At 55.0% G+C, this 230686-nt stretch carries 196 protein-coding genes, 4 tRNA genes and 3 pseudogenes (2 of these 203 cut by a window edge); 68 read left to right on the top strand and 135 right to left on the bottom strand.

Features of this window, described 5'->3' with window-relative positions; genetic code table 11:
* Positions 1-130, bottom strand: partial view of a malate dehydrogenase gene (gene mdh / locus V8L73_RS16185; protein ID WP_027276074.1) — the start only. The gene continues 809 nt to the left of window position 1, outside the view; only the first 130 of its 939 coding nucleotides appear in the window; its start codon is at positions 128-130; the stop codon falls past the left edge of the window.
* Between the two features lie 287 nt (positions 131-417).
* On the opposite strand from mdh, the gene argR reads away from it, so the two are divergent.
* Positions 418-888, top strand: coding sequence for a transcriptional regulator ArgR (gene argR, locus V8L73_RS16190; protein ID WP_027276076.1), 471 nt, complete (start codon positions 418-420; stop codon positions 886-888).
* A 72-nt stretch (positions 889-960) separates the two neighbouring features.
* Here the strand turns inward: argR and mpl are convergent.
* The 46 genes and pseudogenes from mpl to V8L73_RS16420 form a co-directional block, all read right to left on the bottom strand.
* Positions 961-1842 (bottom strand): annotated as a pseudogene (gene mpl / locus V8L73_RS16195) (UDP-N-acetylmuramate:L-alanyl-gamma-D-glutamyl-meso-diaminopimelate ligase); the annotation flags it as partial.
* Positions 1843-1992: 150 nt separating this feature from the next.
* The gene (locus V8L73_RS16200) at positions 1993-4533 is read right to left on the bottom strand and encodes a phage tail protein (RefSeq protein ID WP_347253446.1); all 2541 of its coding nucleotides are present in this window, start codon (positions 4531-4533) and stop codon (positions 1993-1995) included.
* 9 nt (positions 4534-4542) lie between these two features.
* The gene (locus tag V8L73_RS16205) at positions 4543-5361 is read right to left on the bottom strand and encodes a hypothetical protein (RefSeq protein ID WP_347253447.1); all 819 of its coding nucleotides are present in this window, start codon (positions 5359-5361) and stop codon (positions 4543-4545) included.
* Positions 5361-7598 carry a hypothetical protein gene (locus tag V8L73_RS16210; protein ID WP_347253448.1) on the bottom strand — a complete coding sequence of 746 codons (2238 nt, stop codon included), beginning with the start codon at positions 7596-7598 and terminating at the stop codon, positions 5361-5363. Before V8L73_RS16210 ends, V8L73_RS16205 begins: the two co-directional genes overlap by 1 nt.
* Complete coding sequence (locus V8L73_RS16215; protein WP_347253449.1) at positions 7598-7795, bottom strand: hypothetical protein; 198 nt, start codon at positions 7793-7795, stop codon at positions 7598-7600. Before V8L73_RS16215 ends, V8L73_RS16210 begins: the two co-directional genes overlap by 1 nt.
* Before the next feature lie 9 nt (positions 7796-7804).
* Positions 7805-8038: a hypothetical protein gene (locus V8L73_RS16220; protein ID WP_347253450.1), complete on the bottom strand. Its 234-nt coding sequence runs from the start codon at positions 8036-8038 to the stop codon at positions 7805-7807.
* Between the two features lie 10 nt (positions 8039-8048).
* Positions 8049-8864: a phage BR0599 family protein gene (locus V8L73_RS16225; protein WP_347253451.1), complete on the bottom strand. Its 816-nt coding sequence runs from the start codon at positions 8862-8864 to the stop codon at positions 8049-8051.
* Positions 8851-10038: a hypothetical protein gene (locus tag V8L73_RS16230; protein ID WP_347253452.1), complete on the bottom strand. Its 1188-nt coding sequence runs from the start codon at positions 10036-10038 to the stop codon at positions 8851-8853. Before V8L73_RS16230 ends, V8L73_RS16225 begins: the two co-directional genes overlap by 14 nt.
* The gene (locus V8L73_RS16235) at positions 10035-13793 is read right to left on the bottom strand and encodes a tape measure protein (protein WP_347253453.1); all 3759 of its coding nucleotides are present in this window, start codon (positions 13791-13793) and stop codon (positions 10035-10037) included. Before V8L73_RS16235 ends, V8L73_RS16230 begins: the two co-directional genes overlap by 4 nt.
* Before the next feature lie 187 nt (positions 13794-13980).
* Positions 13981-14436, bottom strand: a complete 456-nt coding sequence (locus V8L73_RS16240; RefSeq protein WP_347253454.1) for a DUF6631 family protein — start codon at positions 14434-14436, stop codon at positions 13981-13983.
* Entirely contained in the window at positions 14437-15183 is a 747-nt protein-coding gene (locus V8L73_RS16245) for a hypothetical protein (RefSeq protein ID WP_347253455.1), read from the bottom strand.
* Positions 15180-15353: a DUF7210 family protein gene (locus V8L73_RS16250; protein ID WP_347253456.1), complete on the bottom strand. Its 174-nt coding sequence runs from the start codon at positions 15351-15353 to the stop codon at positions 15180-15182. Before V8L73_RS16250 ends, V8L73_RS16245 begins: the two co-directional genes overlap by 4 nt.
* Complete coding sequence (locus V8L73_RS16255) at positions 15350-15817, bottom strand: phage tail terminator protein (protein ID WP_347253457.1); 468 nt, start codon at positions 15815-15817, stop codon at positions 15350-15352. The genes V8L73_RS16250 and V8L73_RS16255 overlap by 4 nt, the downstream gene beginning before the upstream one ends.
* Positions 15811-16236 carry a DUF1320 domain-containing protein gene (locus V8L73_RS16260; protein ID WP_347253458.1) on the bottom strand — a complete coding sequence of 142 codons (426 nt, stop codon included), beginning with the start codon at positions 16234-16236 and terminating at the stop codon, positions 15811-15813. Before V8L73_RS16260 ends, V8L73_RS16255 begins: the two co-directional genes overlap by 7 nt.
* On the bottom strand, positions 16236-16562 hold the full coding sequence (locus tag V8L73_RS16265) for a hypothetical protein (RefSeq protein ID WP_347253459.1): 327 nt from the start codon (positions 16560-16562) through the stop codon (positions 16236-16238). Before V8L73_RS16265 ends, V8L73_RS16260 begins: the two co-directional genes overlap by 1 nt.
* A 64-nt stretch (positions 16563-16626) precedes the next feature.
* Positions 16627-17535, bottom strand: a complete 909-nt coding sequence (locus V8L73_RS16270) for a Mu-like prophage major head subunit gpT family protein (protein WP_347253460.1) — start codon at positions 17533-17535, stop codon at positions 16627-16629.
* Entirely contained in the window at positions 17535-18668 is a 1134-nt protein-coding gene (locus V8L73_RS16275) for a phage protease (protein ID WP_347253461.1), read from the bottom strand. Before V8L73_RS16275 ends, V8L73_RS16270 begins: the two co-directional genes overlap by 1 nt.
* A 211-nt stretch (positions 18669-18879) precedes the next feature.
* Positions 18880-19467, bottom strand: a complete 588-nt coding sequence (locus V8L73_RS16280; protein ID WP_347253462.1) for a phage virion morphogenesis protein — start codon at positions 19465-19467, stop codon at positions 18880-18882.
* Positions 19467-20699 carry a phage minor head protein gene (locus V8L73_RS16285; protein ID WP_347253463.1) on the bottom strand — a complete coding sequence of 411 codons (1233 nt, stop codon included), beginning with the start codon at positions 20697-20699 and terminating at the stop codon, positions 19467-19469. Before V8L73_RS16285 ends, V8L73_RS16280 begins: the two co-directional genes overlap by 1 nt.
* Positions 20699-22204 carry a phage portal protein family protein gene (locus V8L73_RS16290; protein WP_347253464.1) on the bottom strand — a complete coding sequence of 502 codons (1506 nt, stop codon included), beginning with the start codon at positions 22202-22204 and terminating at the stop codon, positions 20699-20701. Before V8L73_RS16290 ends, V8L73_RS16285 begins: the two co-directional genes overlap by 1 nt.
* Before the next feature lie 2 nt (positions 22205-22206).
* Positions 22207-23988: a hypothetical protein gene (locus V8L73_RS16295; RefSeq protein ID WP_347253465.1), complete on the bottom strand. Its 1782-nt coding sequence runs from the start codon at positions 23986-23988 to the stop codon at positions 22207-22209.
* Positions 23989-23991: 3 nt separating this feature from the next.
* Positions 23992-24744, bottom strand: coding sequence for a DNA-methyltransferase (locus V8L73_RS16300; RefSeq protein WP_347253466.1), 753 nt, complete (start codon positions 24742-24744; stop codon positions 23992-23994).
* Complete coding sequence (locus V8L73_RS16305; RefSeq protein ID WP_347253467.1) at positions 24741-24941, bottom strand: hypothetical protein; 201 nt, start codon at positions 24939-24941, stop codon at positions 24741-24743. Before V8L73_RS16305 ends, V8L73_RS16300 begins: the two co-directional genes overlap by 4 nt.
* Complete coding sequence (locus tag V8L73_RS16310; protein ID WP_347253468.1) at positions 24934-25446, bottom strand: DUF1804 family protein; 513 nt, start codon at positions 25444-25446, stop codon at positions 24934-24936. Before V8L73_RS16310 ends, V8L73_RS16305 begins: the two co-directional genes overlap by 8 nt.
* Positions 25446-25670, bottom strand: a complete 225-nt coding sequence (locus V8L73_RS16315) for a hypothetical protein (protein WP_347253469.1) — start codon at positions 25668-25670, stop codon at positions 25446-25448. Before V8L73_RS16315 ends, V8L73_RS16310 begins: the two co-directional genes overlap by 1 nt.
* Positions 25667-25924: a hypothetical protein gene (locus tag V8L73_RS16320; RefSeq protein WP_347253470.1), complete on the bottom strand. Its 258-nt coding sequence runs from the start codon at positions 25922-25924 to the stop codon at positions 25667-25669. The genes V8L73_RS16315 and V8L73_RS16320 overlap by 4 nt, the downstream gene beginning before the upstream one ends.
* Positions 25921-26526: a hypothetical protein gene (locus tag V8L73_RS16325; protein WP_347253471.1), complete on the bottom strand. Its 606-nt coding sequence runs from the start codon at positions 26524-26526 to the stop codon at positions 25921-25923. Before V8L73_RS16325 ends, V8L73_RS16320 begins: the two co-directional genes overlap by 4 nt.
* The gene (locus V8L73_RS16330) at positions 26519-26746 is read right to left on the bottom strand and encodes a hypothetical protein (protein WP_347253472.1); all 228 of its coding nucleotides are present in this window, start codon (positions 26744-26746) and stop codon (positions 26519-26521) included. Before V8L73_RS16330 ends, V8L73_RS16325 begins: the two co-directional genes overlap by 8 nt.
* Positions 26737-27381 carry a glycoside hydrolase family 19 protein gene (locus V8L73_RS16335; protein ID WP_347253473.1) on the bottom strand — a complete coding sequence of 215 codons (645 nt, stop codon included), beginning with the start codon at positions 27379-27381 and terminating at the stop codon, positions 26737-26739. Before V8L73_RS16335 ends, V8L73_RS16330 begins: the two co-directional genes overlap by 10 nt.
* 97 nt (positions 27382-27478) lie before the next feature.
* Positions 27479-27742 carry a hypothetical protein gene (locus V8L73_RS16340; RefSeq protein WP_347253474.1) on the bottom strand — a complete coding sequence of 88 codons (264 nt, stop codon included), beginning with the start codon at positions 27740-27742 and terminating at the stop codon, positions 27479-27481.
* Positions 27739-28176, bottom strand: a complete 438-nt coding sequence (locus V8L73_RS16345; RefSeq protein ID WP_347253475.1) for a Mor transcription activator family protein — start codon at positions 28174-28176, stop codon at positions 27739-27741. The genes V8L73_RS16340 and V8L73_RS16345 overlap by 4 nt, the downstream gene beginning before the upstream one ends.
* Positions 28173-28580, bottom strand: a complete 408-nt coding sequence (locus V8L73_RS16350) for a gp16 family protein (protein WP_422655594.1) — start codon at positions 28578-28580, stop codon at positions 28173-28175. The genes V8L73_RS16345 and V8L73_RS16350 overlap by 4 nt, the downstream gene beginning before the upstream one ends.
* Positions 28581-28582: 2 nt before the next feature.
* Entirely contained in the window at positions 28583-29167 is a 585-nt protein-coding gene (locus V8L73_RS16355; RefSeq protein ID WP_347253476.1) for an HNH endonuclease signature motif containing protein, read from the bottom strand.
* Positions 29167-29397, bottom strand: coding sequence for a hypothetical protein (locus V8L73_RS16360; RefSeq protein WP_347253477.1), 231 nt, complete (start codon positions 29395-29397; stop codon positions 29167-29169). Before V8L73_RS16360 ends, V8L73_RS16355 begins: the two co-directional genes overlap by 1 nt.
* 18 nt (positions 29398-29415) lie before the next feature.
* Complete coding sequence (locus tag V8L73_RS16365; RefSeq protein ID WP_347253478.1) at positions 29416-29658, bottom strand: hypothetical protein; 243 nt, start codon at positions 29656-29658, stop codon at positions 29416-29418.
* A 15-nt stretch (positions 29659-29673) separates the two neighbouring features.
* Positions 29674-30048 (bottom strand): hypothetical protein, encoded by a 375-nt coding sequence (locus tag V8L73_RS16370; RefSeq protein ID WP_347253479.1) that lies wholly within the window; start codon positions 30046-30048, stop codon positions 29674-29676.
* Positions 30048-30266: a hypothetical protein gene (locus V8L73_RS16375; RefSeq protein ID WP_347253480.1), complete on the bottom strand. Its 219-nt coding sequence runs from the start codon at positions 30264-30266 to the stop codon at positions 30048-30050. The genes V8L73_RS16370 and V8L73_RS16375 overlap by 1 nt, the downstream gene beginning before the upstream one ends.
* Positions 30257-30622, bottom strand: coding sequence for a DUF4406 domain-containing protein (locus V8L73_RS16380; protein WP_347253481.1), 366 nt, complete (start codon positions 30620-30622; stop codon positions 30257-30259). The genes V8L73_RS16375 and V8L73_RS16380 overlap by 10 nt, the downstream gene beginning before the upstream one ends.
* A complete protein-coding gene (locus V8L73_RS16385; protein ID WP_347253482.1) occupies positions 30619-30819 on the bottom strand; it encodes an ANR family transcriptional regulator in 201 nt (66 codons plus the stop codon). The genes V8L73_RS16380 and V8L73_RS16385 overlap by 4 nt, the downstream gene beginning before the upstream one ends.
* Complete coding sequence (locus V8L73_RS16390) at positions 30816-31385, bottom strand: DUF2786 domain-containing protein (RefSeq protein WP_347253483.1); 570 nt, start codon at positions 31383-31385, stop codon at positions 30816-30818. Before V8L73_RS16390 ends, V8L73_RS16385 begins: the two co-directional genes overlap by 4 nt.
* 247 nt (positions 31386-31632) lie before the next feature.
* Positions 31633-31824, bottom strand: coding sequence for a hypothetical protein (locus tag V8L73_RS16395; RefSeq protein WP_347253484.1), 192 nt, complete (start codon positions 31822-31824; stop codon positions 31633-31635).
* Entirely contained in the window at positions 31824-32450 is a 627-nt protein-coding gene (locus V8L73_RS16400) for a DUF3164 family protein (protein WP_347253485.1), read from the bottom strand. Before V8L73_RS16400 ends, V8L73_RS16395 begins: the two co-directional genes overlap by 1 nt.
* A gap of 19 nt (positions 32451-32469) precedes the next feature.
* Positions 32470-32772 carry a hypothetical protein gene (locus tag V8L73_RS16405; RefSeq protein WP_347253486.1) on the bottom strand — a complete coding sequence of 101 codons (303 nt, stop codon included), beginning with the start codon at positions 32770-32772 and terminating at the stop codon, positions 32470-32472.
* A 13-nt stretch (positions 32773-32785) separates the two neighbouring features.
* Complete coding sequence (locus V8L73_RS16410) at positions 32786-33676, bottom strand: AAA family ATPase (RefSeq protein WP_347253487.1); 891 nt, start codon at positions 33674-33676, stop codon at positions 32786-32788.
* Positions 33677-33684: 8 nt separating this feature from the next.
* Positions 33685-35751 (bottom strand): Mu transposase C-terminal domain-containing protein, encoded by a 2067-nt coding sequence (locus V8L73_RS16415; RefSeq protein ID WP_347253488.1) that lies wholly within the window; start codon positions 35749-35751, stop codon positions 33685-33687.
* A gap of 14 nt (positions 35752-35765) precedes the next feature.
* Positions 35766-36023: a helix-turn-helix domain-containing protein gene (locus V8L73_RS16420; RefSeq protein ID WP_347253489.1), complete on the bottom strand. Its 258-nt coding sequence runs from the start codon at positions 36021-36023 to the stop codon at positions 35766-35768.
* Positions 36024-36218: 195 nt separating this feature from the next.
* Here V8L73_RS16420 and V8L73_RS16425 point away from each other — a divergent pair, with 195 nt between their 5' ends.
* The gene (locus tag V8L73_RS16425; RefSeq protein WP_347253490.1) at positions 36219-36914 is read left to right on the top strand and encodes a helix-turn-helix transcriptional regulator; all 696 of its coding nucleotides are present in this window, start codon (positions 36219-36221) and stop codon (positions 36912-36914) included.
* A gap of 207 nt (positions 36915-37121) precedes the next feature.
* Here V8L73_RS16425 and V8L73_RS16430 read toward each other — a convergent pair.
* Positions 37122-37628, bottom strand: a pseudogene (locus V8L73_RS16430) (Mur ligase domain-containing protein); the annotation flags it as partial.
* Between the two features lie 249 nt (positions 37629-37877).
* On the opposite strand from V8L73_RS16430, the gene fbp reads away from it, so the two are divergent.
* The 3 genes from fbp to ppa all read left to right on the top strand — a co-directional run bounded on the left by fbp (position 37878) and on the right by ppa (position 40637).
* Complete coding sequence (gene fbp / locus V8L73_RS16435) at positions 37878-38885, top strand: class 1 fructose-bisphosphatase (protein WP_027276078.1); 1008 nt, start codon at positions 37878-37880, stop codon at positions 38883-38885.
* Positions 38886-39032: 147 nt separating this feature from the next.
* Complete coding sequence (locus V8L73_RS16440; protein WP_027276079.1) at positions 39033-39779, top strand: sulfite exporter TauE/SafE family protein; 747 nt, start codon at positions 39033-39035, stop codon at positions 39777-39779.
* A gap of 327 nt (positions 39780-40106) precedes the next feature.
* Positions 40107-40637, top strand: coding sequence for an inorganic diphosphatase (ppa, locus tag V8L73_RS16445; RefSeq protein WP_027276080.1), 531 nt, complete (start codon positions 40107-40109; stop codon positions 40635-40637).
* Positions 40638-40723: 86 nt separating this feature from the next.
* Here the strand turns inward: ppa and V8L73_RS16450 are convergent, their stop codons facing one another.
* Genes V8L73_RS16450 through V8L73_RS16465 form a run of 4 tightly spaced genes read right to left on the bottom strand, consistent with a single transcriptional unit; the run spans position 40724 to position 46935 of the window.
* On the bottom strand, positions 40724-41080 hold the full coding sequence (locus tag V8L73_RS16450; RefSeq protein ID WP_261831949.1) for a hypothetical protein: 357 nt from the start codon (positions 41078-41080) through the stop codon (positions 40724-40726).
* Positions 41070-41420 (bottom strand): gamma-glutamylcyclotransferase family protein, encoded by a 351-nt coding sequence (locus tag V8L73_RS16455; protein ID WP_027276082.1) that lies wholly within the window; start codon positions 41418-41420, stop codon positions 41070-41072. The genes V8L73_RS16450 and V8L73_RS16455 overlap by 11 nt, the downstream gene beginning before the upstream one ends.
* Positions 41421-41422: 2 nt before the next feature.
* Complete coding sequence (locus V8L73_RS16460; protein WP_347253491.1) at positions 41423-45187, bottom strand: translocation/assembly module TamB domain-containing protein; 3765 nt, start codon at positions 45185-45187, stop codon at positions 41423-41425.
* On the bottom strand, positions 45184-46935 hold the full coding sequence (locus V8L73_RS16465) for an autotransporter assembly complex protein TamA (protein WP_422655595.1): 1752 nt from the start codon (positions 46933-46935) through the stop codon (positions 45184-45186). The genes V8L73_RS16460 and V8L73_RS16465 overlap by 4 nt, the downstream gene beginning before the upstream one ends.
* Positions 46936-47100: 165 nt before the next feature.
* Here V8L73_RS16465 and msrA point away from each other — a divergent pair, with 165 nt between their 5' ends.
* Positions 47101-47739 (top strand): peptide-methionine (S)-S-oxide reductase MsrA, encoded by a 639-nt coding sequence (gene msrA, locus V8L73_RS16470; protein ID WP_347253492.1) that lies wholly within the window; start codon positions 47101-47103, stop codon positions 47737-47739.
* A 214-nt stretch (positions 47740-47953) separates the two neighbouring features.
* Complete coding sequence (locus tag V8L73_RS16475; RefSeq protein WP_027276086.1) at positions 47954-49291, top strand: hemolysin family protein; 1338 nt, start codon at positions 47954-47956, stop codon at positions 49289-49291.
* Between the two features lie 88 nt (positions 49292-49379).
* Here the strand turns inward: V8L73_RS16475 and V8L73_RS16480 are convergent, their stop codons facing one another.
* Together V8L73_RS16480 and cysQ are read right to left on the bottom strand one after the other, a co-directional pair.
* Complete coding sequence (locus tag V8L73_RS16480; protein WP_027276087.1) at positions 49380-49586, bottom strand: DUF1107 domain-containing protein; 207 nt, start codon at positions 49584-49586, stop codon at positions 49380-49382.
* Positions 49587-49829: 243 nt separating this feature from the next.
* Positions 49830-50609, bottom strand: coding sequence for a 3'(2'),5'-bisphosphate nucleotidase CysQ (gene cysQ / locus V8L73_RS16485; protein ID WP_036024673.1), 780 nt, complete (start codon positions 50607-50609; stop codon positions 49830-49832).
* Between the two features lie 321 nt (positions 50610-50930).
* Here cysQ and dcuC point away from each other — a divergent pair, with 321 nt between their 5' ends.
* Both dcuC and V8L73_RS16495 read left to right on the top strand, forming a co-directional pair.
* On the top strand, positions 50931-52238 hold the full coding sequence (dcuC, locus tag V8L73_RS16490; RefSeq protein ID WP_261831945.1) for a C4-dicarboxylate transporter DcuC: 1308 nt from the start codon (positions 50931-50933) through the stop codon (positions 52236-52238).
* Between the two features lie 55 nt (positions 52239-52293).
* A complete protein-coding gene (locus V8L73_RS16495) occupies positions 52294-53565 on the top strand; it encodes an amidohydrolase (RefSeq protein ID WP_261831944.1) in 1272 nt (423 codons plus the stop codon).
* 73 nt (positions 53566-53638) lie between these two features.
* Here V8L73_RS16495 and fklB read toward each other — a convergent pair whose 3' ends face one another.
* Positions 53639-54259 carry an FKBP-type peptidyl-prolyl cis-trans isomerase gene (gene fklB / locus V8L73_RS16500; protein WP_027276091.1) on the bottom strand — a complete coding sequence of 207 codons (621 nt, stop codon included), beginning with the start codon at positions 54257-54259 and terminating at the stop codon, positions 53639-53641.
* Positions 54260-54344: 85 nt separating this feature from the next.
* Complete coding sequence (locus tag V8L73_RS16505) at positions 54345-55559, bottom strand: MFS transporter (protein ID WP_261831943.1); 1215 nt, start codon at positions 55557-55559, stop codon at positions 54345-54347.
* Between the two features lie 222 nt (positions 55560-55781).
* On the opposite strand from V8L73_RS16505, the gene V8L73_RS16510 reads away from it, so the two are divergent.
* On the top strand, positions 55782-56480 hold the full coding sequence (locus V8L73_RS16510; protein WP_347253493.1) for a LysM-like peptidoglycan-binding domain-containing protein: 699 nt from the start codon (positions 55782-55784) through the stop codon (positions 56478-56480).
* A gap of 6 nt (positions 56481-56486) precedes the next feature.
* On the opposite strand, the gene V8L73_RS16515 is transcribed toward V8L73_RS16510, so the two are convergent.
* The 7 genes from V8L73_RS16515 to V8L73_RS16545 form a co-directional block, all read right to left on the bottom strand.
* Entirely contained in the window at positions 56487-56846 is a 360-nt protein-coding gene (locus V8L73_RS16515) for a DUF488 domain-containing protein (RefSeq protein ID WP_027276094.1), read from the bottom strand.
* A 126-nt stretch (positions 56847-56972) separates the two neighbouring features.
* Entirely contained in the window at positions 56973-57425 is a 453-nt protein-coding gene (rplI, locus tag V8L73_RS16520; protein ID WP_027276095.1) for a 50S ribosomal protein L9, read from the bottom strand.
* 35 nt (positions 57426-57460) lie between these two features.
* Positions 57461-57688 (bottom strand): 30S ribosomal protein S18, encoded by a 228-nt coding sequence (rpsR, locus tag V8L73_RS16525; protein ID WP_000135199.1) that lies wholly within the window; start codon positions 57686-57688, stop codon positions 57461-57463.
* 4 nt (positions 57689-57692) lie between these two features.
* Positions 57693-58013: a primosomal replication protein N gene (gene priB, locus V8L73_RS16530; protein WP_261831940.1), complete on the bottom strand. Its 321-nt coding sequence runs from the start codon at positions 58011-58013 to the stop codon at positions 57693-57695.
* A 6-nt stretch (positions 58014-58019) separates the two neighbouring features.
* Positions 58020-58421, bottom strand: coding sequence for a 30S ribosomal protein S6 (gene rpsF, locus V8L73_RS16535; protein ID WP_027276097.1), 402 nt, complete (start codon positions 58419-58421; stop codon positions 58020-58022).
* Between the two features lie 192 nt (positions 58422-58613).
* Positions 58614-59018, bottom strand: a complete 405-nt coding sequence (locus V8L73_RS16540; protein ID WP_347253494.1) for a RidA family protein — start codon at positions 59016-59018, stop codon at positions 58614-58616.
* Between the two features lie 116 nt (positions 59019-59134).
* Positions 59135-60271: a threonine synthase gene (locus V8L73_RS16545; protein ID WP_347253495.1), complete on the bottom strand. Its 1137-nt coding sequence runs from the start codon at positions 60269-60271 to the stop codon at positions 59135-59137.
* 204 nt (positions 60272-60475) lie between these two features.
* On the opposite strand from V8L73_RS16545, the gene V8L73_RS16550 reads away from it, so the two are divergent.
* A complete protein-coding gene (locus V8L73_RS16550; protein WP_347253496.1) occupies positions 60476-61243 on the top strand; it encodes a hypothetical protein in 768 nt (255 codons plus the stop codon).
* Positions 61244-61251: 8 nt separating this feature from the next.
* Here the strand turns inward: V8L73_RS16550 and V8L73_RS16555 are convergent, their stop codons facing one another.
* Positions 61252-61767 carry a YbaK/prolyl-tRNA synthetase associated domain-containing protein gene (locus V8L73_RS16555; protein ID WP_347253497.1) on the bottom strand — a complete coding sequence of 172 codons (516 nt, stop codon included), beginning with the start codon at positions 61765-61767 and terminating at the stop codon, positions 61252-61254.
* Between the two features lie 76 nt (positions 61768-61843).
* Between V8L73_RS16555 and V8L73_RS16560 the strand changes: the two genes are divergently transcribed.
* From V8L73_RS16560 to V8L73_RS16570, 3 genes are all read left to right on the top strand, one after another.
* Positions 61844-62500, top strand: a complete 657-nt coding sequence (locus tag V8L73_RS16560; RefSeq protein ID WP_051155849.1) for a helix-turn-helix transcriptional regulator — start codon at positions 61844-61846, stop codon at positions 62498-62500.
* Positions 62501-62695: 195 nt separating this feature from the next.
* The gene (locus tag V8L73_RS16565) at positions 62696-63652 is read left to right on the top strand and encodes an AEC family transporter (RefSeq protein WP_027276102.1); all 957 of its coding nucleotides are present in this window, start codon (positions 62696-62698) and stop codon (positions 63650-63652) included.
* A gap of 81 nt (positions 63653-63733) precedes the next feature.
* Positions 63734-64423, top strand: a complete 690-nt coding sequence (locus tag V8L73_RS16570) for a glutathione S-transferase family protein (RefSeq protein WP_027276103.1) — start codon at positions 63734-63736, stop codon at positions 64421-64423.
* Between the two features lie 48 nt (positions 64424-64471).
* Here V8L73_RS16570 and rlmB read toward each other — a convergent pair whose 3' ends face one another.
* The 3 genes from rlmB to nsrR all read right to left on the bottom strand — a co-directional run bounded on the left by rlmB (position 64472) and on the right by nsrR (position 68163).
* Positions 64472-65203: a 23S rRNA (guanosine(2251)-2'-O)-methyltransferase RlmB gene (gene rlmB / locus V8L73_RS16575; RefSeq protein WP_027276104.1), complete on the bottom strand. Its 732-nt coding sequence runs from the start codon at positions 65201-65203 to the stop codon at positions 64472-64474.
* Between the two features lie 74 nt (positions 65204-65277).
* Positions 65278-67701 carry a ribonuclease R gene (rnr, locus tag V8L73_RS16580; RefSeq protein ID WP_347253498.1) on the bottom strand — a complete coding sequence of 808 codons (2424 nt, stop codon included), beginning with the start codon at positions 67699-67701 and terminating at the stop codon, positions 65278-65280.
* A gap of 3 nt (positions 67702-67704) precedes the next feature.
* Positions 67705-68163, bottom strand: coding sequence for a nitric oxide-sensing transcriptional repressor NsrR (nsrR, locus tag V8L73_RS16585; RefSeq protein WP_051155850.1), 459 nt, complete (start codon positions 68161-68163; stop codon positions 67705-67707).
* A 582-nt stretch (positions 68164-68745) separates the two neighbouring features.
* Here nsrR and V8L73_RS16590 point away from each other — a divergent pair.
* The 3 genes from V8L73_RS16590 (at position 68746) to V8L73_RS16600 (ending at position 71658) form a co-directional block, all read left to right on the top strand.
* On the top strand, positions 68746-68838 hold the full coding sequence (locus V8L73_RS16590) for a RebB family R body protein (RefSeq protein ID WP_071783434.1): 93 nt from the start codon (positions 68746-68748) through the stop codon (positions 68836-68838).
* A gap of 370 nt (positions 68839-69208) precedes the next feature.
* Positions 69209-71398 (top strand): hypothetical protein, encoded by a 2190-nt coding sequence (locus tag V8L73_RS16595; protein ID WP_347253499.1) that lies wholly within the window; start codon positions 69209-69211, stop codon positions 71396-71398.
* A 56-nt stretch (positions 71399-71454) separates the two neighbouring features.
* On the top strand, positions 71455-71658 hold the full coding sequence (locus V8L73_RS16600) for a hypothetical protein (RefSeq protein WP_027276107.1): 204 nt from the start codon (positions 71455-71457) through the stop codon (positions 71656-71658).
* 114 nt (positions 71659-71772) lie between these two features.
* Here V8L73_RS16600 and V8L73_RS16605 read toward each other — a convergent pair whose 3' ends face one another.
* Entirely contained in the window at positions 71773-73071 is a 1299-nt protein-coding gene (locus tag V8L73_RS16605; protein ID WP_261831932.1) for an adenylosuccinate synthase, read from the bottom strand.
* 998 nt (positions 73072-74069) lie between these two features.
* Between V8L73_RS16605 and V8L73_RS16610 the strand changes: the two genes are divergently transcribed.
* From V8L73_RS16610 to V8L73_RS16630, 6 genes are all read left to right on the top strand, one after another.
* Positions 74070-74657 carry a fimbrial protein gene (locus V8L73_RS16610; protein ID WP_051155851.1) on the top strand — a complete coding sequence of 196 codons (588 nt, stop codon included), beginning with the start codon at positions 74070-74072 and terminating at the stop codon, positions 74655-74657.
* An 89-nt stretch (positions 74658-74746) separates the two neighbouring features.
* Positions 74747-77380 (top strand): fimbria/pilus outer membrane usher protein, encoded by a 2634-nt coding sequence (locus V8L73_RS16615; RefSeq protein WP_347253500.1) that lies wholly within the window; start codon positions 74747-74749, stop codon positions 77378-77380.
* Between the two features lie 25 nt (positions 77381-77405).
* On the top strand, positions 77406-78146 hold the full coding sequence (locus V8L73_RS16620; RefSeq protein WP_347253501.1) for a molecular chaperone: 741 nt from the start codon (positions 77406-77408) through the stop codon (positions 78144-78146).
* A gap of 344 nt (positions 78147-78490) precedes the next feature.
* Positions 78491-78679 carry an IS1/IS1595 family N-terminal zinc-binding domain-containing protein gene (locus V8L73_RS19920; RefSeq protein ID WP_420864727.1) on the top strand — a complete coding sequence of 63 codons (189 nt, stop codon included), beginning with the start codon at positions 78491-78493 and terminating at the stop codon, positions 78677-78679.
* 224 nt (positions 78680-78903) lie between these two features.
* Positions 78904-84534, top strand: coding sequence for an autotransporter outer membrane beta-barrel domain-containing protein (locus V8L73_RS16625; RefSeq protein ID WP_347253502.1), 5631 nt, complete (start codon positions 78904-78906; stop codon positions 84532-84534).
* Positions 84535-85501: 967 nt separating this feature from the next.
* Positions 85502-86017: a fimbrial protein gene (locus V8L73_RS16630; protein ID WP_347253503.1), complete on the top strand. Its 516-nt coding sequence runs from the start codon at positions 85502-85504 to the stop codon at positions 86015-86017.
* Between the two features lie 153 nt (positions 86018-86170).
* On the opposite strand, the gene V8L73_RS16635 is transcribed toward V8L73_RS16630, so the two are convergent.
* The 10 genes from V8L73_RS16635 to nnr all read right to left on the bottom strand — a co-directional run bounded on the left by V8L73_RS16635 (position 86171) and on the right by nnr (position 97096).
* Positions 86171-86377: a type II toxin-antitoxin system HicB family antitoxin gene (locus V8L73_RS16635; protein ID WP_261831927.1), complete on the bottom strand. Its 207-nt coding sequence runs from the start codon at positions 86375-86377 to the stop codon at positions 86171-86173.
* A gap of 74 nt (positions 86378-86451) precedes the next feature.
* Positions 86452-87456 (bottom strand): protease modulator HflC, encoded by a 1005-nt coding sequence (gene hflC / locus V8L73_RS16640; RefSeq protein ID WP_347253504.1) that lies wholly within the window; start codon positions 87454-87456, stop codon positions 86452-86454.
* Positions 87457-87462: 6 nt separating this feature from the next.
* Complete coding sequence (gene hflK / locus V8L73_RS16645) at positions 87463-88743, bottom strand: FtsH protease activity modulator HflK (RefSeq protein WP_422655596.1); 1281 nt, start codon at positions 88741-88743, stop codon at positions 87463-87465.
* A 54-nt stretch (positions 88744-88797) separates the two neighbouring features.
* The gene (gene hflX / locus V8L73_RS16650) at positions 88798-90081 is read right to left on the bottom strand and encodes a ribosome rescue GTPase HflX (protein ID WP_027276115.1); all 1284 of its coding nucleotides are present in this window, start codon (positions 90079-90081) and stop codon (positions 88798-88800) included.
* A gap of 35 nt (positions 90082-90116) precedes the next feature.
* Complete coding sequence (gene hfq / locus V8L73_RS16655) at positions 90117-90410, bottom strand: RNA chaperone Hfq (protein WP_027276116.1); 294 nt, start codon at positions 90408-90410, stop codon at positions 90117-90119.
* A 200-nt stretch (positions 90411-90610) separates the two neighbouring features.
* Complete coding sequence (gene miaA, locus V8L73_RS16660) at positions 90611-91537, bottom strand: tRNA (adenosine(37)-N6)-dimethylallyltransferase MiaA (RefSeq protein WP_027276117.1); 927 nt, start codon at positions 91535-91537, stop codon at positions 90611-90613.
* Positions 91530-93473, bottom strand: a complete 1944-nt coding sequence (gene mutL, locus V8L73_RS16665; RefSeq protein WP_347253505.1) for a DNA mismatch repair endonuclease MutL — start codon at positions 93471-93473, stop codon at positions 91530-91532. Before mutL ends, miaA begins: the two co-directional genes overlap by 8 nt.
* A gap of 16 nt (positions 93474-93489) precedes the next feature.
* Positions 93490-95022 (bottom strand): N-acetylmuramoyl-L-alanine amidase AmiB, encoded by a 1533-nt coding sequence (amiB, locus tag V8L73_RS16670; RefSeq protein ID WP_347253506.1) that lies wholly within the window; start codon positions 95020-95022, stop codon positions 93490-93492.
* A 46-nt stretch (positions 95023-95068) separates the two neighbouring features.
* Complete coding sequence (tsaE, locus tag V8L73_RS16675) at positions 95069-95542, bottom strand: tRNA (adenosine(37)-N6)-threonylcarbamoyltransferase complex ATPase subunit type 1 TsaE (protein ID WP_027276119.1); 474 nt, start codon at positions 95540-95542, stop codon at positions 95069-95071.
* 48 nt (positions 95543-95590) lie between these two features.
* The gene (gene nnr / locus V8L73_RS16680) at positions 95591-97096 is read right to left on the bottom strand and encodes a bifunctional ADP-dependent NAD(P)H-hydrate dehydratase/NAD(P)H-hydrate epimerase (RefSeq protein ID WP_347253507.1); all 1506 of its coding nucleotides are present in this window, start codon (positions 97094-97096) and stop codon (positions 95591-95593) included.
* On the opposite strand from nnr, the gene queG reads away from it, so the two are divergent.
* Positions 97095-98234, top strand: coding sequence for a tRNA epoxyqueuosine(34) reductase QueG (queG, locus tag V8L73_RS16685; RefSeq protein WP_347253508.1), 1140 nt, complete (start codon positions 97095-97097; stop codon positions 98232-98234). The genes nnr and queG overlap by 2 nt on opposite strands.
* A gap of 336 nt (positions 98235-98570) precedes the next feature.
* On the opposite strand, the gene V8L73_RS16690 is transcribed toward queG, so the two are convergent.
* Genes V8L73_RS16690 through V8L73_RS16700 form a run of 3 tightly spaced genes read right to left on the bottom strand, consistent with a single transcriptional unit; the run spans position 98571 to position 102526 of the window.
* A complete protein-coding gene (locus V8L73_RS16690; protein WP_347253509.1) occupies positions 98571-99986 on the bottom strand; it encodes a hypothetical protein in 1416 nt (471 codons plus the stop codon).
* Positions 99987-99989: 3 nt separating this feature from the next.
* Entirely contained in the window at positions 99990-101372 is a 1383-nt protein-coding gene (locus V8L73_RS16695; protein ID WP_347253510.1) for a DUF6384 family protein, read from the bottom strand.
* The gene (locus V8L73_RS16700) at positions 101369-102526 is read right to left on the bottom strand and encodes a hypothetical protein (RefSeq protein ID WP_036024684.1); all 1158 of its coding nucleotides are present in this window, start codon (positions 102524-102526) and stop codon (positions 101369-101371) included. Before V8L73_RS16700 ends, V8L73_RS16695 begins: the two co-directional genes overlap by 4 nt.
* A gap of 239 nt (positions 102527-102765) precedes the next feature.
* On the opposite strand from V8L73_RS16700, the gene V8L73_RS16705 reads away from it, so the two are divergent.
* The 7 genes from V8L73_RS16705 to V8L73_RS16735 all read left to right on the top strand — a co-directional run bounded on the left by V8L73_RS16705 (position 102766) and on the right by V8L73_RS16735 (position 107973).
* Positions 102766-103614 (top strand): tetratricopeptide repeat-containing protein, encoded by an 849-nt coding sequence (locus tag V8L73_RS16705; protein ID WP_347253511.1) that lies wholly within the window; start codon positions 102766-102768, stop codon positions 103612-103614.
* Positions 103615-103663: 49 nt separating this feature from the next.
* Positions 103664-104191 (top strand): hypothetical protein, encoded by a 528-nt coding sequence (locus tag V8L73_RS16710; RefSeq protein ID WP_347253512.1) that lies wholly within the window; start codon positions 103664-103666, stop codon positions 104189-104191.
* Positions 104175-104549, top strand: coding sequence for a hypothetical protein (locus V8L73_RS16715; protein WP_347253513.1), 375 nt, complete (start codon positions 104175-104177; stop codon positions 104547-104549). Before V8L73_RS16710 ends, V8L73_RS16715 begins: the two co-directional genes overlap by 17 nt.
* Positions 104550-104708: 159 nt before the next feature.
* Positions 104709-105416, top strand: coding sequence for a hypothetical protein (locus V8L73_RS16720; RefSeq protein ID WP_347253514.1), 708 nt, complete (start codon positions 104709-104711; stop codon positions 105414-105416).
* A gap of 36 nt (positions 105417-105452) precedes the next feature.
* Entirely contained in the window at positions 105453-106112 is a 660-nt protein-coding gene (locus V8L73_RS16725; protein ID WP_027276128.1) for a hypothetical protein, read from the top strand.
* A gap of 260 nt (positions 106113-106372) precedes the next feature.
* A complete protein-coding gene (locus V8L73_RS16730) occupies positions 106373-107146 on the top strand; it encodes a hypothetical protein (RefSeq protein WP_347253515.1) in 774 nt (257 codons plus the stop codon).
* 206 nt (positions 107147-107352) lie between these two features.
* A complete protein-coding gene (locus tag V8L73_RS16735) occupies positions 107353-107973 on the top strand; it encodes a hypothetical protein (RefSeq protein WP_347253516.1) in 621 nt (206 codons plus the stop codon).
* A gap of 130 nt (positions 107974-108103) precedes the next feature.
* Here the strand turns inward: V8L73_RS16735 and V8L73_RS16740 are convergent, their stop codons facing one another.
* The 6 genes from V8L73_RS16740 to orn form a co-directional block, all read right to left on the bottom strand.
* Positions 108104-109543 carry a DKNYY domain-containing protein gene (locus V8L73_RS16740; protein WP_347253517.1) on the bottom strand — a complete coding sequence of 480 codons (1440 nt, stop codon included), beginning with the start codon at positions 109541-109543 and terminating at the stop codon, positions 108104-108106.
* Positions 109544-109719: 176 nt separating this feature from the next.
* Positions 109720-110622 (bottom strand): alpha/beta hydrolase, encoded by a 903-nt coding sequence (locus V8L73_RS16745; protein WP_347253518.1) that lies wholly within the window; start codon positions 110620-110622, stop codon positions 109720-109722.
* Positions 110623-111104: 482 nt separating this feature from the next.
* A tRNA-Gly gene (locus V8L73_RS16750) sits at positions 111105-111180 on the bottom strand.
* Between the two features lie 33 nt (positions 111181-111213).
* Positions 111214-111289: transfer RNA gene (locus V8L73_RS16755), tRNA-Gly, on the bottom strand.
* Between the two features lie 50 nt (positions 111290-111339).
* Positions 111340-111415: transfer RNA gene (locus tag V8L73_RS16760), tRNA-Gly, on the bottom strand.
* A gap of 181 nt (positions 111416-111596) precedes the next feature.
* Positions 111597-112142, bottom strand: a complete 546-nt coding sequence (orn, locus tag V8L73_RS16765; protein ID WP_347253519.1) for an oligoribonuclease — start codon at positions 112140-112142, stop codon at positions 111597-111599.
* Between the two features lie 100 nt (positions 112143-112242).
* Between orn and rsgA the strand changes: the two genes are divergently transcribed.
* The 3 genes from rsgA (at position 112243) to mscM (ending at position 117658) form a co-directional block, all read left to right on the top strand.
* Positions 112243-113286, top strand: coding sequence for a small ribosomal subunit biogenesis GTPase RsgA (rsgA, locus tag V8L73_RS16770; protein WP_347253520.1), 1044 nt, complete (start codon positions 112243-112245; stop codon positions 113284-113286).
* A 155-nt stretch (positions 113287-113441) separates the two neighbouring features.
* Positions 113442-114317: an archaetidylserine decarboxylase gene (gene asd, locus V8L73_RS16775; RefSeq protein WP_347253521.1), complete on the top strand. Its 876-nt coding sequence runs from the start codon at positions 113442-113444 to the stop codon at positions 114315-114317.
* A 20-nt stretch (positions 114318-114337) separates the two neighbouring features.
* The gene (gene mscM / locus V8L73_RS16780; RefSeq protein ID WP_347253522.1) at positions 114338-117658 is read left to right on the top strand and encodes a miniconductance mechanosensitive channel MscM; all 3321 of its coding nucleotides are present in this window, start codon (positions 114338-114340) and stop codon (positions 117656-117658) included.
* 413 nt (positions 117659-118071) lie between these two features.
* On the opposite strand, the gene epmA is transcribed toward mscM, so the two are convergent.
* Entirely contained in the window at positions 118072-119049 is a 978-nt protein-coding gene (gene epmA, locus V8L73_RS16785; protein ID WP_027276136.1) for an elongation factor P--(R)-beta-lysine ligase, read from the bottom strand.
* 385 nt (positions 119050-119434) lie between these two features.
* Here epmA and frdA point away from each other — a divergent pair, with 385 nt between their 5' ends.
* Genes frdA through frdD form a run of 4 tightly spaced genes read left to right on the top strand, consistent with a single transcriptional unit; the run spans position 119435 to position 122747 of the window.
* Entirely contained in the window at positions 119435-121243 is a 1809-nt protein-coding gene (gene frdA / locus V8L73_RS16790; protein ID WP_347253523.1) for a fumarate reductase (quinol) flavoprotein subunit, read from the top strand.
* Complete coding sequence (locus tag V8L73_RS16795; RefSeq protein WP_027275858.1) at positions 121236-121970, top strand: succinate dehydrogenase/fumarate reductase iron-sulfur subunit; 735 nt, start codon at positions 121236-121238, stop codon at positions 121968-121970. Before frdA ends, V8L73_RS16795 begins: the two co-directional genes overlap by 8 nt.
* Before the next feature lie 17 nt (positions 121971-121987).
* Complete coding sequence (frdC, locus tag V8L73_RS16800; protein ID WP_036038274.1) at positions 121988-122377, top strand: fumarate reductase subunit FrdC; 390 nt, start codon at positions 121988-121990, stop codon at positions 122375-122377.
* A 13-nt stretch (positions 122378-122390) separates the two neighbouring features.
* A complete protein-coding gene (frdD, locus tag V8L73_RS16805) occupies positions 122391-122747 on the top strand; it encodes a fumarate reductase subunit FrdD (RefSeq protein ID WP_166792024.1) in 357 nt (118 codons plus the stop codon).
* 191 nt (positions 122748-122938) lie between these two features.
* Here the strand turns inward: frdD and V8L73_RS16810 are convergent, their stop codons facing one another.
* Positions 122939-132742: an autotransporter outer membrane beta-barrel domain-containing protein gene (locus V8L73_RS16810; RefSeq protein ID WP_347253524.1), complete on the bottom strand. Its 9804-nt coding sequence runs from the start codon at positions 132740-132742 to the stop codon at positions 122939-122941.
* A gap of 966 nt (positions 132743-133708) precedes the next feature.
* Here V8L73_RS16810 and V8L73_RS16815 point away from each other — a divergent pair.
* Entirely contained in the window at positions 133709-134323 is a 615-nt protein-coding gene (locus tag V8L73_RS16815) for a trimeric intracellular cation channel family protein (RefSeq protein ID WP_027275515.1), read from the top strand.
* On the opposite strand, the gene rbsR is transcribed toward V8L73_RS16815, so the two are convergent.
* From rbsR to V8L73_RS16875, 12 genes are all read right to left on the bottom strand, one after another.
* Positions 134320-135318 (bottom strand): ribose operon transcriptional repressor RbsR, encoded by a 999-nt coding sequence (rbsR, locus tag V8L73_RS16820; protein ID WP_347253525.1) that lies wholly within the window; start codon positions 135316-135318, stop codon positions 134320-134322. The two genes, V8L73_RS16815 and rbsR, sit on opposite strands and share 4 nt — an antisense overlap.
* 10 nt (positions 135319-135328) lie before the next feature.
* The gene (rbsK, locus tag V8L73_RS16825; RefSeq protein WP_347253526.1) at positions 135329-136252 is read right to left on the bottom strand and encodes a ribokinase; all 924 of its coding nucleotides are present in this window, start codon (positions 136250-136252) and stop codon (positions 135329-135331) included.
* Between the two features lie 95 nt (positions 136253-136347).
* Positions 136348-137235, bottom strand: a complete 888-nt coding sequence (gene rbsB / locus V8L73_RS16830; RefSeq protein WP_347253527.1) for a ribose ABC transporter substrate-binding protein RbsB — start codon at positions 137233-137235, stop codon at positions 136348-136350.
* Between the two features lie 43 nt (positions 137236-137278).
* Positions 137279-138250 carry a ribose ABC transporter permease gene (gene rbsC / locus V8L73_RS16835; protein WP_027275511.1) on the bottom strand — a complete coding sequence of 324 codons (972 nt, stop codon included), beginning with the start codon at positions 138248-138250 and terminating at the stop codon, positions 137279-137281.
* 3 nt (positions 138251-138253) lie between these two features.
* The gene (rbsA, locus tag V8L73_RS16840; protein ID WP_347253528.1) at positions 138254-139771 is read right to left on the bottom strand and encodes a ribose ABC transporter ATP-binding protein RbsA; all 1518 of its coding nucleotides are present in this window, start codon (positions 139769-139771) and stop codon (positions 138254-138256) included.
* Between the two features lie 13 nt (positions 139772-139784).
* Positions 139785-140204: a D-ribose pyranase gene (rbsD, locus tag V8L73_RS16845; RefSeq protein ID WP_027275509.1), complete on the bottom strand. Its 420-nt coding sequence runs from the start codon at positions 140202-140204 to the stop codon at positions 139785-139787.
* Between the two features lie 562 nt (positions 140205-140766).
* Positions 140767-141435, bottom strand: coding sequence for a 3-oxoacid CoA-transferase subunit B (locus V8L73_RS16850; RefSeq protein ID WP_347253529.1), 669 nt, complete (start codon positions 141433-141435; stop codon positions 140767-140769).
* On the bottom strand, positions 141432-142091 hold the full coding sequence (gene atoD, locus V8L73_RS16855) for an acetate CoA-transferase subunit alpha (protein WP_347253530.1): 660 nt from the start codon (positions 142089-142091) through the stop codon (positions 141432-141434). The genes V8L73_RS16850 and atoD overlap by 4 nt, the downstream gene beginning before the upstream one ends.
* A 20-nt stretch (positions 142092-142111) precedes the next feature.
* Positions 142112-143290 (bottom strand): acetyl-CoA C-acetyltransferase, encoded by a 1179-nt coding sequence (locus tag V8L73_RS16860; protein WP_347253531.1) that lies wholly within the window; start codon positions 143288-143290, stop codon positions 142112-142114.
* Positions 143290-144120 carry a 3-keto-5-aminohexanoate cleavage protein gene (locus V8L73_RS16865; protein ID WP_347253532.1) on the bottom strand — a complete coding sequence of 277 codons (831 nt, stop codon included), beginning with the start codon at positions 144118-144120 and terminating at the stop codon, positions 143290-143292. The genes V8L73_RS16860 and V8L73_RS16865 overlap by 1 nt, the downstream gene beginning before the upstream one ends.
* Position 144121: 1 nt before the next feature.
* Positions 144122-145393: an MFS transporter gene (locus V8L73_RS16870; protein WP_347253533.1), complete on the bottom strand. Its 1272-nt coding sequence runs from the start codon at positions 145391-145393 to the stop codon at positions 144122-144124.
* Between the two features lie 14 nt (positions 145394-145407).
* Complete coding sequence (locus V8L73_RS16875; RefSeq protein ID WP_027275503.1) at positions 145408-146181, bottom strand: cyclase family protein; 774 nt, start codon at positions 146179-146181, stop codon at positions 145408-145410.
* 276 nt (positions 146182-146457) lie between these two features.
* Here V8L73_RS16875 and V8L73_RS16880 point away from each other — a divergent pair, with 276 nt between their 5' ends.
* Complete coding sequence (locus tag V8L73_RS16880; RefSeq protein ID WP_027275502.1) at positions 146458-147138, top strand: TetR/AcrR family transcriptional regulator; 681 nt, start codon at positions 146458-146460, stop codon at positions 147136-147138.
* Between the two features lie 41 nt (positions 147139-147179).
* Here V8L73_RS16880 and sugE read toward each other — a convergent pair whose 3' ends face one another.
* Positions 147180-147494 carry a quaternary ammonium compound efflux SMR transporter SugE gene (gene sugE / locus V8L73_RS16885; protein ID WP_027275501.1) on the bottom strand — a complete coding sequence of 105 codons (315 nt, stop codon included), beginning with the start codon at positions 147492-147494 and terminating at the stop codon, positions 147180-147182.
* A gap of 225 nt (positions 147495-147719) precedes the next feature.
* Between sugE and V8L73_RS16890 the strand changes: the two genes are divergently transcribed.
* Together V8L73_RS16890 and V8L73_RS16895 are read left to right on the top strand one after the other, a co-directional pair.
* On the top strand, positions 147720-148139 hold the full coding sequence (locus V8L73_RS16890) for a MarR family winged helix-turn-helix transcriptional regulator (protein WP_051155794.1): 420 nt from the start codon (positions 147720-147722) through the stop codon (positions 148137-148139).
* Positions 148140-148177: 38 nt separating this feature from the next.
* Entirely contained in the window at positions 148178-149431 is a 1254-nt protein-coding gene (locus V8L73_RS16895) for an MFS transporter (protein ID WP_347253534.1), read from the top strand.
* A 28-nt stretch (positions 149432-149459) separates the two neighbouring features.
* Here V8L73_RS16895 and V8L73_RS16900 read toward each other — a convergent pair whose 3' ends face one another.
* From V8L73_RS16900 to efp, 3 genes are all read right to left on the bottom strand, one after another.
* A complete protein-coding gene (locus V8L73_RS16900) occupies positions 149460-149813 on the bottom strand; it encodes a DMT family protein (RefSeq protein WP_027275498.1) in 354 nt (117 codons plus the stop codon).
* Positions 149814-149870: 57 nt separating this feature from the next.
* Complete coding sequence (locus tag V8L73_RS16905; protein WP_071783409.1) at positions 149871-150002, bottom strand: entericidin A/B family lipoprotein; 132 nt, start codon at positions 150000-150002, stop codon at positions 149871-149873.
* Between the two features lie 75 nt (positions 150003-150077).
* On the bottom strand, positions 150078-150644 hold the full coding sequence (gene efp / locus V8L73_RS16910) for an elongation factor P (protein ID WP_027275497.1): 567 nt from the start codon (positions 150642-150644) through the stop codon (positions 150078-150080).
* Between the two features lie 42 nt (positions 150645-150686).
* Between efp and epmB the strand changes: the two genes are divergently transcribed.
* Entirely contained in the window at positions 150687-151712 is a 1026-nt protein-coding gene (gene epmB, locus V8L73_RS16915; RefSeq protein WP_261832797.1) for an EF-P beta-lysylation protein EpmB, read from the top strand.
* Between the two features lie 196 nt (positions 151713-151908).
* Positions 151909-153120 carry a flagellin lysine-N-methylase gene (fliB, locus tag V8L73_RS16920; protein ID WP_347253535.1) on the top strand — a complete coding sequence of 404 codons (1212 nt, stop codon included), beginning with the start codon at positions 151909-151911 and terminating at the stop codon, positions 153118-153120.
* Positions 153121-153168: 48 nt separating this feature from the next.
* Here fliB and V8L73_RS16925 read toward each other — a convergent pair whose 3' ends face one another.
* Complete coding sequence (locus tag V8L73_RS16925) at positions 153169-154416, bottom strand: enolase C-terminal domain-like protein (protein WP_027275494.1); 1248 nt, start codon at positions 154414-154416, stop codon at positions 153169-153171.
* A gap of 206 nt (positions 154417-154622) precedes the next feature.
* Positions 154623-155327, bottom strand: a complete 705-nt coding sequence (locus V8L73_RS16930) for a FadR/GntR family transcriptional regulator (protein ID WP_261832799.1) — start codon at positions 155325-155327, stop codon at positions 154623-154625.
* A 177-nt stretch (positions 155328-155504) separates the two neighbouring features.
* On the opposite strand from V8L73_RS16930, the gene V8L73_RS16935 reads away from it, so the two are divergent.
* The 3 genes from V8L73_RS16935 (at position 155505) to V8L73_RS16945 (ending at position 158900) form a co-directional block, all read left to right on the top strand.
* Entirely contained in the window at positions 155505-156278 is a 774-nt protein-coding gene (locus V8L73_RS16935) for an SDR family oxidoreductase (protein ID WP_027275492.1), read from the top strand.
* A 59-nt stretch (positions 156279-156337) separates the two neighbouring features.
* Positions 156338-157384: an L-idonate 5-dehydrogenase gene (gene idnD, locus V8L73_RS16940; protein ID WP_347253536.1), complete on the top strand. Its 1047-nt coding sequence runs from the start codon at positions 156338-156340 to the stop codon at positions 157382-157384.
* A gap of 148 nt (positions 157385-157532) precedes the next feature.
* The gene (locus V8L73_RS16945) at positions 157533-158900 is read left to right on the top strand and encodes an MFS transporter (protein ID WP_347253537.1); all 1368 of its coding nucleotides are present in this window, start codon (positions 157533-157535) and stop codon (positions 158898-158900) included.
* 122 nt (positions 158901-159022) lie between these two features.
* Here the strand turns inward: V8L73_RS16945 and groL are convergent, their stop codons facing one another.
* The 3 genes from groL to V8L73_RS16960 all read right to left on the bottom strand — a co-directional run bounded on the left by groL (position 159023) and on the right by V8L73_RS16960 (position 161682).
* Entirely contained in the window at positions 159023-160669 is a 1647-nt protein-coding gene (gene groL, locus V8L73_RS16950; RefSeq protein WP_027275489.1) for a chaperonin GroEL, read from the bottom strand.
* A 52-nt stretch (positions 160670-160721) separates the two neighbouring features.
* Entirely contained in the window at positions 160722-161015 is a 294-nt protein-coding gene (locus tag V8L73_RS16955) for a co-chaperone GroES (protein ID WP_027275488.1), read from the bottom strand.
* Between the two features lie 181 nt (positions 161016-161196).
* Entirely contained in the window at positions 161197-161682 is a 486-nt protein-coding gene (locus V8L73_RS16960; protein ID WP_027275487.1) for an FxsA family protein, read from the bottom strand.
* A gap of 405 nt (positions 161683-162087) precedes the next feature.
* Between V8L73_RS16960 and aspA the strand changes: the two genes are divergently transcribed.
* From aspA to V8L73_RS16985, 5 genes are all read left to right on the top strand, one after another.
* Positions 162088-163512 carry an aspartate ammonia-lyase gene (aspA, locus tag V8L73_RS16965; protein WP_027275486.1) on the top strand — a complete coding sequence of 475 codons (1425 nt, stop codon included), beginning with the start codon at positions 162088-162090 and terminating at the stop codon, positions 163510-163512.
* Positions 163513-163760: 248 nt separating this feature from the next.
* Positions 163761-165062, top strand: coding sequence for an anaerobic C4-dicarboxylate transporter (locus V8L73_RS16970; protein WP_027275485.1), 1302 nt, complete (start codon positions 163761-163763; stop codon positions 165060-165062).
* Positions 165063-165214: 152 nt separating this feature from the next.
* On the top strand, positions 165215-165559 hold the full coding sequence (cutA, locus tag V8L73_RS16975; protein ID WP_036024293.1) for a divalent cation tolerance protein CutA: 345 nt from the start codon (positions 165215-165217) through the stop codon (positions 165557-165559).
* Positions 165535-167277: a protein-disulfide reductase DsbD gene (locus V8L73_RS16980; RefSeq protein ID WP_347253538.1), complete on the top strand. Its 1743-nt coding sequence runs from the start codon at positions 165535-165537 to the stop codon at positions 167275-167277. The genes cutA and V8L73_RS16980 overlap by 25 nt, the downstream gene beginning before the upstream one ends.
* Before the next feature lie 31 nt (positions 167278-167308).
* Positions 167309-168340 carry a DUF1176 domain-containing protein gene (locus V8L73_RS16985; protein ID WP_347253539.1) on the top strand — a complete coding sequence of 344 codons (1032 nt, stop codon included), beginning with the start codon at positions 167309-167311 and terminating at the stop codon, positions 168338-168340.
* A 45-nt stretch (positions 168341-168385) separates the two neighbouring features.
* Here V8L73_RS16985 and V8L73_RS16990 read toward each other — a convergent pair whose 3' ends face one another.
* Complete coding sequence (locus V8L73_RS16990) at positions 168386-169261, bottom strand: LysR family transcriptional regulator (protein ID WP_261832806.1); 876 nt, start codon at positions 169259-169261, stop codon at positions 168386-168388.
* Between the two features lie 272 nt (positions 169262-169533).
* Here V8L73_RS16990 and bla point away from each other — a divergent pair, with 272 nt between their 5' ends.
* Positions 169534-170418 carry a class A beta-lactamase gene (gene bla / locus V8L73_RS16995; protein WP_373876186.1) on the top strand — a complete coding sequence of 295 codons (885 nt, stop codon included), beginning with the start codon at positions 169534-169536 and terminating at the stop codon, positions 170416-170418.
* 137 nt (positions 170419-170555) lie between these two features.
* Positions 170556-170631: transfer RNA gene (locus tag V8L73_RS17000), tRNA-Phe, on the top strand.
* Positions 170632-170889: 258 nt separating this feature from the next.
* Here V8L73_RS17000 and V8L73_RS17005 read toward each other — a convergent pair.
* Entirely contained in the window at positions 170890-171108 is a 219-nt protein-coding gene (locus V8L73_RS17005; protein WP_347253540.1) for a helix-turn-helix transcriptional regulator, read from the bottom strand.
* Positions 171109-171447: 339 nt separating this feature from the next.
* Between V8L73_RS17005 and V8L73_RS17010 the strand changes: the two genes are divergently transcribed.
* The 3 genes from V8L73_RS17010 to V8L73_RS17020 all read left to right on the top strand — a co-directional run bounded on the left by V8L73_RS17010 (position 171448) and on the right by V8L73_RS17020 (position 173212).
* Complete coding sequence (locus V8L73_RS17010; RefSeq protein ID WP_027275478.1) at positions 171448-171699, top strand: AbrB/MazE/SpoVT family DNA-binding domain-containing protein; 252 nt, start codon at positions 171448-171450, stop codon at positions 171697-171699.
* On the top strand, positions 171693-172049 hold the full coding sequence (locus V8L73_RS17015) for a type II toxin-antitoxin system ChpB family toxin (RefSeq protein ID WP_261832809.1): 357 nt from the start codon (positions 171693-171695) through the stop codon (positions 172047-172049). Before V8L73_RS17010 ends, V8L73_RS17015 begins: the two co-directional genes overlap by 7 nt.
* An 86-nt stretch (positions 172050-172135) precedes the next feature.
* Complete coding sequence (locus tag V8L73_RS17020) at positions 172136-173212, top strand: DUF7716 domain-containing protein (protein WP_347253541.1); 1077 nt, start codon at positions 172136-172138, stop codon at positions 173210-173212.
* A 77-nt stretch (positions 173213-173289) separates the two neighbouring features.
* Here the strand turns inward: V8L73_RS17020 and V8L73_RS17025 are convergent.
* Positions 173290-173379, bottom strand: a pseudogene (locus V8L73_RS17025) (hypothetical protein); the annotation flags it as partial.
* A 14-nt stretch (positions 173380-173393) separates the two neighbouring features.
* The gene (locus V8L73_RS17030; RefSeq protein WP_347253542.1) at positions 173394-173999 is read right to left on the bottom strand and encodes an NAD(P)H-dependent oxidoreductase; all 606 of its coding nucleotides are present in this window, start codon (positions 173997-173999) and stop codon (positions 173394-173396) included.
* Between the two features lie 119 nt (positions 174000-174118).
* Here V8L73_RS17030 and V8L73_RS17035 point away from each other — a divergent pair, with 119 nt between their 5' ends.
* The 3 genes from V8L73_RS17035 (at position 174119) to V8L73_RS17045 (ending at position 176303) form a co-directional block, all read left to right on the top strand.
* Positions 174119-174715: a TetR/AcrR family transcriptional regulator gene (locus V8L73_RS17035; RefSeq protein ID WP_347253543.1), complete on the top strand. Its 597-nt coding sequence runs from the start codon at positions 174119-174121 to the stop codon at positions 174713-174715.
* Between the two features lie 277 nt (positions 174716-174992).
* Positions 174993-175601, top strand: a complete 609-nt coding sequence (locus V8L73_RS17040) for a helix-turn-helix domain-containing protein (RefSeq protein WP_347253544.1) — start codon at positions 174993-174995, stop codon at positions 175599-175601.
* A 93-nt stretch (positions 175602-175694) separates the two neighbouring features.
* The gene (locus V8L73_RS17045) at positions 175695-176303 is read left to right on the top strand and encodes a hypothetical protein (protein ID WP_347253545.1); all 609 of its coding nucleotides are present in this window, start codon (positions 175695-175697) and stop codon (positions 176301-176303) included.
* Positions 176304-176394: 91 nt separating this feature from the next.
* On the opposite strand, the gene V8L73_RS17050 is transcribed toward V8L73_RS17045, so the two are convergent.
* The 10 genes from V8L73_RS17050 to gss all read right to left on the bottom strand — a co-directional run bounded on the left by V8L73_RS17050 (position 176395) and on the right by gss (position 207176).
* A complete protein-coding gene (locus V8L73_RS17050) occupies positions 176395-177201 on the bottom strand; it encodes a transcriptional regulator (RefSeq protein WP_347253546.1) in 807 nt (268 codons plus the stop codon).
* 800 nt (positions 177202-178001) lie between these two features.
* Positions 178002-180086, bottom strand: coding sequence for an ATP-binding cassette domain-containing protein (locus tag V8L73_RS17055; protein ID WP_347253547.1), 2085 nt, complete (start codon positions 180084-180086; stop codon positions 178002-178004).
* Between the two features lie 11 nt (positions 180087-180097).
* Positions 180098-184174: a hypothetical protein gene (locus tag V8L73_RS17060; RefSeq protein ID WP_347253548.1), complete on the bottom strand. Its 4077-nt coding sequence runs from the start codon at positions 184172-184174 to the stop codon at positions 180098-180100.
* A 45-nt stretch (positions 184175-184219) separates the two neighbouring features.
* Positions 184220-188299 carry a hypothetical protein gene (locus V8L73_RS17065; protein ID WP_347253549.1) on the bottom strand — a complete coding sequence of 1360 codons (4080 nt, stop codon included), beginning with the start codon at positions 188297-188299 and terminating at the stop codon, positions 184220-184222.
* A gap of 34 nt (positions 188300-188333) precedes the next feature.
* The gene (locus V8L73_RS17070) at positions 188334-189608 is read right to left on the bottom strand and encodes an HlyD family type I secretion periplasmic adaptor subunit (RefSeq protein WP_027275469.1); all 1275 of its coding nucleotides are present in this window, start codon (positions 189606-189608) and stop codon (positions 188334-188336) included.
* Positions 189608-190201, bottom strand: a complete 594-nt coding sequence (locus tag V8L73_RS17075) for a hypothetical protein (RefSeq protein ID WP_027275468.1) — start codon at positions 190199-190201, stop codon at positions 189608-189610. The genes V8L73_RS17070 and V8L73_RS17075 overlap by 1 nt, the downstream gene beginning before the upstream one ends.
* 12 nt (positions 190202-190213) lie before the next feature.
* A complete protein-coding gene (locus tag V8L73_RS17080) occupies positions 190214-191692 on the bottom strand; it encodes a TolC family protein (RefSeq protein ID WP_347253550.1) in 1479 nt (492 codons plus the stop codon).
* Between the two features lie 57 nt (positions 191693-191749).
* Positions 191750-193351 (bottom strand): MotA/TolQ/ExbB proton channel family protein, encoded by a 1602-nt coding sequence (locus tag V8L73_RS17085; RefSeq protein WP_347253551.1) that lies wholly within the window; start codon positions 193349-193351, stop codon positions 191750-191752.
* A 1334-nt stretch (positions 193352-194685) separates the two neighbouring features.
* Entirely contained in the window at positions 194686-204489 is a 9804-nt protein-coding gene (locus V8L73_RS17090; RefSeq protein WP_347253552.1) for an autotransporter outer membrane beta-barrel domain-containing protein, read from the bottom strand.
* 812 nt (positions 204490-205301) lie between these two features.
* A complete protein-coding gene (gene gss / locus V8L73_RS17095) occupies positions 205302-207176 on the bottom strand; it encodes a bifunctional glutathionylspermidine amidase/synthase (protein ID WP_347253553.1) in 1875 nt (624 codons plus the stop codon).
* Positions 207177-207549: 373 nt separating this feature from the next.
* Here gss and V8L73_RS17100 point away from each other — a divergent pair, with 373 nt between their 5' ends.
* Positions 207550-208689, top strand: coding sequence for a 4Fe-4S binding protein (locus tag V8L73_RS17100; RefSeq protein ID WP_347253554.1), 1140 nt, complete (start codon positions 207550-207552; stop codon positions 208687-208689).
* A gap of 289 nt (positions 208690-208978) precedes the next feature.
* Positions 208979-209944 carry a helix-turn-helix domain-containing protein gene (locus tag V8L73_RS17105; protein WP_027275402.1) on the top strand — a complete coding sequence of 322 codons (966 nt, stop codon included), beginning with the start codon at positions 208979-208981 and terminating at the stop codon, positions 209942-209944.
* 71 nt (positions 209945-210015) lie between these two features.
* Here the strand turns inward: V8L73_RS17105 and V8L73_RS17110 are convergent, their stop codons facing one another.
* The 11 genes from V8L73_RS17110 to V8L73_RS17160 form a co-directional block, all read right to left on the bottom strand.
* Entirely contained in the window at positions 210016-210300 is a 285-nt protein-coding gene (locus V8L73_RS17110) for a ferredoxin (RefSeq protein ID WP_027275401.1), read from the bottom strand.
* Positions 210297-211583, bottom strand: a complete 1287-nt coding sequence (locus tag V8L73_RS17115) for an FAD-dependent oxidoreductase (RefSeq protein ID WP_027275400.1) — start codon at positions 211581-211583, stop codon at positions 210297-210299. The genes V8L73_RS17110 and V8L73_RS17115 overlap by 4 nt, the downstream gene beginning before the upstream one ends.
* 142 nt (positions 211584-211725) lie before the next feature.
* Positions 211726-212667 carry an FAD-binding protein gene (locus tag V8L73_RS17120; RefSeq protein ID WP_027275399.1) on the bottom strand — a complete coding sequence of 314 codons (942 nt, stop codon included), beginning with the start codon at positions 212665-212667 and terminating at the stop codon, positions 211726-211728.
* A 22-nt stretch (positions 212668-212689) separates the two neighbouring features.
* On the bottom strand, positions 212690-213466 hold the full coding sequence (locus V8L73_RS17125; RefSeq protein ID WP_347253555.1) for an electron transfer flavoprotein: 777 nt from the start codon (positions 213464-213466) through the stop codon (positions 212690-212692).
* Positions 213467-213521: 55 nt separating this feature from the next.
* Positions 213522-214661, bottom strand: a complete 1140-nt coding sequence (locus V8L73_RS17130; RefSeq protein ID WP_027275397.1) for an acyl-CoA dehydrogenase family protein — start codon at positions 214659-214661, stop codon at positions 213522-213524.
* 88 nt (positions 214662-214749) lie between these two features.
* Positions 214750-216024, bottom strand: a complete 1275-nt coding sequence (locus tag V8L73_RS17135) for a GntP family permease (protein WP_347253556.1) — start codon at positions 216022-216024, stop codon at positions 214750-214752.
* A 172-nt stretch (positions 216025-216196) separates the two neighbouring features.
* The gene (locus V8L73_RS17140) at positions 216197-217330 is read right to left on the bottom strand and encodes a 2-hydroxyacyl-CoA dehydratase family protein (protein WP_347253557.1); all 1134 of its coding nucleotides are present in this window, start codon (positions 217328-217330) and stop codon (positions 216197-216199) included.
* On the bottom strand, positions 217330-218571 hold the full coding sequence (locus V8L73_RS17145) for a 2-hydroxyacyl-CoA dehydratase subunit D (protein WP_027275394.1): 1242 nt from the start codon (positions 218569-218571) through the stop codon (positions 217330-217332). Before V8L73_RS17145 ends, V8L73_RS17140 begins: the two co-directional genes overlap by 1 nt.
* Complete coding sequence (locus V8L73_RS17150) at positions 218568-219395, bottom strand: acyl-CoA dehydratase activase (RefSeq protein ID WP_347253558.1); 828 nt, start codon at positions 219393-219395, stop codon at positions 218568-218570. The genes V8L73_RS17145 and V8L73_RS17150 overlap by 4 nt, the downstream gene beginning before the upstream one ends.
* Positions 219396-219430: 35 nt before the next feature.
* Positions 219431-220666: a CoA transferase gene (locus V8L73_RS17155; protein ID WP_347253559.1), complete on the bottom strand. Its 1236-nt coding sequence runs from the start codon at positions 220664-220666 to the stop codon at positions 219431-219433.
* Positions 220667-220730: 64 nt separating this feature from the next.
* Positions 220731-222368, bottom strand: coding sequence for an AMP-binding protein (locus V8L73_RS17160; protein ID WP_347253560.1), 1638 nt, complete (start codon positions 222366-222368; stop codon positions 220731-220733).
* Between the two features lie 380 nt (positions 222369-222748).
* Between V8L73_RS17160 and V8L73_RS17165 the strand changes: the two genes are divergently transcribed.
* The 6 genes from V8L73_RS17165 to V8L73_RS17190 all read left to right on the top strand — a co-directional run.
* The gene (locus V8L73_RS17165) at positions 222749-223465 is read left to right on the top strand and encodes a hypothetical protein (RefSeq protein WP_261832520.1); all 717 of its coding nucleotides are present in this window, start codon (positions 222749-222751) and stop codon (positions 223463-223465) included.
* Positions 223458-224984 (top strand): GH3 family domain-containing protein, encoded by a 1527-nt coding sequence (locus V8L73_RS17170; RefSeq protein ID WP_347253561.1) that lies wholly within the window; start codon positions 223458-223460, stop codon positions 224982-224984. Before V8L73_RS17165 ends, V8L73_RS17170 begins: the two co-directional genes overlap by 8 nt.
* Before the next feature lie 7 nt (positions 224985-224991).
* On the top strand, positions 224992-226380 hold the full coding sequence (locus V8L73_RS17175; protein ID WP_347253562.1) for a B12-binding domain-containing radical SAM protein: 1389 nt from the start codon (positions 224992-224994) through the stop codon (positions 226378-226380).
* Position 226381: 1 nt separating this feature from the next.
* On the top strand, positions 226382-227728 hold the full coding sequence (locus V8L73_RS17180; RefSeq protein WP_347253563.1) for a B12-binding domain-containing radical SAM protein: 1347 nt from the start codon (positions 226382-226384) through the stop codon (positions 227726-227728).
* Positions 227728-228753, top strand: a complete 1026-nt coding sequence (locus V8L73_RS17185; RefSeq protein WP_347253564.1) for an N-acetyltransferase — start codon at positions 227728-227730, stop codon at positions 228751-228753. Before V8L73_RS17180 ends, V8L73_RS17185 begins: the two co-directional genes overlap by 1 nt.
* Positions 228754-230096: 1343 nt before the next feature.
* A protein-coding gene (locus V8L73_RS17190) for a B12-binding domain-containing radical SAM protein (protein WP_347253565.1) crosses the window boundary here: on the top strand, positions 230097-230686 show its start. It continues 721 nt past the right edge of the window; the window shows 590 of its 1311 coding nt (coding positions 1-590); its start codon is at positions 230097-230099; its stop codon lies off the right edge, out of view.

The following is a 230686-nucleotide window of genomic DNA, read 5'->3' on the forward strand; positions in this document are numbered from 1 at the left end:
CGGCAACGCCCGGAGTGACTGGCGCAATGTCGTAAAGAGCAAGCTCGGAATTAGCGGGCATTTGCGTTTTTAACAGCAGGGCCAAAGCTTGGCCAATGCCACCGGCTGCACCGAGAACGGTAATTTTCATTCTGAACTCCTTTTTGTATCTATCTTTGATGTATCGAGCAAAACATAGAGTGAAGCTTAGAGGATTGTGAGCACAATCACCAATCCTTAGAGTAAAGTTTGAGATATGCTGCAAAAAATAGTCGATTAAAAACTTTTTGTTCATCAAAATGAACAATTAAGAACATTTTGGTCGTAAGCCAAGAGAGAAAAAACGTCGTTATCACAAGAACAGGCAAAGGTTTTTTGAGTCCTGCTCCATTTTTATTCATAATGACATCATGATTATTTAAAAACTGACGGTACACCATGCGAAATCCAACAAAGCAAGAAGATCTGGTTAAGGCGTTCAAAGCCCTGCTAAAAGAGGAAAAGCTCAGCTCGCAGAGCGAAATCGTGCAGGCCTTGCAGGACGAAGGGTTTGAAAACATTAACCAGTCGAAGGTTTCACGGATGCTGACCAAGTTTGGCGCAGTGCGAATTCGCAACGCCAAAATGGAAATGGTTTACTGCCTGCCGACGGAGCTGGGCGTTCCTACCGCCACCAGCCCGCTGAAAAATCTGGTGCTCGATGTCGACTACAATGACTCGCTGGTCGTTATCCACACCAGTCCCGGCGCGGCTCAGCTGCTGGCTCGCCTGCTTGACTCAATGGGAAAATCGGAAGGGATCCTCGGCACGATTGCCGGTGACGACACGATTTTCACCACCCCGGCCAGAGGTTTTAGCGTCAAGCAGCTGTATGAAGCGATTCTAGAGCTGTTTGAGCAAGAGCTGTAGTTCGTTTTCAGCTCTCCGGCCAAAAAAATGCCGTACATAGATAGTACGGCATTTTCTTATCCAAACTTGCTATCAGTACGATGCCAGAGCCTTTTTCTCCAGCGCTTCCAGCAATTTGCCGTGGATACCGCCAAAGCCGCCGTTGCTCATAACCAGAATATTATCGCCCGGCTGTGCGCTGTTGACGATCATGCTGACCAGCATATCTACGTCGCCCGTCCAGTGCGCGGGCTGAATGCAGGCGTCGGTCACGTCGGAAACCTGCCACGCCAGCGTCGGCGGCTGCAGAATAAACACCTCATCGGCACGGCCGAAAGCCGGCGCCAGTTCGTCCTTACTGACGCCCATCTTCATCGTATTGGAACGCGGCTCCAGAACGGCCAAAATGCGCGCGGTACCGCCAACCTTGCTGCGAAGCGCTGCCAGCGTGGCGAGAATCGCGGTCGGGTGATGGGCGAAGTCATCGTAGACTGAAACGCCGTTCACTTCGCCCTTAAACTCCAGACGACGGCGAGCGTTGATAAATCCGCCCAGGGCGCGGCAGGCATCCTCCGGCTTCACGCCGACGTGGCGCGCTGCGGCTACCGCCATCAGACCGTTGTGCATATTGTGTTCGCCGACTAACGACCAGTTAACTTCGCCGACCACTTGGTCGTCGAACAGCACTTCAAACTGCCCGGCGTCCGCCGTCAGTTTATTGGCAGACCAGCGCTGGCCGACGCCGCTGGTCTCCAGCTCGCTCCAACTGCCCATGCTCAGCACCTGCTTTAGATTGGCGTCGTTCTCGGGTAGGATGATTTTTCCCTTGCCCGGCACCAGGCGAACCAAATGGTGGAACTGCTTTTGGATAGCGTGCAGATCTTCAAAAATATCCGCATGGTCAAACTCCAGATTGTTCAGCACCAGCGTACGCGGGCAGTAATGAACGAACTTGGAGCGTTTATGTAGCGCGGCGAAATTTTATGCATAGTTCGGCGTGGTATTTTGCATAACAAGAACGCCAAAAAAATGCTGATTTTGCATTATGCAAAATTGAACGCCTCAACGCCACTTATAGATAAAAAAGCCCCACGATGAATGGGGCTTTATAGGTGTTACGCTTTGCTAGTTAGTAGAGCTGATGACTATCCAGCCTTGAGCATTAACTGAATACTGTAATGTAACGGTCTTGTTGTTTGCGGAAATAGAATATAAACCAGAGCCATTAATACCGTATGGTTCGGCTGACAGCAAATTAGTATTCGATATGCCTGGCTTATGAAATGTCACTGTTAGACCGTCATATCCGCCAAATAAACTAATGTTACCATCCATTGCGTAAACCAAATACGTATCAAAATCATATTGTGTCATGGTAGTTGGAACGCCTATAAATTTACTGATAGATCGCCGGCTGACATATCCAGAATCATAAATGGGTGTAAACGGGGTAGCTGTATCCCCGATACTAGCAGGCGCTCTTGTTACCTGCGCCGCCGCGCATAGGTGCGTGTTATAAACGATTAATGATGATGCCGACCACGCTCTAAGTTCTATTTCATAGACTGTTTGCTCTGTCAATCCATAAGCGCTAGGGGAACTATGGGAAAGCTCAACAATTTTGCTACCACCAAGCAATCTAATCTCTTTACTATATATCTTGCCGCTCGTTACGCCTTGCGCTTTAATAAAAACATCCACATCACCTGTTAGAACTTGAACGGCAATACCTAATGATAAATCACTACTAAAAGTAGTTGTAACATTTTGTGATATAACATAAATATCAGCTTCAGATGTGGCGGCTCTTGATATATTTATTTTAGTCCCATACGCGTATCCATTCGAACTATTTGAATTATAATTCCCATAAGTGAATGTTAAATCAGATAATGATGCGCTTCCTAGCACTCCTTTATACCATGCTGAATTACCTAAATCGTTAGAGTACACTAACAGTTGATTGATAGTTGGAGATGAAAGTATTTCTTTATGTCCAGAACCAAAAACTTTAGCATGGTTATTTGTAGACTGTATCGGCTGTAGGTTTTTAAAGGTTAGCGTCGCTGTTGCGCCGGTTACATTTTCCCCATAAGTGGCCCTAGATAAAAGGATTTCATAACTATTACCTGCACCACTAACTAAGAAGCCATACGGCCCACGCGTAGTATTCCCGCCGTTCATTACCTGATATTTATTTTCCGTCCCCATCAATACACCAGGTTGAGAACACGCCTCAATGTATCCATAAAATTTATTCGCCAGCCCATGATCTTCAAACGGCTTTGAATATACGCTACGTTTACAATATTCAATAGTTGCGTATACCTCGTTGGTATTGCTTGTAGAGTCCCACTCAACGCCAACGTCACAACTGGACGGAATAATATCAACCGTTCCGTATGGGCCACCAATCCGACCATAAATTTTATTAGCGTTAGAATTAACCCCGCGAACCCCACGGAATGCATCATGACACCAACCAACATGAACTTCATTTGTATACGCGTCAGAAAACTTTATGTTTGTTCCGAACCCCCCAATATAATTAATATAGTGAGGTGAACATCCCATCCCTGCGACTTCAAGACCTATTGTCTGATCCAATCCAATGATTTCTGTGGATGTTCCTACTAAATGTCCTATGATAATTTGACATGCTGGGCTTTTAACTCTTACAGCCGTACCTGAAGATGGGGTGTATATCAGTTTCTGTAGCTTTAATTTTGTAACACTAAAATCCTCTAGCTCGGGGGGTAAATTAGCGGTTTCCCTAATTTCTAGGGTGTTGGATATTTTATAGGTTTGATATCCAATCACATCCATGTGTTTAGGTAATACATACTGAATGGCATCAAGAATCGCCTGAGTATCATCAGCCACTCCATCACCAATCGCGCCGAACATTTCAGGCGTTACAAATGTTATAGCCTCATCCAATGTACCTATGTTTGTACCAATGAGAGAACCATTCCCATTAGCTAAATCCTTACGTAAGGCAGCATCACTAATACCAATCCATGCCCCTTGGCCTATTCCCCCTGTAGAGTCAGGGGTTGAACCTGTTGGAACTGTTTTAGGAAATGCCCCATCCCAGCGGTATAAGCTGTTTTCAGACTCAAAAATAACTAATTGAAACTGATTCGTTAACGCTTTAATTTCAAACAGCCCCGCCTCAAAGCTGCCTACTGTTCCGTAGCCCTTATTCATTACGAATTGTTTGCTGGCTAAAACGGTATCATGGTCAACGACGAGTTCGACGGCTGCGACGTTATCAACCTTGACCACGATATTGATATAAACTTGTTTTGCTGAACCAAACGCCAAGGCGGGGATATAGGTTTCAGGATATTTACCAACAGCAATTAACCCGCCTTTATCGTCATATAAGCCCACCTCACGAACTACCCAGTCGCCGTCTATATCTTGAGGGATAACGGCTTCAGCGATAACGTTGTTTTGATTATCGTCATCCGTTCGTAAATCATTCAGATTTCCGCGCCATAGCTCATTGCGTAAATTCGTTTGATCGTCGGTCGGCTCATAATACGCGCCGCCCCCATCACCCGCGCCCATCGCCGGGATTTTCAAAGGTTGTTGTGCGGCTAACGCATCGGCTAACGCTTGTTTTCCGTAATTAGTGAGTATCGTATAAAAAGTTTTCATAGCGTTGCCTTACTTGGGGTATATAGTGGTAATTTCGCCGCCGTAACCGGCGGTCGTGGTAGTAATAGTCAATGTCCCGCTGGAACTGTCCATAACCGGGCAGATAACGTAGCGGCCATACTGGCCGAATACGTCATGAGGCGATCGTGATATGTCCAGCAATACATCGGCTTGAACTTCTAGCCCTGACAGGGCCGAATCATTATTGATAAGGTCAATAACACCCACGGGATCGAACTGGAGCCTGAAGAGTTCAACGAGTACCGGCGCTTCGTTCTCGGCCAGATTTACGCCTTCATAACGTAACGCCACCTTATGCGGAGGTTCATTTAGTAGCGGTATGCTGGTATTTCCTGCATGTTTGTACTTCACCGTGACCGGCTGAACGATAGGAGTTTTTAAAAACTCAATGGCTCCCCACCGTTCGTCAACGGTGTAATCCGTGCCGGCAGTTAAACCCGAAATAGAAACATCCCAGACGCTGGAATATTCCAACGTATAGCGGCCGCCAGCCTTAACGCCTGGTCGTAGTGTTTCTGATATTGCACGGGCTGAACGGACAACGTTTTTTCCATACAGTAATAACGCCAGGTTAGCCGGCGAACGGTCGAACCATACCGCCTTCATGACACCTTCCTGGCTAACGATATGGTTATCAATATTCCCGATACGACCGTTTATTGACTGCTTTTGATATTGGGTTTCGTGGGTTAGCTCTACCGTTAATTCCCCGACGTCGCCCACCCATCGCCAGGCATTCGCCACGCCGTTAATACAGGGGGAGAGATACACGCGGCCCTGGCCGTAATAGTAGTTATTACCGGACATCATGCCCCCTCATATCCGCGCGGCAATTCGGCGGTGTAGTGATAAAACGATGCCAGGCCATCGCGACGGCTTCCTATCCTGAGAATGTGCGCCTGGCCGCTTGATGAGGCTGTATAGGGGACAGTGAATGCGTTTAGCGTAGTTTCAGCCGACCAGACCACGGCGGCAGTGTCTTTTCTGACGATTTCCAGGCGGTAGATTGTCCCCAGTTCTGGGCCTATGTTCCCCGCCAGGCAATCAATGAGTTGATCGGCTTGTAGTACGCGATCGCGATATGACCAGGTAACGCTATACGTTGACGCTTCAGCAATGCTCGCCGGCCAACTTACCCCATTAACCTTTATGTTACTCGGCGGATACGGGCGCGCCTGGCGTTGGGCCATTGTATGAGAGAGAACCGGCGCCGATGTGAACGGCAACACTTCGCCGCTTGTCTGGGTTAATAGCTTGGCTTCGACGGTTTCACCTGCTACGTATTCAACGCGATCGGACTCCATGTCGGTGATAAGCCACAGCACGCTTCCTTTTGCGTGGGCGGCGGGGAGTGAATCGCCACAGCCACGCCCAACGGTTAACGTGCGCGCGACCAGGTCGACGCCGTCTATCCTGACTAGCTCATCGTTAATGAACGCTGACAGCCCGACCGGCGGGGCCGCTATCAGCTCTTTTAGATAAAATACGGTGTCCAGGTTGCCGGCTGCTCTGTCTAATTCGGCAGACAACAGCCAGTCACCGTTCCCATGATTAGCCCAGTCCGCGCCCTCGGCGTGGGTGTAGAGCTGATAGTTAATGGATGCCGACGACGGCGCAGCGGCCAGAACGCCGAGATAACAGCTACTGGGTAATACGGCGTTAAGCTCTGCCGGCGTCAAATACGCTGCCAGGGAAATATAGGGTTGCTCAATCGCTCGGCTTAGTTCTACCGGGCGGGCGGTTGCGTCAGAAGGTACCCAGATACTGTCCTGCTGTCCGCTGCTCCATACCGTCGCCGGCATCCCGAAAACGTCTTGCACGGCCGTTATTGTTAGCGCCCCGTCGTCGCCTTCTTCGATTTTGCCAACGCGTAACACCATGTTATCGATATTGCGATCGGGAAGACTTACGCGGAAACAGGACGCCGGCGCTAATTCGCTCCCCCTGCGATCGAACTTGATAACCAGGCGGGCTATCCCGGACGCGCCAACCTCTAACTCCCGTTGTGCGACGCGGGCGGCCAGGTCATACGTTGGTAGTGCTTTATATTCGATGGCGCTACTAATTAATCCTACGGACGTTATCGAACCCAGATTCTGGGCGCGGGCCTCGCCGTCGGTATGCGTGACCGGATCGTGATAGGTGATGACCACCTCATTAACGGCGTTGTCCGTGCTGGTGTTATCGTCGTCTTGCACTTCGATAATGCCGTTATCTAGAGTAAATAACGGTAAATCATTAGGGTTATAGTCCGCCCGGATTAAGACCAAGTTTAACTTACCCGTATTGAGATCGGCATACTGCGCCGCGCTGATATGGTCTAAAACCTGCTGTATGAACGTGTCCAGGCTGTCCTGGCGGTTATACCGAAAACACAGCCCAAATCCCTCGTTATAGAGCGTATCAGCGGCTTTAACGTAACTGGCTATGTTGATATCGTCATACGACAGGCCGCGCCCCCAGTCGCGATTTGTGGCGCACTCAATCAAAATATGCGCCGGGTTCATGGCGTGGATACTGCGCAGGTTAGCCCGCTGGGCGTCGGTTAAGTCACTGTCGTTCTCAAGCGTAGCGTCAGGATTAGACAGTTTTATCATGGCTTTCTCCGGATACCAGGCCGGGCCGTTGTCCCAGCCCCTGGTTGAGCGCCGAACGCGAAACGACCACGGCTTAGGGGCGGCGCTGTAGCAACTTACCAGGCCACTAAAAAACGTTGTCACCAGGCCACGGAAACCGGGAATGAGGCCCGACATAATGCTGTTTAAACTGGGGGATGGTTGTTGGTCTGCGTCACCCATTGCAACTTCTAACACGCCCTTGATCCCGCCTTCGCCGCCGGTATCCTCACCGCCGAATAGGTTCGGCTTGTTGATATAAATATATGTGCTGGCGCTTATCTGGCCTTCTGTGCCTGCAAATACGCATTTCTTATCTGCACTGATCGCCACGATTTCATTAACCGGGCCACGGCCTAAGCCAGATTGAATGTCCCAATAATAGCGATAGCCTACCGTGACTTTTTTACTTCCCTTACTGCCGCCCATTATTCGCCGCCCTCGGTTTCTTGCGCCTTCCTAATGACGCGTAGGGCCAGCTCGTCGCCGGTGGCCTCTAACGTTTCGGAATCGATGAAGCCATCGCGCAGGAACGCGTCCAGATCCAGGTTGTACCGGGCAAAAAAGTTACGTAATCCCCAGGCGCACCCGCCGCCGTTTCGTATGTGTTCCATCGTAATTTTCATGGCTCCCCCTTACTTCTTAATCGCTGAATAGCGATAGTTACCGAACGCCAAAACAAACCAATCCTCTGTCCAGCAGTCGCCAAAAAAGATGCATTGCGGCGTACCTTCTTCCGGCTGTGGTAATTGCCAGTCGTCCTCGGTCGCCGCTTCTGGCGTGGTATTTTTATTCCTGGGCGTTAATGCCTGATTTAAGACATAAGACGCGACAAGAACGGCAACGAATTTGGCAACAGCCCACCACATGGCGATCTCCTTAAAAAAGTTTGATAATTCCGAACGGCGACACGCCCGGCATCTGGGGTTGTCCGCCGTAGTTCAAATGGTTGTTAAACTTGCTTGAACAGGTGTTAATAATGCGATCGCAGCCCGGATAAAGCGTGACCACCTGACCAACGCTAAAGCCGGCAGTGCCGCCAAAGATGCCGATCGTGTTGCCGTTCTGTCCCTTCAGGCCGCGCCGTTCTGTGAGGCCGTCAACCGTCCATTCGATGAAGCCGCCTGAAAACCAGCCGTCCGGAAGCGAGCCAGGAAGTGCGATCGTCAAGCTGGCACCGTCCAGGGCTAAAACGGTCAGGCTCGTAGCGGCAAATTTGGTTTTATCAACCCGGCAGTTGTGGTCGTACAGCGAATAGGGGCAGTTTCGCCCCCAAGTGAGCCGTAAGCCGTTACGCGTAAAGGTACTGGCGATACTGTTGGTTATCAGCTTCACACGATCGGTCGCTTCCCGTTTTGCTTCCGTGACCGTTCCCACCCAGACGATCCGGTAATCGCCGCTGGTGTCGTCCGCCTGATTGCGAAAAACGCGCAGGCGTACAGAACTAGACGGTGGAGCCCCGCGAAACATCAACGCGACGGGGTTGGTTGCCGGCACGGTAATTTCCAGCCCGTCACTGGTGCCGACGGTCACGCCTGGACACTGGATTGCGGCCGCCTCCCAGGTGTAGCCGTTAAATGCCATATCCCTGTCGGCGTTGGTGTAGCGGTAAAATCGCGTGTCATCGCGGCTAAACTCGTAGAACTCAACCGGACGACCGTTAGCGACAGACATTTCGAACTCATTCCAGCTCATCGCGCAGGCTCCTAAATTGGGCGGATACTGTCGCCACGCCGTCGGCGTCCGTTAGGTGTTCCCATTGCACGGCGTCAGCGTTCAAACGAAACAGCCCCATAAACGACAGGTTAGTGATTTGTGATAAAGGAATATGGAGGGCGGATCCATCCAGGCTTAAGCGTTCAACGTCATTAGAAAGCCGGCTAACGTTGATTATGCGACGGTATACGCGGGAGCCGTCCGTCAAAGTAATGGCAATATCTCGGCGGCCTGAAGTCAGTCCGTAAGTGCTGAGGCCGGTAAACTGTACGTCCAGGTGGTTGCCGTTCGCATCGCTCACGGGCTCAAGGTCGGAGGCTGGCCCCTGCATCCAGAGGGGACGCTGACAACCGCGTAAATAATAGAATAAGGCCCGTAACTGTCCCTGCGTTCCACGCCCGGCGGCAACCCAGGTATGCTGCAGTACAATAAACGCCTGTTGCGCGGTATCGGTTCTAAACGGGATCCCGGTGCTGTTGTCCAGTTCTAACAACATGCGCGAATACTCCGCGCTTAAATCGTCTATCCACTCGGCGTCATGCTCCAGAACGGGGTGCCCTCGGTACATTGTGCCGGGGGCTTGCTCCGGGGAGTCATGACCACCGACCAGGCGAAAGCGCACTTGAGCGCGGATAACTGAGCTGGAACGACGGGCGATGGTTGGCGGGTCGGTCAGTTCGGCGGCATAGAGCGGATAAATCGCCGTTCCTGTCGCCCAGGCTCGCGCTAGCGGAGCCGTTAACGTTAGGCCCGCATCGCTGACGGCCGCAACGGTGGCGACTTCATACTCCGCAAGCCAGGACTGCGTAGACTGTAATAGAACGGACGTTCCGGCCTGGTAATCGCGGCCGTTGGTGGCGAGTGGAATAAACGACGCGCCAACCGGCAGCGGCGCATTTAACCAGGCGATATCCTGCCATATGGGCATAAGCCACCGCATCGCGCCGGCACGCGCTAATGCGTTTTCAAACGTGGCGCGCTCTTGGCTGGCGGCCACATAGCTAAATTCAAATAGGCGGCGCGGGGACAAACGGCGGGCGATACGCTGCTCCGCGCCGCTTTGTGATTGGAGAATGTCGGTTTTCCATTCCAACGTCTCAGTGATGCCGTCGGCCCAATCTGGAGCCGCTAACCAAGGAAGATGGGCCGTCATGACTTGATCCCCAGTTCCTGGCGTAGCGTCTGAGCGTTCGCCCGGATAAACGTCATCATGCTACGTTTGCCGCCGACGGTATTAATCCCAGCGCTGAAGGCTTCCGCACTGTCTAACACTAACGTTTGTTGTATAACCGGCGCTTGTGCCTGGCTATCTCCGGGCGCGATGGCTTTTAACTTCTCCGGGCTTTCGTTAACGCGTGAATAGCTTTGTGGTGTGGGTGACGATACCAGACCACCGCTGGCGAACTTGGGTAACTGGCCGTTGTTCAACGCGTGCATAAAACCCACGCCGTAACGCTGTACCGCTCTGGTTTTCATGACGAATTCACCATTGGATAACCATGCCGGGATACTGTCGGACGTCGATGTTCCGGGGCCGGTAATGTGGCCGCCCGTTGCGGCTGCAACTGATACGGCTGACGCAGCGCCTGACGCCGCACCGCTGCCAGCAGTTGCGGACGCGATCGCGGTTGACAGCGTTGCCGCGCCGGCAGTAAACGCCGTAGTTAACGCGGTGGTTAACGCCGTCACGCCGGTTGTCATGGCGGTAGTAAACGCCGTAGTAAAGGCTGTAGAGCCCGCCGTTAATGACGTTCCCATCGCTGTGGCCCCGGTGGTTGAGGCCGTAGTGATCGCCGTGGCGTAAGTTGCCGCGCCGGCGGTCGCGGAGGCCGTATCCCCGGCAACGTTTGTCGCCGTTGTTGTTGCGGTGGTGGCCGCCGTAGCTGCTGCCGGCGCGGCCGCTGAACCCATACCGAATAGGCTTGATAATTGACCACCGACCGAGCTTAAGCCCTGCATTGCCATCTCGCCCAGGTTGCGGGATGCCATCTGGGCCATTGAGCTAACAACGGATTTAGCTAGATTCAGGAGCGCGTCGCTTAAGTTGTCTGTCCCGTCGGCCAAGCCGTTTAAACTGCTCTCAATGCCGTTTTGAAGGCCGTTTGTAAATGCGCTGGTCAGGCTGTCGGAGGTGTCCTTCAGGCGCATCATTTCGGACTCAAGGCTTGCTATCAGCTCGCGGGTATTTTCTCCCGCTTGGCCGGGTAAGTCGGCCATTTCGCGTAACTGGGGTAAATACTCTTCGATTTTCTGGCCGACCTCGGTGTGAAGATCTACCAGTTGCCGGCGGCCTTCCATTTCAGACAACAACCCACCCTGAACCTGGGCTTGTATGCTGGTTTCTCGCTGGCTGCGATACGTTGACAGGTCATCGATTTCTTTCTTTATGGCATCGACGCGGACTTTGGTTTCCTGGAGCGGTAACAGCTTATCAATCCAGTTTAAGCCCTCGGTATTTCCTGTTTTCTCAAACTCTTTTCGCAGCTCGGCCATTTGCGACCGGACTTCCAACAGCCCGGATCCTTCAACGTCGCCCAGCTCTCTTAAATAGTCGATTTGGAGCTGAATATTGCGCGTTGCGTTGGCGTCGGCCTGCTGCTTTTGTTCTTCCGTCTGGATAACTAACATCGCAGCTTCAGCGCGGGCCTTTAGGGCTCCAGTTAAACCTTTTTCGGCCAGCTCATAGGCCCGAACCTGTGCCTGGTTTTTACCCAAGAGCGCCGCCTGTTTTTCCAGGCTTTTTACGTAATTTTCGTTAGCATTGGCCGCCGACTTGGCGGCGCTGGCGGCTGCGTTGGCGCGCTTCCTGTTGTCTTTGGCGGCGTCAACCTGCTTTTGCAGGTTGATCAGCGATTCCATGCTGGCGCGGAGTTTGTCAATATCGTCCGGAGCCTGGCCGGCGGCGACCGCTGCGGCTATCACGTTATCGCGTAAAATGGCTAACTGTTCGGCGGCCGTGTAGGTCGCATCGGCCAGTTCTTTCTCCAATTTGGTCTTTAACTTGTCCGCTTGCCCCGTTAATGCCTCCACCGTCGCTTCGTTTGCACCGACCGCCCGCGCCAGTTCTGTGCTCCAGTTCGTCCCCTTTACGGGGCCGTTTTCGAACATCTCATCCAGCGTTTGGCTTAACGTTTTACCTTCTTTATTGACGGTTTCCAACGCACGGGCCAAACGTTGGTCTAACCCATTGGATAAAATGCCCTGAGCGGCGGTCAGTGATTCAAATTTGGGCGTTAACTCTTCGATTTGCTTGTTGACTTTCTCAAGCTTGCTTTCGGCAAGCATGATCATAAGTCCGGATTCTGCCGGACTTTCAAAAAGGTGATCGATTTGCTGCTTTAGCGTGGCGGCCTGTTCTTGTAGCTCCTGGAGCTTTTTAGAATCCTGCTCTAAAACGCTGGTATTGCCTTTCTGTTGGGTCAGCGCGTCGGACGTTGACACCGCGCCGCTTAACTTGCCGTGCGCGTCGACCAGTTCCAGCGTTTTTTTGCGCTGGTCTTCTAATGTCTGGATGGTTTGGCGGTGCTGTTGCTCCAGCGCGGCTTCCCGTTCGCGAACCGCTGCATAAGCAGCCCCCAAAGCGGTAACGGCCATCGTAACGCCGGTGATCGCGAGTCCTGCCGGGCCGCCAAAGAGGCCCATCGCGCCGGATCCTAACGACGATATCATCGACCGGCTTTTTTTCGACGCTCCTAGCGCCTTTTCGGCGGCGGCTTGGCGGAGTAACGCAGCCGTTAGGGCATCTTCTGCTTTCGCCTGGGCGACGGGATTTAACACGCCACCCACGCGGGCGCGGGCCATTTCAGCCTGCGTGGCCGTCACGGCGGCTTTTGCTTCGGCCAGTTCTGCGGCGGCGAGCTGTTGTGTTTCCGCCGTCAGCTTACGGGAGGCGATTGCAGCGGAGGCCAGCGCGGCAACCTTGCGCCCGGCCATCATAACGGCAACGCCGGTCGCGGCAGCCATCAGGCCAGACAGGTTATTGGCAAGCCCGGAAATCACCGCCGCAACGGCTTTTGATGCGCCTAACGCGTCGTTAGTGCCGCCCACGAAATCCACCCAGGCGTTAGACATTTCAGTCACGGCACGGCCGATTGTGAGCGGCATTTGTGCGAATTCTTTGTCAATGTCCGCCGCGCCTTCCTTCAGCGCCCTAAATACTACTTCCGTGGTGAGCTTCCCGTCCTCGGCCAGCTTGCGCAGTTCGCCGCGAGTCTTACCTAGCGACGTTTGCAGCATTTCCATGATGCGGGGCATCTGTTCAGATACCGAGTTGAACTCCTCACCGCGCAACGTACCGGACGCCAAGCCCTGGGAAAGTTGAATGATCGCAGCACTAGATTCCTGCGCCGTTGCGCCAGATACAACGGCCGCTTTGTTAATGGTTTCGGTGACGCGCAATAGTTCAGACTGAGACGCGCCGCTGCCTTTCAACGACCGCGCCAGGCGGGTATAAAGTTCAGCAGTAGAGGCGATTTGCTGGCCGGTGTCGCTTGCCAGTTGAGTAACCGATTTAAAGGTTGTTGCGGCCTGTTCGTTGGTCGTCGATACAAGGCGGATCCGGGCGGCTAGGCTGGTGTATTCATCAGAGACGCCCGCCAGGCTTTTAGCTAGGCCAGCGCCCAACGTTAGGCCGGTGACTGCGCCGGCTATCGTTTTTAATCGCGTTAGTGATGCGCCAATTTTATCGACGCTCTGATCGGTTTTGTTAAGGCTTCTTGTTGCCGCGTTGGCGGAGTTTTGGAGGTGATCAAGACCGGCGGCGGCCACGTTGCCAGACTGGCCCAGCGTCTTACTACTGGAACTCGCCCCGGCTAGCGTATTCTGCAAGCCTTTAAGGGCTTGCTGTGCGCCTTTTAAATCAGCCTGGATCCGTAGCTGTAGTTCAATGTTGCCGTTGCCGCTTGCCATGTCTTGTTACCTTTTAAGAGGCTTTAACGGCGGCTTAACGCCTTTTTAAATGCCTCTAGATACCCTTTAAATGATTTGCCATCTGCCTGGCCGGCTCGGTTGTCGAGCGTCCAATGCAATCGCGCCTCTAATTCCCGTTGTTGCGCCTGGTCATAAAAGAGGATGACCTGGCGCGCGGTGTAGTTCTTCAGGTCGTCGAATCGGTGCCCGTGGTCGATAAGGCATTGAAAGACGGCTCCCCATTCTGGCGGCTTGCCATTGCCTGGCGCGCCATGTTTTCCAGTGCGGGCCGCAGGGCGCTGCGGGTAAAAAAATCAGCGTTAACCCCCCACCAAAGGAGTAGAAGCGTTTCGCTGTCTGGGCCGCTTAATGCCGCTACCCATTCCTTCTTCTGACTGCACGCGATCGCGACCGCTTCTATAACTTCATTTTCGAGCGTTGCCAGAACGTCGTAGAGCGCATCAAGCGAGATAGCGCTTTGCGGCGTCTGAGCCGTCAGGAGTTGTGCGAATGCGTCGGTGATGGCTTTTAACGGCTGGCGGTGCCGTAACTGCTCCGCCAGCGTGTATTCGTGGATCTGGACGGCCACGCCGTTGATCTCGGCGTGGCGTTCAGGAAACATCGTATTCAAGGAGTCATCCATTTACGCGGCGCTCCCGACGTGGATAATTCGCCCGTAACGGCCCAGCGCGCTATCTGACGGGCGCTGGGTGTCCATCAATACCCCGGCGGTGGTTTCCAGACCAGAGAGGGAGGTATCGGTGTTAATGAGGTTGAGCGCCGCAACTGGGTCAAACTGGATTTTGTACAGCTCAACGATGATTTTGGCGTTATCTTCGGCCAGGTTCATGCCCTCGTAACGCATCGCCAGCTCTTTAACCGGCTGCGTAAACATAGTGCTGTTGATAGAACTGCCGTGTGAGTAGTTAACCGTTGTCGGCCCGGCTTGGGCGGTTAAAAACTCAATAGCGCCGAATTCCGGATCGACCGTGTAATCGGTGCCCTCGACCAGCGACCCAATCACTACCGCGCTGACCTGTTGGTGTTGCAGGGAGTAGCGATCGCCCGCTTTGATATTGAGCGGCAGTGCTTCGCCGGTAACTGAGCCCGACGCGTCGGCGACTTGTTCCCCGTAAAGCAGCGTCGCCAGGTTTTCCGGTGAATACTCGTACCAGGTGGAGTTGACGGTGCCGTCTTTGCCGGTATTGATGCGTCGAACGGCCGAACGTTGGCCGGTGTAGCTCTCTTTGTGGTCGAAGTTTTCGACGGACAGCGCGACGGACAGAGAATCCACATCGCCCACCCAGCGCCAGGCCAGCGGCTGGCCCTGTTCATTGCGTAGGGCCAGATAGACTTTGCCCTGGCCGTAGTAATACGTTTCCTGACTCATTGCGGATCCTCGTTGTTGTCGGCTTTCGCCGGTTGGGTTTTGGTCTTCGACGGTTTGCCGATCTGCTGGTCTTTCAGCCAGCGGCCGGTCAGGTCGTCAACGTCCAATTCGGCGCCGGGCTGGTAAGGTTGCCCGGCGTGCGTATGTGGTTTGATTAACGTAATTTTCACTTGTAGCCCCCCAGGGATGCCGGGATCTGCACTTGAAACACTAATGGGAAAAAGCCGTAGCCGTCCTCATACTGGGCCGGTAACTGCTGCGGGTGGCGTCTTACAGGGGGGCAGCTCCCGATCTCCGGTTTCCAGCCGCTTAACGCCTCTATCACGCGTGACAGATACGGGCCGGCCTCGCTGTTGATTTCCTCACCCATGCCGCGCCCATCGGCGTAATACACAACCACGACGACGGCCCAGAGCTGGGTGACGAACTGTTGGCGCGCCTGAATGCCGCCGGTTGCGGCGGGGGTCGCGCTGATAGAGTCGCCCAGATAGAGCACATACGCCGCCGGGGCGGGGATGTTCTCTTCCTGAATTTGCGCCAGGCCCGCCGCGCCGGTGATTTCCCTCAAATCGGGGAGGGTTTCGCGTAGACGCTTGATGATTAGCGGTTCGCTGAAAAGGTAATCGGTCACCATAATCCCGTATCTCGCTTAAACATGTTTCGCCCAGAGCTAAACATCACCGTGTCCTCCGGCTCCATCACTTCGCCGGCCGAGTCCAGGCCCAAAGACAACCGCCCGGCAGCAACGCCTTCGAGCTGTTTCACTCGGCGGCCGTAGGTTTTCGCCACAGGGGAATCGTCTTTGGGGTTCTGGTAGAGATAAAAACGGGCTAAATCGCACGCAATCCGACGCAGAACTTCAGGAACGCTTTTTAACGGCAGCAGCCCGCGCCCCTCCAGATACATGTTGATCTCTGAATCGGCGTCGCTAATAGCGTTGTTAACTACAGCGCTATCAATTTGGCCGGTCGGCGGGCTGGCTCGGTCGGAGAGTTGCCTGATCTCCTTCTCACCAAACGCCTCGATCAAATCGTCTTGCGTGCAATAGCCCATTATTCGTCGTCCTGTTCCTGGTCGTCGGCGGCGTTATCGTCGACGACCTTAACCTTCAGGTGATCGTCGTCGTTGATGGCTTTCCATTGCGCTTTGCTGAACTGGGATTTGCGGACGCGTTCACCTTCAGCGGAAAACATCATCCCGCCGCGCATACGACGCGGCAGGCCGACAGCGCGAACGAGATAAACTGGTTCAGTCGGTTTCTTTGGGGCTTCGGTGGTCGTTGCCCCTTCAGCAGTAGTCGCTGGCGTGGTAACGGTGGCCGTTGTTCCTTCAGCTGTAGTCGCGGACGTGTCGGCGGTGGGGGTTGTTTCTTTTGCCATGTTGGAGGCTCTCCATTTATCAAGTTGACGGCGTGACCTGCGCCACGCCGTTGATTACGTCGATTTAGTTCAACCAGGCGCAGTCCAGGATCTTGCTTAACCCGTAGTTAGGGTTATCTTCACCGCCGGCCAGGAACTGTTTTTCCACGATGGTTTTAGCCGCCGGCACCAGGGTAGACGGAACAACCAGTAATGCCGGATTAATGTTCAACGGATCGCCGCCGTCAGCCTTCATAGCGCGTAGTGCCTGATAGGCTTCCTGGTAGTTCTCCGGCGTCAGCGGTTTAGTTGACTTAACGCACATTTGCCACAAACCGAAACCCACCGCCGAACGGGCGCGGATCCCGTACAGGAATACGTCGTCCATAAAGACCTTATCGGAGGTTTGATCGCTGAGTTTGTTCGTGATTTGCGGCTTGGTGCGTTCTTGAAAAATGAACGGTTTCAAGGGTTGTGTAGTATCCATCAGATACCAGGCCGTACTTGTGCCGGCAAAATAGTTACTCACCGCCGTAGGCGTGCCGGTGCCATCTACGTTGGGGTAGACAGGGTGATCGGTGTCAAAAAAGTTTTGACCGTCGTAACACAATTGGCTTTCACCGACTTTCAACAACCCGAAAACGTGTCGGTTCGGGTAAACCTCGGACTCTTTGCCCTGCATCTGGAAAATGGGGCCATATAATCCGATGTTGTCGTCTTCGATAGCCACGCGATCTACAGAAACCGTCGATTCGTATTTCAGGTTATCGATGGTATAGCCGTGTGACGCCATATCACGTAGCGTCCTGGAACCGCCGTTCCATGCTTTCATCTGCGGGAACTGGCCCAGCCAGCCGTAGACGTTAGACGCCGCAGACGACGGCACAACCATTGCCACGTCCTTGTAGGTTGAATCAGCCAGTTTAATGCCGTCTTGGAACGATTTATTAAATGTGACCGACAGCGCTTTAAGCGTATCTGGGGTGATAATCATTATTTAGCGTCTCCGTAAAGGCTCTTCTTTGTTGCTGCGAATTCTTCCGGAGTAACCCCGGTGAGTGCCGCCACCTGTAGCTCAACTTGCGTTAAGCCGTGTTTATCTCCTGCGGGGGGCTTGCCTTCGGTTTGGCTGCCGGTCAGCGCCGCAATCGGGGCCGCTGCGGTCACAAACGAACGAAGCGCCGCAATATCTTTTCCACCCAGTTCACGCGCCCAGGCTTCCATTGAGGGCAACAGGCGGCCATCGTCTAACGCCCCCTTAACCAGCGTTTCCAGCTCGCCGGAATCCAAACGGCTGGTGAGCGCGGCCATTTGCTTTTGCATGTCCGTCACGACGCCGATCGGCACGAACTTGGCCGGATCCGGATCACCGTTGCCTTTTTGCTGCGCGGCTAATGCGGCAGTTTTCAAAGCGGTAATTTCCTTATCTTTATCGGTAAGAAGGGTTAAGACGCGCGTCAGGCTGGCGCTTGCGCTCTCGCCCTCCGGTGTCGGCATTTTTGCGGCGGCTTCTTGCAGTGCGGCCAGAATGTCCGCCTCGGTGGCGTCCTCCGCCAACCCCAGCAGCTTTCGCAGCAGCGCCAGTAGTTCTTCGTTCATTGGGTTCTCCCGTGGGGGTAGTTGTGACGCCAGCGCCAGGCGGCTGGCTGCGGTGGTGACTTCTTTCATGCCGTCCAGGCCGGGATCGTTGGTCAGGGCTGCGTGATAGACGTCCAGAATTTCCCCGGTTTTTGGGGTATAAGAGAAAACCGGGGAGATATAGAGGTATTCTTTGTTGCGGATAAGCTCGGCAGCGCGGGGCGTCCATTCGACGTCATCAACGAAAAGGCCGGCATCCTCCCAAACGACTTTTGAGCCATGCCACCAACCGGCGGCCGGCGCATCTTTGCCGTTTTGCTGGGTAAAGAGGGTTTGATGTTCGTAATCAATGACGATTTTGTTTTTGCGGGCGGAAAGCTTCGCGATGATCCGTTTCGCAACGGCTTCGGTCATAACCCAATGGGCGCAATCTTCCGGCCGTCTATCGACGGATCGGAAGTTGCCCGCCGGGAACAACTGGATCCGGTTCCCGGTGGTGCTGATTTCAAATGAACATGCCGCGACGGCGATTTGGGATGTCTTTTTCATGCGAACGATTATCGAGCGCACGAAAAAACGTAATCAGAGGATGGGATTCGTCACATTATGAGAGGGGGAGAAATGAAGCGTTTTTATAGTACACCGATTTGATAGCTGTTAAACCCCTTTTAAATCTCTCTGTGCGTTTTTAACTATTTTTAGGCGATGAACGATACCCGAATAATAGAAAGTCGCTTAAATCGCGTTTTAGGCGCGTTCATCACGATTTCAATAATGCATCTTGTAACGTCGTCATTAACGCGTCATACGCGGGCGTAATCAGCTTGTCGTCGGCGGTGAGAGGATAGAACCGGCGCGACGGGATAGTGATTTGATAATTGACCGCGCGGGCCACGGCGCGCTTATGGCTGCGTTTGGCGAATCGTGCCAGGTTCTTATGATTTTCCTGTCGTTTCAGGGTGCCGTCCGCGTTCGTACGCAGGCGAACGACGCCAGAGCGATTAATCACGCCGCCTTTATATTGAATACGGGCATAGATTAGGTTCGTGCTGAGTTGGGCGAAATTGTCGCCGCTGTCGGTTTGAATGGAGGATGCCAGGTGCCCGGATACCTGGAGAATTTTTCCGGGCCAGTGGCCCTTAGCGGCCCGTTGCTTTTTGGTTTGTGGGCGTAAGTCCTGCCAGCTCCTGGCTGGGTAGCCTTCATCATGAAACAGTTTCATTGACTGGGCGTGGAGCGTTTCGGCAACGCTTAACATCAACGCTCGCGGCTTCTCTACCGCGCCTGAAACCTGCGTTAGCCTGTCCCGTAGCGCCTTATCGTCTAATGTAACGGTAATCTTTGACATTATCGCGCATCCTTCAGAATTTGGCCGTTCTTCTCAATCGTCGCCAGCTCCGCTGCAGTGACGATCACAAACTGGGCGATCGTCTGTTGAGTGTCTACCGTCGCCTGATACCAATCACCGGCCGCCCTGGCTTTAAAAAAGTGCAAGGCGGCGTTATCTGATACCACGACGCCGGCGGACTCAATAACATCTTGTACCTGGAACAACTCATCAACGGGCGGCAACGTCTTGGCCTGTATCTGTCGCGCCAGGCCATGCTCGGTTAGCCAGCACGTTCGCCCGGCAAGTTTAAGCGCGCCCACTTCCTGAGCCGACAGAACGGCCCCGGCCAGCATGTCGCCGGTGGCCTCGTTTGCTCTGGCATTGGCTAACATTTTGGTTAACTCCGGCCCATTGAGGCCGGCGGCGATGTACGGTCGCGCCAGTTCGATGTCGTACTTATCCAGATTGGCTTTCCAGACCTCACGACCGGGATTGTTGTCAAACCCAACGTCCGGGAAAAACGTGATAGTTTCCCCTTTATCGGTAAAGCGAACCCCGCGAACGGGCGTAAAGATGGGCTGGCCGTTCTCGTCCTCGCCGGTCATGACCTGTTGAGTAATTTCACTGTCCGTTTTGGATATCACCAGGCCCAGCGCTTTAACCTCGGCCTCTGTCAACGCTTCGACGCGGCAGCGGCAGTTAAAGCCGTTGGGCGGGAAAATGAATTGCCAAATCGGATCCAGGTAATGAAAAACTTTGTTGTGCAACTTGGCATGGCTAGGGCGCGTCTTCGCGTCCATCACTGCTACATAGCGCCAGTAGGGGCGATTTTTGGCGTTGGCTACCATCGACTCATAGCGGCCGGCCATGAGTGCGCTTTGTGTCGTCGTTCGGTAGATAGTCCCCAGCCTGGCCGGATTACCTAGCTGCTTTTTAGTGATTTCGCCGGTGGTTAAGTCGATGCGTTCGTCCGTTCCCCACCATCCTTTTTTCTTCAGAATGGGAGCCAGATTGTTTTTAAACCACGTCACTGATTGGCCAGCTTTCATCGACTCTCGCAGGCCGTTAACGATATCTTGAGCGATATCCAGGCGCGTAAGATTGGCGAACCCGAACGCGTAGGCATGATCCGCCGCGCCCATGTTTTCCGCGTCGGTGCGGATCCGGTAGCCCTTGTTTTTTAAATAGCGCAATGCCCCGGCCGGGGGCATGGTAAACAGGGCGCTAACTTCGGCGACGGTTAACGGCATTATTCGTTACTCTGCCCGGCGGCATGACCGATTAAGCGCGCTATCGTGTTCGTATCGCCCAGACTTGCTTGAAGCAACGCCGGATCCATTGTGGGGAATGCTTCAGCCAGCGCGGCCAGCAGTTCCGCTTCATTGTCTACCCGCGACAGTGCCGCCAAGGCGGGCTCTAACAATACGATTAAGGCGTCGGCCGGTTCGTCGCTCTGTAAGACCTTATCAACGCCGGCGTCGACGCCGCGTTGGATAGGGTCTTCCGTGGTGTTTCGGCTCAATAACATCTTTACCAGGGCGGCTACCGCGCCCGGCTTTATGCTCTTGGTCGCCGCAGGCGCTGGCGTCGGGGGATTAACGGCAAAACTTTTCCTTTGTATCAATTCTTCTAACTGGGGCGACTTCAGGCGCGGCGTTCGGCGCGGGTCGGCGTGGCCTCGGCGGTTTAACACAATCATGGGATAGAACAGATCGCGGCGCAACGTGGCGGCAACTTGTTTGAAGTCAGAAATCAGTAGATCGTCTCGTACCCCCTCATGAATAACACCCAGGGCGTTAGTTGAGGTTTTGCCGTCCGCCTGGGTCGTAAGGGTGCCGCCTAGAATGGCTTTAGACATCGACTTTTCCGCCCACTCGGTTAACGCCAGGTGCGGCGCGGCTGAACCGCTAACGGCGTCTTTGATTTCAATTTCCATTTCAGTGGGAATAATACCGCCGGCATAACGGCCCAGCTCGGTAACGGCGCGCATCAGCTCCATTTTTTCTTTTTTACCGATGCCTGACGGGTATTTACCGATACGCAATGGGATCCCGTAGATTTCCAGCAGTTCGGCCAGCGATTGAGCGCCCAGATTACGGTAGATATACGGCCACGATAGCGTTCGCATCAGACCAGCACGGGCAACATAGCCGGATCGCGACTTATGGCGATGGCTTATCCAGCCGAACGGCCGCAATTTTTCGCCTTGGCCGTCATCGGTACGCAGTAACAGCTCGTTTTGATTGTTACGGTCTAACTGAAACCATGACGCCGGGCGATAGTCGAACGCGCGCGGATACCATTCCGGGCCGTAGCGCATCCAGTTAATCTCGCTATTACTGAACCCCTGGCCTAGCGCGTCCATCATATCGATGATCAGGTCTTCCCATTCGTCCAGCTCGGTGATGAATTCACCCAGCCAAGCGGCGTCCGCTCTTTCTTCAGGCGTCGGTTTTGGCGGTGGTACAACAACGGAATTAACGGTTAATAGCGCCCGTTTGCGCTTTTGCATCTCGGCGAACAGGTGAGGGTCGCGCTCTTCCATGTCGGTAAAGAGATCGGCCTGGCGCATTAAGTTTCCCTGTTCCGCTTCGTCTAGAATTGCCTGAAGCGCGCGCGGCGTTAGGCGAACGCTGGGGTGTTCGGCGTAGATGTTTTGCAGCGATTGAACGTGCGACGATTGCGGCTCGGTTAAAATGCTGCGCTCGATAGGCTTTCCATTAATATCAACAATAACGCTTTTAACGCTCTTCATTTTTACCACCGTAAACCGAAGCCGCCGTCGTCCTCGGCGTCGTCGTCATCAAAATCAAAAAATCGGGAGCTTTGGGACGTTTGCCGGGCGATCGGTTGCCACTCAAAACCCACAGAACGGGAAACGGCAATCATCCAAAGGATATGGAGAGCCGAAAGGTTGTCGAAGTGGTGGCCGGTTTGCGGTTCCGGCCACTCTTCGAGCTGGGATATCATTGATAACAGCCCAGGATGAAACAGGATCCGGGGGTTAAACCGGTCATTGATGTAGGGCTCCAGAGAGTCGACACGCACTTCCAGCGGTACGGACGCAGTTACACCCACTAAAGGGAGTGCTACGCCTTGGCGTAATCCTGCCTGGACAAACGTCTGGCGCGAATGCTCATAGGCGTTATTGTTTTCAAAGCCGATGGCATGGCATTTAAAACGCCGTTGAACGTCGATTAAATCCGCCTCTAATTTGGACGGTAGACGGCGTTTACTCTCGGCCTCCATAACGTTTAGCCGCTGTTTATGGAGGTCATAGCCACCGACGATAATTGACGACGGGTCGGCCTTCTGGCCTTTACCCATCGACGGGTCACACGCGCCAAAAATCAGCCATTCGCGCCAGGTCTGCACATAAAATTGAATGTTCGTGAATGTGCGGTCTTCATCGGTTCGCGGGTCGCCCTGCATTTCCGTTGAGAACGCCTTATTATTTTTTGCCCGCTGGCGCATTAGCCAGAACAGCGGGCGAACGGCGGGCCAGGACGTGACCGCGCCTTCGTCCATTGCGGCTTTATTGTCGAGATAGAAGCGGTAAGACGGCAATTTATCGTCGGGCAAGTCTAAATCCAGCTCTTTGGCCTGTTCCTGCGCCTGTTTATCGTCATTGAGCATGATTTCAACGCACCTATCCCACAACTCCATATGAGTGGGGAGGGTCACGATCGCGCGGAAATGGTGGACAATGTGGCCTATGGTACGTTTTGCCCTGGATATGGGATCGTCTTTATTCAGTACCGTACCGACACCCATATATTTTACTGAGCCATCAGGCGGCCCCAAGTAGTCGATCGCTTTTGAAAGCCAGTTCCAGCGGTTCTCCCGCTCCGTTGGGCTCTTGGCTTCGGCGTCGGTGATCAAGTCATCCCCTAGCAGCAGTTTAGGGCGGCTCGCGCCGTGAAACGTTCCGCGTATTGCCTGCTCTGCACCGAACGATTCAACTTTTACGCCGTTGGACGTGATGAACTCGCCGATTTTCCACATCGGCCCCTTGCCGCAGATTTCCGGGAAATCCAGCATCAACGCGGCGTTAACGATCAACTCTGTTTTCACCACTTCTAAAAGTTTGCTAGGAAGTTTGGTTTCAGCGCCTAACAGAATGATGTAGTCAATAAACGGCGGCCGTTCGCCTGTAAACCCTAACGCCTGGCGAACGTCATCACGTTGATGTAGCCCTTGTACTGCGCACCAGAGCGGGCCGATTTTCGTTAACAGGGACGATTTAGCCTCGCCGCGGGGCGCTATCCACCACTCCATACAGCCGCCAGGGCGTTGGAGTAATTGCGGGTAACGCTGGCAAAAATGCGCGTGAAATAGCGACTTCTCGCCCCTGATATGGTGCGGGAAATAGGTATACGCGAAAAACTCGAAATCACCGCCCAGAACGCGGCGGCGACGTTCTGCTATCGCTTCAGGAGCCGGATCCAGACCGGTGCTATGCGCCTTAATGTCTTTTCTTAATGCCTGCCGTATAGCGGCCAGCTCTTTAAGAAATTCGCGTCCGGTAAACTTTGCCATTGGTTACGACTCCGCCGTCGCCTGCGCGGCTTCCAGACGCTTACACGCTACATCAAAATAGTGGGTGCTCATTTCGATCCCGACAAAAGGATGCCCGGACATCAGCGCGGCCACGCCGGTGGAGGCGGAGCCCATAAACGGATCGAGAATTGTGCCGCCTGGTCGAATCGGGGCGATAAGGTCAGTCATCACGGGAACCGGTTTCCCTGTCATATGCAGTTTTTCAGCCGGGATCACGCGCTGGCTAATCAACCCCGGCCAGGGGCCGCCGTGGTCAGCCTTTGATAACGCGCCCTTACTTCCCCAAACCACATATTCGCATTGGTGGCGAAAATAGCCGGTATGAGGCGCGCGGCTTGATGACGTCTTATCCCAGGGCACAATCCCGCGCCAAGTGAAGCCACCGCCCTGGAAAACGTCGGTTAAGGTGGGGAGCTGTCGCCAGTCGGTAAAAATCATGGAATACGCGCCAGGCTCCAGCAGGTGGAACGCCTGGCCGAGCCAGCACATTGTCCAATATCCCCAGGAGCGGGCGTCTCGGTTGTCGCCGTAAAAGTCGACGTTATAGCCGGTTTCAGTACGGCCCGTGTATTTATCATGTGGGCGCTGTTGTCGGCTGCCAATATGCAACCCGCCGCTACTGTAGGGTGGATCCGTAATTAAGCCGGCGAAAGATGCCGGCGGCAACGTCTGTAAAATCTCCAGACTATCGCCACAATAGAGCGTGGCCGCGCCTATCACCTGCTTTTGGGTCATTCGTCTTGCTCCGCATTGATAGCCTGAACGATGCGATCCATTGCCTGGTATGGGGTTTCGTTATAGCCCCGATCCGCGTGTAGCCGCTGGCCGTCGGTAAGGGTCACAACAACCTCACGATTACAGTTAAGCTCCACCCCGGCCACACTATTGGCGGCGATGTATTGTTCTTGTTTGATTTGAATTAACTTAGCCATATAGCCTCTCTATTTCGTGCCCGAACGGCTCCAGAATGTCGTCGAACGCCTGGAGGTGTTGCGGGTATCGCTCTTTGATAAAAACGGACAACTGCTGCAGGACTTCCAACGCGGTAGCCAATTGACTGGTTTCCGGTAATAACCGCTTACTGCTGGCAACCGCTTTATTCAGCGCGTCGGTCAGGCTAACCAGCAGTTTTACCCGGTCGGCCGCCGGCAGTTCTTCGCCGTTCGCGTCGGCGTTCTCCAGCCGTTCCATTGTTGAGTTGAACTGAATGATTAGCGCAGTGATCATCGTTCGCCCCAGCTCTTCCAGACTTCCCCCGGCGAATACGCGCGCAGCGCGTACTTTGTCCCAGTCGTCGCCGGCGTCCCTGGCCGCGTTTTTCCAGCGTTGCGCGGTGCCGTAGGCAATCCCCACCATTTTGGCGGAGACGTCCAACGACAGGCCGTCCATTACGTAGGCCCGGCGCAGCTGTTCACGCGTTTCCTGTGGGTGTGCCATCAGAACCCCATCTTGGCTTTAATCAGCAATACGACCGCCGTTACCATTCCCCCGGCGATGCCGCCAGATACAGCCCCGGCGACCGCCCCTTGTTTAACCGCTGCTGCTTTAACCTCGTCAACGCTGGCCTCTATGCGCTTAAGGCGGTCATTCATTTCCTGCATTAACGCCAGTTCCGGCGATACTGCCGGGGCCGGGCGCGCCTTTTTCCTTGTGGTGGTCATTGTTTGTCCGCCTTCCTGTCCAATTTCGATTCAATCCGTTCTATCCCGCGCCGCATCTCCTGAAGGTTGTCCATGATCTGGGTGACGTCGCGCGCCGCATCATCCCGGCGCTGGTACTTTTCGCGGATATCTTTAATTTCTTTTTGCAGTTCCTTAAGGTCTGCATGAGTGTTTCTCAGCCATAGGCCGCCAAGACACGCCACAATTCCAAGGGCGACTTGAAACGCTAAATCCATTGTTAGGGCCACGTTCATTTCCCCTCGCTCCAGGCTTTGATCTGGTTTAGCTGGGTGTATAGCCCCATGCACCACGGGCCGTAATCGGCCGCGTGGTTTAACAGATCTATGGGTGGTAATCCTTCGCCGGCGCTGGCGGCATGGGTGGAATGACCAGCAGCGCTGCCGGGATTTTGGGACAGGTTTCCGGTGTCGGGATATCCGAGCGCGGCGCGGTAGGCGCGCAGGCTGTCAGGGCCAAGACCGGTAAACACATCAGGATCCTTTTTAACTGCGTCATGATTTCGCCTTTTTAGCTTCTGTTTTAGGTCGTTGAGCTGTTGCTGTGCGGTTACAAGGTCGGCGGCGATTTTTTCCGCGCGGGCGGCCTGTTCTTGGATTTTTTGAACGCTGGCGGCAAGGGCAATATTGTGCCGTTCTGTCGCCTCGCGCTTTTCTCGCTCATAGCCGGTGATTTGTCGCTGTAGTTCGTGGATCTGGTCATTAGCCGTTCGTAGGCGGTACTCACTGCCGGCGATACCCTCGTTAAACCCCACTTTCCAGGACAAACCGGCCAGCGCGGCGGCAATCACAAGCGCCACCCAATACTCTTTTAAGAAAGACAGCAGCGCCTTAAACATTTTTCTCAACCTCCCTGTCTCGCTTCAGGGCTTGCCATTTGGCCCCCTGGGACTGAATCACCCACGCACCCAGATAGGCGGCGATGTGCCACTCGGCCAGACGGCCGCAGAGAGTTTCCCAAATCATGGCGAACGAACTCACCAGGAACGCGCCCATTAGAATGGTGTCGGACGTGGAGAGGCGGCCAGTGGGGCTGGCTATCAGCTCTTTTAGCCGCATAACACCCCCCAGGCGGTTTGATACTGTTTAACGCGCTCGTTAATACCGTTTAAACCGCCGTTAATACGCCGCGTAAGTCCTTCAATGTCGCGAGCGTCGGCAAATTGATTGCAGTTATTGGCATACCAGAACCACCCGGCCGAACGGGCCGCCAGTTCATCGTTCTCCAATAGTTCGGGCTGGGCGATTAAATCCAGCTCCAGCGCGTGGCCGCACTGGAGGTAGTTATCGTAAAAGGTGATTTGCTTAAGCCCACGACCGCGAAAACGCCAGCCGTCGTCCGGGCCGTCGTTGCCGTAACGGCCGCCGTAAACCAGGTTAGCTATCTGCCGCTGGCGTTCGGTCGGGACAACCTTCTCGCCAGGCTGACGGCCTAGCGCGTTAGCCTGGGCGGTGCTGATACGCTTACGGGGAAACGTGGCGATAAGGCCCGCCGGGGAATAGTTGAGGTTTTCGACGGTGCGGGTAAAGCCGGCTGATTCAACGAAAATCTGCGCAATAAAGGCCGCCTGGCGTGCCGGCGTATCAATGCCGAACTCCTGCATGGCGTACATGACGTGGTTATACCAGCGAACCGTTAAGGATAACGATAAACTGGCCGCTTGGCGTAATTGCTCTTGAGTGGGGTAATTCATGGCGCTATCTCAAAATCTTAGATAGCGCCAGTGTTACAAAATGGGGAGGTGGGTATCAGTGGAAGAGGTTCGTCACATTAATCAAGTGACTGTCAAACTATCTTAATTGGTTGTTTTCCTCATCACAACCACAACGCGACATATTGTCAACAGCGCTCTGCAAACGGGACTTAAGATAAAACGATGCATAATCTCTATCGCGTAATTGACGAATACTCACTACCACTTCATAAGTATACGCTTTATCTTTTATCGTCCACCGCCATTGGATACACACCGTATGGCTTTCTATAAAGAACATCACCTTAGCGGCCGGGTTAGCTTTTTGGCACTCATCGATAAAGTCTAAAATATCCATCATAACAGCCTCATTTGTTCTTGAGCCCCGTCACCCTGGGCGATAATTTTTTGAGCTTGACGATCGCTTAAGTTAAAGCGCGGGCATAACTCCATTAATGCGAACCGGCCAGACTCGCCGGCGGCGATCTTCTGCCGGTATTGCGCGATAAAGGCACGGTTTCGCCATTCGCGTAGCGCAGCTTCACAACGTGGAATATAAAGCACCTCACCGCCAAACCGCTGTTCTATCTTCGTGGCCACGTCGGCTCCTAACGTATCGATTAAGACCGCCGCGCGACGGTTGCCACGCTTACGGGCGCTAACGCCGACCGGGAACGAGACGCCGCCCAGCTTTTTAATCAGGGTTTCCGTGTCACGGTATCCGATTAAATCGATGATATCCAGCACGACCGGCGGTAGCAGATCGCGTAGTTGTTCAAAGTCTGGATTGTTCATGCGTTCCGCCTTTTTGCGTCCTTAATCAGCGCCACTAATACGCCGTTAAGTTGCTCATCAGTAAGCCACTCGATAACAAGCTGGCCGTACATATGCCCGGCCATCGCTTCGGCATACTTCCAAGACCGGCCAGCGTCAGCCAATAGCGCCTCAATCTTGCTTAAAATAGCCTTACGCTTGGCGGCGACCTTCGGGCGGCGGCCGTGCTTGGACGAACGGCGCGGGAAACCCTGTTCATGCATGTACTCTTTGATAGCCTCCAACTCTTCGAGCGTGCATTTTGCCGCGCTGGTTTTACCGCCAGCCAGGCGGGCAATCACGGCGCGGTAGGTTTCATCGTCCCAGCCGAGCGCGGCTTGACCTGCCTTTACTGCGCCAATTAAACGATTCTTTATTAATGCCACAGTTATTTACCCCGCTTTTTAGCGTTAGCCATCGACCGACGCAGCGACGCGAGAGAACGCCCGACCGTCTTATATTCAGTTGGTGTGTCGCCGTGCCAGCGGTTAAACACGGCATGATCCTGGCGTGATACCAACTCCAAATTTTCAAGGCAACAGTTCAAGCGATCGTTATCCCTAAACACAACTATCATCCCTGCGGGTATCTCTCCGTTTGCCTGTTCCCACAGTAGACGATGTTTAAATTTCCATTGGTTCGGCTCTGCGACTTTTATTTCCAGATAGCCGTCCTCATTGGTGATTTCAGTACCAACGGGTAAATGGTTGTGCGGTAGCTGGCCCTTTTTAAACGAGCCGGCGTTGGCTTTCACTAGCCCTTTAGTCCCGGCGTTGAATGGTTTGTGTCCTGTGGAAAATTGACCAGAGCGCCCCGTTTTAAGGCCCATGTTTTTACGGATCCCGTTGATGGCCTCTTTTGTTCTATCAGTACCAAACGCCCGATTAAACAACGTGGTTAGCTCTGGCAGTGGTAGTAGATAATTATTCCGGATCCAGGCCCGCATTGCGGGCGTATAGACAAAGCGAGTCATTATTTTTTAACCTCTAAAAAGCGCGGCATAACCTCGGCTTTATCGGCTCCTAATGCGCGCTGAACATCCAGCGCCAACCGCCCGTTATCTACGATTTTTGACGCAATGCAGGCTATCTCACGAGAGCGTTTTAACTCTGTCTCCAGTTGCTCCACCGTCAAACTTTCGTCTCCAAGCCGTTCTATCTGGGCAAACAGGTGATTATTAAGGTCTTCAAGCGTATTTTTCATATCACGTTCCCTTACGGATCAGGCGCTACGCACTGAAAAACGAGTAACATTGATGCCGTACAAAAACGCGGCGGCCCGGTCTAACGTCGTCCACGTCTTGTAGTCACCGCGCCGTTCGCGCAGGTAGTACGAAACGCCGCAATTGCGGTTAATAGCAAACAGGTGATAGACTCCGTTAAAGCGCTGGATCACAAACTCATCAACGCCGCCGCTTTCCACCAACTGCCTAAAGGCCACCATCCCAACAAGTTCATTTTTCATACGGCACCAATCCGGTTATTTTGATGCTGCAATTAGATTGCTTTGGTTTAGCTGCTCCGCACACTGTGAACAGATCCCCGTTCCTTTTTCGCGGTTAATCTGCACCCAGTGACACGGCACGCCGGCGTCGGATACGCAGGCGTGATGGTCGTCACAGCCACAAACCTTGCATTTAGCGACAGGGATCGGCTCCAGGTGTTCGATAGAGACGCCGCCCGCACGACCAGAGACGCTCACAACGACCGCACCATGCCCCAGAGCCCAGGCAGGCGTCCGCGTAGTAACAGTCGTATAGTCAGGAACGCCCCGGATATGGTAGTAACGGAACAGTGCGCCGACTGGATACAGTTCGTTAAAACGTTCAGCGCTGATATTGCGTAGTGTCTTCATTAACGGATCCCCCGCGTCGCTTTGAATTGTTCGACCTTGGCCTTCATTTCACGCTTTAAACTCGCCTTATTGATGGCGTAGCCGCGTGAGTCATAGAAACGTAAACGCGATTTTGTCGGGTAGTTCGGGAACTCAACGACGACAGACCGATTGCTTAAGCTGTAAACGCGCTTTTCTCCGTTCTGCTGGTATTCACACCCTGTGACGGTTAATAACATGATGAATTCTCCTCGTATTCTTTCCCGTGTTGCCGACGGCTACGGGCCGCAGCCATGCGAAAAACGTTCATGTCTTCATACATAAACAGTAAATCGCGTTGTTTGGCTCGGTCGAACTCCATCACCGCGCCTTTGCTTTTCTCCCAGCCCTTAAGTAAATAAATCGCGTCAGCCTGATCGAGCATGGAAAGCGACATAGCCAGATACTGGTCATGCGTCAGGCCGTCAGGAAAAATAGCCGGGTTTAATACAATGAAGCTGCGATTCCTCAATGTGGTTGCGGCTTCATTGAATGCTGGCCGGTTAAACTCCGGCAAGCCCGTCATAGGGCCAGAGATAAAAATGACAGGTGTCATACGGCGGCCTCCGTTCCCCAGCGGCGCTCAATCGCGGTTAAACAGTATTGGGCGCGGTGGTGGTAATATTCGACGTTTGCGGGAGCCTTCGCCGTTGCTTTTGCCTGAAGCCAGAGAGGGATAGCCGCTTCGTAAAGTGCATCTTTCTCCAGTTCTACGGCGGCGCTCGCCACATCCAACAATTCCGCGTTAATCATGACGATCTCCCAATTCGCTCAACGTCCGACGAACCGCCGATCGCGTGTCCTAGTTTCGCTGTCAACCCAGACGCATAACCGGATACCGCAGCATGATCGGCACCTCGGCATTTTTTAGCCGCTCGGCTCTCGCCGGTCTTCATGCCTGTTTCAGTCATTCGAGCGTGATACGCCTCCATTAGCGCTTCTTCCGGCTGCGTTACGGCAAATTCCTGAAGCACTTCATAAGCACCATGCACCCAGCTCTCGCAGAACGTATCCGCGCGGGCCGTCTTCGTTTCTGGCTTAATGTTTTTACGCATAGTGCCGATATACTCACGCCGCGCGGCCATCATTTGACGCGACAGAACGTCAAACGTATAAGCGGCGATTTGGGGGCGTTCTGCGGGGCCGTAAAAGATAACTATGCGTTTCGGGATCCCGCGATAGCCGGTATAACGGAAGGAGTAATAACAGCGAACGCCAAACGCCTGGCTAATGGCGTTGGCCGCTTCGTGAGGGTTCGTACTGCGGCGAGCCAGGTTCAGCAGCTTTTTAATCTTTTGGAGATATTTTTCTTTATTCATGACGATTAACTCCTTTTGCTACTAATTTTCTTAGTCAGCTTATGAATTAAATCCTTGCCATTAATGGCCGTTGCCACTCCTATATAGGCACCCATACCAAGACAAACACCGACGCTTAAAAGCGCGAAAAATAGATCAAGCGTTTTTATAAACATTTGCCATTTCCTTGTTTTAGGCGTAAGCCGGCCCCTGGCTGGTTACGCCATATAAAAAGTTAATTACGTTTTAAATAAGGTTTAAATAATCTTTAATTCACTGATTTTAATTTCTCACACCTCACAAAATAAGGAATACGATTAATCTCAACAACTGGGCCTCCTTTGGAGTCAACGGCTTGCGCTACCATTTTGACTATCTTGGCACCATCAGATAGAGACTGTGATTCATAAACAAACATATGTCCTATGGAATAACGCTTATTAAACTCTTTAGCGTTCATTACGCCCCCGCAATGTCTAACGGAATATGTCGGTAATCATCGGTATCCCCGATACGCTCATAAACTCGAATATAAGATTTACTCCCGATAACCTGTACCGCTTCCCCGATGGCTAACATTGCTCTCTGCCAGCGTTCGTCTTCAATTTCATAGCGGCGTAAGGCAAGCACCCGGCCAGTATTGATATTTCCTTCTTTATCGGTATCAAATGCCTGAGTTACAATCGCATGAATTTCTGGGCGGCTGCCTTCAATCCATTCGTTCACACATTCATCAATAAGCGCTTTAGCAGCCTGTAAGCGTTCGTCAAAAACGATACGATCAGCGGAAGCCCGTTGAATACGATATTTCCCATCGTAGCTATAAAGCGTCAAATTGCCTTTTTTACCACCTAGTTGAGCGCCATACTGTTCTGCTGAAAGATCAATAAATGCCTGAATATCAGCGAATGCAGACAATTTAAACTGAGTCAGGGAATCACTAACAATAGCGGCCTGTTTAACTAACTCATTGACCAACTCATGACGAGCTTTATCAATGGGTTTAACTAAGTGCTCCGGTGTTAAAATGCCTTTGGCATCTTTCCAATAACCGGCGGGAATAGTGCTTATTTCTTGGTTAGTCATAGTATTTACCTTTGATTAATTAATGGTTGTACTCAGTCCATACCACTCGGCATCCATGCAGCGGGTATTGGGCTTGTTTATACTTACCGCATTCACGATTCCCGAACGCATAGTAAGCGGCTATTTTGTCGGTAATCGTCCGGGCCAGCGCCGGGCTATACTCAACATAAATTGATGGTTTGCCGGGCTGACAGAGGTCTACATTGATAATGTTGATACCCTGAGCCGTTAAGGCATTAATGGCTAATTCGGCGTTCTGCAATGAACTAACAAAAAGCGCATTGTTTTTATTGCTATTGTTACTAATGAGTTGTTTCTGCATATGTCCTCTAGCCTCAGTTAATCAGCATTTTGGCGAATTCTTTTACCGCGCCAGCATCGACTTGAATATCGTTGATACGGCAAATACGAACAGCCCCCCGTAACAGTTTAGAAAGTCGTCTCGCATTCCCTTTAGAGGCTGAATAGAACTCATCACAGGTACTACTATCTATATCGTTAATAACGCTATTCGTTATGATGTCTACATCATCCCTAGGCAGGCTATTACCCAAATTGAAGGCAAAGGCAACGCGGCTATAAAGCTGTACCAGTTCGCCTCTTTTACCTTTCAAATTGATAATTAGGCGGGGCATACCAGCTAAAATCACACCAACACAAGTACGATCATGAACGCGGCGCAGGACTTCTAAAGCACGGAGCGGTAGTAATTCGGCCTCATCAACAATAATCAGTCGTCCAGAGCCATTAAGCTTATTGACGCAAGCTTCTATTAGTTCATGCAGATTGCCACTAACCGACAAATTAAGACGCTTGCATAGTTCTTCCAACAAGACTTTAGCCGTATAGCCGGGGTCAGCTTCGATAAGGATTACGCTAGGGTTTTCAGCTTCATACTGTTTTAAAATCATGGTCTTTCCGAGACCGGCTTCACCGTACAGGACATTAATTTCCCCGCCTTCATGTGCCAGCTTAATGACCTCTAGTCCTTTTCTGGCAGTAGGTGTCATAACAAACGGGATTAATACGTTATGTGGGCGTTCACGTTCATTCTGCCGATCAAGATATTTCTGGATCTCAGCTTCAACCGCATCAACATTCCCCGGATATTTACCCTGTAAATACTGGTTAACCGTTGCCGTACTGCGGTTAATTGCTCGGGCCAAGGCTGCCTGTGAAATGCCTTTACGTTCAATGAGTTCAATTACTTGTGCTTTGATAGTCATGATTTACCTCAGATAGCCATACGTTTTTGTTTTTCGCGCCATTCTTCGCGCTCAGATTCAAATAGAAAAATAGGTTCTGGTTCGTGGTGCTCGGAATTAGAGAATTGCCCGTTAAGCAGCGAACTAAAGTCAGTGGCCGTATTTGCTTCAATGACCGGGTTCAGTTCGGCTCTGATTTCCTGAGCCTGTTTTTCAACGCGTTTCATACGGTTTTGAGCACGTTCGGTACGCGCTTTTTCAACGAATGAGACAGGGAAGGCAGCGCGCTTATTACCGTTATAGATAGCTTCACAAACGAAGGTGCCATCCAGCTTACGAATCACAACACGATCAGCATTGTGGATATCGAAACCGACAGAAACCCGCTCACCATCTACATTGATAAGCTCTTCGGCAAAATATTCATTATTGAAAACAGATAACCAACCGCGCTGGGCCACACGGACAACCTGCGGCATGAACATATCGCGCAGCTCAATATCAGAAAGATAATAAGGCTCAGTTTTGGTTAACAGCTCTGCGCGATATTCAGCAGGGGTATAGTGTTTACCGTTCCGCTTTGGTAGTTCGCTATGCTGATGTTGGGTGTTATACCATTCGACACCTTCTTCAATGGCATCAATTAGCTGATTCCAGCTTGGTAGTTTGGCAATTGCATTACGCTGAGTTGTATTTAACTCTTTGTTTTGGTTACGGGCGTTAACCGCAGAAACGATCTGCCGGGATGTAATCCGTACAGAGTCACGGTCTGCGCCTGTTCCGTGATAAGTTTTAAATTGCTGAGCAATACGGAAAAGTATGGTCTGGTGAGCACGTTCTATTATGCCACGCCCTTGCGGGTTGCCGGGGATACCGGTTTCATGACCAACACCCAAACGTGGGAATATACCTGTTAAATCAGCATCTAATAGCTTGTTCTTTTCACCACCGCCGTTATCTGAATAATAAAACAGTGGTAATCCGTTACGGCTCATGCCATGCCGTAACGCATCAGCAACGGCGATAACGTTTTCAGACAGGCTGATACTCCAACCCACAACATAACGAGTTGCCCCGTCGAGTATCATGGTTACTTCTGGAATGAATGGCTGGCCGTGTTCTGGGTGTGCCACTTTCATTTTCAGGCCATGACCATCACCGATCCAAACATCATTAACTGTCAGTTGTGACCAGTCGCGTTTAACGTAAGTCTGAACGGCTCGAAGAGCAGCTCCGGTGACACGGCCTTTCATGCGACTAACTTTAGGTAGTTTGGCCAATGCACGATGTACAGCATCAAGAGAAGGTACTACAGCAAGCATTGCAGGTTGACCTGCATACATAACAGACCATTCGTCACAAAACTGGCGGTGAGCCTCAGCGATTGATATTCCGTTCGGCTGGCGGTAGTGAGCCAGAAACATCGGGAGCCATGAGATTTCAACGGCTTTCTTAGCTTTATGATGTCCGGGTGCTAACAAAGCGAGACGTTCGGCGGCATCATTTGCACGTAAATAGTCAACAACCCATTGGTTTAGGGTACGCTCACCAATAACCCGTGTTGTACCTTTCCGGGCGTTTGCTCTATCAACAGATAACATCAAACGCTCAGGTAAAGTAGCGGCCCTTGCTTGTTCGATAATGAAGCGGATAGCACGGATACGGCTGATATTGGCTTGTTCTTCAACTCTCAACACCTCAATAACCAAGCTCATTCTGGCATCAGCAATATCACGCTGTGTACCTGTTAGCTCGTTGACTTTGTTTTCGAGTAGTGACGGACATTTACGCATCAGTTCAAGGCTACTAGAGTTTTGAACCTTCTTAGAATTTAAGGTCTTCGCCATTGCTCCTTTTTGAGATTTATCACAAAGAATACTGTTTATTGAATGGACTTTAATGGCATCCTGAATATCAGACGGTAGACTGTTTAAGTCATATTCAATACCGCCGCCACGCCCCTGACGAGGACGGGATAACCAGTTTGATTTTTTGGCTCTAACAGCTACACCCGGACGTGTTTCAGGTAATCCCGGAATTTGAAGGTCTGCCAGTTCTTGCGCGGTATAATGCGTTTTCAGGTTAAGGGTATTCATATTAAAAAATTCCTTTAGTACAATTGACCTGAAAATGATTTATCATAACGAGTAGGCCATATTTGTTCGGGATGTAAACCTATTGCAGCAGCAATAAGACGCTCCCCCTTTGGCCAAGGTCTGTCTAAAGCGTTCTTAAGTGAGCCAGCGCTTTTATATCCGTGATGGATTGATAGTTTACGTAAAGACCATCCTTGCTTATGTAATGCTGCAACGATGTCTGCCCGGTGCCAATCTAATTGGCCTTTTTTTGAACTCTCTAATGTACTCATAAGTTAATCTCCCAAGATAACCTCATGCGTACAATAAACCTATATTCGAGTTATGTAAACCTGAAAGCAATTTAAAATATTCGTTTTCAGGTTAATTTTATTTGAGATTAAGTCAATTTAGAGTTAATTGATTTATTTTCAGGTAGTTACATACAAGGCGAAACAAACCGAAAATAGATAAGGAATTTACTAGTTATGACCAATAAACCTGAAAACGAGTTAACGGCTGGAATTGGTACCAGAATTAGAATAAGAAGAGAGGCATTAGGGCTATCTAGGCAACATGTGTCTGATACGGTAGGAGTCGCCTTATCAACACTGCAAGCATGGGAGAACGGAGAAAGAGAGCCAACAGCATCCGCTATTATGAAACTTGCGATAGCTCTTAGAGCTAAGGCCAATTGGTTACTTACGGGTGAGGAAGAAAGCAACCAAACTTATCCTGTGGCTGAGGGGAGCGACTCTGATTTATCAGAATATGTATTTGTTCCACGCTATGACATAAGCGCAGCAGCAGGCAATGGCGCGTGGAATGAAGATGAGAAACCCGTATTTACTATGGCTTTTCGACGGTATTGGATAGAGCGATATTTACAGGCTGACCCCGATCAGCTTTCAGTGATATCTGTTCAAGGCGACTCAATGGAAGGTGTTTTAAACGATAAAGACGTTATTCTAATTAACCATGCAGATACCGACCCTAAAGAGGGAATCTATGTCTTGCGAATCGATGGCCACCTGTTTGTTAAACAAGTTCAGCGCTTGCCTAATGCTCAGTTAGAGATATCAAGCACCAGCCCTGTGTATAAGCCTTTTACAATCGAGTTGAAAAAGCCGCCGACAGACTTTGCCGTCATTGGTAAAGTGGTGTGGTATGGTCGGACTCTTTAAAGCATAGTTAACTAATGTTTAAACGTAGCTTAAATAAAATTAATCCATGCTCACTCTTATGCAAAAAAGAACACAAGAAAGCTCAGTTTTAACCATTCCTATGCAATAGTAAGATTTTGTCTAACTGAGCCGAGAGCCTGATTTTTAAAGGCGGCGCGGCTTATCTGGCTCCACTCCACCCTATGCAATATTGAACACTCCCCCACATTTATCAAAGAACGCCGTATCGTATTCATCCGCCTCGATAACGAAGAAGGGGCTGTCTCCCAAACGGGCCGACACGTCAAAATTCCCCGGCACGCCGCCGATGACAAAGCCGGGATTGTAGCCGCAGCTTTCCAAAATCCAGGTCACCATGCCCGAGGTCGTGGTTTTCCCATGAGTACCGGCAATGGCGATAACCCAGCGCTCGCGCAGGACGTTATCATGCAGCCACTGCGGCCCGGAGGCGTAAGGTATCCCCTCTTCCAACACCGCTTCAACGCAAGGGTTGCCTCTTCCCATCGCGTTACCCACGATGACAAGGTCAGGGCGCGGCGTAAGCTGAGAGGGATCGTAGCCTTGAATCAGGTCGATGCCCTGCTTTTCCAGCAGCGTGCTCATTGGCGGATAAACGTTGGCATCTGAACCGGTGACCTGATGTCCCAGAGACCGGGCCAGCATGGCGATGCCGCCCATAAACGTCCCGCAAATACCAAGAATATGAATATGCATTATATTTCCAACGGTTGATGTATCGAGTTAGCTCTCATTCTAACGCCTAAGTTCGGGCGTAACAAAGGGAATAGCCTATCAATTTTCTTAACGTTTGGTTAAAATCTCCATGCTGTGTCCCTCAATTATCCATATGCGTCAACCCCGTACCAAAAGCGTGTGATGACGTAGAGCACAGCCTAATTTATCGCGAGACGGCGCGTAGGCATACTGCGGCCGTCATCCCTTTGCTCGATTCAGGAACCGTTCATGAAAACGTTAGGCGAATTTATCGTCGAAAAGCAACAAGACTTTCCCCACGCGACGGGCGAACTGACTTCACTGCTCTCCGCCATTAAGCTCGGCGCAAAAATTATTCACCGCGACATCAACAAGGCCGGTCTGGTTGATATTCTCGGCACCAACGGCGTTTCCAACGTTCAGGGCGAAGTTCAGATGAAGCTGGATCTGTACGCCAACGAGAAGCTCAAAGCGGCCCTGAAGGCGCGTGGAGAAGTCGCCGGCATCGCCTCGGAAGAAGAAGACAACATCGTCGTCTTTGAAGGCGAACGGGCCACTAACGCCAAGTACGTTGTGCTGATGGACCCTCTGGACGGTTCTTCCAACATTGACGTTAATGTTTCTGTTGGTACGATTTTCTCAATTTATCGTCGCATCACGCCAATCGGCCAGCCCATTACCGAAGCTGACTTCCTGCAGCCCGGCAATCGCCAGGTCGCTGCGGGCTACGTGGTGTACGGTTCATCCACCATGTTGGTTTATACCACCGGCGTCGGCGTTCACGCTTTTACCTACGACTCATCCATCGGCGTTTTCTGTCTGTCCCACGAGAAGGTGCGCTTCCCGGCTACGGGCAACATGTACTCCATCAACGAAGGCAACTACATCAAGTTTCCTCAGGGCGTGAAAAAGTACATCAAATATTGCCAAGAGCAGGACGAAGCCACTAAGCGCCCGTATACGTCGCGCTATATCGGTTCTCTGGTCGCCGACTTCCACCGTAACCTGCTTAAGGGCGGCATCTATATTTATCCAAGCACCGCGTCGCACCCGAAGGGCAAGCTTCGCCTGCTGTATGAATGCAACCCGATGGCGTTTTTAGCCGAGCAGGCCGGCGGTCGCGCCAGCGACGGCTTCCGCCGCATTCTGGACATTGAGCCGGAAACGCTGCACCAGCGGATGCCACTGTTCGTCGGCACGGAGTCAATGGTGAAAGAAGCCGAACGCTTTATGCACGACTATCCCGATGAGCCATAGTCGATAGCGTATCGATAAAGCATCACGAGAGGGCGACATCGCCCTCTTTTTTATTTCTTTTTCTTCCCGCATTCGCGTTTACATTTCAACGCACCTCTCCTACGCTTTCTTAAAATATTTCGAATAAATAGACGGAAAGGGATCACGATGCTGGAACACCTTCAGTGGTTGGACGTCCTGATAATGACCGTCGGAATAACGATTACCTACGTTATTTTCGGCATTACCGGATTCGGCACGGCGCTTATCGCCAGTTCGCTGCTGGCCTTCTTCATTCCAGTCGATAAAATCGTTCCGATGCTGGCGCTGCTTGACTGTTCGGCGGCGGCAGCCAACGTGATGAGAGATCGCCGCAGCGCCGTCATGTCAGAGGTTAAACGCGTTGTTCCGCTAATGATCTTAGGCAGCCTGGTCGGCGCTTCCGTTCTGCTCTATAGCGATCCCCAGCGGCTTTTGGTCTATCTGGCGGCGTTTGTTATCGCCTACTCGCTGTATTCTCTCAGCGGCTTTAAGCCCGACGCCGAGTTCACGCCGCGCGCCGTTTATCCCTTCGGCTTTATCGGCGGCATTTTCAGCGCGCTGTTTGGCAGCGGCGGATTTATCTATGCGATTTACCTGTCGGGAAGGCTTAAGGACAACAACAGTATTCGCGTTACGCAAAGCACGCTTATTGGCTTTAGCACGCTAACGCGCATCGTCATTTTCCTGCTGGCGGGCGTATATGCCGACCTTTCGCTGCTGCTGTTGGTTCTCATCCTTCTGCCGGGCATGCTGCTCGGCGTCTATATTGGGCGGCGCATCACGCTTGCGCTGTCTAGAGAGAGCTTTCTCAAGATAGTTAACCTCGTCGTTTTGCTTTCAGGCATATCTTTACTGATTAAGGCATTCTCTTAGCGATGATATTGTTTACAATTTAAAAACATTTATAATGAAAAACATTCACACTACGAGATAGGGGAATCGCAATGAACGGTTCGTTCAACAAAGGCGTCATCGCCCTGATTTCACTCTGCGCCCTTTCCGGCGTCGGCGGCGTTATTATCGCCGGGCTACTGATTTACACCCGAGCCATTTCCTAGAAACGACTAACGCAATCTGTATTAGGCTAAAAAGCCCTCGTCGACCGCCCTTTGCCTGCAAAAAATTGCGGATTCCCGTTTAGACTCGGCTATAATGAGGGCACTTTTCACACTTACGCTATTGAACAAAAGGAAAGAGCTGATGGGCCTTAATTCCGTTCCGGCAGGAAAAGATCTGCCAGAAGACATTTATGTAGTCATTGAAATTCCGGCCAATGCCGACCCGATCAAGTACGAAGTGGATAAAGAAAGCGGCGCCGTTTTCGTTGACCGCTTTATGTCGACCGCCATGTTCTACCCTTGTAACTACGGCTACATCAACCACACCCTCTCTTTAGACGGAGATCCGGTTGACGTGCTGGTCCCGACCCCGTATCCGTTACAGCCTGGCGTCGTTATTCGCTGCCGCCCGGTTGGCGTGCTGAAAATGACCGACGAAGCGGGCGAAGACGCCAAGCTGGTCGCCGTGCCGCACAGCAAGCTGTCCAAAGATTACGATCACATCAAGGACGTAAACGACCTGCCTGAGCTGCTGCGCGCTCAAATCGCCCACTTCTTTGAACACTACAAAGATCTGGAAAAAGGCAAGTGGGTTAAGGTCGAAGGCTGGGATAACGCCGCTGCGGCGAAAGCTGAAATCATCGCTTCCTACGAGCGCGCTCAGAAGAAGTAATCCGCGTTCAGCAGGCTTATAAACGCAAAACCCCCGCGAAAATTCGCGGGGGTTCTTTTTGCATTAAGGAAAAATGCCGTAGCCTATCAACGCTTTTTACGGCCTCTTTTATCGCCTTCTGGCGCCATCGGCTGGCCGGCCTCTTCCAAAAGCTTCAGGCCAACCATTCGCTCCCTCAGAGCACCAAATTCATCAGGAGAAAGCCCTTTAACCGTCAGCAACAGCGAGTGAAACCAGGGGTTTTCATGAGAGCTGTCGATATCCATCTCATAGTTAACACCGCCGCGGCTTCCTCCGCTGTCCCACACGGCCTGAGCGATGTCCTCTTCGGAAGCATCAAAATTGCCCGGTCCATAAATTCGCTCTATTGAAGAGAGGGGGATACACAACGTATAGCCGTCGTCATCAGCCCCCTTACGTTGAATAGGTCGGCTATTTCCCATCGTTTTTACGGTTTACCCAGTCGCCGCTGTCAATGCGCTTTAGTCCCTCTACCGAATGCAGGTAAAGGTACATCCACGCGCTGCCGTAGGGCGTCTGAACCAGCTCGCGCCTGTAGTCGCGAGTATCGTGCTTGAGATCGTCAAGCTCCGCCAAGATGGCGGAATCAATGCGGTAGACTTCACAGTCGATTTCACCAGAGCCCTTGATGACGGCAGGGTAATGCCCCAAATCGTACAGCTCGTAGCCCGCAATGCGATAATCTCCCAGCCACTGGGCGTTGGTCATCCAGTGGCTATTGCCCTGCCCTTTCCTTAAACTTCCATAAACAATGATTCGCATAATCAAAACTCAAACTGATAGAGCACGTCCAGCGCCTGATCGATACCGGATACCGCCTCCAGATAGAGCCGCGGCATCAGTCTATAGCGCAGCGTCAGCGTCGCCAGCGAATCAAAAATACCTACGCCGTACTTCACCTGTAACCCCGGCATGATGTAGCCACTGACCACGACGGAAGAGCTGTCGCCTACGCCCTGCGTATCCAAAGACAGGTTCTTAACGCCAAAGGCCTCACCGATTTGACCAACCAGTTTACCGCTCTTGGCGACGCCCATCCCGATAAGCATTGAGGTCATCATATCACTGTCACCACCGCTGCTGTCCAGCCCCTGCCCGCGCAGAAGGTAGGAAAGCGCTTCCTGCTGGGACATTGCAGGATCGGAGAAGATCTCCACCTTGGGTTCAGTCGCAAGGCCGGTAACCCTGACGCCGGCGGTGACGTCATTTTCCGTCGAATCCGGATTTCGAATCGCTTCCAGATTCAGCGACGGCTGATCCGGCGGCCCGGCAAACTGAATCACGCCCTTGCGTACGATAAGATCCTGCCCGTAGGCGTGAAACTGACCGCTGGGAATATTAACCTGCCCGTTAAGCCCCAGCCCCTTCTTATCCTGCACGACCTTCAGGTCCCCCTGCAGGCGCGCCTTCAGCCCGAAGGCGTTGATAGACACGTTGTTTCCGATGTTGATAGTCAGGTTGCTGCTGATGGGAATCGACGCCGTTTTAGGCTCGATGGGCTTAAGCGAGCGATCCAGCATGACTTCGTCTGAAGAAACGCCGGTGGCGCTGGCGGGAACTTCCTCTACCACGATCCGCGCCCACGGAATGCTTACCGAACCGTTCAGCGTCAGAAGATTGGGAGAAGCCTCAAAAACGATATCCGGAGAAACGTCCAGCGCCACTGTCGGCGGCATAGCAATACGGATCCTGTCGCCCTTGGCGGTAATCGCCGCGCGCCAGGCGTCCGGATTACGCCAGTCTGCGTTGCCCCCCAGCGTCAGCGAACCTTTTTCCGTCTGGATAGCGCCGTTCAGGTCCGAGCGGGTGCCGCTAAAGTTCATCGCCAGCCGCCCCTCCGTCACGACCAGCGGCGCCCACTGGGTATTAAGCCTAAGCCTTTCCAGCGCCAGCTGCCCCAGAATGCGGGGGCTTTGCGCCGTCCCGGCAATCTTCAGATCGGCGTTAAGCGCGCCTTCCGCCCGCTCTTTTTTACCCAGAACCGGTTTAAGCAGATCCAACGAAACGCCGTCAATTTTTATCTGGCCCGACAGCCCGCGGCTGCCCTGCGGATCGCTCACCTGCACCTTCCCGCTCAGGCTGCCGTTATTGGCTATTTTCATCAGCCAGCTAAGCTCGGCCCGGTTGCCTCTGGCCTGCGCGTCAAGCGTCAGCGTGTCGAGCGCTATCGGCATCCAGCGCCCGGACACCATCTGATTCACCGTCACGCCGTTGCCGCGAAGCGCGACCGTTGCCTGCGGCATACCGCCGCCGGCGCTCCAGCTTACGTCAGCATTGCCGGTAAAGACGCCCTTAGCCTTGGTTTCTCCCCCAAGCATCGGCGCCAACATGGCCAAATCGAACCGATTAAGCACAATGCTGGCTTTGCCGCTGGGGCCAGCTTCAATCGTTTTGGGAATACAGACTTCGGCGTTAGGGTTCCGCCAACAGTGGCTACCGACGGAGACCGTTTGCTGAAGGTTGCGGTAGCCCAAAGCAACGTCCTGAGACGGGCGCCACTCTCCTACCGGCGTATTAAATCGCGTATTGCTTAGCGTACCTTTCCAACTTTCGGAAGCGCGATCGAAGCTGCCGCTCAGCGCCAGCCCGCCGGAAACGGGTTCACCGCTAATATCCAGGCGCAGCTGGTGCCGGCTCTCGTTGCCGTCCGCGTCCAGCGCCAGCTGGGAGATGTGCATATCCCCCTGCCTTAGCTCCTTCACCTTCAGCGAAAGCGTTCCCTTAATCTGGGAAGCTGAAGTGACGTCGCCGTTAAGCGCAACGTTGCCAACCTGCATATCCTGCCAGCCCAGGCCGTTTGCCGTCAGATCCGCCAGCAGCTGAGGGGCTTTTGCATTTCCCCTAAGGCGCAGGCTGCCCTTGGCCGTACCGCTCAGCCCCGGCAGCATGCCGGTCAGCTTCGGCGCGTTGATATCGGCATCAAGGTTCCAATCCTTGGCCAGAGAGCCTTTCGCCTTCACGCTGTTAGGACCAAGCGACAGCGTGAAACCGGGGATAGTCCACTGGCCCGAATCGTTGCCCTTCAGCGCCCCTTGGACGCTTAGGCGATTTTGCTTCACCAGGCCGTTTAAATCGATCTCAGGCACGTCCAGCTGCCAACTTCCGCCGTAGAGGCTGCCCTTGGTAGAAACTTTACCGTTGAGCGTTGCCGGCCACTCAGGCCACTGCTTCGCCGTATTGATGCCGTCAACGTTGAGCTGCGCGCGCCAGCTTACCGCGTTGCTCCAGTCAACAACGCCGTTCACCTCCGCCTTCCCCTGCAGCGCGCTCAGGCGCAGGCGGGAAAGCGTAAACGCCCCCTCATTTCCCTTACCGTCGAGCAGAAGGTCGGCGGGAGGAATATCGGTCCCTTCCACCGAAGCACGCAGTGAGAGCGCGTAGTCCAAGGCCGATCCCGTCAGGCGCAGACGCGTATTGTTAACCCGATAGTCGCCTTTGCCGCTCAAAGGCCACTGCACGCGCGGGCTCTCAAGGGTTAGCGCCACCGGTAGACCGGCCGTCGACAGCGAGGTTTGTGCCGTGAGCGTCGCGCCAATCGGCCCTGAAGCGTTAAGGTCTACCGTTAGCTGTCCCGTCACCTCGCCGCCCAACAGCAGCTTGAGCTTTTCCCCCCGAAGAGTCGGTTCATTAACCGTCGCGTTTAGCGTCAGGTTCACCGGCCAGCGTTCGCTCATGGTCGCGTCGCCGGTTAAGGCAATAATACCTTCGGGCGCGTTAACCTTTAGCGAGAGGATCTGGACGTGTGCCTCTTTGGTCTCCGCGCTAAGCTCAAGGCGGTCGATTTGCAACGGCGCGCCACCGGTCAAGCGCAGGTCTTCGCCCGTCAGGCTCGCCAGCGTGAAGTCCATCGGCAGGATCACTTCCGGCAGCGACGCCAGCAGAGGCTGGCTAAACAGCGCCTTCAGCGCTTCGCCGGTTGTCTGAACAGGCTGAGTCGGCGGCGCCGGCGCCTCTTGCCGCGCAGGCGGCAGATTAACCGTCAGCCGGCGCACGTTGGTCGGTCGAATATTGATTTGGCGATTTTGCCAGCTCGCCTCGGTGCGAAACTCGCCCAGCGCGATGGTCATATCGTCAACGGCGACGTTGACGTTGGTCAGCCTAAGCAGGCTAAGTTCAATTGGATACGGCGTCTGAATGTCCGTTATTGGCCCGCCGGAATTGGTATCAGCTTCCGGCGTTTCCGATGCAGGAATGCTGGCGGTATCAATTTTTACGTTTGCGCCGTCGGCCGTGACTGCGTTAACGCAAATGCGCCCGTCGGTAATACAGCCGAAGTTGATAGAGAGATGGAACGTATTGACGCCGACGGCCACGCCCGGCATTTCATAGCCAACGTTTGACAGCGTCAGGTCGCGAAGCCCACCCTTAACGTCGCCGATAGACAGGCCGGGCACCACTTTAGGCAGCTGCCCTAGCGTAAACTGTAGGCCCGTTTGCGTACCCAGCAGGAAGGCCAATGCGGCCACCAGCAGAATAACAAGCAGCAGTAGGCCAATCAGCGTTCGCTTTATCCATTTTTTTACGTTCATAGCTCTGGCCCTAATCCGATGTAAAACTGCATGCCGTGCTCGTCCTTATCGCCGATCGGCGCAGCGATATCAAACTTGATGGGACCTATCGGTGAAGCCCAGCGCACGCCAACGCCGGCCCCTTTCTTAAATTCGTAGTCGTCGAGCTTGTTGACCGCGTCGCCGCCGTCAGCGAACGCGGCCGCCCACCAGTTGCCGGTCACGTTGTACTGATATTCCAAAGAGCCGGTAGCAAGCTTTGAGGCGCCGGTCAGCTTGCCGTCGCTGTCTTCAGGCGAAATAGACTTGTACTTATAGCCGCGAATGCTGCGGTCGCCGCCGGCGAAGAAGCGCAGAGAGGGAGGAACTTTGGTAAAGTCGCCGGTTTCAATCCAACCGAGGTTGCCGCGAGCGATAAAGCGGTGGCTGTCGTTCTCGCCCAGAGAGCGGATCCAGACGTTTTGCGCCTGCGCGACGACAAAGTTAACGTCAGATCCCCAAGCGGTGTCCGACACGTCAACGGAGTAGCGCTGGCTGTCTCCCCAAGAGGGCATCAGGCCGCCGCGTTGCCGAGTACGGTTCATGCTGACGCCTGGATACAACAGCATAGTGGTGTTGGTAACGCCTCCTTGGGTAAAGTTATCCAAGCTCCAGCGCATGTTGACGGAACGCTGCCAGCCGCTGGAAAGATCCCAATAGCGCGCCACGTTTAACGTACCAGAGCTGGACTTGGTGTCGTTTTGGTCCTCGTGCTTATAGCCGGCCTGCAGCAGATAATACTGCTCAAGTGGGCTTTTCAGCAGGGGGATTTTGTAGGAGAAATCGAGGCTTTGTTCCGGCGCGGAAAGGTTAACGCTGGATTCAAGGCTATGCCCCTTATCGTTAATCCACGGCTTCTTCCAAGTGGCCTTCACTCTGGGACCGATATCGGTCGAATAGCCGCCCCCCAGTTCAATGGTGTTTTGGCTGCGCGGCGTCAGCACGCCTTCCAGCGGCAGCAGCTTATCGCCGTAGACGTGTTCAAAGTCCGGCGAAACCACCACGCTGTTAAACCAGTTCGTTGAAGACAGGCGGCGGTTCAGTTCCGACAGCTGGGCGGAGGTATAATACTCCCCTTCTTTAAACGGGATCAGGTTTTGCAGGTACTCATCGCGAATTTGCGAACCGGTAAACGCCACTTTACCAAAGCGATAGCGCTCGCCGCTGTCAAAGTCGATGTCCCAAAAGGCCTGATGTAAATCCTGTGCTACGCCGAGCTGGCTGTGTTCGATGCTGGCGTCAAAGTAGCCTCGCCGAATGGCTAAACCGGTCAACGAGCCCTTAAAACTATCGTAAGCGCCGTGATCGAGAATGGTGCCTTTAGCCGGTACGCCGGTTTTTAGCAGTTCGATATAGGCCTCATCCTTTAGCGCCTGGCCGGTAATGTCGACGTGGGTTTCTTCAATACGCACCGGTTCGCCGGGGGTTACCGTCGCCGTCAGCACCGGCTTGGTTCCCAACGTCGGCTGGCGCACGTCAAACTGAATTTCCGGCTGGTAATAGCCCTTGGCCCGCAGCCCTTTTTTTATCGCCTCTTCTACCTGACGAGTAAAGCGCGGGCTGTCCGACATTTCGCTCTCAGGGATAGCCGACAGCAGCGCCTCTACGTTTTCCTTCAGCTCTCCGCTCAGCCCCTCCACCGCCAGACCAACCTCAGCCGCCTTGCTTGATAACGTTAAAATCAAGGGTGATAGCAGCAGGAATAAGAATCTGTATCGGGATCGTGGCACGCGAACTCCTAAAATAATCCGTTAGGTCGACTACAATAATTAACCAGTAGGCAATAAGGGTCAAACTGTGACGTTCTGTTAAGGCTTTGTCATATATTGTCGACAAAGATGTCGGTAGATACAACACGCTTAACCCTATCTTGACAAAAACATTGGGAGTTTTTTATGACAACGGTAAATTCCGACGCATTTACACAGCCGGAAAACCCACTGGAGGGTCGTTCACAGCCGATGCCCATCAGCGCGAAACACAGAGTGCTGCATACGCCGATGAAAGACGCTCCGGACGGTACGGACGTCGCCATCTTTGCGATGGGGTGCTTTTGGGGTGTTGAGCGCCTGTTTTGGCAGCAGCCCGGCGTTTACAGCACGGCCGCGGGCTACAGCGGCGGCGTTACGCCTAACCCTAACTATCGGGAAGTGTGCAGCGGCAAGACGGGCCATGCCGAAGTCGTTAAGGTCGTCTTCGATCCCAAAGTGCTGCCCTATTCCCGGCTTCTACAGCTGTTTTGGGAGAATCACGACCCCGCCCAAGGGATGCGTCAGGGCAACGATATCGGCACACAGTATCGCTCGGCGATCTATGCCGTTACGCAGGAGCAGTTGGAGCAGGCAAGGGCCAGCAGGGCCGCGTTTATCTCAGCGATGCGCAAGGAAGGAGATCTTCGATCTGTCACGACGGAAATCGTCATGGCTAAGCCCTTTTATTTTGCAGAAGAAGATCACCAGCAGTATCTGGACAAAAATCCCAACGGCTACTGTAATCTCGGCGGCATCGGCGTTTGCCTTCCACCCGCGCCTTAGGCTGCGTCCGCCATTGCCCGCAATGGCGGAATACTGCCTGTCACCCCACTTCCCTAATGGGGCAATTTAAAGAAATATGATAAGCGTTAGCCAGCTGTTATAATCATATATCAATGCGGCTAAGGAAGCGTTATTCCCGCAGGCCCGCCGCCCTTTGGCTCCTTTGGAGCATTCAACATTAGATCCCATTTCCAGCATAATTGCGGATAATTTTATGTTAAACAGTTTATTACTGATCGTTTTGCTGATCGCCATCAGTGCGTTTTTCTCGGTCTCGGAGATTGCCCTCGCCGCGTCAAGAAAGATAAAGCTGAAAATGATGGCGGACGAAGGCAACGTTAACGCCCAGCGCGTGCTGGAGCTTCAGGAAACGCCCGGCGTTTTTTTCACTATCGTTCAAATCGGCGTTAACGCCGTCGCCATTCTCGGCGGTATCGTCGGCGATGCCGTGTTTTCTCCCTATCTGTCGGCATTTTTCAGCCGCTTTATGCAACCGGAGCTGGCGGAGCAGATTGGCTTTATTATCTCGTTTTCCATCGTTACTTCGCTGTTCATCCTGTTTGCCGACCTGACGCCGAAACGCATTGGCATGACATCTCCGGAGGCGGTCGCCGTTCGGATTATCAATCCAATGCGCTTGTGTATTGTCCTGTTCCGGCCGCTGGTTTGGCTGTTTAACGGCATGGCGACGTTGATCTTCCGCCTGTTCAAACTGCCGCTGGTACGCAACGACAGCATTACCTCAGACGACGTCTATGCCGTTTTCGAAGCCGGCGCACTAACCGGCGCCCTGCGCAAGCAGGAACACGAGCTGATTGAAAACGTTTTTGAACTGGAATCGCGCAACGTGCCCTCCGTCATGACGCCGCGCGAACAGGTCATCTTCTTTCAGCTCGACGAGCAGGAAGATAATATCAAAGACAAAATCGCCAACTATCCTCATTCCAAGTTTTTAGTTTGTAGCGATTCTATCGACCACGTAGTGGGTTACGTTGACTCAAAAGATCTCTTAATCCGCGTATTAAAGAACGAAAATCTAGCCCTGAAGGGCGGCGTGCAGATCCACTCGCCGCTGATTATTCCTGATACGCTGACGCTGTCAGAAGCGCTGGAAAGCTTTCGCAGCGCCGGTGAAGACTTCGCGGTGATCCTCAACGAATATGCGCTGGTCGTCGGTATTATCACGCTCAAAGACGTGATGACGACGCTGATGGGCGATCTTATGGGGCCTGGCCAAGAAGAACAGATCGTGGCGCGCGATGAGAACTCTTGGCTGGTTGAAGGCGTGACGCCGATTGAAGACGTTATGCGCGCGCTGTCGATTGACGATTTTCCGCAGTCCGAGAACTACGAAACCATCGGCGGCTTTATGATGTACATGCTAAGAAAGATCCCTAAGCGTACGGATTCAGTGAAATTTGCCGGCTATAAGTTTGAAGTGGTGGACATCGACAGCTACAAGATTGATCAGCTGTTAGTCACACGTATTGATAGCTCGCCCTCGCAAGAGAACGCCAAGAGCGCAGAAGAAGCGGAAGACCTTAAGCAGTAATTCCGTGGATTAAATACGCAAAAAGGCCATCTTTCGATGGCCTATCAGATCTAAGTCACGCGGTATTCATTATCCGCAGTCGGGAAAATCAGGCGAATTCGGCGCGCAGCTCCAGAACTTCCCGGTTAACCTCAGACATCACGTTAAAATGAATTTTGTCACACACTTTTGGAAGCAGAATTTTCCCCATGTCAAACTCAAATGCACCAATGCCTTTGATGTAGAATCTGCCACGGAAGAGCGTCTTCACATATAGCGCAATCCGCTGTGGATTGTAGCTAGGGAAGATTTTCATTTCATGTCCTCCATCGTTATTACAAGACCAACGCTTATAGCTCGGCCACATAAATAACCATTTAGCGTGGCGCCCGCTATTCTTCTAGTAAACACTACTCCCTGTAATACGCCTAGCCTCTTTAATCTTATTTACACTCAGCGTATAAACGTAAAAAAGGCGTCGAATCAATATAACTATAGGATACATGCCTATAATAATCGAATAAACGCCTAGAAAATGTGATGTCAGAGCTATTTATGACTAAGCCTTCCAAGGAAGATCTTCGTTAGACGAAACGTAAAAACCGGGATTGAGGAAAGACTCCGCCGGCGCATAACTAAGCGGAATATCCTGCCAATTATTCACCTGAAGGCCCACGGCTCGCACAACCGCATGGCCCGCCGCGGTATCCCATACGTTCGTCGGCCCAAAGCGAGGATAAAGCTGCGCGCTGCCTTCGGCAACCAGGCAAAATTTCAGAGACGATCCTACCGCCGTCGTTTCATAGTCGCCCAGCCGTTCTAAAAAGGCCGTCAGCTTCGTGTCCCGATGTGAACGGCTGCACACCACCATCGGCGGAGTACCTGCCTGCGGCCGAATCCCTTGGCGCAGCCCCCCTTCTTCCTTCCAGGCGCGTTGCCCCTCCGCCGCGTAGAGGACGTCCAGCGCGGGAGCATAAACGACGCCCATAACCGGCTCGCCTCCTTCTATCAGAGCGATATTGACGGTGAACTCATCGTTATGGGCAAGGAATTCTTTCGTTCCGTCCAGCGGATCGACCAGCCAGTAACTGCTCCAATTTTTTCTGATTTCCCACGACTGGGGCGACTCTTCCGACAGCACGGGAATATTCGGCGTCAGCAAAGACAGCCCCGCCATAATAATGCCGTGAGCCGCCAAATCGGCCGCAGTAACCGGCGAACTGTCGGATTTTACGACCAGGTCGGTAGGCCTATCGCCCTGATAAACGGCCATAATCGCCTCGCCCGCCCGTCGCGACAGCGAACAGATAGCTTCCAGCGTTGGAGATAAATGCGGCATACCTATGCCCTCTCAGTCATAACTCATTGCCTTTCAGGGTAGCGTTTTTTTCCACAATAGCCAGCATCACCGTCCCATATCGCCGCTCTTCGGGATGTGTACGCCCAAAAAACAGCCAAAGAGGCCATAAGGTGATCAACTTAACAAACTGTATATATTTTTATTGTTTGTATAACCACTCAGGCATATAACACCGCCAGGCTCTTTTTAAATTTTATTCAGGGCGAGGCGGATCTACCGGCGGCCTTCCGGCTCAAACGGGCTCTCGGGTAGCCGGTCAATAACCGCTTACTGCATGAATGCTTACACAGTGAGAACTCTATGATTACAGAAATCATTGCTCTGGCGGTTGTCGTGATTACCGTCTATTTGCTGATAAAACAGTATGAAACGCGCATGGTGTTGGTAGGCTCAGGCCTAATCATGTGCATCGTTGCGCTTAATCCAATGGCCGGTTTTGACGCGTTTGCCAAAAGCATGACCTCCGCCAGCCTGATTCAGGCGATTTGCGCCAGCATGGGCTTCGCCTACGTGATGAAGTACACCACCTGTGACATGCATCTGGTTAAGGCGCTGACCGGCATGATGAGCCGACTGGGGTTTTTCCTCATACCCGCCGCCGTTGCCATAACCTACTTTATCAACATCGCCATTCCCTCTGCGGCAGGCTGTGCGGCAGCGGTTGGCGCTACGCTTATTCCGCTGCTTATCGGCTCGCGCGTACACCCGGCCATCGCGGGCGCGGCGATTTTAACCGGCACCATCGGCTCCCTGCTAAGCCCAGGCCTGTCCCATAACGCCTTTGTCGCCAATCTGTATAACGAAATCATGGCGGGCAGCGAAGGCTATACCAAAATGGAGGTTATGGACCTGATTAAATATCATGCGCCTTACAGTATCGCGCTTGGCGCCATCGGGGCCGTGTCTCTTTCTGTTGTCGCGCTGGTACGAAAAGAGTTCCGCGTTCAGCCCGTTGAGGGCTCAGCCTCCGTTGAACAAGGGGAGAAAAAAGAAGAAGTCCGCACCAACTTCGTTTATGCAACCGCGCCGTTCGTTCCGCTTATTCTTCTGATGATTTCCAGCACCACCACCTGGTTTGGCAGCGTGAAGATGACCGTTCCGGCGGCGATGCTGATTGGCGTTATCTACGCCCTTGTCATTACGCGCCGAAGCCCTACCACCATGACGAAAGAGTTCTTCAAAGGCATGGGCGGCGCCTACGGCGACGTGCTGGGCATCATTATCGCAGCGTCCGTATTTGCAGCCGGCCTGAACGCTTCCGGCCTTATTGAGAGCTTTATCTACTTCCTGACCCACCATCCGGAGATGGCCCGTTGGGGCGGCACCCTCGGCCCGTTCCTGATGGGCGTATTGACCGGCTCCGGCGACGCCGCGTCGCTCGCCTTTAACGACACCGTCACCCGCCACGCCATGGAGTTCGGCTACACCATCCCCGATCTGGGCATGGCCGCAACCATGGGAGGCGCAATGGGGCGCTCGATGTCGCCCGTTTCCGGCGTCGCCATCGTATGCGCCGGCGTTGCGATGGTTAACCCGATTGAGCTCGTCAAGCGCACCGCGCCGGGCGTCATCGTCTCACTCATTTTTATCGCGCTGATCCTGCTGTAAGCCTGACCTACAGCGCGCTGAATAGCAGATTTACTAACAGATAAGGAAACTCACTATGTCAAACGTTGATTTAACACAGCTGATCGACTGGCGGCGCGAATTTCACCGCTGCCCGGAGTTCGGCTGGTCCGAATTCACAACCACCGCGCGCCTGATAACGACGCTGCGCGCGATGGGGCTGGAGGTGCTTGCCGGGCCGAAAATTATTAACCGAGACTTCATTTATGGACGTACGCCAGCGCTGGTTGAATCCGGGCTTGCGCGGGCAAAGGCCAACGGCGTCGACGATGCGCTTCTGGCGGAAATGGACGGGCTCACCGGCTGCGTCGCCATTTTCGACAGCGGAAAGCCTGGGCCAACGGTGGCGCTACGCTTTGACATCGACTGCGTCTACGTGCAGGAAACCGCAGGGGATGAACATATACCAAACCGCGACGGCTTTGCGTCTAAAAACCCCGGAATGATGCACGCCTGCGGCCACGACGGACACGCGTCCATCGGGCTTGGCATCGCCAAATGGCTGGTCGAAAATGGAAGTCGGCTTACCGGCAAAGTGAAGATAATATTTCAGCCGGCGGAAGAGGGAATGCGCGGCGGCCGTCCGGTCGCGGAGAGTGGCATCGTTGACGACGCCAACTATTTCCTCGGTATGCACTTAGGCTTTATCGCCAAGTCCGGCGAAATCGTCGTAAACCCCAACAACTTCCTTTGCACCACCAAGGTCGACTTCCGCTTCTACGGCGCACCGGCCCACGCCGGCGCAGAGCCGCACGTGGGTATCAACGCGCTGGCGGGCGCCTGCCACGCGGCAACCCAAATGCTCGGCATCTCCCGTCACGGTAAGGGCATGTCGCGCGTTAACGTTGGCGTCATTAGGGCGGGCGAAGGCCGCAACGTTATCCCTTCTTACGGCGAACTGCAGGCCGAAGTGCGCGGAGAGAACGAAGAAATTAATACCTTTATGGCGCAGCAGATGCACCGCATCGCCGAAGGCGCCGCGCACAGCTTCAACCTGCGGCTTGAAAGTGAGATCATGGGCGAAGGCGTCGATCTGACTAACGATAAAGAATTGGTCGAGCTGCTGACCGACATCGTCAAACGCAACCCCGAGCTGACCGCCGTTCAGCAGCGCTCGTTCGGCGGCAGCGAAGACGCCACCACCATTGCCAAACGCGTTCAGCGCAACGGCGGCAAGTCGATTTACTTTATCGTCGGCGCCGATCTGAAAGCGGGCCACCATCAGGCGGAATTCGACTTCGATGAGAAGCAGCTAAAAACGGCAGTAGATCTGTTTATCGGCAGCCTGCAGGCGCTGATGGCCAAGTAGCGCCGGCGCGCCGGGCACAAAAATGCCGCTCATTAGAGCGGCATTTTTATTTATCAAAACGTTATCAACGCAATTACAGGATATCCAGCAGCTCAACGTCAAACACCAGCGTGCTGAACGGCGGAATCGACGCGCCCGCGCCGCGCTCGCCGTAGGCCAGATGGTGAGGGATGGTCAAACGCCATTTTGAGCCTACCGGCATCAGCGTCAGCGCCTCAATCCAGCCCGCGATCACGCCGCTGACGGGGAATTCCGCCGGCTCACCGCGCTTCACTGAGCTATCGAAAACCGTGCCGTCGATCAGTTGGCCTGTGTAGTGAACCCGCACGCGATCCTGACGAGACGGAATGGCGCCTTCACCCTGATGCAGAACTTCAAACTGCAGGCCGGACTCCGTCGAGGTCACTTCGCTGCGCTTGGCATTCTCTTCCAGGTAGCGCACGCCCTCTCCCGCCATTTTTTCCTGCTGTTCGCGGCGAGCACTGTCTGCGCGTTCGTGAATTTCGCGCAGCGCGCGATGCACAACGTCGACCGGTACGGAGGGCTGATTACCCTGCAGGGCGTCGGTCAATCCGGCAACCAGCGCTTCCGGCACCAGCCCTTCCAGACCGGACTCCAGCAGCTGCTGACCCACCTGTAAGCCGATACCGTAACTGGCCTGCGCTTCAATGCTGTCAAAAGAGGGCTTCGTCATGGTTTTTCCTTAGCGTGTTTGTTTTATCTGTTAAAGGTTTCGCAGCATATCACAGGAGATTCGGTAGAAAAAAGCGCTCTGCGGATTAACCGGCCGTATCGCGATACGCCAATGCTTCCCGTTCAAGTCGGCCTTTGCTCGTCAGCCATACAATAAGCGCCAAGACGCTAAGCACGGCGCCCGAAGCGCACACGTAGCGCCATTGCCCATATTGATAGGCCACCGCGGAAATCAGCGAGCCCAGCGCGCCGCCGATAAAGTAGCTGGTCATATAGCCCGCCGTCAGGCGGCTTCTGGCTTCCGGCATCATTCGGTAAATCATTGACTGATTGGTGACGTGCACGCCCTGAACGGCAAAGTCCAGCGCGATAACGCCGACCAACAGCGCACCCAGCGAGTATTCTCCCCAAACGATGGGCAGCCAGGCCAATAAGAGCAGAACCAACCCCTGGGTTGTCGTTCGCGCCCCTTTTCCCTTATCCGCCAGCTGGCCCGCGCCGCTGGCCGCCAAAGCGCCCGCCGCACCGACCAAACCAAACAGACCGATAGCGGCTTCGGAATACCCATAGGGAGGGGAAGCCAGCAAAAACGCCATCGACGTCCAGAGAATGCTGAAATTGGCAAATGAGAGCGCGCCGAGCAGGGCTCGGGTTCGCAGCGTCACGTTGCGGCTAAACAACACCAGAATAGAGCCTAATAGCTGAGGATAGTTTAGGCCTACGGGCTGCTTATAGTACGGCAGCGCGCGCCACAGAATCAGCGCCATCAAAATGGTTAGCGAGGAAGCCAGCCAGTATACCGTTCGCCAGCCGCCCAGCGACGCCAGCGCGCCGGCAACGGTTCGCGCCAGCAAAATGCCGAGCAGCAGGCCGCTCATAATAATGCCGACCGCCTTTCCCCGCTTCGCCGGTTCCGCCAGCGTCGCGGCAAAAGGCACCAGCATCTGAGCTACAACGGAAAACAGCCCGGTCAGCGCCGTTCCCACAATGATGCCGGCAACCGTATCGGACATCGCGGTGATAAGCATACCGGCCGCGGCCAAAAGCGTCATGCCGACAATCATCCCCCGCCGTTCAAACATATCTCCCAGCGGCACGATAAACATCAGCCCAACCGCATAGCCCAACTGTGCCGCCGTGACGATAAATCCTGCCCGGCTGACGGACAGGTCAAACGCGCTGGCGATAGTCTCTAGCAGCGGCTGAGCATAATAATTACTGGCGACCACCAGCCCGGTGGCAATCGACATGATGACGATAAGCGTCGGCGTTAGCGCCGGATCCTGCGCGGTTTTTGTCATTGAGTCCTAATGGGGAGTTAAATGTGTGGTGAAAGATATTTTAGTCGCAGTGTGGAAAAAATTGCAGATAAAAACCAGCGCGTCTTAAAGTAAAAACGGTTATCGCTCCAATTATTCACAGGATATTTGATAGAAATATGGGTAAAATCATATTATTGATGAGTGGCCTATTGTCGTTTCAACGTAAACGGATACGCGTGGCGCGAGCGATGAGGAGGAGTTATGCAGGCAAATAACGGCAGACAGCGGCGGCCTCTGGGCGGTAATTCCTGCAAAGCCGCGCTCTTGGCGCTATGGAACCTGCCCGATCGCTTTCACTGGATGTCTCCGCTGCCCAGCGCGCACCGTAAGGGCGTACTTCTTGCCGCGCTGCTTATGCTCGTCGCGTTTCTTTGGCCAGCGGAAGACAAATCGCCCGGCGCGCCGCCCTCTTCGGCACAAGAACAAACCTCTGCCCCCCTAACGCCGGACGTTTCCTCTCCGTCGTCGACGGGTGCGTCCGCGCCTCAGGAAAACGTCACACCGCCACCGTTGGTCGAATCAGGCGCTCCCTCTCCACAGGCCCCCTCACAGCCTCAGGAAGCTATAGCCGCACCCGCCGAGCCTACTGTTGAAACGGCGCAAGCGCCGGCGCAGCCTGAAACGCCGCCTACCGAAGAAGTCTGGAAAGAGTTCACTATCCAGCGCGGCCACACGCTGGCCCAGGTGTTCAGAGATAACCATTTAGTCGTTAACGACGCATACCTGTTGGCGCAGGTAGAGGGACCGGGAAAGCCGGTTAACGCGCTGAGGATTGGCCAGAAGGTGCGCATTCGCGTCGCAGAAGGCAATCAGGTCACCGGACTGGAGGTTGAACTTACGCCAACCCAGTCGGCGCTGTTTACGCGCCAAAGCAACGGCCACTTTTTACGCGTTCACTAAGAAACGCTAGGCCTTGAGCCTGTTCAACAAAAAATCGCGCAGCACCACGCCCTGATTGTGTTCAAGGTCCCGACTGCCAAACATCAGCGTCACGGTTTCCCCCTGCTTTAACAGCGCGAGCAGCGGCGCCCAGGCGTCCTGACGGTTCAGCTCATCCACGTAGTCCCGGCAAAACGCCTGCCACTGGGTCGGATCGGCGTGGAAGCGTTTGCGCAGCTCGGTGCTGGGCGCCGCTTCTTTTAGCCAGACGACGCCCTTCAAGCGCTCTTTACTGATGCCTCTGGGCCACAGGCGGTCGGTCAGAAAACTGTTTTTATCGGGATTTTGCGGCGCGTCATAGACCCGCACCAGTCGAATATCGGCCATTTTCTTTCCCTCAGCGAACGACAAAAGTCGCCGACATTATCGGCAGGCAACGAAAAAAATTGCAACCGTATAAAAACAAAAACGCCGGCGAATGCCGGCGTTTTTAACGGGTTAGAAAACTAATAATTAGTCTTCTGCAACCACAACTACGTTCAGCTTAGCAAACACTTCGCCGTGCAGTTGGAAATCAACGTCGTGATCGCCCAGCGTACGGATAACGCCGTTAGGCAGACGCACTTCGCTCTTGGCCACTTCAACGCCGGCTGCGGTTACCGCATCAGCGATATCGCGAGTACCGATAGAACCAAACAGCTTGCCTTCATCGCCTGCTTTAGAAGCGACGGTGACGCTGCCCAGCTCAACGATCTTGGCGGCGCGAGCTTCAGCGGCGGCCAGAACGTCAGCCAGTTTGGCTTCCAGCTCTGCGCGACGCGCTTCGAAGAACTCAACGTTTTTCTTGGTTGCCGGAACCGCTTTACCCTGCGGTACCAGATAGTTACGGGCATAGCCCGCTTTTACGTTAACTTGATCACCCAGGCTACCCAGGTTAGCTACTTTATCAAGCAGAATAACTTGCATTACCGTATCCTCTTTAAGTTCTTGGACCGAAACCGTTACTGATGGCGATCAGTGTACGGTAACAAAGACAGGTAACGCGCGCGCTTGATAGCGCGAGCCAGCTGGCGCTGGTATTTTGCACGAGTACCGGTGATACGGCTCGGGACAATTTTCCCGCTCTCGGTGATATAGTTTTTCAGCGTTGCGATATCTTTATAGTCGATCTCTTGAACGCCTTCCGCGGTAAAACGGCAGAACTTGCGACGACGGAAATAACGTGCCATATGGCTACTCTCCAGAATCTATCAATTCAATCTGCTCGGCATGTAACACCAGTTTATTAAGACCGTTACGCCCCTGATGGGTGCTGATAAAACCGGTTACTTTCAGGCGACTGCCGACCGTTATACTGTGAGTTAAGGCTTGTGACTGCTGTCCGCTGACGACGACGGGCATTCTACACCACGCCTGCCTTGCAAATCCGGCTTCCTGCTGCCCAGAACGATGTTCTAACACGAACTGGCAGTGGGGTACGCCGGAAGGACTAACCTTACGCAGCGGCGCCTTGCACACGGTGCCAGACAGCGCTAGCTGGTTAACAGTCAACACGAGCTATTACTCTTCAGAATCCCCAGCATCGTCTGAGTCATCATCAGTGGTTTCTTCAGCGTAGTCTTCGCGGCGATCGCGACGATCTTCTTTAGCCTTAACCATTGGAGATGCTTCAGTCACGGCATGCTTGGTGCGCATAACCATGCTGCGGATAACGGCATCGTTGAAACGGAAGTTGGTTTCCAGTTCATCGATCGTTTCCTGCGGTGCTTCAACGTTCAGCAGAACGTAGTGGGCTTTGTGCAGCTTGTTGATTGGGTAAGCCAGTTGACGGCGGCCCCAGTCTTCCAAGCGGTGAATTTCGCCGCCTGCTGCTTTGATTGCACCGGTGTAACGTTCGATCATACCCGGAACTTGTTCGCTCTGGTCAGGATGGACCATAAAGACGATTTCGTAATGACGCATCAATAGCTCCTTACGGATTATTCAGCCTCCTGTCAGGGTCAGCCGTGGCCCATGGAAGCAAGGAACGTGTTTAGTGTGACGGCTGAAAAATTGACGCGCAATTGTACGTTTATCACGGGGGAACTTCAAGGACTGTATGCGCCTTTATGCCTTATTCCATGAAGTTTCCCGTAAACGGCGTCAAGGCCCTGCCTAAATACCGGCCACCGCCTCAACTTCCAACGCCGAGCCGAAGTGCAGCTCGCTAACCCCGGCCACGATGCGCGCCGGGCGATGCCCACCAATCCACTCGGCGTAAATCCGGTTAAACTCCGGCCACTGCGCCATGTCGGTAATAAAAATGCGCACCTGAATCAGCCTGTCTCGGCCGCTTCCCGCCGCGCGCAGCGTGGCGTCAATATTGAATAACACCTGATTCGCCTGCTCGGCAAACGGCCTGTCGGCTAAAACGTTTCCCTCTGGATCCACCGGCAGCTGCCCAGACAGATATACCGTATTGCCGTGCACGCAGGCGTGCGAATAGTGGCCGCCCGGCGTGGAAAGCTCAGGGCTGTTTATGCAGCTCACCGCTCCGCCCCGCTCATCTTCTATCTTCATTTAATTACCTGCTTTTCTATCTCTGTGGCTTAAGTTCCTGCAACAGTGCTCTACACTCACCTATTGGCGCGGAGCTCTCTTCCATTTTCTACGAATGCAAAAACCGCCTTTACCCATTATGCAGAAAAAATATCGCCCATCAGGTTGCCCGCCTTAAGGCCGGTCCCCGTCAGGATAACCACCGTGGTTTCCCCCGGCTTGATAACGCCGCGCGCAACGAAGGCGTCAACCGCCGCTGCGGCCTGAGCGCTGGTCGGTTCGGCGTACAGCCCCATCCCCGTCAGCTTTCTTACCGCTGCCACGATGTCGGACTCGGTCAGCGCCACCGTATCGCCACCGGAACGGCGAATGGCCGCCAGCACTTCTTGCAAACGGACAGGGCTTCTGATCGCGGTGCCTTCGGCGATGGTCTTGTCATACACTGTTTCTACCAACGTGTCGCTGTTAGCTTGAAAGGTCGCGTGGATCGGCGCGCAGTTGGCCGGCTGGGCTATCAGAAGCTTAGGCAGCTTTTTGATTTGACCGGCAGCCCGCAGTTCGCAAAAGCCGATATCGCAGCCCAGCACGTTGCTGCCGGCGCCGGTGGGGATAATCACGTTATCGGGCGCCTTAAAGCCCAGCTCTTCCCACAGCTCGTAGGCTAGAGACTTGGTGCCCTGTAAAAAGAAGGGATGCCAGTTGTGGCTCGCGTAGAAGGTGGTTTCCGACTGGCGCAGGGCCTCGTTTTCGGTATCCTGACGGCTGCCCGGTACGCCCTGTACTTCGGCGCCAAAAGAGCGGCTTTGCAGCAGCTTGGCCGGGGAAGTCGAGTCCGGAGCCAGAATGCGCGCCTTGATGCCCGCCGCCGCGCAGGAGGCGGCAATCGCCGCGCCGCCGTTGCCGGAGCTGTCTTCAATCAGCGATTCAACGCCAAGCTGCTTTAAGAAAGAAACCATCACCGACGCGCCGCGGTCTTTAAAGCTGCTGGTCGGGTTAAACCACTCCAGCTTGAACATCACGTCGACGCCGCCCCAGCGCTTGGCCACCAGCGGAGTACAGCCTTCTCCAAGCGAAATCGGGCGGGCGATTTCCACCGGCAGCGCGGCGCGATAGCGCCAGATGGAGCGCTCGCGGGTATCAATATCGTCGCGCGTAATGCCCGGCAGCGGCGTTATCATCAGCGGCGCTCGCTTCTCCGAGCACCAGCGGAGTTCATTAATGTCGTAGGAAAGGCCGTTACGCTCGTCGACGTAGCGGGGGGCTGCATTCTTCATCCGTCGTTCTCCCATGGTCCGATAAGAGGAAATAATTACTGTCGGCTACGGTTATACACCGAGGAACAAACACAAACAATAAAGAATTATACAAACTGTTAAGTTAATTTCACTCTATGCTATAAAAAGACAATGATGCGTTTCTCTGCCAAAATAATGGCGATATATGCAACTCTGCGCCCCAAAAAGAGATGATTGGCCACCATGTCTAAACATCAATATTCATCCACCGACATCCGAACTCCGCAATCCTTTCAGGAAAAGTTGGACTTTATCGCCAAACATCCTGGAATGTTTGCTTATCCAACCACCATTCATGCAATTATCACGCTGCTTGAGGGCTTTGAAACCGCTTTTCTGATCCACACACAAAGGGCCGTTTTACACGCCTGGCGCGACTGGAGTTACGGCTACCTTGCAGTTACTCCAACATCTACCCGCTGGGCTGATGCGCTGCTACGCTACTATGGTAGCCACGAAGACGCAATCCGCGCGCTGCCTGCGCTTTATCAGGTATATCTGGAACAGCACTCTTTAGATGCAGTTATTCCCCACGGGCTGCCGCAGATTCCAGACTCTGCCGACAGGCACTTTCACCTATTTTTAAAAGATCTTGCCACTTCCCCTACTAACTACGTAATGGAAGAAACTATTGAAGATATTCGTATCCTACTTGTCGGATACAGCTATGCATTTAATACCAAATCCCAATACCCCTTAGGCGGCTGGGTCCGTTGGATAGAATTGCATTTCCTTATTCGCTCTGCAGCCTGGAGTTGGGCAAAAATCCTGCTTCACGCCTATGGCGACAACGATAGCGCTATTCGATCATTGCCTGATTTATATGAAAAATTCCTAATTCAGCGCGCACAACTCGGCGTTAAGGGAATTGAGCAAGAGCTAGAGAAGCAATTAATTTCCACTTACGGACACCCTTGGCACTATCCGCTAAACGAGCCTTACTCTGATTAGAGCCTCTTTTAACTTACCTCACTCTCTTCAGAAAACTCACACAGCTCCGGCGAAACGATCCTCGCGTAATCCTTTACGTTTAGTAAAACGGAGCGCTCAAGGGAACCGGCGTTGAACACCATTTCCTCTTCCTGCTCGAACAGAGCCGGATCGCACACCAGCTTAAGGTCCGGGTGGAAGCTAAAGGGCGGGATGGCGCCAAACACGCACCGGGTTAGCTCCATCACCTCTTTGGGGCTGGCAAGCGAGGCGCGCGTGCCGCCGAGCTGGCGGGCGACCAGACTCAAGTTGGCCTTGCGGTGCGCGGGCAATACGGCCAGCACGTGCTGCTTCACGCCGTTGCCCTTAACGTGACACACCAGCGCCTTCGCACCCTGCTCGATTTTCGTTCCCCGCGCCTTCGCCGCGTCGGCGGAGCGCCCGGCGGTTTCGTGTTCGATGACGCGATAGCGCGCGTCGTTGCTGTCTAAAAGCGATATCAGTTGTTCAAAGATAGTGGCAGACACGGCGGTACGCTCCTTCATTACGTTTTTTTGCTAACGGGACATGCTGTTTATCATACTGTACAATTAACGACAAATAGTAAAACGGGTAGCGACGATGACATCAAAAAAGAAACCACAGGCGCCGACCGAAGGCGAAAACGAATTGCTGCTGCGTGAAGCAAAAAAAATCGCCGCCGCGCTGGGGAAAATGTTCGCTCCCGGCTGTGAGGTGGTAGTGCACGACCTGACGCACCCTGAGCACGCCGTCGTCGCGATTGAAAACCCGCTGTCGGGCCGCAAGGTGGGTTCCCCCGCCACCGAGCTGGGGCTGGCGCGCATTCAGGACGCCGAGTTTCCCGACATCGTGCAAAACTACCGCAACCACTTCCCCGACGGGCGAGAAGCGAAAAGCACGTCGATCGGCCTTAGAAACAGCAAAGGGGAGTTTGTCGCCGCGCTGTGCCTGAATCTGGACGTCTCCCTGTTCTCGACCATGCAGCGCGTATTGGAGCAGCTCACTGCGATCGAAAGCCCGCAGGCGCCGATGAACGAGTCCCTTAAAACCTGGAAGCTCGACGACATCCGTACCGAAATCAACAACTACGCCGCTAGGCTAAACGCGCAGCCGCGGGCGCTCACCACGGCGCAGCGGCAAAAGCTTATCCGCTCGCTGTCTGAACAGGGGCTGCTGCAACTCAGGGGCGCGGCTACCGTCGCGGCGGATACGCTGGGCATATCGCGAGTATCGATTTATAACGCGTTGAAAAACTGAGCTGGGCCGCTTTAGCCTGAAAACAAAAGCGTGCTGCAATCTCATGAAGACTCAGCGTTATTTGACGCAGCGGCCGGAAAATAAAGCACGACTTTCTGAAAAGCCCGCCCGCTATTGACGTTTTTTAGCCACTCCGTATAGTTCGGAGAATCTGGCGGAGAACGCCACACACTTTTCTAAAGATCGGGCAGGTTCATGCAAAGCTTCTTACTCCCTCTCTGGCATCAAATCGTACTGTCTGCGCCGCTGTTTATTCTCGCGATACTCGGCTATGGACTGATCCGCTGGGGCAAGTGGAGTAAAGTTGCCGCCGACGGGCTTACCCGCTTCGTCTTCTCCGTCGCCCTGCCCGCCATGCTGTTTCGCATGATGTGCAGCTTCTCCAAGCAGCCACCGGTCGATGCTCGCCTGCTGGTGGCCTTTTTCGGCAGCTGCCTTATCGTTTTCGTCATCGGCCGGGTTTTAGCGTCGAAAGCGCTTAAGCTCGACGGCACCTCCGGCTCGGTGTTTGCCTTAGGCGGGATCTTCTCAAACAACGTCATGCTCGGCATTCCGGTCGCGACCGTCGCATTAGGGGAAGCCTCCCTGCCGTCGGTCGCGCTGGTGCTGGTGTTTAACGGCCTCATTCTTTGGACGCTGGTCACCGTATCGGTGGAGTGGTCGCGAAACGGCTCGCTGTCGATTAAAGGCTTTGCCAATACCGCCAAGAACGTGCTGAAAAACCCGCTGATTATCGGCATCATCTCCGGCACGCTGTTTAGCCTCACCGGCTACGATCTGCCGGAATTTATCGATAAGCCCATCGGCATGCTCGGCCAAATCGCCGCCCCGATGTCGCTGGTCGCGCTGGGGATGGGGCTTGCCGAATATCGCATCCGCGACGGCTGGCAGATAAGCTCTATCGTCTGCGTTCTCAAACTGGTAGTTCAGCCGATGGTCGTTTGGGGGCTTGCCGTCGCCCTCGGCCTGCCGCCGATGGAAACTCAGGTTGTGGTTCTCTTAGGCTCGATGGCGGTCGGCGTTAACGTCTATCTGATGGCGCGTCAGTTTAACGTCATCGTCGGCCCGGCGGCGTCCAGCATGGTCATTTCCACCGTGCTGTCGGCCATCACTACGCCGCTGATCCTGACGCTTATCGGCGTTCGCGTTTGACGGTAGGAAAATACCGCCGAGAATCAATCCTGTCCTACACTTTAAGCTGTGTTTGTTCACTTCAGCAGGAAGGAGTATCGCGTGTATCAACTTTATATCGCCAATAAGAACTACTCGTCGTGGTCATTACGCCCTTGGGTGCTGATGAGCCAGCTCGGCATCCCCTTCGAAGAAACGCTGATTCCGTTTTCTTCCGCTCCGGGAGAAAACTGGGAGCATTACCGCGAATTTTCTCCCAACGGCAAAGTCCCCTGTTTGGTCGACAACAAAATCGCCGTCTGGGATTCATTGGCCATCGTTGAATATTTGGCGGAATCCCACCCTGAAGTCTGGCCGCAGGAGCGTCAGCCCAGAGCCTGGGCCCGCAGCGCCTGCGCTGAAATGCATTCGGGCTTTACCTCCCTGCGCAGCACCTGCCCAATGAACGTCGGCGTGCGCCTTCGCCTGCACCAATTGCCGGACGCGCTGGTGAAGGATTTAGATCGCCTCTGTGAACTGTGGGAATCGGGGCTTGAACAGTTCGGCGGGCCGTTCCTGGCCGGGCACGCCTTCACCGCCGTCGATGCGTTCTTTGTGCCCGTTGCCTTCCGCATTCAGAGCTACGGCCTTCAGCTGACGCCCGAAGCAAAAGAGTACGCCCAGCGATTGCTGAACCTACAGTCGGTCATGATGTGGGAAGAGGAAGCGCTGAAAGAAACCTGGCGGGATAAATCACACGATGAGGAAACGCTGGCCGTTGGCGTGCTGCTACAAGACTTGCGCAGCGCCTGATGGCAAAACGCCCGCAAAAAATGCGGGCGTTTATAGTGAAACGTATTGTTATCCGCGCTGGCGTACGATCTCAAACAGGCAAATGCCGGTGGCGACAGAGACGTTTAGCGACGACACGCTGCCCGCCATCGGAATGCTGACCAGCTCGTCACAGTGCTCACGCGTCAACCTGCGCATGCCTTCGCCCTCGGCGCCCATCACCAGCGCAACCGGCCCCTTAAACGTCGACTGATACAGCGTATGGTCGGCCTCGCCGGCGGTACCGACGATCCAAACCTGTTGCTCCTGCAGGTAGCGCAGGGTGCGGGCCAGATTGGTGACGCGAATAAGCGGAACGGTCTCCGCCGCGCCGCAGGCAACCTTCTTGGCCGTCGCGTTAAGCTGGGCCGAGCGATCGCGAGGAACAATCACCGCGTGCACGCCCGCCGCGTCGGCGCTGCGCAGGCAGGCCCCCAGATTGTGGGGATCCGTTACGCCGTCCAGCACCAGCAGGAACGGAGAATCCAGCGCTTCAAGCAGGTCTGGCAGATCGTTTTCCTGATACTGACGCCCCTCCTTCACTCTGGCGATAATGCCCTGATGGACGGCGCCTTCGGTTTTGGCGTCCAGCCACTGGCGGTTGGCGACCTGAACGGAAATGCCGTTTTGCTCAATGGCCTTCACCAGCGGCGCCAGGCGGCGATCGTCGCGCCCTTTTAAAATAAACACTTCGATAAAGCGCTGCGGATCTCGCTCCAGCAGCGACTCGACGGCGTGAATGCCGTAAATGATTTCACTCATAGCGTACTTCGTATCCTGACGATAGCGTAGGGCGGCCTCTGCGCCGCCCCGTGTAATTTAACAAGGAATGTGGATTAACGTTCAGCGGCCTTCTTCGCCCGTTTGCTCTTCAGCGCGGCCGTAATCTTTTTGGTCTTGGCCGACGGCTTCTTGCCCTTTCCCTTCGAGGCCTTGTCCGAACCGGCTTCGTCGTTTTTGACCTTCGGCTTTCTCGGCGGCTTTACCCGCACGCCGGTATCGGCGGCGTAGCCCTCGGACTTGCTGCGTCTGGCTGACCGCTTCGCCTTCTCTTTTTCGGTTTTGCCTTCGCCGCGCGGGCGACGCTCGCTGGAAACCAGCGCAAAGTCGATTTTCCGCTCGTCCATATGCACCGCATCAACGCGGATTTCAACCTTATCGCCCAGGCGGAAGGTCTGACCGGAAGACTCGCCAATCAGCCGCTGGCCGACGTTATCGAACCGATAGTAGTCGTTCTCCAGCGTAGAGACGTGCACCAGCCCGTCGATATAGAGATCGTCAAGGCGCACAAAGAAGCCAAAGGCGGTCACGCTGGATATCGTGCCTTTAAACGCTTCGCCGACGTGATCCTGCATAAAGTCGCACTTCAGCCAGTCCGCCACGTCGCGGGTCGCTTCATCGGCGCGACGCTCGGTCAACGAACAGTGTTCGCCGAGCTGCAGCATGTCTTCCATCGCATAGTGCCAGCCGCCGCTGGAGGTCATTCCGCCCTTGCTTCCCGCCAACAGATACTTGATGGCCCGGTGCAGCGACAGGTCGGGATAACGGCGGATTGGCGAAGTAAAGTGCGCGTAGGCGTCCAGCGCCAGGCCGAAGTGACCGCGGTTTTCCGGATCGTACACCGCCTGCTTCATCGAGCGCAGCAGCATGGTTTGCAGCATTTCGCGATCGGGCCTGTCCGCTACGGCGTCCATCAGCTTGGCGTAATCCTTGGGCGCAGGCTCGAGGCCGCCGCCCAGCGTCAACCCAAGTTCGCCCAAGACGCTTCGAAGCGACGTCAGGTTTTCGCCTTTGGGCTTATCGTGAATGCGGAACAGCGCCGGTTCCTCCGCCCGCTCGACAAAGCGCGCGGCGGAAATATTGGCCAAAATCATGCATTCTTCGATGATCTTATGGGCATCATTACGCACCAACGGCTCGATGCGTTCGATGCGCCGCTCTGCGTTAAAAATAAACTTCGGCTCTTCCGTTTCAAACGAGATGCCGCCCCGCTGCTCGCGGGCGCCGTCCAGCACGCGGTAGAGCTTATGCAGCTCTTCCAGCATCGGCACCAGCGGCGCATAGTGTTCGCGAAGCTCCTGGTCGCCGTCGAGCAGATGGGCCACTTTGGTGTAGGTCAGGCGCGCATGGGAGCTCATCACCGCTTCATAGAACTTGAACGAACTCAGGCGACCGGCCTTGGAAATGGTCATCTCGCATACCATGCACAGGCGATCTACCTGCGGGTTCAGCGAGCACAGCCCGTTGGACAGCACCTCCGGCAGCATTGGGATCACCTGCGACGGGAAGTAAACCGAGTTGCCTCGGCTGTGCGCTTCGGCGTCCAGCGCGGTGCCGGGGCGCACGTAGTAGCTTACGTCGGCGATGGCCACCCACAGGCGCCAACCGCCGCCGCGATTTTTCTCGCAGCATACCGCGTCGTCAAAGTCACGAGCATCCTCACCGTCGATAGTCACTAACGGCAGGTCGCGAAGGTCAACGCGCCCCTTTATTGCTTTTTCCGGCACGCTTTCCTTCAGGCCGTTGATTTCATTGAGCACGGATTCAGGCCAGACGTAAGGGATCTCGTGGGTTCTAAGCGCGATGTCCACCGCCATGGAGGTGCCCATCTTGTCGCCGAGCACTTCAACGATCTTACCGATGGCCTTGGTGCGCCGCGTCGGACGCTGAGTGAGCTCAACGACCACCACGTAGCCCATTCTGGCGCCCATGATGCTTTCCGGCGGGATCAAAATATCGAAGTTCAGGCGGCTGTCGTCAGGGACGACGAAGCCCACGCCTGAATCGGTAAAGTAGCGGCCGACGATCTGCGCGCTGCGCGGCTCAAGCACTCGAACGACGCGCGCCTCGCGGCGGCCTCGGCGATCGAGGTCCATTGGCTGAGCCAAAATGACGTCGCCGTGCATCGCCATCTTCATCTGTTCAGGGGAAAGGTAAAGGTCGTCCTTGTTGCCCTCCACCCGCAAAAATCCGTAACCGTCACGGTGGCCAATCACCAGGCCCTTCACCATATCCAACCGCTCAGGCAGCGCATAACACTGGCGCCTTGTGAACACCAACTGCCCGTCGCGTTCCATCGCCCGCAGGCGGCGGCGCAGCGCTTCCTGCTGCTCTTCGCTTTTTAGTTCCAACGCCTCTACCAGCTCATCGCGGCTGGCGGGCGCCTGCCGTTTTGACAGCAGGTCGAGAATGTATTCGCGGCTGGGGATGGGGTCATCGTACTTCTCCATTTCGCGAGCCAGGAAAGGATCTTTATTCATGACTTACCCTTTTACTTTCATTGATAACGCGGCGGGATGCGGCGTAAACAGCAGCGTTTGCAGAGACTCGTTCGAGTCCACCATGTCCGCCAGCGTGTAGTTATCCAATTCGTGCAGAAACGACTTAATGGCCTTGTCCAGCGCCAGCTTCAGGCGACAGGCCGGCGTGATGTGGCAAAACTCTGCGCTGCAGTTAACCAGAGAAAGCGGTTCCATCGCCCTGACGACGTCGCCAATGCGGATATCCCCAGCGGGCTTCCCCAAGCGGATCCCGCCGTTTTTACCGCGCACCGCGTCCACCAGGCCAACGCGGCTGAGCTGGTTAATAATTTTTACCATGTGATTGCGGGAAACCCCGTAAACGTCGGTTACCTGGGATATGCTGGTCAACTCGCCTTTCGGCAGAGAGGCCATATAAATCAACGCCCGCAAGCCGTAGTCGGTAAAACTGGTTAACTGCACAAGTACCTCTTAAATCGTCATATACTGCTCTTATAGTAAACGATCGGCCCCAAAGCCGGTAACGTTAATCGCAAAAATCTGGCGTATTAGAGAATTTAAGCGGCTTCCGGCAATGGATCTCTGCGCCAGCACCGGCACAGAATCCGCCTCTTTTCGACGATAGTGTTAGGACGTAAAGAAGCCCATTATGGAACGTTATTAAATAACCGCGCTAACGGTGCTCGTTTCATCATATGAAAAATATTATTAATAACGAGAAAAGATAAATAAAAAGCCGAAGCAGGCGGAAGGCTATTCGTTTATGCTATTTTGATAACCGTATTTCGCGTTAGGCAAAGATTTTTAGCGTCTATACCGAATCCGATAGATACACCACTTTCTCAAAAAGCCTTATAATCTCTCAGTTTTTATTAACGCACCAAAACTACCTCCTGCTTTTTATAGCGAATATTCAAGGCGCCTTCTTTTCCATTTTTCCCATCCCAGCGACTTCTATTAGAAAGGACGCAACGCGCTTTCACAGCCTCGCGGTTGCCGCGTTCACCATAGCGAAGATAAAAGGCGCTGGGTGAAGCGCCAGCGATGGCAATGGGCAACCTGCTCCAGACCATGGCGCACTCCATCAGCACCCTGTTTGAAAACGCCATCGCCGCCCAACATCAAAATAAACGCTGATAGCAAAAAATCGTCGATAAATATGGAAATTTATATTTCCACTCCACGCTAAAAATCGTTATTTATAGATATCAAATATTGCCAAACCTGGATGTGAATCAAATTATAAAAAATAAACACACGTCCAATGCGGACCTAAAGCCTTCCGAGATATAAACCACCTATTGTTTTTATTAAATACAGTAAAAAAACATTACATAAATAGTTCCATTTCACGGCCTTTCTTAAAAAACAAATAAGAACACTCATATCTCATTTCAACAAAAAATAAAAATGTTGTCTATGCTTAGACTATCAGCACCATAAATCCATATTAAAGAAATAAATTGATAAGTACTAAAGCCGCTTTTTTCTCAGGAAGGAGATTTTTATGGCCTACTTTAGCTATGATGGCGACAAGACCCCGTTTACCCACTACCCGTTCGATTTCTACAGCCGCTTTTTGGGCATCCTGCCGTTGGAAAGTGAATATTCATTACCGAAAGAGATGAAATTCATCGTCGATCCGAACGATAAAAACAGGTTCATTACCCTAAAACAGGCGTCGCCAATCTCGCTGCTTTGGCTCATGCTCTATAGCAGTACCAAGTGGGACATCCCAGCCATATTTAGGCAAAAGGATGAGGCCCAAATTGAAGCGCTTGAGACCGAGGCGCACTATAAGCTTTTTATGCTTGCTCTAGAGCGTATGGAAGAGAAAAACCCCTTTTCTCAAGCTGACTACGCCCACTACCTGCGAGGTGAATGCGCGGCGGAAAGCATTTACTTTGCCAGCGTGCTGCTATTGACCAATATAGGGATATTTAGGCGTTACTCCATAGATTCGGCGGATATTTATAAAGTCACTCGACGGCTGTTAGAGAACGGGGTGCTAAAAACGCCAAACAATACGCTGCTCGTCCGCTATTTCAATAACAAAATATACAACGCCAACAGGTACATTCCGTCTGACGACGCTCTATGGGCCAGAGAAGCCGTACTCAACGCCGAGTTTAAAGACGCGTTTTACGCCATGGCGCTGGAATACATCAAGGCCAGCGGCGTGCAGTATGCCCAAATCGCCGCCGACGTTGACGACGTCAACGGACTGGATAATCTCATACGCCTGAACGATGGATACGGATATGAAAACTACAGGCTTCTAGTCCATACATCATCCAGCAGCCTGGATAAACAAGGCTTCGACGGTGATGTGAATAGAATCCGCGCGTTGTTCAAAGAAAAAAGAGAAAAAGAAAAAGCGACAACTCGGCTTGTCGGTCTGGATCTGTTAAGCATGGAGCACTGCCGGCGCTTTTTTGACTTCCTTTTGGACAGCAGCGCGCCAGAAAAATTTGCCCCGCTCAATGCACAAACCACCGTCCTTCATATCCACGGCGACGCAGGCTGCGGCAAAGCGGACAATAACCGTTCGCTGTGCGGCTACTACTTTCGCAACCGTATCGACCAAGAAAAAGACGACCAGTTTTACAAGCAGTTGTACCGATACCTTGCCAAAAGCTATCACAACGCCCAGCGGTTTAACGCGCTCAATAGCACCACGGGTATAAAGCAGGAACTACCGCTCTCCGGCCTATTTGACGAACTGTTTCACTACAACAGCCTGACGATGGAAAGCCTGCGGCTGTTGCACTTTGACATCACCGGCCCCGCTGGCCAAGGCCAGATAGCCTACGAAACCAAACGCAATATTGCGAGCCTGATTGAAACATTGGATAAAAAGCCCACCTCAGGCGCTGAAACCTATTACGCCGCGCTGACCCAAAAGAGCGTCCCGTTTTCCATATGCATCGGCCGCGCCTGTCAGGCGCGAAGCTTCCTGTCGAAAAAATACCCAAAAATCCATTTCGACACAGGCCTGGGTAGCCGCCCTGCGGTCGGTGCAGCGGGCGGTTGCAGCTCGGCGCAAATTTACCATTTAGATCAAGGAGTTCTACATTTAGACGGGTTAGTGGATACAAACGAACTGCAACCCGTGATGAACGCCGTAGCTTACGCCGAAGAATCGGCTTTTAGCCCCCTCGCGCTGCAAAAAATAGGCGCGTTTACTGACGCTTTCAACGCGATGAGCGAAGGCGAAATTGAAAAAGGCATTAGAGAATATATAAATACATATCAATATGATACGGAAATTATGCTCTGTCTGGTCCCTGCGATGAAGGACATCCTTAAGGAAATCAAAAAACTGGACGACAAAATTCCCTCCTGCGGGCGAAAAGGTATCTTCCTCGCCGCATTCGCTCTCCTGCACAACTGGCGCTCGCTGATACTCGGCGCATACGGGCAGGGCGTTGCCCATACCGATATCCAGAAGGAGTCGGCGAGAATGACGCTGCTTCAAACCTATAGCATTCTTCACGCCGAAGTCCCCGGACTGGTAGAAGCGCTGCTGCCGAAAGTAAGCCAACTCATCGCCGCGGCGGCGAGCGCCAGTTGGGAAAGATCGATTGGGAAAATTAACCACCGAGAACAGCGCTCAAATCTGGCACTCGTCAAGTTTGAAGGGGTCAGAGCCCCCGAGTCCATCGTGTATATAAAAACCGAATCAGGTAAGCAATAAACACAGGCAATGCGTTTAGTTTAAAGACGCTATCGATAACTCAAAAGGAGAAGATGATGACAAACAAACCCGACGACCTGGCGGCGATCGCTCAGATATTTGACAACGCCCACTTTGACGGGGAATCGCCGAGCCAAAAGGCGATTGCCGACCTGCAGAGGCGCCAAAACCAGTTAATTGACATCATGGATTACGTCGTGAAGGAGCTAAAAGAAAACCGGACGCAGATGAATAAAAAGATAGAAGATATTCTCAAGTAGTTAGATAAATAGCATTAATACCAAATGGATGTAATACACATCTAACAAGCAGATAATCATAAAAACAGGGAACATTCGTTCCCTGTTTTCCGTGTGATTTAAAGACGTTTACCGTTAAGCGTCAAACGGGTCGCGCAGGATCATCGTCTCGGAGCGGTCAGGGCCGGTAGAGATGATGTCAATTGGCGTACCGGTCAGCTCTTCAACGCGCTTGATGTAGTTACGAGCGGCCTGAGGAAGCTGGTTTACGTCCTTCACGCCGAAGGTGCTTTCAGACCAGCCAGGCAGAGTTTCATAAACAGGCTCGATGCCTTCCCATGCGTCTGCATCCAGCGGCGTAGTGTCGACAACGCGGCCGTCCGGCATACGATAGCCGACGCAAACCTTAACTTCTTTCAGGCCGTCCAGTACGTCAAGCTTGGTCATACAGAAACCGGACAGCGAGTTCAGCTGTACGGCGCGGCGAACGGCAACCGCATCCAGCCAGCCGGTGCGACGGCGACGGCCGGTCGTGGCGCCAAATTCGTTGCCCTTCTGGCACAGGTATTCGCCCACGTCGTCAAACAGTTCCGTCGGGAACGGACCGCCGCCAACGCGCGTTGAGTAGGCCTTCACGATGCCCAGCACGTAATCAATGTAGCGAGGGCCAAGGCCGGAACCGGTAGCCACACCGCCGGCGGTGGTGTTGGAAGAGGTTACGTAAGGGAAAGAGCCATGGTCGATGTCCAACAGCGTGCCCTGCGCGCCTTCAAACATCATCAGCTCGCCCTTCTGACGGGCGCGTTCCAACAGATCGGAAACGTCAACCACCATGGAGGTCAGCACGTCGGCAATCGCCATCACGTCGTCCAGCACTTTTTGATAGTCAACCGCTTCGGCTTTGTAATAGTGCACCAGCTGGAAGTTATGGTAGTCCATCACTTCCTTCAGCTTGGCCGCGAAACGCTCTTTATTGAACAGATCGCTGACGCGCAGCGCACGGCGAGCCGCCTTATCTTCATAGGCCGGACCGATGCCGCGACCGGTCGTTCCGATAGCATTAGCTCCACGAGCCTTCTCGCGAGCGATATCCAAAGCAGAATGGTAAGGCAGAATCAGCGGGCAAGCGCCGGACAGGAGCAGGCGCTCACGTACCGGAATGCCGCGCGCTTCAAGCTCACGCATCTCTTTCATTAACGCATCGGGAGAAAGCACGACCCCGTTACCAATCACGCTGATAACGTTTTCACGCAAGATACCGGAAGGAATTAAATGAAGTACGGTTTTTTCACCGTTGATTACAAGAGTGTGGCCCGCGTTATGCCCGCCTTGGTAGCGAACAACATACTTAGCCCGTTCTGTCAGCAGGTCTACGACCTTGCCCTTGCCTTCGTCACCCCATTGAGTGCCTAGTACGACAACGTTTTTACCCATCTCACTATTCACCAAGTCAGTTAAAAAAGAATCTTACCATTACATTTTTTTACTTTCAGCAGTTTTTAACACATTTCGCGAAAGCCAAACCAGCGCCGCCTTCCTGACAAGGCACAAAAAACGACACTTCCTTGCCTTAGAGCAAGCTATTCTTCGTCCGTTTTACTATCTGTATGAATATTATTCATCAATAAATCGCTGCCATAAGAAGCATGAATGACGTTGGCTATCGGATAGCCGCAGCGCTCGACGCTCCGGCCCCAAAACCAAGCATTGCAAAAGGCCGGTGGAGAAAACCGTATGAATATGGCTTTATTCCAAAGAATATTTTTCTTTATTAAATATTTCACCCATAAAATAATACAGTAATTCATTAACCCACCTAATTATTAATAACACAAAATTTACATATTTTAAGAATACAAAACACCCATCAAGAACATGAGAAATTATCTCACCCCTCCCAATTACAAGAATGATTAAACACTCATACATTTGTTAAAAAAAATATTAAACCAAATTAAAAAGATAATTCATCAATTAATGATCGATAAAACAGAAATAAAAAGATTTAAATTCTGTAAATTTAGCATAAAACCAGAATATAAAACTATCAAAAACAACATTTGTGAATATTAAAACCAATCATCTCATGTTGATTAGATTTTTAGATCGTGATTAAATGAAAAACATAAGAGCAGGGTGAATTCAATAATTTTTATAATTTTCAATTAAATAAAATACAAAAACACCCATTGCGCAAGAAAAAACACGTAATAAATACGATATTTCAGCATTAAAAACGGTAAGCCATTTTTTATAACGAACCCTGAAGACCCATCCGTTTAACGGGCTATTTAAACTTAATCTTGTGGTTATATCACTTAACCGACAGGAGCGGCTAGCTTTTCTTAAATGGATTTTTACAGGTGTATTTCCGACATTTGTCGGTCATCAAAAAAGTAAGTCAGTCAATCACTAACTAAATGGAGTTTACAATGAAACTAAATAAGAGCCTTCTGGCCCTTACGGCCGCTTTAGCGCTGGGCAGCACTGCAGTTCAAGCCGCTGACGGCACCATCACTTTCAACGGCCTGGTTACCGCTTCAGCCTGTACGGCAATCACTTCAGTTACCGCTGACAGCGTCGTTACCGGTTCTCCGATTAACGCTACGCTGACTCTGCCAAACGTTACGGCAACTACGCTGAACGCCGCAGCTGGCACCTATGCTGGCCAAACGCCGTTCTCTATTCAACTGGCAGGTTGTGAAGCGACTGCCGCGCTGAACAACGTTCGCGCCGTGTTCACTTCATCCTCATCTCCGGCCGGTGATGCCTACGTAATGGCTAACGTTGCCGCCACCTCTCCGGCTGCCGACGTTGCCGTTGCCATCATGCAGCCTAACGGCACTACTCAAATCGACCTGAACGGCGGTCCAGCTAAAGATCCGGGTCTGGCTCTGCCGGCTATCGGCTCCGCGGGTCCTCTGACACTGAACTATAAGGCGGCATACAAGTCTCTGAGCACCGCAGTTACCGCAGGTAACGTGCAGGGCGTAGCTGACTTCGTTATCTCCTATTTCTAATAGGTCCCTCTTGGCTACGGCAGCTTTTGCCGTAGCCAATTTTCATATGGAAACGGATATTCCAGCTTATAGTAAAAACGGTGGATGCAATGAAAAGGACGTCAAATACTCGGGCTATAAAAAATAAAACCGCTGGGCAATGGAAAATCCAACCTAAACTATCGTCGCTTTTTATCTGCATACTGGCCTCTTTATCAGCCAGCGCCATCGCTGCGGGCAACGACGCCGAGTTTGAAGAGCTATTTCTTCGCAAAGACAAAAACGGCGCATCGCCAAGCGTGTTTCTATATAAAAACGCCATTACTCCTGGCCTAAAAACGATTGATATCGTCGTTAACGATCGTCTGGTTGACAGATTTGAAGTGAATTTTGTTGAAGATAATGAAAAAAGAATTGTACTTCCCTGCCTTAACCAAAATTTACTGAATGCCGCAGGCGTAAAGACTGAAATTTATAACGACTGGCTAACCGAATTAAAAGCAAAAGACGGAAAAGCAGAACCGAACGCCGTTTGTGAAAACCTGCGGGAACGCATTCCTGCATCCAATCTCTATTACGACGACGCAAAGCAGACGCTCAGGCTCACGCTACCGCAGGAAGCGGTAAACAGCGAGCGTTTCCAGATGATCTCCCCTAAAGAGTGGGACGACGGCACGCCGTCTTTACGGACCGCCTACAACGGCTACGTTTACAGCTCCAGGCAAAAAAATAGCGGTCCCGACAACGATAAAACAACCACCGACAGCAGTTATGTCAGTCTTAACAGCGTGGCGACGGCGGGCCCCTGGAGGCTCTACAGCTTTGACACCTTCAATAAAGAGTCAGGAAAAGGCTGGGAAACCAACCATGACCGCCTTTACGTAGAGCGCAACATCGTCGCCCTGCGCTCCAAGGTTACCGCGGGCGATATCTACACCTACACGCCAAGCAGCATCATGGGCGTCATCCCCTTACGAGGAATAACCCTTTCAACCAACGAAAGGATGATGCTGGAATCCCAGTTTACCTACGCGCCGGTCATCCGCGGCACGGCCAGAACCAACGCGCGCCTGACCGTTCGCCAACGCGGCAACATTATCTACAGCAAGACGCTGACGCCGGGCAACTTCGCCATTGATGATATCTACAGCGGCCAGGTCGGCGCAGATCTGGACGTCACGGTGGAAGAAACGGACGGCACGGTGCAAAACTTTAAGGTGCCCTACACCGCCCTGCCCAACATGATCCGCCCCGGAGCCATGCGCTACAGCGCCTCATTTGGCGAGTACCGCGACGATTCGCTGTCGAGCAACCCGATGGTCGGCGCCTTCAGCCTGGAGCGCGGCTTTGAGGCCTTTACGCTCAACGGCAGCGCGCTGGGTTCGGATAAATACCAGTCGCTGGCAATGGGCGTCGCATGGAACGCCGGCGACATCGGCGCATTCTCACTCGACCTCGCCCAGGCCCGCTATAAGCAAAGCTGGGATCTGCCGAACGATGGAGAAGAAACCCGCAACGGCAGCGCCGTTCGCCTGCTCTACGCCAAGCAGTTCGACACCTCGGACACTGGTCTGCGCATACTCGGCTACCAGTACCGTTCCGAACGCTTTTTGGAATTCTCGGAATTCATCAGCCGCAGCGGCTACGACGGCAGCGATCCGTTCGAGCAAGGCGACAGCCTGTGGAACAAGCGCCGCAGAAGCCGCATCGAGGTCAACGTCAACCAGGGTATGAACGAGTACGGCAACCTGTTTGTCACCTTCAGCCAGGACCGCTACTACGGTACGAGCGAAAAAAGCACCTCCGCCTCAGCGGGTTACGGCATGCAAATCGGCAAAGCCTCCGCCAGCCTGATGTACACCTATAACAAAAACGGCGGCGATAGCTACGACAACCAAATTGGCCTAAGCGTCAGCATGCCGCTGAGCTGGGGCGAACAGGACAGACACCGCGGCTCGCTGAACTACAACCTGACCCGCAATAAGGACAACCAGTACAACCAGTCAATGGGCTTTGCCGGCAGCCTACCGGACAACACGCTGTCCTATTCGGCCAACGTACAGCGCGACCACAGAGGCGACTTTTCCGAGTCGGCATCGCTTGGCTATAACGCCAGCTACGCCAATATGAATACGTCCATTAGCCACAGCAAGTACAGCGATCAGCTTTCGTTTGGCGCTGCGGGCGGCGTCGTACTGTACAAAGGCGGCGTCGTTCTGTCACAGCAGTTGGGCGACACCATCGCCATTATCGAAACGCCGGACGCCCCCGGTATTCGCGTCGCCAGCAATAGCAACGTGAAAACCGATCTCTGGGGCCGGGCCGTCGTTACCTACCTCTCACCCTACCGCTACAACACTATCTCGCTTGACGTGAAGGATACGGAAGGCGTCGAGCTGAAAGAATCGGCGCGCAAGGTTGTTCCGACCGAAGGCGCGGCGGTATTGCTGAAGTTCGTCACCCGAGTGGGACGCAGGGCTATCGTCATCATCAAAAGCGACAGGGATATTCCGGTTGGCGCCTACGTTACGGTGCAGGACCAAACGGAAGAGGCGGGCATCGTCGGCAATAACGGCATCGCCTATCTGACCGGTCTGGATGCGCGTAAAGACGAAGTATTAACCGTTAGCTGGGGCAGCGATGACTCACAGCAGTGTCGCTTTACGCTACCGCGTTTACCTGAGGATGCAAAAGACGCACAGGCCGAACAGTGGCACAAAAAAGTAACGGTTAACTGTAAGTAACAACAAGAACTGAAAGGAAATAGACATGTTTAACGCCATCAGAAAGAGCATCCTGACCTCCGCATTGATCGCAGGTTGCCTTATTCCCTTGGTCGCCTCATCGGCAGTTCGCCCGCAGCTTACGCGCATCGTTGCCTATGCGCAGGATAAAGAAACTCCGGTAGAAATTATCAACGACAGCGAAGAAACGTATCTGGTCCAGTCTTGGCTGGAAGATCTGAACGGCAGCGACAGCAACATTCCGCTGGTTCTAACGCCGCCGGTGATAAAGCTGGGCGGCAAAACGGAAGGCAAGCTGCGCCTGGTGGTTCTCCCGGCAGAAATCCCGCAGGACAGGGAGTCCGTCTATTGGCTCTCCTTACAGGAAATTCCGCCGAAGGCTAAAAGAGAAGAGGCTGAAAACAAGCTGGTTATCGCTATCCGCAGCCGGCTGAAGGTGTTCGTACGCCCGCAAGGACTTAACGAAAAAGGCGCATCGCAGGCGGCGAAATCCTTGCGCTGGGAAGTCGAGCGCGAAGGCGGAAAAGTCTGGCTGAAGGCCGTAAATCCATCCCCCTACTACATCAGCTTTGGCAAGCTGGAGCTTAAAGTCGGCGGCGGCAAAAGCGTGACGCTGGAAGACAAAATCAACATGCCGGCCCCGATGGGAAGCCAGCGCTACTTGGTGCCTAAGGCTTTCGTCGGCAAATCCGCTACGCTGACCTACAGCGCCGTTAACGATTACGGCGGCGCGGGTGATGAGCTGTCGCAGAAGGTAAGTTTCTAATGTTGAACAGTAGTAAAAGGCGTCAGCGGCGTATAAACGGTCTTCGTCCCCTTCTGGGGATGGGGCTGCTTTTATGCGCAGGCGGAGTAAATGCCACTACGCTTAACTTTTCTCCTATTTGGAGCAATTCATCACAAATAGCGGTGAACTGTTCTTTTAGCTATCCGGCGCTACTGCGCTCGGACATAAAAAAGTCGGGCAGCACCTACACCGGCCAGGTGACCGGGAGAGTCAATATGTTTGTCACCTACCACTAAATTGCCACACCTAAAAGCGGCTAAACGGATTATTAGCACACGCTATTCATAACGAATAGGGATTTTAGAAATATAACGGAGGATATTATGTTTAATAGAAAAGTACATTGCAGACATTGCGGAAGTAGTGAAGGGATCATAAAGCACGGTTCAGGAAAGACGGGATACCAGCGCTACAGGTGCATGACCTGCATGCGCACCTTCCAGGCGAAGTATATTTATAACATCAGCTCATTTAGAGAAAAGAAAAGCGCTTCATTGGCAGCAATGTCTTAATGATTAAAGCACCTTCGTCACTGGGTAACGTTTTATAAAGCCAGAAAGCAAACGATGGAATAAATAATAAGGGGCCAAGGATAAATCTAAAAAGAACAATAAATACGCTACGTTAATCTTTTATTAACGAAAACATTCAGCTTACTAAAACGCTTGTTAATAAAACAACGAGCTGGCCTTCCTTTGTCTCTTTTGGCCAGCTTGTGAAGTTTAAAGGAACAGATATGAAATATGGAAAATTCCCCGAACAGGGAAAAGCGATAGAGCCTCCCTCTGGCGTGAGTAAAGGGCTCAAAGCCCGAAACGCCCTTCGCCCAAGCGCGCTGGTAGCCGCAGTGGCTATGGCCCTGGGGTCAGGCAGCGCCTGGGCCGATAACTGTTCATCGTCGTCATCCATCACTTCCAGCGGCATTACCTGCACCTCCGCAACGGACGCCGCTGAGCTGACCGTGACGGGCGCTACGGTGAACGCAGCCGGAACGGGGATTCTGGTTTCCAGTACGAACGGCGGCACGTCCAGCCTGACGCTAACCGACAGCAGCATTACCGCGAATCCGAGTACGGCCATGGGCGGTATTCTGGTCTACGGCAACGTCAGCGACAACAGCATCACGCTTAACGGCAACAACACGCTGAACTTTGGTCCCAACGCCGATACGGCAGTGCAGGCCGGCGCGGGCACCGGCAACAGCACCGTCACGGTCAACGGCACGCTGAACCTGACAAACGCAGGCGCCAGCAATACGGCCGACGGCCTTGAAGCAAGCTCCACGGCGGGCAACGTCACCATTAACCACCACGGTAACGGCACGATTGACGTCGCCGGCGGGCACGCGCTGTTCGCCATCACCGGCGGCACAGGCATAGCCACCATCGTCGCCGACGGCGGCGCGGTGCTAAAAACGACCGGAAGCAACAGTTCAACGATTCAAGGCATCAGCAATACGCTGGTCAGCATTCAGTCCAACGCCGACATTCATGCCGCCGGTCAGGGTTCAATCGGCATCGAGGCCCAGACGGGCCTTGCCGGGCAGGCCTCAATAACCAATAGCGGTACGGTCAACGCAGCGGCGACCGGCATCCAGATATTCACCAACGGCGGCGATGCGGTCGTCAACAACAGCGGCAACGTATCCGGCGGCGCTGGGCAATATCTGGCCGACGGTATTCACGTCAACTCAGGCGCGCATAGCACCATCAACGATCTTAACGGCAGCACCATTACCGCAACGCAGGGCGGCATATCTTCCCGCACGCGCGGCCAGGACACCAACACCACCGTTAACAGCAACTCGCGCATTATCGTTGATGATTCTGCGCTTCTCGCCGCCACGCCAAGCCATAGCCTGATAGGCATCGACAACTTCCTCGAAACGGCTAACCTCAATTCCTTAGGCAACGCGGTTGTTGTCTATGACGGCACCAGCAGCGGCGGGATTACCCTTACCGGCAATCACGCAACGACGGATTCCCTGATTGGCATTCGCTCCTACGTCGAGCAGGGCAACCTCGGCCACGCCGATATTACCGCTTCTGGCGATATCACCGTCAGCAAGCTTTCCGGCAGCGCTTCCGGCTATTTTGTCTACGGTATAGAGGCGATATCCCGAGGCGAGGGAAATTCGCTGATTAAATATAACGGCGGTACGCTGACCGTTACCGATAGCGTCACCAGCGGCTCGGGCACGACCGGCTTTGGCCTGGTCTCATGGTCCGACGGCGGCAGCGCGTCGGTCTCCACGGGAGTGGGTACGTCGGTCAATACGATAGGTGAAAGCGTTACGGCGATACACGTCTCAGCGGGAACCGACGGAGACGCCGTCGCCATAACCAACTCCACCATATCTACCAATGGGGACACCGCCCACGGCGTTAGCGTAGCCAGCAATTTAGGCAATGCAACCATCGTGAATACCGGCGATATCTCCCTATCTGGCGAGTTTGCCGACGGCCTGCTGGCGCAGGTCAGCGCTGCTGCGGGCTTAGGAAAAGTCAGCGTCGGCAATCAGGGCGACATCACGTCGCTGGCAGGCAGCGGCATCAACGCTTATAACGCCGGAACGGGCGACGTGCTCATTGCTAACGAGGGCGATATCACGGCTGGCGTTCACGCCATTGCCGCAGGTTCAGCGTCCGGTAAAGTCGAAGTATCCAATAGCGGCGCTCTCCACGGAACCGGCGTCAACTATGCGGGCATCTACATTAACGCCGGCGGCGTTTCACTGCTCGACAACGCCGGGGATATCACTACCGATGCAGGCACCGGCATTTTCGCCATGGGACAGGACGCTATTACTATCATCCATCGGGAAGGCGCGAAAATCACCTCAAACGTTCAGGATGGGCTGACGACGGCGGCGATGGGCTACGGTTCTGCTATCCACACGGGCATTACCAATACCGCATCAACCGGAGACGTTAACGTTTACGCGTACGGCGATGCAGAAACCTTTGGCAGCGTCCTCCCCGCCTATGCGATTTATGCGGATAACCACGGCAGCGGCAACGTGCTGATCGACGCCAAAGGCCAAGTCATCAACCACAACACCGTGGCGGACAGCGCCGCGCTGCGCGCCCATAGCCACAATGCGGCTGGCGACGTTGCCATTCGGTATGAAAACGATACCGACGCGCTTTCCATCTCAACCGTTGCCGATCGCGGCCACGGCATCCACGCCAGCAGCAGCGGCGGAGATACGACTGTCAACGTGGTTAAAGCGAACCTCATTCAGACGGCGGGTGAAGCCGCACACGGCATCGTGGCTTCGGCTACGGGAGCGGGGAAAGTCAACGTGCTGGTTGAAGACGCGGTCATCAACGTAAGCGGCGCTGACTCTGCAGGCATCCTGGCTGTCGGTGACAGCGACGTCACCGTCGTCTCCAACGCCGAGATCAATAACGACGCGCTGGGCGTATCGGCCAGCATGGCGGACGGGATCTCGATTGGCGTCAGCGTCAGCGGAGACGCTACCGTCATCGCCCAAAACGACATCACGCTGGACGGAGGCGCCGCCTCTGCCGGCAGCCATGGAATTTTAGCCGACCACGGCGCAAACTCCACGGGCGACAACAAGATTAGCTATTCAAACGGCACGATCCTGACCAAGCAGAACGAACAGCGCGCCATCGAATCCAACCACTACGGCACCGCCGGTTCGATTCGCATTGAGAACAGCGGCACGCTGACCACGCTGGGGGATAACTCCACCGGGATCGCGACGCGCGTCGGTAACGCCACGGGTAGCATCACCATCTTGAATACGGGCGAAATTTCTACCCAAGGCAACGGTTCCGGCTTCTTCGGTAGCCATGCGATGGCCGCACAAACCTATGGCGGTGATATCACCATCCAGAACGAAGGCGCGCTAAGCACCAAGGGCAACGACGTTGATGGAATTTGGGCCAACGTTGCAACGGCTGGCGTCAACGGTACGATAACTATCACCAACAAGGCTAACATTGCCACCCATGGCGATAATTCCCGTGCGATAGCGGCACACAGCGAAGGCGGCGATATCGTAATTACCAACGTTGCGGATATCCGCTCTTCGGGCGATAACGCAATGGGTATCTACGCCAACGTGAATAACGGCGGCGACGTCACCATCACCAACACTGGTGAAATCACCACGACCGACGAACACGGTATTCTTGGCATGACCGCCAGCGGTAACGTGAGCATCGTTTCGCTGAACAATATCACCACCAGCCAAGCAAACGGCATCCGCGACAACCACGGTTTGGAAGCCAAAACCAACGCCAGCGGCAAAGCCAGCGTCGAGCACGATAACGGCACGATCAAAGTCTCCGGCAATACCGCCGGCGGTGGAAACAGTATCGCCATTGCGGCCTGGGACAACGGCTCAAACGCCACGGACGTCGACGGCTATATTCATCTGGGCGCTAACAGCCTTATCGACGCGACTCAGGGCGTAGGCGGCCTGTTCCTTGGCGTAAGCGGCACCGGCACGATTGATATTGATACCGGAGCACAGGTACACGGCGGCGCTAACGACGGCTACGGCGTTAAGCTGACCGGCGTCGGCAGCACGGCTAACCACACCGTTAACAACCACGGCGTTATTGATGCCATGAGCGATAACGCCATCACCGGCAGCATCGTAGGCGGTTCAGCCCTGATTGAAAACTACGGCACCGTAACCGGCTATATGACGTTCGCCAACGGCACCGCTGTCACCTTCAACAACTATTCGCCGAACAGCTTTGATATCCGCAACTTCGCCGATACCGACGGCGACGGCGTACGCGATACCAAAGGCGTAGCAATCTCTACCTTTGGCGGCGCAAGCAGCATCTTTAACAACGCGGCCAACGGCGTTGTGCGTCTGGTTACCGTTAGCGGCGAACAGTTCGTGAACACCTCCGGCCAGTATCTGGCGGACGGATTATCGCACTACGACACCAGTCGCAGCGGCATCGTTCAGGGCCAAATGCTGAACCTGGGCAGCTTCACCAACAGCGGCGCAATCGACCTAAGCCAAAACGGCCTGACGGGCGATACGCTAGTTATCAGCGGCAGCGGCACGGCGGGCGCTAACGGCGGCGGTCAATTCGTTTCCGACGGCGGCGTAGTGAAGATGGACACCGTAGTCAACCGCGGCGGCTCAAGCACCCAGAGCGACATTCTGGTGGTGGATAACGCCACGGCCTCTGGCGCACCGACGGTGCTGGCGCTCAATACTCTCAAAGGTCAGGTTGGCCTGTCAGAAAAAGAAGGCATCAAGCTGGTTGAAGTGCTAGGCACGTCCGATGCGAACGCCTTCACGCTGGGGCAATACGTTGAAAACGGTCCGTTTGAGTACGGCCTGTTCCGCGGTTCATTAACCAACGCGGCGGATCAGAGCTGGTACCTGCGCAACTATGATGAAAACGGTCGCCCGATGTTCCGTGCGACGGTAGGCGCCTATCTGGCGAACCAAACGGCAGCCACCGGCCTGTTTGTGCACTCTCTGCACGATCGCCTCGGCGAACCGCAGTTCACGCACGCTTACAAAGACGGCTACGCTCCGTCCGTATGGCTGCGCATCGTAGGCAACCACACCGACAGTAAAGCGGCGGACGGCCTGTTCGATCAGGATACCGACAGTTCTCTCGTTCACCTGGGCGGCGAACTGGCCAACTGGACCAGCAACGGCGACGACCGCTGGCACGTGGGCGTCATGGGCGCCTACGGTCAAAGCGAGACGGACAGCACCCTACAGCGCAGCGGCAAGTCTTCAACCGGCAAGATAGAAGGCTACAGCCTGGGCGCTTACGCCACCTGGTACGCCAATCAGAACATGAAAGCGCCTACCGGGCTCTATCTGGACGGCTGGATGCAGTACAGCTGGTTTGACAACACCGTCAGCGGCGGCGGCGATCCTAAGGAAAGCTACAACAGTAAGGTGATGACCGCCTCTCTGGAATCCGGCTATGCGTTCGTAGCCCACGACGCGCCGGCCCGCCAGTGGATAATCGAACCGCAGGCGCAGGTTGTCTACAGCGACTACAGGGCGGACTCCGTCACCGACAGCCGCGGCATGCGCGTTGACAACGGCGATGCCGACAGCGTGATGACCCGGCTGGGCGTTCGCACCTACAGCCGCAGCACGCTGGGCGACAACGCTTTCCAGCCCTTCGTAGAAGCGAACTGGCTGTATAACAACGCCAAAAACACGCTGGACTTCAACGGCTACACCGTCAAAGACGGCATGCCGAAAAATCGCTACGAGGTCAAAGTCGGCGTACAGGGTGAGATCGTCAAAGGCCTACAGGTCTGGGGACACTTCTCCGGTACAGGCGGCGAGCAGTACGGTGACTACGGAGGCACGCTGGGCGTGAAGAAGACGTTCTAACCGCCGCCGCTACTGCGCATGACGAATAAAACTTTATTTTATTAAAAACCGACGCCGCCATTAATTCATTCCAATTAATGGCGGCAAACCTGCTTTTTACATCAGAACATCTAAATAAATTAGAGGAACCAACAGTGATAAAGTCTCTTTCGTTTCTTTTTCGCCAATACAGCGTAGCTCTCTTTAAAGCATCGACGAGACCGGGAGGGCGGAGGCCATGAACAGGATAATTCACGCACTGGCTTATGTTGGCGCGCTCGCTACAGCCTCTATGGCTGCTCCCCAGGCGATAGCCGCAACGTATAGCTTCACGGCAGCCTGGTCCAGCCCCGGACCTTTACTGGGGCAGCCTGCTGCTTGGTGTAGCTACATAGTCCCTGACGAAAGGCCGCTGACCATACCCAGAACGCTGGTAGTCGGCAATGATATCCCTAACGGAACCGAAATTTTTTCATGGGGGTATAGAGAAGGCTTATCTGATTTTACCGTTACCTGTACGTCCAGTGGGATCGCTGGTGGAGGAAGTAATATTGATGGTTATATAAATAGTAGCTTAGTTCTAGCAACCGATAGCAACGGATATGTTCGACTTAGTGATACTGGATTGGGTCTGAAATTATGGTTCAGATTCAACAACGGGCCAGGATTCGATTATACAGGCTGTGGAGGAGTGTCAGTGAACTGTGAATACTATGACACGTCCTATAGCGCCCCAACCTTTACAACAAAAGTCCCCAGCGGTACTGAAGTCGAGGGCAGTCCGGCAGGTTATACAACGCAGGGTATAACACAGACGATGAGAAAATACAGAACCTCAATTACACCTATAAATCAGATTTTTCCTTCTTATACCGGAAGCGTATCACTGAGGATGTCATTGGTTAAAATAGGCCCGATACAATATAACGGTCCATTGAAGGTATTAAATTCATCCGTTTTGCGTAACACATTCTACGTAAATTCGACCATGACGACTTTGAATGGATTTTTAGACGGTGCCGGTATAACAGTCGTTCCACCAGCCTGCCAGCTCAAAACCACTGATTATAACGTTTCCATGGGGCGCTGGGCCGCTGACGCCATTACCCACGTTGGCGCACCGGCCTATGGCGCGCAGATTCCCGTTAACCTCTCTCTGGAGTGCTCCGGTAAAACAAACCACGTCCGCTTCCGCTTTGAGGATACCGGCTCATCGCTTTCCGGCGACAACAACGTCAGCCTCTACGATACGGCCGGCGGGGACAAAATAGAGGGGCTGGAAATTGAGCTGCGCTATAACGGCACGAAGGTGAATGTGGACAACAGCACCCTTACGGATACCGGCAGCCACGGCTCGTTTGTCTCTTTTGATCCCGTATTTGATTCTTTCAGTACGGCCGCCTTCCAGGCCCGCTACGTGCAGAAAGCCGCCGTCACCCGGTCAGGGACGAATTACACGGGCCCGGTCACGGGCAAAGTAAATATGTACGTGATTTACGATTAGTGTCGATAGCGTAGATGCATCGTAACCGGTGTGTCACCAACTACCGCTCTTTAAAGCCCTCACTGTCTCCGGCTTAGCTGATATTTTCCGTATATAAAAAGAAAGCACTGACGATACGATCGTTTGGTGCTTTTTATATTGTCGGGATATCCGTTAAGCCACAAAACCATTAGGCCGTGTCCCGAAGGACTGGGCGCAATAAGCCAAATAATCGCCTACGGCCTCTTCAAACGCTTTGCGCAGGCTGGCAACATTATCAGCGTGAAAGCCAATGACATCCCTAATGCCTGCAACATGGCCAACGAGACATTGCCCCTCGTCGCTGTATTCAATTCTTGCGGCATAGCCCTTATATGTCATGGTGTTCCCTCCATAGCTTTCAACCGCCAACAAAAAGCCCGGCTTTCGCCGGGCTTCACGTCAAAACGATAGCCTTACGGCTTCACGTTCTCTGATGGAGACTTCATATAGCGGAAGAACTCGCTGTCAGGACGAAGTACCATCACGTCGTTACCGCTGCTGAAGCTCGTCTCATAGGCGCGCAGGCTGCGGATAAAGGCGTAGAAGTCAGGGTTCTGGCTAAAGCTATCGGCAAACAGCTTGGCGGCCTGAGCGTCGCCGTCACCGCGCAGGATACGAGCCTGACGCTCTGCCTCTGCGATGATCTTGGTGACGCGATAGTCGGCCAGTGCACGGATCTTTTCGGCCTCTTCCTGACCCTGAGAACGATGGCGGTGGGCTACCGCTTCACGCTCGGCGCGCATACGCTTGTAAATCGCATCGGAGACTTCCGCCGGCAGGTTGATTTGCTTAATCCGCACGTCGATAACTTCAATGCCCAACTCGGCCATACTGTTGGCGTTCACCAGCGGCAGCTTGTTGTCCGCAGGCAGAGCGCCCGTTTCTGGCACAGCCGGTGTGGCAGGAGCCTCAGCCGCAGGCACTTCGGATGATTTGTCCTGATAGCCCTTGTTCAGAGCGTTCAGCACGTCCTGCATCAGCTGCCCGCGGGAGTCGGTCACCAGATCTTTGATATCGCGCTGGCCGATGCCGGAACGCAGGCGGTCGTTCAGCTTGCTGCGCAGAATGCGCTCGGCGTTAGCCTGGTTACCGTCGCCCGTCGCCAGATAGTAGCGGCTGAAGTCGGTGATACGCCACTTGACGTACGAGTCGACCATCACGTCTTTGGTTTCTTTGGTCACGAAGCGGTCAGCTTCGTTGTTCATCGTCTGGATGCGAGCATCCAACACTTTTACCGTATCAATCATCGGCATCTTGAAGTGCAGGCCCGGCTCATAAACTTTCGGGTTATCCTGCGCATCGCGCAGAACCTTGCCAAAGCGCAGCACGATGCCGCGGTTGCCTTCCTGTACGACGAACAGCGACGTAAATACACCGATGACGACAATGACGACTAAAGGAATAAATAGTTTACGCATCAGTGATTAACCTCTTCCTAAGCCCAGGGATTCAAGACGTTCTCTGTACGCATCGGCACGCTCTTGCGTGACTTTGTTTTCAGAAGACAGGCCTGAACTTCTTTGCGTTTGAGGCCTTGCGGTAGTTGACGTTGACGGTGCGGCAGGCGCAGCCGCATTCGTCGGCGCTGCCTCCGCCTGAGGCGTCGCAGCGGCCGGGGCCGCGCTGGCCTTACCGCGGAGCATCTGATCCAGCGGCAGCACCATCAGGTTGTTGCTCTTGTCGTCCACCAGCACCTTGTTGGTTTTACCCAACACTTTTTCCATAGTTTCAATGTACAGACGCTCGCGGGTAATTTCCGGCGCGGCCTTGTATTCCGGCAGCAGCTTGGCGAAGCGGGCTATTTCACCCTCGGCTTCCAGCACAACCCGCGCCTGATAGGCTTTGGCGTCTTCAATCATGCGCTGAGCGTTACCGTTGGCGATCGGCAGCGCGCCGTTCGCGTAGGCGTCCGCTTCGCGGATGTAGCGCTGTTCGTCTTCCCGAGCGTTGATAACGTCATCGAACGCCGCTTTGACTTCTTCCGGCGGACGCGCCGCCTGGAAGTTTACGTCCAGCACTTTCAGTCCCATATCATAGATCTGAATGGTTTTTTCAAGCTCTTGCTTGGTGTCGTCGCGCACAATGGTACGGCCCTGGGTCAGGATGCGGTCCATGGTGTATTTGCCGATAACCGAGCGCAGGGCGCTGTCGGTCGCCTGACTCAGGCTGTTATCGGCATCGGTAACGCGATACAGGAACTTGATGGGATCCGCCACCTGATACTGCACGTTCATTTCTGCGCGCACGACGTTTTCATCGGCGGTCAGCATGCTGCCGGAAGCCGACAGGCCGCGCACCGCCTTGGTGTTCACCGGGCGAACCGCGTCAATAAAGGTCGGCTTCCAGTTCAGGCCCGGCCCAACCATCGTCGGCTGCACCTGGCCAAAGCGGGTGATAACCCCCAGCTCGCCCTCTTTAATGGTGTAAAAACCGCTTGCCGCCCAGATAACCACCAAGACGCCCGCGATAATGCCGATAAGGCGGCCTCCCATAGGGGAAGGCATGCCGCCCCCAGCACTACCGCCGCCGCTGCCGGCTTTACCCAGCAGGCTGCTTAACTTACTAAAAATATTATCGAGATTCAGCGACTGCTGACCACGACCTTTATTCGGTCCACCGTTGTTGTTTCCACCGGGGTTGCTGTTATTGCCGCTTCCCCATGGATCGCGGTCCTGGCCATTATTACCGGGCTGATTCCACGCCATGTTTTAGCTCCACTCGTTTACCATTGTTCTATCGGGCACAATAGTTTTACAGATCTACCGAACGATATACCGTTCAAGCGCCTGTTCTTGTTTACAGAGGCGACGCCAATCTGCGATCGGCATCCTAATTACCAAACCGATGCTCCCATCCTCTTCAGTCCACTCTTTGAGAATCGACTGAAGCTGATAAAAACGGCTGCGCAGGCGACCTTCCTGAACGGGTAGTTTCAGGGTGTACTGCGCAATCTCACCGGAAAGACGTTCCGTCAATGCGCGGAACAATAAATCGATCCCAGCCCCGGTCTCGGCGGAAAGCCAAACCCGAACGGGAACGTTGTTCTCGTCCCTATCAATACGCGGAGCAAAATCCTCCAGCCTATCGATCTTGTTCATCACCAGCAGCACCGGGATCTCATCGGCCTCGATTTCAGCCAACACGTCGGTCACTGCGGCAATATTGTCGCTTATTCGCGCATCGGCGGCATCCACTACGTGAAGCAGCAGAGAAGCCTGACGCGTTTCCTGAAGCGTCGCCTTAAACGCCGCCACCAGGTCATGGGGCAAATGGCGAATAAAGCCTACGGTGTCAGCCAGTACGGTGGCACCGACGTCTTCCACCTCGATACGCCGAAGCGTAGGATCGAGCGTGGCGAACAGCCTGTCGTCAGCATAGACGCCAGCCGTTGTTATTTGGTTGAAAAGCGTTGATTTACCGGCGTTGGTATAGCCTACCAGCGACACGGTCGGGATCTCCGCCCGCACGCGGGCTCGGCGCCCCTGCTCGCGCTGCTTTTCAACCTTTTCAAGCCGGGAAAGGATCTGCTTGATTCTTTCCCGCAGCAGGCGGCGGTCCGTTTCCAACTGCGTTTCACCCGGTCCTCGCAGACCGATCCCGCCCTTCTGACGCTCAAGGTGGGTCCAGCCTCGTACCAGACGCGTCGCCAGATGCCGCAGCTGCGCAAGCTCAACCTGCAGCTTACCCTCGTGCGTTCTGGCCCTTTGAGCGAAGATATCGAGTATCAGCCCCGTTCGGTCAATAACCCGGCACTGACAGAGGCGCTCAAGGTTTCGCTCCTGTGCGGGCGTGAGCGAATGGTTAAACAGCACGACGGACGCTTCGGTCGCGCTAACGGCCTGCGCGATTTCCTCAGCTTTGCCTTCGCCCACGAAATACTTGGCCTGAGGCGCTTTGCGGCTGCCGGTCACGACCTGCAGCGTTTCTACGCCGGCGGAAGAAACCAGAGATTCAAACTCCCTGAGATCTTCCGCCTCTTTTTCCTGAGAGAAGTCGATATGCACCAGAACGGCCTGCTCTCCCGCATCGTACCGTTCAAACAATCGCGCGACTCCTCAAAGAAAGGCCAGCTCGTCGATTACTCAGAGGCATCGTCATCCTGCTGCGACTGGGCTCCGCCCTGATAATTTCCCACGTTGCCGCCGCCGGCGGAATTGTTGTGGTGAGAAACGGGACGAGAAGGCACGACGGTAGAAATCGCGTGCTTATACACCATCTGACTAACCGTGTTCTTTAACAGAATCACGAACTGGTCGAAGGACTCAATTTGCCCTTGCAGCTTGATGCCGTTGACCAGATAAATAGAAACCGGAACGCGTTCACGGCGGAGTGCGTTCAAAAACGGGTCTTGTAAAGATTGCCCTTTAGCCATTCTTCTTTTCCTTATATTTGCTGTCTGTTACCAAGAGCCAACGGCTCTAAAATAAACTTCATACACCCGCCATACTTCAAATTACAGGCATACCGCCTGCGGTTTGAACCATTTAGAGTATAAAATTCAATCACACGAACAATCGGTCATTCAGTACTTAAAAAACAGACGTACACTGTTAATTGTACACAATCATAAGCCTATAGCCTAATGGCGCGTGTAACTCTTTCAAACGCCTCGTCGGGCTGCTCGCTGTCGAGCCATTCAACGTCCGGCCATCCTCGCAGCCACGTCATTTGCCGTTTGGCAAGCTGACGAGTTGCGCAAATACCGCGATAAATCGCCTCTTCCCTGTCGATTTCGCCCAGCAGGTACATCCACATCTGTCGATATCCTACGCAGCGGATAGAAGGCAGGTCCGGATGCAGATCGCCGCGCGCCATCAGTCGTCGAACTTCCTCTTCAAACCCCGCCGACATCATTTGATGAAAGCGAGCCTCGATGCGCTGATGCAAAAGTTCGCGTGAAGCGGGCGCTATAGCAAACTGGTGTACACGATACGGCAGCGTTTCACCAGCTATTTGTGTCAATTCTGTTAAAGTTTTACCCGAAATGTAAAAAACTTCCAACGCTCGGCTCAATCTTTGTGGATCATTTTGATGAATTCTTGCTGCCGCCGTCGGATCTATCTCTTTTAAACGCTGGTGAAGCGCCGCCCAGCCTAACTCTACCGCCTCTGACTCAATGCGCGCCCGTACGATTGGATCCGCAGACGGCAAAGGGGAAAGCCCTTCCAGCAGCGCCTTGTAATAAAGCATCGTCCCGCCGACCAGCAGAGGAATGCGCCCGGCGTCAACAATCTCCGCCATTTCCCTTAAGGCATCGCGGCGAAAGTCCGCCGCCGAATAGCTCTCGGACGGGTCGAGAATGTCAATCAGCCGGTGTGGCGTCTCACAAAGCTCCTGCTGCGTCGGCTTTGCCGTGCCGATATCCATTTTGCGGTAAATCAGCGCGGAATCAACGCTAATCACCTCTACGGGCAGATGCTTATACAGCCGTGCCGCCAGCGCCGTTTTGCCGGACGCCGTCGGTCCCATAAGAAAAATGGCAAGAGGTTTATTATTCATGTTGCAGCGCGGCCAGAGGCCCCTTCAGGTCAATAGGCTGTAAAACGTCGGCCGCCGGTTTCCCTACGCTCTGCGGACAGAGCCGCTCGACGTCCGCCAGCAGTTGGATGGCCTGCGACTGCGTCCACTGGGTAGTTTCGCTGCTCAAGCGCCCCGCCAGCCAGTCGGCCAGACGCGCTTCGTCTACGGAATCATCGCTGCCTAAATAAGACAGCAGCGCAGGCAACAGCTGCTGAAGGTTCTGCTGCCTTAACGGCAGCGGCACGCCCTGAACCTGCACCTTTTGGCGCTCAACGGAGAGCTGAATGCCGAAATGCTGCAACAGTGCGGCATAGCGCGTTAAGCAAGCCTTATCTTTCTCCCCCAGCGTCAACGACAGGGGAATAAGCAAAGGCTGTGGCTTCAAACCGTCTGCTGAAGGCATCAGCTGCGCCCGGCGCAGGCAGCGCTCCGCCGCGGGCAGAGACAGCAGGGCCAGCCCGGCCCCGCGTTCGACGATGGCGTAAACGTCCTGCCAAATGGCCAGCACCCGTCCCAGGCTTTGAGGCGAGCTTTTATCCAACAGCGAAGGAGGAACGGGAGACGGCGACTTGGGGCGTTCGGGAAACAGCGGCGCCTTCACGGCAGGCGGCTCCTGCGCGACCGTTTCAAACGCAGGCCGCGCATCGGCGCTGCGCTCTTCGGTCGACAGCAGTCGACGGTACGCTTCGTTTTCCCGCGCGATGACGGTGGGAGAACGATGCTCAGGATTCGGATATGCCCCCGCTGAACGGCCACCGATGCCAGCGCTTTTACCCGTAGCCGGTTCGGCCGGGCGGTTATAGCGATTTTCTCCCGCTGAAGGGCGGTTTTCCGGCTTCCACTCTCCCGCTGGTGCGCTCGGTTCTTCCGCTCGGTTCTGCGTAACGCCGACGGCGGTCAAAGGCAGCGAAGGCGCACCGGCCTGCTGCAGCACGGTCACCACCGCCTGATAAACAAAGTCGTGCACCAGCCGCGACTGGTGGAACCGAACCTCATGCTTGGCCGGGTGAACGTTGACGTCCACCTGATGAGGGTCGACCGTAAGGAAAAGCACGTAGGCGGGCTGCCCGTCGTCGGCCAGAAGGGTCTGATAGGCTTGGCGAATGGCGTGATTAAGCAGGCGATCGCGCATCATACGCCCGTTAACGTAGCAGTACTGCATGTCGGTGATTTGACTGGCGCCCGAAGGATCGACCACCCAGCCGTCGATGCTTAAATCGCCGTGCTGCCAGGATACCGTCAGCGCGTGCTGTAAGAAAACGCTGCCGCAGATGCTGCCCAAGCGCCGCTCTCTGGGTTCGTTCTCTTTGATCCCTCGGTACTGGCGCACCGGCTTGCCGTTGTGATTCAGGTTGACCGTAACGTCAAAACGCGCCAGCGCTATGCGGCGGAGAACCTCATCAATGTGGCCGAACTCCGTCTTTTCAGTGCGCAGGAACTTGCGGCGCGCCGGGGTATTGTAAAACAGGTCAAGCACCTCCAGCGTGGTGCCGACGGGGTGCGCCGCGGGCTTGAGGCTGACGGCCATCTCGCGCCCTTCGGCGTAGGCCTGCCACGCCTCGCTCTGCTCCACCGTGCGGGAGGTCAGCGTCAGGCGAGAGACCGAGCTAATGCTGGCCAGCGCTTCGCCGCGAAAGCCCAGGCTTACGATGGCCTCCAGATCGTCCAGCGTCGCAATTTTACTGGTCGCATGGCGCGCTAAAGCCAGAGCAAGCTCGTCTTTGGCTATGCCGCAGCCGTTATCACGAATGCGGATAAGCTTGGCGCCGCCTTTTTCAATATCGATGTCGATTCGAGTCGCGCCGGCGTCCAGACTGTTTTCCACCAGCTCTTTTACGACCGACGCAGGCCGCTCCACCACCTCTCCGGCAGCGATTTGGTTGGCTAACTGCGGCGGCAGCACCTGAATCGGCATACAAACTCCTGTTTAGTTACGTACGATCGGTTATGGGGGCGGCGGCCGGTACTTTCAAGCGCTGCCCAACCCAAATGCCTTCTTTTTTCAATGCGTTTAACTCGATCAGCGTTTTCATCGGCACGCCGTAACGCTCCGCCAGCTGAGACAGCGTCTCACCACGCTTGACGACGTGAACCTTATGTTCGCCCGCCGCTTTTCCAACTGCGGCTTTTGCCGAAGGGCTTCCCGTACTCGCGCCGGACGCCTTATCGGTTTTCCCCGCGGGCGCCGCGGAATCTAACGGGTGAGAGACAAAATAGCTACGAACGCCCTTGTAGATAGCGTCCGCCAGCTTGTTTTGAAACTCGGCGCTGCCCAGCAGGCGCTCTTCGCCGGTATTCGAGATAAAGCCCGTTTCAATCAGCAGCGAGGGGATGTCCGGCGAGCGCAAAACGCCCAGGCTTGCGTGCTCCGGCGTACGCTTGTGCAACGCGCCGATGCGCCTCATCTCGGAAAGCACTTTAACCGCCACGTCATAACCCACGCGCTGCGAATGGCCGAACTGCAGATCCAGCACCGCTTCGCTCAGATAGGGGTTGGACTCGCTGTTCGCCAGCACGTCGCCCGCGCCGCCCAGCAGTTCGGACTGCTTCTCATGCTGCTCCAGCCAGCGCCCCATTTCCGTGCTGGCGCGGCGGTTGGACAGCACCCACACCGATGCGCCGGTGGCGCTGCGGTTCGGCGCGGCGTCTGCGTGAATGGAGACCAGCAGGTTGGCGTTTTTATTTCTCGCCACGTCGGAACGCCCCATGACGGAGATGAAGTAGTCGCCGTCGCGCGTCAGTACGGCCTTAAAGTCGGGATCTTTATCAAACAACGCCTTGAGCCTGCGAGCCACCGAGAGCGTGACCGTTTTCTCCTGCAGTCCATTAAGGCCTACCGCGCCGGAATCTTTACCACCGTGTCCAGCATCAATGGCAATCACCACTTGAGAACCGCCGGTTCGCTTGGCTGACGTAACGCGCGGCGCGGCGGTCTCAGTCGCCGCTGCATGAACGGACGGCGCCGACGCCTCAAACGGGTTCTTGCCGCCGGTCGCCCCGGATTTTTTCACCGAGCCTGACGCGCTCTGACCGGTATTTTTGGCATTTGCCGCATTCTTTGCGCCAGTTTGTCCGTCGGCCTGAAGGGTAAACACCACCTGATGTTGATTTCCCTGCTTGCGGGTGTTGGCCTTTACCGTCGCGCTCTGCTTGAGCTCGAACACCAGTTGGATGCTGTCGGCATCCCTCGGCGTGCCTGACGCAATGCGGTTAACGAGATTCTGCCCGCTGAACTTCAGCGGCAGCCCCTGCACCGCACGCCCGCTCTGTCTGACATCAATCACGACGCGAGGAGGACTTTTTTGGCTTGAAAACGCATAAACGGGCTGGCTGTCAAAGGCCAGCGTGACCTTCGCCTCTTTCGCGCTGTTGTTTACCTGCACGTCAATCAGCGATGCGGCCAACGCAGGCCCGGCCAACAGCAGCCAGAACAGCGCGCTTAAGGTTATCCAGATTCTTCTCATTTTCCGACGTTCCCTGTGATTGCCGTACGCAATGTCGCTCATGACGCTATTCATGCCATGCCTGCGCCAGGCGAGTAAGCATCGCTTCGCCCCGTTCGCTTCCCGCCGACAGCGTGACGCGACGCCCTTCCCCCTCATAGCTGAAGGCAAGCGCAACGTCCGCGCCGGAAAAGACGCCTTCGCCTTTTTCAGGCCACTCAACCAGGCACAGGCTGTCGTCCTGGAAGTAATCGCGTATGCCCATAAACTCCAGCTCTTCCGGCGAAGCCAGGCGATACAGGTCAAAATGGTAAACGTTAACGTCGCCGAGCCGATAGGGCTCAACGATGGTATAGGTTGGGCTTTTCACGTTGCCCTGATGGCCCAGCGCGCGCAGAAAGCCGCGGCTGAAGGTCGTTTTCCCCGCCCCCAAATCGCCGGACAGATAAAATACGCCCGCGCGTCCGCACGCGTTTGCAAGCGCCGCACCAAGCGCGACGGTTGCGGCCTCATCGGCCAGTTCGAGTACCAGTTCTTTCATTACGTCTCTTCGGTTACGCTTCTTTCTATTACGTTCGATGGTTAATTTTTATAATGGGTTGACCAGCTTAGGAATTTCTGACAGCAGATCGGTGGCGATGGTTCCCCGCTGCCCCTGTTTTCTGGCAATCCCATCTCCTGCCGCGCCGTGGATAACCGCGCCCGCGCAGGCCGCGTCAAACGGCGTAAGCCCCTGCCCTAGCAGGCTGGCGATAATGCCGGTTAAAAGGTCGCCCATGCCGCCGGAAGCCATACCGGCGTTGCCGACGTCGGCAATCGCGACTCTGCCCTCGCCGTCGGCAATAACGGTGCCAGCCCCTTTCAATACCGCCACACCGCCAAAGCGCTCCACCAGTCGGCAAGCGGCTTTGATGCGATCGCTCTCCACGCTTTCAACGTTACACTGCAAGAGTCTGGCCGCTTCTCCCGGATGGGGCGTGATGACCCGCCGCGCCTGGACATTCGGATTGATGGCCAGCAGGTTTAAAGCATCTGCGTCCCAAACCGCTATCTTATCATCAGCGGAGATCCGCTCCAACGCTTCCTGCGCCCACGGCGACTGCCCTAATCCCGGCCCAACAGCAACCACGTTCGCCCAGGTCAGGCCTTCAATCAGGCTTTTTTCATCAAGCGCCTGCGCCATCAGCTCCGGCCGGGCCGACAGAATCGGCGCGACGTGCTGCCTTCGAGTTAACACTTTAACCAGCCCCGCGCCGGTACGAAGCGCCGCTTCGCCCGCCATTCGCACCGCGCCGCCCATGCCTGCGTCGCCGCCAACCACCAGCAGCCGACCGTGCTCGCCCTTATGGGAACAGGGGCGGCGCGGCGTTAGCCAGCGGGCGATGCTTTCTGCCGTAAGGCGCTCAATTTGCGGCTTTTGCTGTGAAAGCCAGCCCGATATCCCCAGCGAAGCATAGTGCAGTTCGCCGACGAAGTCTCGCGCCCGCCCGGTCAAAAGCCCGGATTTAAGCGCCACGAACGTCAGGGTGTGCCGCGCACAAATCGTATCCCCTGCCGCATCCCCGGTATCGGCATTCAGCCCTGAGGGAATGTCTAATGAAATGATAGGCGCAGCGCTCGCGTTTGCCGCACGAATTAGGGAAGCATAGGGCTCCTTCGGCTCGCCCTGAACGCCGGTACCCAGCAACCCGTCGACGATCAGGTCGCACTGCGAGGGCCACGCCCCGTCATAGGAAAGAACTTGTCCGTAATTGTTTACCCAGTGCTCTCTGGCGCGCTTCGCCTCATCCGGCAAACGCTGTTCGGGGCCTCCGCCGATAACCGTCACCTCCATGCCGTATTGCCGAGCAAAGCGCGCAACGACGTAGGCATCGCCGCCGTTATTGCCGTGGCCGCAGAGAACCAGCCAGCGGCGGGCGTCGGGGTAAAGCCTGCGGCATAGCCCAAACGCGGCTTCTCCCGCATTTTCCATCAGTTGATAAAGCGAAAGGCCGTGATAGCGTGCGCCCACTTTCTCATTTTCCCGCACCCATTCGGCGCTGAAAACAGAATGTGGTAGACTTATTCCGTGTCGTTTTTGCTGATGGTCTGTCATGTCACTCCCTCTCGATTTCAATCAATTAGCCCAACATATCAAGCAATGGGGGCAAGAACTAGGCTTTCAGCAGGTCGGGATCTCCGATACCGATCTCCGCGCCGAAGAGCCGAAGCTACAGGCGTGGCTCGACAACCAGTACCACGGCGATATGTCGTGGATGGCGCGTTACGGCATGCTGCGTGCGCGCCCGCACGAACTGCAGCCCGGCACGCTTCGCGTTATCAGCGTGCGAATGAACTATTTACCCTCTGACGCCGCCTTCGCCAGTTCGCTCGATAATCCCGAGGAAGGCTATATCAGCAGATATGCGCTGGGCCGCGACTATCATAAAGTATTACGCCAGCGCTTAAAAAAGCTGGGTGAAAAAATTCAGCAGCACTGCGGCGAGCTTAGCTTTCGTCCCTTTGTCGACTCCGCGCCGATCCTTGAGCGTCCGCTGGCGGCCAAGGCTGGCCTGGGTTGGACAGGTAAGCACTCACTCATCATTAACCGCAGCCAGGGCTCTTGGTTCTTCTTGGGCGAGCTGCTGGTTGATATTCCTCTGCCCGTTGACATTCCGGTTGAAGAAGGGTGTGGCCGCTGCGTCGCGTGTATGACGCTCTGCCCGACCGGCGCCATCGTTGAGCCCTACGTCGTCGACGCCCGCCGCTGCATCTCCTACCTGACCATTGAACATGAGGGCGCGATTCCACTGGAACTGCGGCCGCTGATGGGCAACCGCATTTACGGCTGCGACGACTGCCAGCTGGCGTGCCCGTGGAACCGCTTTGCCCCTTTGACCGACGAAGCGGACTTTTATCCTAAAGCCGCGCTATACCGAACGCCGCTGCTCAAGCTTTACGCCTGGGACGAAGCCGAGTTTTTAGCCCAAACGGAAGGCTCCCCCATTCGGCGCATTGGCTATTTTCGCTGGCTGAGAAACATAACGGTGGCCTTGGGCAACGCCCCTTACCGCGAGGAGATCGTGGCAGCCTTGCGCGGACGTAAAGGGCTTTTTCCTCTGTTGGATGAGCATATAGGCTGGGCTCTCGAACAACAGGCAAAACGCACGGACGGGCAACCCGTTGAAATTAAAACGTCCAAACGGATGCGCCTTATTCGTTCTATCGAAAAAGGCTTACCTCGCGATGCCTGACAGTAGATTATGTACTGAAGGCGCTAAACGGCAGGATATTTTTCGCTCACCTTCGCGCTGTGCATAAAAAAATAGAAGGCGGCCGTTATCCCCACCTCAAAAAACCATAAAAATTATAGGCTTTCTTTTCTGCTATTAAAAATAGTTTATTTTTCAAATAATAAAATAGTGTCATCAATCTAACTATTGGAAAGCGCGTTTTCCCATCAAAACGACCAAGCTGTGGATAAGTCTGTTGATAGCATGATGAAAATAGACGCGACGCCGGTCTCTCCAAGCGTCGACAAAACGCCGGTCAAACCGGGAAAATGTACCTTTACAGGACAATACTCCGCCTCAAAAACTGTCAGTGGTCGAAAAACCACCGCCGCCGGAAGACGACGACGTTCTGCTTCCGCCTCCGCCGAACGAAGAAGATCCACTTGACGACGAACTGCTTGAAGAAGAATAGCTTCGTGATGATGATGATGAAGATGAAGAATACGACGAGCGACTTGAACTCGACGATGACGACGAACTTCCCGAACTGCTGGGAGCAGGCGTATATCTGACGCTTTTCAAAATCTCAAGCAGGTGACGCGACCCAAACTGGTTTAGAACAATAGCGTCGATAAGGTTCTGTACCTGTGAACACTTGACGTCATAGTGGTAACGGACGCTGTTTAAATCGCTTGTGGCATAGCGCCTGGCAAGACTGTGCATACGCTCATACTGCGCGTTCATCTCCTCCCACTGGGGCTGTTCTGACTGAAGCTCGCCTTCAAGAGAAGCTACCTGCGTCTTGTTCTCTCGCAATTGCTCAAACAGGCGGTCGTCCTGCGGGGATTCGGTTTTCAGCACCATCTCGTTGAGCTGCTTTAGCGGCAGCGTGCGCATGACTTCCGCCGTTTTCTCAGCAATAGACGCAAACAGCGGGCTTTCACCGACGATGCTGTCGCGCAGAAGGCCGTGCAGCCGTGCAATATCTCCTTGCCGCGCCTCGATGGTCGCGGCAAGCTTAGCCTGTTCCGCCAACAGCGGCGTCAGGCCAACTCGGTCGGCCGCGCCGTCGACGATGGCTTTGTGCTGGGCCGACAGGGCGTCAACTTTAGGTCCGATCTCCTCCCTGCGGGAAGTGACCTCCTGCGCCATCGCCTGCAGCGTTCGGTAGTTGCGCAGGTTCTTCGGAAAATCTATCTGGCGCGCCAGCCAGCTGTCCAGATGGCGGAAAATCCACTTTCCCCGATAGTCGCTCTCGCCAAACCGCCGCGCCATCAGGTATTCGAACGCCTGATTGGCCCGATATCCAGCGCTCTTCTCTTCTACTTCCCGGTGAATATCCTGCTCCAGTTGCTCAACGGTGCGGCGCTGCTCGGTCAGCTCGGCAAAGCGGGCGTCGAGCTCGACAAACGCCGCATCCTGCTCTAAAAGCGCGGACTTTTTGGCTTCGTACTCATCAATCTCTTTGGATAAAACATCCCGCCGCTGGGTCTCCTGTTCCAGCATCTGCTTTTGCACCGACAGCTTCTGGTTGATTTCCGCCATCATGTTTTTCAACTGCTGCTGCAACGTATCGATCTGCGCGACGTTTTTAAGATCGGGGCTTTCCAGCAGCAGCACTTTTGCCATTTGCTGGTAGATCTCCAGCTGCGTCTTCTTCAGCGCTATCAGCCGCTGGCGAAAGGAAGTCATGCGTTCGTTAAACGCAGAAAGCTGGCTTTCGAGCGCTCTCTCGCTGTCAGATAAAATTCGGGAAATATCGGATGCTTTCACGACTTACCACTCCATGATGATGCTGCCGCTGGTCGAACGGGAATAGCTGAAGTTGAGGCGACCGGCGGACTTCTGCCCCACCTGTTTTTTCTGAATGCGGCCGTCGTCCAGCTTGTCGTTTTTTACGCGGTTATAGTCGTTTTGAGAAACCTGCAGGCCAAACGTGGAAACTCGCCGAGTCTGGCCGGTTTCCGCATCGGTCAGCCACAGCGGGAAGGGCTGGCCGCTCGGCGTCAGCGCCTCGACGATGACGTACCAGGTTTTACCGCCGCTGTCATCGTAAGTTCTTTCCACGCCGGACTTTTCCCCCACTCTGTCGACAATCGTCAACGTCAGGTTTAGGGGCGCCAGTTCGGCAAAATAGTTGAGGTGTTCAAGGGAGCGCTTGGCCGAGGCCAAATCAAACTGCACCAGCGCGCGCTGGAGATCGTCATTAACGCTTTGTGCAACGCTCCGCTCCTGTGCGGACGGCACCAGCCGGGTCAGCAGGCTTATGCTTTCCTCGGCCTGCTTCGAGATGCTTTGCGCTTCCTGCGCCAGACGATAAGCGGACTCCAGCGTTTTTAAGCTTTCAATCCCCTTTTCCGCGCCCTGCGAAATGGACGCCACCGCCTGCTCGAACGCCTGACGCAAAGGCGCATAGCTGCGTGACAGAGTTTCAAAACCGCTGCCGTCCGCAATCTGCTGCAGGCGCCTGTCGACGTCGGCCAGAGCCTGGTACTGGGCCAGATTCTGCTCTATGCCCTGAACGTCCGACTGCGTCGAGCGGAAGATGTCGCCGAGCGCCTGTTTCTGTTTACTGATGTCAGGATAGAAATAGCTGCTTAAATCGGCCGTTCGCGCGAAGGCTTTCCCCTTATCCGCCGCCTTTTCCGCCAGCGCAATGCCGGACGCCTTCAGCGACTCACCGCGATCGGCGGCATAGCGCAACCCGCTGCCGTTTAGCGTCAATAGCTGATTGCGATAGTCGCTGGCCTTCTTCAGCAGGGACTGCTCTATCTGCTGCTGTTTGGCAATAAGGTTCTTCGTCATCTTAACGGCGATAAGGTTAGCCGACAGCAGCCCGCCCACCGTCACCGCCAGGCAGAAAAAGACCGTAAGCACTCGCTTACGCTTCAGATAGAGCTTAGCTAAAAGCCGCTGGTGCCATGCCGGCTTCGGCATGTGGAAACGAAGCCGGTCGGAAAACCATTCGTCGACGCCCTGTTCAATCAGCGCGTCCTGAACGTCGATACCCTTGGCGCGATAGTATTCCCGAATACGCTGCGCCAGCTTTTGGCGCAGCGCGATAGGGTTGAGCAGCTCGTCCAGCGCCGTTTGCTGCTGGTAAAGCTCATCGATAATCGCCATGGCGCCCAGCTGGTCGCTGAGCTTTATCTCACTCATTCAACGGCGGCCTTCAGCACCATGTCAGAGAAGCGGCGCTTGCCGTCTTCGACGATAGACTGCAGCTCTTTGGCGTTGTTTTCCGACTCGGCGCGCAGCTCGTCAATCAGCTGATAGCTGGACTCCTGGAAGTTAACGATGGCGTTAACCAGCGAACGGATGGAGTCGGCCTTGATGGTCGAGCCATAGCCGGCGCGCAGGCCCGCGTCCAGATGCTTGTTGCCCGCCTCGGCGATAGTCTGTAGGCCCTTGTTGATGCCGTCCTTCATCGCTTCCAGCGTTTTGGTGCTTTCCGTCAGGCCGCTCAGCGACGTCATGGACGCCGACAGCGCGGTGAAGACGATTTCGTTGGTGGAGAAAAACACCATGCTCTGGCGGTAAACCCGCTCTTTTACCGAGGAGGTCTGCTGCAGGCGGGCGAACACGGCTTCTGCCGAGTTATAGGCCACCAGCAGGTTGTCGGCCAGATCTTTGACGATTTGATAGCGCTCGTCCTCTTCCTGCATCTGGCGCAGCGCTTCGTCGCGCACCAGCTCCAGACGGCCAAGCTCGGCGGAATCGGTGGTGGTAGCCTGCTCACGGGCTTCGTGCGCATCCTTCAGGCGCTGTTTGCAGGCCTCCAGGCTTTGCTCCGCCAACTTGAGCAGCTCCTGAGCGTCAATCTCCGCCTGCTTGAGGCCGAAGCGATAGTCCTGATAGGCGTCGAGGATGGTTTGCTCGCGGTTAATCTGTTCCGACGCCGCTTTCGCCACGTCCAGATAGGTTTCTTTGATCTTGTTGAAGCGATCGGGGATGGAGCCGCGCACCAGCACCATCCAGCCGTTTTTAACGCGTTCAATCAGGTCCAGCTTGCCGTCGTCCAGCCACTTCACCATCTCCTGCGAGTCGGTGCGGATGGAGTCAAAGGCAGACACGATTTTCCCCTGGCGGTTGGCGACGTCCATGCCGGTGATATTTTCACGCACGATGGCGTTAAACGCGCTCTGCTGCTGCAGCGTGCGGGCAATAGCCACCACGCGGGTGTTGTCCAGATTGGAGATGGCGTCCAGCAGCGTCATGACCGGCGCATCGGGCTCGCTTGCCACAATAATGCCCAGTCTTTTCAATTTTTGAACGGCGCGATCCGTGTATGAAACCAGAGAGGTAGAAGTCATTAAGTTATCCTTGCCCATGTACGGTGGTAAATACGACGGTTGCCGCATTCAACTCGCGCCTTTTTGCGTTTATTTAGGGGCAGCGCGGCGCGCAAACGGTAGCTTCCCCTGGCGGTGAAGTTATACCATTCCTGACAGAGGATTCCAAGACGACCATATCCATCCGTTAATCACAATATATTGAATATTATATTTATTTAGGTTTATTCTATTTTCCATACTCAACAGGAGAACCATTCATGAAGCTCCCAAGCGTTAGCCACCTCCTGTCGATAGACGTCGACTCACTCTGCGCAGGTCCCTTTCCACCCTGCGGATTCCTCCCCCTTGCCGATGCGGAACTTGGCAACGGCGACTGCTTTGGGCTGTATTGGCCGCTGGGGCAAGAAAACAAAGATCCCATCGTGTGCGAGCTCTACCACGACGAATGGCGCATCGTACCCGCCTTTTCCAGCGCGGAAAAGTTTATTGAATGGCTGGAGGTCAACGACTATGAGCCTTACGAGAACGGCCTTGGCGTTAAAGACGATGGCTTCGCCGCTGCGCTTTTTAGCCTTGCGCGCGAACGCCTGTCCTCAGGAAGATTAGACGACACCCTGCCTCTGCTGGTTAGCGCGAGCGAACGGCTGTCGGAAGTCAGTGAGTATTGGCTCACGCTGGCTGGGCAGCATCGCCGACGTAAAGAGCCGGAGGCAGCCGCCAACGCTGCGCTTAGCGCCTATCTCGGCAACTGGGCCTTCGGCGTGCCGGACGCAAAGGTCATCCACCTGCTCGCCCAGGCCGCCAACCAGCCTTCGTTTAAGGGCGACCCCGTTATTCAACGGGTCGCGGCCGGAAGCCTGGATCTGAACTACGGCGGCGTAAAAGAAAATGCCAACTACCCGCTGATGCAGGAATGCATTGACGACTACCTCTCGCAGGGAAAGCCGCTTTTAGCCTTAAGGCTATTACACAACTACGCCTACGCCATGTATGGCGAAACTACTGCGTTTCAGGAACGCTACGGCTTTGATTTAGCCGAGTGGCAAACAAAGTTTAGCGAGCTGTGCCTGAAACATCTGAATGATGCTCGAAGCAACGTGGAATAAAACGTATACTTACGTGACGTGCGCATCATCAAAAGCAGGAAGCTTTATCATGAAAAAGAAAGGATTCATTTCGCTAATCTTCTCGCTGTTTCCGTTTCTTCCGTTCAACGGGCGAGCCTCGTTCAACTATGACGCCATGATCTACCTTGATGCGGAAGATCTTGCCGAAGCCGGGATTAAAGAAGCCTATGAAAAAGACGTGCTTCCCCTTCTGCGCCGATACGTTGAACGTCCTGCCAGCATCGAAGAAATTCTGGATAACTATAGCGGCAGCTACAGCGTCGTCGCGAACGGAAAGCAGTACGACATTTATGATAAACAAGCGGATGGATGTGGTCCTTGGCCCAGAGCTACCTACGCGATGTTCGATATTGTTAACCGTCAGCTCGCTTCGTCCGACAGGAAGTTTTACGCCTTTTATTCCAGCAATGACCTCTGCGGCATGTTTTTAACGGCGGAGGAATACCAACGCTGCGTTGACGAAATTATCCAAAACAAGGCCTCCAGATCTAATCTTCCCTATTTTCCTACCATGGAAACGCCATGGTTTGGGTTTCCCCATGACGAAGGTTTCTGAAACGCGCTGCGTCAGGTACGGCGAGAAAGAGATGCGCCTGATTGAAGAAGGAGCGCTGGACGAGCTGGCGCAGCTGCTGGCTGGGAAGGATATGTCCGTCAAAGAAAGCCTTCTTCTGGCGCTCGATCGCTACCTCGATCCGTGGTTTGGCTACAACCTTCCCCAACAAAACGACATTTTCCGGCTGCTTGAAAAAGAGCTTTGGAACGATGCAAACAACGAAGACGTGATGGAAGACCTCGTTATGCTGCTCGTTCAGTACTGCCCCTTTCCGCTGGATGCGCTGAGGGCGAACAGGGAAAAAGTGAAAAGCCCTGAGGTGCTAAGAGAGATGGAAACCCTGCTTGATACATGGTAATGAAAACAGAGCAAAAGAAGCGACAGCATGCTTCGACGCTATATAACTAAGCCCATACATCAAGCCGCTATAGGGAAATAAGCGCAAATGAAAAAACCGCTCAACAATGAACGCCACGGCGCCGTGGCAACCTCCTCGCCTGAATGGAGAAATCGGTAAATGCGGTTACGCTATTCCATTTTCTCACTCCTGTTCTTATTTTCGCAGGCAGGCCATAGCTACGCGCAGGAAGACCCTCGCGCCTTTGACACTCTTCAAGCATGGTACGACGTTAACAGCGAAGCCAAAAAATTCCTGCGCGAAGAGGCTGAACGGACGCGCGTCAAAAGGCGAGGCCTCGAACCCAATATGGACATTGTCAGTTCAGGGTGCGCAGTTCCCTTAACGTCCGACTGGGCCCCCAAAGACCGAGGATTAGGTGAATATACGGTGGTGGTGAGCTGCGCCCAGGCGGCTAATCCATCCAATAGCAAAGGATGGTCTGTCACCATACCAACCGTACCGATGGAAAACATCGAAATCGTGCGCGTTGGAAAACCGGTCTATACTGCCGAGCAGGATGACACAGGTTTCATTAGCGCCTGTCGGGAATGGAGCCTCAGCGCGAAGCAGGTTAAAACCCTGTTCGAATCCAGCGAACGATACGCTACATCGCAAGTACCAATGGACACATTCTACTGGCTGCCGTGCGAAATTCGGGGAGCGCTTAAAAGCGACGGCATAGAATGGAACTTTGTCATCAATGCCGCCGCGACAGCCGTCTGGTATCGAGGCAAAAAGAAGATCTACTGGGGGTGTAAGGAAAGAGAGTGCAGTTCGCTGTTCCTGCTGACGTACGACGGAATGAGCGCTAATGCGCTGGAATAGGTAGAGTTTCTTTTACTATTTGCGTTGAGTACATTTATGTTCAGACCATCAAGACTAGCGCTATTTACCGTCATTTTTCTGCTCGTTTGGACCTTTTCCTGTGTTATTACGGGTGCATTTCTTTTACCCGGAAATGAGGGGTGGTGGCACACGCTGCTGCTGTTTCCCGGCGTGATTGCACTTTTGCCGTTTTGCATTTCAACCAAAGAAGTCCGATTGCAGTGGGCGGCATTCCTGATCTCCGCCGCTGTTATCGCACTGTTTAACCTCTGGCCGCTAGCGGAGGGGAATAAAACGCTGCTGGCCTTTATGGAGATAGGCGTATTTTTCTTTCTGCTGTCTCGCTCATTCAAGCGTGAGCAAAAATTCCCGATGAGAGCCCTGTTAGCATGTAGCCTCGGCGCGTTTTGCGCCTTCTTTTTCGGTATAGGGCAACAGTGGCATATCGAACGCCTTTTCCATCAGGCGAATATCTGTATTGTCGACGGAGGCGGAGGCTGTGGCTCCACCTGCTATCAGTATATCGATGTCAAAAGATGCGACAGCGGTGAGGTCGCTCTCTACGACCTGTTTCATGGCGTAGAGCAGGCGACGATAAAGTACGGCTATGAGCGCGGTCAGCCTGGGGTTTACCTGAGCGATGGGATATCTGGGGAAAAATACCTGTTACGCGACGGAGAGCTTGAGCGAAATTAGCTCTCCTCGCGAGGATATAACTCGCAACTTCTAACGGCTCTCAACGATTTCCCATCTCCTCATCTTGCGGAGATGGGAAATCTTCGAGTCATCATAATAATTTTCGCTTCCCGCTAATAGGTGACCATTCTCTAACTTCAACATTAAATGGATATCTTTAACTACCCGATTCTACGTACTATCGACTCTTGCTGAGTATTGACCTTAATGTACTCCTGACATGAATAACTTACTGCTTCATGGCTATCAGTAGGCAACCCATGGACCTAATCACATTCAAGCTGATTTTACCCCCCTGCCTCATCCTGCTGGCGAGCCTGGCCGGGCGACGCTGGGGAGACGCCATTGGAGGATGGCTCGTCGGGCTGCCGCTCACGTCGGGCCCGGTTGCCGCCTTCCTCGCGCTTCAATATGGAACCGACTTTGCCGCCATAGCCTCCAACGGTTCACTGATTGGCACGGTGGCGCAGGCGTGCTTTTGCCTTGGCTACGCCACGGTGGCGCGACGCGGCTGGGTGCTTGCTTTGATAGCGGGTATCTTTGCCTATGCCTGCTCAGCCCTTTTAGTTCAGGCGCTGCCGCTAACACACTGGGGATTTTTTGCGGCGGCGCTCATTACCCTGACAGTATCGGCGCGGCTAATTCCCTTTCACAACCCGCTGCGCAATCCGATCGCTTCGCCGTGGTGGGACCTGCCTGCCCGCATGACCATCGCTACCGTCATCGTCGTGACGCTAACCGCCGCCGCATCGTTCGTCGGCGCCCAAATGGCGGGCATACTCGCCAGCTTTCCGGTCTTCGCCTCCATTCTCGCCGTCTTTGCTCATCGAATGAGAGGCCCCGAAATGGCAATGCAGGTACTGCGCGGCATGGTGCTGTCCCTTTACGGCTTCGCGGCGTTTTTCTTTTTGATTGGGTTGACTATTGTTGAAGTGGGTACGCTTTACGCATTCATCATCGCGACGGTCAGCTCATTGTTGATGCAGTCGGGGGCGCTTTATTTTATTCGGAGAAAATTGCCCTATATTCGTTAGAAAAACACGATTAATTAACTCACAGTCAATAAACTAATCATTTTTAACTTTCACGCTAAATAATAATCACTGAATGCTCTATGCTGCATACTCATAGATAATCCTGTATTTCTACTATAGTCATTTCCCCAAAATATTTACTCATAAACTAAACCGATATAATATCAAAAGCTCCTGATATTACCTTATCGCGACAGGGAAGAAACATGCAAGCTTTCAATGGATTTAACCCGGCAGGTACGCCTTTTCACACCATCTCTTTTCAAGTCAATAAAGAACAGTTCAAAGAGATGATGATGAATATATACAATAACTCTATGTTCCACGGTAAAAAGCCTTTTATTATTGGGATATTATCTGTTATCGGCTTCTTCGTTCTTTATAATTTCGCCTACCATACCACCTGGGGGCAAATCGGATTAATCGTTTGCTGCTGCGGCGCATTAGGTTTGCTACTGGCGCCAATGTACTATTTCCCATCCAGCGCATTTAAAAAACAGGTAGAAAAAGATTACCTGTCTACTGATATGTCTCTTCCTTTTACCTATAAGTTTTATGAAGAAGGTATTGAAGTCAACTCGCCGGTAATGAATGGTCGTTTTGGATGGCGGGACATTCATATGGCATCAATCGAGCCTACCGGAGCGATTTTCGGTTTTATAAAAAACACGCCGAATGGAAAAGCCATTATAAAACAATATAAAGACTCCTATGCGAGTATCATTCTTCCCTTTATGTTTTTAGATAACCCGCAAGAAGAAATTCTGTTTTTTAAGCAACTTTCCCAAGCGAACATCATTAAAATGACTTTTTCAAAGTCCGTTTAAAAAACTTTTCCCCATCAAGATAAAAGACCTTGCTGGGGAAAAGTATGCCGCAACTAAACTATTGCGTTTGTTCAACTCCCTGTAGTCCCTCTCATTATTTAGCACTACCGCCATCGCGACAGTCGGCTCTTTACTGATGCTGTCGAGAGCGTTCTATTTCATTCGACAGAAATGAGGAAAGGTCACTCCCTGAAAGTTTCTTTCCCAAATAGTAAGTAAAATCTTTATCTTTTGCGTATCGACCGTCCCGCAAAACTTCAAACGTTAGCGGATCGGCATCTGGTATTTTTTCTCCCTGACAGTATACTGCTTTTTTATCCTTAATATAGAATAAGCTAATATAGGTGATATTTTCCGGATTAAGCCCTTCTACTTTTTTATCCATAAAATAAATGCCATTTTTATCCTTTAGCCAGTATGTGCCTACTACTTCAAACGTAGACGGATCTATTCCTACCAGCTTCTCTCCATCAAAATAAACAGCATTTTTATCTTTTATATACCGGTACTTTACGAACTTAAATGTTCCAGCATCTACTTCAACGATCTTATCGTTCATGAGAAAGACAGAGTTTTTATCTTTAGAATATTGATAATTTACTATTTTAAAAGAGGCTTTATCGGCAGTTTCTATTTTTTTACCTTCATAATAGACGCCATTTTTGTCCCCCGCATACCAATAATCCATCATGATTTCAAAAGTATCCGGATCGGCACCTACTATTTTTGTTTCATTATGATACACAGAATTTTTATCTTTCGTATACCGATGCGATAGCGAGCTTGAACCACTGCTTCCGCGCACAACTTGAAATGATGCGGGATCGGATATCGCTGTTTTTTTATTATTATAATATATTCCATTTTTGTCCCGAGTGTAATCACCATCAATTATTGAAAATGATTTTGGGTCAATACCATCTATCTTTTTATGGTGTAGATACACATAACTTTTATCTCTTGTATATTCGTCATTTATTATCTCAAAGCTTTCTGGATCTATTCCTTCCAGCTTATCCTTATGCTGATAATAAATAGCATCTTTATCTTTAACATAGTGAAATGGCCTTATTACCGAAAAACAAATTGGACTTACTCCTTTTATTTCCTCCTCTCGAAAATAAACACCATTTTTATCTTTTGTATAATCAGAATCAATAATCTCAAATGTTTTTGCATCTAAATTTTTTATCTTTACTGTATTTCGATAAACAAAATTTTTATCGCGCGTATAATTTGAATTCTCAATAAGTTCAAAGGAAGCAGGATCGACCCCATCCAATTTCTTACCATTGAAATAAACAAATTCATCACTTTTCCCATAATGCATATTCAAAATTTTAAAATCTTTTATACCATCCCCAAGAAGTATAACTTGATAAAGATTCTGCATAGGAACATAATAAACTCTATCATCTATTATGTGATAACCAAAACTTAGCGTCCCATGATTGATAGTCATTCCGTCTGTTTGCGTTGTTAGCTTCTCTGCATCTTTCTCATGTGCCAATAGTTGTTTATATCCTGCAAATAAAATAATAAATATAGTTAATATTATTTTCTTGAACATTGCGCTTACCACTCATAGAAAAATATAATACGCTCGTATTTATCTTGTATAAAATAGTTTCAGATACAGCTAAAGGCAACGGGGTTCAGTGTAGTCTCCCCAACCTTTAGTCCGTTCTATTGCCAATGAGAACCTCTGGCCAGCTCCATTCGATGAGGAAAAATAGAAGAGCTATTCTATTCCCGATAAATAAATTCAATAACCGCCTGTTCAAAGCGTTCAGGTTGATCAAACATAATAAAGTGAAAGCTATTATCAATACGTTTGAACTGAATATTTCTCACAGATCCATAAACATTGCGAAACAGCATATCAACATGGGATACGGGAATGCCGAATAGAGGATCATAGGCATAGATTACATTGACCTTTGCCGTAATATGCTCTAGCTCTGGGCGAAGATCGGTCGTCATTAGCTCATAAGTTGCATTGGCGACAGTTTCTCTGTCTGATTGAAGCGCCGCGGTAATGAGAGCAGGCTTTACCGCTTCAGTTTTAGTCAAACGAGCAATAGATTTCGCGTGAAATGCCTCGGCCTGCTCGGGGGGAGTCGCCATTAGCCTATTCTTAAACGCTAAAGCAGATGGCCTAACGTTTTCACTGGTCGCTCGGGGATTAAAATATAGGCTATAAAACGGCAGTGCATCGACAATGATTAAGCGCTCAACCCACTCAGGGTAACGCGCCCCTAGCACCAACGCCACTTCACCACCTAATGAATGACCAATAATGATAGGCGCTTTAATGTCATTTTTCTGAATATAATCAGCAATCGCATCTGCGGTTGGTACGATGACCTGCCCATCTGAATCGGTTGCCGCAGGCAATCCTGCAAATCCTGCAATTTGTATCTGATGGAGTCGATGGTTTTCCCGTAACCGATTCGCTAAGCTGCCCCATACTTCATGAGAGGACGCCAATCCGGGTATCAAAATAATATCTGAGCCTTGCCCTTCTGCTTTAACAAGCACGGGATCCTGCTTAATAAAAATAGCCCCGGAAAGCGTTTGATTAGCCAACGCCATTGGAGAATGAAAGCAAAGAATACCTATAACTAAAAATAGAATCCGTCTGAACATTAGTCGCCTCCTGCTTATATAATTACATCCACCATATATTTTTAATATTATAAAGGGAAGTTCTAATACGCAGTCATCACTCAATCTCATTGAGGCATAAATTTTTAGTCGCTCTCTTCTCTAAGAGTACAAGCGCGTCAGGACTTAAGATAAGACATTCACTGTGATGATAAACACCTAATTAACACCGACAAAGACAATATAATTAATGCGTGTTATAAAATTAACAAATTAAATTCGAAAAGGAAATCGAGGACAATACTAAAGGCAATGTAGAAACCGATACAAATCCCGCTATCAAATCAATCCGCCAAGAGTAAGGTATACCCCTTTAAATTTTATGCGCCTCCCGACACGCAGCTTGAACCAGATTCAAGCCGATGGCCATAAGGCACTAATGAGCACTACGCGACTAAAGACATATTGAAAATGAAGGGCTTTAAAACGAGCAGATACTATTGGAATACTGCAAAAAAGAAACTTGGAGCGGGAAACGAGGTTCGAACTCGCGACCTCAACCTTGGCAAGGTTGCGCTCTACCAACTGAGCTATTCCCGCTTGGGAGATGCGTTCGTAAGAGCAGAAGAAAGTTGGAGCGGGAAACGAGGTTCGAACTCGCGACCTCAACCTTGGCAAGGTTGCGCTCTACCAACTGAGCTATTCCCGCATGCGCGAGGCTAACTTTCTGGTGCTGCTGACAAACGTCAAAACAAAATTTGGAGCGGGAAACGAGGTTCGAACTCGCGACCTCAACCTTGGCAAGGTTGCGCTCTACCAACTGAGCTATTCCCGCATTCCAAGTGGCGTACTATCAAGAAATAATAACGTCACGGGGAGCGCATTATACGAAAATTAGCACCGCCCGCAAGCCCCTTGAGTCAAAAAAACCGGCTTTTTATACCGTTTGGCGATTAAACCGGCAGCACAGCCTATCCCGTAACCAGTCAATAGGCGCACGCTTAGACCCTGTTTACCTAGAGCTGAATAAAATGCTCCCGATAATAGGCCAGCTCCGCAATCGAGTCGCGGATGTCGTCCAGCGCCTGATGGGTGCTCTTCTTTTCGATGCCCGCGAGGATCGACGGCTTCCAGCGGCGCGCCAGCTCTTTAAGCGTGCTGACGTCCAGATAGCGATAGTGGAAATAGCGCTCCAAATCCGGCATATAGCGGTAAAGGAAGCGCCTGTCTTGGCCTATGCTGTTGCCGCAAATCGGCGAGACGCCCTGCGGCACCCACTTTTGCAGGAACTCGATGGTGGCAAGCTCAGCCGCCCTTTCGTCCATCGGACTCGCCTTAACGCGCTCCACCAGCCCGCTGGCGGTGTGGGTTATGGTGTTCCAATCGTCCATGATTGCCATATGCTCGTCGGTCTGATGAACGGCAAAAACCGGCCCTTCGGCCAACACGTTCAAATTGGCGTCCGTCACGATAGTGGCGATTTCGATGATTCGATTAACCTCCGGATCCAAACCGGTCATTTCCAGATCGATCCAAATCAGGTTATTCTCACTTCCAGACATGATGATTCCTGCGTGATTAGCCAAACATCAGTGTATCATAGCGTTTTCACGCGTAACGGGCGACTGCGCCGTATCAAAAAGGTGTTTTAAAGGATGCTTTGTGAGTAAAAAGAAACTGTCCAAAGGCCAGCAGCGACGGGTCGCCGCCAACCATCAGCGGCGTTTGCAAACCGGCAGCCAAAAGGCCGAGCCGGACGACTCCCTGTTTGACGAGCCGCAGGAAGGCGTCGTCATCAGCCGGTTTGGCAAACACGCCGACGTGGAGGACATCGAAGGCGGCCTACACCGCTGCAATATTCGTCGCACCGTTCCGTCGCTGGTTACCGGCGACCGAGTCGTATGGCGCCCCGCATTTTCCGAGCACGCCAAGGGCATTATCGAAGCGGTGCACGAACGCACGTCCGTGCTGACCCGCCCCGATTTCTACGACGGCATCAAGCCCATCGCCGCCAACATCGACCGCATTATTATCGTCTCGGCCATCGTGCCGGAGCTGTCGCTCAACATTATCGATCGCTATCTGGTGGCCTGCGAAACCGTCGCCATTTCACCGCTTATCGTGCTCAATAAAGTCGACCTTCTGGACAACGAAGGGCGCGACTTCGTCGAACAGGCGATGCAAATCTATCGCAATATTGGTTACCCGGTGCTGCTGCTCTCAAGCGTCAGCGGGGAAGGCATGGATGAACTCACCGAAGAGCTTAAAGGCCGCGTCAGCATCTTCGCCGGGCAGTCCGGCGTAGGAAAGTCCAGCCTGCTCAACGCGCTGCTGCCGCCGGAAGAGGCCACTATCGGCGTGGGAGACATTTCGGACGCGTCCGGGCTTGGCCAGCACACCACCACCGCTTCTCGCCTTTACCATCTGTCCAACGGCGCGGACATCATCGACTCCCCCGGCGTGCGCGAATTCGGCCTCTGGCACCTGGAGCCGGAGCAGGTCACCCACGGCTATGTGGAGTTTCGCGAATTTATCGGCCACTGCCGCTTTCGCGACTGCAAGCACGTCGACGATCCTGGCTGCGCCATCCGCGAGGCGGTAGACGCAGGGGAAATCGCCGAAGAGCGCTATGACAACTACCTGAAAATTCTCACCAGCATGGCGGAAGTCAAAAGCAGAAAAAATCCTAACGACGCAAAGGACTAGTTCCCCTTCTGCGTATTTCAAACAGGAACATTGAAGCGTTGCAGCGGTCATAGCTTTTGGGCCTTTGGGGAAAATGACTTTATTCTCCGCCCCCGCTACAATGCGCAACCTAGGCAGTGCCTAATTCTGGTCAATCCAATAAAACGAGGCTACCCGTGCTGGATCGCATAAAAATACGATTTCAATATTTACTCCCCAAGCAGGGGCTTACTCAATTAGCCGGTCGGGCAGCGAGCTGGCAGGGCGGATGGCTTACCCATCTGGTCATCAAGGCGTTCGCCAAATACTACCGGGTCGATATGCAGGAAGCGCAGAGTCCTGAGCCTGAATCCTACCCGACGTTCAACGAGTTCTTCGTTCGCCCGCTCAAAGAGGGCGCTCGCCCGATCGTAGCTGACGAAAACCAGCTTGCGCTCCCCGCCGACGGTGCCGTCAGCCAGCTAGGGCCGATTACTGACGGAAAATTGATACAGGCCAAAGGCCACGACTTTACGCTGGAAGCGCTGCTGGCCTGCAACATGCCGATGGTAGAAACGTTCCAGAACGGCCTGTTTGCCACCATCTATCTCTCACCGAGGGACTATCACCGCGTGCACATGCCCTGCCGAGGCGCGCTGCGTGAAATGATTTACGTTCCCGGCGACCTGTTCTCCGTAAATCCGCTCACGGCGGAAAACGTCCCCAACCTGTTCGCCCGCAACGAGCGCGTTATCTGCCTGTTCGATACGCCGTTTGGCCCGATGGTGCAGATCCTGGTGGGCGCTACCATCGTTGGTAGCATAGAAACCGTGTGGCAGGGTACCGTTACGCCGCCGCGCGAAGGCGTCCTCAAGCGCTGGACCTACCCGACCGAAGGCGACGAAGGTGCAATCGTTTTGGAAAAAGGCGCGGAAATGGGCCGCTTCAAGCTGGGTTCAACCGTTATCAACCTGTTTACCCAAAACAGCGTAACCTTTGCCCCACACCTTCAGTGCAAAACGCCGACCCGGATGGGCGAGCGCTTTGCCGACGCCAATCAGGCCCGTTTTTAACTCTCAGCGGAAACTTTTGGATGAAACTGACGCGCCTACTGTCGGCACTGTTGCTAAATCTGACGCTGCTCGGGCCCGCCTGGGCGGCAGCGCTGCCGGACGCAGGGCAGATCAAGCAGGAACTCAAGCAGGCTGAAGCCAACAAGGACATCCCGAACCAAAAGGAAGTCCTTGAGGCCTATCAGGGCGCGCTCAACTGGCTTACCGAACGCAGCGAGTCTTTGGCCCGCAGCCAGCAGTACCGCAAGTCTATCGACGACTTTCCCAAAATAACCAAAAGTCTGCGCACGCAGTTGGAAAGCGAAAGCGCCGCGCCGCAGCCGCCTCAGGCAGGGTTATCCATCGCCGAACTTGAGCAGCTGTCTATTCAGACCAACAGCAGGCTGCTGGAATTAAACCGCCAGCTCCAGCAAGAGCAGGACCGCACGCGGGAAATTACCAACTCGCTGAGCCAGCTTCCCACTCAGCTGGTAAATGCCCGCAAAACCTTAAGCGATCTGGAAAGGCGACTGCCGGATCAGAATCAGTCTTCAGTGTTGGCGATAGCCAAGCAGGCGCAGCTTCAGGCAGAGATCGCCTTCAACAAGGCCAAGGTCGACGAGCTGGAGCTGGAACAGCTTTCCGCCAGCAACCGTCAGGAAATATCCCGCCTTCAGGCCGAAGTTCTGAAGGCCCAACAGGCGAAGACCGACGCGCTTCTTCAGCTGGTTAACGCCCAGCTTAACCAGCAGCGTCAGCAGGAAAGCCGCCAAACGCTGGAGCACACCACCCAGCTTGCGGAACAGCACGGCGATCTGCCGTCGTCGGTGCGCAAGCTGCTGCAGGAAAATCAGGAGCTGTCCGAAATGCTGAGCCATCAGGCGCAGAAAATGGACCAGATCTCCACCGAGCAGCGCGCGACGATCGGTAAAATCCTACAGGTTCGCCAGGCGTTCACCACCCTGACGGAGCAGTCACAGTGGCTGGGAATGTCCACGGCGCTGGGCGAATCCCTGCGGTTGCAGGTTTCCCGCCTGCCGGAGGTGCCCAAATCTCAGCTTCTGGATACCGAAATGGCCGACATGCGCGTCCAGCGCCTTAGCCTGGAAGAGCGTCGCGACAAGCTGACCCATATGGCTGGGCTGACTCAGGACAACGGTCAGCCGCTGACGGAACAGCAGCAGGATTTGGTCAAGCAGCAGGTGAAAATGCAGCAGGAGCTGCTTTCATCCCTCCTCGCCGGCTACGACACGCTGCTGATTGAGCTGACCAAGCTTAAGGTTTCCAACAACCAGCTGACGGAAGCGCTGGTAGAAATAAAAGAGGCCTCCCACCGCTATTTATTCTGGGTGGCGGACGTCAACCCGCTGACGCTCAGCTATCCGCTGCAGGTGTTTCAAGACCTCAACCAGCTGCTTTCTCTGGACACGCTCACCGAGCTGAGCGGCGCGGTAAAAACCATGCTGACCACTAAGGAGGCGGTAGGCATGATTTTCGCCGCCATTTGCCTGGTGGGCTTTAGCATCAGCTCCCGTCGCCACTATCAGGCGTTTTTAGAACGCGCCTCCTCCCGCATCGGCAAGGTGACTCAGGACCATTTTTCCCTGACGCTTAGAACCGTATTTTGGTCCGTTATGGCCGCCGTTCCCCTGCCGATACTTTGGTGGGCGCTGGCCTACGGATTACAGCACGCCTGGCAGTATCCGATCGCCGTCGCCATCGGCGAAGGCGTCAACGCAACCGTGCCGCTGATGTGGGCGTTTATGATAAGCGCCAGCTTCGCCCATCCGCAGGGGCTGTTTATCGCCCACTTCCGCTGGTCGCAGTCACGCGTCGCTCGCGCCATGCGCTACTACAAGCTTTCGCTGTGGGTGGTGGTGCCGCTGATTATCGCCACCATCAGCTTTGACTACTTTAACGACAGGCAGTTTTCCGGCACGCTGGGGCGCCTATGCTTTATTCTGCTGTGCGGCGCGCTGGTGATGATGACCACCAACCTGCGCCGCGCGGGCATTCCGCTCTATCTGGATCGCCGAGGCTCAGGAGAAAACGCCGTCAATCAGGCGCTGTGGTCGTTTTTAATCTTTGCGCCCATTGCGGCGGCGCTATCGGCGGCCTTTGGCTATCTGGCCACCGCCCAGGCGCTATTGCTGCGCCTTGAAGCCTCGGTCGCTATTTGGTTCGGGCTGCTGGTGATTTACCATATCATCCGCCGCTGGATGCTTATCCAACGCCGCCGCATTGAGTTCGACCGCGCCAAGCAGCGGCGCGCCGAGCGGCTGGCCCAGAGAGCGAAAAGTGAAGACGACTTGGCGTCAAGCTCTGACAGCTCAATGGATAACGATGAGCCGGTCGTCGTCGATCTGGACGCCATCAGCGCCCAGTCGCTACAGCTGGTGCGCTCAATTTTGACCATGATCGCACTGGTGTCGCTGATTATCCTTTGGTCGGAGATCCATTCTGCCTTCGCCTTTCTGGAAAACATTCGCCTGTGGGACGTCACCTCCTCCGTCGCCGGCACCGAGAGCATTCAGGCCATCACGCTGGGTTCGGTGCTTATCGCCGTGCTGGTGTTTATCGTCACTATGCAGCTGGTGCGCAACCTGCCCGCGCTGCTGGAGCTGGCTATCCTCCAGCACCTCGACCTGTCGCCGGGCACCGGCTACGCCATTACCACCATCACCAAGTACATACTGATGCTTATCGGCGGTATGGTGGCCTTCTCGCTTATCGGCGTGGACTGGTCGAAGCTTCAGTGGCTGGTCGCCGCGCTCGGTGTGGGCTTGGGCTTCGGCCTGCAGGAGATCTTCGCCAACTTCATATCTGGCCTGATCATCCTGTTTGAAAAGCCGATCCGCATTGGCGATACCGTCACCATTCGCGATCTGACCGGCTCCATCACCAAGATCAACACGCGGGCGACTACCATCGTCGACTGGGATAAGAAAGAGATCATCGTTCCCAACAAGGCGTTTATCACCGAGCAGTTCGTCAACTGGTCGCTGTCCGATTCGATTACTCGTATCGTATTGACCGTACCGGCCACCGCCGACACCGATCCACACCTGATCAAGCGCCTGCTGGAAGAGGCCGCCCACCAGTGTCCACTGGTGCTGGACACGCCGCAGCCCGACGCCTTCCTGGTCGACATTCAGCAGGGCATTCAAATTTTCGAGCTGCGGGTATTCGCCGCCGAAATGGGCATGCGCATGCCGCTGCGTCATGAAATGCATAGCCTTATTCTGAAAGCCTACGAAGAGAACAACCTGACGCTGCCGTTCCCGCCGTTCCAGATGAGCGTTAACGCCATGGCGCGACGCGCTTCCAACCTCAAGCCGCCGTTTAAGACCGGCGAGTTGTAACACAATAAGCAAACAGGGCGCAGTTTGCGCCCTGTTTGAAATTGATTGCTGATAAAGGTCTGAAATAAAATCTACAAAGTTAATCGGAGGGAGAGTGTTACTCGCTCCGCTCGCCCTACGGGCCAACACGTCGTGTTGTTCAACGCCTAAAGGCGTTGTCCGTTGGGGTCGACTTGGCGTAAGCCAACGACAAACCGGCAAAGCCGGTTTGAACAGCGCTTGCGCTGGCCCTTTAGGGTGAAGCCCGAAGGGCTTCATAACGGCCCCTAGGAAGGCTATGCCCGACGCACGCCCAAAGCTAATACAAGCGCTCTTCCGGCCGAGCACTATGACGATATAAGCACAATGCATTTTCGGCCGGAATATCCTCTGAAGCTCATTAGAACGTTTTATCAGCAGCCAGAACCGCGACGCTACGCCCTATCCACCGGAAACGCCACCACGTCCGCAATCGACTGCGCGCCCAGCGCAATCATAATCAGACGATCGACGCCCAGCGCCACGCCGGAACAGGCGGGCATTCCGTACTCCAGCGCCGCCAGAAAGTATTCATCAATCGGGCGAACCGGCAGCCCGCGCGCTTCGCGCTTACGGTTTTCCTGCTCGAAGCGCTGGCGCTGCTCGCCCGCGTCGGTCAGCTCGCAAAAGCCGTTGGCCAGCTCGACGCCTTTGTAATAAACCTCAAAGCGCTCCGCCACACGGTGATCTTCCGAACTGATTTCCGCTAAAGACGCCTGAGAAGCGGGGAAGTGGTAAACGAACGTCGGCTTGTCCTGACCGATGTGCGGCTCGACGCCGAAGGCAAACAGCATCTGCAGCAGGGTATCGCGGTCTTCTTCTTTCTCCGCCAGCTCGCCCAGTTCAATCTTGGCCGCCGCAGCGCGAAGCTGGGGCTTATCTGCCGACAGCGGATCGATTTCCAGATGGCGTTGGAAAATCTGCTGGTAAGAAACGACTTCGCTGGGCTCGCAGTCCAGCACCTGTTGCAGCAGGTCGTCAACTTCGTTCATCAAGCGGTACATGTCAAAGTGAGGGCGATACCACTCCAGCATGGTGAATTCAGGATTATGGTAGCGGCCGGCTTCTTCATTCCGAAAGCTCTTGCCCAGTTGATAAATAGGGCCGCTGCCCGCCGCCAGCAGGCGCTTCATGTGGAACTCGGGGCTGGTCATCAGGTACAGCGTTGCGCCTTCGGCCGCGCCGGGCCCTACGTAGCGAGTTTCAAACGGAACCAGGTGCAGGTCGGTCCCCGCGGCTCGACTCATCGCCGGAGTATCCACTTCCAGCACGCCGCGCTCGGTGAAAAAACGACGAACTTCCGTTACGATCTTCGCGCGCTTTAATAGGTTAGCGATAGACGCGCTGGGCTGCCAATTGGCCAGATCGCTCATTACTTATACACTCCACAGTTCAATTTGTCGGGCAGTCTACCGTTATCTTCTCCTACAGACAAATTCCGCCGCCGCGTTCGCCGCTTTTGTCGCAAATAGAAGAGGATTTCATCCTACTAAATACAATTTATTAATATACTCATCACATTTTATTAATGTTTGTATTTTCAAAAAAAATAAAAGCACTATCCTTCTTATCGCCACAAAAAATCGACCACATCAAAATTCATCTACATCTTCTTGGGTAGAATAGCGCCCTATTTCAGAATCGCCGACAGATATGGTGGTTAAAAAGGTCAACATTAGATTTTCCTAGTGCAACAAACTTGATTAGCCGAAATGAGACGATTTTTTATTATCACCTTGGAACAATTGGAGGAATGCAGTGCAAACCTTTAACGCCGACATCGCTATTATCGGGGCCGGGGGCGGAGGCCTGCGCGCAGCCATCGCCGCAGCCGAAGCCAACCCCAACGCTACCATTGCGCTGATTTCTAAAGTCTATCCCATGCGCAGCCACACCGTCGCTGCCGAAGGCGGCTCCGCTGCCGTCATCCGCGACGACGACAGCTTCGAACTTCACTTCCACGACACCGTCGCCGGCGGTGACTGGCTCTGCGAGCAGGACGTCGTCCAGTACTTCGTCGAGAACAGCCCTCGCGAGATGGTTCAGCTCGAGCAGTGGGGATGCCCCTGGAGCCGCAAGCCCGACGGCGCCGTCAACGTCCGCCGCTTCGGCGGGATGAAGGTCGAGCGCACCTGGTTCGCCGCCGACAAGACCGGCTTCCACATGCTCCATACCCTGTTCCAGACCTCGCTCAAGTACCCCAACATCAAGCGCTTCGACGAGCACTTCGTTCTCGACCTGCTCTCCGATGAAGGCCACGTCCGCGGCCTCGTCGCCATGAACATGATGGAAGGCACCCTGGTGCAAATCCGCGCCAACGCCGTCGTTATGGCCACCGGCGGCGCCGGTCGCGTCTATCGCTACAACACCAACGGCGGTATCGTCACCGGCGACGGCATGGGCATGGCCTTCCGTCACGGCGTCCCGCTACGCGACATGGAGTTCGTTCAGTATCACCCTACCGGCCTGCCCGGCTCCGGTATCCTGATGACCGAAGGCTGCCGCGGCGAAGGCGGCATCATGGTCAACAAGGACGGCTACCGCTACCTGCAGGACTACGGTCTCGGACCTGAAACCCCGCTCGGCCAGCCACAGAACAAGTACATGGAACTCGGCCCCCGCGACAAGGTCTCTCAGGCCTTCTGGCACGAATGGCGCGCCGGTCGCACCATCCCGACCCCGCGCGGCGACGTCGTTTACCTTGACCTGCGCCACCTGGGCGAGAAGAAGCTGCTCGAGCGCCTGCCGTTCATCTGCGAACTGGCCAAGGCCTACGTCGGCGTCGACCCGGTGAAAGAGCCTATCCCGGTACGTCCGACCGCGCACTACACCATGGGCGGCATCGAAACCAACCAGCAGTGTGAAACCCGTCTGGCCGGCCTGTTCGCCGTCGGCGAATGTTCTTCCGTCGGCATGCACGGCGCCAACCGCCTGGGCTCCAACTCGCTGGCCGAGCTGGTGGTCTTTGGTCGCGTCGCCGGCGAGCACGCCCTTGAGCGCGCCAAGACCGCCAACGCCGCCAACGGCTCCGCGCTGGACGCACAGGCGTCCGACATCGAAGCCCGCCTGCACGCCCTGCTCAAGCAGGAAGGCACCGAGAACTGGGCCGATATCCGCGACGAAATGGGCACCAGTATGGAAGAAGGCTGCGGTATCTACCGTACCGAAGAGCTGATGCAAAAGACCGTCGACAAGCTCACCGAGCTGAAAGACCGCTACAAGCGCGTTCGCATCACCGACCGCACCAGCGTCTTCAACACCGACCTGCTTTACACCATCGAGCTGGGCCACAGCCTTGACGTGGCCGAATGTATGGCTCACTCCGCCCTGCTGCGTCGCGAATCCCGCGGAGCGCACCAGCGTCTGGACGAAGGCTGCACCGAGCGTGACGACGTCAACTTCCTCAAGCACTCGCTGGCCTTCTACAACCCTGAAGGCGGCGCGCCGCGCATTGACTACAGCGACGTGAAGATTACCACCCTGCCGCCGGCCAAGCGCGTCTATGGCGCTGAAGCCGAAGCCCAGGCGAAAGAAGAAGCACTGAAGAAGGAGCAGGCGAATGTCTGAGATGAACACCCTCAAAGTAGAAGTCATGCGCTATAACCCCGAGCATGACGCCGAGCCGCGCTTCGAGGCCTACGATGTGCCTTACGATGCGTCCACCTCGCTGCTGGATGCGCTGGGCTACATCAAGGACCATCTGGCGCCCGACCTCTCCTACCGCTGGTCCTGCCGGATGGCTATCTGCGGCTCCTGCGGCATGATGGTCAACAAGGTGCCCAAGCTTGCCTGTAAAACCTTCCTGCGCGACTACCCGCAGGGCATGAAGGTCGAAGCCCTGGGCAACTTCCCCATCGAGCGCGACCTGGTGGTCGACATGACCCACTTCATTGAGAGCCTGGAGGCCATCAAGCCTTACATCATCAATGACGCGCTCAAGCCCGAGAACGGCCCGACCCTGCAGACCCCGGCGCAGATGGAGAAATACCATCAGTTCTCCGGCTGCATCAACTGCGGCCTGTGCTACGCCGCCTGCCCGCAGTTCGGTCTGAACCCCGAATTTATCGGGCCGGCCGTGATTACGCTGGGCCACCGCTATAACCTCGACACCCGCGACAAGGGCAAGAAGGCGCGGATGAAGCAGCTTAACGGCAAGAACGGCGTGTGGAGCTGTACTTTTGTGGGCTATTGCTCTGAAGTCTGTCCGAAGCACGTGGACCCGGCGTCGGCTATCCAACAGGGTAAGGCCGAGAGCGCCAAAGACTTTATGATTGCCATGCTGAAGCCCCAGTAAGGGAGTAGGAGACGATGATGATGACCAAACGTAAACCCTATGTCCGTGAGATGAAGGCTTCCTGGTGGAAGAACCTGGGGTTCTATAAGTTCTATATGTTCCGCGAACTCACTGCCGTGCCGGCGGTGTGGTTCAGCATTGTGGTGCTGATTGGGGTATTCTCCTTAAGAAGCCTGGAAAGCTGGGCCGGTTTTGTCGGCTTTTTACAAAACCCGCTGGTGATGCTGCTAAACATCATCACGCTGGTGATGGGCGTGGTGCACACCAAGACCTGGTTTGACCTGGCGCCGAAGGCGGTGAACATCGTCAAGGGCGATGAGAAGATGAGTCCGAAGCCGATGATTGCCGGCATGTGGGCAGTGACGGCGGTGGTAACCGTGATTATTCTGGCCGTGGCGCTGGTGTAAGGAGGGGAATGAAATGATTGACCAAAACCCTAAGCGTTCTGACGAACCGGTATTCTGGGGCCTGTTTGGCGCGGGCGGCATGTGGAGCGCGATTGTAGCACCCGCGATTATTCTTCTGGTGGCGATTATACTGCCGCTGGGCTGGGCGCCTGAAGCGCTGAGCTATCCGAGAATATTGGCCTTCTGTCAGAGCTTCATCGGCCGGGTGTTCCTGCTGCTGATGATTATTCTGCCGGTATGGTGCGGGCTGCACCGCATGCACCACATGAGCCACGACCTGAAGCTGCACATCCCTGCAGGCAAGCTGGTGTTTTACGGCATTGCCAGCGTGTTGAGCATTCTGGCGATTGTTGGCGTGTTTATGTTGTAAAAGGCATGCTGTAACAGGCCGTCAGGCTTTATCTGAAGACAAGGCGCTCCGCATTCGGGGCGCTTTTTTATGTCAGGATCTCTAAGATCCCGATCGTCTTTATTTCTTTCAACCACAGGTAAGCCCGATCCAGACAAAAAAGAAGGGGAAGGCGTTTCGGCCCTCCCCTTCAACGCTACGCTAACAGCCACTTAGAACCGGTACTTAACCCCCAGCGTCACCGCCGTATCGCTGTAGCCCTTGTCACCCAGCTGCTGCGCCACGTTGGTCCACAGGTTCAGGTTGCGGTTCAGCTGCCCCTCGGCCCCCAGCTTCAGCTCGCCCACGTTGCGACTGCCCGCCTGGCTTACCGTCACCCCGTCCATCGTCGCCCCCGCCTGCTCGCTGTTGTACAGCCAGTTCGCTTCGGCATAGACGGTGAACAGCTTCTCCTTGCCCTTGTCGACATCGCTCACGCCGTCGCGCGACACCTTCAAGCCCAGCCGCGTCTGCACGTTGTTATCCCCGCTCGACGTCACCTTCGTACCGTTAGCTTCACGCACCGTGTCCGCCGTTATCCCGCTCCACGTCACCTGCCCCTGCGGCGTCAGGTAAACCCGTCCGTTGGCGCTCTCGTAGACCGGCATCCGGTAGCCCGCCTCTATAGAGGCGCTGAAGCCGTCCATGTCGTACGACTCGCTCGCCACCTGCTGGCCGCTCACCTCCGCATCCAGCCAGCTGTACTGCACCCAGCTGTCCACGTATGCGCCGTTTAGCGTATTGGCGTCCTGATACCAGGTGCCGTAAAGACCGGTGCTGTAGCCCTTCACCGAGCTGTCCGCCTGATAGCCGGTCTTCTGTGAATCCGTTTTGCTCTTGGCATAGCCGTAGCCCAGCATCACCCCCAGCCCGGCGCGGCCGTTGTCGGACGTATCGATATGACTGATTTCGCCACCGCCCTGTATCACATAGCTGTTGGTCGAGGTATTCAACTGCCCGCTGTTGTCGTGATAGCTCTGGCGACTGCCCGCCTGGCGCAGCCACAGGCTGGAGTTCTCCGCTCTGCCCTCGCGGTCCGACAGCCGCAGCGTAAACAGCCGGTTGGCCGCCGCCATGTTGGCCATGTAGCCCCCTGCCTCCGGGCGATACACCGACGGCTGCGGATTGTCCGCGTTCAGCGCCGAGCGCAGGTACCAGTCGCCGTCGTCCGGCGTGCTTACGCCCCCCTGATACAGGAAGTACTCGTAGGCCCCCGCCAGGGCGCGCCCGCTTTGGGTAAACGTGCCGTTGGACGCCCCCTGCACCTCGATAAGCTTGATGCCGTTCTCGGTCTGCGCGCCGTTACCTCGGGCGCTGACCACCGACACCTTGCTCTCTCCGCTGCTGTCGCCGGTAATCAGCAATTTATCGGTGGATGAGCCATCGCCCCCCAGGTCGGTGTTGAATATTACCGTACCGCCATCGCCGACATAGTCGCCGTCAATGGTAAACGTTCCCTGGCCCGCGCCGGTCAGGGCATGGCCCATCACCAGATTACCCGCGTTGGTCACGTTGCCCGTCACCGTGCCGTAGCCGCCCAGCGCGCCGTACTGGCCGATGGTCACGTTGCTTTGGAGGTTGGCCAGCGTTTCGGCCGCCTTGCCCAGCTGAAGCACGCCGTTCTCGATAGTGGTTTGTGACGCTTGTACGTTGTCGCCGTCAATCACCACCGTGCCGCTACCGCGCTTAACCATCGAACCGTTACCGCTCACCGCGTTGGTCAACGTCCACTGCCCGTCGGTCTCCACCACCAAGGTACCGTCGTTGTTCACCGTGCCGTCGCCCAGGTTGGCGGCGGTCGTCGCCGTTAAAGTGGTATCGGCATTGACGGTAAACAGGCCAGTGTAGTGTTGGCTGTTGCCGCCCAGGTACATGTTCGCGCCGTTGGTCAAGGTCACTTCGCCGTTACCGCTAAGATTGTTGAACAGCGTACCGCGGGCGCCGTCCAGATTAAGCGTGCCCGCCAGATTAATCGCGCCCTTGCCCAGCCCCTGCGGTTGAGTCAGCCGCGCCGTTGCGCCATTCTCGATGTCAGTGGTGGCCGTCAGGCTGCCGTTGTTTTGGGTGACGTCCAGCGTACCACCGGTTAAGGTCAGCTGACCGCCGCCCGTCAGACTGCCATTGGCCGTACCGCCATTGCTGATGGTCAGTGCACCGCCGTTGAGGTTCAGGCTGCTGCCGCTTTGGGCATCAAGCTGCCCCACCGTCTGCGCATTGCCGTTAAGGTCAACCCCGCTACCGGACTGCATGTTCAGGCTCGACGTCTTCCCAAAGCCGTTATCGGTTATCAGCACCACCGTACCGCTGTTGACGTCCGTCGCCCCCAGATAGTCGCTGGCCGCGTTGCCGATGCGTACCGTGCCAGTGGCGTTGACGGTAAAGCCGCCGTCACCGGTAAGCCTGGCCCCCAGCTTATCGTCGGTTGCACCCGCGTTGCTCAATATCACCGACTGGCCCGCAAAGGCGTCCAGCTGGGTCAGGCCGTAGCCCAGGTACAGCCCGTCGCTCTTCACCGCGCCGAAGTAGTTATAGTGGGCGTTGCCCGCCGCCACCCCGTCCTGCACCAGGCCAACCAGGGTGTCCGCCGCGACCGGCGTGCCGTCCGCCTGCGTCACCTGTATCTGGCTGCCCACGCCGTTGACGGTTGACGCTATAACGATTTGGTCACTGACGTTGTCATCCTGGTCAAACAGCGACGTACCGCTGGTCGGTATCGGGTTGGGCAGGTTAGCCGGGGTCGTAATCGTCAACTGACCGCCGCCGGTCGCGTCTAAGGTATTGACCGTGAGCGTCCCCTGCGGACGGTGGTCCGTGCTGCTGTAGTCCACTTCTATCCGACCGCCGTTAAGCTGCAGGCCGCCGATGGTATGGCTGCCGTCAAGCTTCACGCTGCCAAGCCGGGTCCCGTCGCCGTTAAGCGCCAGCGTCGCCAGCCCCATGACGTTATCCGCAACGGCGTCCAGCACGAAGCGGCCGTTGTCCATCGCCACCGTACCGCTAAAGTTGCCACCGGCAGCCGAGGTATTAAAGGTAAAGTCGTTGTCCCTGTCGCCCAGGTCGACCGCAAGCGTGCCGCTGCCGGTAAGCGTACGGGTAAAGTCCACGTCGTCCGCCGACACACCGTCTTTGAGGATAGACAGCGTGCCGCTTGCGCCCAGGTTCACCGCGCCGGTGCTGCTGGCCAGGTGAGCCAGGCTCTCTACCTGTAGCGTACCGCCGGTCACGTTCACGTCCGCCGTATTGGCGCCGTTGTTGCCGGTCCAGATAAGCGTGCCGTCGCCCGCCTTGGTGATGGCGTTGGCCGCGTTGCCCGTATCGTCCCAGCCGCTCATGGTCGCCGTCACGCCGCTATCGACAATCACGCTGCCGCTTTTGGCCAGCGTCACGTCACGAGCGGAGGTCAGGTCTGCCGTGATTTGCAGATTGCCGCCGTTAAGCACCGTCAGGTTGGTGGCCGAACCGTCACCCAGGTTGGCGTCGGCAGAGATGGCCACCGTGCCGTTTTGAATGTCAGTCTTGCCGGAGTAAACGTTGGTGCCGCCGAGCGTCAGCGTGCCCGCGTTCTGCTTAATCAGGTCGCCGGTCCCGCTGACGAGGGCATTCAGCGCCATCGCCGCCGCGTTATCCACGATAAACCGGTTCGAGTTCAGCACGGCGAAGGCCTCACCGAGGTGTTGCGTTTCGCTCACCGTCAGCGTCGAGGCCATGTCAATGTCCACCACGCCGCTAAAGCCCGCGTTGTTGCCGCTCAGGCGCACGTCGCTGCCGTTACGGCTACTCAGCGTACCGCTGCCGCTGACGGCGTTGGCAAAGGTGCCGTCCGCGCCGTGCAGCGTCACGTCACCGTTGGCAACGATATTGCCGGAGCCTAAAGACAGCACGTCGTTAAGCAAGACCTCAGCGCCCGCATTCACCGTCGTCGTGGCGCTCAGGTTGGCGTTAGCGTTGGTCACGGTCAATGAGCCGCCCGCCACCGTCAGATTGCCGCTGCCGGTTAACGAGCCGGATGAGGTACCGCCGTTGGTCAACGTCAGGCTGCCGCCGTTCAGGCTAAGGGTTGAACCGGCCACGCCGTTCAGCGCCCCAATGGTCTGGGTCTTGCCGTTCAGGTTAACGGTGGTCGCCGTCGCCAGTTTCAGGTTGGCGGTCTGGCCCAGCGCATTGTCAGTGCCCACTATCAGCGTACCGCTCTGAACGTCGGTTGCGCCGGTATAGCTGTTGTCGAGGTTGCTCAGGGTCAGCGCGTTCACGCCGTTGCCCGCCGCAATGCCCAGGTCGCCGCTGCCGGTGACTTTGGCCGACAGCACCTTCTCGTTACTGTTGGCGGTGTTGATAACCAGTTCGCCACTGCCGCTGGTCAGCAGGTCAACGCGCGTCAGGCCGTAGCCCACGTACAGGCCGTTGGCCGTGCCGCCGTTGTCCTTGGTGGTCAGGCGGTAGTCGTAGTAGGCATCCGCCGCGTGCATGCCGTTTTGCAGCAGGTTGGCTGCGGTGGCGTTGGTAATAGCATTGCCGTTTTCGTCAACCAGCTGAAGGTTGCCCCCCTCGCCGGTGACGGACGTTGCCGAGGCCAACTGCACCAGCGTTTCGGTCTGCTGGTCCAGCAGGCCTTTGGTCTGATTAACAACCGGCGCGGTGGCGTTGTCAAAGCCGCCGTGGTCAATCATCACCCTGCCGGTGCCGCTGGCGTCCAGTGACGTCGCCGCAATGCGGTTGCTCGCCACCGACGCGTTCGGCAGGCTGACGCCAAAGTCTACCGTACCGCCGCTAAAGACCAGCCCGCCGATGGTCTGCACGCCGCTGCCCACGGTGGTGACGTTATCGCCCATCACCGACAGAATCGCCTTGGTCAGCGCGGTGGTGTTAAAGCCCGACAGCGCGAAGCTGTCGCTGTTCATATTGACCCGCCCGGCGAACTGCGAACCGGTATTGGCGCCGAAATCGAAGCTTGTGCCTGACTGTACGCCAATCAACCCATTACCGCTCAGGGCATGATTAAGGGCATAAGTAGACGCCGGGTTCAGCACCAGTGAAGACGCCCCGTCGATGGTAATCAGCCCCGAAGAGGCCGCCGTGTCGCCCATCAGAATATGCTGACCGGTGGTCAAGGTTGAGCCATTAGTCAGGTTGATAATGTCAAAGCGCTGCGCGTCGCTCGCCGCCGCCAGCATATAGTCGATGCCGTCAAAGGTCAGCGTATCGTGACTGCCGCCGGTGCCCGCGTCCAGCGCCCCAAAGGTCGCGCTGTCGCTGACCGTGATGTGGTTCTCGCTGCCCGCCCCGCCAACAAAACCGCCAAGATGGGCGCTGTCAGTGAGCATCACGACATTTTTACCGCTGCCCGCCGTCATTACGCCGGTGGTGGTCGCGCCGGTCGCATTCAACGTATTGTCGCCGTCGCCCAGCGCGATATCGCCGATGACCGCCTTCGCCAGCGTCAGCAGGCTGTTACCGTCTCCAGTGGCAATATTGCCCGCCGTGGAGTCCGTTACCGTAATCAGGTGATTGCCATCACCCAGGCTGACGTTACCCAGCTGTGAGCCTTCACTTACCGTCACTACGTTGGCCTTGCTGCCCAGAAGCGTGACGTCACCGGTGTGAACCGAGCCGTTGGTCGCGGTAAGCGTATTTGCACCGCCGCTGGCGGCAACGTTGCCCGTCAGAGTGCCGCCGGTCAGGTTGATGCGGTTATCGCCGGAGGTAAAGTCCAGCGAGCCGGTGATGTCGCCGGTGTTGGTAAAGGTCTTGTTGCCGGTATTGGACATGGCAATCGCCGCCAGCTCCGCGTCCGATGCCGTAATGGTGCCGCTGTTGGCAATCGTGTCGGCATCGTGCACGTTCAGCACGTTGCCGGTCGCCACGGTGGACTGCGAAACCAGGTTGCCGGAGTTCGACACCGTCTTCGCCCCGCTCACGTCTATCGCCGAACCGCCGGTGGCGCTGTTGACGTTAACGCTCACCCCGGTGTTCACCGTACGATTGTTGCCGTCCAGCATCGCCTTCACGCCGATACCGCTGCCGGCCACGTTGATAGTCAGTTCCGCCGAGTCCGAGAAGTCCAGATTGGCCGCTACCGAACTGCCGTCTTCGTCCTGATACAGAATGCCGGTGCCATCAGTCACCTCGATGACGCCGGAGTTGGTCTTCGCCAAAGACGCGCCCGTCTTGATGCCTATTCCTGAACCGCCAACCTGAATTTGGGTATTCTCTAAAGAAATCCCCTCAATACCCGCCACGTTGTGAATGCCGATACCGCTGGACGACGCGTCACTCATATCAATCACGGTGTCCGCCACGTTCAAGCCGGTCGCGCCGCTATCCAGCAGAATGCCGTCCGCCGAGCCCTTGGCCACAATGGTGCCACTGCCCGATACCGCCCTCAGGTCAAGCCCCGCCCCCGCGTCCACGTGAATGGCCGCCACCCCGTCCACCGCCGCAATGGTCCCGGAGTTGTCGATGGTGCCGTCCGCCCCCTTGATATGAATGGCGGTGCCGCTGGCCTGAATGTCTCCGGTGTTCACCACGTGGCCGCCGTCCAGGTCTATCGCCGTATGTCCAGCGCCCAAAGACAGGTTCACGTTGCCCTGGTTGTTGATGGTGCCCCCGTCCTGCGCCAGGAAGGCGGTGGAGCCGACGCTTCCCGCAAGCGACGTCACCGTCGCGTGGTTCTCCACCGTACTGCCTTCCCCGGTCGCCTTGCCCACCACCGCGTTAATCCCGCTGGCGTTAAACGCCGCGCCCGCCTCGATATTGGCCTTGCCGCCGTTCTCCGCCAGCACGCCGGTGGCGTTGGTGCCGATGGTCAGCTGGCTGCCGCCGGCAAGCGTTATCCGCGAGTCCTCGCCGTTCACCCGTATGCCCGACGTCACCCTGTCGCTACCCACCTTACCCGACAGGTTGAGGTTCAGGTCGCCGCTTAAGCTCGCGCCGTCGGTCACGTAAAATAGCGTTGCCCCGTCGCCGTGGACGTGCGTCAGCGTCGTGCCCGCCAGCGTATCAATCGCTGAACCGGCGCCGTCTATCCAGAAGGCGATTTGGTCCGACTTGTCGCTGTCAAAATTGACCGCCACGTTGTCATTAAGCGTCACCTTACTGCCTTCAGAGGCGTGCACCCCTACCGTTCCGGCCCCGTTCAAATTGACCGACGCCGCGTTGACGCCGTCGCCGACCGTCACTTCCACCTGGCTGCCTTTGGCCAGAACGCCGGCCGAGCGGGTCTGACTGTCCGCCCCGTCCCAGTCGCCATTGAGCGTAATGTTGCCCGTCGAGCTGAGCCGGGTCTCGGTGGTGTTCGCCGTGGCCGACAGACCGACGCTGCCCGCGCCGCTCAGCGTGATGTTGCCGCTGTTGCCGCCTACCGCGCCCTCTTCCACCTGAATGCCGGTCGCCCCTTTACCGCTGAAGCTGATATTGCCGGAGTTGGTCAAGGTCGCCAGGTTGCGGGCGATATAGCCCACCACGCCGTCCAGCGACGAGGTGAGGTGCGCGCCGGCGGTCAGGCGGGTTGCGCGCTTCTCGTCATCGGTCATCACGCGCTCCACCCCCGCCAGGTCGTAGCCCTGCCCGTCGGCGATACCGGCTATTGCGCCTTCGCCGGAAAGATTAATCGTGGCCGTCGCGCCAATGGTGCCGGTCGCGCCGCCTTCCACCAAAAAGCCCGTCGCGTTCTTGCCGTTAACGTTCACCGTCATGCCGCCGGAATCGACGGTAGTGTCGGCGCCCGTCGCGACAATCACGGTCGAGCCCTCGCCGGACGCCGACATGGTCGACGTCGCCGACGACGAGCCGACAAACGCCGCGCCGCCGTCCAGGCGCATCAGGGTGGAGTTGTTGGTGGTGACGTCCTGACTGCCGGTGCTGGTGTTGGTGATTTTGGAGCCCGCGCCGTAGACGTAGTAGCCTATCTGGTTTTCGCCGTCGGCGAAGGTGACCTGGCCGTTGCCTGAAAGGCTAATGGTTCCCTTATCGCGGGCGTGCAACCCTATCGCGCCGTCGCCCTCAAGGTTGACGGTGCCGGAGATGTCCACCAGCGAGTTAGCGCTGCTGGCCCATGCGCCGTAGTTGCGCAGGTCGGTGGACGGATCGGCGCTGCCGGTCACGTTGATCTGGCCGGAAGAACTCACTTGACCGCCGCTATAGGCTTTTATTCCGATATTATTGATGCCGCCAACGTTAATCGCCCCCGTATTGGAGATGCCTTTAGCGTTGTTATAGGCATAAATCCCGATATTCTGCCCCGGCAGGAAGGTGCCGTCTCCACCGTTACCCTTAATAGCGATCGTGCCGCTGTTGATAATCCGAGCTGACGCCATGGTCGAGTTTGCAGTAATACCGTATACACTATTACTCTTCGTCCCTAGCGTAATCAGCCCCTGGTTGTCTACCGTACCGCTGCTCAACGAGCTTACCTTGATAGCCGCAGAGCCCGCGGCGGCAAACATATCCTTACCGTCCTGCGAACGGCCGACGTACATCTCGCCATCGGCGCTATTGATAAAAGAAGCGCTCGCTGAGGCTAATGATACGCCAACAGTCGGTCCCAAATATTCAGTCGTTCTGGTTCCTTCAGTAATGCCGAGATTTACCACGCCATTATTAACCACCTTGGCGCCGTTGAGGACGGTAACCATCACATTATTGCCCTGGTTTTGGGAAGCTAAATTGGACCAGAACATGGGAATAACGTTAAAAATGCCGTTATTGATGAATTCCGTTCCTGCGTCATAGACATTGATACCATAACCTTCGATGCCTCCGCTGGTGCCCGTGATCATGGTTCCATTATTCGTCAGCCGCGACCCGCTGTACAAAACTCCAATGCGAAATCCCGTACTAATATAACCATCGTTAACAGCATTAGCCCCGCTCGTTAAGCGAATAAGACTAGTGGTAGTCGCCCCACTATCCAATCCCCTCAGACTGCTTGACGTTAAGTGACTGTCGGAAGCCAGATTAATATTGGCTCCGCTGCCGGTACCGTGTAAAAGTACGACCGTTCCGGGGGGGCTTAACAAGATAGGATCGGCATCGGCCGGAAGCGGATTAATGACATAGGTCGTTCCCGTGTTTTGGTAGGCTTTAGTAAGTTCGCTCGCGTAAGCGCCGGTGCTTAAGTTACCGGCCTGAACCTGAGAGACCAACCAGGCGTTATACGCCTTCAGCTCGCTTAGATTGGTTACGCTCTGGGTAGAACCATCAAAACCGGAAAATTCGCCGATGTAGGTGGTTTTTTTCGCGGTGTAGGTCGTGGAAGAGGTTGAACTGGTTTCCCAGCCAAACCCTATGGTGCTGGTGCCGTGCCAGTTAATCGTCGCATTGTTGGACGAGCCGTCGGCATAAAACAGCTGACTGTCGCGAAAGTTGGCGCTAATAGTATTATTGTTGTTATAAACGTCGGCCTGGCCGTTAGTCACCGCGACAAATCGCGTATTATAATAAACGTCAACCGGGCCTGATGGAAAAACCTTAATAGCTCCGCCGGGACTCGCTGTAGATTTATACTCTCTAAAGTTATTCTCGTCATAAACGGTAACAACCAGATTACTGTTGGTTATCGGATCGAATATGGTAATATTCTTATTTCTAGCACTAAGTTCTACATTGGTATCAGTTTCTGGAACCAGCGGTCCCGTCGCATAGCCGGCGTTTATCGCAGTATTTATCGAGTCAATAGATACCATGGACCCCTTTGTTGCCGTAATGGAAGAAAGCATGTCTATACGATAGGCCTGACCGTCAGAAATAACCGCCGTGCCCGCGCCGTTATTGTTGTTCGATGCCGACCAGACGCTTTCGAGCTGGCACTCAAGGGCGACGTTGTCGCAGTCGGTCGCCAAACCGACGGGCGACAGTACCGCCAGCGTCAGGCCCGCCAGCGCTCTGTTGGCCGCCCGCTTGATCCGCCCACGGCCCAGCTCGGAAGTTACCACCCACAGCCCTAACGTACAGTTCCAGATCACACGGTATATTTTGTTCATAACACATAGTCCATTACTTAATAAGATTTGCTTTCTTTATGGAATGGAAAGCAAAAGTCACTATTTTGATTTTTATTGAGTGTCTAAAAAATATATTTACGGTGTTAAAAAACGGGATATGCCCCTTTGGGGGTATTCGAAGCATGAAGTAATTAATAATTACCGACCTCTAAAAAACAAATACTATATAAATGACGATAAAATCGGAAACTTAAACTTAAGTTACCAAAAATATAGTTTTTTAATTTGCACAAATGCTTTATTACATTTTTAACTAGCGAATAATGCCCATCCACGATCTCATTATCCACTCTTTATGTGAAAGCCATAGGAGTAGCAGCACTATAGAAATCACCTTCAAACAACCTCCCAACCAACTGATTACAATGCATTTTATATAAATAGCATTAAACGGGCGCCGCTTGCCAAGAAGATAAAGTTCCCCATTCTCGGCGCTTCAGCCTAAAAAGCAGTCAAAGATAAACCGTTTTTCGAACGGTAAAACAAGACAGATCCGCTAATAACTACATGCACAATATTCAAATAAACAAATTAAAAAGCAGGCGATAAACTCCAATAAAAACAATACCTATCCCCATCATACTTCAAATTGCCTGTGATTTTGCCTATTTACACGGGCCTCATCTCTAACGAGGCTGCCGCAAGCGCTTTGTCATGCAGCTCGAATTATTTAGGGTATTAATGAGAATAAAAAAAGAGTTTTAAAAAAATATTAACAAAACATTCTAAAGTGGTGAAAATAAAAAACATAAATAGATAACCGCCAAAAGCGGTATCAAACAAAACTTATCTTTAGCGCCAATGGCTGATAAAAAACAAAAATAACCCCGCCAAATCCATAACAGATAAATAAATTAATAAAAACTCATAAACTGGCTGCAAAAACCATACAGATGCGGGATAATCGGCAAATTCGTTCAACATAGATCATCAATACACTACGACATGCTGCTATACGTTCTCTACATCATTGGCATCACGGCCGAATCCATGACCGGCGCGCTGGCGGCCGGTAAAAGCAAGATGGACATTTTCGGCGTCATCATTATCTCTTCAGTGACCGCCATCGGCGGGGGAACGGTAAGGGATATTATTCTCGGCCACTACCCGCTGGGCTGGGTCGCCCATCCGGAATACGTACTGATCGTCGCGGCCGCGTCGGTTATGACGGTCGCAACGTCAAGCATCATGATCTATCTAAGAAAGTTCTTTCTGGTGCTGGATGCGGTAGGGCTGGTGGTGTTTTCTATCATCGGCGCGCAGGTGGCGTTGGGAATGGGGCTGCCGATGCTTATCGCCGGCATCGCCGGGCTTATCACCGGCGTTTTCGGCGGCGTGCTGCGCGATATCTTCTGTAACCGCATTCCGCTGGTGTTTCAAAAAGAGCTGTACGCCAGCGTCTCTTTCGCCGCCGCCATGCTCTACGTTGGGCTCATTCACTTCAAAATAGCGACCGATATCGCCACTATCGCGACGTTAGCTTTCGGTTTTACCTTCCGCATGCTGGCTATCTGGTTCAAAATCGGCCTGCCGGTATTTAGCTACCAAACGGACGATTAAGACCCGACAGACTGGCGCTCCACCAGCCTCGGGGTCAGCGCCAGCGTTTGCGGGCTGCTGTGCAGCCCTTCCAGACGCCGCATCAGCGTGTCTATCGCTAATCGCCCTAATTCTCCCGTCGGCTGATGAATCGTCGTCAGCGGCGGCGTCAGGTACTGCGCCAGTTCGATATCGTCATAGCCGATAACCGCTACGTCCTCGCCAACCTTAAGCCCCATCTGGTTCAGCGCCAGATAGACGCCGACCGCCATGGCGTCGTTACAGGTAAACACGGCGTCCGGCGGTTCGGGTAGCGCCAGCAGCCTGCTCATCGCCTCGAGACCACCGGAAAACTCAAAGTTGCTGAAGATCTGATAGTCATCCGGTGAGTTTAACCCCGCCTTTTCCATTGCTTCCCGATAACCCGCCAAACGCCTGCGCGCCTGTACGTTATCCTTCGGGCCGGTGATGCAGGCAATGCGGCGATAGCCTTTTGATATCAGGTATTCGGTCGCCGTGAGCCCGCCCTGGAGAGAATTGTCCTGAATAACGTCGCACGCGCCGTTAAACGGCCCCCAGTCCATCATTACAATAGGCAGATTGGGATAGCGAGAGAACTGATTTTCCGAGATGGGGTGGCGCTCATTACACATCAAAATAAGGCCGTCGACCCGCCTCTGTAAGAGCGTTTCCAGATTGCTGTTCATCCGCTCAGGATCGTTTTCCGTGTTGCACAAAATCAGGCTATAGCCGCGTTCGTAGCAGCTTTCCTCTACGCCCCGCACCACTTCTGCAAAAAACGGGTTGTTGCTGGACGTCAGCAGCATCCCAATCGTACGCGTCGACTGCGCCTTCAGGCTGCGGGCGACGGCGGAAGGCGAGTAATTCAACGCGGCAACGGCAGAAAGAATTTTATCGCGGACGGACTCACTGACGAACCGACTGTTATTGATGACGTGAGACACCGTAGAGGTGGATACTCCCGCCAAACGAGCGACGTCTTTCATGGTTGCCACGGTACAGCTCCTATTGGCCTGCTAAAAATGCATCGATCTCTTTGCGCCAGGGCACTGACGGCTGCGCGCCCGGCCTGGTTACGGCTATCGCCGCGGCGGCGTGGCCAAAGCGAACGGCGTCCAGCAGCGCACGGCCCTCAAGCAGCGCGGTCATCATCGCGCCGTTAAAGGTATCGCCCGCAGCAATAGTATCGACCGGCTCAACGCGAAAGCCCTTTACCAACTGCCCTTCGCCTTCAACGCTAACCCACGCTCCGCGGCTGCCGAGCGTAATAATCACGGTGCGAATGCCCTTGGCGTGTAGTACTGCGGCGGCGCGATTGGCCTCTTCCTCGCCGGTGACGGCGATGCCGGTCAGGCGCTCCGCTTCGGTTTCATTTGGGGTGATAATGTCGATACGCGACAGCAGCTCGTCAGGCAGCGCCTGCGCGGGCGCAGGGTTCAGCGCTACCGTCGTGCCGTGCTCTTTTGCCAGCTTCGCCGCCGCAACGATGGTTTCAAGCGGGGTTTCAAGCTGCATCAGCAGCGCATCCGCCTCGACGATCCGCTGATGATATTTGTTCAGATAGGCGGGAGTCACCGCCGCGTTGGCCCCGGCGTCGATGGCAATCACGTTCTCGCCGTGACCATTGACGAAAATCATCGCTACGCCCGTGTGGGTGCCCGCTATTGCTTCAACCGGCGCAACGTCGATGTTGTCCTGCTCAAGCTGACGACGAACCTGTCTGCCCACGTCGTCTTCTCCCACGCAGGCGATAAACGTAATATCGGCCCCGCTGCGGCCCGCAGCAACGGCCTGATTCGCGCCCTTGCCGCCGAAAGAAATACGATAGCCCTGCCCGGTGATAGTCTCTCCCGGACGGGGAAATTCCTGCACGTTAAGGATGTGGTCAGCGTTGATGCTGCCCAGCACCGCCAGTTTTTTCCCTGACATCGTTGTCTCCTGTCAAAACGCGCGGCAAGCAGAAGCCCGCCGCGCAAAAGATAGAATAAAAAGCCGAAACAAAAACCCGAAATAAGATGAAGGTTTTACTTGGTAATCAGCTTCAACTCAACAGGAATGTTAGCGTCGACCTTCTCACCCTTCAGTACGTTAACCGCCGTTTCAACGCCGACGCTGCCGATAAGCTCTGGCTGCTGGGCTACGGTCGCGCCCATCTGGCCGCCCTTCACCGCGTTCATGCCGTCTTTGGTACCGTCAAAGCCAACAATCAGCACGTCTTTTTTACCGGCGGTGCGCAGCGCTCTCAGCGCGCCCAGCGCCATTTCGTCGTTTTGAGCAAACACCGCCTGAACGTCAGGGTGCGCCGTCAGCAGGTTCTGCATTACGTTTAGCCCCTTAGTGCGGTCAAAGTCCGCCGGCTGGCTGGCTAAAAGCTTGAACGGATGAGTCGCCATAGACTGCTTGAAGCCCTCGCCGCGCTCGCGGGCGGCGGAGGTGCCGGTGATGCCCTCAAGCTGAATCACCTTTGCGTCGTTGCCCAGCTTCTCGGCGATAAAGTCGCCCGCCAGTTTGCCGCCGGCCACGTTGTCAGAGGCGACGTGGCTGACCACCTCCCCCTTGTTCGCCGCACGGTCCAGCGTGATGACCGGGATATTGGCCTTGTTGGCCATCATGACCGCGTTGCCTACCGCGTCGGAGTCGGTCGGGTTAATCAGCAGCAGCTTAGTGCCGCGCACGGTGAGGTCCTGCACGTTGCTCAGCTCTTTTGCCGGATTGTTTTGCGAATCCAGTACGATCAGGTTGTAACCCAGCTCGTCGGCCTTCTTCTGAGCGCCGTCCTTCATGGACACAAAGAACGGGTTATTCAGCGTGGAGACAACCAGCGCAATGTTCTCTTTCGCCATCGCGCCAACGCTGACGGAAAGGGTAAGAGCGGTTGCAGAGACTATCATTGCCAGCTTTTTCATATTCATCGTCATCGTTCCTATTATCAGTAAAGTGACTCGGCCAGTGAAGTTACTTGCCGCTTCGGTTTTCAACCAGCACCGCCAGCAGAATGACAGCGCCTTTTACAATCATTTGGAAGTAGGCGGAAACGCCCAGCAGGTTGAGCGCGTTGCTTAAAAAGCCCAGGATCAGCGCGCCGATAAGCGTACCGGTAATGCGCCCCTTGCCCCCGGCAAGGCTGGTGCCGCCCAGCACGACGGCGGCGATGGCGTCCAGCTCATAGCCCAGCCCCGCCGTCGGCTGCGCCGAAGAGAGGCGGCCGACTTCAATCACGCCTGCCAGCGCCGTCAGCATGCCGCACAGGGCGTAAACGATAATCTTGACCCGATCGACGCTGATGCCCGACAGGCGGGTCGCCGCCTCGTTGCCGCCCAGCGCATAAATGTAGCGGCCAAGGCGAGTATGGTTAAGCAGGTACCAGGCAGCGATAAATACGACAGCCATAATCCATATCGGTGCGGGAACACCCAGCGGCGTGCCGATGCCAAACCACTCAAACGCCTCGGCGGACTCATTAAAGCCCAGATTAATCGGGCTGCCTTCGGAATACACCAGCGTCGCCCCGCGCAGCATCAGCATCATCACCAGCGTGGCGATAAACGCCTGCACCTTACCCTTGGCGACAATCACGCCGGAAACGCCGCCGATAGCGGCCCCCAGCAGTAACGCCCCCGCGACGGCAACGAAGACGTTGACCTCCAGCCCGACGATAGACGCCGCCACCGCGCCGGTCAGCGCCAGTACGGAACCGACGGACAGGTCAATGCCGGACGTCAAAATCACCAGCGTCATGCCCACGGCGATAATCGCGTTCACCGAGGTCTGCTGCAGGATGTTGAACATGTTGTTGAGCGTGAAGAAGTTGGGGCTTAGAAACGACACCACGACAATAAGCACGATAAGCGCTATCAGCGACTTCTGCTCAAGCAGCCACTCTTTGCCGAACCGCTTGGTGGAAGGGGAATGGTTTAACGTATTCACGAATTATGACTCCTGCTCTACGCGGTTGCTGTTTATCGACTTACCTACGGCCGCCGCCATCAGCACTTCCTGCGTGGCCTGCTCTATGGGGAACTCGCCGCTGATGCGGCCTTCATGCATCACCAGAACGCGATCGCTCATGCCGATAACTTCAGGCATTTCCGAGGAGACGAGGATGATGCTTAGCCCCTCGCGCTTGAACTGGTTGATAAGCTGATAGATCTCTTTCTTGGCGCCGACGTCCACGCCGCGGGTGGGCTCATCCAGAATCAGTACGTTGGGCCGCGTCATTAGCCCGCGGGCGATCGCCACCTTCTGCTGGTTGCCGCCCGACAGCAAACCGATCGGCTGCATCATGGAGGGCGTTTTGACGTTGAACAGCTGGATAAAGTCGCCTACCGCCTGCCGCTCTTCGCCGTGCTTCAGGCTTCCCCAGCGTCTACTGAAGTAGCGCAGCGCCGTCAGGGACATGTTCTCTTTTACCGACATGCCGAGCACCAGCCCGTCGCCCTTGCGGTCTTCCGAGATGTAGACAATGCCGTTTTTCAGGCCGTCCTGAGGACGCTTAATCGCCACGGGGCAACCGTCAAGCAGGATTTCCCCCTTACTGTGGGGCAATGCGCCATAAATCATTTTCACCAACTCGGTGCGCCCTGCGCCCATCAGGCCGGAAACGCCGAGGATCTCGCCGCGATAAAGCTCAAAGTTGGCGTTATTGACGCCGTTGCCGGAAAGCCCCTTAACCTGAAGGCGAAGCGAGCCTCTGGGCAAGTCCAGACGCGGATAGCGTTCATCGAGCTTTCGGCCCACCATCATTTCAATCAGCCGGTCTTCATCCAGCGACGAAACCGGACGTTCGCCGACAAACCCGCCGTCGCGAAGCACCGTTACGTCGTCGCAAATTTCGAAAATCTCTTTCAGGCGGTGGGAAATATAGACGATACCGCACCCTTGGGCGCGCAGCTCGTTGATAACGTTAAACAGCGAGGCGGTTTCCGTGTCGGTCAGAGCGTCGGTCGGTTCATCCATAATGATGACTCTCGACTCGAAGCTCAGCACCTTGGCGATTTCCACCATCTGCCGGTCGCCGATGGACAGTTCGCTCACCGGAATATGGCTGTCAAAGCGAACGTTCAGCCTTGCCAGCAGGCGGTTGGCCTCCGCATAGGTCTTCTTCCAGTTGATGCGCCCGATGGCGTTGACGAACTCCCGGCCGAGGAAAATATTTTCCGCCACGCTCAGCTGGGGGATCAGGTTCAATTCCTGGTGGATAATGCCGATCCCCGCCTCCTGAGAGGCCTTGGGGCCGTTAAACGCGGTCGGCTGCCCTAGATACTCGATGGTCCCCGCGTCTTTGGTATAAATGCCGGTCAGCACCTTCATCAGCGTAGACTTGCCCGCGCCGTTTTCCCCCAGCAGGGCCATCACCTTACCGGGATAAACGTTCAGGCTGGCGCCCGACAGCGCCTTTACGCCGGGAAACGATTTCTCTATTCCGCTGAGCTTAAGCAGAGGCTGCATCTTCATCGCTCCTTTAAAAAACGACGCCGGAGCACAAAATGACGTTGGCAAAAGGCGAGCACTCGCCGGTGCGCACCAGCGCCCGGCTGCCGGCGGTCAGCGCCTTAAACTCCGCGTGCGGTACGTATTCGACGGCAATGCGGTTGCGCTGGTTTTCCTCCAGATCCCGCAGTCGCGCCAGCAGTTGGAGGTGCAGCTCGGCGTTTTTCTCTTTAATTTCCGAAGCGATAATCGCCTTTTCTACCTGCATTTCTTCAACTACTGCGTCGAACACCTGTAAAAAAGAGGGAACGCCGTGAGTCAGGGCGAGATCGATACGCTCAACCAAGGCGGGAACCGGCAGGCCGGCATCGCCGATAGTCAGCGTATCGGTATGGCCGAGCCGGGCTATCGCAGAGGACAGCGGGGCGTTAAGCAGGAGGCCTTTTTTCATATGTTCCTCTCTATTCCTCTTAATCAGAGCACTGTCGATTCAGGTTAAAAAATCGACATCGAAACGTTTCGCTATTGAGCCGAGTTTAGGAATGAACGAAAAGAAAGCAATTTTTTTATTGGAAAACTGTGACAGCCATCGAAACGTTTCGATTTAGGCTGAACGCGGAATCGTGACAGCTGGAAAGGCAAGAAAAACTCGTTCGAAGTGAAGCTTCAGATTAATAACAAACACTGAAAACAAGCGCTGAACTGAGTGCGAAGTCAATCGGAGGGAGAGGTTACTCGCTTCGCTCGCCCTACGGGCCAACACGTTGTGTTGTTCAACGCCTAAAGGCGTTGTCCGTTGGGGTCGAATTGGCGTAAGCCAACGACAAACCGGCAAAGCCGGTTTGAACAGCGCTTGCGCTGGCACTGATGGGTGAAGCCCGAAGGGCTTCATAACGGCCCCTAGGAAGGCTATGCCCGACGCACTCCCAAAGCTAATAAAGGCGCCCTTCCGGCCGAGCACAATGGTAATATAGGCAGATAGTACTTTCGGCCGGAATATACACAGAAGGTAATTAAGACAATTCCTGCTCCATCACCAACATCTCCCGCAACTGCGACGAAACCACAAACTCCGCCTCCGTCTTTTGGCGGATCTGTTCAACGCTCACGCCCGGCGCGTGCTCGGTCAACGTTAGTTGGCCATCGATAAACTGGAACACCGCCAGTTCGGTCACCACGGTAGACACGCAGCCGCACGCCGTCAGCGGCAGCGTACAGCTACGCAAGATTTTAGACGCGCCGCTCTTGGCGCAGTGCTCCATCGCCACGATCACCTTTCGCGAACCGGTGACCAGATCCATCGCGCCGCCCATGCCGGGCACCATCTTGCCGGGAATCATCCAGTTGGCCAGATTGCCGTGCTGGTCAACCTCCAGCCCGCCCAGCACGCAGGCGTCCACGTGGCCGCCGCGAATAAGCGCAAAGGAAAACGCGCTGTCAAACGTCGCGCCGCCGGGAATAATCCCACACGGCTGCCCGCCGGCGTTGGCGACGTCTGGATCGGGGTTTTCTTCATCCGCCGGGCAGATGCCGACAAAGCCGTTTTCCGACTGCAGGACAATGTCTACGCCGTCCGGCAGATAGTGGGCCACCATGGTCGGCAGGCCGATGCCGAGGTTGACCACGTCGCCATCTTTTAGCTCCAGCGCCACGCGCTTGGCGATAAAGGCTTTAGGGTTCATAGCGCGCCTCCTTTAAATACGCCGCTGACCAGCAGGCCCGGCGTCATGATGCTGTCAGGATCCATTGCGCCAACCTCGACCAGCTCCTCCACTTCGGCAAACACCCGCTCGGCCGCCAGCGCCACCAGCGGGTTAAAGTTTCTCGCCGAGCGACGATAATAGAGATTGCCCGCCGCGTCGCCGCGCTTGGCATAGACGATCGCCAAATCGGCGCGCAGCGGCATTTCCAGCAGGTAGTGACGACCATCGATGGTCATTCTCTGCTTACCTTCTTCCACTACGGTACCAACGCCCGTCGGCGTCAGAAAGCCGCCCAGCCCGGCCCCGCCGGCGCGAATTCGCTCCGCCAGCGTCCCCTGCGGCACCAGCTCGACTTCCATCTCGCCGGCAATCATTTTGCGGCCCGTTTCCGGATGCAGGCCGATATGAGAGGCTATCACCTTGCGCACCCTGCCCGCCTCCACCAGCGGCGCCACGCCAACGCCCGGTTTGCCGGTGTCGTTGCCGATAAGCGTCAGGTCTTTGACGCCGGAATCCAGCAGCATTTGCACCAGCGTCGGGGGCGTGCCCTGCCCCATAAATCCGCCGAACATCACGCTCATGCCGTCGCGAAAGTGGCGGGAGAGGTCCTCCCGCGCGGTGACTTTAGACTTCATGACTCATCCTCCTTGGCAAATTACAGGCGTTCAACCACGACGGACACGCCCTGCCCGCCGCCAACGCACAGCGTCGCCAACCCGAAGGTTTTGTCCCTAGCGCGCAGCGCGTGCAAAAGCGAGACCAGGATGCGAGCGCCCGAAGCGCCGATCGGATGGCCCAGCGCGATCGCGCCGCCGTTGACGTTGGTCTTTTCCATATCGAAACAGAGTTCGCGCCCCACGGCGATAAACTGGGCGGCAAAGGCCTCGTTGGCCTCAATCAGGTCGAGATCCTTAACGGCAAGCCGCGCCTTTTCCAACGCCTTTATCGTCGAAGGTACCGGCCCAATGCCCATCACCGACGGGTCGACGCCCGCGGTCGCATAGCCGCGGATGCGGGCCAGCGGCGTCAGCCCAAGCGACTTCGCCTTCTGCGCCGACATCACGATAAGCGCCGCCGCGCCGTCGTTAATACCGGATGCGTTGCCGGCGGTCACCGTTCCCTCTTTGGCGAAGGCCGGGCGCAGCTTTGCCAACGCCTCGGCGCTCGCATCGGCTCGCGGATACTCGTCGCAGTCGAATACGACCTCCTTTTTCCTCTGCATCACGGTCACCGGCACGATTTCGCCTGCAAACGCGCCGCTTTCCGTCGCCGCCACCGCGCGCTGCTGGGAACGCAGCGCCACTTCGTCCTGCTCTTGGCGGCTGATGCCGTAGCTCTGGGCGACGTTTTCCGCCGTAATGCCCATGTGGTATTGGTTAAAGGCGCAGCTCAAGCCGTCATGCACCACGCTGTCGGTCAAGGTGCCGTCACCCATGCGGTAGCCCCAGCGGGCCTTGTCCAGCAGGTAGGGCGCGGCGGACATGTTTTCCATGCCGCCCGCCAGCACGACGTCGGCATCACCGGCAGCGATCGACTGCGCCGCCATAATGACGCTCTTCAACCCTGACCCGCAGACCACGTTAATCGAGGTGGCCGGAACGGCTTCGGGAATGCCGGCCCGAATGGCCGCCTGCCGCGCCGGGTTCTGTCCAAGCCCGGCCTGAAGCACGTTGCCGAGCACCACGTCGTTTACCGCGTCGGACGTAATCCCCGCCCGAGCGATGGCCTCTTTCGCCACGATAGCGCCCAGCTCAGGCGCGCTAACGCCCGCAAGCGAGCCGCCGAAGCTGCCGATGGCCGTGCGTACGGCGCTGACGATAACGATATCGTTCATCACTTTGCTCCCCGCAGGTTCAGGATCTGACGCGCCTCATCAGGCGTCGCCGGGTCGCGACCGGCCTCTTTCGCCAGGCGCACCGCGCGCTCGACGAACTCGGCGTTGGACTTCGCCAGCCGCCCCTTGCTGTAGTAGACGTTGTCCTCCATGCCGACGCGCACGTGCCCGCCCAGCGCCAGCGTCGCCAGCAGCACGGGCATATGGCCGCGGCCGATGCCGAACGCCGACCAGTGGGCGTCCACCGGCAGCAGGTTCCTGAGGTAGACCAGGTTTTCCACCGTGGCCGCCGTGCCGCCCGCCGCGCCCAGCACCAGCTGATAGTAAGCGGGCGTTTTAATCAGGTTCTTTTTGATGTAGTGGAGGGAGTTATAAAACATCCCGGCATCGAAAATTTCGATCTCCGGCCGCACGCCGTTGTCGATCATCAACTGACCGAGCTTTTCCAGAAACGCCGGATGGTTGATAAACAGGCCGCTGTGGGCCCAGTTCATCGAGCCGCAGTCGTAGGAGGCCAGCTCCGGCTTCAGCGCCGCCACGTGCATCATGCGCGTTTCGTCGGTCGCGTTCAGGTCGCCGGAAGTGGTGAGGTTAATCACGATGTCGCACTTCTCGCGAATAAGGCCTACCGTCTCACGAAACTTCTCGATGTTCATCGTGCCCTTGCCTTCGTCGTCGCGCATGTGCAGGTGGGCAATGGCGGCGCCCGCCTGCCAGCATTCATAAACGTCGTTGGCTATCTCTTTCGGCGTTAGCGGAATGTTGGGGTTGTCCTGCTTGGTCGGAAAGGCGCCGGTGGTGGCGACGGTAATAATGGTTTTGTTATTCATTTCAGCTTTCTCCCTGTACTTCAGCGCCAGGCTGCGCCGCGGCAGCCGGTCGTTTTTCTTTGTCGATATCGGGCAGCGCGAACATCATCAGCCCGGCCAGGCAGAAGAAGACGGCGCAAATCATGATGCCGGTCACCAGACCGTAGCTCTGGGCGATAAAGCCCATGGCGAATGGAGCGAAGGCGGAAACGCCCCGGCCGATGTTGAAACAGAAACCCGCCCCTAACGTGCGAACGCGGGTTGGGAACAGCTCGGGGAAGTAGGAGCCCATCAGTCCGACGAACGCGGTGAAGAAGGCGTAAACCGGCCCCATCACCAGCAGCGCGGTATGGCCGGTCATGTTGACGTAAATGGGCAGCGTTATCGCCGTGCCGATAAACGAAATCACCAGCGCTTTGCGGCGGCCGGCTTTGTCGGCCAAAATGCCGAACACGTTATAGCCGACGAACATGCCCACGTTCAGCACCACGAAGAACAGCGACATGGTTTCAATGCTCAGACCGCGATCCTGCGTCAGGAACAGCGGCAGCCAGGTGGTACAGCCCCAGTAGCCGATGAGGCCGAAGCTGGCGACCACGGTGGCCAGCAGCGTGTTGCGGGCCAGCTCTTTGGAAAAAATTTCGCCGATGCGCACCTTCTCGCCCTTGCCCTTCTGCGCCTCTTTCTGCTTTTTCCAGCTTTCGGACTCCGGCACGAATATCAGGAAGTAGACGGCGGCGATAATCGCACCCGCGCCGCACAGGAACAGAGCGCGCCAGCCGTAGGTCGGAATGATAAGGTAGGCTAAAAACGCCGCAAGGCCCGCGCCCGCAGGAAACGAGCTCAGCACGAAGGAGGCTGCTCTGCCCCGCTGCTTCGGCGGCCAGGTCTCCGCGATGTAGGCCACGATGATGCTCCAAACTCCGCCTAAGCCCAGGCCCGCGAGGAAGCGCAGCACCAGAATTTCAAACCAGGTGCTGGTAAAGGCGATGGCCGCCGTCAGAACGCTGAATACCATCAGGCTCCAGAACAGGGTTTTACGGCGCCCGTAGTTGTCGGCGCACCAGCCTACGACGACGCTGCTCAGGCCGATGCCGACCATCGTCGCCGTCGCCAGCAGGCCGCCGTCCGCCTTGGAAATACCCAGATCGGCAATAATCACCGGCATGGATACGGCAAGCAGTAGAATATCTACCGCGTCGAACATGTAGCCAAAAAAGCCGCCGAACAGAACGTGCCACTTTACCCGGGAATTACCGGCGGTCGCAGCGGCGTTGTCATGAGATTGCTTCATAGCGTCGTCTCCCGTCAGAGGTCGAACATGGCGACCGGCCTGCACCATCCGGCGCTGGCGGCCTTAATTTTGATGGGGAAGCAGGCAATCTTGAAGCCAAACGGCGGTAGCTTATCCAGATTGTTCATCTTCTCCATGTGGTAGTACTCGCGCTCAATGCCGGCGAAGTGTCCTTCCCAAATCAGGGAGGAATCGCCGGTTTCTTCAAATTCTTCGGCAATCAGCGACAGCGGGCGATCCCAGCTCCAGGCGTCGGTGCCGACGACCTTTATGCCGCGCTCCAGCAGGTAGAGCGTCGCTTCGCGAGTCATGCCGCAGCCCGCGCTGGTGTAAGCGGCGGTGCCCCACTGCTTCATAGCGCCGGTGTAAATGACGACGATGTCTAGCGGCTTTAACGTATAGCCGATGCGAGCCAATTCCGCCTCCAGCAGCTCAACGGTAATCTTGCCGCCTTCACCAGGAACCTCGGAGAAGTCGAGCTTAACGCCGTCCGAGAAGCACCATTCAAGGGGAATGTGGTCGATAGTACGGGCCGGTTCGCCCTGATTCATGGTCGGGTGATAGTGCCACGGCGCGTCCAGATGGGTGCCGCTATGGGTAGTCAGTTGGATATACTCAATCGACCAGCCCAGCCCGCCGGGTAAATCCTTCTCGGTCGCCGTCGGGAAAAACTGGCGCATGTGTTCCGCCCCCTTGTCGTGCCCCCAGTAGTCAATGCGGGTCGGCATGGACGGCGGGTCGCAAGGGGTTTGGTCTTCAATCGTTACGCTCAGATCGATGATTTTCATGTTGGTTCTCACTGTTGCTTTTATATTTGGTCGTACGTCCAACCTACAATAGTTTAGACAGTCGTCCAAATTGATTTATCAGGATCGTGAACGAGATCGAAAAATGGCGGGATAAGTAAATAAAGAGTTTGTAAGATGCTAATTAATTGTGTGGATTTTCGGCCTATTTAGGCGACAGCGGCACAAAACTTAACGCATTTTTACCCGAGCGACTTATAATGCCGCTTTAATGGAATTAAGAAACGGCGCTTTGACGGTAGCCCTAACGGTACGAACATGCAGATATCGACATCCGAAAAAATCCTGAACGCCGCAGAAGAGCTTTTTGCCCAAAGCAGCTATGACGCCGTCTCTATTCGGCAAATCACGCAAAAGGCCGACGTGAAGCTGGCGCTGGCACACTACCACTTTGGCACCAAAGAGTCGCTGTTCGACGCGGTCATCAAGCGCCGCATCGGCCAGCTTAGCCAGTCTCGCCTGCAGCTGTTGGACTACTTTCGTCAACAGAACGACGGCAATCCTCTGCCCCTTGAAAAAATCGTCCACGCCTTCGTGATGCCCTACCTGTTCTGGCACCTGAACGGCGGTGACGGCTGGCGCAGCTACGCCCGCATCGTATCAACGCTGCTCGGCTACAACCTGACACTGCTTCAGGAGCAGTTTGACGGCGGCGCCAGAGCGTTTCAGCAGGAGATGCGCCGCTCGATGCCCAACGCCGACGAGGCGAGCGTTCAGTGGGGGTTCGACTTTATGGTCGGCGTGATGTGCAATACGTTCTCCGAAGTCGACCGCATCGGCGGGCTGTCGGGCGGGCTTTGCACGACGGAAAATAAAGAAGAGGCCTGCGAATACCTGCTGGCGTTTATCATCGCCGGGCTGGAAAAGCTGGCGGACAACAAAAAGCAGGATCTGAACGGCAGTTTGGACGTGCTGAAATCATTAACTATGTGTGAATGAAAAGCGGCCCTCGATCGCTCAAGGGCCGCCAGCCGATTTGATTATGAACTAAACTTCAGCCCGATGATGCCGCAAATAATCAGGCACAGGCTGATTATCCGCACGGCGCTCGCCGATTCCCCCATCAGCACGATGCCGGTGACCGCCGCGCCAACGGCGCCAATGCCGGTCCATACCGCATAAGCCGTGCCCATCGGCAGGGTTTTCATGGCGTTGGCCAGCAGCAAAAAGCTTGCGGCCATCGCCACCAGCGTAATGACGCTCGGCGTTAATCGAGTAAATCCGTGACTGTATTTAAGACCAATCGCCCATACCACTTCGAGCAAACCGGCAATTAACAGAATAATCCAGGCCATGTGGGTACTCCCCTTAACTTACGTTGGGGTCGTCCCCTGAGTGATGACGCCCGCCGGGTCGTCCCGATGGGCCAAAGAAATAAGCGTTGCACGATAACGTCACGCGCCGCACGCTGACTCTATTGTAGCCGAATCGACGCGATTTTTGCCAAAAAAATAGATTGACGACTTCCCGTTCCTCATCTTAAATGATGTACATACACCATTTTGAATGACGAGCTCCCCATGCAAACGCCGCTGCCGACAGAACCCTGCCTGTGTACTCGCGCCCGACGCGCGGCCCAGAGGATGACCGACTATTATGATAAGGCCCTCTCGCCCAGCGGCGTTAGCGTCAATCAGTATGCGCTGTTGATAAACATCGCTCGCCTCGGCGAATGCGGTACGGGGGAGCTGGCGCAGAAGCTTAAGCTTGAAAAAAGCACGCTGGTGCGCACCCTCAAGCCGCTGCTGGAAGCGGACCTGATTGTCGACGTCTCCGAAGCCAAAAGCCGAAAGCGCAAAATGCGCCTGACGCAGGAAGGTGAAAGCGTGCTGCAAAAGGCCATCCCTCTGTGGCAGCAGGTGCAAGACGAGCTGAAAGACCGGCTCAGCGACGACTATGAGCGCCTGATTCACTTTTTTGACACTGCTAACGACCTCTAGCGATACCCCTACTCCCCCACAACATAAAGGAACACTCCGTGGACAATCATAACAACGCCGAGCGCCGGACGCCCGGCCTGTGGCTACCCATCGCTCTGGCCAGCGTCATCCTGATGGTGACGATGGGCATCCGGCAAACCGTCGGGCTGTTCGTCCATCCGATCATGGAAAACACGGCGATGAGCATCGCCGAAGTCAGCATGGCGCTGGCGATAGGCCAGCTGATGTGGGGCGCCTTCCAGCCGCTGTTCGGCGCCTGGGCGGACAAGAAGGGGGCGTTTTCCGTTCTGGTCGTCGGCGCAGTGCTTATCGCGCTGGGCCAAATCGGCACGCTGTGGGCGTCTTCGTTTCTTCCCCTCTCGCTGGCGCAGGGGCTTCTAAGCCCGGCGGGCGCGGCGGCGGGGAGCTTTTCGGTGCTTATCGGCGTGGTGGCGAGCCGCCTGCCCACCGATAAGGGATCGGTCGCCAGCGGGTTAATCAACGCGGGCGGCTCCATCGGCCAGTTCGTCTTCGCGCCGGTGCTTCAGGCCCTTATCAGCCTGCGCGGAGTGGCTTCCGGGCTGATATTTCTGGCCACTGCGGCGCTGGCGACCATCGTTCCCTCCTGGTTTTTGTGTAAGGACGACAAAAGCCGCGTTCATCGAGCACCCGCTCATGCGCAAAGCCCGGCTGAATCCATGGGGCTCAAAAAGCAAATCGGCGAGGCGTTCCGTAATCCGAGCTATTTATTACTGCACGCGGGCTTTTTCACCTGCGGCTTCCACGTTGCGTTTCTCACCACCCACCTGCCGGGAGAAGTCAGCCTGTGCGGACACGAAGCGTCGGTTTCGGCTATCAGCCTTTCTCTTATTGGGCTTTGCAACATTGCGGGCAGCATCTTTGCAGGCATTTTGGGCAAACGCTTCCCGATGAAGTACATCCTGACGGTGCTCTACGGCTCTCGCGCGCTGATGATCGCCGTCTATCTGATGTCGCCTAAAACCGAGCTGACGTTCTACATCTTCGCCTGCTCTATCGGCTTCACCTGGCTTGCCACCGTGCCGCCGACGGCAGGCATCGTCGGCAAGCTGTTCGGCACCCGCTACCTGGCGACGCTGTTTGGCTTTACGCTGTTTACCCACCAAATCGGCGCATTCTTCGGCGCATGGTTAGGGGGCGTTGCGATGCAGTATGAAGGAAACCTGCTGTGGGTCTGGTACGCCGACATCGCGCTGGCGCTGCTGGCGGCGCTGGTCAACCTGCCGATTAAGGAGAAGAGCGTGGCGGTGCCGATTAGGGCATCAGAAGCCTAACATCATGAAGGCGGGCGGCAACGCCCGCTTACCCCATAATCTTATGGCGAAACATAAAGAACACCGCACCCAAAAGGCACAGGCCGGCCCAGATGTAGTCGGTCCGGAAGGGTTCTTTCAGAATGTACATGGAGAAAGGGATAAAGACCGACAGGCTGATGACCTCCTGAATGATCTTAAGCTGGCCTGCGCTCGCCACTTCATAGCCGATGCGGTTGGCCGGCACCTGAATCAGGTACTCAAACAGCGCGATGCCCCAGCTTATTAACGCCGCGACGACCCAGGTTTTACTGTGGAAATACTTAAGATGGCCGTACCAGGCAAAAGTCATAAAGACGTTGCTCAGCGTTAAAAGGCCGATAGTAATGAACAGAGATGACATGACTGCTATCCCTTGATAACAGAAACTTGATAATGAGAAAAATCGGCTAGCGCCGAGTTAGCTTGCCCCGCGCTGGATAGCGCCGCCCACGTGTTGAACGTCTTCGCCAAAGCCGCGTACGGTATTACAGCCGCCGAGCGCCGCCGTCAAAGCTAAAACCAACAGAATTTTACCGGTGAAATTCAGCATATGACCTCCTTTTAGTTACAACCTCTAAGTACAAACAGGGCCGCATCACAACGGCCCTGTTTTAGCTTACGGCAATTACTTTACGCGAGAAACGTATTCGCCGGAGCGCGTATCAACCTTGATAACTTCGCCGATCTGAACGAATAGCGGCACTTTCACCACGGCGCCGGTAGTCAGCGTCGCAGGCTTGCCGCCGGTACCGGCAGTATCGCCCTTCAGGCCCGGATCGGTTTCAACGATTTCAAGCTCAACGAAGTTCGGCGGCGTTACGGCGATAGGCGCGCCGTTCCACAGTGTAAGAATACACTCTGCCTGCTCAACCAGCCACTTGGCGTTGTCGCCTACGGCTTTAGCATCGGCAGCCAGCTGTTCGAAAGTATCGTTGTTCATGAAGTGCCAGAACTCACCGTCGGTGTACAGATAGGTGAGGTTCATATCCATCACGTCTGCGCCTTCTGCGCTGTCGGTGGATTTGAAGGTTTTTTCAAGCAGCTTGCCGGAAATCAGCTTGCGCAGACGTACGCGGGCAAAAGCCTGGCCCTTGCCGGGCTTAACGAATTCACTTTCAATAACGGCGCAGGGTTCTCCGTCCAACATGATTTTAAGACCCGGACGGAAATCGTTGCTAGAATAAGACGCCATGATGGTCCTCTTTCTTAATTAATTTAGGTAGTACAGCAAAAAATGGCGCACATTGTAACCCAAAACACCGCGGATAGAGAAGAATGGTTACAGCAGTTATCGGACGTTATTACCGATCCCGAAGAATTATTGCGCCTTTTATCGTTAACGGATAACCCCGAACTTCGCGCCGGCATGGCGGCGCGGCGGCTGTTTCCGCTGCGCGTTCCCCGCGCGTTTGCCGCCAGAATAAAAAAAGGCGATGCCCGCGATCCCCTATTGCTGCAGGTTATCGGTCTGCCCGACGAGTTTACCCTAACGCCGGGATATAGCAACGATCCGCTGGAGGAGCAGGCTCCCGCAGCCCCTGGGCTGCTACACAAGTATCGCAATCGCGCTCTGCTGCTGGTAAAGGGAAGCTGCGCGGTCAACTGCCGCTACTGCTTTCGCCGCCACTTTCCCTATCACGATAACCCGGGCAACAAGGCCTCCTGGAGCCAGGCGCTCGATTACGTTCGTCGTCACGACGAGCTGGACGAGCTGATTTTCTCCGGCGGCGATCCGCTGATGGCGAAAGACAAAGAGCTGGACTGGCTGCTTGGCGAAGTCGAATCCATCGCGCACATAAAAAGGCTGCGTATCCATTCGCGCCTGCCGGTGGTCATCCCAGCCCGAGTCACCGACGCGCTCTGCGAACGCTTTTCCCGTTCGCGCCTTCAGATTGTTTTGGTCAGCCACGTTAACCACGCCAATGAAATCGATGAGCCGGTAATAAAAAGCATGGGCAAACTCAAACAGGCGGGTGTAACCTTGCTAAATCAAAGCGTGTTGCTGAAGAATGTAAACGACAGTGCTGACATTTTGGTAAATTTGAGCCTTGCGCTATTCAACGCGGGAATAATCCCTTACTACCTTCACGTATTGGATAAAGTACAGGGTGCAGCCCACTTTATGGTGGACGATGCGCAGGCTAAGCGAATTATGGAACAGATGCTGGCAAGCACGTCGGGATATCTGGTTCCAAGATTAACCCGCGAAGTCGGCGGTATGCCCAGCAAGGTGCCCCTAAATCTCGATATCATGTCGTGAGCAGCCTAACTTAAAGCGTGTTAATAGGGGAATAGGCATCGAGAGAATATCTTATTTGTTTTCATAAGCTAAACCAAAAGCACACCGTTAGCCATGAAACTCGTTTGCCTTTTATGACGATGATTTGTTAGTTTAATGATTAATAAACGCGTTTCAAAAAAGAGAGCGCGACGGGAAAACGCAGCCAAAGATCACTATGAACATTATCACGATTTATGAACCTGAATACGTAAGGCGTTTTCAGTGCAACGGTGGTGGCTGTTTATGTACTTGCTGTATAGGAAAGGCGATCCCGTTAGATAAAACCAGTACGCGTTCCTATCTCAAAAGCCCCGACGTCACGATACGCAACATCGCCCAACAAAACATTCAGGTAGAAAAAGTCGACGTTGACAACTGGAGCACCATTGCGCTCAACGGCGACAACTACTGCCCGTTTTTTGATAAATCGCGTTCTTGCACCTATTGTCGCATCGGCGACCGCGCCGATCTGCACACGCGTCCGCCCTTTTGCCTGGACTATCCCTACGTCAACGTGCGCTGGCAGAATGAAGTCCGCAAAAGTCTGGCCATTGAATGCCCGGAGGCCTGCGGCCAGATCCTGATGAACCAGACGTCAATCTGGATGGAGTCTCAAAAGCAGATCGCAAGCCACAGCCAGTCGCCTCTCAATAACGTCTATCAGGCCGTCAACGCGGCCTGTATGTCACAGGCGCTGCGCCCGGAAATGTCGCCTGCGGAAAGGCTGTACGCGATAGGCCGGCTAATGCTGTCCATCCCGGCTGAACGCTATGGCGATCGCAGGTGCGCCGCACAAATAAAAGAAGAACTGAACGAACGAGCGGCCGCGTTTAGCCTTGATGAAATCCAGCGTCAAATGCAAAACGTCGTCTACGATCGGGGGGCGCGCTGGAAGCTGTTTGCTGAAATCGGCGCGCGCGTGGCGCAGCTTGCGAACTCGGAAACAACGCCGTCGATGGCCAGCTTCTGGGAAAGCATCTATCGGGACATAACCCAACAGACGCCGGAAAGCGGCCCTGAAAAGATGTCAATGCTGGAAGATGCCTGGCAGCGCAGCGTGTTGCCCATATTTAAAGACTATCCGCACGTGTTCACCAACTATCTGTTCTATCGCCTGTATCACGACGGGTTTCCTTATCATCCTAGGATGTCCACTTACGAGTGCTACTATCAGCTAGTTACCGACTGCTTTGTCATTCGCAATCTGATTGCCTATTGGTCTATCACTCACGTAAGAACGAAAAAGGCCAGGATGATAGACATCGTAAACATCTATCACCGCTGGCGCCGCCAGTACTCGGATGCCTATCGGCAGTCGGCTGACAGCCTCAAGGCGTCGGGGCTGTATCACCCGGAAAGGATTTATACGCTGTTGAACCACTGGTAGAACGTGCGCGTCAAAACGAGTCCAACGCGCCTTACGCCCTACTTTGTCTTACGGTCTGGCGGCCGTACCGTCAGGCAGGCGAGCATTGGTCCACGACGGCAAGCCGCCCTCCACCGGGTATTTCTTCGCCTTCTCTTCATCGATATCGATTCCTAGTCCCGGCGCATCATTCAGGTAGGCATAGCCGTTATCAATCTCAGGGCAGCCGGGGAAAACTTCCCTCAGCGCATCGTTCATCGGCGTGTATTCCTGAACCCCCAGATTTGTAATGCTTAAATCGATGTGCATATTGGCCGCTACGCCAACCGGAGAAATATCCCCCGGCCCGTGCCAGGCGGTGCGCACGCCGTGGAACTCTGCCAGCGTCGCCAGCTTTTTCGCCGGCGTAATGCCGCCTATCATGCTGATGTGGCAGCGAATAAAGTCTATCAGGTGCTCCGTAATCAGGCGCTTATACTCCGCCACGTGGACAAACAGTTCGCCAATGGCGATGGGCGTTGACGTTTGGCTGCGCATGACGTTAAGGAAATCAACCTGCTCCGGCGCCACCGGATCCTCAAGGTAAAACAGGCGATAGGGTTCCAGCGACTTGGCCATTTGCAGCGCGGCCACCGGCTGTACGCGCTCATGCACGTCGTGGATAAACTCCACGTCAAAACCAATTTTATTTCTCAGGTGGTCAAAAAACTGCGGAATGCTTCTGGCGTAAGCGTCCGGATCGAAGTATATCCCAGGCGTGCGGGAGCGAGGGGAGCGCTTGGGCCGAATGTCCTTCGCCCGGTTGAGCTGAGTTGCAATCAGCTTCAGGTCGTCGGTACCGGCTCCGCCGTACATGCCCATTTGGCAGCGAACGTACTGATAGCCCTCTTCCATCGCGGCCAAAATATTGTCTTCCGCTTCAACCGCATCGGCGCCATCGCAGTGGCGGTAGAGCGGGATGCCGTCCCGGCACTTTCCGCCCAACAGCTGGTAAACCGGCATGTTAGCCATCTTACCTTTGATGTCCCAAAGCGCCATATCGATGGCGGAAACGGCGTTGTTCATCACCGGCCCGTTGCGCCAATAGCCACTGACGACCGCGGACTGCCAGATATCCTCAATGCGCTCGGCGTCTTTTCCTATCAAAAATGGGCGAATGTAGTCATCAATAGCCGCCTTTACCGCAAAGATCCGCTGCGTAAACGTGGCGCAGCCGAGCCCGTATAGGCCATCCTGATTGGTTTCCACCTTAACGACCACCAGATCGATTCCCCCCGGCGCCGTCAGGATCGTTTTGACGTTTGTAACTGTAACCATTAATGACTCCTGAAATTGAGATTAAACACCTTCGCGTTATGCTGAATACAATTATGTTGTATGACATCATATATCAATGAGGTATTACTACCAGAGGAAAATGGCAAAATCAAGCGGCTTTAAAAATAAAGATAAGTAGAAACGGTAAGCAGGAAAAGCGCCGACCGGGCTCAAATCGCCCGGCGTCAGGGGAAGGTAGGGTTAACTTAGATGTTTTCCAGGCTGTTGATCATCACGACGTTTTCCGCCATTGCCTTGTCCAGGCACTGCTTCGCCGTTTCAACATCGTGGTTCTTGATGGCCATAAAAATCTTGATGTGTGCGTCGATGCTTTCCAGCGTAATGCCGAGCACCCGGTTCAGCTCTTCAAGATAGAAGTAATACATGTCCTTAATGTATTTGATGGTATGGGAGAACACCTTGTTGTGGGCGGCATGAATAATCGCCATGTGAAAATCCAAATCCGCCTGCGAGTACTTTTTATAGTCGTTTTTACTCACCAGCATGCGGTTAAGCGCGTCCTCAATAGCGAGGATATCTTCCGGCGTAGCGTTCTCTACCGCCAGTTCGATGCATTTGAATTCAACGCTTTGGCGGAAAAACATCATATCCATAAACTCTTTCTTGGTCAGGTGCAGGATAGGCCGGTTTTGATAAAGCATTTCAAAGCTGTCGAACTCGCTGGAAACGAAGGAGCCCTTCCCGTGCTTGGTATAAATCAGTCCCAGATTCCTGAGCTTTTGCACCGCGCTGCGGATACTGGTTCTGCTAACGTTAAACATCTCGCTAAGCTCAAACTCTGACGGCAGCTTCTCTCCTTTAGGCCACTCGCCGTCGAGAATTTTTTTCTGCATTTTCTGATAGACCGCTTCGGCAATGTTATTGCGCGTTATTACGTCGTCGTTATCCATAGCGCCTCATAGATTTATTGCAAGCAAGATCACAAAAAGGAAGATTCGATATTGTTGGAAGTATATCAAGAAGGTATTACTGTTGCCAGTTATGTGTTGTATGACAAGTTGATGTAATACAACATTACCACGTGAAATTGGTTTTATTTACGACAGTCAAAGCAAAGGTAATACACAATGGATGCTCTTAATCTCTTTAATTTAAAAGGTAAAACGGCCCTGATTACCGGTTCGGCGCGAGGGCTCGGCTTCGCTTATGCGCAAGGCCTGGCCTCTGCCGGCGCGTCGATTATCCTCAGCGACATCAGGGAAGACACCCTCAATGAAGCCGTTTCACAGCTGCGCGGTCAGGGCTACCAAGCGCGAGGCTGCGTACTGGATGTGTCAAAAGAAGAGCAGATCGTCGACGCCTTTAACGCCTTCGACCGCGACGGCGTACAGGTAGATATCGTTATCAACAACGCCGGCATTCAACACCGCCAGCCGATGGTGGAGCTTGCGCTAAAAGACTGGCAAAAGGTGGTAGACATCCATCTTACCGGTTCGTTTCTGGTGTCCCGCGAGGCGGCCAAAAGAATGATTGCGCGCGGCACCGGCGGGAAGTTCATTAACATCTGTTCACTGACCAGCGAGCAGGCCCGCCCGACCGTAGCGCCCTACACTGCGGCCAAGGGCGGTATCAAGATGCTGACCCGTGCGATGTCCGCCGAGTGGGGACAGCACAACATTCAGGCCAACGCCATCGGCCCCGGCTATATCCTGACAGACATGAACGAAGCGCTGATTAAAGACGTCGAGTTTGACGCCTGGGTGAAAAACAGCAACCCGGCCAAGCGCTGGGGAAAGACCGAAGAGCTTATCGGCACCGCCGTATTTTTATCATCGCGCGCCTCCGACTATATCAATGGGCAGGTAATTTACGTGGACGGCGGCTGGCTGGCGGTGCTTTAACGCTCTCATTCCCGACTATCTCCAGTTAACCCGGCTTACGTTAAGAGAGTTATATCAAGATGGAAATAAAAACCCTGACGTTCGAAGCCTGCATGATGCATGGCCAGAAGGCGGTCAAAGTCGAACCGCAGTCGCTCACCTACTCACCGCAGGATACCGTCGTCAAAGTCGAGTGCGGCGGCATCTGCGGCTCCGACATTCACTACTATTACGAAGGTCGCGCGGGCCTGTCGGTCATTAAGCACCCTATGACGATCGGCCACGAATTTGTTGGCCGGATCCACCAGGCGCCAGAGGGATCGCCTCTCAAAGTCGGCCAAAAGGTCGCCGTCAATCCGTCCCAGCCCTGTAACCACTGCGCCTTTTGCCTCGAAGGCAAACAAAACGAGTGTCCCAATATGCGGTTTATGGGCAGCGCTCAGTTTAACCCGCACGTTGGCGGCGGGTTCGCCCAGTACGTTAGCGTCTCTCAGGCCCAGTGCCACCCTTACGATGAGAGCGTCGCGGCGCGGATAATGGCGTTCGCCGAACCGACCTCTGTCGCCATCCATGCGGTTAACGTCGCGGGCAGCATTGTGGGTAAGCGCGTGCTGGTTATCGGCGCCGGCCCTATCGGCGCGTTGACGATGGCGGCGGCAAAAGCGGCGGGCGCAGCCGAGGTTATCGCCTCGGACCTCAGCGAAAGGTGCAGAAGCATTGCGCTGGAAATGGGCGCTGACGGAAGCTTCGACCCGCGTGATGCCGAATCAACCGAGCGCTATTATCGGGATCGCGGCTATTTTGACGTGGTTTTTGAGGCCAGCGGCGCACAGGCCGCCGTTGAATCCGCCGTTTTCGCAACCCGCCCTAACGGCGTTATTGTGCAAATCGGCATGGGCGCAAGCCCCGTTCAGTTCCCGGTGGCTCAAATGCTGGCAAAAGAGCTTTCGTGGAAAGGCTCGTTCCGCTTCATCAACGAGTTCGCTACCGCGGTTGCGTGGCTGGAAAAGGGCATTATCGATCCTCGCCCAATCATCTCTGCAGAGTACGACTATCACCAGATTGAAGAAGCGCTGATTAAGGCCAGCGATAAAAACGTCTCTTCAAAAGTGCTGGTCACCTTTTAATTCATAGCAGGCCATTCGTAACGAAGCCTGATGGATGTGAATAACACATTCATCAGGCCAATCATACGGTTAACTTTAACAATCTTTATCGTCACGGATAAGGAGCAGGTTTCGTGACGCTAAAATTCGCTAATGTGATGGTGGAAACATGAGTCAATCTTCAAATAAAAATGAAAGAAGCGCTTCCGACCTGATCCGGGCCTCCGTCTCGGGATGGCTAGGCACCACGCTGGAATTTATGGACTTTCAGCTTTATTCCCTCGGCGCCGCATTGGTCTTTCACGAGGTGTTTTTCCCCGAGCAGTCCGGCGCAATGGCGCTGATACTGGCGATGGGCACCTACGGCGCAGGTTACGTCGCCCGCATCGTCGGGGCCGTTATCTTCGGCAAGATGGGCGATAGGGTAGGAAGGAAAAAAGTGCTGTTTATCACTATCGCCCTGATGGGGGTTTGTACGACGCTCATTGGGGCGCTCCCCACCTATCAACAGGTCGGTATTCTGGCGCCGATACTGCTGGTCGTGCTGCGCATCATTCAAGGGCTGGGCGCAGGTGCAGAAATCTCCGGCGCCAGTACCATGCTGGCCGAGTATGCCCCTGAGGGTAGAAAGGGCATTATCGCGTCGCTGGTCGCCATGGGCACCAACTGCGGTACGCTGAGCGCAACGGCTATCTGGGCATTTATGTTTTTCGCCTTCAGCAACGAGGACATCGTTTCCTGGGCCTGGCGCATTCCCTTCCTGGCCAGCTTTATCGTCATGGGTTTCGCCATCTGGCTGCGTATGAACCTGAAAGAAAGCCCGGTGTTTGAAGGCGTTCACGGTGAAAATGCGCCGTCGGCGGTAAAGCAGGAAAGCACTCCGGTTCTACAGATGCTGAAAGGGAAATCGTTCTGGATTGCAACGGGCCTACGCTTCGGTCAGGCAGGCAACTCGGGCATTATCCAGACCTTCCTTGCCGGCTATCTGGTACAGACGCTGCTGTTTAATAAGGCCATTCCGACCGATGCCATGATGCTAAGCTCAATCATCGGTTTCATCACTATCCCTCTCACCGGCTGGTTATCCGACAGGTTTGGGCGACGGATCCCCTACATTATACTGACGCTGGGTTCCATCATTCTGGCTTACCCCATGCTGTCCGTTGTCGTTGACGGCGCGCAGTCGGTCGGCACTATTACGCTGTGTCTGATCTTAATTCACAACGTCGCCGTACTGGGGCAGGCCGCGATTGAAGGCATTACGATGGCGGAGATGTTCGGCGCTAGGAATCGCTTTGCCCAGATGGCTATCTCCAAAGAGATCGGCGGCCTGTTTGCTACCGGCCTAGGGCCGCTGCTGGCGGGTATTTTCTGTCAGATGACGGGAAGCTGGTACCCGATCGTCATCATGATTATCGTTTACTCCTGCATCGGCCTAATATCGGCGCTGCTTATGCCGGAAGTCGGCGATCGCGATCTGCAGGACTTAAGGGACGCAACGGACTGTGAAGCGCTAAGCCTAAGCCGCGCTTCGTAGCGACAGCCTTTCATCGGAGCACAAAAAAACGGGCAGGATGATTATCCTGCCCGTTTTATTTTTTGGATGCGGCTCCCGCGATGATGCAAGAAGCCGTCGGCATTTATGCAGCTTTCGCTACATTACATCATGCCGCCCATTCCACCCATGCCGCCCATACCGCCAGCAGCGCCTAAATCAGGTGCGTCGCCTTTCGGCAGGTCGGTAACCATGCACTCGGTAGTGATCATCAGGCCAGCGATAGAAGCCGCGTACTGCAGCGCAGAACGGGTAACCTTGGTCGGGTCCAGGATGCCCATTTCGATCATATCGCCGTACTGCTCGGTTGCAGCGTTATAGCCGTAGCTGCCTTCGCCCGCCTTCACGTTGTTAGCAACAACGGACGGCTCTTCACCGGCGTTAGCTACGATTTGACGCAGAGGCGCTTCCATCGCGCGCAGCGCTACGCGAACGCCCACGTTTTGATCTTCGTTATCACCCTTCACGCCGGTGATCTTGGCCGCTACGCGAATCAGCGCAACGCCGCCGCCGGCAACAACGCCTTCTTCAACCGCTGCGCGAGTCGCCTGCAGGGCGTCTTCTACGCGGGCTTTCTTCTCTTTCATTTCGATCTCGGTCGCAGCACCCACTTTCAGTACGGCAACGCCGCCGGCCAGTTTGGCCACGCGCTCTTGCAGTTTTTCGCGATCGTAATCAGACGTTGCTTCTTCGATTTGCTGACGAATCTGAGCCACGCGGCCTTTGATTGCGTCTTCTTCACCTACGCCGTCGATGATAGTGGTGGTGTCTTTATTGATAACCACACGCTTGGCCTGACCCAGATCTTCCAGAGTCGCTTTTTCCAGCTCCAGACCGATTTCTTCAGAAATTACGGTACCGCCGGTCAGAGTAGCGATGTCTTGCAGCATGGCCTTACGACGATCGCCGAAGCCCGGCGCCTTAACGGCCGCAACCTTAACGATGCCGCGCATGGTGTTAACCACCAGCGTAGCCAGCGCTTCGCCTTCAACGTCTTCAGCAACGATAGCCAGAGGCTTGCCGGCTTTAGCAACGGCTTCCAGCACCGGCAGCATTTCGCGGATGTTGGAGATCTTCTTGTCTACCAGCAGGATGAACGGGCTTTCCAGCTCAACGGCGCCGGTTTCAGGCTTGTTGATGAAGTAAGGTGACAGGTAGCCGCGATCGAACTGCATGCCTTCTACCACGTCCAGCTCGTCTTCCAGGCCGGTGCCTTCTTCAACGGTGATAACGCCTTCTTTACCTACTTTCTCCATCGCTTCAGCGATCAGTGCGCCTACGGTCGCGTCGGAGTTAGCGGAAATGGTGCCGACCTGAGCAATCGCCTTGGAGTCAGAGCACGGAACGGACAGCTTTTTCAGCTCTTCCACGGCTGCCACTACGGCTTTGTCGATACCGCGCTTCAGATCCATCGGGTTCATACCGGCGGCAACGGCTTTCAGTCCTTCGGTGATGATGGACTGAGCCAGCACGGTTGCGGTTGTCGTACCGTCACCGGCCGCGTCGTTGGCTTTGGAAGCAACTTCCTTCACCATCTGCGCGCCCATGTTTTCAAACTTGTCGTCCAGCTCGATTTCGCGGGCGACGGACACGCCGTCCTTCGTAATGGTCGGAGCGCCAAAAGACTTATCCAACACTACGTTACGGCCTTTCGGGCCCAGAGTTACTTTTACCGCGTCTGCCAGAACATTCACGCCGCGCAGCATCTTGGTGCGAGCGTCATTACCAAATTTTACGTCTTTAGCTGCCATCTTTAGGTATCCCTTAACTTTTAATTCAGTTCAAAAAAAAGAGCGTTCTAAATTACGCTTCAACAATCGCCAGGATGTCGCTCTCGGACATGATCAGCACTTCGTCGTTATCGATCTTTTCTGATTTAACACCGTAACCATCGTTAAAAATAACGATATCGCCGACTTTTACGTCCAGGGCTTTTACTTCGCCGTTTTCTAAAATACGACCGTTGCCGACCGCCAGTACTTCACCGCGAGTAGATTTTCCCGCTGCGGAACCGGTCAATACGATGCCGCCAGCTGATTTGGTTTCTACATCTTTACGCTTGACGATCACGCGGTCGTGTAATGGACGAATTTTCATTGATAGCTCTCCTTTGAGAAAGTCCTTACCAGGTTTAGGGTTAAGCGGATAATCGTTTTATCCGCCTTGTGGATTTCATAATGGGGGCAGAACCGAAGGCTTCAAGGGGGAAAATGAAAAAAAATTTACGCCTGCGCGATATATCGCGGTTTAGCGGCAAATTGCGCGCAAACATAGCAGACTATTTGTCGTTCTTGTCGTCAATACGCCGATCGCTATCGTCGTTTTTCCGCTCAAACTCGCCTTCTACGGTATAGCCGCCCTGAGACCCTGCGCCGGCGTCGCCGGCAGAAAAGCCGGAAGGCGGACGAAAAACGTGAATATAGGGCATCATTCGCAGCGTAAGCAGCTTTTGCACCGGCGGCAGCAGCAGCAACAGGCCGAGAAAGTCGGTAAAAAAGCCGGGGATAAGCAGAAGAAAGCCGGCAATAAATAAAGAAACGCTTTTAACCATTTCCGCCGCAGGATTTTCCCCCTGCGCCAGCTTGGTTTGCATTTGAATTAGCGTACGAAGCCCCTGCTGACGCACCATAGAAACGCCCAGGCATGAGGTGGCGATAATCAGTATTAACGTTAGCGCAACGCCAAATACATCGGAAACTTTAATAAATAGCGTAATCTCTATATAGACCAGCAAGAACAATAAAATAAGCGGAAACCAACGCACGAGAGCTCCTTAATGCAATAAAATCATTATGTTTTATGTAGTTATGTTAAAGGTTTCCTACCGAAAGTAGGCAAACGTTTAACATCACATAGACCCTTTATTAACTCATCATTAAAAAACGATATTCTAGTTTAATATCCTGCCATAAAGGCAATCATACAGTGACGTTATCTTTAAAATCCTCATATGACGACAAAAACACCAACTACCTATTTAGTGTGATTTAAATCACGTTTATGCCATTTAAATTTCTTATGATGTCAATTATCTGATCTAGGTTCATACTTTTGGTGAAAAGGAGCTTATGATCTTCGGCATCGAAAGCTACAACGCTTTTGTGATAGAAGTCTTTTTAGTAGCTTGTTTTTCACTGTTTATTCATCTTGGTATAAAAAGAAGGTTTACATGTCAAATAATATCCGTATTGAAGAAGACCTGTTAGGCACACGCGAAGTTCCTGCCGAAGCATACTACGGCGTTCACACTCTGCGTGCTATCGAAAACTTTTATATCAGCAACAGCAAAATCAGCGACGTTCCTGAGTTTGTTCGCGGCATGGTAATGGTGAAAAAAGCAGCGGCAATGGCGAACAAGGAGTTAAAAACGATTCCTCGCGCAATCGCTGACACAATCATTCAAGCCTGTGATGAAGTTCTGAAAAACGGCAAGTGCATGGATCAGTTCCCGGTTGACGTTTACCAAGGCGGCGCCGGTACATCCGTCAACATGAACACCAACGAAGTTATCGCCAATATCGGCCTGGAGCTGATGGGCCACCAAAAAGGCGAATATCAATACCTGAATCCGAACGACCACGTCAACAAGTGCCAGTCAACCAACGACGCCTACCCGACCGGTTTCCGCATCGCCGTTTACGCTTCTCTGATGAAGCTGGTTGACTCCATCGAAGTGCTGCGCGCCGGTTTCGACCGCAAAGCGGAAGAGTTTAAAGAAGTCCTGAAAATGGGCCGTACTCAGCTGCAAGACGCCGTTCCGATGACTCTGGGTCAAGAATTCCACGCGTTTAGCGTACTGCTGAAAGAAGAAGTGAAGAACATCCACCGCACCGCTGAGCTGCTGCTGGAAGTTAACCTTGGCGCTACCGCTATCGGTACCGGCCTGAACACGCCGAAAGAGTACTCTCCTCTGGCAGTGAAAAAACTGGCTGAAGTCACCGGCTTTGCCTGCGTTCTGGCTGAAGACCTGATCGAAGCGACCTCTGACTGCGGCGCTTACGTTATGGTTCACGGCGCGCTCAAGCGCCTGGCCGTTAAGATGTCCAAGATCTGTAACGACCTTCGTTTGCTGTCCTCCGGCCCGCGCGCTGGCTTAAACGAAATCAACCTGCCTGAACTGCAGGCCGGTTCTTCCATCATGCCGGCTAAAGTTAACCCGGTTGTTCCTGAAGTCGTTAACCAGGTTTGCTTCAAAGTCATCGGTAACGACACCTGCGTCACCATGGCGGCGGAAGCCGGCCAGCTGCAGTTGAACGTAATGGAACCCGTTATCGGCCAAGCCATGTTCGAGTCTATCAGCATCCTGTCTAACGCCTGCCATAACCTGGTTGAGAAGTGCGTTGACGGCATTACCGCTAACAAAGAAGTCTGTGAAGCGTTTGTCTTCAACTCAATCGGTATCGTTACCTATCTGAACCCGTTCATTGGCCACCACAACGGTGACATCGTCGGTAAGATTTGTGCCGAAACCGGTAAGAGCGTGCGCGAAGTTGTTCTGGAGCGCGGCCTGCTGACTGAAGCCCAGCTGGACGACATCTTCTCCGTGAAGAACCTGATGCACCCTGAGTACAAGGCTAAGCGCTACGACGACTAGTCATAAGGTCTATAAGACCAAACCTGTAGATGTTGAGTTGCCGCCTGCGGCAACGGTGTAAAGCCCAGGCTTGACCTGGGCGGCCGAAACGGCAAAAAACGCGACAACGTTAACAACCACGGGTATAGGAGACAAAAGGCATGTTATCGCACTGAAAACATGCCTTTTTACTATCCGCTGGCTTCTGTCAGCCCTTTATTTTGTGTTATCCCATTTTTTTAACACGCTTAAATCAAGGAAATAATAATATGTTAGCAGTGCAATTTGTGATCGTTCTGCTCGCGATATATCTGGGCTCCCGCTTGGGTGGTATTGCGATAGGCTACGCAGGTGGCCTTGGCGTGCTGGTGCTGACGCTGTTTTGTCAAATCAAACCCGGCAACATTCCTTTCGACGTTATTCAAATCATCATGTCCGTTATCGCAGCGATTGCCGCCATGCAGGTGGCCGGCGGTATGGACTATCTGGTTAGCCTGGCGGCCAAGCTGCTGCGCAAACACCCCAAATACATTACGTTCTTAGCCCCGGTCGTCACCTATGTCATGACGCTGTTCGCGGGTACCGGCCACACCGCGTTCTCCACCATGCCGGTTATCGCCGAAGTGGCCAAGGGTCAGGGCATTCGTCCTTCTCGTCCGCTGTCTATCGCCGTTGTGGCGTCGCAAATCGCGATTACGGCGTCTCCAATTTCCGCCGCCGTAGTCTTCACCGCGGGCATTCTGGAGCCGGTGGGCGTTAGCTACCTCACCCTGCTGGGCATTTGTATCCCAACCACCTTTGTGGCCGTGATGCTGACCGCCATCGTCAGCAACTTCCTCGGCAGCGAGCTGAAGGACGATCCGGTGTACAAAGATCGCCTCGCCAAGGGCCTGGTCAGCGACGCCAAGGTTGCCGACATCGTCATTAAGCCGGGCGCCAAGCTGTCGGTCGTACTGTTCTTAATCGGCATCGTCGCCGTTATGGGCTACGCCACCGCCATCAGCAGCACCGTTGGGTTGATTAAGGATCCGCTCCTTGGTCGCGACCACGCTATTGTGACGTTCATGCTGACCATCGCTACCGCTATCTGCATCTTCTGTAAAATCGACACTAACCAGATCCTGAACGCCGCGACGTTCAAATCCGGTATGAGCGCCTGCGTCTGCGTACTGGGCGTTGCGTGGTTAGGCGATACTTTCGTACAGGCTCACATCAACGAGATCAAAGAGTTCTCTGGCGGCCTGCTGCAAGAGCACGCCTGGATGCTGGCTATCATTCTGTTCTTCGCCGCAACGCTCCTGTACTCTCAGGCCGCGACGGCGAAAGCCCTGCTGCCCGCCGCGCTGGCGCTGGGCGTATCGCCGGTTGGCGTTGTAGCGTCCTTCGCTGCGGTATCGGCGCTGTTCGTGCTGCCAACCTACCCCACCCTGCTGGCCGCCGTACAGATGGACGACACCGGCTCAACCCGCATCGGGAAGTTCGTGTTCAACCACTCCTTCCTGATCCCCGGCGTAGTGGCCATCGGCCTGTCGGTACTGTTTGGCTTCATCGTGGGTAATATGGTGCTGTAATCAATAAAAGTCTCTGGGAACCCACTGGGGGCGCTATATGCGCCCCCAGTTTTCTTTCCACTCTCTCCCTACGTTTACTGACAATCCCCCGTTCTGCCGGTATAGTGTTTCGCATGCGTCATGTGTTTCCCCCCACTCTCGAGGCAAACATAATGAAATCAGATGGTTCTGAAGCACCTTCCGCCCGTGCGGTTCTCGTCCTCTGTACCGCGCCCGATGAGGCCAGCGCGCAAGAGCTGGCGGCTAAAGCGCTGAACGCAAAGCTCGCCGCCTGCGTCACGCTGCTGCCCGGCGCAACCTCCCTCTACCACTGGCAGGGAAAGCTTGCGCAGGAATACGAAGTGCAGATGCTGCTAAAAACCAACCGGCAGCATCAGGAGGCTCTGATGGACATGCTGAAACAGAATCACTCTTACGAAACACCGGAGCTGCTGGCTATCGACGTCAGCGGCGGCAATAAAGACTATTTATCATGGCTAAACGGCTCTCTAAACTGATTGCACTCTTCTGGCTCGCGTTTGTTTTCAGCACTTTTAGCGTACAGGCCTCTCCGTTTGACGGCCTGTCCGGTAAGAACAAGTTTCTCAGCGTCGACAGCGCGTTCGCCTTTGATTTCCAGCAAAGCGGCCAGAAATTAACGCTCAAGTGGGACATCGCTCCCGGCTACTACCTTTACCAGCATCAGATAAAGATTGAGCCCACGGGCGCCGAACTGGCGCCGTTCACCCTGCCGCAGGCGCAAACCCATCACGATAACTTTTACGGCGACACGCTGGTGTACACCAAAGCGCTGGAAGTCCCTCTGACGCTGACGCAGTCCAGCAACGACGCCATCGTTACCGTCACCTATCAGGGCTGCGCCGAAGCGGGGTTCTGCTATCCGCCGGAAACCCGTAAAGTGCCGCTCAGCGCGCTGACCGAAGGCGGGCAACGGGCCGCGCCAAGCGCCGCTCAGGCTAACCTGCCGACCGGTGCGCCGCAAAGCAAGACGCAGGAACTGCCGTTCTCCCCGCTGTGGGCGCTGCTTATCGGCATCGTCGCCGCAGCGACGCCCTGCGTGTTGCCCATGTATCCGCTGATTTCCAGCCTGATCCTCGGCGGCAAGCAGCGCATGAGCCTTAAGCGCGCGTTCTTTCTGGCCTTCGTTTACGTTCAGGGCATGGCGGTCACCTATACCGCGCTCGGCATCGTGGTTGCCGCCGCCGGCATGCAGTTTCAGGCCTACTTCCAGCACCCGGCGGTGCTAATTGGCCTTTCCGCGCTGTTTATTTTACTGGCGCTGTCGATGTTCGGCGTCTTTACGCTACAGATGCCCTCCTCCGTTCAAACCCGGCTTACCGAGTGGAGCAACGGCCAGAAGTCAGGCTCAACCTTCGGCGTCTTCGTGATGGGCGCGCTGGCGGGCCTTATCAGCTCGCCCTGCACTACCGCGCCGCTGACGGCCATTCTGCTGTACATCGCCCAAAGCGGCGACCTGCTGGTCGGCGGCGGTACGCTGTACCTGTATGCCTTGGGGATGGGCCTGCCCCTTATTCTGGTCGCTACCTTCGGCAACCAGCTGTTGCCCAAGAGCGGGCCGTGGATGGAGAGCGTTAAGGTCGCCTTTGGCTTTGTTATCCTAGCCCTGCCGGTGTTCCTGCTCGAGCGCGTCGTCGGCGACGTTTGGGGGCTTCGCATGTGGAGCGCGCTCGGCGTCGCCTTCTTCGCCTGGGCGTTTATCACAAGCCTTAAAGCTAATGCCGCCTGGGCGCGGGTCTTACAGATTATCCTGCTGGCGGCGGCGTTTATTTGCGCCCGCCCCCTGCAAGACTGGGCCTTCGGCGCGCCGACGGCTTCAGTGGCTCCTTCACAAAGCGGCTATGCCTACGTTTCCGACGTTGACGAGCTACAGCAGGCGCTTGTGCAGGCCAACGGCAGGCCGGTCATGCTCGACCTTTATGCCGACTGGTGCGTAACCTGCAAAGAGCTGGACAAAAAGACCCTTAGCCACCCCGACGTGGTTCAAGCGCTTTCTCGCGCGATGCTGCTTAAGGCGGACGTCACCGCCAATGAAGACCGCCACGCGCAGCTGTTAAAGCAGCTTAACGTGCTCGGGCTGCCCAGTATTCTGTTTTTCGACGCGCAGGGTAAAGAGATCGTCGATGCGCGCGTTACCGGCTTTATGGACGCGCAGGAATTCAAGGAACATCTGAAACACTACGGCATCACCCCTTAGGGGCGATAAACGCTTATATATGGAGATAATCATGCGTACCCTATTGGCACTGACGCTGACTTTGCTTTTCACCCCCTTTCTCTTCGCAGCTCAACCCGAAGGGATGTCGTTTAGCCATAAAGACTGGGAAATGACCTGTGACAATACCCGCACCTGCCGCGCGGCAGGGTACGGTGTTGAAGAAGGCGAAGTGTCCGTTCTGCTGACGCGCGAAGCGGGCGCTGGAAAAGAGGTGAGCGCCGTCGTCACCTTCGGCACCTTTGACGAACAACCGGTGAGCGCCGAAAGCGTCACGATGGTTATCTACAACAAGCCCAAATTTACGCTTACGCCAGGGAAAGAAGGCGAGTGGCTTCTGACGCCCAAACAGGTCCCTGAGCTCATTGAGGCGTTGATCCAGTCTTATCGCATCGTGTTTTATCAAGGCTCAAAGGCGCGAGAACTTTCCAGCAGCGGCGTTAACGCCGTGTTATTGAAGATGGACGAATATCAGGGGCGGCTGGGCACCGTTGGCGCGCTCATCAAAAAAGGCAATAAGGACGAAAGCGGCGTTCTGTCCGCCGTTACGCCGCCCAAAATCGTTGCGGCGCCTGTTTACATCGAAAGCGAAGAAAAGCCGTTCCCGCAGGACAGGCTGGCAGCTCTGTGGCCCACGCTGAGCAAGACCCTGCTCGACGAAGACTCCTGCTTCTCATCGAACAAAGACGAAGCTTCCAGCAAAGAAAACCTGCGAATCATTGTGTTAGATAAGGAGCACTCGCTTATCAAAGGCGCGTGCTGGATGGCGGCCTATAACTACGGCAACGCCTACTGGCTTGTCGACAGCGAGCTGAAAACGACGCCAACGCTGATTAATACCGACATCACGTTCTATGGAAACGGCGTGCTGATGTCTAGCCAGAAGGGACGCGGCGTTGGCGACTGCTGGTCGCACGATGAATGGGTATGGGACGGCGAGAAATTCCAGAAAAGCCAGTCTTACGACACCGGCGCATGCAGAGCCATCAGCGCCGGCGGCACCTGGCAGCTGTACAGCTGGGTGACTGACGTGGTGAAGCCCTAACGAGTTTTTCGCCATCGATGACAGCGCCCGCGACGCGGGCGCTTTTTACTGATGCGACGCAGCAACTTCCTTCTTTATCCAGTCGCGAAATATCTCCATGGCGGGCGTCATCGGCTTCGATTTCAGGTGCGTTAACCAGTAGCTCCCCACGTCTATCTCTACGTCAAACGGGCGAACGAGCTGCGCCGTTTCCAGCTCGCGGGCAAACATCCTGGGCGGCGCCAGCGCCACACCGCCAGTATGAATGGCGGTTTCAACCATCAGGCGCGATGAGTCAAAGACCAGGCCGTTAACCCTTTCTGCTACCACGCCCGCGGCGGCAAACCAGCTGTCCCACTCCTCAACGCGATAGGATCGCAGTAAATTCTCCTTAAGGAGATCGGCGGGGCAGCTGAGCCGCTCTGCCGTTTCCGGCGTACAGAGCGCGCTCAGCGGCGCATTCAACAGCATTTGGTTATGGGTTGACGGCCACGTCCCGGCGCCAAAGCGGATGGCGAAGTCTAGCCCTTCCGCAGCGAGATTGACGACGTTATTGTTGGTGCGCAGCCTAAGCTCAACAAACGGGTGCTCCTGCCTGAATTTTTCGATACGGGGAAAAAGCCAGCCAACGGCGAAGGTGCCTACCGCTGCCACGGAGAGCACTTCACGATACCCTCCGCCCTCAAACTTCCTGAAGACGGCGTCAATCTGGCCGAAGACGTCAGTCAGCACGGCGAACAGCGCCTGCGCCTCGTCGGTCATTTCCAGGCCTCTCGGCAGCCGCTTGAAGAGCGTCATACCGAGGCGGTCTTCCAGCATTCGCACCTGCTGGCTGACGGCTGCCTGCGTGACGTAAAGCTCCAGCGCGGCCCGCGTAAAGCTCAAATGCCGGGCGGACGCCTCAAAGGCGCGCAGCGCATTAAGAGGAAGATTAGAGCGCATAACGTATTACCCATTAGATTTTCTTTAGGCTAGGGGAAATTCTTCTCGCTTGTTAATTAAGGCACAGAAGCGGATAGTTCTGCAATATGAAAAGAAGCAGTGCGTATCCGTTATTTAATTTCCTTATTTTTCATAACAATGAATACCTGTTTTCTATTTTTAGTTATGGCCGAGTAAGAATAAGGAATGATGCCCGCAACGCCTCTGGCAATACATATTCTTTTGCGTCCCACCGTTTTACAACACATTAATCATTCAAGGAGTTATACGTGATGAAAAATACGTTTCGCCGCACGGCGCTGATGGCCGCCGCCGTGGTACCACTACTTTTGGGCAGCGCCCCCCTGTGGGCAAGCGCAGCATCGGACGCAGCCGGCATCCAGCAAAAGCTGGCCAATTTGGAAAAAAGCGCCGGCGGGCGACTGGGCGTCGCCCTTATCGATACGGAGGATAACTCGCGGGTCCTTTATCGAGGAGACGAACGCTTCGCCATGTGCAGCACCAGCAAGGTTATGGCAGTTGCCGCCGTTTTAAAGCAGAGCGAAACGGATAAAGGCGTACTGAGCAAGAAGATAAAAATCAAAAAGGCGGACCTGGTTAACTGGAACCCCATCACAGAAAAGCATGTGAATTCGAGCATGACGCTAGAGGAGCTTAGTGCCGCAACCCTTCAATACAGCGATAACGTCGCGATGAACAAAATTATCGCCCACCTCGGCGGGCCGAATAAAGTGACCGCCTTCGCCCGTTCTATCGACGATACAACCTTCCGTCTGGACCGTACCGAACCGTCGCTCAATACCGCCATTCCCGGCGACGAGCGCGACACCACCACGCCGCTGGCGATGGCCGAAAGCCTGCGTAACCTGACGCTAGGTAATGCCCTTGGCGAAACGCAGCGCGCCCAGCTTGTCGAATGGCTGAAGGGCAACACTACCGGCGGAGAAAGCATCCGCGCTGGCCTGCCGAAGGCGTGGATCGTGGGCGATAAAACCGGCAGCGGCGACTACGGCACCACTAACGACATCGCCGTTATCTGGCCGGAGAACCGCGCTCCGCTGATTCTGGTGACCTACTTCACCCAGCCAAAGCAGGACGCCAAAAGCCGCAGGGACGTTTTGGCCGCAGCGGCGAAAATCGTGGCCGAAGGGCTTTAGGATTTGGCAAAGACCGCCTGCGATGCGGGCGGTTTCCTGCACTAAACGGCAAAACGCCGCAATGTTAAGCAGTCGAGCGCGCTTTTGACGATTTGCCATTGACGAAGCGAACTGAATCGGGTTTAATGCCCGCCGTTGCCCGGATAGCTCAGTCGGTAGAGCAGGGGATTGAAAATCCCCGTGTCCTTGGTTCGATTCCGAGTCCGGGCACCACTTATTTAGAGAACCCGCCGAAAGGCGGGTTTTTGCTTTTCTGCGACTGGACTCTTCATCAAACTACGTTCGATTATTCGCCGCACGGCGGCTCACCCCTTCGGGGCCAGCGCGGCAAGCGCGCTGTTCAACGCCTGCGGCGTTAGTCCGAGTCCGGGCACCACTTATTTAGAGAACCCGCCCAAAAGGCGGGTTTTTGCTTTTTGAAGAAGCCACTATAAGCATTCCCAGCATTTGACACGCGCTTCCCTACCCCTATCAATATTCCGGCTTTCGATAACGAGAAGGCCAAATCTGTTCAGGCGCAACGCCCAGCGCTTCGGCAATCAATCTTTCGCCTTTGGGCCAATGGCGGTTAAGGGTATTTGCCAGCGTGGAGGACGCCAGTCCGGCCTCACGTGAAACGGCGGCGAGCGTTGTTCCTCTCTTCTTTAGCCCGGCGACTATATCCGCCGGGTGCCAGTCCTTATCCGTCATTTCCATTATCCTTAGTTTGTAGAGTTTCAAATAAACGCCAACATTAACACTACTAAGAATTCTGGTTGCTTAGACATCCTGAACAAGCCGCATGATGCACACCTCGATAAGCCCCTCTTCTGCCGCTGCCGGAAGGATTTTCCTGAAGGCAACTCGCAGAAAAGAAAAAAGAGCAACTTAAATACTCCTCCATAAAATCACTTAGCATTACCATCAGCCGAACATATCACGCCCAAGTCAGAAAAAATCAAACATGGAGAATTACAGATTGATGCCATTCCTCGCCATTGAAAAAAACCGCCCAAAGTTATACTTTGTATAAACAACGTAGGAGCATCTATGAGTATAACGATCAAACGGTGGGGCAACAGCAATGGCGTTATACTGCCAGCCCTGCTTCTAAAACAGCTAGGCGTGACTGTCGGTCAATCGTTGGACGCAGAAATTCGAGACGGCACGTTGATCCTGACACCGGTACGTCCACGCTATACGCTGGAAGAGCTGGTTGCACAGTGTGACCCCAACGCTCCCGCCATCAGTGAAGAGGAAGTATGGGGTAAGGATGCACCGGTGGGGAATGAAATATGGTAAAGCGCAAGCAGGGATGGCAGCGCGGTGATATCGTGATGGTCGACTTTACCCCGTCAATCGGCAGTGAGCAGCGGGATGCGCGTCCGGCGTTGATACTGACTAAAAAGTTGTTTAACGATCTGGGCATGACGTTTGTTGCGCCTATCACCCAAGGAGGCAACTTTGCCCGCAACGCCGGGTTTACCGTTTCGCTTTCCGGCTCCGGCAGTAAAACACAGGGCGTAGCGCTGCTGAATCAGGCCCGCATGATCGATCTTAATGCCCGTAATGCTCGGTTTGTTGAGACGTTGGATGAAACGATCGTTAACGATGCGTTATTGAAGTTTTCCGTACTGGTAGATGTCAATTAATGCCTGCAGAAGTCATTTTAAAAACGTATAACGAATGGTCGGACAAGCTTTAGATATCTTAATTAAGAGCACCCAGAATAACAGCCATGAACAACATATCCCCCGATAACGCCATACGTTCATTCCTCGAAGCCGCCATCGTTCCCGGTGATATGGTTCTGCCTTTCAAGTATCCACGGCCCGAGCAGTGGGAAGAGTGGCAAAGCGGTTTTCGTTACGAGGGCGTATCCGGGGCGAGTCTGGTCGCCAGTACGCCCGGCGAGTGGCAACCTGGCTGGTACGTCGTAGCGCTTAACTATTTCGACGATCCCTTTTTCATCGATCTGAACGAGGTCACACAGGGCTACCCGGTTTATTATGCACCACACGGCGCAGGCCGCTGGGACGCCGAACATATCGCCTCCAGCCTGCAAGAATTTTCCAACCTGTTGGCCGCTCTGCGAGACTGCAGTGAGGATGACGAAGCCGCCCTGAGCCATATCCGCTCGCAGCCCTATCTACAAACAAAATTCTGGAACGAAGTATGTGAAAACTGGCTGGCTCGTGAACCTGCCGAGGATACTGCATCCAAACCGCTTAACCCGCTGGATTGGCAGCGCGGCAGCCTCGTCATTACGGCGATTGGAGAACAGAAGCTCAAGGTTATTCAGTTTCTAAGAAAGATGCTGAATCTCCCACTGCCGCAGGCGCTGGCTTTAGCCGCTCAACCAAAGATTACCGTGGCGGAAGGCTATCGCATCCAGCTGCGCGACACGGAGGAAGAGTTACAGGCGCTGGGAGCGACGGTGGAATTTCAGCATGACGGCCAACCGAGTCTGAAGATCTTTAGACTAGATACATTTTATGCCATAGAAGATCTGATTGACTGCGTTAAGGCAGAGGTAGAAAGCAATACAGATTATGCGGTGTATTCAGCAAACGATGATGACTTTTGTTCCAACGCCAGCTTCTTTATTGCCGCAGGCGTTGAAATTGATGACCATGACAACGAAATCTACCCCAAATCCGTCCGTCAGCGCGGTCTGCAATATATGTGTTCCTGCGGGCTAATTCAGGACGTAGTGAGCGTAGCAATTAAACAAAAAACCGACGCTAGCCATGAAGAAATCATTCAGGCGCTTAATCATTACAGTAAATATGACAACTTCTTAGAGTTGAAATAGCGAATCAAAGAAACTTCTTCATACCCCAACACCCCCGCTCTAACAGAGCGGGACGCAAATAAATTAAAAAGCAGAAATCACTTCTCCCGCTCCCACGGAGCTAAAGCCTGCATCGTTTTCCGTAACTCAGCGTTTGGCGCAGGCGGTTCGTCCAAGCGGTTGTGAAACGCCCTACAGGCTTTCAGTTCCCCCCATTTTCACTCGTAAAAACACCCCGCCCAATCTCAAACGCCGCCTCAAGGCAGGCCTCCGGCGTCCCCAGCTCCGGCATCAGCAGCATCTCGGAGGTCACCACCCGTGCGCCGCAGTAATCAAAAATCCCATGGGCGATTTGCGCGTTAAAGGCGTCGGAGAATCCGTGCTTCTCGTACGTTCTTTGCCCGGCGGCGCCCAGCGCAACAAGGTGTACCGGCAGGCGCCCCAGTTTCTTCACAACGTTGCCGTCAGCGGTTTCTTCATAAGCCCAGCCGTTTGAAAATACGCGATCGATCCAGCCTTTCATTATTCCCGGCATTGACCACCAGTAAACCGGAAACACCAGCACCAGCGCATCCGCACTGTCAATGCGGGCCTGTTCCGCCGCGACGTCGGGCGGTCTTGCCCCCGTCAGCTGAAAAGCCGCCATGTCTGCTGCAGAAAAAACCGGATTAAAGCCTTCCTGCGTGAGGTCCACTATCTCAGACGTATTATCCGGGTTTACTTCAGCAATCCCGCGCGCAATGGCGTCGGCGGAGCCGTGGGTAAGTGAGGTATTAATAGGGTGAGAAACAACGATCAGCGCATGCATTTCAGATACTCCCTGTTGCTATAAAACGGTATCATACTTAGTCTAATATGTACCAAAGGTAACTTACCATTAGTAAGTTACCTTTGGTACATAGCCATGTCAACAGGAGAATGCTTGCGATGCCTAACTCACTCACGCGGCAACGTTTATCAAGAGAAGAGCGCCACATACAGCTGGTGGAAACCGCATGGCAAATTATCCGCGAAGAAGGAACCGAGGCCCTGACCCTAGGGCATCTGGCAAAGTGGGCGGGCGTCACCAAGCCCGTGGTTTACGACCATTTCATTAGCCGTTCCGGGCTTTTTGCCACGCTATATAAAGAATTTGATCGTCGCCAAACGAGGCTGATGGACGACCTTATCCGTAAAACGGAGCCGGTGCTTGATAAGCTGGCCTCGGTTATTGCCGACGCATACATCGAGTGCGTGCTGCTTCAGGGGCGCGAAATGCCCAGCGTGATGGCGGCGCTTGCCGGAACTCCCGAGCTTGAACAAATCAGGCGGGATTATGCCGCCGCTTTTACCGAAAAATGCCGCAGTCTGTTTGCGCCATTCTGCGATCGACCCCTCAGCGACGCAGCGATCCGCGCCATGATAGGCTCCGCCGAAGGGCTCTCCTGGGCCGTGGTGAACGGCGTTATTACGGAGCAGCAGGCAAAAGACGAGCTGTTTCAGGTCATTATCGCTATGGTGCAGAGGTGCTGCGAAGCTCATTAGAGCAGCTATCGTAACTTACAAAGGCATAGTGGGGAGCGCCCGGCGGCTTAAATGGAAATGTTCAGGTCGCCCGGCCATGACCTCCTTCCCCCTAAAAATATCCCAAGGCTTTTCCCTATCCTCACCCCACATCCTCAAAAAAGACTAATTCATTTATAAGCAGCAACTCATCTGGTTGAAGTTAAAAGGATAAAGACAACATTTTACAATAACCACAAATTAACGCCTTCTAATAGACTTTGGTAAACTTAAAAAAACTCACTCTGGCAACGAACCAATGAAACCTACAGAACATCTCGTTAAACTCATAGACGCCGTTTCAGATAGCGATCGTATTCAACACGGCAGGGAGCGCCAGATAGTCTCCCTGCAGCAATACGTTGAGCCAATGAGCTTTATTCTTCATGAGGGGTCCGCCGGCGTTTATCGCACCAGCGATAACCTGCTTATTTTAAATATAAAGGCTCCGGTCATCGTAGGCTTAAACTTCCTGGAGAAAGAGAATAACGATTTCTACCTGCAGGCCCGTCAGGCCATCCGATATGAGATAGTGCCGCGCACGCTTTTAAAAGAAAAAGTGATAAAAAACAACATGTGGGAAAGCATAAGCTACGCCTATATGCACGTTGCACACAGATTCCTCGAATATCATTTTGTCTCTGTCGGCGTTCCTACCTATAGCCTTATACGTAACAACCTCATAGAGCTGATGAAGGAGAATGATGACATTCGCCTGTCCACCAATGCCTGTGACTACGTTCAGGAAAGAACGCTGCTTTCACGAAGCGGAATAATGAAAATACTGGGCGATCTGAAAAAGGGAGGACATATAGAGATAAAGCGGGGCGTACTTATGAAGATCGATCATTTGCCTGAAAAATACTAATACGTTCATATTGCCAGAATCAGCCTTGTCGCTTATTGAAACAGCCCCGTCGCCGCAGTCGGCCTCGGGGAAGCCAGCGCAAAGGAGTCAGCGATGGCAAACCGTTCCTACCTCTACAGCCTCAGCAATCGGCCCACCGCCTATGCCGACCGTCCGGAAACCATCTCAGGGCTTTCCGAATGGGCATACTGCGTTCCCTTTTCCTACCGCGTGCTGATGTCAGGCAATCCAACGATGTGCGCGTCTCTGATATCCGACGGCTTTGCGCGGCTAAAGAAATTTTTTACCGTTCTGAACGCGGCAGTTATCGATGCCCCCTATCTGACTGAAGAGATAAAAGATGGGCTCGCGTTTCTTGAAGCGCATCGCGACGGCTACCTTCTTCTGGAAACCATCGAGCTGGACGTCATGACTGAAAGTGAAGAGAGCAAGCTTCGTGCCTGCGTTGAAGCTGAAATTGAACAATGTCGCCATGCCGGCGCTGCCGTAGATGCCCTACCGGAAAACGTAGAAGAGGCAGCAGAGCTGTTAAAACAGGCGGCCCGGCGGCCAAATGGCTCTGCGCTGGACGCATTCTTTGGGTTACAGCTTAACGAAAGCTACGATCACTCCCGTTTCGACTATCCGATAGGCGTTTCAGAATGGAGCGAGATCCTCTACTTTGGCCTATGGAATCGAGCGGAATTTGAGGCCAACCGTTAATCGGAACGCCCCTTGGCTCAAAGGCGCTATCACCTTCGGTGGACGGCTTACCCTATTTTATGCCCACCGAAGGGCCTACGGTTCGAACGGCCTACGATCTGATCTTCTCACAGTAAAACATCCGATCGTCCATTATCGAACACAGCGACGCAGAGGATTCGGCGTTGACGTTCATCATAATAAACTGCCCATCGGCACAGAGAATGTCCCTGTTTTTCATCAACAGCTCAATCTCTTTCCTTAAGCTACCGGGGCTCGCCTGCCGCTGAGAGAAAGTATAAACATGGCACTCATGCTTAAATGAGAGTATCGCATCTTTACTTTTTACTTCTCCCTTCCATACGTAGTAAGCGCCCAGCGCCAGCGCAAAAATCAGCGAAGCAAGCAGTAAAAAACTAAAGCGCTTAGAGCCGCCAGGCAGCCGTTGTGGACGACCATTATCCACCTTTATAACCGCTGGCGCTGGGGTCGATATCGTCGGCTGTTCGGACTCTTCATCTTCAGATGAAGCCCTGCCGGCCGTTTTGGTCAGTATTTCGGATGCCAGCTTATCGATTTCCCTATCTACGGAATACGTTGACGGCTCATCCTCCTTGGCTCTGGGCGAGTCGCCCTCTTCGCTGATGAGAACGACCGGTATCGTATCGCTAAACCGAAAGCCGACCTTCGGAACGGTAATGATAACCTTGTCGTTTAAGCCAAAAGAAGTGAGGCTTTTTCTTAACTGGCTAATATAGTGGTTTAAGTTACTATTTGAAGAAACCAGCCCGTGCTTATCCCAAACGTTTTGAAAAAGTGTATCTCTGGAAACCGTCTGCCCATAGTCATATAAAAGTTCGTACAATAAACGATTAGACGAATTGGATAAGACAACCACAGACATTTCATCCTGCAGCATTGCCAGAGTTCTATCTTCCGTATTGAAGACAATATTTTTATTTATTAGATAAAGCATATAAAACCCTATAGCCTCATGAATTGAATACACATCAGGAAATAACGATACTACCAGAACCTAAGGCGTGACGATCAATTCACACTATGAACGACATTCTTTTAACGCTGAATAACAAACCGGTTATCTTTAATAACCAACAGGGAAGCCGCGATTATATTAATAAAAAACAAATAATAAACCTTAATAGACAAAAATCATAGGTAAAGTATATTTAACTAATTTTATTCAATTTTACAGGTTATTAGACCTGCAATTTACTATAAATTATGTTTTCAACCTAAGAAAGTGACTGTCATAAAAAACATTATCTATCAGCAAAATACAAGATGACCGCCTAATCTCCTTTCAAATAATATCTATAGACTCATAGAGGCGTTTAAAAATTGACACAAAAAGAAATCAAACCAAATATAAAAACTTCAGTTTCCCTATAGGAAAATCCATTTCCTATAGGGAATAAAATTCAAATAGATTTAAAACACTGCTATATCCATAATAATGCAGCGTTAATTATTGTATTTTACTATTATATTCAGGCGAAGCATCTCTTCCAACGGCGCATAGAGACTCCGTAGCGGAAGAAGGAAAGCGGCTTTCCTCTTACCTCAATAATAGCGCTACGGCGCCACCAGAATGCCTATAAATCAAACCATCAGGGAATGAAGGAGGAATAAAAAAGCCGCTTGATGAAAGCGGCTAAAGGGTGGTGTTAAAATCCAAGCAAAACGATAGAACCGTCTTTATTCACCTTCTCTACGCGACGTCAGGAAGCGGCTGAAATCCTCTTTATTGCCGTCAAAAACCACGCTGCCGCCGCTGAGCATCACAATCCTATCCACCAGCGCCACCAGGTTTGCCCTGTCGGTCGCGATAATCATCCCCTCTCCGGCATCGGCCCGCTGCTTTAGGTGCTCAATCAGCACGGACTCCGACGCAGGATCGAGATGGGCGGACGGGTTATCCAAAATACAGCAGGAACGCTTGGATAGCAGCAGACGCGCCAACGCCAGCTGCTGCTTTTGCAGTGAGGTCAGAGGAACGGCCAGACTCTGCCACCGGCTGTTTAGCCCCTGGTTTAAAAAAGGCATTAATCCGGTTAAGTTGGCTTTCTTCAGCACGGACAGAATCTCTTCCGCACTCTCGGGCAGCGGGTTATCAAGAGAAAGGTAGTCAAACACCGTCTCACCAATCACGTCACCGTCCTGCCAGGCGTAGTGAACGCCGCGGCGAACGGCGTCCGCGCTGCGGGCGGAAAGCAGCATGCCGTCCCAGGTAACGTGCCCGCCGTTGGGCATCAGGATCCCCAACATAAGCTTAAGCAGCGTGCTTTTCCCCGCTCCGGCGCCGCCGACGATCGCCACGCGCTCTTTCGGTGATATGTGCAGGTTTATTCGGTTAATGCAGGGCAGGGAAGGATGGTAGTTAAAGTCCAGCTGCGACGCGCTCCATCCGCCGTTAGGGCCGTGGTACCCCACCGGTTCTTCGCTGTCCTGCTTGTGCTGTTCCTCAACCAGCTGATTGATTTCAGCCATCGAACGACGCATTTTTTGCAGGCTGGGAAGCAGTTGCATTAAGGAGAAAATTGGCTGCCCCAGCCGCCCGGCGATAACCACGGTAACAAACAGCCCGGCCGGTGACATGCCGCCGCTCTGCACCAGATAAAACGCGCAGATAACCGCCAATACGGTCTGGAAGTTCATCAGCGCCATCAGCGAGGCGCTGCACCGGTTCTGAAGAATAAAGCGGTTTTGTTCCGCCTGCTGCGCCTTCTCGTTGGCGCGCAAAAACTGCAGCGTCGCGGCCTTATAGGCCACGGTCGCCCGGTAGTTATCAAGCGTTCCGGTGGAAAACGGCACCTGCGCGCTGTAGCTGGGCAGCCTTTCGGTTTCCAGATAAAAAAGCACGACCCGCACGATGGCGCAAATAAAGATAAATAGAGGCACCAGCACCAGCCAACCGGCGATAGCGGCAATCACCACAAAGTAGAGCACGCTGAACGCCAAATCCAATGCCGAGCTGGAAAACAGCCCCAGGCACTGCATCCTGAAGCGGTTCCAGTTATTCATCGCCTCCAGAACGCCGCGCCCCCATTTGTTATCCTGCGACGGTACGGTATGAATCAGGTCCTTTATCAAGGCGGGTTCAAGGCGTTGCTGCATCGACGATAAAAATCGCCCGCCGGTTTTAACGCGCTCGACGCGAAAAACGTACTCTACCAGCAGCGCCAGCACCACCGCGGCGGACAGCGTCCACAGCGATGAATCTGCATGACCGGGAATTATCCTGTCGTAAACGGCGTTCAGATACAGCGGCATCACTATCGCCAGCAGGTTGATAATCAGGGTCGACCACAGCAGGCGGCTGACCGTCTTTCCTTCCTGCTCGCCTAAGCGAAACAGCGCACGCCAGCTCAGCCGCTGCGCGCCGTCGCGCACAACGACTCGCCAGGCTTTGCGGCGCTGGGCCAGTTCAGAAAAGGGCGCTGGAGACAGGTGACGATCGGCGGTTAAAACGCCCCATCCGTCCCGAGCCTGAAGCAGATATACACCGCCCTTTACCGGCTGATGCTCCGGCTCGCAGGGCAATACCTCCACGCCGAGCGCTCTAGCGGCCAGCTCAAACCAGGCGTCGACGGGAGCATCAGGCGTCAGCGTTTGCGCCAACGACTGCCACTCCCAGCGGGCAACGGGGACGGACAGCGCGTCGGCCGCCGCCGCCAGGCCGTCGCCTAACGTTAAATACGCCTTTGCAGCTCCCAGAGCGTTAATCTCTATGTCCTGCGCCGTCTGCTCTTCTGGCGACGCTTCTATTTCCAGTATCGTCATGGCACTCCCCGTTAAGCCCAGGACCAGGTAAAGGTCTGGTCGCCGTTGCTCCAGGTTTCACTTTCCGCGCCGCTGGAAGTCATGCTCCAGCCGCCGCCGGCAGTGATGTTGACGACGTCGGACGCATCGGTATTCAGCGAAATCGACGCGTTACTACCGTAGTTGCCGAATAGCCCGCTCAGGTTGACGTTCAGAGTGTCATTCTGGCCGTCGGAAAAGTCCAGCTTCTCAATGTTGGAAATGTTGAAAGCCGCGTCGCCCAGCGTAAACAGGCCGCCGCTGCCGCTTTTTCTAATTACGTCGTTGCCTGCGCCGCCGTCCAGCGCGTACTGGTGCAGGCTTAAGTTGTTGGAGATCTCAAAGACGTCGTCTTTTGCCGAACCGGTGATTTTGGAAATAGAAATTAGCGTATCCTGCGTGCCGTAGCCGTCCTGAACCTTGCCGGTGGTCAGATCGGCGACGATGCCCTTGGGTGATACGCTATAGTCTGCGGTGACAAATCCGTCGCCGCCGATCAGCGTATCGTTGCCACCCAGGCCGATAAGCGTATCGTCACCGCCGCCGCCGCGGATCACGTTACTACCGCTGCTGCCCTTCAGCACGTCGGCATAGGCGCTGCCGGTAATATTTTCGATATTGCTTAACGTATCGGTGCCGTTAACGCCCTTATTCGCTCGACTGGCGGAGAGATCAACGTTAACCGCAGCGTTCATCAGGCTGTAGTCGATGGTGTCAGTCCCCCCTTCACCGTTAATCGTGTCGTTGCCGCGGCTGCCGTAAATATAGTCATCGCCCTCTCGAGTCGAGATGATATTGTTGGCGTCACTGCCGTAAATGGTATCCGCATAAATAGAGCCGATAACGTTTTTGATACCGATAAGCGTATCCTGGCTGCCGTATCCGTCTTCGCTCGTCACGCCCAGCGCCAGGTTGACCGTTACCCCTTTGTTTTTATTGGCAGAGTTGTAATAGGCGTAGGCCGACGCGCTGTTGCCACCGTCCAGAATATCGCTCCCTGCGCCGCCTTCCAGATAGCCGGTTCCCGTCAGAACGTCATTATAGTTCGAGCCTCTCAGGTGTGAGATGCCGTTTAATACGTCCTGCCCGCCAAAGCCGTTGTCGGAGCTAAAGCCTTGCCCTGCGCCGTACAAATTGAGGTCTACGGTAACGCCGTGAAGAGCGCTGACGTACTCCACCCAGTCGCTGCCTCCACCGCCGGTCACTACGTTGTTGCCGCCGTTAGTGCGAAATATGTCGTTACTGGCGCCGCCAACGAACTCATTCCCTTCGGTCAGGCTGCCGATAAAGGCGCTGCCAGTGCCGCTGGTCATGATCACTTTTTCAATATTGCTCACGGCTAGCGAACCGAGGGCCTGGTTAGTGCCGTTGCGCCCCGTAACGACGCCGGATGAAAGGTTAATCGTCAGCGAGCCGCCGAGAGAGCCAAAGTCGAGAACGTCAAATCCCGCGCCGCCGTCGACGGCGGCAACGCCGCTGGTTACCAAAAAGGTGTCATCCTGCGACGTACCGACAAAGCGATTAAACTGGGTAAAAGCGTCCGCGCCGTCCGCGCCTTTAAGCACTGTACCGGCCACCATATTGACGTTAATGCCTTCCGCCAGTCGGCTATAGTTAAGCGTATTGCTGCCGGCGCCGCCGCTGAGCGTATCGTTTCCTTTCGAGCCGTAAATCAGGTCGTCTCCGGCGCCGACGCTGATAACGTTATCGCTGTCGTCGCCTTCAATAACGTCATTCCAGGCTGACCCGACAATATTTTGAATGTTAGCCAGCGTATCCTGCCCGCCAAAGCCGTTATCCAGCGCCTCGCCGTCTTTCAGGCTCACCACGATGCCCGACACCGCATTACTGTAGTTCAGGGTATTGTTCCCCGCGCCGCCGTCAATGTGATTGAGGCTGCCGCCGCCCGCGACGATCAGGTCGTTCCCCTCGCCGGCGTCGATCGTGGCGCCAGAAGATCCCAGCTCGATATAGTCATCAAACTTGGAGCCGATGATGCGTTCAATACCGGAGAATCGATCGATGCCGCCAAAGCCGTTGGCATAGGCGCGTTCGTCTTTCATGCTGATATTGACGCTTTCCAGCGCGTAGCTGTAGTCCAACGTATCGAAGCCGCTCCCGCCGGTAAACGCGTTATAGCCGTAGCCGGCGATGAACAGATCGTCGCCCGCACCGCCGTCCAATACCGCCCGGCTGCTGGCGTCTCCGCCAATGATAAGCGTATCGTTGCCAAGCCCGGCCTCAATCGATGAACCGCCGTTGCCACTGACGATGCGATCGTCAAAATCAGAGCCGATAATATTTTGAATATTAATAAGCGTGTCAACGCCGCCAAAACCGTTGTTTACCCGATTAGTGGTCAAATCAGCATCAATGCCGACCAGCGCGCGCGCATAGCTGGCGGTATTGACGCCCGCACCGCCGTTAAGCACGTTATTGCCGCCCATCCCCATCAGCGTATCGTCGCCGCCACCGCCGTACAGCGCATTATCGGCGGCATCGCCAATAAGCAGATCGTTATGGCTGCTGCCGACGACGTTTTGAATGTTTAAAATGCGATCGCTTCCGCCGAGCCCGTTGTCAGACGCAACGCCCAGGCTGAGATCGACGCTGACGCCGGAAGCGCTGGTGTCATAGTTCAGCGTGTTTATGCCGCTGCCGCCGTCAAGTACGTTATTGCCGCCACCGCCGCGCAGCACATCGTTTCCAGCGCCGCCCTGCAGGTGGTTATCCTGGCCGTCGCCCGTTAGCACATCGTCGAAGTCCGTACCGATAACGTTCTGAACGTTAACCAACGCGTACTGACCGTCGCTGGACGCCGTGCCGCCGGCCAGGTCGACCGTCAACGCGTTTTTCATGCCGCTGAAGTCCACGGTATTGCTGCCGCCACCGCCATCATAGGCGCCGTTTCCGCTGCCGGCGATGATAACGTCATCCCCGCTGCCGCCCGTCACGCTGACGCTGTTGGCGTGTGAGGCAAGCTGTATTTGGCCCTGGCCGTTAATAAGCGATGTCGGGTTATCTACCACCACGAACGTCATATTCTCCTGACGCAGTTCACCGCTGGAATCGGTAAAAGAGACGCTTGCGGTAAACATGTCGTACTGCGACTGCGGGTAGATAAGCAGGATTTCACCCGGCATCAGGCCGTACTGATTCCCTTCCGACGTTCCGCCGATAATGGCCTGATAGCTCGCCGGCAGCCCGTCAATAGACACGGAGCTGACGGCTTCGTCAAAGCGCACAATACGCGCAACCGTATTTTCCGGGAAGTATTCCGCATTTCGGACGTCGATCGTCCAGTTCGCGCTTTCGGCGGACAGGTCCGCCGACGTTGCCCCGTACTGAAGCACAATGTTTCCGTCAGTACGCGCAGCGTTGCTGCCGCTGCCGACCTGATAAACATGCGAGCCTGCGTCGCGCCAGGCGCTAACCTGGAGCAGAGTCACCTTTGGATAGGTCACCGTCGGATCCGTCGAATCGGACGGCGCCGGGGACGGATCCGTGGCGTCATCCGGCACGGTGCTGGCTTGAGTATGTTCTACCGACGGCGCGCCTGAGCTCTTCTTAACCAGCGGGATGCTGTCATCAATGGTCGCTCGCTGGGCCAGTTCGGTCATGGTCGGCGTTTCCAGCTCGGCATAGGTGGAATGCTCCTCCACGTCGGTCTGGCCGCCGCCTTTGCTGTCGACAACGATGATGTCTTCAACCACCACTTCCTTTACGGTAACGTCGCCTTCGTTGCGCGTCTCCTTGCCGATGCTCTCCGGAGCTCTGTCGCGCTCGGGAGATATTTCCTGCACCTGAGCTTCGCGAAGAATTTGCGCAGCGTCCAACGACTTGCCGTCGGTAAACGTGATGCGAAATATACCCTTATGCAGCGAGGCCAGTTCGGCGCCCATGGTAAAAACCAAGTTTTCACCGCCTGCGGTTTCAATAACGAGATCCGGCCCGTTAACCCTAAGCTTCACGCCGTCCGCACTCCACGAATACGGCACGCGGTTTTCCGCATAGGTAAAGGGAACGACCGATTTCATGGCGTGTTCCGGCTGCGGTAACTGATTGTTCATGTTCTTATTCCGTTAGTTGCTGTCGTACTCAATTCGACCTGCCCGTTAAGCCCAGGTGTGGCTAAACGTCTGGCTTCCGTTGCTCCACGTTTCGCTGTCGCTGCCGCTGTCTATCATCGACCAGCCCGCGCCGCTGAGGTTGACCGTATCAGACGCATCCGTATGGAGAGACATCGAGGCGCCTCCCACCTGACCGGTAAACAGCGTATTAAGATCGATATGTACGTTGTCCGACGCGCCGTCGGCAAAGTCGAACCGCTCAACGTTGCTGATGTGAACGCCCGCGCCTGTCAAATCAAAGGCCTGCCCGGCGCCGCTTTTCTTCAACGTGTCGGTCCCCGCTCCGCCGTCAATCCAGTAGCTTAGGAGATCCCCGCTGCTGGAGATTTTGAAGGTGTCGCTATAGGAAGAGCCCAAGATCTTGTCGATTTGAACCAGCGTATCCACGCCGCCCAGTCCGTCGTTGACCGACCCCGTGCTGAGGTTTGCGACAATGCCGGACGTCGACGTCTGGTAGCTTGCGGTCACAAAGCCGTTGCCGCCGATGAGCAAATCGTTGCCCGCCCCGCCGATCAGCAGGTCGTTACCGCCGCCGCCGGTCAAAATATTGTCGAGCGCATTGCCGGTCAGCACGTCGTCAAAGGCTGTTCCCGTCAGGTTCTCAACCAGAGACAGCGTATCCTTGCCGTTTACGCCTTTATCCACCGCCCCGGTTGACAGATTGGCGTTAACGGCGGCGCCCAACAGGCTGTAGTCCACGGTATCAATACCGTCACCGCCGTTGATCGTATCGTTCCCCTTACTTCCGTAGATCAGGTCGTTGCCGTCAAAGGTAGATATTTGGTTGTCCTTAGAACTGCCATAGACGATGTCGCCGCTGTTGCTGCCTTGGATATGGTGGACGTTGATAAGGGTGTCCTGGCATCCGTAACCGTCGTTGCTAACGATCCCCGCCTCGAGATCGGCAACGATCCCTGTGCCGACTTCTCGATAATAGGCAACCGCGTTATTGCCCGTTCCTTCCAGCGTGTCGTTGCCGTTACGGCCGTTGAGAATGCTGTTTCCCGCCAGGTAGTCGTCATAGTTCGAGCCCTGCAGGTAGGCGATGCCGTTGAGAACATCCTGACCGCCGTAGCCGTTCGCCGTCGCCATACCGTTGTGGTTCGCGTCAACCCTGACGGTAACGCCAGAACGGGCTGAGGAGTACGAGACCCAGTCCCAGCCGCCGCCGCCCGTAATGGTATTACTGCCGCCCATCACGTAGAACGTATCGTTGCCATTGCCGCCGACAAACCAGGTGCTTCCCGAGGTGCTGGTATAGCCAACGCTGCCCGTGCCGGAAACGCCCTTCGGGAAAATGATTTTTTCAATTGAAATCAGCGACTGATCGAGGAAGCTGGCGTTACTCGCGTCATACTTTGTCGCTTTCCCCGATCGTAAATCAACGGTTATCCTGACGCTAAGCTGGCTGTAGTCCACCGTATCCATACCCGCGCCGCCGTTAATCGTCAACGCCGCTTTGGGCGAGATAAAGACGTCGTTGCCGGAGGTTCCGGTAAACTGAGTGAATCCGGAGAAGATATCGATGTCGCCGTTGGATTTTGTCGTGCGCCCGTTGATAACGTCTACCGTGACGCCTTCGCTCACGCGGCTATAGTCCAGCCGGTTATTTCCGGCGCCGCCGTACAGCAGGTCGCTACCCAAAGAGCCATAGATAACGTCGTTGCCGGCGTTGCCATAAATCACGTCGTCGCCGTTCCCACCGGCAATTTCATCGTCAAATGACGATCCCAGGATCCGCTGAACGTTGGTCAAGGCGTCTTGACCGCCAAAGCCGTTACTCGTCACCGCACCGCTAACCAAATCGACGTTGATAGCGGACAGCGCCTGACTGTAGTCGACGGTATTGGTCCCCGAACCGCCGTCAATGCGATGGTTCCCGGAGCCGGCGATAATCTCGTCATCGCCATCGCCCGCATTAATCGTGCTGTCGCCGTTGCCCAGAGTAAAGCGATCGGCAAACCGCGTGCCGACGATGGCGGAAATGCCTTCCAACGTGTCCATATCGCCAAAGCCGTTGTTGTACACCTGACCGGTTTGGAGATTAACGTCAATTCCGCTAAGCGCGCGGCTGTAGTCAACCGTATCGAAACCGCCACCGCCGATGAATTTGTTAACGCCGTAACCGGCGATAAACAGGTCGTCACCCGCGCCGCCGTCAAGGATCGCGCGGCTGGCGGTGTCGCCGTTGACAATCAGAACGTCGTTGCCGTTTCCGGCGCGGAGATAGTAAGAGCCGCGTCCGGTTATCATCTCATCGTCAAACGCGGAGCCTATCGCCTGCTGAATGTTGATAAGCGTATCCGTTCCGCCGTAACCGTTAGTCGCGCTCCCAGTAGAGAAGTCGACCCGAACGCCGTTGGCGCCTCTTTCATAGCTGACCGTATTCGTACCGGCCCCACCGTCAAGCACGTTGTTGCCGCCCAGGCCCATCAAAACGTCGTCGCCTCCACCGCCCTGAATGTGGTTGTCCGCGCCGTCGCCAATCAAGACGTCGTCATGAGCGCTGCCGATAATGTTTTGAATATTGAGTAGGGTATCTTGCCCGCCGAGGCCGTTGTCGCTCGCCGCGTTTGCGCTCAAATCGACCGAAACGCCACCGCGGGCGTCCGCGTAGGAAACCGTATTCACGCCGCTGCCGCCGTCAAGGGTATTGTTGCCGCCTCCGCCGCTGAGGCGATCGTCGCCCGCACCGCCGCGCAGCACGTTGTCGTTCGCGTCGCCGATAAGCACGTCGTCATAGTCAGAACCAATCACTTCCTGAATATTTACCAGGCCGTGCAGCTTTTTGTCGCTGCCCTGAAGTGAAGACGCCCCCTCAGACAGGTTGACGTTCAGCGCGCGCGTCGCCTGCGAATAGTCAACGATATTATGCCCTGCGCCGCCGTCATAGGTTCCACGCTGGGAACCGGCAATGATGCGATCGTCTCCGGCCCCGCCGATGACGTTCACTTCGTTCATTTCGCTCGACAGCTGGAAGCGGCCTTCGTTATCAATATTGGTGCTGGGGTTATCGACAATGACGAACTTGGCGCTTTCGCTGGTCCGCACGCCGCCGGTGGAGGTATAGGTAAAGGTAAGTTCAAACGACGCCTTGTGCCCTTCAGGATAAATAAGCAGCATTTCATTAGGCTGTAGCTGATACAGCCGGCCTTCCGAGCTGTCGGCCGTAATCAACCGATAGCCGCCGGGCAGGCCGCTGACGGTAATGTCTCCCGCACCGCTATCCAATCTCAATACGCGTCCAACGTAGCCTTCGGGGATAACCTGCTGATTGTTCACCTGCACGGTCCACCCTTGCGTCTGAGACGACAGATCGATATTTGTCGCCGCATACTGAACGCTCCAGTCGCTGGAGCTGGCCGCTGCAGCGTTCCCGGTTCCGCCCGTCCACACGCGTCTGGCCTCATCGGCGATGCCGGACGTTTGCAGCAACGACATCGGCATCACTGTCACATCGTTCCCTGAAGAGTCCGAGGGCGTAACGGGATTTGAAGGCTGTTCGGAAGCGCCAGAATAGTCTCCAGGGCCGGGCGTTTCGGGCGCCGTTCCCGACGATGAGGACTTCACTAAAAGCGATTCGACCAAGGGCTTCTTCGGCAGCGGCTCTATGCTGTCAGCCGAGATAACCGCCGTCGCAGACGTCCCTTCGCTCTCGTCGTCCACTTCACCGCCGAGGTCCTCTTCGATGATGACCTGATTGATCACTTCTTTAATCACCACGTTCTCTGGCAAACTCTCTGCCACTGGCTTGGCCTTCACCTCTTTACCGGCTCGGTTCATCCCCGGAGAGTCGAAATCCACTTTCGCGACCTGCAGCAGATCGTCGGAGTTAATCACCTTTCCATCGGCGAAGCTCAGCGTATAGAGGTTATTGTTGAGCGAAGCAAGCTTAGCGCCGAGCGGCAGAATCAGCCGCTTGCCATCGTCGCTTTGGACGACCAGATCTGACCCGCTGATTAACAGCTGAACCTGTTCATAGTTGAGCGGAATGTGGTTATCCGCATAGGTTACCGGAATGACCGATACCGCCGGCGACGCCGGTAATGGAAGTTCGTTCGACACGTTTTGTTCCTTTTATCCTGTCTACCGTATTCCGCTACGGTTCTGAAAGCGCTAATTTGGCGTTGTTTAATAAGGGTTTAAAGAAATACTCCAGCGGCGTTCTCTTTCCCGTCAGCAGATAGGCGTCCACCCCCATGCCGGGGTATATCGCTTTCTCGTACTGGCCTTCCGGCACCTCAATGCTGACCAGGTAGTAGCGCCCGTTTTGCTCGTCGCTGACGGCGTCGGCGCTGATGACCGTAATCTTGCCGTCCAGCGTATCGGCATACGATGAGCTAAAGGCGCTAATATGCAGGCGGGCAGGCATCTTTTCCCAAATGCGGTCGCGGTCTTCCGGACGCACTTTGACTTCCGCAATCAGCGGCACTCTGGTCGGCGAAATTTCGATAACCTCTCCGCCGGACTTAATCACCGCGCCGCTGTGGGCGACAAACAGCTTTTGCACTACCCCGTCAACCGGGCTAATGATGCGCGCATTGGCCTTACGCCCAACGCTTGCGCTGTTTTGTACGTCGACCCGGCTTAGGTCCACTTTGGTTTGGCTCAGCTGCTTTTGCGTCTCTGACATAAAGTCCGCCAGAGCCTGATTGGTACGTGCCTGATATTCATCCAGCTCGCTTTGTACTTTGGGCAGCCGGAGCCTCGCCTCGTTAAGGGAGGTTTGAACCTGCTGTAAATCGGCGCGTTTTTGCAAAAGCACCGCCTCTGCGGCGGCGCCCTTCGCGACCATAGCGCTGTAAAGATTGACCTGGCTTTGCGACAGCGACAGCTGTTTGGTTAGATCGTCGACTTTGGTGGAGAGCTCAACCAGCTGGGCCTTTCGCTGCTCAACCTGCGCACGGTTAACCTGCTGCTGCTCGCGCAGCGCGGTTTGACGAGACAGATAAAGCCGATATTCGCTGTCGGCGATTTTGTCCGTTTCAGCGTTGCCGGTAGGCTCGGGGTTAAACGCCTCACCCGCCAACTCCTGCTGTAGACGCCGCTCGCGAATAAGCAAGGCCTGGCGCTCAACCTCGCTTTTGGCAAAGTCTTCGCTCACCAGGCTGTTGTCGATAATCGCGATGAGCTGTCCCTGTTTTACCGTTTCGCCTTCGTGTACCAGCAGCTGGCTCACAACGCCGCCCTCCGGATGCTGTAACAGCAGGTTGCGGCTCTCAACGCGAATAACGCCGCTGCCCTTCACCAGTACGTCAAGCTCAAAGCAGCAGGCCCAAACGATAAACAAAAAAAACGCCAGCAGGGTGTAGCCCGCAATTCCCTGCGGGAACCACCTGCTCAGCGAGCGGACGTGCTTCAGCCCGCTCAACATTATTGCCCTCCCGCCGCAGCGGGCGCGCTGTTTACGGAATGACTGGGGATCTGAGCGTCGTTCAGATCCTCATTTCCAACGCTATTGTCGACTTTCCCGGCAGAAATGCTGGGGTTCTTGACGTAAATCGCCACGAACTCGTCCTTGGCAACGTTGACCGAAGAGTTATTGATCGTGACCCGCGCGGTTGGAATGTCGTGCTGCTGCATAATCCTCAGCACTTCCAGACTGCGGTCGTACTGCACCGTCAGGTTAACGCCTACCTGAGTATCGTTTTGCACCGCCGCGTAAATAACGGCGCCGTTTTTACTGATGCCGTCGCGGTGCGCCTCTAGCCACTTCACCAGCTCCTGCTGATTTTTCGTCCCGAGGTAGTTTTGATTGGTATCCAGCGCCAGGCGCAGCTCATTCGCCAGCGGATCCTGACCGACCGCACGGATCTCTACCTGCCGCTGCTGGCTAAGTTTCACGCCCACGTTTTGCTGAGCAACGATAAGCAAGACCTGGAAGATCATGGAGATAAGAAGATAAACCAGCAAAAGCACGGTCATCATATCTACATACGCAGGCCAAAAGTGTCCATTTGATTTCATAGCCCGTTCCTCTTAGCGCAGCTTAAGCGTCTGAATGCCGCTGTTGACCTGTCCCAGCAGCATGTAGAGCCCCATAACGGAGAGATAATAGTCATACTGAGACGAGACCCGCCCTACGCTTGCGTTGAAGAAGTCCGTCTGTACGCTGATAAGATCGTTCAGGCTGCGGTTCCCCAGTCGAAACTCCTCCAGATAGAGCGACTTCGTCCGCCCGGCATCCAGCTTCGCCTGCCCTTGGATCTTCCAAAGCTCTCTGGCGTTGACGGCATCGTTAGAGAGGTTGAACGCCATTTCGTTGACGTCGCGCTGAAGCTGACCGTAGCTTGCCTCGGCAACCCGCAGTCGAGCCATCGCCTGGCCAATGCGGGACGAGTTAATTCCGCCGTCCAGAACCGGCACGCTGACCTGAAGCGCGACGTTCCCGCCGAGGTAGTTATTGTCCAGGCCGTCCGGGCGCTGGAAAGGCCGCTTATAGGCGCCGACAACGTCCACGCTAGGATAGCGGGCAGCCTGAGCGGCAGAGACGTCCTCTTTGGCGCTGTCGAGCTCGGCCAGCTTTGCCTTGATGCCCGGGTTTTGTTGCAGAATGCTGGCGACCATTGCGTCAAAGTTCGTTCCGCCGGGAATATCCGCCAGTTCGGCCATTTCAACCGCAACGTCGATCCCCAGCAGGCTGCGCAGCTTCTGCTTTGCTTTAGCCAGCTGAAGGTCTATCGTTTTTTGCCGGTTTTCTGCATTCGTCAACGCCAGCTTGCCACGGATCAACTCCGACTCGGGGGAACCACCGCCGGCGACCCGAGCGGTCAGGGTATTGACCAGATCGGACGTCACCTTAACGTAATCTTTCGCCGCAGCCTGAAGCAGGGTATAGCGGCGCACGTCGAGGTACGCCTTGGCGGCGTCAAAAGAGACCGAGTTAATTTCATTCTCAGCGCCCAGCGTCGCCGAGCGGTGAACGTTCTCAGCGCTGCCGACGGCATGGCGGGTCCGCCCAAAGTCCATCAGGTTATACTGCAGCGTTAGCTGCATTTGGGAGTATTCATCGTAAGAGCGCGACACCTGAGAGCTGCGGTCAGAAATCCAGTCCGCCGTCTTTACCATCGCCTGCAGCTTGGGGTAATAACCGGCCTTCGCTTCATCAATCCGCTGCTCCGCTTCATCCACCCTGGCCATGCTGATGACCGTTCTTAAAGAGTATTCGTGCGCCCTGTTGAGCGCGGCCTGCAAAGAATAGGTTGTCGACGCGCCGACGGACGCCGAAGCGCTCGGTGCGATTTGCGAACGTTTATCTTCGCTTTTCTTACCTATAGTTGCGGAAGAAGAGAGGCCTATGGCCTCTCCCTCGCTCGTCGTCCGGGGCGCGCTGTCTTCATCTTTTTGGTTTAAAGCTGGCGTCGCCTGCGTTTGCGTTTCATCCACGTTGGAACTGCACCCCGTTAACCACAGCGCGCAAAGCGCGGTGCTAACGAGCATCCCTTTTTTTATTTTCATTTTTTTACTTATTTCTTTTTATTCAAAAACCTACGTTCAATAACCAATGCGCGAGCCTCAAGCCGGCTCATCGACGTGCAATGGCTTGGCATGCGCCGTCTCAGCCTTCTCTGCGTGCAGCGCTTTGCGGCACTCTTCAATCAGGGCACGGCTGGCGGAAGAAACGGAAACTCCGGCTTCCGTTATCTGGCTTACGCATTCAAGCAGCGCCCCGTTTTGAGATCTGACCGCCTGAACGATACTCTCGGCGTCTCCGCTTCCGGCGCGCAAAACGGACTCAAGGGTCAGCAACTGTTGACGTCCGCCCTGCATTTCCACATGCAGCCCCTTCAAGCTGTCCGCCACCTGTTCAAAGGTGCCGCTGACCTGAATTCGGTTAGCGTTAAGATGACCGGACTGCTCAACCAAAACCTGGCGCATATGCCCCATGGCGTGATTGATTTCATCAAGCGTCGCGTTCTGTTCGCTCAGTTTTTCACTCTGTTTGCCGGCGCATTGGTTCAGCTCGCTGAGCTCATAGTGAACGTTCTTCAATCCGTCGGTCCCGCGTTCCTGAACGATGAGGGACTGTTCCAGAAGTTCGCCGTTCGCAGACAGCCGCTGGTTGGTGCTTTGCAGCGCGGTCACAATGCCCTGCTGCTGGTTAACCGCACCCTGCAAAAGCTCGATAACGCGCAGATTATGGGCGTCAACGGCATTCATCGTCTGCTGATGGTTGTTTTCCAGGCTTTCTAACGCGCGACGCTGGCTCTCAGCGATCGTCTGCTGGCTTTCAAATAGCTTTTCCTGGCTATGAAGAAGCTTGTTCAGATAGCTCACGCTTTCATGCTGCTGGGCCTGCTGAACCTCGGTAAACTTCAAAATGGCCCGCAGCAGGCGCTCGATTTCATAGTTCTGGCCGATCCCGGTCGGCACGCCCTGGCTGGCAATGCCGACGCGCCCGTCAGTCAGCGCACACTCACCGCTTGAATAGGCCGGTTCGGTATTGGCCAGATGGGTGTGAACCCAGCCGTCAACGTCGGAATAGAGGTGATCGGAGGCGGTGCTCAGCATATGGGCGATAAGTCCCATAACAAGAGAGCCAAGCAGACCCAGTAAAGAGGCGGTAAACGCGGCGGACATGCCCCCCAGCGGCGCGGCCAGTCCGTCGAGCAGCGCGGATATCTCGCTATCGCCGGAACTCATAACGCCAATCGCGGCCTTGATGCTGCCCATCGTCATGATAAGCCCGATAAAGGTTCCCAAAAGCCCTAAGCCGACGAGCAAGCCGGAGATATATTCAGCGCCGGTAACCTTACGCGTCAGCGACTCTTTAAAAGACTGCAGCAGCGCGTTTCTCACTTCATTATTGGAATGAATCAGATCGGAAACTCGGCTTTCCAACATCTTGGTCGCGCCTCGTAGGCGAGCCGGCGCTTCGTCTGAAATGCTGCGCTGTGAGAAGCGCCGCCAGTCCCTGATGGCTAAAGCCAAAGAGAGAGACACGAACAGAGAATAAAGAACGCCGATTATCTGAACGCCAATGATGCTTGCGTTGACCAACGGCGAGTGTTCGATAGTCACCAGCAGATCTTTTGCGAAAAAGAAATAGCCACAGATGATGATAGTAATAATGATAAATACAAATCGTAGCGATCGATTTGCTAACGTTAACGACATGAATACAATCCCTTAATAAACTGACCTATATTGTTTTTTTATTAAAAACGTTGAAATTTACCTTCCAGAAAATATCAACGCATAAAGAAACAACCGACTCATCCACACAAAACTTAACGACGACCGTTCATTTAATTGATAGGGCCTTATCCCTCATCAAAAACGGTTCCCTTTGTTCCTGCCGCGCCCTGTCAAAGCGGACCTATACAAACAGCAGTTACGCTCCTCCAAAAACGGCTGGCGTAATGCAGCATCAAAACCTGCGCTTTTTCCGACGTTCAGCTATGCGCCACGCCGGTCCTTGGGCTGGAGCTCGCTGATCCACTTTAACAACGGACCTCTGAAATCAGCCTATGAACCCTAACTACGCGGTATACGTTGCTCATAAGCGGCCTATCATTTAATGATTTTTATTTTCTTTAACAGAATGAATGGATTATTGATCGCCGCTTTTTTATCTAAAAAACGATAACGTTCAGCTGGCTGATAAAATATGAAAGGCTTTAAGTAATCCATATTTATTCAGATGATGAGTCCACCGCTACTCTTAATGATATTCCGTTATATAAATTCAGCTTTTACTGCAAATCTGGCCACTAAGAAAAATAAGCCTTTACCCTAAGCACAAATGAATACTATCAATAGACGGATAAGAACAGAAGCTTAGCCTCAAATATCACAAAATATAGTTTTTTAATCTAGATAAATACCAAATTACATGTTTAAAAAACAAATAGAGGCGGTATGCGATCTCATTACCTGTCTAAATTTTGGCATAAAAATGATTAAAAATTAACCGACCTTGTTTTAAAAAAACAAGTAACACAATGATATTATTATATTTTTATTATTCTGTATTATAGCCATTTACGCAACATGCAAAACGCCGAGCATTTGCAGCACCGTTTATCCCCTCGTTAACAGAAAATCACGGTTTAATCTTTATTGGAGTAACAAAGCGGCATGCTCAGCCCATGGGCAATGTACCAAAAGCGATTGAGCGGACTTAGCACCATCACAGAAGCCGGCCTTACGCCAGCCAAACTCGCCATCAGGCATGCCATATTCCAATTCTTAGGGTATTTACGGTTGGTAATAACATTATTTATATAGGGGTATTAAACCGAAAATATAAAACCCGTTTGAATAAATATTCAAACAGGTTGTAAAAAGCACTAACGTGAATATTGAAAACAAGGAAAAACTAGATTCCTTTAATACAAACGGAGGGTCAAAAAATAACGCATAGCGCAGTAATCCACCGTGCATCCCTACTTCCGTTATAGCTACGCCCCTCCAAAAGAGGAGAGGCGTAGCATATCCTTGCTTTCGTATTAGAACCGGTACTTAACTCCCAGCGTCACCGCCGTATCGCTGTAGCCCTTGTCACCCAGCTGCTGCGCCACGTTGGTCCACAGGTTCAGATTGCGGTTCAGCTGCCCCTCGGCCCCCAGCTTCAGCTCGCCCACGTTGCGACTGCCCGCCTGGCTTACCGTCACCCCGTCCATCGTCGCCCCCGCCTGCTCGCTGTTGTACAGCCAGTTCGCTTCGGCATAGACGGTGAACAGCTTCTCCTTGCCCTTGTCGACATCGCTCACGCCGTCGCGCGACACCTTCAAGCCCAGCCGCGTCTGCACGTTGTTATCCCCGCTCGACGTCACCTTCGTACCGTTAGCTTCACGCACCGTGTCCGCCGTTATCCCGCTCCACGTCACCTGCCCCTGCGGCGTCAGGTAAACCCGTCCGTTGGCGCTCTCGTAGACCGGCATCCGGTAGCCCGCCTCTATAGAGGCGCTGAAGCCGTCCATGTCGTACGACTCGCTCGCCACCTGCTGGCCGCTCACCTCCGCATCCAGCCAGCTGTACTGCACCCAGCTGTCCACGTATGCGCCGTTTAGCGTATTGGCGTCCTGATACCAGGTGCCGTAAAGACCGGTGCTGTAGCCCTTCACCGAGCTGTCCGCCTGATAGCCGGTCTTCTGTGAATCCGTTTTGCTCTTGGCATAGCCGTAGCCCAGCATCACCCCCAGCCCGGCGCGGCCGTTGTCGGACGTATCGATATGACTGATTTCGCCACCGCCCTGTATCACATAGCTGTTGGTCGAGGTATTCAACTGCCCGCTGTTGTCGTGATAGCTCTGGCGACTGCCCGCCTGGCGCAGCCACAGGCTGGAGTTCTCCGCTCTGCCCTCGCGGTCCGACAGCCGCAGCGTAAACAGCCGGTTGGCCGCCGCCATGTTGGCCATGTAGCCCCCTGCCTCCGGGCGATACACCGACGGCTGCGGATTGTCCGCGTTCAGCGCCGAGCGCAGGTACCAGTCGCCGTCGTCCGGCGTGCTTACGCCCCCCTGATACAGGAAGTACTCGTAGGCCCCCGCCAGGGCGCGCCCGCTTTGGGTAAACGTGCCGTTGGACGCCCCCTGCACCTCGATAAGCTTGATGCCGTTCTCGGTCTGCGCGCCGTTACCTCGGGCGCTGACCACCGACACCTTGCTCTCTCCGCTGCTGTCGCCGGTAATCAGCAATTTATCGGTGGATGAGCCATCGCCCCCCAGGTCGGTGTTGAATATTACCGTACCGCCATCGCCGACATAGTCGCCGTCAATGGTAAACGTTCCCTGGCCCGCGCCGGTCAGGGCATGGCCCATCACCAGATTACCCGCGTTGGTCACGTTGCCCGTCACCGTGCCGTAGCCGCCCAGCGCGCCGTACTGGCCGATGGTCACGTTGCTTTGGAGGTTGGCCAGCGTTTCGGCCGCCTTGCCCAGCTGAAGCACGCCGTTCTCGATAGTGGTTTGTGACGCTTGTACGTTGTCGCCGTCAATCACCACCGTGCCGCTACCGCGCTTAACCATCGAACCGTTACCGCTCACCGCGTTGGTCAACGTCCACTGCCCGTCGGTCTCCACCACCAAGGTACCGTCGTTGTTCACCGTGCCGTCGCCCAGGTTGGCGGCGGTCGTCGCCGTTAAAGTGGTATCGGCATTGACGGTAAACAGGCCAGTGTAGTGTTGGCTGTTGCCGCCCAGGTACATGTTCGCGCCGTTGGTCAAGGTCACTTCGCCGTTACCGCTAAGATTGTTGAACAGCGTACCGCGGGCGCCGTCCAGATTAAGCGTGCCCGCCAGATTAATCGCGCCCTTGCCCAGCCCCTGCGGTTGAGTCAGCCGCGCCGTTGCGCCATTCTCGATGTCAGTGGTGGCCGTCAGGCTGCCGTTGTTTTGGGTGACGTCCAGCGTACCACCGGTTAAGGTCAGCTGACCGCCGCCCGTCAGACTGCCATTGGCCGTACCGCCATTGCTGATGGTCAGTGCACCGCCGTTGAGGTTCAGGCTGCTGCCGCTTTGGGCATCAAGCTGCCCCACCGTCTGCGCATTGCCGTTAAGGTCAACCCCGCTACCGGACTGCATGTTCAGGCTCGACGTCTTCCCAAAGCCGTTATCGGTTATCAGCACCACCGTACCGCTGTTGACGTCCGTCGCCCCCAGATAGTCGCTGGCCGCGTTGCCGATGCGTACCGTGCCAGTGGCGTTGACGGTAAAGCCGCCGTCACCGGTAAGCCTGGCCCCCAGCTTATCGTCGGTTGCACCCGCGTTGCTCAATATCACCGACTGGCCCGCAAAGGCGTCCAGCTGGGTCAGGCCGTAGCCCAGGTACAGCCCGTCGCTCTTCACCGCGCCGAAGTAGTTATAGTGGGCGTTGCCCGCCGCCACCCCGTCCTGCACCAGGCCAACCAGGGTGTCCGCCGCGACCGGCGTGCCGTCCGCCTGCGTCACCTGTATCTGGCTGCCCACGCCGTTGACGGTTGACGCTATAACGATTTGGTCACTGACGTTGTCATCCTGGTCAAACAGCGACGTACCGCTGGTCGGTATCGGGTTGGGCAGGTTAGCCGGGGTCGTAATCGTCAACTGACCGCCGCCGGTCGCGTCTAAGGTATTGACCGTGAGCGTCCCCTGCGGACGGTGGTCCGTGCTGCTGTAGTCCACTTCTATCCGACCGCCGTTAAGCTGCAGGCCGCCGATGGTATGGCTGCCGTCAAGCTTCACGCTGCCAAGCCGGGTCCCGTCGCCGTTAAGCGCCAGCGTCGCCAGCCCCATGACGTTATCCGCAACGGCGTCCAGCACGAAGCGGCCGTTGTCCATCGCCACCGTACCGCTAAAGTTGCCACCGGCAGCCGAGGTATTAAAGGTAAAGTCGTTGTCCCTGTCGCCCAGGTCGACCGCAAGCGTGCCGCTGCCGGTAAGCGTACGGGTAAAGTCCACGTCGTCCGCCGACACACCGTCTTTGAGGATAGACAGCGTGCCGCTTGCGCCCAGGTTCACCGCGCCGGTGCTGCTGGCCAGGTGAGCCAGGCTCTCTACCTGTAGCGTACCGCCGGTCACGTTCACGTCCGCCGTATTGGCGCCGTTGTTGCCGGTCCAGATAAGCGTGCCGTCGCCCGCCTTGGTGATGGCGTTGGCCGCGTTGCCCGTATCGTCCCAGCCGCTCATGGTCGCCGTCACGCCGCTATCGACAATCACGCTGCCGCTTTTGGCCAGCGTCACGTCACGAGCGGAGGTCAGGTCTGCCGTGATTTGCAGATTGCCGCCGTTAAGCACCGTCAGGTTGGTGGCCGAACCGTCACCCAGGTTGGCGTCGGCAGAGATGGCCACCGTGCCGTTTTGAATGTCAGTCTTGCCGGAGTAAACGTTGGTGCCGCCGAGCGTCAGCGTGCCCGCGTTCTGCTTAATCAGGTCGCCGGTCCCGCTGACGAGGGCATTCAGCGCCATCGCCGCCGCGTTATCCACGATAAACCGGTTCGAGTTCAGCACGGCGAAGGCCTCACCGAGGTGTTGCGTTTCGCTCACCGTCAGCGTCGAGGCCATGTCAATGTCCACCACGCCGCTAAAGCCCGCGTTGTTGCCGCTCAGGCGCACGTCGCTGCCGTTACGGCTACTCAGCGTACCGCTGCCGCTGACGGCGTTGGCAAAGGTGCCGTCCGCGCCGTGCAGCGTCACGTCACCGTTGGCAACGATATTGCCGGAGCCTAAAGACAGCACGTCGTTAAGCAAGACCTCAGCGCCCGCATTCACCGTCGTCGTGGCGCTCAGGTTGGCGTTAGCGTTGGTCACGGTCAATGAGCCGCCCGCCACCGTCAGATTGCCGCTGCCGGTTAACGAGCCGGATGAGGTACCGCCGTTGGTCAACGTCAGGCTGCCGCCGTTCAGGCTAAGGGTTGAACCGGCCACGCCGTTCAGCGCCCCAATGGTCTGGGTCTTGCCGTTCAGGTTAACGGTGGTCGCCGTCGCCAGTTTCAGGTTGGCGGTCTGGCCCAGCGCATTGTCAGTGCCCACTATCAGCGTACCGCTCTGAACGTCGGTTGCGCCGGTATAGCTGTTGTCGAGGTTGCTCAGGGTCAGCGCGTTCACGCCGTTGCCCGCCGCAATGCCCAGGTCGCCGCTGCCGGTGACTTTGGCCGACAGCACCTTCTCGTTACTGTTGGCGGTGTTGATAACCAGTTCGCCACTGCCGCTGGTCAGCAGGTCAACGCGCGTCAGGCCGTAGCCCACGTACAGGCCGTTGGCCGTGCCGCCGTTGTCCTTGGTGGTCAGGCGGTAGTCGTAGTAGGCATCCGCCGCGTGCATGCCGTTTTGCAGCAGGTTGGCTGCGGTGGCGTTGGTAATAGCATTGCCGTTTTCGTCAACCAGCTGAAGGTTGCCCCCCTCGCCGGTGACGGACGTTGCCGAGGCCAACTGCACCAGCGTTTCGGTCTGCTGGTCCAGCAGGCCTTTGGTCTGATTAACAACCGGCGCGGTGGCGTTGTCAAAGCCGCCGTGGTCAATCATCACCCTGCCGGTGCCGCTGGCGTCCAGTGACGTCGCCGCAATGCGGTTGCTCGCCACCGACGCGTTCGGCAGGCTGACGCCAAAGTCTACCGTACCGCCGCTAAAGACCAGCCCGCCGATGGTCTGCACGCCGCTGCCCACGGTGGTGACGTTATCGCCCATCACCGACAGAATCGCCTTGGTCAGCGCGGTGGTGTTAAAGCCCGACAGCGCGAAGCTGTCGCTGTTCATATTGACCCGCCCGGCGAACTGCGAACCGGTATTGGCGCCGAAATCGAAGCTTGTGCCTGACTGTACGCCAATCAACCCATTACCGCTCAGGGCATGATTAAGGGCATAAGTAGACGCCGGGTTCAGCACCAGTGAAGACGCCCCGTCGATGGTAATCAGCCCCGAAGAGGCCGCCGTGTCGCCCATCAGAATATGCTGACCGGTGGTCAAGGTTGAGCCATTAGTCAGGTTGATAATGTCAAAGCGCTGCGCGTCGCTCGCCGCCGCCAGCATATAGTCGATGCCGTCAAAGGTCAGCGTATCGTGACTGCCGCCGGTGCCCGCGTCCAGCGCCCCAAAGGTCGCGCTGTCGCTGACCGTGATGTGGTTCTCGCTGCCCGCCCCGCCAACAAAACCGCCAAGATGGGCGCTGTCAGTGAGCATCACGACATTTTTACCGCTGCCCGCCGTCATTACGCCGGTGGTGGTCGCGCCGGTCGCATTCAACGTATTGTCGCCGTCGCCCAGCGCGATATCGCCGATGACCGCCTTCGCCAGCGTCAGCAGGCTGTTACCGTCTCCAGTGGCAATATTGCCCGCCGTGGAGTCCGTTACCGTAATCAGGTGATTGCCATCACCCAGGCTGACGTTACCCAGCTGTGAGCCTTCACTTACCGTCACTACGTTGGCCTTGCTGCCCAGAAGCGTGACGTCACCGGTGTGAACCGAGCCGTTGGTCGCGGTAAGCGTATTTGCACCGCCGCTGGCGGCAACGTTGCCCGTCAGAGTGCCGCCGGTCAGGTTGATGCGGTTATCGCCGGAGGTAAAGTCCAGCGAGCCGGTGATGTCGCCGGTGTTGGTAAAGGTCTTGTTGCCGGTATTGGACATGGCAATCGCCGCCAGCTCCGCGTCCGATGCCGTAATGGTGCCGCTGTTGGCAATCGTGTCGGCATCGTGCACGTTCAGCACGTTGCCGGTCGCCACGGTGGACTGCGAAACCAGGTTGCCGGAGTTCGACACCGTCTTCGCCCCGCTCACGTCTATCGCCGAACCGCCGGTGGCGCTGTTGACGTTAACGCTCACCCCGGTGTTCACCGTACGATTGTTGCCGTCCAGCATCGCCTTCACGCCGATACCGCTGCCGGCCACGTTGATAGTCAGTTCCGCCGAGTCCGAGAAGTCCAGATTGGCCGCTACCGAACTGCCGTCTTCGTCCTGATACAGAATGCCGGTGCCATCAGTCACCTCGATGACGCCGGAGTTGGTCTTCGCCAAAGACGCGCCCGTCTTGATGCCTATTCCTGAACCGCCAACCTGAATTTGGGTATTCTCTAAAGAAATCCCCTCAATACCCGCCACGTTGTGAATGCCGATACCGCTGGACGACGCGTCACTCATATCAATCACGGTGTCCGCCACGTTCAAGCCGGTCGCGCCGCTATCCAGCAGAATGCCGTCCGCCGAGCCCTTGGCCACAATGGTGCCACTGCCCGATACCGCCCTCAGGTCAAGCCCCGCCCCCGCGTCCACGTGAATGGCCGCCACCCCGTCCACCGCCGCAATGGTCCCGGAGTTGTCGATGGTGCCGTCCGCCCCCTTGATATGAATGGCGGTGCCGCTGGCCTGAATGTCTCCGGTGTTCACCACGTGGCCGCCGTCCAGGTCTATCGCCGTATGTCCAGCGCCCAAAGACAGGTTCACGTTGCCCTGGTTGTTGATGGTGCCCCCGTCCTGCGCCAGGAAGGCGGTGGAGCCGACGCTTCCCGCAAGCGACGTCACCGTCGCGTGGTTCTCCACCGTACTGCCTTCCCCGGTCGCCTTGCCCACCACCGCGTTAATCCCGCTGGCGTTAAACGCCGCGCCCGCCTCGATATTGGCCTTGCCGCCGTTCTCCGCCAGCACGCCGGTGGCGTTGGTGCCGATGGTCAGCTGGCTGCCGCCGGCAAGCGTTATCCGCGAGTCCTCGCCGTTCACCCGTATGCCCGACGTCACCCTGTCGCTACCCACCTTACCCGACAGGTTGAGGTTCAGGTCGCCGCTTAAGCTCGCGCCGTCGGTCACGTAAAATAGCGTTGCCCCGTCGCCGTGGACGTGCGTCAGCGTCGTGCCCGCCAGCGTATCAATCGCTGAACCGGCGCCGTCTATCCAGAAGGCGATTTGGTCCGACTTGTCGCTGTCAAAATTGACCGCCACGTTGTCATTAAGCGTCACCTTACTGCCTTCAGAGGCGTGCACCCCTACCGTTCCGGCCCCGTTCAAATTGACCGACGCCGCGTTGACGCCGTCGCCGACCGTCACTTCCACCTGGCTGCCTTTGGCCAGAACGCCGGCCGAGCGGGTCTGACTGTCCGCCCCGTCCCAGTCGCCATTGAGCGTAATGTTGCCCGTCGAGCTGAGCCGGGTCTCGGTGGTGTTCGCCGTGGCCGACAGACCGACGCTGCCCGCGCCGCTCAGCGTGATGTTGCCGCTGTTGCCGCCTACCGCGCCCTCTTCCACCTGAATGCCGGTCGCCCCTTTACCGCTGAAGCTGATATTGCCGGAGTTGGTCAAGGTCGCCAGGTTGCGGGCGATATAGCCCACCACGCCGTCCAGCGACGAGGTGAGGTGCGCGCCGGCGGTCAGGCGGGTTGCGCGCTTCTCGTCATCGGTCATCACGCGCTCCACCCCCGCCAGGTCGTAGCCCTGCCCGTCGGCGATACCGGCTATTGCGCCTTCGCCGGAAAGATTAATCGTGGCCGTCGCGCCAATGGTGCCGGTCGCGCCGCCTTCCACCAAAAAGCCCGTCGCGTTCTTGCCGTTAACGTTCACCGTCATGCCGCCGGAATCGACGGTAGTGTCGGCGCCCGTCGCGACAATCACGGTCGAGCCCTCGCCGGACGCCGACATGGTCGACGTCGCCGACGACGAGCCGACAAACGCCGCGCCGCCGTCCAGGCGCATCAGGGTGGAGTTGTTGGTGGTGACGTCCTGACTGCCGGTGCTGGTGTTGGTGATTTTGGAGCCCGCGCCGTAGACGTAGTAGCCTATCTGGTTTTCGCCGTCGGCGAAGGTGACCTGGCCGTTGCCTGAAAGGCTAATGGTTCCCTTATCGCGGGCGTGCAACCCTATCGCGCCGTCGCCCTCAAGGTTGACGGTGCCGGAGATGTCCACCAGCGAGTTAGCGCTGCTGGCCCATGCGCCGTAGTTGCGCAGGTCGGTGGACGGATCGGCGCTGCCGGTCACGTTGATCTGGCCGGAAGAACTCACTTGACCGCCGCTATAGGCTTTTATTCCGATATTATTGATGCCGCCAACGTTAATCGCCCCCGTATTGGAGATGCCTTTAGCGTTGTTATAGGCATAAATCCCGATATTCTGCCCCGGCAGGAAGGTGCCGTCTCCACCGTTACCCTTAATAGCGATCGTGCCGCTGTTGATAATCCGAGCTGACGCCATGGTCGAGTTTGCAGTAATACCGTATACACTATTACTCTTCGTCCCTAGCGTAATCAGCCCCTGGTTGTCTACCGTACCGCTGCTCAACGAGCTTACCTTGATAGCCGCAGAGCCCGCGGCGGCAAACATATCCTTACCGTCCTGCGAACGGCCGACGTACATCTCGCCATCGGCGCTATTGATAAAAGAAGCGCTCGCTGAGGCTAATGATACGCCAACAGTCGGTCCCAAATATTCAGTCGTTCTGGTTCCTTCAGTAATGCCGAGATTTACCACGCCATTATTAACCACCTTGGCGCCGTTGAGGACGGTAACCATCACATTATTGCCCTGGTTTTGGGAAGCTAAATTGGACCAGAACATGGGAATAACGTTAAAAATGCCGTTATTGATGAATTCCGTTCCTGCGTCATAGACATTGATACCATAACCTTCGATGCCTCCGCTGGTGCCCGTGATCATGGTTCCATTATTCGTCAGCCGCGACCCGCTGTACAAAACTCCAATGCGAAATCCCGTACTAATATAACCATCGTTAACAGCATTAGCCCCGCTCGTTAAGCGAATAAGACTAGTGGTAGTCGCCCCACTATCCAATCCCCTCAGACTGCTTGACGTTAAGTGACTGTCGGAAGCCAGATTAATATTGGCTCCGCTGCCGGTACCGTGTAAAAGTACGACCGTTCCGGGGGGGCTTAACAAGATAGGATCGGCATCGGCCGGAAGCGGATTAATGACATAGGTCGTTCCCGTGTTTTGGTAGGCTTTAGTAAGTTCGCTCGCGTAAGCGCCGGTGCTTAAGTTACCGGCCTGAACCTGAGAGACCAACCAGGCGTTATACGCCTTCAGCTCGCTTAGATTGGTTACGTTTTGAGTAGAACCGTCAAAACCGGAAAATTCGCCGACGTAGGTGGTTTTTTGCGCGGTGTAGGTCGTGGAAGAGGTTGAACTGGTTTCCCAGCCAAATCCTATGGAGCTGGTGCCGTGCCAGTTAATCGTCGCAGCGCTAGACGAGCCGTCGGCATAAAACAGCTGACTGTCGCGAAAGCTGGCGCTAATAGTATTATTGTTGTTATAAACGTCGGCCTGGCCGTTAGTCACCGCGACAAATCGCGTATTATAATAAACGTCAACCGGGCCTGATGGAAAAACCCTAAAAGAACCGCCGGGATTAGCCGTAGACTTATACTCTCTAAAGTTATTCTCGTCATAAACGGTAACAACCAGATTACTGTTGGTTATCGGATCGAATACGGTGATGTTCTTGTTTTTTGCGCTCAGCTGTAAATAGCTATCGGTGTCTGGAACCAGCGGCCCCGTCGCATAGCCGGCGTTTATCAAAGCATTTATCGAACCATAAGACGTCGAGGTTCCCTTTGCTGCCGTAATGGAAGAAAGCATGTCTATACGATAGGCCTGACCGTCAGAAATAACCGCCGTGCCCGCGCGGTTGTTGTTGGTTGACGTCGACCATACGCTATCGAGCTGGCACTCAAGGGCGACGTTGTCGCAGTCGGTCGCCAAACTCACAGGCGACAGTACCGCCAGCGTCAGGCCCGCCAGCGCTCGGTTGGTCGCCCGCTTGATCCGCCCACGGCCCAGCTCGGAAGTTACCACCCACAGCCCTAACGTACAGTTCCAGATCACACGGTATATTTTGTTCATAGCATATAGTCCATTACTTTAATAACCCTTGTTTTCTTTATAAAAACAAAAGTTAATTTTTTATTGAAAAGTTGTTTTTATTCTATTTGGCGTCTAAATATTATTTTCACGGCATAAAATAATGAACGATGAGCCTCGCTGATAAAATTGAGGTCGCCATCGAGATGAAGATTTTTTGATGACCTTTCAGAACCAAAGAAACAACTCTTTTTATGACAAATAAATACTAAATAATTTAATATAGGATCGGAAGCTTAAACTTAAGTTATCGTAAATATAGTTTTTTAATTTGCACAAATGCTTTATTTCATTTTTAACTATTGAATAATTCCTATCCACGATCTCATTGCCCACTCTTTATGTGAGCGTTATGAAGGCTATAACGGCATAGAGCCCTACGCTAAATGGTCATTCAACTAACTGATTAAATTATATTTTTTATATGCAACATTAGACAGGCATCGCCTTTATAGCAAAAAAACACCAACGTTCGATGCCTAGACCTATAAAATTGCTAAAGACAGACCACTTTTGGACAAATTAATAGGGCTAAAATCGATAATCAGTGTATAAAAAACACTCAAATCAATGAATTCAAAAACAGATATAAGAAATGTAGTAAAAATGAAAATCCAATGATAATAAAAAAAGAGTTGTTAAATACGGCAATTTACATACCCAAATAGGGGTAGATAAAATAGAAGCTAACGAACGCCAGGATCGGTAGCGGGCGAAGCCAATTTTTGTCGCTGAGGTTTTATAAAAGACAATGCCGCGCTCCGAAACGTCGAACCGCGGCATTCTCTATTTATTTATAAAAAGTCCTTATCTTTAAGGACGATAATCGGCTCAATGTCGCTCTCTTTTTTGATAACCAACGACTCGTCCCCGCGCAGGCACGTCCCGCCGTAGTTACCGCCGACGGTAAAGGTGCACACCTGGATGTACTTGCCGTCGACGTTTGGCAAACACCAAAGCTGCTGGTAGACGTTCTTTTGCTCGGAAAAGCTGCCGCTTGTTTGATCCAGCAGCTCTTCATGGCGGCTGATAAGGTCGATGTTGTTACCGCAGCGCCCGGCGATCGGTTTTATTGCATAGCCGGTTTCGATCAGCTCGTCGTTAATCTCAAAATCCGTATCCAGCAGATAGCGATGATGAGGGAACAGCGACCATAGCACCGGCAGTATCGCCTTATTGCCGGGGATGACGGTCCAGAACGGCTCAAACACCATCACCTCCGGGCGCAGCAGTACGTCAATCAGCCGCACCTCGTTTTCCGGATGGCCGGTGCGGATGGGCACGGCGGCATATTCCGTTTCGCTGACTTCACGCACCTGCTCGATAGCCGTCTCCCATGCCCAGGTTTTCCACACGCAGTTAACGAGGCGGCCGTCGCCGTCAATCAGCTGGCCGGTGGCGTCCCAGCGCAGTTCGCTCAGGCCAAACAGCACTTTGCTTTCAAAGCCGGCCTTAGTCAGGGCGCTTTGCATAAAGCGGGCGTGGTAATTTTCCTCGGCGTCGTCGGCATCCTGCATGATGTGTACAAACGGGCGGGCGCGGCTGTGTTTCCAAGCGCCAACCAGCTCATCAAACAGATCTTCGCCCGGATTGTGGCCGGGGCCGCGATAGCCGTGGCGCTTCCACTGCTCCAAAACGATCCCCGCCTCGGTATGGCAGGAGGCGGAGTCAGCGTTGTACTCATACACCTTCAGCCCGCGCTCATCCATGCAGAAGTCCATTCGGCCGGTTATCATGTCATGGCGACGACGCTGCCAGGAGAGCCGCAGGCGCGGCCAGAGAATCTTCGGTATATCAAACAGCGCCAGCAGGCTATCGTCTTTCAGCACTTTATCGGTGGCGTGCAGGTACATCAGGTGCAGCTCGTTGGTTGCTTTGATAAGCTCCTGTTCTGCGCTTTTGGATATAGTGAAATACTGATACGGATCTTTATTAATGAAGTTCCCGTTAGCCTCAACGTACGCAAGCTGCAGCGGATCCCGCTCGTTGAGCCACTTGCCGTCGAACTGCCCCTCATTATTAATGCGTTTGCCGCGAATGACCAACGCCTCGGGCGGAACCGACGGCTGGGGCAGGCTATCCTGCGCCTTCTCTGTCTGGATCATCCAGCCCAAAATGACCGTGTCGTCAAACGAATCGCGGATCGTGTACTTACCGTCCTGAACGGTTAAAGGAAGCTCCCGCGTCCACTGCTGCCCCGGAGGCAGCGGCGAATCGATGACGTTCTGCTCAGCGATCCTCACTCTGTCATTAAGGAGCTGAGTAATAACCGCCACGTGGCCGGTATCCTTAAACTCGCCGCCTTTCTGCCAAATAAGCAGCGTCCCAGCAACCGGCGCTCTGGAAGAGCCGTTGGCAAAAGCCTGCAGGGGGAGGAGGTTATCGTTAACCACTTCGCGCAAAAAGCGCAGGGAAAATATTTCATAGGCCATGCCGACGTCGGTAAATACGACGCCATAGTTCAGATACAGGAAGCGGCGGGCAAACTCAACGCACTGCCACTTGTGCCCCATGTATTCATTGCCGATGTAGCTACGAAAGGAGGCTTCGTCCGGATAGTCGCGAAAATTTAACGAGCCGTAGTTTGATGAATAAATTGCTACGCCGCCCGGCGCATAGCCTAACAGCGTCCCGAAAGGCGCATCCTGATTTTTAGAGCGTTTGCTCATGAGACTGACTCCAAAGACGGCAGGATGGCACTAGGACGCCTGCCTTTTGACACAGAACTACAGAAGTGAGCTAATGATAGCACTCAAGCGAAGGATGGCTAATACATTGGATAGCGTTTGTGCCTTCCCTTTCGATATGCTGCGAACCTACCGGCGGCTTCTAACGTTTAGAGGCCGTTTTTTATACCCAGTCCTCGGTAAAATATGTTCTTCTTATAAAAATCAATGAGCTAAAAAACAATAAAACATGCATTTACAAGGCACAAATCAATTTTTAACCGCCGCATGCGTGGTAACGTGGCCCAACTATCCCCTCCGGCGCGCCGACAGGCGGCGTTGAAAAAAGATAATCACGCGGGGCAATTGAAGAGCAATGAGTGAAAAAACCGTAAGTGAAAAATCCGTAAGTGAAAAAGCAAGGCAGCGCTGGCAGCGCAGGCCGGGTACCACGGGCGGCAAGCTCCCCTGGAACGACTGGCGCAACGCCTCAACCTGGCGTCGGGCGACGCAGTTTCTGCTGCTGGCGTTCAATATCTATATCGGCGTCACCTTCTACTTTTGGGTGCGCTATTTTGAGACCGGCGGAGCCAGTATTTACGTGCCGAGACCGGGCGGCATCGAGGGCTGGCTGCCGATCGCAGGCCTGATGAACCTGAAGTTTGCCTGGGAAACCCATCAGCTTCCTCCGGTTCACGCCGCCGCCATGCTGCTGCTGGTCGCGTTTATCCTGATAAGCCTGCTGCTGAAAAAGTCGTTCTGTTCCTGGCTCTGCCCGATAGGCACCCTTTCCGAACTGGTGGGGGCGCTGGGCAAAAGGCTGTTTGGGCGTAATTTCACGCTGCCAAAATGGCTGGACATTCCCCTGCGCGGGCTGAAATACCTGCTGCTCGGTTTCTTCCTCTACATTGCCCTTCCCATGCCGGCGCAGGGCATCTATATGTTCCTGATGTCGCCCTACGGCCTGATCGCCGACGTCAAAATGCTCGACTTCTTTCGCAACGTAGGGGCCATCACGCTGGCCTGCGTGTTCGCCTTCACCTTCGCCAGCCTGTTTATCCGCAACTTCTGGTGCCGCTACCTCTGCCCTTACGGGGCGCTATTGGGGATTTTCTCGCTGTTTTCGCCGTTTAAAATCCGCCGAAACGCGACGAGCTGCATTGACTGCGGCAAGTGCGCCAAGGCCTGCCCGTCCAACATCCCGGTGGACAGTCTGATTCAGGTGAGAACCGTTGAATGTACCGCCTGCATGACCTGCGTTGAATCCTGCCCGGTAGCCTCAACGCTTCACTTCTCTCTCGTTAAGCCTGTGGGCTCACGGCCAGAGGCCGGCGAGCGGGCTAAACCCCTGTGGCGACAGGCCGCGCTGTCCGGCGCTGTAATGACGGTTCTGGTACTAGGCATCCTTTTCGGCATTATCGGTTACGCAATGTACATCGACGGCTGGAACAGTCCAGTCCCCGAACAGATGTACTTCAGGCTGATCCCCGGCGCACAGATGATGGGCCATCCATAAAATTGACGGGCGGTCGCATAAAAAGCGCGATCGCCCTCGAATTATCGGCAATTAAATTAATATAGAACCCTACCCAGTGATAAAATAGCGAGCTCAAAAAAGAATTAATATTTGAGCGCTAGATAAATAAATTTTCATTTTATTAACATTGCTGAAAAATATAATTAAATAACATTTTTGTTTTTTTATTTCCAAACCGATTCGTAATGGAACATTGATTCGATGTTATATCTTAATTTTGCTCTTTATGGATGACAGTAAGTAATACTTCAATAAAAGTGAGCGCACTATGAGAAGCATTTTTACCACTCAAGATATTCCTGACGCAGAAAAGTTCGGCGTATTCAGAGACACCGTAAAGGGGCGCTTTTTATCTTCTTACGAGTGCAATCAGGTAGAGCTACCCTCCCACTCGCGTTTTTATGCCAATATCGTCGAGCAGCGGGTGATGGATCTTCGTTTTCTTCAGCTGGAATCCAACGGGCACAGCGCCAAAAGCAGGCCGGCGGCGCAAAAGCAAAGTCAGGAAGAACATTTTCAAATTGAGCTGCAGCGTTCCGGCACCGGTTACCTGTCTCAGGACGGAAGAACCGCATTTTTACGACAGGGCGATTTCTGCTTTTTTGACATGGCTCGTCCCGCGTCCTGGTCTTTTGACGACGACTATTCACTGTTCAAAATTCTTATTCCGAGAGAAAAGTTTGCTAACCGCTTGGGCAATACCCAGAACCTGACGGCCAGGGCCATCCGCGGCAACAGCGTCACCGGCGCGCTGGTCTATGGCTTTATTATGAAATATGTTCCTTTTCTGGACTCAATCCCTCAGCAGCATTCCCAGCAGCTGGCGGACATTCTGCTTAATCTGATAACCTCGGCGCTCAGCGAGCTGAGCATGGCGATGCCGCCCCAAAGCGCGGGGCGCTCAACCATTTTTTATCTTGCCCAGCAGTATCTCGAAGATAGGTTGTCAAACCCTGACCTGAATATTAGCGACTGCGCCAATGCCTGCGGAATATCCGTCAGGTATTTACAAAAACTCTTTCACGAACAGGGCACTTCCGTTAATCGCTGGATACATCAAAAACGCCTTGAGAACTATAAGGCCGCGTTGATGAATCCTCTTATGGCGGACCGAAATATTACCCAACTCGCCTACGACTGTGGATTTAGCGATATTTCAAATCTGAGCCGTAAATTTAAATCCGAATATTTAATGACGCCGTCGGAATACCGCAAGGTGCACTCTTTTCGGTAATAGCTTTCAGGCCGTATCCCGCTAAACGATCCCCCTCGGCCCGGGCCGAGGGGAAATCGAGGGTGTATCAACTAACCGTACCGAAACTCAATGCCTAAAGTGCCGCAGGGGTATTCCCACTTTGCAAGAATAGTATCGCCGCACAACACGCGGCAGGTTCCACATTCCAGGCATCCCGCGTAGTCAAACAGGTACTGCCCTTTTTCGTCCTGCTTATACAGCCCCGCAGGGCACGCGGTCATCAGCTTTTTAAACTCAGCCGGATTGATGTCGTCCGCCAGAACAATATGGGGGTTGCCCTCATCGACGTTGAACTTATTGACCCCCAACTTAACGTCTACGTTGACCTTAGTCATATCGCTCGCACTCCTTTAAATCCGTCTTTGATCAAGTTCATTACGCCGACTTTCTTAACGCGAGATATCAGCTTCTTGCGCAACGGGCGCTCCGGGCCGCTAATGACGAACATGTCCCGCATCGCGCCGGCGGCCATCGCCGGATAGTCGACGAAAAAACGTGAGTTATCCAGAAAAGCGGGCAGATCTTTATACAAGCGCATGTCTTTCATCACAAAGCTGTCGTCCAGCAGCGTCCGGTAGGCTTCGAGCCCCTTGCGGCTAAAATCATTCCTGTCTTTCGCCAAAAGCACCGCCTTCGCGGCCGCCTCGCCTGAGGCAATCGCCAGATCCATGCCGCGCACGGTATAGCCGACGTTAAGGCAGAAGCCCGCCGCGTCCCCGGCGACGACGACGCCATTGCCCACCAACTCCGACACCATATTCATACCGCCTTCCGGCACCATATGGGCCGAATATTCCAGCAGCTTTCCGTCCTTAATGAGCGGCGCCACGGCGGGATGATGCTTAAAGTCTTCCAGCATTTGGGGAACGCTGCGGCTAAATTTGTCTACGTTGTGCAACCCTAAAACCAGCCCCAGCGATACCGTGTTTTTGTTGGTATAAAGGAAGCCGCCGCCCATATGCCCGCCTGACGGCGTACCGGCAAACAGCCAGGCCAGCCCTTCATCGCCCGAGCAGCCAAACCGCGCTTCCATCTGCTCGGGCGTAAACTCCAGCAGCTCTTTTACCCCTACGGCCACCGTATGCGGGTTAACGCGCTGGGTCATTCCGAGCTTCTTGGCCAACAGGGAGTTAACGCCGTCCGCCAGGATCACGGCCCGTGCTTCGATTTCATCGTCTCCGGCCTTGACGCCGCAGACCTTGCCGTCTTTCACAATCAGCTCGTCGACGCGAACGCCGGTAATTACCTGTGCGCCGGCCTCTTCTGCTTTGCCCATCAGCCACTGGTCAAACGACGAGCGCAGCACGGTATACGAACGCGCCCCCGCATCCTCTAGCTGGGAACTTTGATAGTCCAGCGTCACGCTGCCGTCGTCGGTCAGCATGGAAATTTTCTCTCGCGTTACGCGCCGTTCTACCGGTGCCTCATCCGCAAACCCAGGGATGATAGCCTCCAGGCTGTGGGAATACAGCCGACCGCCGGTCATATTCTTACTTCCGGCAAAGTTGCCGCGCTCTACCACCAGCACGTCGCACCCGGCCTTTGCCAGCACGTAGGCGGCCGTGCCGCCTGCAAGGCCGCCGCCTACGATAATGGCGTCAAAGAGATCGTCTGCCATATGTTTTTATCCTTCTATTCTCTATTGATGACAAACCTATAAAATCAGCTCCCGTGAATATTCCGACCGAAAAAACGCTGTGCTGATATCACCATCGTGCTCGGTCGGAAGAGCGCCGCATGTAGTCTGGGAGGAACCTGCGTCAGCCGCCGAGTCTGGCCGTCAGCGCAGGCAGGATCTTGTAGAGATCGCCTACGATCCCATAGTCGACGAAGTTGAAAATCGGCGCATTTTTGTCTTTATTGATAGCGACAATCGTCTTCACGCGGCTAACGCCGACCATGTGCTGAATTTGCCCCGATACGCCCGTGGCAATATAGACGTCCGCACCCAGCGCCACGCCGGAAACGCCGATATAGCGCTCGTGCTCCATCCAGCCCTCGCCTTCGGCGATAGGCCTTGAGCATCCCACTTCGCCGTGAACCGCCTTCGCCAATGCGGCGGCCAGCGCGATGTCCTCCTGCTTGCCGAACCCGCGCCCTACGCCCACGACGCACTTGGCTTTGCCGAGGTCTACCGAGCTGCCCTGCTTAGGACGGCGCCCCACCAGACGAAGCGGGTGCGCGGGTGCTATGAACTCACCCACAGTGACTTCGGCCGCCGCCGCGTCGGTTACGGGCGCTACGTCATGGCCGCTGCCGACCGTCACCACCGAATAAGGCGAGCCGATCTGCGCCTGCGCGTGGGCCAGGCCGCCGTAAAGCTGGTGGGTTACGCACACGGAATCACCCTCTACGCTCAGGCTAAGCACGTCGCTGGCAACACCCGCTTCAAGCTTCGCCCCCAGCCGGGCCGCTATCGCTTTGCCCCGCTTTGACGAAGCCAGCAGCACCAGAGCGCGCGAGCCGGACTCTTTAATAATTTGAGCAAACGAAGGAACGTAGTCTTCAACCACCGTTTCCTCCCGCTGCGGCAGGTGATACACCCGATCTGCCCCCAAATTCACGCAGGCGCTGACGTCCGCATCGCCGCCGACAAACAGGACGTTAACCTTTTCGCCCCACTGTCGGGCAAGGGCAATCAGCTCGGCAAGCCTTTCCGCTTTATCTGCATAAACAAAAACGGTGGGTAATAAATTAGCCATGTTGGATCTTCTCCCCTATAAATTATTGATTAAGCGCCTGCCGGAGGTGGTCGGCGAAAGCGGCAATGTTGTCGTCCGAATCGCCCTCGAAGATCACTCTCAGACGGTCGGCCTGTTCCGGCGCGCGGGCTCTTATCAGCGAAGTGGTCGGCGCAGAGATATCGACGCCGAGATCCGCAAGGCCCCACTGGGTCACCGGCTTTTTGTTCGCCGCCAGAATGGCCTTCATGGAAGGCAGCTTTGGAGTATTAATATCGGACGATACCGAGACGACGGCGGGCAGCGTGAGCTCCAGCTCTTCCACCACGTCTTCAAGATCTCGTTCAACCACAACCTTGCCGTCGCTCACCGTGATTTTGCTGACGGCGTTGACGCACGGCAGCCCCAGCATTTCCCCCACCAAAAGCCCGGTTTGCTGTGCGTACAGGTCGCCTGAGCCTTCGCCGCAAATAAGCAGATCGAAGCCGATTTTTTGCGCCGCGGCGGCCAGCACTTTCGCCGCTTCCGCCGGGTATAGAGAAGTGCAGGCGTCGTCGGCTATCGACGTCAGGTCGTCCGGGCCGCGCGACAGAATGTCCTTACGGACCTTGGAGTTCTCCTGCATGGCCTTTGCGCCCGCGCTCAGCGCCGTCACGCTGCCGCCGCCGGCCGCTGCCGCCAGCTCTACCGCCGCCTCTATGGCGTTAAGATCGTACAGGCTGATTTTTAAACCGGCATTTTCCGTCGCCAACGTGCGATCCGGGCGGGTTGTGATGTCCTGTTCATCGTGAACAACCTTACAACAGGCAATAAGTTTCATAGTTCGTACTCTCCATTCTGGTGAATGAAACGGTTAATAGAAAAAACGCTCTGACTCAGGCCAGAATGTGCTTGGCGATGACCATGCGCTGGACTTCGCTGGTGCCTTCAAAAATTTCGGTAAGCTTGGCCTCGCGCATCAGCCGCTCCACGGGATACGATTTGGTGTAGCCCATACCGCCGTGCAGCTGAACCGCCTTTTGAGTGACGTAGGTAGCCGCCTCTGAGGCGTAGAGCTTGGCCTGTGCGGCTTCGCGGGTATAATCACCGCCCGCCATCTTGGCCGCCGCCGCGCGATAAACCAGCATGCGGGCGCAATCCACCTGGTTTGCCATCTCCACCAGCATCCACTGCACGCCCTGGTTGGCGGCGATAGGCTTGCCGAACTGAATGCGCTCTTTGGTGTAGGTGATGGTCGCATCCAGCGCACTCTGCGCAATACCCAAGGCAATGGCGGAGCAGCTCAAGCGGCCGCCGTCGAGGGTTTCCATCGCGATACTGAATCCTTGCCCTTCCGCGCCCAGGCGGGCGCTTTCGGCTACCACGCAGTCGCTGAAGCTGACCGAACAGGTATCGGAGCCGTTCATGCCCATCTTCTCTTCCGGCAGGCCAATGCTGATGCCGGGGTTGTCGCGTTCTACCAGGAAGGCGCTAATGCCCTTCACGCCCTTGCTCTTGTCGGTCATGGCGAAAACGATATAGAAGGCGCCCTGCGGCGCGGCGGTGATCCAAAGCTTGGAACCGTTAATCACGTATGAATCGCCCTGACGCACGGCGGTCGTTTGCTGGCCGGCGGCATCGCACCCTGCGCCGGGTTCCGACAGGCAGAAGCAGCCGATCTTCTCGCCGGACACCACGCCCGGCAGCAGGCGCGCTTTGGTTTCTTCATTGGCGTATTTCTGAATGATGGGGCCGGTTAAGGAGCACTGTGAGCCCATAATCATCGCGTGAGCGGCGCTCACCTTGGCCATTTCTTCCGTCGCCAGCGCGTAGCTGAGCACGTCGGCTTCGCTGCCGCCGTAAGCCTCATCGATATTGAAGCCAAACAGCCCCAGCTCGCCCATCGGCGCAATGCTTTCGCTGGGGAAGCGGTGCTCTTTGTCTATCTCGCCTGCGATCGGCTTAACGTCGTTCTCAACGAATTCTCTGACCATGTCCCGAATAAGGGTCTGTTCTTCCGTCAGTTCAAAATTCATGCTTTTTCTCCCTCTGATGATATTTATCTGATAGTTATTCGCTATTTCGTCGGCGCCAAAGGCGACCGCGTTTTTGGTTTGGTTAAAGCTACCCGCCTAGAGACGTGATGGACGCGGGAAGGAACGTGTACAGAAGCAGCATGAAGACCATCGCGATAAGCGGGATCGCCAGCGTCAGAATGCCGACCGGCCCATAGGCCTGCTTATGGTTGACGCCGCACACGCTCAATACGGTGATAATCAGCCCGTTAAACGGCGGCGTGGTGCTCATACAGGCCATGGTCGCCACCCGGTGCAATGCGCCTTGATCCACAACGGCGGCGGGGAACATGCTGGCGATAAGCGGCATGGCGATGCTCAGCGCTCCCGAGCCCGAACCGCTGATAAACACCAGCGCGCCGACGGCGATAGCCGTAACCAAAAGCGGGCTCATGCCCGACTGGGCGATCGCTTGGAACGACTCCTTAAAGGCGGGCAGCGCCATGACCAGCGCGCCAAAGCCCACGATAACGGCGGTATTAAACAGCGACGTCACGCCCTCCATCGTTCCGGCGGCCAGATTGCCGACAATCTCTTTCCAATTGAGGAATTTGACGTAGATAATCAGCGCGGCAATGATGGCGGAGAACAGCGCGATGGCCGGGTCCAGCTTAAGCACGTTCAGCACCAGCAGCAGGATAATCATAGGCAGCAGTGCAATGACAACGTGCGGCATGGGGCGGCTCTTGGCCTCGCCGCCTTTTTGCGCCGTTTTTTCGTCATCGACCCACCCTTCGCCGCTGGCCTTCACCTTCTTAAACAGCCAGGACAGATACAGGATCACCAGCGTGACCTGAAACAGCGCCGTCAACATGCCCGGCACCAGCCCGGCGGTGGCGGACGTGCCGAGAAACTTCATGGGGATCAGGTTTTGGATCTGCGGCGAGCCCGGCATGATCATGACGAAGGTGCCCGCGCCGGCGAAGTAAACGGCGGGGATCAGCCTGCGCGGCAGGTTGGCCTTTTTGAACATGCTGACCATCATGGAATACACGGTGAACAGCGCGACGAACACCGATACGCCGCCGTAGGCCAAAATAGCGCAGGCAGCGACTAAGGAGGGGATCACCGCCCTTTCGCCAAACTTGCCGATAATAAACGACGCCACGCTGTCGGCCGCGCCGCTAATCGCAGTCAGCTTGCCGAAGATGGCCCCCAGCACGAAGATAAAAAAGAAGCTGCCAAAATAGCCGCCGAGCCCGCCCGTATAGACTCTGAGTATCGCGTCTATCGGGTTGAGCGTGTCGGGCGACGTCATCCATGCCGTCACGGCCAGAAAGAGGCTGGCGGTAAACACGGAAATAAAGATGTGTATTCCCTTCATACACATCACCATCAGGATAATAAGTCCTATGACTAAACAAAGAATGCCCATAGTGCCTTACTCATATTGGTCTGATAGCCATCGGATCGCTTGCCGATAGCCACCAGGGGGTTATCGGCCCGCCCGGTTATCAACCTGGCGCGGGCCATGGTCGGCCTGTGGCCGAACGTTGCTAAGCCGACAGCACGTCTGCAAAGGTTTGCAGCGCCGTGCGCGCCTGCTCGTACGTCTTCGTTTGTTGGTCGATTTCAATGATGATGGAAGGGATCCCCGCTTTATCGAGGTGCTTTTTGACGATTGGCGCGTCAAACTCTTCCGGATCGCAGAACTTGGTCAGCAGATACACCACGCCGTCGGCGTTGTTTTTCTTAACCATGTCGACCAGCATCCCGCCGCGCTTTTTCTCCGGGTCGAACAGCAGAGAGCAGCCCTCCAGCTCGGCAATCTGCCTGGCCATCGCCTCATAGGGTTCGCAGTCCTCCGGAACGTCCTGACGGAACTGGCGGGACTCGTGCGCGACTTCGTCCGCGACGATAGCCATGTTGTTGTCCGCCAGGATCTGCAGAATTGACGGGCTGTCGGCGATAATGCCCGTCACCACCACCCGATGGCCGTTCCACTCTTCCTGCGGCAGCGCCCTGCAGCGTGCGATAATCTCCCGCACCGCTTCGATATGCTCCAACACGTCCATGAAGTAGCCGCTCTTGATAACGGTATTGCGCATCTGGGGCGTAATGGTTTGCGGGTATTGGGCAGCAACGCTTGAAAATTCGCGCAGCGCGGCGCGGCGCAGGTTGAACAGGCGGATAGCGTTTTTAAGCGATTCTTCCGTGACCGCCTGGCCCGACAGCGCTTCCAACTGCTTCGCCACCTTTTTGTACTGCTCAACCAGAAAAGCGACGCCGGCCGGCGTATTGCGGTTTTGCGGATGCACCAGCTGAATAAAGGGCACTTGGGGTACGCCGGACTTCCAGTTTTGCCCCAGACACTTGAGGGTATCGCACAGCGTGGGGATAAGCGCCGCTGAAAGCTTGTTCAGCGCGGTATCCAGTCCCATTTCCAGCGATGAGAGCGCCAGCGCGCAGTAAAAAGGCGGGAAGTACTTTTTAGCTTCTGAAATTTCCCGCCCTTCCGCGCCCCATACGCCAAACGGCACCATGCCGGCGGCATAGACGATTTCGTTCGGCGTGTATTCAGGAAAGCAGCCGACCACTTTTTTACCGCTGCGGATAAAGCCGTCAAGCTGCTTTACCGGGTTATCCACTACCGCCTGCAGCCGTTCAAATATGTCAGTCAACGCGTTCATCAGATGCCCCCTTTGTTCGTTGCTGCCTTGTTGGCGGCCATGATTTCCGTCAGCGCCTCAACGCGGGTCACGTACTGCGCCTCAGAGAAGACGCGCGGATCGGCCTGATCGCCGTCGAACGTCACCGTTGGAATATGCAGCTCGCGCCGGATCTTTCTTTCAATCTCCGGCATGATGCCGCTCCAGAGTTTGCAGCTGCGGTTAACGTGAATAATGGCGCCGTCGACCTGATTCTGGCGGCTGACGTCGATGCGCATATCCGCCGCTCGCTCGACGGAAACGCAGTTGGGCACGTAGGAGTAAGCGCGCATCATCTCTTCGCTGTTTTGATAGATAACGCCGAATGCGGTGGCGTAAACGGTGGCCGTGACGTTAATGCCCTGATCCTTGAGCGGCGTGGAGGTGGCGCGCAGATAGGGCCAACAGGCGATGCCTTCAAACAGCACCCGATACTTTTCTTCTCCGCGATAGGTGGACTTGTTCTCCTTGATGTTCTGCTCCATCTCTTCGCACAAAAGCTCAAAGGCTTCCGCCGCCTCTAACTTTCCGCGCGCGCAGACGGCGACGGCCATATGGTTGAACAAGTCGAAGCCGTTCATCGGTGAAGGGCGGTATTTACAGTATTCCGCCGCTTTCAGCCACGCCCGACTGGTACGCTGAGACACCTCGCAAACCTGCTTGAACCGCTCTTCAGAGAACGTTTTGCCAGTGATTTTTTCCAACTGCCTGATGGCGTCGTCAAACTGGGCCTGAACGTAACGCACCGTCGCATCGTCGGTGTCGTAGTCGTTTTTGTAGGGAATATCGATGAGGATCATCGGAATATTCAGCTCGTAGGCGATGTTTTCATACCACTTGATCATGCAGTTGCAGATGTTGTTGCAGCACAGCAGGAAGTCCGGCTGCGGCATGTCCATCTCGTCGCAGTGCTTCACGTCCATAAACGACAGGCTGATTCTGGCGTAGGCGCAAATATCGTTGGAGTAGCCCATGCTTTCGGCGTGTTCACACATTCTTAAACCGCCGCCCTTGGCCGCGATGGCGGCCGCCTGGTTCTCCGGATACACCACGCACACGCCCAGCGTTTCCGCAATTTCCTGCGGGAAGTTAGATGCGCACCAGCCCACCTTTTCGCCTCTGGCCTTGGCGTCCCAGGCCCGCTGATAGGCGTCGCCCGCAAGCTGCTGTAGCCGCTTTTTCGCCGGTACGTAGTCCGGCGCGTTCATATCTATATTGCTCATATGTGCATTCCTGAAAGTGGCGCGCCGTCCCGCAACTGCTGGCTGCACGCATCAAAGGCATAAATGGCTGCGCCTATCGCCCCGTTATATTGTGATAGCGGCGAGGTCATGATAGGCGCCCCCAACTCTTCGCTAACGTAGCGAACAACCTCAAAGTTGCTGGCTACGCCCCCGGTCATAACGATCGGCTCTTCCACGCCAACCCGCTTCGCCAAGCCGGCAATGCGGCTGGCGACGGACCTGTGGATACCGTTAATCACGTCGGGGATCGTTTCGTTGTTGGCTAAATGGGAAATCACTTCAGATTCGGAGAACACCGTGCAGGTAGAGCTGATGGTAACCCGCTTTTTCGACTTGGCGCCCTCCGTCGCGAGATCGGAGATCCGCGTTTCCAGCACGCGGGACATGACGTCCAGAAAGCGCCCGGTTCCTGCCGCGCACTTGTCGTTCATCACGAAGTTAATCAGCCGGCCGGCGCCGTCCATATGCAGCGCCTTGACGTCCTGACCGCCGATATCAATCACCGTCTTGACGCCGGGGAACAGATAGTGGGCACCCTTGGCGTGACAGCTGAGTTCGCTCACCTCTTTGTTGGCCTCTTTAAGAGAGTTACGCCCGTAGCCGGTGGCGCATACCCAACGAATATCGGCCGGTTTCCCGCCAAACTGCTGCATCACCTCAGCGATCGCCTTTTCCGGCCCTGACGTTCCTGCCCCCACCGACGCCAGAGACTTCGCGACAATCTCTACGCCGTTTCGCATGATGATGCACTTCGACGCGGATGAGCCGATGTCTACGCCCATAGTGAATATGTCCTGCTGCATACTGACGCTCTCCAAAAGAGTAAGGGAATAACGAACTAGGCTTTCCTGACGATAACGTCGCCGTTGGCCTCAAGCTCGGCGATGCGCTCATCGCTATAGCCGAGCGCTTTCAGCACCGCGCCCGTATCCTCGCCCAGTAGAGGACCGCGGCGATATTCAGGCAGCCCGCTTTCCAGGAAGTCGATTGGAGGACGCACCAGCGCTTTCTCACTGCCGTTGGCATACTTCATGCGGTAAAAGGCGTCGATGGCCCATGCCTGTTCGTCTTCCAGCACCTCTTCCCAGGTTTGCGCGACGCTGAAGGGGATATCGTTTTCGGTAAAAATGGCCTTCCACTCGCTGGCGGTCTTCTGCTCTATTTGCGCCCAGACAATGTCGTACATCTCAGGGGAGCGCCCGTGCTTTGCGACCTCTTGCAGCTTGGTATAGCGCTCGTCTTGCGCCAAATCCGGCCTGCCTATGCAGGAGATAAACTTGGCGTAGTAGGCGTCGTAAACCGGCATACAGACCTGAATAAAGCGGTCGTCTTTGGTTTTGTAGGCCAGAATAAACGGGCTGGTGGTGGTGCGGCGGTCGATAGGATAGGTTTGGCCGTAGTCCGGGTACTGCGCGGCCTGAATCATGATGGCCTGCGTATAGATGGAGGTGTGCAGCAGGTTAGTGGAAACGTACTCGCCTTCGCCGAGGCTCTTGGCGCGGATATAGGCCGCCAGCACGCCAGCGACCAGCCCCAGCGCGCACTGGTGATCGCCCAGGCCGGGAATGACGTTCATCGGCACAGTGTCTTTTTGATAAAGCGTTCCCAGAATGCCGGCGCGGGCGAAGAACGCGGTATAGTCGAAGCCCGGCAGGTCTTTATCCGGCCCCGCTTCGCCGTAGCCCGTCAGGCTCGCGTACACCAGCTTCGGGAAGCGCTTTTTCAACGTTTCGTAGTCAAGCCCCGCTCTCGCACGGGCGCCAGGACGCCAGTTAGTCAAAAAGATGTCTGCTTTTTCCAGAAGTTCGAACAGAACCTTCTTTCCCGCTTCCGTTTTCGTATTCAGCCCAATGCCAAGCTTGTTGGCATTTTCCAGATCGAAGGTGGTGTTTTCATACTGATCCAGCGGCCGCCCCTCGGTCGGCGCGGTATAGCGCAGGTTATCGCCGTCCGGCGACTCTATTTTGATAACGTTGGCGCCCATATCCGCCAGAATGCGCCCGGCGGCGGGAACGGCGATAAAGGTCGCCAGTTCGACAACGGTGACTCCTTCCAGTGCTTTACGGTTACTCATCTTTTCTCCTCAACTTTTTAGACTTAATGCGGCTATCGTCAGAACGTGAAAAAACGGTTTTCGGTCAGTTATCAGCGTTTGCCTCTTCCTTCCCGACTCTCGCCCCATAGCCCATCTGAGACTTCAGGACCTGAACGTCTATCTTTCCGCAGGGCGTGTGGGGGAACTGGCTGAAAAAGCAGATGTCTTTTGGCATTTTGTAGCGGGCCAGCCGCTGGCGTAAAAACTCACGCAGCCCGGTTTCTGTGATGGAATGCCCCTCATGAACGCAAACGGCGGCGGCCACCTCTTCGCCCAGGTCTTCAGAGGGAATGCCGAACGCCTTGGCGGCCTCAACGCCGGAATACTCCATCACTGCCTCTTCGATTTCCCGCAGGCTGACGTTCTCTCCGCCGCGTACGACGATTTCTTTAATTCGGTAGGCATAGTGGTAATAGCCGTCGGCGTCGACGTAGCCGACGTCGCCGGTGTGCAGCCAACCCTGTTCGTCTATTACCTCTTGCGTTTTTTCCGGCTCGCCGTCGTAGCCCATCATGACGTGGAAACCGCGCGTACAGATTTCCCCGCGCCCGCCCGGCGGGCAGGTTTTTCCGTTTTTAAGAGAGGCGATCCTCATTTCAACGAAGGGCAGCGGCTTGCCGACGGTGCGGCCCTTTATCTCAACGGGATCGCCCGGCAGCGTCTGGGTGCAGCAGGGGGAAGCCTCGGTTTGCCCGTAAGAGACGGCGACCTCTTTCATACCAAGACGCGTAGAAATTTCTTCAATCAGGCCAATGGGAACCGCAGCGCCGGCCACTATCCCCTTCGCCAGGCTGCTGACGTCGTAGTCGACAAAGCGCGCGTGGCGCATCAGGCGGCTGAATATGGTCGGCACGCCGTGCATGACGGTGCATCGATAGGTTTGAACCGCCTTCAGCACGTCTTCCGGGCTGTAGTTGTCCAGCAGCACTAGCCGGCATCCGGTCGTCAGCGAGAAAAAAAGGCCGGAAGAGAGGCCAAAGCAGTGAAACAGAGGAACTGCCAGGCAGAGGGTATCCTGCTGCGTTACGCCCAGCCGCCCGGCGGACAAAATAGCGTTATTAATCACGCTGTAGTGGCTGAGCATGACGCCCTTGGGCGCGGCCGTACTGCCGGAGGTGAGCTGAACGGTCAGCATGTCGGCGGCGCTGACCTTTGACGTCTCAGTAAAATAGGAAGAGGAAGATACGTTTTTTCCTCTCTCTTTAAGCTCGGTTAAGGAAAAAGCCGGCGATACGCTTTTCTTCCCTATGCCGATCAGCACGCGGGGAACGGAAACGCCATCAGGCCTCGCTGACATCGCAAGAGACTGAACGGTTTCAACAAAGTCGTTTTCTCTAAAACCGTCGGAAAAACATAACGCCTTAAGGTTCGTCAGGCGAAATAAATCCAACAGCTCTCTTTTCTTAAAATGGAAATTAATACAAACGACCGGCAGGCCAATTTTAGCGGCGGCTAAAAAGCAGATAACCCACTCGATGCTGTTGGCTGACCAGATGCCCAGACGATCGCCTTTCCTAAGCCCCGCGGCCAAAAAGCCGCGCGCAACGGCGTCCGCTTCCTCGCTTAGCGCCTGCCAGGTCATCGTTCTTCCGCTCTGGCTTTCAATCAGCGCCGTCCCGGACGGATTTTTCGCCACCGCGTTATTCAGACATTCTTCGACCGTTATCGACAACAGGTTCATAAATACCTACTCAACGGAATACTTGCCGCGTTACGCCGCATCTGCTTGCAATATCCGCATTGTCTGTAGGTCAACGTCGTCATTCTTGGTAAATAACGAACTGTTTTTCGTCATTTTCACCAAACGGGTGAAAACTGTGATTCGATTCTATTTTTTACCTATTTATTGGTAGGATTTATTACAACGCGTTTACATGAAATGAAGTAGATTTGAACATCTGTCGTAATTTGTTCGTGATTTTTAACCGTTGAAGCGCTGGCTGCGACAAAATTCACTTTCCAAATAATAGAGGTATGACGTTTACTTCACCGTTGAGGTATGCTCTCCTTTAGGTAGGCAAGAGCCGCGCGCTTGCGCGCCGTACAACAGGGACGCTGCTCATGACGGATTATCGAGCACACTTTCAACGGGTTTCCACGCTTTCTGCCGCCAAGCGCGAGCAGATGGCCGATATTTACTTCCAATCCTATGCCGGGAGCGACGCATCGCGCTTTATGTCCGACCTGGCAGATAAAGATGAAGCGCTACTGCTCGAATACAGAGGGCGGCTCGTCGGCTTTAGCAGCGTCCAGTTTTATGAGCATGAACGGGCGCTCATTGTTTACTCCGGCGATACCATCGTCATGCCGGAACACTGGATGCAGCAGACGCTTCATCGCGTCTGGATTTCCCGCATGGCTCTGCTTTACAAGCAGCATCCACAGAAAAGACTCTACTGGTTTTTACTGGTCAAGGGCTTAAGAACCTACAAATACCTGAAGGCATTCGCCAAAACGTTTTACCCGCACTGGCAGCGCGACGAACCCGAGCTTCAGCGGCTGGCCGACACGTTGGCGTCAAAAAAGTTTGGCGCGCTATATAACCCACAAAGCGGCGTAGTGGAATGCCCCCCACATTACGGCTATCTGAAAGAAGCGCTGGCAGACATCGCGCCGACGCTCCACGGCCGGCCGGAGGTCGACTTCTTTTTACAAAAGAACCCGCACTACTCGCTCGGACACGAGCTGGTGTGCCTGTGCGAAATCGCGCCGGACAACCTGGCCGCACGCTATCAAAAGCTGTTTATTAATCCTGACGTTGAGTTTTACGATGAATAATCTCTGGAGCCACTTTCAACAAACGCTCCCTTCTCCGAGCGGTACCGTTCGGGAAAGGCAAACGCAATGGCTGATGGACTGCCTGGCAACCAATCGGACGTCGGCCTACGGTGAGAAGTACGGCTTTGCCGCTATCTCATCAATTGAAGAATTTCAGCAGCGCGTGCCCGTCGTCGAGTATGAGACGCTGGCTCCACTTATCGACAGCATCGCCAACGGCCAGGCTAACGTACTGTTTTGCGCCGACGCGCTGGCGTTTGAAAAAACCGGCGGCAGCCACAGCGGCGGCAAGCTCATTCCCTACACGGCGCGCGGCCTGGACGACTTCCGCCGAGCGCTGACGAATTGGCTTAACGATACGATAACCGAATACCGCCTGACGGAGGGGCGGGCCTACTGGGCGCTTAGCCCGGCTGCGACGCGTACCGAAAGCACCCGCGGCGGCATCCCTATCGGCGCGGGCGATGAGCTTTATCTGGGCGATGAAAATCTGGCGGCGTTTGCCGGGCTTTCCGCCGTTCCATTGAGCCTGGGCGCGGTGGGAGAGATGGCGGACTGGCAGCTGCTGACGCTTTACTTCCTCACCCGCTGCGACGACCTGAAGCTTATTTCCGTCTGGAGCCCGGCATTTCTGACGTCGCTGCTGACGGCGCTGCGCGAGCGCCAGCAGGAGCTTATCCCGCTGTTGGCCCACGGCGACCTCGTTGCCGGGCATTCCCTGACCGCCGACGCCGACGCGCTTCGCCGCTATCGCGAATACCTGACTCGGCAGGAAACTCGTCTGCTTTGGCCGGAGCTGGCGCTGATAAGCTGCTGGACCGACGCGGCCTCCAGGCCGCTGGCCGTTGAGCTGATGCGCCACTTCCCCGGCGTTCATCTACAGCCCAAGGGGCTGCTCTCCACCGAAGCCATTATCAGCGTGCCGGATTCCCGCGGGCACCCTCGGCTGTGCGTCGACAGCAACTTCTATGAATTTATCGATGAAAGCGGACGCATTCATCTGGCGGACGACCTCACTACCGGCGAAGAGTACGGCGTGATAGTTACGACCAACAGCGGCCTGTATCGCTATCTGACTCACGATCGGGTGCTGTGCGTCGGCGACCGCAAGGGCGCGCCGCTGCTGCGCTTTACCGGCCGCAGCGGCGTAAACAGCGATCTGGTGGGAGAAAAGCTGACGGAACCGTTCGTCATTCGCTGTCTGGACGAGCTTGAGGGCTTTGCCGCTCTGGCGCAGGACGCCGCGGCTCCCGGTTACGTGCTGCTGCTGGACAAGGCGCTTCGCTGGCAAAATAGTCAAAGCCTTAGCGATATCGAGAGGCGGCTGTGTAATAATCCACAGTACGACTACGCCAGACGCCTGGGTCAACTCGCTCCGCTGCGATACGCCTTTATTGAGAACCCGGTCGAGCACTATTTGCGTTGGCGGCATCAACAGGGCAGGCGGCTGGGGGAGATTAAAATACCCGCGCTGTTTACGTCTGACGACTGGCGCGATGCCTTTCAGATAAGGGAATAGGAAAGATATGGATTATCCATCATACGGCCCACAGAGGAAAATGAAGCTGGTGCTGATTTCTCCCAAAGGGCCGCTGTATCGCAGCCGCGGCGGCATTTTTAAGCGCTCTCTACGCTATCAGCCGCTGACGCTGACCACGCTGGCAGCGCTGGTGCCGAAGTCCCTGCCGGTCGAGATAAGCCTAATCGACGAAAGCATCTGCGACATTCCTGAAAATCTCGAGGCCGATCTGGTCGGCATGACGGTGATCACCGGTACGGCGCCGAGAGCCTACGAGCTGGCGGCGGGCTTTCGCGCCAAGGGCATCTCCGTCGTGCTCGGCGGGCCGCACGTTACCCTGCTGCCGCAGGAGGCCGCCCTGCACGCTGACTGCGTCTGCGTCGGCTATGCGGAGCAAAGCTGGCCTCGGCTGATTAATGACTTTCTCAACGGCGAAATGCGGGCCGAGTATCGGCAGGAGGAAGGCTTTCATCTGGACGCCGCCGAACTGCCCTTCCCGGAGCGCGATCGCTTTGACGGTAAGCACTTCCTCACTCAGGCCGTATTCGAAGCCACCCGCGCCTGCGCCCACAACTGCGAGTTTTGCGTCGCGCCCAGCGCTTGGGGGCGAAAGCAGTTTCAGCATCCCGTCGAGTGGGTAGTCAACGACATTCGCCAGTTCGTCGCCCGTACCGGCAAGCGTAAGATCATCTTCGTCGACCTCAATCTGGTGTCAGACATTGGCTACGCCAAGGCGCTGTTTACCGCCCTGATCCCGCTGAAGATCCAGTGGTTCGGCCTGTCTACGGTGCTGATTGCCCACAACCATGAACTGATGGAGCTGATGGCGAAAAGCGGCTGCAAGGGGCTGCTGCTGGGGCTGGAAACCGTCAGCGACGGCAGCCTGAAAGACGCTGGCAAGAAATTCAACGGCTCGGTGGACTACAAAGCGCTGATTGGCGACCTGCACCGGCTGGGGATTTCCATTCAGGGCTGCTTTGTTTTCGGCCTCGATCACGACACCACGGACGTGTTTGACCGCACCGTGGAGCTTGCCATCGACGCGGGCATCGACCTGCCCCGCTTCTCGGTACTGACGCCGTTCCCCGGCACGCCGCTGTACCGCCGCCTTGAAGAGGAAAACCGCATCCTGACCAAAGACTGGTCGCTGTACGACGCCCAGCACGTGGTTTTTCAGCCTAAGTTGATGAGCGTCCGAGAACTGGAACTGGGCCACGAGCGCGCCTGGAAAAAGGTCTATCGCTACGGCAGCATCGCCAGAAGGCTGTGGAACGCCAAAAACTTCAAGCCGCTGGCGCTGACCGCTAATCTCGGCTATCGCTTCTACGCTCACCACCTGCACCAGTTTTATACCTGCGATTGGCCGATCGAGCACGCGCCCGAGCGGAGCGCCTAGTATGCGACTGACGTTTATTCACCCGGCCATCGGGCATCGCAAAAACGAATCCTACCTGCGGTCCTGGCAGATGGAGCCGCTGCCTATCGCCGCGCTTAAGGGGTTAACGCCTGCCGACGTAGACACGCCATTTTTCGACGACCGCCTGGAGCTTATCCCATTTGACAGGCCAACCGATGCGGTAGCCATTCCGGTGGAAACCTACACCGCCAAGCGCGCTTATCAAATCGCCAGCGAATACCGTCGCCGCGGCGTGCCGGTCATCATGGGAGGGTTTCACGTCACGCTGGTGCCGGACGAAGCCGCGCGCTTTGCCGACGCCATCGTTATCGGCGAAGCGGAGTCCGTTTGGGCGGAGGTGATTGACGATTTACGCCACGGCGCGCTAAAGCCTCACTACCAAGGGCAGCAAACCGATCTCAGGCAGGTTAAGGTTGACCGCAGCCTGTTTCAGGGGAAACGCTATCTGCCCATCGGGCTGATCGAAACCGGGCGAGGCTGCCGCTTTCCCTGCGAATTTTGCGCGGTACAAACCTTCTACCAAAGGCGCTACCGGCGGCGCGACGTTGACAGCGTGCTCGGCGAGCTTATGACGATTAAGGCGCAAAAAAAGCTGTTCTTCTTCGTCGACGACAACTTCGCGGGCAGCCTGCGCGAAAGCAGGGGCGTACTGCCCGAGCTGGCGCGGGCCGACGTACGCTGGGTCACGCAAATGAGCATCAACGCTGCCCACGACGAGGGCTTTGTACAAGAGCTGGCTAAGGCCGGCTGCCGGGGCGTGCTGATAGGCTTTGAGTCCCTCAATGAAGACAACCTGCTACTGATGAACAAGCGGGTCAACACCATGAAGGGCGGCTTCGGCGGCGCGCTGGCCAACCTTCGAAAGCACGGCATCGCGGTTTATGGCACCTTTGTCTTCGGCTATGACCACGACACGCTCGAATCGTTTGGCGAGGCGGTACAATTCGCCCGCGAACAAAGCATGTATATCGCGGCCTTCAACCATATGACGCCGTTTCCCGGCACGCCTCTGTATACCCGGCTTGAGGAAGAAAAGCGGCTGCGTTTTGAAAACTGGTGGCTGGACGACCGATATCGTTACAACGAGCTGCCCTTCTTCCCCGCCAACCTGACGCCGCAGCAGGTGACCGACGGCTGTTTGTCCGCCAGAAAGGCGTTCTACGGCTGGCGCTCGATGTTCCAGCGCAGCTGGCGCAACCGCAGCGACTTTTTTATGTTCCGCAACTACTTTCCTATCAACTGGCTTCACCATAACGAAGTCAGCGCCCGCAACGGCTATCCGCTGGGTGATGAAGGCTGGCAGGGCAAGCTGCTGGAGGTCAAATAGTGCGGATCGTTGCCGCGACGCCGGAGCGGGACGCCGATCTGCTGCGCCTGCTGGAAGAAAACGCCATGAGCGGCGACGTGAGCCTGGTAATGACCCGCCGCCCGCGCTACTTCACCCCGGAGCACGATTTCGGCATTGAGCGCTCCGCGCTGGCGCTGGAAGGCGAGCGCGCCGTCGGCATGTGCCGACTGACTGAACACGCAGGCTTTGCCAACGGCAAAGCGCAGGCGCTCGGCTATCTCGGCGGGCTGCGCATTTCCCCCGACTACCGCCACCGCGTTCGCGTACTGCAGGCGGGGTTTGACTACCTGCGCCAGCTTTCTCCGCCCGATTACTGCTACACCAGCATTGCGACCGATAATCGCACCGCGCTTCGCCTGCTCGAACGAGGTATTCCGGGGCTTCCCGCCTATCGCCCGCTGGGAGAGATGTGTACGCTGGCGATAAGCAGGAAACGGGGGAAACGTCGCGGGCTGTGGCGGATGATGCCACAGGAAAGCTACGCCGACGTGGTCGAGTGCTACCGCCGAAACGCCCGCCTCCGCCAGCTTGCCCCCGTTCTGGACGCAGGCTGGCTGCACTCCAGCGGGGCAACGGTTTTAGGCTATTACGACGGCCAAACGCTTAGCGCCTGCGCCGCGCTGTGGAACCAGCAGGCGTTTAAACAGGTGTTGGCCTCCCACTATTCCTTACGCGCGCGCCTGCTGCGCCCTTTCTATAACGGCTACGCGATGGCAACAGGCCGCGTTCCGTTGCCAAAGGCGGGCCAAGCGCTCGATCAAAGCTTTTTGGCCTTTTTTGCCGCCGACGATGGCGATATGACAGCGGATCTGATTATGGACGCACTGCCCCTGTGCCCTACCCGCATCATGACGCTGGGGCTTCCCGCCGCCGAACCGAGCGTAAAGAAGCTGACGGCCCGCACCCGCGCAGCGGTGTACCGGACTCGACTCTACGGCGTAGACCTGTCCTCCAGCCCCGAGTGGGACAATCGCACCGTTTGGCCGGAAGTGGCGCTGCTGTGAGGTTTTTCCGCTAAGCCGATAGTATTAAAGGGGGAAGCAGTTTCCTTCCCCCTTAGGTGCGTTTCGATCCGTGAATTAATCCGTAAATTACTTCAGCAGATCAATCAGTCGTAGCAGAGCCAACAGCAGCTCCACTACAACGATGATGACAGACAATATCTCCATTTCACCCGCTTCTCCGTGCTTGCAGAGCGCGACGCCGACGCCTTACCCTTACGCCGCCTGTTGGCATCGGTGTCCAATCGTCAGATGGAATGCCGAGCCCCAGACCAGGGCACTGCCTGCGGCACCACCCGTCCGGCAGCCAGGACTTGTAAACTGGTTTGTTCCGGAGCACGTCAATCTGACGCGCCAAATTATAAAACACCTTCAAATACCGCCAACGGAGAACGCCATTTTTTGCGAACCATTTCCAGATAAAAAATATTGAAGAACAGTTGGCTATCTCCCTACTTGCAACAAAAGAGCAGGCCAGCTACACTCGCAGAGTCGTCAGATGGAGTGCCGTGCTCCACCTTCGTGAGCCTCATGAGTCGCTTACTGAAGGCGAAAAACAAAAAAACCCGCTACCAACGGGTTTTTTTGTTTTCTGCGCTTCTCGTTCAAATCAATGTCTTTTCCGATCGGCGGGCGATACTTGTTAAAGGGGGAAGCGGTTTCCTTCCCCCTTAGGTGCGTTTCAATCAGTGAACTAATCCGTGAATTAGCTCAGCAGATTAATCAGCCGTAACAGCGCCAACAGCAGCTCTATTACAACGATGATGACAGACAGTACGTCCATTTCACCCGCTTCTCCGTGCTTGCGGAGCGCAACGCCGACGCCTTACCCTTACGCCGCCTGTCGGCGTCGGTGTTCACTTGTCAGGTTGAAGTGTCGTGCTCCAGACCAGGGTACTGCCAGCGGCACCACCCGTCCGGGTGGCCAGGACTTGTAAACCGGTAAAATCCGGAATGCAACACACCTGACGCGATGGATTATAAAGCGCTTTCCCATACAGCTAACGGAGAACGTCACTTTTTACGAGCCGTCTCCAAAGAAATAAATATCGTAGAACAGTACGTCATCCGCCTGTTTGCAATAAGGAATAAAGCTGAGTACACTTGCGAAGTCAGGTTGAAGTGTCGTGCTCCATTTTTATGGTTCATTCACTGAAGACAATAAAACAAAAGGCGCCGTCACCAACGGGGCCTTTTGTTTTATTGCTACCGGTTTCCCCTTTTGAAACATGCCACCCAAATACCGCCTTAGAAATAATCGATATTTAAAACCTATCCTTCTGCCAGTAAAATAGCGTCTTCACGCAGCTCAAAAGGAAATGCGTCAAGCCAGGCCGGAGGCCCTTGTGAAGATAGCGCTGATTTACCCCAACATGGGGGACTACCGCACAAAAGACGCCATGACGCCGCTGTCCATGGGGATCCTTGCGGCGCTGTCGCCGGGCCATGACGTCGCGTTTTATGACGAACGGCTTGAGGCGCTGCCCCAAAGCCTCCCCGACGCCGATCTTGTCGCTATTTCCATCGAAACCTTTACCGCCCGCCGCGGCTATCTGCTTGCCGACCGTTACCGCAGTCAGGGAAAAAAGGTCGTGATGGGCGGCTATCATGTGACCTTTATGCCGGACGAAGCGATGCAGCACGCGGACTACGTCATCACCGGCGACGCAGAGGGCGCGTGGGAAACGCTGCTGGAGGACATCGGGCGAGGCCAGCCGCAGCCACGATATGATGGCTCTCGGCAGCGCCCGCTGGACGACTATCGGCTGGACAGATCTATCTTCGTCGGCAAGCGCTATGCGCCGCTGGAGCTGATTCAATACTCACGCGGCTGCCGCTTCGCCTGCGACTTTTGCTCTATCCACGCGTTTTACCCAGACGGCGTGCGCACCCGGCCGGTTGAACAAATACGGGCCGAAATAGAAGCCCTGCCTAC

It is taken from the genome of Leminorella grimontii (assembly GCF_039789245.1).
GTDB classification, from domain to species: Bacteria; Pseudomonadota; Gammaproteobacteria; order Enterobacterales; family Enterobacteriaceae; genus Leminorella; species Leminorella grimontii.

What these genes read in the sequence shown, in the direction of transcription:
- V8L73_RS17105 (WP_027275402.1), top strand. Translation starts at nt 208,979, where the DNA reads ATGAGAAGCATTTTTACCACTCAAGATATTCCTGACGCAGAAAAGTTC.
- V8L73_RS16745 (WP_347253518.1), bottom strand. Translation starts at nt 110,622, where the DNA reads ATGTTCAGACGGATTCTATTTTTAGTTATAGGTATTCTTTGCTTTCAT.
- V8L73_RS16725 (WP_027276128.1), top strand. Translation starts at nt 105,453, where the DNA reads ATGTTCAGACCATCAAGACTAGCGCTATTTACCGTCATTTTTCTGCTC.
- V8L73_RS16545 (WP_347253495.1), bottom strand. Translation starts at nt 60,271, where the DNA reads ATGAAGAATGCAGCCCCCCGCTACGTCGACGAGCGTAACGGCCTTTCC.
- V8L73_RS16235 (WP_347253453.1), bottom strand. Translation starts at nt 13,793, where the DNA reads ATGGCAAGCGGCAACGGCAACATTGAACTACAGCTACGGATCCAGGCT.
- rplI (WP_027276095.1), bottom strand. Translation starts at nt 57,425, where the DNA reads ATGCAAGTTATTCTGCTTGATAAAGTAGCTAACCTGGGTAGCCTGGGT.
- V8L73_RS17130 (WP_027275397.1), bottom strand. Translation starts at nt 214,661, where the DNA reads ATGAATTTTGAACTGACGGAAGAACAGACCCTTATTCGGGACATGGTC.
- V8L73_RS16540 (WP_347253494.1), bottom strand. Translation starts at nt 59,018, where the DNA reads ATGAAGATAGAAGATGAGCGGGGCGGAGCGGTGAGCTGCATAAACAGC.
- V8L73_RS16390 (WP_347253483.1), bottom strand. Translation starts at nt 31,385, where the DNA reads ATGAATAAAGAAAAATATCTCCAAAAGATTAAAAAGCTGCTGAACCTG.
- V8L73_RS16280 (WP_347253462.1), bottom strand. Translation starts at nt 19,467, where the DNA reads ATGTCAAAGATTACCGTTACATTAGACGATAAGGCGCTACGGGACAGG.
- V8L73_RS17080 (WP_347253550.1), bottom strand. Translation starts at nt 191,692, where the DNA reads ATGAAAATAAAAAAAGGGATGCTCGTTAGCACCGCGCTTTGCGCGCTG.
- rnr (WP_347253498.1), bottom strand. Translation starts at nt 67,701, where the DNA reads ATGAATAAAGATCCTTTCCTGGCTCGCGAAATGGAGAAGTACGATGAC.
- fklB (WP_027276091.1), bottom strand. Translation starts at nt 54,259, where the DNA reads ATGACGAAGCCCTCTTTTGACAGCATTGAAGCGCAGGCCAGTTACGGT.
- hfq (WP_027276116.1), bottom strand. Translation starts at nt 90,410, where the DNA reads ATGGCTAAAGGGCAATCTTTACAAGACCCGTTTTTGAACGCACTCCGC.
- V8L73_RS16860 (WP_347253531.1), bottom strand. Translation starts at nt 143,290, where the DNA reads ATGAACGATATCGTTATCGTCAGCGCCGTACGCACGGCCATCGGCAGC.
- cutA (WP_036024293.1), top strand. Translation starts at nt 165,215, where the DNA reads ATGAAATCAGATGGTTCTGAAGCACCTTCCGCCCGTGCGGTTCTCGTC.
- rbsB (WP_347253527.1), bottom strand. Translation starts at nt 137,235, where the DNA reads ATGAATATGAAAAAGCTGGCAATGATAGTCTCTGCAACCGCTCTTACC.
- hflK (WP_422655596.1), bottom strand. Translation starts at nt 88,743, where the DNA reads ATGGCGTGGAATCAGCCCGGTAATAATGGCCAGGACCGCGATCCATGG.
- frdC (WP_036038274.1), top strand. Translation starts at nt 121,988, where the DNA reads ATGATGACCAAACGTAAACCCTATGTCCGTGAGATGAAGGCTTCCTGG.
- V8L73_RS17180 (WP_347253563.1), top strand. Translation starts at nt 226,382, where the DNA reads ATGCGACTGACGTTTATTCACCCGGCCATCGGGCATCGCAAAAACGAA.
- V8L73_RS16970 (WP_027275485.1), top strand. Translation starts at nt 163,761, where the DNA reads ATGTTAGCAGTGCAATTTGTGATCGTTCTGCTCGCGATATATCTGGGC.
- V8L73_RS16255 (WP_347253457.1), bottom strand. Translation starts at nt 15,817, where the DNA reads ATGGTGACCGATTACCTTTTCAGCGAACCGCTAATCATCAAGCGTCTA.
- V8L73_RS16295 (WP_347253465.1), bottom strand. Translation starts at nt 23,988, where the DNA reads ATGGCAAAGTTTACCGGACGCGAATTTCTTAAAGAGCTGGCCGCTATA.
- bla (WP_373876186.1), top strand. Translation starts at nt 169,534, where the DNA reads ATGAAAAATACGTTTCGCCGCACGGCGCTGATGGCCGCCGCCGTGGTA.
- V8L73_RS17030 (WP_347253542.1), bottom strand. Translation starts at nt 173,999, where the DNA reads ATGCATGCGCTGATCGTTGTTTCTCACCCTATTAATACCTCACTTACC.
- sugE (WP_027275501.1), bottom strand. Translation starts at nt 147,494, where the DNA reads ATGGCCTGGATTATTCTGTTAATTGCCGGTTTGCTCGAAGTGGTATGG.
- atoD (WP_347253530.1), bottom strand. Translation starts at nt 142,091, where the DNA reads ATGAAGTCTAAAGTCACCGCGCGGGAGGACCTCTCCCGCCACTTTCGC.
- V8L73_RS16305 (WP_347253467.1), bottom strand. Translation starts at nt 24,941, where the DNA reads ATGGCTAAGTTAATTCAAATCAAACAAGAACAATACATCGCCGCCAAT.
- frdD (WP_166792024.1), top strand. Translation starts at nt 122,391, where the DNA reads ATGATTGACCAAAACCCTAAGCGTTCTGACGAACCGGTATTCTGGGGC.
- V8L73_RS16930 (WP_261832799.1), bottom strand. Translation starts at nt 155,327, where the DNA reads ATGGATAACGACGACGTAATAACGCGCAATAACATTGCCGAAGCGGTC.
- V8L73_RS16460 (WP_347253491.1), bottom strand. Translation starts at nt 45,187, where the DNA reads ATGAACGTAAAAAAATGGATAAAGCGAACGCTGATTGGCCTACTGCTG.
- argR (WP_027276076.1), top strand. Translation starts at nt 418, where the DNA reads ATGCGAAATCCAACAAAGCAAGAAGATCTGGTTAAGGCGTTCAAAGCC.
- V8L73_RS16450 (WP_261831949.1), bottom strand. Translation starts at nt 41,080, where the DNA reads ATGGGAAATAGCCGACCTATTCAACGTAAGGGGGCTGATGACGACGGC.
- V8L73_RS16925 (WP_027275494.1), bottom strand. Translation starts at nt 154,416, where the DNA reads ATGGTTACAGTTACAAACGTCAAAACGATCCTGACGGCGCCGGGGGGA.
- dcuC (WP_261831945.1), top strand. Translation starts at nt 50,931, where the DNA reads ATGATTACAGAAATCATTGCTCTGGCGGTTGTCGTGATTACCGTCTAT.
- V8L73_RS16300 (WP_347253466.1), bottom strand. Translation starts at nt 24,744, where the DNA reads ATGACCCAAAAGCAGGTGATAGGCGCGGCCACGCTCTATTGTGGCGAT.
- V8L73_RS16355 (WP_347253476.1), bottom strand. Translation starts at nt 29,167, where the DNA reads ATGACTCGCTTTGTCTATACGCCCGCAATGCGGGCCTGGATCCGGAAT.
- V8L73_RS17150 (WP_347253558.1), bottom strand. Translation starts at nt 219,395, where the DNA reads ATGCAGCAGGACATATTCACTATGGGCGTAGACATCGGCTCATCCGCG.
- epmB (WP_261832797.1), top strand. Translation starts at nt 150,687, where the DNA reads ATGGCGCACATTGTAACCCAAAACACCGCGGATAGAGAAGAATGGTTA.
- aspA (WP_027275486.1), top strand. Translation starts at nt 162,088, where the DNA reads ATGTCAAATAATATCCGTATTGAAGAAGACCTGTTAGGCACACGCGAA.
- V8L73_RS17005 (WP_347253540.1), bottom strand. Translation starts at nt 171,108, where the DNA reads ATGACGGATAAGGACTGGCACCCGGCGGATATAGTCGCCGGGCTAAAG.
- V8L73_RS16550 (WP_347253496.1), top strand. Translation starts at nt 60,476, where the DNA reads ATGTCTAAACATCAATATTCATCCACCGACATCCGAACTCCGCAATCC.
- V8L73_RS17010 (WP_027275478.1), top strand. Translation starts at nt 171,448, where the DNA reads ATGAGTATAACGATCAAACGGTGGGGCAACAGCAATGGCGTTATACTG.
- V8L73_RS16935 (WP_027275492.1), top strand. Translation starts at nt 155,505, where the DNA reads ATGGATGCTCTTAATCTCTTTAATTTAAAAGGTAAAACGGCCCTGATT.
- V8L73_RS16455 (WP_027276082.1), bottom strand. Translation starts at nt 41,420, where the DNA reads ATGCGAATCATTGTTTATGGAAGTTTAAGGAAAGGGCAGGGCAATAGC.
- V8L73_RS16375 (WP_347253480.1), bottom strand. Translation starts at nt 30,266, where the DNA reads ATGTTATTAACCGTCACAGGGTGTGAATACCAGCAGAACGGAGAAAAG.
- V8L73_RS16945 (WP_347253537.1), top strand. Translation starts at nt 157,533, where the DNA reads ATGAGTCAATCTTCAAATAAAAATGAAAGAAGCGCTTCCGACCTGATC.
- V8L73_RS17140 (WP_347253557.1), bottom strand. Translation starts at nt 217,330, where the DNA reads ATGAACGCGTTGACTGACATATTTGAACGGCTGCAGGCGGTAGTGGAT.
- V8L73_RS16220 (WP_347253450.1), bottom strand. Translation starts at nt 8,038, where the DNA reads ATGTGGTGGGCTGTTGCCAAATTCGTTGCCGTTCTTGTCGCGTCTTAT.
- V8L73_RS16815 (WP_027275515.1), top strand. Translation starts at nt 133,709, where the DNA reads ATGCTGCTATACGTTCTCTACATCATTGGCATCACGGCCGAATCCATG.
- V8L73_RS16735 (WP_347253516.1), top strand. Translation starts at nt 107,353, where the DNA reads ATGCAAGCTTTCAATGGATTTAACCCGGCAGGTACGCCTTTTCACACC.
- rpsF (WP_027276097.1), bottom strand. Translation starts at nt 58,421, where the DNA reads ATGCGTCATTACGAAATCGTCTTTATGGTCCATCCTGACCAGAGCGAA.
- V8L73_RS17055 (WP_347253547.1), bottom strand. Translation starts at nt 180,086, where the DNA reads ATGACGATACTGGAAATAGAAGCGTCGCCAGAAGAGCAGACGGCGCAG.
- V8L73_RS16345 (WP_347253475.1), bottom strand. Translation starts at nt 28,176, where the DNA reads ATGAACAATCCAGACTTTGAACAACTACGCGATCTGCTACCGCCGGTC.
- orn (WP_347253519.1), bottom strand. Translation starts at nt 112,142, where the DNA reads ATGTCTGGAAGTGAGAATAACCTGATTTGGATCGATCTGGAAATGACC.
- epmA (WP_027276136.1), bottom strand. Translation starts at nt 119,049, where the DNA reads ATGAGCGATCTGGCCAATTGGCAGCCCAGCGCGTCTATCGCTAACCTA.
- V8L73_RS16705 (WP_347253511.1), top strand. Translation starts at nt 102,766, where the DNA reads ATGAAGCTCCCAAGCGTTAGCCACCTCCTGTCGATAGACGTCGACTCA.
- V8L73_RS17015 (WP_261832809.1), top strand. Translation starts at nt 171,693, where the DNA reads ATGGTAAAGCGCAAGCAGGGATGGCAGCGCGGTGATATCGTGATGGTC.
- V8L73_RS16415 (WP_347253488.1), bottom strand. Translation starts at nt 35,751, where the DNA reads ATGAATACCCTTAACCTGAAAACGCATTATACCGCGCAAGAACTGGCA.
- mutL (WP_347253505.1), bottom strand. Translation starts at nt 93,473, where the DNA reads ATGCCGATTCAGGTGCTGCCGCCGCAGTTAGCCAACCAAATCGCTGCC.
- V8L73_RS16370 (WP_347253479.1), bottom strand. Translation starts at nt 30,048, where the DNA reads ATGAAGACACTACGCAATATCAGCGCTGAACGTTTTAACGAACTGTAT.
- V8L73_RS16720 (WP_347253514.1), top strand. Translation starts at nt 104,709, where the DNA reads ATGCGGTTACGCTATTCCATTTTCTCACTCCTGTTCTTATTTTCGCAG.
- V8L73_RS17070 (WP_027275469.1), bottom strand. Translation starts at nt 189,608, where the DNA reads ATGTTGAGCGGGCTGAAGCACGTCCGCTCGCTGAGCAGGTGGTTCCCG.
- tsaE (WP_027276119.1), bottom strand. Translation starts at nt 95,542, where the DNA reads ATGAAAGAACTGGTACTCGAACTGGCCGATGAGGCCGCAACCGTCGCG.
- V8L73_RS16275 (WP_347253461.1), bottom strand. Translation starts at nt 18,668, where the DNA reads ATGAAAAAGACATCCCAAATCGCCGTCGCGGCATGTTCATTTGAAATC.
- V8L73_RS16610 (WP_051155851.1), top strand. Translation starts at nt 74,070, where the DNA reads ATGAAACTAAATAAGAGCCTTCTGGCCCTTACGGCCGCTTTAGCGCTG.
- V8L73_RS17075 (WP_027275468.1), bottom strand. Translation starts at nt 190,201, where the DNA reads ATGAAATCAAATGGACACTTTTGGCCTGCGTATGTAGATATGATGACC.
- V8L73_RS16420 (WP_347253489.1), bottom strand. Translation starts at nt 36,023, where the DNA reads ATGAGTACATTAGAGAGTTCAAAAAAAGGCCAATTAGATTGGCACCGG.
- V8L73_RS16360 (WP_347253477.1), bottom strand. Translation starts at nt 29,397, where the DNA reads ATGAAAAATACGCTTGAAGACCTTAATAATCACCTGTTTGCCCAGATA.
- V8L73_RS16260 (WP_347253458.1), bottom strand. Translation starts at nt 16,236, where the DNA reads ATGGGCTATTGCACGCAAGACGATTTGATCGAGGCGTTTGGTGAGAAG.
- V8L73_RS16615 (WP_347253500.1), top strand. Translation starts at nt 74,747, where the DNA reads ATGAAAAGGACGTCAAATACTCGGGCTATAAAAAATAAAACCGCTGGG.
- nnr (WP_347253507.1), bottom strand. Translation starts at nt 97,096, where the DNA reads ATGACAGACCATCAGCAAAAACGACACGGAATAAGTCTACCACATTCT.
- ppa (WP_027276080.1), top strand. Translation starts at nt 40,107, where the DNA reads ATGGGCCTTAATTCCGTTCCGGCAGGAAAAGATCTGCCAGAAGACATT.
- V8L73_RS16405 (WP_347253486.1), bottom strand. Translation starts at nt 32,772, where the DNA reads ATGCAGAAACAACTCATTAGTAACAATAGCAATAAAAACAATGCGCTT.
- amiB (WP_347253506.1), bottom strand. Translation starts at nt 95,022, where the DNA reads ATGAGAAGAATCTGGATAACCTTAAGCGCGCTGTTCTGGCTGCTGTTG.
- V8L73_RS16605 (WP_261831932.1), bottom strand. Translation starts at nt 73,071, where the DNA reads ATGGGTAAAAACGTTGTCGTACTAGGCACTCAATGGGGTGACGAAGGC.
- V8L73_RS16400 (WP_347253485.1), bottom strand. Translation starts at nt 32,450, where the DNA reads ATGACTAACCAAGAAATAAGCACTATTCCCGCCGGTTATTGGAAAGAT.
- V8L73_RS16425 (WP_347253490.1), top strand. Translation starts at nt 36,219, where the DNA reads ATGACCAATAAACCTGAAAACGAGTTAACGGCTGGAATTGGTACCAGA.
- V8L73_RS16980 (WP_347253538.1), top strand. Translation starts at nt 165,535, where the DNA reads ATGGCTAAACGGCTCTCTAAACTGATTGCACTCTTCTGGCTCGCGTTT.
- V8L73_RS16225 (WP_347253451.1), bottom strand. Translation starts at nt 8,864, where the DNA reads ATGAGCTGGAATGAGTTCGAAATGTCTGTCGCTAACGGTCGTCCGGTT.
- V8L73_RS16265 (WP_347253459.1), bottom strand. Translation starts at nt 16,562, where the DNA reads ATGGCAAAAGAAACAACCCCCACCGCCGACACGTCCGCGACTACAGCT.
- V8L73_RS16740 (WP_347253517.1), bottom strand. Translation starts at nt 109,543, where the DNA reads ATGTTCAAGAAAATAATATTAACTATATTTATTATTTTATTTGCAGGA.
- msrA (WP_347253492.1), top strand. Translation starts at nt 47,101, where the DNA reads ATGACAACGGTAAATTCCGACGCATTTACACAGCCGGAAAACCCACTG.
- V8L73_RS17060 (WP_347253548.1), bottom strand. Translation starts at nt 184,174, where the DNA reads ATGAACAATCAGTTACCGCAGCCGGAACACGCCATGAAATCGGTCGTT.
- V8L73_RS16515 (WP_027276094.1), bottom strand. Translation starts at nt 56,846, where the DNA reads ATGGCCGATATTCGACTGGTGCGGGTCTATGACGCGCCGCAAAATCCC.
- V8L73_RS16590 (WP_071783434.1), top strand. Translation starts at nt 68,746, where the DNA reads ATGGCAATGGGCAACCTGCTCCAGACCATGGCGCACTCCATCAGCACC.
- V8L73_RS16365 (WP_347253478.1), bottom strand. Translation starts at nt 29,658, where the DNA reads ATGAAAAATGAACTTGTTGGGATGGTGGCCTTTAGGCAGTTGGTGGAA.
- V8L73_RS16385 (WP_347253482.1), bottom strand. Translation starts at nt 30,819, where the DNA reads ATGATTAACGCGGAATTGTTGGATGTGGCGAGCGCCGCCGTAGAACTG.
- V8L73_RS16310 (WP_347253468.1), bottom strand. Translation starts at nt 25,446, where the DNA reads ATGGCACACCCACAGGAAACGCGTGAACAGCTGCGCCGGGCCTACGTA.
- fliB (WP_347253535.1), top strand. Translation starts at nt 151,909, where the DNA reads ATGAACATTATCACGATTTATGAACCTGAATACGTAAGGCGTTTTCAG.
- V8L73_RS16215 (WP_347253449.1), bottom strand. Translation starts at nt 7,795, where the DNA reads ATGAAAATTACGATGGAACACATACGAAACGGCGGCGGGTGCGCCTGG.
- V8L73_RS16335 (WP_347253473.1), bottom strand. Translation starts at nt 27,381, where the DNA reads ATGAATTACCCCACTCAAGAGCAATTACGCCAAGCGGCCAGTTTATCG.
- V8L73_RS16210 (WP_347253448.1), bottom strand. Translation starts at nt 7,598, where the DNA reads ATGGGCGGCAGTAAGGGAAGTAAAAAAGTCACGGTAGGCTATCGCTAT.
- V8L73_RS16270 (WP_347253460.1), bottom strand. Translation starts at nt 17,535, where the DNA reads ATGATTATCACCCCAGATACGCTTAAAGCGCTGTCGGTCACATTTAAT.
- V8L73_RS16905 (WP_071783409.1), bottom strand. Translation starts at nt 150,002, where the DNA reads ATGCTGAATTTCACCGGTAAAATTCTGTTGGTTTTAGCTTTGACGGCG.
- V8L73_RS17100 (WP_347253554.1), top strand. Translation starts at nt 207,550, where the DNA reads ATGAGTGAAAAAACCGTAAGTGAAAAATCCGTAAGTGAAAAAGCAAGG.
- V8L73_RS17135 (WP_347253556.1), bottom strand. Translation starts at nt 216,024, where the DNA reads ATGAAGGGAATACACATCTTTATTTCCGTGTTTACCGCCAGCCTCTTT.
- V8L73_RS16990 (WP_261832806.1), bottom strand. Translation starts at nt 169,261, where the DNA reads ATGCGCTCTAATCTTCCTCTTAATGCGCTGCGCGCCTTTGAGGCGTCC.
- V8L73_RS16595 (WP_347253499.1), top strand. Translation starts at nt 69,209, where the DNA reads ATGGCCTACTTTAGCTATGATGGCGACAAGACCCCGTTTACCCACTAC.
- V8L73_RS16620 (WP_347253501.1), top strand. Translation starts at nt 77,406, where the DNA reads ATGTTTAACGCCATCAGAAAGAGCATCCTGACCTCCGCATTGATCGCA.
- V8L73_RS16795 (WP_027275858.1), top strand. Translation starts at nt 121,236, where the DNA reads ATGTCTGAGATGAACACCCTCAAAGTAGAAGTCATGCGCTATAACCCC.
- gss (WP_347253553.1), bottom strand. Translation starts at nt 207,176, where the DNA reads ATGAGCAAACGCTCTAAAAATCAGGATGCGCCTTTCGGGACGCTGTTA.
- rbsA (WP_347253528.1), bottom strand. Translation starts at nt 139,771, where the DNA reads ATGCAGCCTCTGCTTAAGCTCAGCGGAATAGAGAAATCGTTTCCCGGC.
- V8L73_RS16495 (WP_261831944.1), top strand. Translation starts at nt 52,294, where the DNA reads ATGTCAAACGTTGATTTAACACAGCTGATCGACTGGCGGCGCGAATTT.
- V8L73_RS16205 (WP_347253447.1), bottom strand. Translation starts at nt 5,361, where the DNA reads ATGTCCGGTAATAACTACTATTACGGCCAGGGCCGCGTGTATCTCTCC.
- V8L73_RS16285 (WP_347253463.1), bottom strand. Translation starts at nt 20,699, where the DNA reads ATGCCGTTAACCGTCGCCGAAGTTAGCGCCCTGTTTACCATGCCCCCG.
- V8L73_RS16245 (WP_347253455.1), bottom strand. Translation starts at nt 15,183, where the DNA reads ATGAGTCAGGAAACGTATTACTACGGCCAGGGCAAAGTCTATCTGGCC.
- rlmB (WP_027276104.1), bottom strand. Translation starts at nt 65,203, where the DNA reads ATGAGTGAAATCATTTACGGCATTCACGCCGTCGAGTCGCTGCTGGAG.
- queG (WP_347253508.1), top strand. Translation starts at nt 97,095, where the DNA reads ATGTCACTCCCTCTCGATTTCAATCAATTAGCCCAACATATCAAGCAA.
- V8L73_RS16320 (WP_347253470.1), bottom strand. Translation starts at nt 25,924, where the DNA reads ATGAACGTGGCCCTAACAATGGATTTAGCGTTTCAAGTCGCCCTTGGA.
- V8L73_RS16710 (WP_347253512.1), top strand. Translation starts at nt 103,664, where the DNA reads ATGAAAAAGAAAGGATTCATTTCGCTAATCTTCTCGCTGTTTCCGTTT.
- idnD (WP_347253536.1), top strand. Translation starts at nt 156,338, where the DNA reads ATGGAAATAAAAACCCTGACGTTCGAAGCCTGCATGATGCATGGCCAG.
- V8L73_RS16505 (WP_261831943.1), bottom strand. Translation starts at nt 55,559, where the DNA reads ATGACAAAAACCGCGCAGGATCCGGCGCTAACGCCGACGCTTATCGTC.
- V8L73_RS16870 (WP_347253533.1), bottom strand. Translation starts at nt 145,393, where the DNA reads ATGAAGCAATCTCATGACAACGCCGCTGCGACCGCCGGTAATTCCCGG.
- V8L73_RS16565 (WP_027276102.1), top strand. Translation starts at nt 62,696, where the DNA reads ATGCAAAGCTTCTTACTCCCTCTCTGGCATCAAATCGTACTGTCTGCG.
- V8L73_RS17020 (WP_347253541.1), top strand. Translation starts at nt 172,136, where the DNA reads ATGAACAACATATCCCCCGATAACGCCATACGTTCATTCCTCGAAGCC.
- V8L73_RS16865 (WP_347253532.1), bottom strand. Translation starts at nt 144,120, where the DNA reads ATGAATAACAAAACCATTATTACCGTCGCCACCACCGGCGCCTTTCCG.
- cysQ (WP_036024673.1), bottom strand. Translation starts at nt 50,609, where the DNA reads ATGCCGCATTTATCTCCAACGCTGGAAGCTATCTGTTCGCTGTCGCGA.
- V8L73_RS16810 (WP_347253524.1), bottom strand. Translation starts at nt 132,742, where the DNA reads ATGAACAAAATATACCGTGTGATCTGGAACTGTACGTTAGGGCTGTGG.
- V8L73_RS16985 (WP_347253539.1), top strand. Translation starts at nt 167,309, where the DNA reads ATGCGTACCCTATTGGCACTGACGCTGACTTTGCTTTTCACCCCCTTT.
- V8L73_RS16510 (WP_347253493.1), top strand. Translation starts at nt 55,782, where the DNA reads ATGCAGGCAAATAACGGCAGACAGCGGCGGCCTCTGGGCGGTAATTCC.
- V8L73_RS17045 (WP_347253545.1), top strand. Translation starts at nt 175,695, where the DNA reads ATGGCAAACCGTTCCTACCTCTACAGCCTCAGCAATCGGCCCACCGCC.
- V8L73_RS17050 (WP_347253546.1), bottom strand. Translation starts at nt 177,201, where the DNA reads ATGCTGCAGGATGAAATGTCTGTGGTTGTCTTATCCAATTCGTCTAAT.
- V8L73_RS17155 (WP_347253559.1), bottom strand. Translation starts at nt 220,666, where the DNA reads ATGAGTAACCGTAAAGCACTGGAAGGAGTCACCGTTGTCGAACTGGCG.
- groL (WP_027275489.1), bottom strand. Translation starts at nt 160,669, where the DNA reads ATGGCAGCTAAAGACGTAAAATTTGGTAATGACGCTCGCACCAAGATG.
- miaA (WP_027276117.1), bottom strand. Translation starts at nt 91,537, where the DNA reads ATGAATAATAAACCTCTTGCCATTTTTCTTATGGGACCGACGGCGTCC.
- V8L73_RS16330 (WP_347253472.1), bottom strand. Translation starts at nt 26,746, where the DNA reads ATGCGGCTAAAAGAGCTGATAGCCAGCCCCACTGGCCGCCTCTCCACG.
- V8L73_RS17110 (WP_027275401.1), bottom strand. Translation starts at nt 210,300, where the DNA reads ATGACTAAGGTCAACGTAGACGTTAAGTTGGGGGTCAATAAGTTCAAC.
- V8L73_RS16695 (WP_347253510.1), bottom strand. Translation starts at nt 101,372, where the DNA reads ATGAGTGAGATAAAGCTCAGCGACCAGCTGGGCGCCATGGCGATTATC.
- V8L73_RS17120 (WP_027275399.1), bottom strand. Translation starts at nt 212,667, where the DNA reads ATGGCTAATTTATTACCCACCGTTTTTGTTTATGCAGATAAAGCGGAA.
- hflC (WP_347253504.1), bottom strand. Translation starts at nt 87,456, where the DNA reads ATGCGTAAACTATTTATTCCTTTAGTCGTCATTGTCGTCATCGGTGTA.
- V8L73_RS17175 (WP_347253562.1), top strand. Translation starts at nt 224,992, where the DNA reads ATGGATTATCCATCATACGGCCCACAGAGGAAAATGAAGCTGGTGCTG.
- V8L73_RS16290 (WP_347253464.1), bottom strand. Translation starts at nt 22,204, where the DNA reads ATGAAGAGCGTTAAAAGCGTTATTGTTGATATTAATGGAAAGCCTATC.
- V8L73_RS16380 (WP_347253481.1), bottom strand. Translation starts at nt 30,622, where the DNA reads ATGACACCTGTCATTTTTATCTCTGGCCCTATGACGGGCTTGCCGGAG.
- rbsD (WP_027275509.1), bottom strand. Translation starts at nt 140,204, where the DNA reads ATGAAAAAAGGCCTCCTGCTTAACGCCCCGCTGTCCTCTGCGATAGCC.
- V8L73_RS17115 (WP_027275400.1), bottom strand. Translation starts at nt 211,583, where the DNA reads ATGGCAGACGATCTCTTTGACGCCATTATCGTAGGCGGCGGCCTTGCA.
- V8L73_RS16875 (WP_027275503.1), bottom strand. Translation starts at nt 146,181, where the DNA reads ATGAAAATCATCGATCTGAGCGTAACGATTGAAGACCAAACCCCTTGC.
- mscM (WP_347253522.1), top strand. Translation starts at nt 114,338, where the DNA reads ATGAAACTGACGCGCCTACTGTCGGCACTGTTGCTAAATCTGACGCTG.
- V8L73_RS17170 (WP_347253561.1), top strand. Translation starts at nt 223,458, where the DNA reads ATGAATAATCTCTGGAGCCACTTTCAACAAACGCTCCCTTCTCCGAGC.
- V8L73_RS16325 (WP_347253471.1), bottom strand. Translation starts at nt 26,526, where the DNA reads ATGTTTAAGGCGCTGCTGTCTTTCTTAAAAGAGTATTGGGTGGCGCTT.
- V8L73_RS16955 (WP_027275488.1), bottom strand. Translation starts at nt 161,015, where the DNA reads ATGAAAATTCGTCCATTACACGACCGCGTGATCGTCAAGCGTAAAGAT.
- V8L73_RS16850 (WP_347253529.1), bottom strand. Translation starts at nt 141,435, where the DNA reads ATGAACCCTAAAGCCTTTATCGCCAAGCGCGTGGCGCTGGAGCTAAAA.
- V8L73_RS17035 (WP_347253543.1), top strand. Translation starts at nt 174,119, where the DNA reads ATGCCTAACTCACTCACGCGGCAACGTTTATCAAGAGAAGAGCGCCAC.
- V8L73_RS16715 (WP_347253513.1), top strand. Translation starts at nt 104,175, where the DNA reads ATGACGAAGGTTTCTGAAACGCGCTGCGTCAGGTACGGCGAGAAAGAG.
- V8L73_RS16240 (WP_347253454.1), bottom strand. Translation starts at nt 14,436, where the DNA reads ATGGATGACTCCTTGAATACGATGTTTCCTGAACGCCACGCCGAGATC.
- V8L73_RS17040 (WP_347253544.1), top strand. Translation starts at nt 174,993, where the DNA reads ATGAAACCTACAGAACATCTCGTTAAACTCATAGACGCCGTTTCAGAT.
- V8L73_RS17160 (WP_347253560.1), bottom strand. Translation starts at nt 222,368, where the DNA reads ATGAACCTGTTGTCGATAACGGTCGAAGAATGTCTGAATAACGCGGTG.
- V8L73_RS16230 (WP_347253452.1), bottom strand. Translation starts at nt 10,038, where the DNA reads ATGACGGCCCATCTTCCTTGGTTAGCGGCTCCAGATTGGGCCGACGGC.
- V8L73_RS16600 (WP_027276107.1), top strand. Translation starts at nt 71,455, where the DNA reads ATGACAAACAAACCCGACGACCTGGCGGCGATCGCTCAGATATTTGAC.
- V8L73_RS16730 (WP_347253515.1), top strand. Translation starts at nt 106,373, where the DNA reads ATGGACCTAATCACATTCAAGCTGATTTTACCCCCCTGCCTCATCCTG.
- V8L73_RS16340 (WP_347253474.1), bottom strand. Translation starts at nt 27,742, where the DNA reads ATGATGGATATTTTAGACTTTATCGATGAGTGCCAAAAAGCTAACCCG.
- V8L73_RS17085 (WP_347253551.1), bottom strand. Translation starts at nt 193,351, where the DNA reads ATGTCGTTAACGTTAGCAAATCGATCGCTACGATTTGTATTTATCATT.
- V8L73_RS16890 (WP_051155794.1), top strand. Translation starts at nt 147,720, where the DNA reads ATGCAAACGCCGCTGCCGACAGAACCCTGCCTGTGTACTCGCGCCCGA.
- V8L73_RS16200 (WP_347253446.1), bottom strand. Translation starts at nt 4,533, where the DNA reads ATGAAAACTTTTTATACGATACTCACTAATTACGGAAAACAAGCGTTA.
- V8L73_RS16635 (WP_261831927.1), bottom strand. Translation starts at nt 86,377, where the DNA reads ATGACATATAAGGGCTATGCCGCAAGAATTGAATACAGCGACGAGGGG.
- V8L73_RS16440 (WP_027276079.1), top strand. Translation starts at nt 39,033, where the DNA reads ATGCTGGAACACCTTCAGTGGTTGGACGTCCTGATAATGACCGTCGGA.
- V8L73_RS17145 (WP_027275394.1), bottom strand. Translation starts at nt 218,571, where the DNA reads ATGAGCAATATAGATATGAACGCGCCGGACTACGTACCGGCGAAAAAG.
- V8L73_RS16625 (WP_347253502.1), top strand. Translation starts at nt 78,904, where the DNA reads ATGAAATATGGAAAATTCCCCGAACAGGGAAAAGCGATAGAGCCTCCC.
- rbsK (WP_347253526.1), bottom strand. Translation starts at nt 136,252, where the DNA reads ATGTCAGGGAAAAAACTGGCGGTGCTGGGCAGCATCAACGCTGACCAC.
- V8L73_RS16475 (WP_027276086.1), top strand. Translation starts at nt 47,954, where the DNA reads ATGTTAAACAGTTTATTACTGATCGTTTTGCTGATCGCCATCAGTGCG.
- V8L73_RS17165 (WP_261832520.1), top strand. Translation starts at nt 222,749, where the DNA reads ATGACGGATTATCGAGCACACTTTCAACGGGTTTCCACGCTTTCTGCC.
- fbp (WP_027276078.1), top strand. Translation starts at nt 37,878, where the DNA reads ATGAAAACGTTAGGCGAATTTATCGTCGAAAAGCAACAAGACTTTCCC.
- V8L73_RS16700 (WP_036024684.1), bottom strand. Translation starts at nt 102,526, where the DNA reads ATGACTTCTACCTCTCTGGTTTCATACACGGATCGCGCCGTTCAAAAA.
- V8L73_RS16315 (WP_347253469.1), bottom strand. Translation starts at nt 25,670, where the DNA reads ATGACCACCACAAGGAAAAAGGCGCGCCCGGCCCCGGCAGTATCGCCG.
- V8L73_RS16555 (WP_347253497.1), bottom strand. Translation starts at nt 61,767, where the DNA reads ATGAAGGAGCGTACCGCCGTGTCTGCCACTATCTTTGAACAACTGATA.
- V8L73_RS19920 (WP_420864727.1), top strand. Translation starts at nt 78,491, where the DNA reads ATGTTTAATAGAAAAGTACATTGCAGACATTGCGGAAGTAGTGAAGGG.
- V8L73_RS16630 (WP_347253503.1), top strand. Translation starts at nt 85,502, where the DNA reads ATGACGACTTTGAATGGATTTTTAGACGGTGCCGGTATAACAGTCGTT.
- efp (WP_027275497.1), bottom strand. Translation starts at nt 150,644, where the DNA reads ATGGCGTCTTATTCTAGCAACGATTTCCGTCCGGGTCTTAAAATCATG.
- V8L73_RS17090 (WP_347253552.1), bottom strand. Translation starts at nt 204,489, where the DNA reads ATGAACAAAATATACCGTGTGATCTGGAACTGTACGTTAGGGCTGTGG.
- V8L73_RS16560 (WP_051155849.1), top strand. Translation starts at nt 61,844, where the DNA reads ATGACATCAAAAAAGAAACCACAGGCGCCGACCGAAGGCGAAAACGAA.
- V8L73_RS16880 (WP_027275502.1), top strand. Translation starts at nt 146,458, where the DNA reads ATGCAGATATCGACATCCGAAAAAATCCTGAACGCCGCAGAAGAGCTT.
- rpsR (WP_000135199.1), bottom strand. Translation starts at nt 57,688, where the DNA reads ATGGCACGTTATTTCCGTCGTCGCAAGTTCTGCCGTTTTACCGCGGAA.
- V8L73_RS16395 (WP_347253484.1), bottom strand. Translation starts at nt 31,824, where the DNA reads ATGAACGCTAAAGAGTTTAATAAGCGTTATTCCATAGGACATATGTTT.
- V8L73_RS16410 (WP_347253487.1), bottom strand. Translation starts at nt 33,676, where the DNA reads ATGACTATCAAAGCACAAGTAATTGAACTCATTGAACGTAAAGGCATT.
- V8L73_RS16900 (WP_027275498.1), bottom strand. Translation starts at nt 149,813, where the DNA reads ATGTCATCTCTGTTCATTACTATCGGCCTTTTAACGCTGAGCAACGTC.
- V8L73_RS17125 (WP_347253555.1), bottom strand. Translation starts at nt 213,466, where the DNA reads ATGAAACTTATTGCCTGTTGTAAGGTTGTTCACGATGAACAGGACATC.
- V8L73_RS16480 (WP_027276087.1), bottom strand. Translation starts at nt 49,586, where the DNA reads ATGAAAATCTTCCCTAGCTACAATCCACAGCGGATTGCGCTATATGTG.